This is a genomic window from Streptomyces sp. PT12, from assembly GCF_003311645.1.
Lineage (GTDB): Bacteria > Actinomycetota > Actinomycetes > Streptomycetales > Streptomycetaceae > Streptomyces.
Genome location: NZ_QEST01000256.1, coordinates 1 through 227919, shown reverse-complemented (window position 1 = coordinate 227919; position 227919 = coordinate 1). Strand labels below are relative to the sequence as shown.

Below are 227919 nucleotides of genomic sequence, written 5' to 3'. Positions count from 1 at the left end.
AGCACCTCGGCGGTCGACGCCTCGCTCAGGTCCTCGTAGTACCGCAGGACGACCATGGCGCGCTGGCGGGCGGGCAGCTTGACGACCGCGCGCCACATGGCGTCGCGGATGGCCTGCTGCTCGGCCGGGTCGGGCTGGGGCAGCGGGTCGGGCTCGGGCAGCTCCTCCACGGCGAACTCGTCCACGCGGCGCTTGCGCCACAGCGACGTCCGTGTGTTGATCAGGGCGCGGCGGACATAGCCGTCGACGGCCCTGTGGTCCTGGATGCGCTCCCAGGCCAGATAGGTCTTGGTGAGCGCGGTCTGGAGCAGGTCCTCGGCATCGCTGGGATTGGCGGTGAGCGAACGGGCCGCGCGCAGCAGCACGGTGCCCCTGGCCTGCACGTATGAGGTGAAGGTGGGAGGCTCTCCCGGCTCGGCGGTCCTGGTCGTGGTCATGCCTTACAAATTAGGAGACATCACCCCCCTCCGGGATCGGCCACAGGGTGTGATGAGGTCTCCGCCCCAGGGTGTAGAAGGGGGCTGGCTCCACCTCCCAGAGGTGGAGGCGGCGCGTTCGGCGTACCGGGGATGGCTCAGGGATTCACCTGATGATCGCTGTTGAGGACGGCCACGGGGGCGTGCACGACGTTGCGGTCGATGCGCATGCGGCGGCCGCCATGGGTCTCGGTGACGTCGCCCTCGTACTGGTGGATCCTGCGGTGCGGCTGCCACGCGCCGGGGTCGAGAACGGGCTCGTCGACGAGGGTGGGCGCGGTGCGCCAGCGGGCGTACCACAGGACGTCGGGCAGGTCGGCGGCGCCGGAGAGGCGGGCGGCCTCCAAGTGCGCGATGCCGGAGGTCGCGCTCGAGTAGAAGCCGGGGATCCAGCCGCGGTCGGTGAGGTGGTGGGAGAACGCCTGGACGAACGCGAGCGTGATGTCGGCGCACGCGCCGTCGTGTTGGTCGTAGTCCTCCATGTCGAGGTAGATCGGGCTGCCGGGGGCCAGGCCGAGGGACTCGGCGGCGTCGATGGCGTCCGCGGCCTCGGCGGCGCCCCGCTGGCGTGGGCGGGCGGCGTCGATGGGGACGCGGCTCTTGTCGTCGTCGCGGACGCACGGGGCCTGCGAGCCGACGTAGAGGGGGAGCAGCCGCCAGCCCATGGAGTCGACGTCGGCGACCCAGTCGGGCGTGAGGTTCGGCTGGTCGGGGCAGGCGCGGCCCCGGCCGCCGATGTAGACGCCGACGGCCCGATAGGGGGAGTCGAGCCAGTCGCGCAGGGCGGCGGCCGACGGGGCGTCACACGTGTCGAACGCGTGGCCCTCGTAGATCTCGGCGCCCGCGGCGGTGAGGTCGCCGCTCGTGGTCGCGGGGCGCTCGGGGAGGGCGGGGCGCCCGGGGACGGCGGGGCGTTCGGGGGTGAACGCGGGCACCGGGCCAGGGCCTGGCCTGGGGTCGCGGGGCGGACCGGCGAGCGCCGGGGTCACGGTGGCGGCGAGCGCGCCGAACGCGAACAGTAGGGGCAGCCAGGGGCCGCGGACCAACAGGCCGGTGTGATGGGCATACCGCATGGGTCGATCCAAGGCCGGGGGGGTGGGGGTGGGAACGGTGACACTCTCGGTGGGGCGGCGGGTTCATCCGCACGGGGCAGCCGGGGAGCCGGGCGGGCGGGCACGCCTCTCCGGCGCGGGGGACCGTTGACGCGACCGCGCGGCCGCACCCTGCGGTGCGGCCGCGCGGCCCGACCCTTCCCGCTGTCCGACGGGCCGGTGGCGTGTGACTCCCCGACGCACCCGGACGCACCCGGTGGCGCCAACCGGCCCTCGGATCAGCCCCGGCTCACCAGTCGAAGCCGAACACGATCGTGTACGTCCGGTCGGACTGGTCGAGGGCGGCGAACGGGGAGTCGGCGATGCCCGCGGTGTTGCTCTCGTTGCTCGCACCCGAGCCGATGGCGGACTGCTGGGTGGTCGCGACGTTCCCGTCGTTGGCGCCGACCACCCCGCTGCCCAGCGACCCGAGATTGCCCGAGGCCCACGCGTTCGTCGTGTCCACCTCGGTGTCGGCGAACGCGTGGGCCACGCCGCCCGCCAGACCGAGGCCCAGCGGGACCGAGGCGAGAACGGCGAGGGTGCGGGCGGTGCGGATGCTTGCCATGTGGAATCCTCCGTGGAATGCGTGAATCCTGCGGTGGGCAAGGCAGTTGGCCAGCTGCCTGGATGGACCGCGACGTCGCGGAACCAGAGTTGCCCATGGGATCCCCGGGGAACCACCCGTCCCGGGGGGATTCCCCCGCACGAAGGACATCGGCCGGTTGAAACCCGGTCAGGCCGTCGCCGTCAGCTCCTCGATCCGCTGCACGAAGTCGGCGACGGGAAGGGGAAGCTCGACTTCGTCGACGAAGTGCACGGCGCTCGGAACGTAGTGCACGACGGCGGCCGCGGCATCGGTCAGATATGCGTCGTCCCCGTGCAGGAGGGCGAGCACACGGAGGACCAGGCCGGGGTCGGGGCCGAACTCCTCCTCGTCCTCGTCGTACGGGTCGGGGTACCCGAACGCGTCGGCCCCCCGTTCGCCGTACGCGTCCTCGACGCCCTCGTCGATCCCCGCGTCGTCCGCGTCGGCCTCGGGGTCGGACGCCCCGAGGCCGGGCCCGGCCTGGCGGCGCCAGAACTCCGCCTCCCAGGTCTCGCCGAGCGTCAGATGGTGCAGATGCAGGCAGTAGGCCGCGGCACAGTCGCCCGCCCCCGCGGCGAACTGCCACCAGAAGCGCGCGCTGTCCTCGCGCCCGGCGAGCTGGAGCACGCAGCCGAGCACGCGCGCGCCGTACGGCTGGGGGATGCGGCGGCCGAGGAACGCGGCCATGTCCTGGAGCGCGCCCTCCTGTTCGACCACGGTGCGGCAGAGGGTCGCCAGATAGCGCGTCGCCTCGTCGTCGCTCCCGCCGGTGAACAGCGCGGGACAGCCCGGCGGCGGCTGGTCGAGCCGGTCGGAGATCCGGGCCGCGATGCGCGTCTCGGCCGCGGCGATCTCCTGGTCGGTGTAGGTGTGCGGGCGGTGGGCGAGGATGGCCCGCGCCAGCGCCTGGTCGATCGAGCGCGTCATCCCCTGCCCCCGTCCTCCGAGGCCCTGGCGGCGTCGCCGCCCCGCGTGGGCCCGGGGATCCCGGGTGCCTCAGGGCCGTCAGAGCTCTCGCTGAGGCCGAGCGCCTCCTTCAGCCGGTGCCTGGCGTACCGCGCGGTCGAACGCACGCCCGGCTCGCTGACGCCGAGGATGTCGGCGGTCTCGGCGACGCTGTACCCGATGCAGTAGAGCAGCACGATGACGTCGTGCTGGCGTTCGGGCAGCTCGCGGATGGCCTGGTAGATGCCGAGGCTCTCCTCGAGCTCCCCTATCGGGTCGACCGCCGAGTGCAGCGCCCTCGTCTCGAACGCGGCCGTGTCCATGACGACGGGCCGCCGCCCGCTGGCCGCGACGGCCTCGAGAGTGTGGTGCTTGAGGACGCTCCAGGAGTATCCGGCCGGGCTGTCGAGCCTGAGGACGTCGCCCCACTCCGCGGCCAGCCGCTCGAAGGCGCGGTCGACGGCCTCCTCGGCGGCGGCCCGCTCGCCGAGGTAGAGCTCGGCCCAGCGGACATACGCGGGGCGGTAGAGCTGGTGGAAGGCACGGAAGTCCGCGGGCAGCGGCGACAACGGGGCCACGCCGGTGGGTCGTGCGGGCAGGTAGTCGGTCACCGGGCCTTCGGATCCTCTCTCGATGCCCGTCGCCCGGCGGGACTTGCTCCCCCGGGACGATCGCCACCGATCGGTCATGCATGGCTTGAAGATATAAACCTTACGGAGCGGAGCGCACCAGCTACACAAAAGATCACTGGCGATCGGTCCGGCCCAGGTGAAGAAGAGGGCTTCCGGAATCGCCCCGGGTGCCCCGTCCTCGGTCGGGGCAACGCCGCCACGCGCGGGCCATCGGATGTGAAGCCGCTCACCCACAGCCCGTGCGCACACTTCTACCAGGTCATGAGGCTACCCCTCACCCTGTTGGCCGACCAGCCCGGTCACAGGAAGGCCACGGGTGTCGTTGCTCACCTCCCGGGCGCGCCCGGTGGGGTAGGGCGGGGGGATGCAGCTCAGGAGCGACGAGGCGCGTTCGCGCCTGACCGGGGCGCGCGTGCTGCGGCTCGCAACGGTCGATGCGACCGGCGCGCCGCACGCCGTCCCCGCCACGTTCGCCGTCGAAGGCGACACGGTGGTCATCGCCGTCGACCACAAGCCCAAGCGGCACCGCGACCTCAAGCGCCTCGGAAACATCGAGGCCAACCCCAGGGTGTGCGTCCTGGCCGACGCGTACGACGACGACTGGGACCGCCTGTGGTGGGTCAGGGGCGACGGCACGGCCAGGATCGTGGACGGCGAGGAGGGGCGAGGCGCCATCGACCGGCTCCAGGAGAAGTACCCGCAGTACCGCGAACTGCGCCCCGAGGGCCCGGTGATCGAGATCGCGATCACGCGCTGGACGGGCTGGCGGGCGGCCCCCGGATGACCCGGGGACCCTGCCGCTCAGCCGCGCTGCGGAGACTGTGGGATTTGAACCCACGGTGAGGGGTTACCTCACGACGGTTTTCAAGACCGTTCGGCCGTGGCCGCTTGTGGCCTTCTGAGCTGCACGGACGTCCATCCCGGACGCCGTGAGCGAGCCCTGTGGCCACAGGATGGCCACAGGGCCCCGGGACGGCCTGTCACACGAACTCGTACTGAAGCTCGTAGAGGTGCCCCGCCTTCGCCATGACGGTCGCCTCGATCGGCCGGTCGTTGTCGCTGTAGACCACGCGAAGGGTGCGAAGGATCGGTAGGTCGCTCGGCAAGCGGAGCGCTTCGTACTGCTGCTGTGTCGGCACCCGCGCCGACACTCGGTCGATCGTGAGGCGCGGCGGGTAGCCCATCTCCGCGAGCAGCACCGGGGTGCCTCCCCTGATCTTCCGCTTCTCCTCCATCGCGGTCCCTCGGGCCAGTGCGATCGGGTAGTACGAGGTGGCCAGCTCGACGGGTTGTTCGTCGTGCATGAGGACCTGGTGCCGCATGATCGCCGTGCCGGACTCGCCCAGCTCAAGCACCTCTGCCACGTCCTCGGGCGGCCGGACTTCGGCGACGTCAAGCAGTTGGATGCTGCCGCGCTTCCCCTTCTTCGTGGCTTCGGTGAGCCAGCGGTACGGCTTGCCGGGCTCGGCTGGCTTCCCGAAGTCGGCTGGACGAACGGTCTCTTGGCGGTGTCCTCGAACGGTGACCGCGGCGCCCGCGCGGCCGACCACAAGGCGCTCATCCTTGAGGATCTGGAGCGCCTTTTGCACCGTGGCGTTCGAGGCGTCGAAGCGCTGCTTCAGGCGCGCCGTTGAGGGCAAGCTGGCTCCGGACGCCAGGTCGCCGGACATGATTTCGTCCCGGAGGTCTGCGGCGATGCGTTCGTGGAGGGGACGTCGATCGAAGGCGTCCTCGTCTGCCTTGGGCACTTCAGCCAACCCTCATCTCGTAGCGAAGTCGCTGCGTGGACGCCGGAAAGACCGACACGTCCACCTGGAATGGCTCGCCGTCGGCGCCGATGGTGAGCCGAAGCAGATGTAGCACCGGATCGTGCGGCCCCAGCGTCAGCATGGTGCGTTCGTCATCGTTCGGCATACGGGCGCGCACCTCTTCCTGCACAAGGTGAGGGACGTACCCCATGGTGGCCAGCAGAGTTACAGCTCCTCCCGGGATCTTGGCTGTCGAGGACAGGCGGGTCCCACGCGCGATGTGAACGGGATAGTAGGTGTTGGTCAGCTCCGTGGGCTCACCGTCCAGGTAGATCACCCTGCGCCGCTCGACAACGATCGCCCCGGGCGTGATCGCCAGGGCTTCGGCTACATCCGTCGGCGCCTCCACTTCCTCGGCTCGGACGATGCGCTGTGTGCCAGCTCGTCCCTGAGCTGCGGTTTCCTCGGTCCAGGCATCCCGTTGCCCTTCCTCGCGCGGCCGAACATACGGCGAGGACGTGTGTACCCACTCGCTACCGCTCATCGGTGTCTCCCTGCCTCTCAGCGGCCGCTGAACCTTGCTGCTTTACACAGTAAGCGCATCGATCGACGAAGCCACCTTGCCGCCTTTCGCGAATAGCGGTACGGTCCTGTTGTCGCACCGAGCGCGAGCGAGGTGAGGCCCCGGAAGGGTCTTCTTCAGGCTGCTTCCCCACGCCCGGAGGGCCCCGTGAAACGGGCCCGAAGGCCGCGTCCGTGCCTTGAGAACTGAACAGTTGATGCAAGGACTGAAGCCGGGAGTTCCGCATGGGCCCGGCTGGCCCCCAGGTAGGTCCCTGGCTAGGCCGAACCTCCGCTGACCAGCGGTCTTTAGGTCCTTGTCCACGCCACCGCGCCCCGTGCACCGCACGGGATCAGTCGCCTGGGCGTGGTTCACACGTAACGCACGAACCTTCTTCGCAGCCCTGATCCGCCTGTCGCCACCGTGCACCGTCACCCGCTCATCCGGGGTGGCGTGGTGGCGCGCAGGGAGTCCAGCAGGGCCCCGAACCAGTCGTGACCCGGGGGTGCCACCCCGGGCCACGACCACCGGACCTCGGCCGAGGCCGGAAGCGATCAACACCTACCTGCATAGGAGCGATCCCGTGGACCTTACCCCCATCATCCGACTGACCGAGGCCGAACGCGAGGAGCTTTCGCGCAAGGTCGCCGAGGCCAACAAGCGCAGCAGGGACAACGCCCGACTGCCCCGCTCCTGACGGCTGCTCGTGCTGGCCCGCCCGCTTCGAGCAGGGGGGGCCGGTGCGAGGAGCCGGGCCAGAAGGGGCCCGGCGGATCCTAAAGGAGGGACCGTTCATGGTGGCCAGCATCATCGCCGCCGTCTCCGCGCTCGCGGGCGCCATGGTGGCGGGCCTGATGCAGCACCTCACCAACACCCGGACCGTACGGCAGGCCCGGGACCACCAGCACCGCGCGGAGCTTGCCGACGCGCTGCTCGACGTGATGAACGCGGTCGTGCGCTTCCGGCAGGAGCAGTGGCTCAAGCACGCGGCCGTCGCTGAGGGAAAGCCAGACACCGGCGAGGCCCGGCGACTGCGGTACGAGGCGCGGACCGCGTTGACTCGCGCCTGGGACCGCGTGCACCTGCTCACCGCCGACACCGCCCTCCTGGCCGCCGTGCAGAAGGCTCGGAACACCGCCATCGCGGTCTCCGAGGTTCCCACGGACGACACGCCGGAGGCCGAGGCCGCGCGACGACAGGTTCGGCAGGAGTCTCGCCAGGCCCACACCGACCTACGTGTCCTCGCGGCCCGCCACCTGCGCACCATCCGTCCCTGACCAGCCCTGATACACGCCCGAGGCGACGGCTCCACGCCAATGCAGCCCGTCGCCTCGGGCCCTTGCCCACAACTCCACAGAGAGAACAGGACTTGATCATGCGATCGTTCATCGGCGCCTATGAGGTGCTGGACGACACCGACTTCGTTGAGCTGGCGCTCGGGTTGGGTACGCCCCCCGAGTTGTGGCTCGGTGAGCCCGGCGAGAGCGAGGAGGAGCGGGCGGCCCGCCTGGACGCGGGCGCCGACATCCTCGCCGACGACCCCGACCTGGCCACCCCGGTCAGCGCGCTGGCCGTCCTCATCATCGAGGACTACGCCCGCCACCTGGCCACCGCCCGCCACCTCGCCACCGCCCGCCGCGTCGCTGCGGGAGGTGCGCGGTGAGCTTCGGAAAGCACACTCACGGGCCGAACTTCGGCAAGAAGGTCGACGGCTGCCCGCGGTGCGACGAGCTGAAGGCGGGCGCGGAGCCGGTCCGCCAGGAGTGGCGCGGCCAGGCCGCCCGTGACGAGGAGATGCGGCGGCGCTCCCACGAGGCGCACTTCGCGCCCGGTGGCCCGCACGCCACCGGTCAGTGCGGCCCGGTCTGCACGTTCGGGGACTGGTGACCATGGCGACGACGAGTCCCGGGCCCCGGGCCCGGCAGATCACCCGTGACGTGGATGCGGCGTTGGGTGAGGCGTTCGGTGAGGTTCAGGGGCAGATCGCCCGGACGGACACCAAGGCCAGCATTCTGCTGGCGGTGATCGGGGCGAGCCTGGCCGTGCTGGCCAGCGCCGGGAGCACGGTCACCCTCCCCCTCGTGGGAGGGATCGCCGCGGGGCTGGGCACGGCGCTGCTGGTGGCTGCGGCCGGACTGCTGCTCGCGGTCATCCGCCCCCGGCTGCTGCCCGCCGCCCCCGGCACCCTCACACACTGGGCCACCCTTGACGCGGAGGCGTTCCGCGCCGAAGTCGCCGTGGACCACCGCGCGGCAGCCGTCCCCGGGCTGGCCCGCATGGCCGTGGCGAAGTACCGGGCGCTTCAGCGGGCGATCGACTGCATCCGTGCTGGTGGCGCGCTGCTGGCCGTCGCGGCCCTGACCGCGGTCGGGGGTGCGCTGTGAGTCTGGCGCCTTTGCCCGCGGATGTCCGCGCGCTGCTGGCGGCGATCATCGAGGCGCTTGACGTGCCGCTGTCCGCGAACCCCGCCGACGACCGGGCGGCCGAAAGGCTGCTGCGGGACCGGGCCGCGTGGCTGTCCGGCTACCTGGCCAAGGCCGCCCAGGGCGGGAAGGCCCTGCCGCTGGAGCGGCTGGCCACCGGGCTGCGAGCCGTGATCGACCACTTCCCCGTCACCTACACCCCCTACGAGAGCCCTGAGGGCTCGATGCGCGGCAGGAGCGGGCGGTGTGCGTCGGCGCACCCCGAGGACGCCTCACCCTGCGCCGGTCCCCACGACGCCGTCACCGTGCTGGACCCCAGCGGCACCCGGGTCACCGGCTGCGAACACCACGCCGCCCGCCTGCTCGCCTCACTGGAACGGGCACAGGTCATCTCCGGAAGCGTCCCCGGCGCGGCGATCCGCGTGTTCAAGGCCGCCTCCTCGCTGCCCCCGTTCGCCTGGCACGAGGGGGATACCCCGCCCCTGACCGCCGTTCACGGCGACGACCAGGGTGTTCACGGCGGTGGTTCGGGTGTTCACGGTGGCCCGGACGGTGTTCATGGTGCCCCGGATGGGGGTGGCCGGGATGGATGAGCGGACGTTGCGGCAGGTCGACCGGACGCTGTCGGCGGGGACGTGGCTGATCGTGGCCGGGGCGGTGGTCTTCTCCGTCCTGACCGTCACACCGCTGGTGCGCGGGGTGACCCCGGCAGGGTGGGAATGGACCGCGCCGATCCTGCCGGTCGTGGTGGACGCCGCGGTCGTCATCGTGGTCCGCCTCGATGCCGCCCTGGCCCGCGTCGGCGGCCGAGCGGGCGGCTGGCCTGTACTGCTGCGGTGGATGACCGGCCTGATGACCCTCGGCCTGAACACCGCAGGATCAGCCCTGGCGCGCGACATGGTGGGCGTCGCGGTCCACGCGGTCGCGCCGCTCCTGCTGATCGTCAGCTCCGAGGCCAGCCTGGCCTACCGCCGCGCCCTGGCCGACGCCCTCACCGCACGCGAAGCCCGCGAGCAGGCCGCCCGCGCGGCCCGTGAACAGGCCGCGCGGGAGCGTGAACAGCGTCAGCGCGCCGACCGCGAAGCCATCGCGGACCGCGAGGAGCGCCGCGAACGCGAGCGCCGCGAGCACGAAGCACGACTCGCCCGGGAGGAGCGTGAGCACGCCGCCGCGCTGGCCCGTGAACAGCGGGAAGCCGCCCGTGAACAAGAACGCCTGCGCCTTGAACACGCCGACCGCGAGCGTGAACGCGAGCACCGCGCCCGTGAACAAGCCGAGCAGGCCCGCGCCCAGGCCGCGCGGGAACGCGAGGCCGAACAGGCCCGGGAGCGGGCACGGAAGGAAGCCGCCGCCCGAGCCGCACGGGACCAGGCCGCACGACGGCGCGCGGCACTGCTCACCGCCGAACCCGCCACCGAGAAGCAGCCCGAGAACGTGGCGCGCCAGACCGTGGCCGCCGCGTACGAGGCCGACCTGACCATCCGGCAGGCCGCCGAGCTGTGCGGCTGGTCCGTCGGCTGGGTCACCGCCCGCTACGGCGAGCTGCGCGAGGGCGAGCCCGCGGGGGCGGGGGTGGGGTCGTGAGCGGCCTGCGGATCGGGTCGTTGTGCTCCGGGTACGGCGGGCTGGACATGGCCGTCCGGGCTGTGATGGGCGGTGAGTTGGCGTGGGTGGCGGACAACGACCCCGGCGCCAGCCGGATCCTCGCCCACCACCACCCGACGGTGCCCAACCTCCACGACATCACCGCCGTCGACTGGCACGGCGTGGCCGCGGTCGACGTGCTGACCGGCGGCTACCCGTGCCAGCCGTTCAGCACGGCGGGCAAGCGGAAGGGGATCAAGGATGAACGGCACGTCTGGCCGTACATCGCCTGCGCCCTTGGCGTTCTTCGACCCCGGTTCGGGTTCTTTGAGAACGTCGCAGGGCACCTTTCTCTCGGATTCGCAAGGGCGGCCCCAACCAGCGCGGCAGCAAGGGGGACCTGACACTTCCCTCGGCAGCGCACCGGATTGGGGCGCCTACGCCCCCGCCATCGCACGGTGGGAAACGGTCATCGGCCGCCCCGCACCCGGACCAACTGACCCTCTGGGACGCCTGAACCCGCCCTTCGTGGAATGGCTCATGGCCCTCCCCGCAGGACACGTCACGGCCGTGCCCGGACTGTCGCGCACCGCACAGCTCAAAGCGCTCGGCAACGGCGTGGTCTGGCCACAGGCCGCCGCCGCCCTGCGCATCCTGCTCCACCGGGCCGAACCCGACACGAGGGAGGTGGCCGCGTGACCACCGCATACGCCGAGGTCTACGACCCCACCGGCGCGGTGCACGGCATTCCCACCTACCCGTGGCGGTGGGCGCCCGATGGGCTCGCCACGCGACGGCAGTTACGCGCCCTGGGCCTGCGGCCTGGCGGTCAGGAACCGGTCGCGCAGGTCATGCGCCTGCGCCGCCGAGGCCGGGCCCCGCTGGTCGGCTACCTCTACCGCACCGCCTCCGCGCTCCCCGTCAGGCCCATGACGGCCGCACGCTGGCGCGCGATCGAGGCCGCCCTCAAAGCCCGCCGCACCTGCCCCGACTGCGGACACGAGCAGCCGTACTGCATCCCCCGCTCCCTCGGCTGCTGCCTCACCTGCCACCACCGCCACGAACACGGCGGTGACCGGTGACCTGTGGCCGGGCCCCGGCCTGCCGGGCCTGCGGGTAAGGGCCCCGGCCAACCCCAACAACCCCTACAACCCCAGGCCGTTGGAGACCCCGCAGGGCGCCTACTGGTGCCGCTGCGGGGCCCACCGCGCCACCACAGGCCACCACGCCGTGGCCGAACTCATCGCCGAATGGCAGGCCCACCAGCCCCGATGCCCCGCACGCGCCCCGCGCCCGTGCCAGCACTGCGGGCAGCCCACCACCGAACGGGTACCCGGCGACTGGCCCGCGCACAACGCCTGCCACCACGCGTGGGCCGCGCGCCCGGTCGAGCAGCGCCGCCGCCAGCAAGCCGCCGACCGCATCCAGGCCCGGCAGGCACAACGCCGCAAAGCCGCGAACCTCCGCGCCCAGCTGCGCCGCGACGGCACCCCCGAACACGTCATCAACGCCATCGTCAGCGGCGGCATCACCGCCCCCGAGTAACCCGACCCGATGGAGGGCTTTTCCAGCATGTCCACGAACAGCAGCGCCGGTCGGCCGCAGGTGCGGCGTTCCACGCCGAAGGAGCGTGACCGCAAGCGGCGTGAGCAGGTCAACCGCACGACGTACCGCAACAAGCAGAAGCAGAACAAGCGCGAGTACCACGTGCACATCAACAAGACCGTCAACGCCCCCGGTTCCGGCGCGGGCGGGGACGGCGGCGGGGGTGCGCAGGGGGAGTGGTCGCGGAAGTCCCCGATCGGGGACGCCGACTTCCTGTCCGCGGGGCACATCCGTGACTTCTCCGAGCGCGGCCGCCGCTCGTTGCGGGAGGCGAGCATCGACCTGGCCTACGCGGCCGAGGCGTTGAAGCAGGTGTTGCGCGAGGTCCCGGCCCCGCAGGGCCAGGGCCTCGGGGTCGCCCGGGTGCGGGCGGCGAGGGTGGCGCGGCAGCTCAAGCGCGCCGCGACCGCCGCACAGGCCGCGAGCACGCACTGTGCGCGGACCTGGCCCGCGTTCCTGCGGGAGTTCGCGCCCGAGCTGAACCACTACAACGGCCCCAGGCAGCAGCAGCCCCACCGCCCGCCGATGAACTTCGGGATGTGACCTGATGAGCACCAGGAACAAGGAGCTGCCGCGCCGGTCGCGGCCCTCGGGCGGGGCCGTGGCCCGCGCCGTGGACTACCTCGCGGAGAAGGCGATCCGGCACCTGCCGCCGTTCGCGGTGTGGCTGGCCGAATGGCCGGTCGCCTGGGCCGCGCACCAGCAGTGGGGCGGCTCCACGGTCGCCGCGTCCGCGCTCACCCTGGCCGCCGTGGGGCTGACCGGGGTGACCTACCGCACCGGGATGAACCTTGAGCGGCAGCGGCAGTTGCAGGCCACCGCCACCACGGGCGCGGCCACCGGCTGGTTCGCCGCCGCCGCGATCGCCGGGCCGACCGCGCCCGAGCTGGTGAACACCTGGCTCATGGGCGGCCCCGTCGTCGCGCTGGCGTGGTCAATCCGTGCCGCGCTGCGCAACGACGACGCCAAGACCAGCGGTGACAGCGGTACGAAGTCGCTGTGGGAGAAGATCGGCCTGGCCCGCGCCCGCGCCGGGGAGATCAGGGTCGAGCCCAACAAGGTCACCGTCCCGGTCGAGCTCGACCGCGGCGCGCAGACCCACGACGACGCCGCCAAAGCCGCCAAGAACCTGGCCGGGGCCCTGGGAGTCTCGCCCAACGCGGTCGGCTGGCGCGGCGATCCCGAGGACGCCGCCCGCGGGGAGTACGTCATCATCCCCGAGGACATGCTCAAGGAGCCCACCCCCTGGCCCGGCCCGTCCGCGCCGGGCGGCTCGATCGGCGACGCCCCGATCCCGCTGGGCATCTACGAGGACGGCCCGCCCTGCGCGATCTGGTTCCACGGCGACGAGGCCAGCGGCCGCAACGCCTCGCACTACCAGTTCATGGGCATGACCGGCGCGGGGAAGTCCCAGGGAGGCCGGGTCATCCTGGCCGACCTCATGACCCGCCGCGACGTCGTGGTGTGGGGCGCCGATCCATCCAAGGGCATGCAGACGTTCGGGCCGATCGTCGGCGGGATGGACTGGGCCGCGTTCACCATGGCCGACTGCCGCGCGCAGATCGCCGCCATGCCCGCCGTGATCACCGCCCGCGCCGACGAGCTCGGCAGGCACGGCTACGACCAGTGGACCCCCGAGGCCGGGGCCAGGCTCGGCATGCCCTACCTCGTGTGGTGGATCGAGGAGGCCGCCAAGCTCTTCCGCGAGGGCGAAGACCTGCTGCCCATCGTGCAGGAGGCCCGCTCAGCGGGGATCTCCGTGGTCATCTCATTGCAGCGCTCCTCCCACACCGTGATGGACACCGACGTGCGCGCGAACCTCGGCGGCGCCACCTGCTTCGGCGTCAACGGCCCCGAGGACGCGGGCATGGCACTCTCCGACGACACGATCGACGCCGGAGCCCACCCCGAGACGTGGCGCAACCGCAAGCCCGGCTACTGCTACTGCGAAGGCCCCGGCATCGAACCCGACCGGTTCGCCACCGCCGTGCGGTCCTACTTCCAGGACAAGGAGCACGCCGCGTCCGTCATCGCCCAGTACGCCCCCGTACGGCCCAAGGACGCCGGACGCGTCACCGCACGGGCCGCAGGCCCCGCCTACGCCAACCGCACCCGCCACGACCCCACCACCGAACCCGCCACCCCCGCACAGGAGTCCAGCGGCCCGGCCGCCGACCCCGACATCGACCCCGACACCGCCGCCCTGTTCGCCACCGACCCCGAGTACGCCGACATCCGCGTCGACCCCGACCGCGAACTCCCCCCGGTCCCCCCGGGGTTCGACATGCCACTCCCCGGAGCCGCACCGGTCGGCCAGGTCTCCCGGGAACAGGCGTTGAACGCCCTTGAAGAAGTCCTCCAGGAGTTCACCGACCGTGGTCAAACGGAGTTCGGTCCGAAGGACATCACCCCGTACCTCGACAGGATCGGCAAGACCGGCTCGTGGGTCCGGCGCGAGCTGCGCAGGCTCGCCGAAGAGGGCACCGTCGAGGACACCGAGCAGGCGGGCATCTACCGCATCCGCGTCCTGGAAGCCGCCTGACCTGCTCGAACACCACCGAACAAGCCCGGCACAGCGGCAACGCACCACCCGTGGGCGGCCGAACAGGCCCCGAACAGCACCACACACCCCGCTGACCAGCACGAACAGCGGAACAGCCCGTTCGGCCGCCCCGAACACCCCCGCGCCGAATCCCTATACGCGCGCGCGAGGAACAGCACGCCGAACACCCCCCGCACAGCTCACCGAACAGCGCACCGCACACTCCCCTCCCCCTCAGCCCCGGAAGCGAGGAACCGTGGACACCGACCCCCGCGCCCACCCCACCCACTATCCCGACCTGCCCTCACCCCACGTGACCACCCCCGCCGCCATCGAGCTGGCCACCGACCGCGGCCGCGTCGTGTGGGTCCCCGACGCCTACGGCACCGGCATGGTCCCCATCACCCGCGACCTCGCCCCCGCCATGCCCCAGCCCACCGAGCCCCGCGACCTCACCCCCCGCCCGGCCATCGACCCCCGCGCCCAAGTCCTCGTCGCCGGAGGCGCCGGAGCCGGACTCGCGGGCGCCGGACTCGCCCAGCTCGTCAACGCCCTCGCCGCGTTCGGCACAGCCGGACTCCTCGCCATCGGCCTCATCCTCGCCGCCGCCAAGATGCCCCGCCGCCAGGCCCCCACGAGCAACACCCACATCCACGTCACCAACCACAACCGGTGGCTCGGCAAGTCCACCACCAACCTGTGACGACGCCCGAGGCGAAGGCTCCACGCCAATGCAGCCCCTCGCCCCGGGCCCTTGCCCAACGCTCCGAAGAGAGAAGGACATCCCCAGCATGACACCTGACGCACGGGCGGCGCTGCTGAACGCCGCACTTCAGGCCGCCTCCCGAGGCTGGCCTGTCTTCCCCCTGCGCCCCGGCGACAAGCGGCCCGCTGGACACGCCGACCGCCGCTGCCCGCGCACTGGCCGTTGCTCCAACGGCCACCTCACCCCCGAGCAGCGCGCCACCACCGACCCCGGCCTGATCCGGGCGTGCTGGCAGAGGCCGAACGGCCGCGCCTACAACGTCGGCATCGCCACCGGCCCGGCCGGGCTCGTCGTCATCGACCTCGACAAGCCCAAGAACAAGGGCGAGAACGACTCGCCTGACGGCGAGACGACCTTCAAGGCGCTCTGCGAGCGCACCGGGCACCCCGTCCCCGCCACCCGCCGCATCCGGACCCCCAGCGGCGGCACCCACCTGTACTTCACCGCCCCGCCCGACACCCGCCTGCGCAACACTGCCGGACGCCTCGGGCAGCTGATCGACACCCGGGCCTGGGGCGGCTACGTCGTCGCCCCCGGCAGCACCATCGACGGGGAGGTGTACGAGGTCACCGACCCCGCGCCCGTCGCCCCACTCCCCGCCTGGCTTGCCGACCTCCTCGAAACCCCGCCTCTCCCACCGATCGCCCTGGCCAAGCCGATCCAGAACGACGGCCCCGGCAAGGTACGCAACCTCACCGCCTACGTCCAAGCCGCCCTGGACAACGAGACCGCCGCCGTGGCCACTGCCCCGGAAGGCACCCGGAACTGGACCCTGACCCGCGCCGCCCGCGCCCTCGGACGGCTGATCGCCTCCGGCGACCTCCCCCGCAGGGTCGTCGAGGAGGCTCTTAAGGGGGCGGGGCGGCAGTGCGGGCTCCCCGAGCGCGACTGCACCGCCACCATCACCAACGCCCTGAACTGGTCCATCGCCAACAACCCCACCGGGCGGACCTCATGACCACACCCGCCGCCTCCCCCCTTAAGAGCAACACCACCCCCACCGACCCGAACACCGCCGACGCACCCCAGCCCCCGGCGACCAAGGGCGACCCGAAGGACGCCGCCCGACAGGGCGTCCCCACTGCTGTTCGCCCTGCCCCGCAGGGGGAAGACGGCGCCGCCCTGCTGAACGAAGTCGAGGCGTTCCACCGCCGCTTCAACGCCTTCCCCTCCGAGGCCGCCTACGTCGCCGTCGTCCTGTGGGACGCACACGCCCACCTCCTCGACTGCTTCGACTCCACACCGCGGCTGGCCTTCCTCAGCCCTGAGCCGGGGTCGGGCAAGACGCGAGGGTTGGAGGTCATCTCCACGCTGGTCCCCCATCCGATGCACGCGGTCAACGCCTCCCCCGCCGCCCTGTTCCGCGCCGTGGCCGACCAAGCCGGGCGGCCGGTCGTGCTCTTCGACGAGATCGACACTGTCTTCGGCCCGAAAGCCAAGGACAACGAGGACCTGCGCGGCCTGCTGAACGCCGGACACCGCCGCTCTGGCGTCTCCTACCGGTGCGTCGGTGACGGCGGCAACCAGGCCGTCGTCGCCTTCCCGAGCTACTGCGCCGTCGCCCTGGCCGGTCTGGGCCACCTGCCCGACACCATCAAGGCCCGCAGCGTCATCGTCCGTATGCGCCGCCGCGCCCACACCGAGCCCGTCGAGCCCTACCGCCATCGCATTCACGAGCCCCAGGGCAACGCCTTGCGCGACCGACTGGCCGCCTGGGTCGCCCAGGCCCGCGACCGGATCGACGGTGTGTTCCCCGAGATGCCCGAAGGCATCACCGACCGGCCCGCCGACGTGTGGGAACCCCTCCTCGCCGTGGCCGACGCGGCGGGCGGGGACTGGCCCGAGCGAGCCCGCGCGGCCTGTGTCGAGCTGGTCACCACGGTCAACGACGACGACCGCACCTCCCTCGGAGTCCGGCTCCTCACCGACCTGCGCGACCAGGTGTTCCCTGGTGAGACCGCCGTCTCCACGGTGCAGATTCTCCACATCCTCAACCGGCTCGAAGAGTCGCCCTGGGGCGACCTGGACGGCCAGCCGCTCACCCCGCGTCGACTCTCCCGGATGCTCAAGGAGTACGTCACCGCCAAGGGCACGCCGATCGCGCCCCGCGCCGTGCGGATCGGTGGGCAGCCCACCAAGGGCTACCACCGCGACGACCTCACCGACGCCTGGAACCGCTACTGCCCGCTCCCTCCCGAACCACCGGTTACACCGGTTACACCCCCCACCAATCCCACGCTGACCAGCGGCGATGCCGTAACCGATCCCGAGGGGCGTAACCGGTACGCATCGGATACGCCGACCACCGAGCAACGGTCCCTGTAACCGAACCGAATCGGTTACACACCGCCTATCGGTTACCTCAAGCAGGCCCCTGACCTGCGGTGTAACCGATGTAACCGACGTAACCGATTCCTGAAAGCCGGGAGCTCACCCCATGCGCATCCGCCTCGAAGGAACCCCCGACGAGTGCCAGCGGGCCACCGAAGCCATCGCCCGCGTCCTGGACGTACTGGAGACCAGCCGCCCCTACCCCAACCGTCCGCCCAGCCAACTCATCCGCGTCTACCTCACCGCCAACACCCGCGCTTCCAAAGGGGAGTGACCATGGCCCCCGAACGCACGATGCTCACCCTGCCTGAGGTGCTCGCCGAGATCCGCATCAGCCGAGCCGCCTTCTACCGGATGCGGGCGCGAGGGCAGGCCCCCACCCTGATCAAGTTGCCCAACGGGAAGGTCCGCTGCCGACGCACCGACCTTGACGCCTGGTGGAACAAGCAGGGGAACGCCGCCGCCTGACGACGACCAACAGGAGAACCGCCCCACCGGGGAGCGCGCCGACAGTGGCGCGCTCCCCTTTCCTTTGCCTTGAGGAGCACGTTGCTTACCTACGATGTTCGCATTTGGGGAATCAGGCAGCGAGAGAGCAAGTCCGCCCCCTTTCAGCTTCGATGGCGTGTCGGTTCGGAGAGGCATCAGCAGCCATTCCAGACCAAAACACAGGCGGACGGCCGCCGGTCAGAACTGATGTCCGCCCTTCGGGATGGCCAGCAGTTCGACACGGAGACCGGACTCCCCGCGAATGAGCTTCGGGAGAAGAACTCCCCGACCTGGTATGCACACACCCTTGACTACGTGGTGATGAAATGGCCCGGGGCTGCCGGAAAGCAGCGAGCCAGCATCGCCGAATCGTTGGCGGTCGTCACGGCCGCGCTGACCGATCAGCGGAAGCGCGGAGCGCCGTCGGCCGACGTGCTGCGCCGGGCCCTCCAACAGTGGGCTTACCAGTGCCGACGCGGCGAGAACGGTGAGCTGGTGAACCGGTTGAAGGTGGAGTCTCCCCCGGAAAAGGAGGCGGTTGCCCTCGCGTGGATCGCCAAGCACTCCGTCAAGGTCACCGAGCTGGCTGACGCGGCGAAGACGCGGCAGGCGCTCACGGCTCTTTCCCTCCGACTCGACAGAAAGCCAGCCGCCGAGAACACCTTCCGCCGAAAGCGTGCGGTGTTCAGCAACGCGCTCCGCTTTGCCGTCGAACGAGGAACGCTGCTCGGTAATCCGTTGGCTCGCATCGACTGGGCCCCGCCGCCGACGGATGAGGAGGTGGACTTCCAGTACGTGCCGAGCCAGCGGCAGGCGAAAGACCTCTTGCGCGGCGCGGCCGAGGATGGGCCGCGCGGGGAGCACCTGGAAGCCTTCTTCGGGTGCCTGTATTTCGCGGCCATGAGGCCGTCCGAGGTGGCGGACCTCAAGAAGGACAATTGCCGTTTGCCGGCGACCGGATGGGGCGAACTGCTGCTGCGGGGGAGCCGTCCCGAGGTGGGCTCGGGCTGGACGGACGACGGCGCGTCCTTCGAGGCACGAGCACTCAAGCGGCGGGCTCGCAAGACCATCCGCCCCGTCCCGATCCCGCCAGCCCTCGTTGGCCTGTTGCGGCGCCACCTCGATCGGTACGGGACGGCGCCGGACGGCCGCCTCTTCCGGGCCGTTGGCGGCGGCCGGGTTCGGTCGACGGAGTACACCGAGGTGTGGAAGCGGGCGAGGAAGCGGGCATTGCCGCCCGAGGACGTGTCCTCGCCGCTGGCCGACGTGCCCTACTCGCTACGGCACGCGGGCGTCTCGGGCTGGATCAAGGCCGGGGTCGACCCCACCGAAGTGGCCCGCCGTGCTGGCCATTCTCCGGCCGTCCTTTGGCGCTTCTACGCGAAGATCCTTCGCGGCCAACAGGACCAGGCCAACGCGCTGATCGAGGCCCACCTGAGTGACGAGGAGGACTGACAACCTGGCCACAGCTTGGCCGCACGCACTGGTCAACGGTGGGACAGGGTGAGACAGGCCCGCACGGAGCGTGAACCGAGAAGCGGCCCCCGGGTGACCGGAGGCCGCTCTCACCTGCTGTTTTGTCCTTCTGCGGAGGCTGTGGGATTTGAACCCACGGTGAGGGGTTACCTCACGACGGTTTTCAAGACCGTTCCCTTCGGCCGCTCGGGCAAGCCTCCCGGGTGCGCGGCAACCGTGCACCGCGCACCCGGACAGCCTAGCGGCTCCGCTACTGGTCGCCCACGCGCTCGCCGAGGACGACCGTGGTCGTCTGCTCCTGGTTGTCGCGGACGTAGGTGACCTCGACCGAGTCGCCCGGCTGGTAGGTCCAGATCTGGCTGATCAACGTGGGGCTACTGTCGATCAGGGTGTCGCCGAACTGGGTGATGACGTCCCCGGGCTGGAGCCCGGCCCGGTCCGCGGGGCCGTTGGGGGTCACGGCCTCGGGGCCCTCGGAGACGATCCTGGCGCCCTCGACCTCGCCGGTCGGCGGCTCGACCGAGGCGCCGATGATCGGATACACCGGCTCGCCGGTCTCTATCAGGTCGGTGGCCACGGCCGTCGCCTGGTTGATCGGGATGGCGAAGCCGAGGCCGATGGAGCCGACCTCGCCCGAGCCGCCCGGGGTGCCGCGGATCGCGGAGTTCACGCCGATGACGGCGCCCTCGGCGTTCAGCAGGGGGCCTCCCGAATTCCCGGGGTTGATCGAGGCGTCGGTCTGGAGGGCGTTCATGTAGGAGGCGCTGGCGCCCTGGCCGTCGCTTGAGGCGACCGGGCGGTCCTTGGCGCTGATGATGCCCGTGGTGACCGTGCCCGAGAGGCCGAACGGGGCGCCGATCGCGATCGTGCCGTCCCCGACGGCGACCTGGTCGGAGTCGCCCATGGGCAGCGGGTCGAGCTCGCGGCCCTCGAGCCCCGTCAGCCGGAGCACGGCCACGTCATAGCCCTCGGCGCGGCCGACGACCTCCGCCTCGTAGCTCGCGCCGTCCGAGAAGGTGGCGGTCAGCGTGCCGCCGTCCGCCGCGCTGGCCACCACATGGTTGTTCGTCATGATGTGGCCCTCCTCGTCGTATACGAAGCCGGTGCCCGAGGAGCCCTCCATCTCCGTGCCCGCCTCGATGGTGACCACGCTGGGCAGCGCCGCCTCCGCTATCCCGGCGACCGACTCGGGAGGGCGGGCCGCGGTGTCGCCGTCGGTCTCCCTGCTGACGGTCGACGACCCGCTCCCGTCGTCGTCCGCCACCAGATAGCCGACGCCGCCGCCGATGCCGCCCGCGACGATCGTCGCCGCGACGACGCCCGCGAGCAGCGGGCTGCGCCGCTTCTTCGGCGGGGGCGGTGGCGGGAACGCGGCCCAGGGCTCGGCGGGCGGCGGCGCGCCGGGGTCGTGGCCACCGGGCGCGGGCACGGGCAGCGCCGGCGCGTAGGCGTGCGGCGCCGGGGGAGCGGCCGGGGGAGCGGCGGCCTGTGGCGGCGGCGCGGGTGCCCCTGCCGCGGGTGACCCTGCCGCGGAGGGCTGGGCCGCCGGGGGCTGAGCCGCCGGGGGCTGGGACGGGGGAACGGGCGGGTGCGGTGCGGGAGGAGGCCCGGCCTGCGGGTGCTCGCCCTGGCGAGGGCCGCCCGCGGGCGGGGAGCCGGACGGGCCCGTCCCGGGCTCGGCCGGACCCGGACCGCCGACCGGCTCCTCCGGCTTGCCGACGCCGTGGTTCTCGGTGCTCACAGCTCTCTCCTCAGGTCTCTCCTCAGGTGCACGGCAGGAATAGGAGCAGTCTTTCCCATGGTCTGTCAGGCGGACGTAAACACCGCGCACCTCGCTCCCGCCCGCCCGCGTGGCACGATGACGCGGTGACCGCCGCCCGCCACCCCATCCGGGTCATCGCGCACCGCGGGGCGTCAGAGGACGCTCCCGAGCACAGCCTGGCCGCCTACCGCAAGGCCATCACGGACGGCGCCGACGGTCTCGAGTGCGATGTGCGGCTGACCGCGGACGGGCACCTCGTCTGCGTACACGACCGTCGCGTCAACCGTACGTCAAACGGTCGCGGGGCCGTTTCCGCCCTGGAGCTCGCCCAGTTGGCCGAGCTGGACTTCGGCTCGTGGAAGGCCCCCGCCGACGGGGCCGAGTCGCCCGACTCGGCCGATCCCGAGCGGACGACCGTGCTGACCCTGGAGCGGCTGCTGCGGCTGGTCACCGAGGCGGACCGGCCGGTCGACCTGGCCATCGAGACCAAGCACCCCACCCGCTGGGCGGGTCAGGTGGAGGAACGGCTGCTGCGGCTGCTCGCGCGGCACCCGCTGCCGGGGCGCGTCCAGGTCATGAGCTTCTCCGCGCGCTCCCTGCGCCGCGTGCACCTCGGTGCGCCGGGGCTGCCGACCGTCTATCTGATGCACCTGCTCCTGCCGCGCCACCGCGCGGGCCGCCTGCCACCGGGGAACAGGATCGCCGGTCCGAGCATCCGGATCCTGCGCCGCGACCCCGGCTATGTCGCCCGCGCGCACCGGGCCGGTCACCGGGTGCAGGTGTGGACGGTGGACGAGCCCGCGGACGTGGAGCTGTGCGCGCGGCTCGGCGTGGACGCCGTCATCACCAATCGGCCGCGCACGGTGCGTCACCAACTCGACCGGCTGAACGGGCTCGGCGGCCCCGGCTGACCCACGCGCACCACGCGTCGACATGATCAGCGCGCCTTTTCTCACCCCGTGTGCTCCGGCGCATTCGCTTGGTATCGGATCATTACGAGTGCGTCAACTGATACGGCATGGCCGGTTTCCGCTCTCTGCCCCGAGGGCACCATCCCAAGGCGTGGGGCGAAGGAGGTCTCGGGGGTGGCGTTGGTGGTCACACAGCAGGTACCGACGTCGTCGTCCATGTCGGTGTCCCACGGCCCATCAGGGGTGGGAGCGGCACGGCGGCGATTGCGCGCGGAATTGCGCGAAAGCGGAACGCCGGAATCAGTCATTGATGATGCCGTATTGATCCTTTCCGAACTGCTCAGTAATTCCTGCCGACATGCTCGGCCATTGAGCGAGGCCCAGGGCATCCGCGCCTCGTGGAGCCAGGCCAGCGACGGTTCGGTGACCATTTCGGTCACCGACGGGGGCGGCCCGACGCGGCCGCGGCCCGCGTCACCTTCCGTGACCGCCAGGGGCGGCCGCGGGCTGACGATCATCGGCTCCCTCACCAGCGCGTGGGGCGTGCGCGAGGCGGAGCTGCCGGGCGCCGTCACCGTATGGGCGGTCCTGCGAGCGCCGGGCGGTTAGGCTCGCGGCACAGTCGTACGCCGAACGCACGCAGGAGACCGCTCACCATGGCCAAGAAGCGCCGCCCTCGCACTCCGACCAGCGCCCGGGCCACGGGGACGTCCACCGCGGAGATCCCCGTCGTCGGCGCGCGCGAGCCGTGCCCCTGTGGATCGGGCCGCCGTTACAAGGCATGTCACGGCCGCGCCGCCGCCCAGGCCGCGACCGAGCTGGTCCGCCGCCCCTTCGAGGGGCTGCCGAGCGAGTGTGACTGGGTCGCGCTGCGCGAGCTCGTCCCCTCGGCCACCGTGCCGCTGACGCTCAAGTCGGGGCTGCCCGACGGCGTTCCCTCGCTGACGCTCGGCACCGTGCTGCCGATGGCGTGGCCCGCGCTCCGCAGGGACAACGGCGCCGTGCTGCTCGCCCTCCAGAACGACACCGCCACCGGCGACCTCAGCCGCGATCTCGCCGACGTGCTCGCCCGCGCGCTCAACACCGACCCTGGCAACCCCGTCTCCGCGAGCCGCCCCGCCGCGGGCGGGCCGCGCCTCCAGGAGCTGCTCGACCTCGAGGCGCCGTTCGAGCCGACGGTGCACGAGGGGTTCGCGTTCTGGCTCGAGGACGCCCAGGCGGCCACGCCCGAGGTGGCGGCCTCCCTCGAGCGGGCCAACGCCGCGGCGACGCCCACCGCACGCCTCACCGGGGTGGACGCGGCGTACTGGTGCGAGACCCCGGGGAAGAACCACCTGCGCTGGGTCCTGCCGCACGACGAGGAGCCGCTGCTCGACGCGTTGGCCAGGCTGCACGCCGCGGGGGCCGCGACGCTCGGGGACGACACCAGGCTCGTCGGCTCGTTCCGCGCGCACGGGCTGACCGTTCCCGTGTGGGACCTGCCGTCGGCGATGCGCGCCGAGGACTGCGAGAAGCCCGCCGCCGCGTTCCACGAGCGGCTCGGCGAGGCGCTGGCCACCGACGCGCCGCTCACCCCCGAGGAGCGCCGCGCCCGCAACGGCCTCACCAATCGCCAGGTCACGCTCAACTGACCGGCTCTCCGCCCCCGGCGCGGCCCGCGACGGACGCCGCCACCCGCGTGATTCCGGTCACAACTTCCCCCGTGGGACGGGAGTTCGGGCTGCCGTGGGGCTCCGTGGGATTTGCGAATCCCCGATGAGTTGTTACCTTCTGAGGTGGGCCCGGTCGCTGGTGCATCCCCCGTCGCCAGCGATCGGGTCCGTCCATGTCCGCGCCCCCTCCGCGCGGCGGTCGGCCGCTTCAGTAGGTGAGCCAGCCGCCCGGCTCGGGGGCGCTCAGCCCGGCCTCCACCAGCACATCCAGCAGGTCGGCCGCCCGTGGCAGCGGCACCCGCTCCCCCCTCGGCTCCGGCTCGCGCGCCCAGGCGACGCGCCCCGCACCGGTCCGCGATGGCGGCAGCGGCAGATAGCCACCGACCCCGTGGAAGCGCAGCGCGCTCGGCACCCTTTCGAGCGCCCCGAGCAACTCCCCAAGCTCAGGCAGCTCGTACGGCTCGACCAGCAGCATCCAGCGGGTCGGCGCCGCCACGACCGGCCCGGTGGGCGCCCCGCGGCGGTCGAGCTCGGCCAGGGCCGCGGCCCCGGCGAGCGCCGGAAGGCTCAGGGCGCAGGGCCCCCGGCCTCCCGTGGCCAGCATGATCGGGGAACGCGGGCGGACCCGCCACCACCAGCCGACCATGCGGGAGTCCGTCGTCGCGGCCAGCAGCTCGGGGTCGAGGGGGTGGGCCCCGGGGACCACGCAGTCGGGCCGCGGGCAGTCGCACCCGCCGTCGGGGCGCGCCTCCGCCCCCGGCAGCACCGGCCACCGCCACCGCCCCACGCACCGAAGAGCCGCCTCGCGCAGCTCGGCGCCCTGGCCGCCGCCAGCACCGCGGCCGTTGCCATTACCGTTCTTGCGTCGCTCTCCGAGGATCTCGCGCATCAGCGCGTCCCTTCCGTCGCGGGTTCGGATACACCACGTGGAACACAGATCACCGTATGCAGCGGGTCGCATAGTGAGGGGCGGCGGGCGTACAGGGCTCGGCCGCCATCGGTCAGGACGCCAGAACTCGACGATCCGTTCCGATATGTACCCAGCCCGCCCGGCTCGATCCGCCGCCGGAAGCGCCCAGTCGATCGCTGACCGAACGACCCGACGCCACTTTTCCGCCAATTCCGCCAAACTCGCAGCGGCCCGGCCTGTCGGACCCGGAACGGGCCCGCTACCTGGGCATTATCCATCACGGCAGGACCCTACTCGACCGGGGTCCCGGCCGTGCCTTCCCCTGGAAAGTCCCGCAGCGACGCATATCACATGGGGGTTCGCCTCACCCATGAGTACATTGCCCCCCTCGAAAGTGGCCGGAATCCACCCCGTGCTGCCAACGGTCCCGCAGACTTCGCGGCCCGCTGACGACGCCGCCATCGGCGGGCCAGGAGGGGCGCACGACCGGCTCGCTTCCTGGATCTCCGACCTCACCACGCTCCACGCGCTGACGGAACGCCTCGGGCGCACCCGCACCCTCGCCGACGCCCTCGACGAAACGCTGCGCGCCGGCGCGGAGCTGGTCGGCGCGCGCCGGGGGCTGATGGCGTTGCGCCCCTGTGACGGCCTCGGGCCCGAGCGGCTCGCGGGGCTCGGTCTCGGCCATGCCGACCTCGGCCACCTGGAGACGGTCCCGCCGGGGCTCGGCACCCCCTTCGGCGCCGGCCTCGAGGGCGGCGGCGACCTCACCGAGGTCGTCCACCGCGACATCCCGCGCGAGGACTCCCTCGGCCCGCGCCACCGCGAGGTCGCCGCGCGCCTCGGCTTCGCCGCGAGCTACGCCGTGCCGCTCGCCGCCGAGACCCCGGGCCGCCTCGGCGCCGCCGTGTGGCTCTACGACGAGCCGGGCCAGCCCGACCCGCGCCAGCGCCGCATGCTCTCCCACTACCTGCGCCAGGCCGCCCAGCACATCGCCAACCGCCTCGAACTCACCCGCGCGCAAAGGGCCGTTCGCACCGTGCACGAGGGCCTGCTGCCGCCCAGGCTCCCGCTGCTGCCCGGGGTCTCGCTCGCCGTGCGGCACCGCTTCGGGCCGCGCGGCGGCGGGGACTTCTACGACGCGCTCGCCCTCCCCGACAGCGCGGTGGGCCTGGCCATCGGCGGCGCCACCGGCACGGGCCCCGCCGCGCTCGCCGCGATGGGGCGGCTGCGCGCGGGACTGCGCGCCTACGCCGTGATGGAGGGCGAGGACCCGGTGGCCGTGCTGTCCGACCTGGAGCTGCTGCTGCGGATGACCGAGCCGGGGCGCTGCGCCACCGCGCTGTTCGGCTATGCCGAGCCCGCCACGCGCCGCCTCGTGCTGGCCTCGGCCGGCCACCCCCCGCCGCTCGTCGTCGGCGCGGGCCGGGCCGTCTTCGCCGAGACGACGCTCTCCGCGCCGCTCAACATGCTGGCCTGCTGGGAGGCGCCGAGCGTCCATCTGCGGATTGAGGAGGGAGAAACGGTCCTGCTCTACAGCGACGGGCTGCTGCACCGCACCGGCGAGCCGCTCGACCGGGCGTTCGCCCGCCTCCAGACCGCGGCCGCGCACGCCTCCCCCGCGGCCCGCGCCGACCCGGGCGCGCTCGCCGACCACATCCTGCGCACCCTGCTCCCCGACCTCGACTCCCCCGCGGCGGCCGACAGCCCCGAGGACGTCGTCGTGCTCGCCGCGCACTTCGCGTAGGTCCTGACGCCAGGACAGAGCCCGGGTCCAGGGCGCCGCGAGCTGCGCGGAAGAACGCTGTCGCACCCCGCCGCACCGTGCCTACCATGGGGCGAAGCCAGCCAGCGAGCGAGGAGACGGACGTGGCCGAAGAGCAGCGGACCGAGGGCCGACCGGCCGAAACCGCCGAGCAGCAGGGGGCGGCCGACGAGACCCCCGCGCCCCGCAAGAACGGCGTCACGCCCCAGATCTCCGACGAGCTGGCCGAGAACATGAAGCAGGGCTGGGCCGACACCGAGCGCCTCGACCTCGAGCCCGTCCCGCAGGCCGAGCACACCGCGCGCCGCCGCGCCGCGCTCTCCGAGCGCTTCCCCGGCGAGCGCCTGGTCGTCCCGGCAGGCCGCCTCAAGACGCGTTCCAACGACACCGACTACCCCTTCCGCGCCAGCGTCGAGTACGCCTATCTCACCGGCGACCAGACGGAGAACGGCGTGCTCGTCCTCGAGCCCACCGGCGAGCGCGGCCACGACGCCACCCTCTATCTGCTGCCCCGGTCGAACCGCGAGAACGGTGAGTTCTGGCTCAGCGGCCAGGGCGAGCTGTGGGTGGGCCGCCGCACGAGCCTGACCGAGGCCGAGCGGCTCTACGGCATCCCCGTCGCCGATGTGCGCACCGTTCCCGATGTGCTGGGCAAGGCCAAGGGCCCGGTGCGGGTCGTGCGCGGGCACGACGCCGAGGTCGAGGCGGCGCTGAACGACAAGGTCACCGCCGAGCGCGACGAGGAGCTGCGCGTCTTCCTCTCCGAGGCGCGGCTGGTCAAGGACGCGTTCGAGATCGCCCAGCTGACCCACGCGTGCGAGGCGACGGCACGCGGCTTCGAGGACGTGGTGCGTGTGCTCGACCGCGCCGAGGCCACATCGGAGCGGTATATCGAGGGCACGTTCTTCCTGCGCGCCAGGGTCGAGGGCAACGACGTGGGCTACGGCTCGATCTGCGCCGCTGGCCCGCACGCCACGACGCTGCACTGGGTGCGCAACGACGGCCCGGTCCGCTCCGGCGACCTGCTGCTGCTCGATGCGGGCGTGGAGACCACCGAGCTGTACACCGCGGACGTCACGCGGACGCTGCCGATCAACGGCCGGTTCACCGACCTCCAGCGCAGGATCTACGACGCGGTGTACGAGGCGCAGGAGGCGGGCATCGCCGCGGTGGTGCCGGGCGCGAAGTACCGCGACTTCCACGAGGCGGCGCAGCGGGTGCTGGCGCGGAAGCTGGTCGAGTGGGGCCTGCTCGAAGGCCCGGTGGAACGGGTGCTCGAGCTGGGGCTCCAGCGCCGCTGGACGCTGCACGGCACGGGGCACATGCTCGGCTTGGACGTCCACGACTGCGCGGCCGCGCGCCGCGAGAGCTACGCCGACGGCACGCTGGAGCCGGGGATGTGCCTGACGGTCGAGCCCGGCCTCTACTTCCAGCCCGACGACCTGACCGTGCCGGAGGAGTACCGGGGGATCGGCGTGCGGATCGAGGACGACCTGCTGGTCACCGAGGACGGCAGCCGGAATCTGTCGGCCGCGCTGCCGCGGCGTTCCGACGAGGTCGAGGCGTGGATGGCGCGGCTGCGCGCGTGAGGCGCCCTGGCTCCTCCTGACGCTCCTTCACCACCGCGTGTGAAGGTGTCGGGGAGACAAAAAGGGGTACAGCCTGGGAACACGGACGCGCGCGGTCGCGCTCCGTGTACCGATTCCCGCCGGAAGGAGCCCCGTGGCGCCCCCTTCGTCCGACCCGGACGGGCATAGTCCCGGACCACCTCGCCAACGTCAGACGTGCCGCGGCACACGGCGAGGTGGTGTCCTTTGAGTGCCGCGCTCGGGCTGCTCGCCGTGCTGGTCCTGACGGCGGGCACCGGATACTTCGTCGCCCAGGAGTTCGCGTTCGTCGCCGCCGACCGGCTCGCCCTCGGGCGGGCCGCGGCGGCGGGCGACCGGCGGGCCGCCCGCGCCCTTCGGGTGCAGGAGCGGCTGTCGTTCATGCTCTCGGGGGCGCAGCTCGGGATCACGGTGACGGGCCTGGTGGTCGGCGTCCTGGCCGAGCCCGCGCTCGCCGCGCTGCTCGGCCCCGCGCTCGGCGGCCTTGGGCTGCCCGAGGCCGCGGTGCCGGGGATCGCGCTGGTCCTGGCGTTCGCGCTGGCGACCGGCGTGCAGATGGTGCTGGGCGAGCTGGGCCCCAAGAATCTCGCGCTGGCCGTCCCCGAGCGTCTGGCCATGGCCATGGCGGGCTCGACGCTGGTGTATCTGCGCGTGGCGGGCCCGTTGATCCGCGTCTTCGACGCCTCGGCGAACGGGCTGCTGCGCCGCGTCGGCATCGAGCCGGTCGACGAGCTGCACCATGGCGCGACGATCGAGGACCTTGGCCAGCTGATCGGCGCCTCGCGCGAGCAGGGGCGGCTGCCGCACGCGACGGCGAAGCTGCTCGACGGCGCGCTCGGCTTCTCCGAACGGACGCTGGCCGAGGTGATGGTGCCGCGGGTCGAGGCGACCTCGGTGCGCTCGTCGGCCCCCGCCGCCGAGGTGGTCGGGCTGATCGCCGCGCGCGGGCACTCGCACTACCTGGTGATCGGCGACCGGATCGACGACATCGTGGGCGTGGTGGGGGTGCGCGAGCTGATGCGGGTGGCTCCTGAGCGCATCACCCGGCGCACGGCGGGGGCGCTCGCGCGGCGCGCGCTGCTGCTCCCTGACACGCTGCCGCTGCCGGGCGCGGTGGAGCAGATGCAGGCGGCGGACGAGGAGTTCGGGGTCGTGCTCGACGAGTACGGCGGGCTCGCGGGCATCGTCACGCTCGAGGACATCGCGGAGGAGCTGGTCGGCGAGATCGCCGACGAGAGCGACCTGGTGGTCGAGGTGGCCGTGCCCGACGGCGGCGGCTGGGTCGTGGACGGCAGGGGCAGGGTAGACGAGGTGGCCGCGGCGACGGGCGTTCCGCTGCCCGAGGACGACGCGTTCGGGACGGTCGCGGGGCTCGCGATCGACCGCGCGGGGCGCTTTCCCGCGGTAGGCGACGTGATCGAGGTCGAGCTGGCGCGGGGGCACGGAGGCGCGCGGGGCGGCGGGGGCGTGGCGCGGCTGACCGTGCTGTCGCTCGACCGGCGCGTGCCCGCGCGCCTGCGCCTCGAACGCGCCGAACACGCCGAACGCGTCGAACGCGCCCCGCGCGCCGGGGAACGCGCCCGCGCCCGCCAACGGGCCGGGCGCCCCAGGTCCGCGCCCATGGCCGCCCGGCAGGGGCAGCTGTCATGAGCGCGCAGGCGGCCGTGCTGGTCACGGTGGCGCTGCTGGTGGGCTCGGGGTTCTTCGTGGCGGCCGAGTTCGCGCTGGTGGCGGCGAAGCACCACCGCATGGAGCAGGCGCGCGCGGTGGGCGAGCGCGGGGCGCGCGCGGCGCTCGCGGGGATGCGTGAGCTCTCGCTCATGCTCGCGGGCGCGCAACTGGGCATCACCGCCTGCACGCTGGGGCTCGGCAGCATCTCGGAGCCCGCGCTCGCCCACCGGATCGATCCGCTGCTCGAGGCGGTGGGGCTGCCCGGCGGGCTCTCGTACGGGGTGGCGTTCGTGGTGGCGATGACCGTGGTGGTGTTCCTGCACATGGTGGTCGGCGAGATGGCGCCCAAGTCGTGGGCGATCTCGCGCCCCGAGCGTTCGGCGATGCTGCTCGCGCCGCCGTTCCGGGCGCTGGTGCGGGCGGTCAGGCCGCTGATCCGGGCGCTCAACACGCTGGCCAACGCCCTGGTGCGGCTGTGCGGGGTGACCCCGCGCGATGAGCTTGCCTCGGTGCACGACCGGGAGCAGCTGGCGCAGCTGGTGGCCGAGTCGCAGCGGCTCGGGCTGATCAGCGAGACGGACTCGGGGTTGATCATGCGCTCGTTGACGGTGCCGCAGGCGCCGGTGGGGGCGATCCAGGTGCCCGCGGACCGGATCGCGGAGGTGTCGGCGGGCGCGGGGGCCGAGGTGATCCTGGCCACCGCGGCGGCCAGCGACCACACGCGGCTGCTGGTGCGCGACGGGGCGCGCGTGGTGGGCTCGGTGCACGCGCGGGACGCGATCGTGGCGCGGGCGGCGGGGCGGACGGTGACGGCGGCCGAGCTGGCGCGGCCCGTCCCCGAGCTGACGGCCGACGACACGCTCGCGCACGCGGTGGAGCAGCTGCGGCAGCGGCGGGCCTCGCTCGCCGTGGTGCGCGGCCCCGACGGGAGGGTGACCGGGCTGATCAGCCTCGATGACCTGCTGGTGCGGCTGATGGGGCCAAGGGCGGCGCGGGCGGCGTGAGCGGCATGAGCGGCGTGAGCGGCATGAGCGGCGTGAGCGGCGTGAGCGGCGCAGGCGGCGTGAGCGGCGCAGGCGGCGTGAGCGGCGCAGGCGGCGTGAGCGGCGTGAGCGAACGGGCCGCCGCGCCCGCCCCGTTCGCGCGGGGCGCGCGCGGCGGCCGAGGACCGGCCCAGGGGGATCGACCCAGAATCAGCCCAGGGAGACGGACTCGATGGTGATCGGCTCGACCGGAACGTCGCCAGGGCCTGTCTCGGTGGCCGCGATGGCGTCCACGACCTCGCGGCTCGCGTCGTCGGCGACCTCGCCGAAGATGGTGTGCAGGCCGTTGAGGTGGGGGGTGGGCTCGACGGTGATGAAGAACTGCGAACCGTTCGTCGCTGGCCCTGAGTTGGCCATGGCCAGCAGATACGGCTCCTCGAACGTCAGCCCGGTGTCCACCTCGTCGGCGAACTGGTAGCCGGGGCCGCCCGTGCCGTTCCCCGCGGGGTCGCCGCCCTGGATCATGAAGCCGTCGATCACGCGGTGGAAGATCGTGCCGTCGTACAGCGGCTCGTCGCCCTCCTGGCCCGACCAGGCAAGGGAGCCGTCGGCCAGGCCCGCGAAGTTCGTGACGGTCAGCGGGGCTTCCTCGGGGTAGAGGGTCAGCGCGATGTCGCCCTCGCTCGTGTGGATCGTCGCGCTGGTGACCTCGGGCACCTCGACGGTCTCCGGGGCGCCGGGGCCCGGGAGCTGCTCCTGGCCCTGCGCGGGGTCATCGGGCGCGTCGCCGGGCGCCGACTGCTCGGTCTGCTGCTCCTGGGGCGTGGGCTCACCGCCCTCCCCGTCGTCGGACTCATCGCCGCAGGCCGCGGTGAACAGACCGAGGCAGAGCAGCCCGGTCGCGAGACGCCGAGAGGTGCGATTCATGTCGGATGTGGCCTTCCGTGTGGGGTGACCCGTGGCGGGCGCGGTGCGCGGAGCTCCCAGGGACCTCATCATGCCCCACGCCTTCCGTTCTGCCACCAGGGCCTCGGGCCCTGGCCCCCCCGGGGCGGCCCTGGGGCGCTCAGCCGTCGACGCGCGCGGCGTCGAGACGGTCGAGCACGGCGTCGACGGTCTCGTCCGGGGTCTGGTCCGAGGTGTCGAGCCAGAGCCCGACGCGCGGGGCGCGGCGGCGTAGCCAGTCGTCGAGGGCCTCGACGGTCCATGGCCCGTAGCCGTCCTTGGGGCGGGCGGCCTCGCGCGCGGCGACGACATCGGCGCGCGGCGCCAGCACGACGACATGGAACGGGCGGGTGCGCACGAGGGACACGAAGGCGGGCAGGTCGTCGCCGATGACGATGTCCTGGACGACGGTGGTGAACCCCGCGGCGGCGTAGAGGTCGGCCGCGGCGGCGGCAAGGCGGTGACGCAACAGGAGCTGGGCGTTGGCCTCGGGCGTCGGGTCGGGCGGCGGCTCCTCACGCCCCGAGACGATCATGCGGCGGAACGCGTCACCGCGCACATGGGCGGCGCGGGGCAGGCGGCGGGCCACGCCGCGGCGACGGTGGACTTGCCCGCGGCCATGACGCCGGTGATGAGCACGACGGAGGACTCGGGTGGGCGGCGGCTCACGGGCTGTCCTCTTCGCCGTGTGGTGTGACGGCCGCGCCGTCAGGTCTGGGCGGTCGGCTTGGGCTCCTCGACCGGCCTGGCGCTCGCCACGTCACCGGGGGCGGCCTGGATGGTGCGGGCGGTGCCGGGCGTCGGCTCGGGGTCGTCCTTGGGCGGCGCGGCGGCGGTGTTGTTCTCCGCCTTCATGGCGGCGGTCTCGCTCTTGAGGATCCGCGCCGACTTGCCCAGCGAGCGGGCGATGTCGGGCAGCCGCTTCGCCCCGAAGACGAGCAGCACGATGATGGCCAGGACGACAAGCTCCCGTGCCCCGATCTGACCCATGGGTTCCACCTCCTAGGAGACGCCTCGCGACGTCCCGATCAGCGCCACGGTAACGCGCAAGAAGTAAAGATTGCGCAAATCACAAGACAATACCTCCGTGCGCCCCTTCGGGGATAGACCGTCTCGACCGCATGGGCGAAGGGACGGACCTTGGGGATGATTCCCGCCCTGGCGCGGCGGGGAACCACCGGGGGGAAACGGGGGTGTGCGGCCGAGAAACGCGCTGGTGGGAGCGGTGGCCGCGGGGGGCGCGCGCGGCCCGCCGACGGCGCTTGGACGGCGGCGGGCGCCCGAGCGGCGAGGACTGCGAGGGCGGCGGAGACGGCGGGCCGCGACGCGGGCGGGGCGGGAAGAGGGGATCGGGAGGGCGAGGCTGGGGACGGCTCCCGAAGAATCTAGGAGACCTGGAGCAGGGCGTCCTCGCGCCAGCGCAGGGTCTTGTCGAACGTCACGACCGCGCCGCCCGAATCCGGCTGGTTGTCGAAGGTGACCGCGTCGGAGAGCGCCTCGATCAGGCTCAGCCCGCGCCCGCCCGGCAGGAGGTCGAACGGCTCGGAGCGCGGCACGATCGCGCCGCCTGGGAAGCCGGGGCCGCAGTCGGTGACCTCGATGCGGCACACGTCCCCGTGCACGGACGCTGTCACCCGGTAGACGTCGGACTGGCCGCTGCCGTGGCGGACGGCGTTGGAACACGCCTCGGAGAGGGCGACCGACATCTCGTGCGAGATGTCGGCGTCCACGCCCGCCGCCTCCATGGAGCCGAGCAGGAGCCGCCGCGCGAGCGGGACGCTGGCCGCTTCCCGCCGCAGCTGGAGAGACCACCAGACGCTCATGCTCCGACCTCCTGGCCACGGCTCGACATATCCCTAGGTATTGCCGAGCGGCGCGCGGCGTAAGCGTGTGATTGACCCAACACCCCCCGATCGGCGGATGTAACGGGACGTATCCGCCGATATAGCGGTGAACGGGCGGTGAACGGGCGCTCACCGACGTGACAGAACGAGCCGTTCCGCGCGCTTCGGGCGACCGGGTGGGTCACGTTCCAGGGCCCGGTGAGATGATGGCGCGGCCATGCGTGCCGGAGCCGATCTGCGACTGCTGCGAGCCGCGGTGTTCGCCGCGGCCTGCGCCACGCTGGCCGCGACCGGTCACCTCGGCGCCGCGGGCTCCGGCATACCGCCCGCCACGCTGGCCCTCGGCTGGGGCGCGGCGTTCGCCGTCGCGCTGCCGCTCGCGGGGCGCGAGCGGCGCTCGGTGCCCGCGCTCGCGGGCACCCTGGCCGCCGCCCAGCTCGCCCTGCACGTTCTCTACTGCGTCGGCGGGCACGCGCCCACCGCGGCGCCAGGACCCAGGGAGCTGGCCGCGCGCCTGCTGTGCGACAACGGCGGGATCGCGCTCTCCGACGCCGAGGCGGCCCACCTCGTCGCCGCCTCGGGCATCGGGGATGCGCACGCTACCGGCGCGCGGCACGCCGCGGACGCCGGGGGCGCGATGAGCCCGGGCGAGGCGCTGGCCTCGCTGGCCTCCGCGCCCATGCTGCTCGGCCACCTCGCCGCGGCCCTGATCGCGGGCTGGCTGCTGCGGCGCGGCGAGGCCGCGCTGTGGGCGGCCGTCAGGCTCGCCGCGCTCCCCGAAGCCAACGGCCTGGGCGGCGCGTTTCTCCTCGCCCAACTGCCGCCGCTGTGCCGGGCGTTGAGGCTTCTCCGCTTTCTGTGCGGCGCGCCGCTCCCCGGCCACGCGGCCCGCGGTGGCGCGCTCCGCACGGCGTTCCTCCCCCTTCCCGCACTCCGCGGCGCCGTTCTGGCGAGCGCGGTGCGGCGGCGCGGTCCGCCCGCGCCCGCGCACCGCCAGCTCACACTCGCGGCCTGACGCACCTCTCACGCCCTCCCTCGCGCCCGCGCTGCGGAGGGGGCGAGCGCGCCGCCGCGCGCCCGAACCTTCCCTTTCACCACCCCAGCACCGTGGAGTGCCCCATGAACCGCACGCGCATCGCCGCCTGCTCAGCCGTCACCCTCACCACCGCCGCCGCGGCCCTCGCCCTGGCCGCGCCCGCCGCCCAGGCCCATGTCAGCGTCGACCCCGCCGAGGCCGAACAGGGCGGCTACACGACCGTCGACGTCCGGGTCCCCAACGAGAGCGACACCGCGTCGACCATCAGCCTCGAGCTGCACCTCGACCCGGACTTCCCGCTCGCCTCGGTGCGGCCGCAGGCCGTGCCGGGGTGGGAGGTCGAGGTCGAGACGACCGAGCTCGAGACCCCCATCGAGAACCACGGCAACCAGATCACCGAGGCGCCGAGCGTCGTGCGCTGGACGGGCGGGGAGATCGAGCCGGGGATGTTCCAGCAGTTCCCGCTGTCGCTCGGGCCGCTGCCCGAGGACGCGGAGCACCTGGTGCTGCGGGCGATCCAGACCTATGACGACGGCGAGATCTCCCGCTGGATCGAGCCCCCGGCCGAGGACGGCACCGAGCCCGAGCAGGACCCGGCGCCCGTACTGCACCTGACGCCCGCGGCGGGCGCCGACGACGTGGCGGCGACCGACGACGGCGCGAACGGCGAGGGCGGCGAGAGCGCCGCCGCCTCGGACGACGGCGACGACGACGCGGCCACCGACACCACCGCCCGCGTGCTCGCGGGCGTCGGGATCGCGGTGGGCGTGGCGGGCGTAGCGTTCGGCGTGCTCGCCGGGCGCCGGCGCGCGACGCCGCCCGCCGCCTCCTGACCTCCCCCTTCCACACCACCGGTCGCGGGGCGCACGCCCCGCGGCCCACCATCACCAGGAACGTTCATGCACCTGCGCAAGATCAGCGCCACGCTCGTCGCGGCGACCGCCGCGCTCACCCTGGCCGCCTGCGGCGGCGACGGCGGCTCGGGCGGCGAGGCGGACGACTCGCCCGCCGCCGAGGTCTCGGGCGGCGGCGCGACCGACGAGGGCACCGTCCTCGACCAGCCGTTCGCCAAGCCGGAGCTGGTCCTCACCGACACCGAGGGCCAGCCGTACGACTTCGCGGCCGAGACCGACGGGCACGCCACCCTGCTCTACTTCGGCTACACCAACTGCCCCGACATCTGCCCCCTGACCATGAGCAACATCGCGCTCGCCGCCGACTCCCTCGACGAGGAGCAGCGCGCTGACCTGCGCGTGGTCTTCGTGACCACCGACCCCGAGCGCGACACCCCCGAGTCCCTCGGGCCCTGGATCGACGCGCACAGCCCCGACTTCACCGGCCTGACCGGCGACTTCACGACCATCCAGGAGGCCGCGCGCTCGCTCGGCGTGCACATCGAGCCGTCGTACGAGGACGACGATGGCGGCATCGTCTCGACGCACGGCACCCAGGTCCTGGCGTTCCTGCCGACGGACGACCAGGCCCATGTCATCTACACGGAGGGCGTCACGGCCGAGACGTTCGAGCGGGACCTGCCGGGGCTGATCGAGGGGGAGCTGCCATGAGGGGCCGCGCCGCCGCGGCGGCTCTCACGGCGGCTCTCACGGCGGCCCTCGCGCTGAGCGCGTGCGGCGGCGGGGGCGGCGACGACGAGGCCGCGTCGCCGCCCGAGCTCTCGGCGCGTGGCGCGTTCATCCCCGAGCCCACGACCGCCGACCTCGCGGCCGCCTTTCTCACCGTGGAGAACACGGGCGGCACCGACGACGCCCTGACGTCCGTCACCAGCGACATCGCCGGGACGATCGAGATCCACGAGACCGTGGACAACGCCATGCGCCAGGTCGATTCGCTGCCCGTCCCCGCGGGGGGCGAACTCGACCTGGCGCGCGGCGGCAACCATCTGATGCTCATGGACCTGACCAGCCAGCCCGTCGAGGGCGAGACCGTGGCCCTCGAGCTGCACTTCGAGACGTCGGACCCGATCGCCCTCGACGTGCCGGTCGAATCCGCCACCCACACCGGGGAGTGAGACCGCAGCCATGACACCGCCCACGCCCACCACCGTCCTCCGCGCCCCCGGCTCCCTGCTCCTGGCCGCGGCCCTCGCGCTCGCGGCGCTGCTGTTCGCCGCCCCGCCCGCGTCGGCCCACGCCTCGCTCGCCGACAGCACGCCGGGGGAAGGGGAGGTGGTGGACGTGGCGCCCGACGAGATCACCCTCACGTTCACCGAACAGGTCTCGCTCGCGGACGACGGCGTGCGCGTCCTCGACCCCGAGGGCGAGCCCGCCGAGGTGGGAGCCCCGGCCGACGTCGGCGACCGCACCCACGCCGTCGCGCTCGGCGGCGGCCTGGCCGACGGCACCTACACCGTGGCCTGGCAGGTCGTCTCGGCCGACAGCCACCCGATCTCGGGCGCGTTCACCTTCTCGATCGGCGCGCCATCGGCCACCGGCGTGGCGCCCGGCGCCGTGGCGGCACGCGGGGACGACGGCGCGTCGGGGCTGCTCTACGACGTCGCGCGCTACGCCGCGTACGGGGGGTTCGTCCTGCTGGGCGGCGCCTGCCTGTTCACGCTGCGCTGCTGGCCGGGCGCGGCGTCGCGGCGCGCGGTGCAGCGCGTCGCGCTCACGGGCTGGACCACCCTGACCGCGGCCACCCTCGCGCTGTTGCTCCTGCGCACGCCCTACACGGGCGACGGCGACCTGGGCGACGCGTTCGACGTGGGCGGGCTGCGCGACGTCATCGAGACCAGAACGGGAACGGCCCTGGTCACCCGGCTGCTGCTGCTCGCCGCGGCCGGGGTGTTCATCGCGGTGCTGCACGGCGGGTACGCGCGGCTGCGGGCCGAGCCTGACCCCGACGAGGACGACGCCGCGCGGGCGCGGGACCTGGCGTTCGGGCTCGCCATCAGCGGCACCATCCTGGCCATCGGCATCGCGGCCACCTGGGCGATGTCCGAACACGCCTCGACCGGGCGGCAGACCGGGCTCGCGATCCCCCTCGACATCGTGCACCTGCTCGCGGTCGCCGCGTGGCTCGGCGGCCTGGTGACGCTGCTGGTGCTGCTGCGCACCGAGCCCGCGCTGCCGCGTTCCGCCGTGCGGCGCTTCTCCGGCGTCGCGCTCGCGGCCGTGACCGCGCTCGCTGTCACGGGGCTCTACCAGTCCTGGCGCCAGGTCGGCTGGTCGTGGTCGGCGCTGACCGAGACATCGTACGGGCGGCTGCTGCTGCTCAAGGTGGGCCTGGTGGCCCTGGTGCTCGCCGTGGCCTGGGGGTCGAGGCGGCGCACCGGGCTCCTGGGCGAGAACGCCCCCGAGACCGCCAGGCCCACCGAGACCGCCGGGCCCACCGAGACCGCCGGGCCCACCGAGCCCACCGAGCGCGCCGAACCCGCCGGGCCCACCGAGCCCGTCGCGGTGGGTGGCGGCGATGGCGACGCCGACGCCTCCGACCCGCGGCGCGCCCGGCAGCTGGCCCGCCAGCGCGCCGCCATGGCGACCGCGCGCCGCAACCGCGCGAGGGACGCCGACCCGCACCGCGCCGGGCTGCGCCGCTCGGTGCTGGCCGAGGTGGCCATCGCCGCGGTCCTGCTCGCCGTGACCACCGGGCTGACCGGCACGACACCGGCCCGCACGGCCGCCGCGGAGAGCGCGCGGAACGGGGGGACGGCGGCCGCGGACGACGCGACCACGCGGGATCCTGGCGACCTGTCGTTGCCGTACGACACGGGCGGCGTCGCGGGTCGTGGCACCGCGCGGATCGAGCTGACCCCCGCGCGCACGGGCGAGAACACGATGCACATCCGGCTCGTCGACCCCGAGGGCGCGCCCGCGGGGGCCGAGGAGATCGAGGTCGCCCTCACCCTGCCGTCGGAGGACATCGGGCCGCTCACGTTCGACCCGCTGCACGTGGACGCCGGCCACTGGACCGCGACAGGGGTCCAGCTGCCGAGGCCGGGCGCATGGGAGCTGGCCCTGACGATCCGCACCTCCGACATCGACCAGATCACCGAGACCGTCACCGTCACCATTGGCTGAAGAGATATGAACGAACAACGCGCCATCTCCCGCAGGCGCCTGCTGACCTCGGCGGGCGCCACCGGGGCCGCGGGGCTCGCCCTCGGCACGCCCACCGGTGCCCTCGCCCACGCGGCCGCCACCGACGACGAAGGGCCCGCGCTGACCACGCTCGGCTCGACCGCGGTGCCGTTCCACGGCACCCACCAGCCGGGGATCACCACGCCGATGCAGGCGCACGGGCATCTCGCGGCGTTCGATCTCGCGCCCGGCGCGGGACGGCGCGAGGCCGCCGCCCTCATGCGCCGGTGGTCCACGCTGGCCGCCGAGCTGATGGCGGGCGGCACCCCCGAGACCGACACCGGGGTGGCGGGGGACGCGGGGCCCGCGTCGCTGACCGTCACGTTCGGCTTCGGGCACCACTTCTTCGAGGCCACCGGGCTCACCGAAACGCGCCCCGAGGCGCTCGACCCGCTGCCCCGGTTCTCGGCCGACGAGCTCGACCCCGAGCGCTCCGAGGGCGATCTGTGGATCCAGGTGGGCGCGGACGACGGGCTCGTCGCGTTCCACGCGCTGCGCACGCTCCAACGCGCCGGCGCGGGGACCGCCGTCGTGCGCTGGCACATGAAGGGCTTCAACCGGAGCCCCGGCGCCACCTCGCGCCCCATGACCACCCGCAACCTGATGGGCCAGGTGGACGGCACCAACAACCCGAGCCCTTCGGACGACGACTTCGACCAGCGCGTCTGGGTCCCATCGGACGGCGATCCCGCGTGGATGGCGGGGGGCTCGTACGTGGTGTTCCGCCGCATCAGGATGCTGCTCGACGACTGGGAGGCCGAGTCGCTGGAAACGCAGGAGCGCGTCATAGGGCGGCGCAAGGGGAACGGCGCGCCGCTCACCGGCGGCGACGAGACCACGGCCGTGGACCTGGAGGCGGTGGACGCCGACGGCGGCGCGGTCATCGCGGCCGACGCGCATGTCCGCGTCACCGCCCCCGAGACCAACGGCGGGGCCGCGATGCTGCGCCGCCCGTTCTCCTACCACGACGGCTTCAGGCCCGACGGCGCGCCGGACGCGGGGCTGCTGTTCCTGTGCTGGCAGGCGGACCCGCGCCGGGCGTTCGTGCCGGTGCAGCGCAAGCTCGACCGGGGCGACGCGCTCTCGGAGTACATCCGCCACGAGGCCAGCGCGCTGTTCGCGGTCCCTGGCGGCGCGGCGGAGGGCGCATACGTCGGCCAGGCGCTGCTCGAAGCGTGAGACGGCGGAAGGACGGGGGTGAGCGCGGGGCTACCGTTGCGTCATGACTGCTGCCAGCCGCTACACCTATCTCGGGCCCGAGGGAACGTTCACCGAGGCCGCGCTCCGCACCCTTCCCGAGGCGGCCACGCGCGAGCTGGTGCCGATGATCTCGGTGCCCGCCGCCCTCGACGCGGTGCGCACGGGCGAGGCGGCTGGCGCGCTCGTGCCCATCGAGAACTCGGTGGAGGGCGGAGTCACGGCCACCGTGGACGAGCTGGCCTCGGGCGAGCCGCTGATGATCTACCGCGAGGTGCACCTGCCGATCGCGTTCGCGCTGCTGGTGCGGCCCGGCACCAAGCTGGAGGCCATCAAGACGGTCACGGGGCACCCGGTGGCCCAGCCGCAGGTGCGCGGCTGGCTGGCGCGCTTCCTGCCCGAGGCGCAGTGGGAGTCGGCGGCGTCGAACGCGGACGGGGCGCGGCTGGTGCAGGAGGGGCGCTTCGACGCGGCGTTCGCGGGGGAGTTCGCGGCGCCGACCTATGGCCTCGAGCCGCTGGTCACGGACATCCACGACGCGCAGAACGCCACCACGCGCTTCGTCCTGGTCGGCCGCCCGGCCAGGCCAGCCGCGCCGACGGGCGCGGACAAGACATCGGTGGTGCTGTGGCTGCGCGCCGACCACCCGGGCGCGCTGCTCGAAGTCCTCCAGGAGTACGCGACGTGCGGCGTGAACCTGATGCGGATCGAGTCGCGGCCCACGGGGCAGGGGATCGGGCAGTACTGCTTCTCGATGGACTGCGAGGGGCACATCTCCGATCGGCGGGTGGGGGACGCGTTGATGGGGCTCAAGCGGCTGTGCGCCGACGTGCGGTACCTCGGCTCGTATCCCAGGGCCGACCATGTCGAGCCGACGGTGCGCGCGGGCACGGCGGACGAGGACTTCCTGACGGCGGCGGACTGGCTCACCCGGTGCCTCGACGGGCGGCTCGGTGGGGCGTCAGGCGGGGTGTCCGGCAGGTGAAGGGCGGATGGCCGCGGGGCGGCGGGGCGACGACCTGCGGTCTCTCCACAAAGTTATCCACAGGGCACCCTGTGTGCCTGTGAATAAGTCGACACGGCGAACCGGGCGGAGTCGACACATGAACAGGAAGACGGCATAGCGATCACCCGGGGACGGATCCGCACGCGTCGGCGCATTCGCACGGCATCCCCCGTGAGTGTGAGGCGATTTCCCTCGTACGTGGGTGTAGCCGGGGCGGGATCGGGGAATTCTGCGGCCCACCTCGACGGGGGTCGCCCAGGGCGGCGAGTTGTCCACAGGCCGCCGCGCCAGCCTGTGGATAACCCTGTGGGCAACTCCCTGACCTGTGGATTTCCGGGCACGGAACGTTCCATGCCATCCCGGACAGAACGGTCGAAGACAACTCGGTGCCGCGCGGGAACCCGGGCCGGTAGCCTGGTCGCGTGATTGACCTTCGACTGCTCCGTGAGGACCCCGACCGAGTGCGCGCCTCGCAGCGCGCCCGTGGAGAGGACGTCGGCCTGGTCGACGCGCTCATCTCCGCCGACGAGCGGCGGCGCGCGTCGGGCTCCCGCTTCGACGAGCTCCGCTCGGAGCAGAAGCGGATCGGCAAGCTCATCCCGCGCGCCTCGGGCGACGAGAAGGCCGAGCTGCTGAAGCGGGCGGGCGAGCTCGCGGGCGAGGTCAAGGCCGCCGACGCCGAGCGCGACGAGGCCGCCGACGAGACGCAGCGGCTGCTCCTGGCGCTGGGGAACGTCGTGCACCCCGACGTCCCGGTGGGCGGCGAGGACGACTTCGCCGTCCTGGAGACGCATGGCACCCCGAGGGACTTCGAGGCCGAGGGCTTCGCGCCCAAGGACCACCTGGAGCTGGGCGCGGCGCTCGGCGCGATCGACGTCGAGCGCGGCGCGAAGGTGTCGGGCTCGCGCTTCTACTACCTGACCGGCGTGGGCGCGCTGCTGGAGCTCGCCCTGGTCAACGCCGCGATCGCGCAGGCCACCGAGGCGGGCTTCGTCCCCATGCTGACCCCCGCGCTGGTCAAGCCGCGCGCGATGGAGGGCACCGGCTTCCTCGGCCAGGCGGCCCAGGACGTCTACCAGCTGGAGAAGGACGACCTCTACCTGGTGGGCACGTCGGAGGTGGCGCTCGCCGGGTACCACATGGACGAGATCCTGGACGAGGCGCGGCTGCCGCTGCGTTACGCGGGCTTCTCGCCGTGCTTCCGCCGCGAGGCCGGGTCGCACGGCAAGGACACCAAGGGGATCATCAGGGTCCACCAGTTCGACAAGGTCGAGATGTTCTCGTATGTCGCGCCCGAGGACGCGGAGGCGGAGCTTGACCGGCTGCTGGCGTGGGAGAAGCGGTGGCTGACGGCGCTCGGGCTGGCGTTCCGCGTGATCGACGTGGCCAGCGGCGACCTGGGGGCCTCGGCGCAGCGGAAGTTCGACTGCGAGGCGTGGATCCCCACGCAGGGCAAGTACCGCGAGCTGACGTCCACGTCGAACACCGGGGAGTTCCAGGCGCGCCGCCTGTCGATCCGGATGCGCGGCAAGGAGACGGGCGTGCGCCCGCTGGCCACGCTCAACGGCACGCTGTGCGCCGTGCCCAGGACGATCGTCGCGATCCTTGAGACCCACCAGAACGCCGATGGCTCGGTGACCGTCCCCGAGATCCTGCGCCCCTACCTCGGCGGGCGCGAGACGCTGACGCCGGTGACCGCGTGACCGGTCTCACCCAGACCTTTCCCTACCGGCTGATCGCCACCGACCTCGACGGCACGCTGCTGCGGCGCGACGAGACGATCTCGGCGCGGACGCGGGACGCGCTGATCGCCGCCCAGGCGGCCGGGGCCGAGCACATCGTGGCCACGGGGCGCAGCGTGGCGTGGACGCGGCACATCCTGGACGACCTCGGCTACCGGGGCCTGGCCGTGTGCGGGCAGGGCGCGCAGCTCTACCACGCGGGCGAGCACCGGCTGCTGACGTCGGTCACGCTGGACCGCGCGCTGGCGCGCGGCGTGATCGAACGCCTGGAGGCGGAGCTCGGCCCGCTGGCGCTGGCCGCCAACCGGGACGGGCTCGACGGCAACGTCGCCATGGATGAACGTTTCCGCGCGGCCGTGGGCAGCGGGTTCACGGGGCGCGCCGACGCGCCGTTCCCCGACCACGCGCCGGATCGCGGCGAGTTGTTCGCCGAGCCGATCATCAAGATGTACCTCCAGCGGCCCGGGATGTCCGACGACGATCTCGCGACCGCCGCGGCGGCGGTCGCGGGCACGGCGGTGGGCATCGTGGTCTCGGGCCTCGGCCTGGTGGAGATGCTGCCGCTCGGCCTGACCAAGGCGACAGGGCTGTCGCTGGCGGCGCGGCGCCTCGGGGTGACGGCCGCCGAGACGATCGCGTTCGGGGACATGCCCAACGACATCGCGATGCTGCGCTGGGCGGCCCACGGCGTCGCGATGGCGGGCGCGCACCCGGACGTCAAGGGGGTGGCCGACGAGGTCACGGCGGACAACGACGAGGACGGCATCGCACTCGTCATCGAACGCCTGCTGCGGCCACGTTCTGTGGGGGACGGCGGCGGCTGAGGGGGTTGTTGGCGGGGGCGGCTACGGTCCTGACGTCCTCCCGCCCGCCGCCTGCCGGGGTGGCGCGACTTCGGCCCTAAGGGGGGCCTCTGACCTGCGGCTTTGTGGCTCGCTGAGACCGTTGCGGGATCATGACCTGAGGTGGCTGGGCGGGTCAGGTGCGGTCGCGGGTGGCCTGCGGGGTGGTGGGCGGCGGCCGGTTTGGCGTGAGGGAGCGGGGCCGTACGCTGGCCGCGAACCGGGCAGCCCTTGGCCTGCCCGCAACAGCCCGGTTGGGCCCCGCTCCGGAGGCTCGCGCCAAACCGGCCGCCCCTGCCGCACCGCACGCCGCCCGCCCCAGCCACGTCAACGGCCGTAGGAGGACCCTGTGAGCGACGGGGCGCTGACAGGGTTTTCCCGTGATCAATCCCGGTAGCTCATAATTGGTTCCAGGGTCCTTCCGGCGTACTTAGGGCAAGGCATCTCTCCTCTGCTGAACACGCTCCCGCACGCGAGCCTTCTTCGGGCCGAGCGAGGGGGCGCTTCGTCATGCCCGCAGCACAACGGCCCCTCCGTCACTGGGTGATGGGGGGCCGTTCGCTGTTCCCCGGTGCGTACCCGGGAGTACCGTCTGAGTGTCGAATTCAGAACGGAGCCATACTGCCATGCCCGACACCATTGGCGACAGGCTGCGCAAAGCCAGGAAGCGCGCTGGCCTGTCACAGGGAGACCTCGCCCGCGAATCCGGAGTCTCTTACTCCCTGATCCAGCAGCTCGAACAAGGCGCGCGAACGGATACCCGCCTGGAGACGGCCCGGAAGCTGGCGGCAGCCTTGCGCGTGCCAACCACGAAGCTACTCACGGAGCACGCCGAAGAGGCCGCCGATGACGCCACCGCGGACCAGTGGACGCGGGTCCGTCGTGCTGCCGTCGGGCTCTACGACGGTGATGCTGACGAGATCAATGAGCCCCCGACCATTGAGGGCGTTAAGGCCGCGCTCGACGCGACGGACCGGCTGTTCGCCGTCGGTCACTTCGGCCGCCTCGGCTCCCTCTTGCCCCCCCTGATCCGCGACGCCGAGACCCTGGCGGAGCTCACCCCGGAGGGACGTCAACTTCGTGTGCGTATCACGCAGTTGGTCGGCTGGCTCCTGACCCAGACCCGCCAGTTCGACAGTGCGGAGGACGTGCTGGCCCGCGTGATCGCGGATGCGCCGGACCGCCTCCAGGCCGCGGCGGCAGTCAACACGCAGGGCTGGCTGCTCCTTCGCCGAGGACGATTGGCCGAGGCCGCTGCGCTCGCGGAGCGTTGGGCCGATGAGCTGGAGCCGCCGCGAATGTCCCGGGCCACGATGGGCGAGCTGAGCGCGTGGGGATCGATGCTCCTGCGCGTGTCCGCTGCTGGAGCGCGAGACGCCCGAGATGTCGAGGCTGACGATGCCCTACGCCTGGCCCAGTCGGTGGCGGTCGCCATGGGACGTGAGCACGCGGCGAGGGAGGATCGGCTGCGGACCTTCGGCCCAACGACCGTAGCGCTGAAGCAGGCCGAGAACGCGATGATCATGGACCAGCCTGAAGAAGTGCTGAGGCTCGCCCAGAATGTTCCCACGGGGGGGCTGCGTCCGACGAAGAACAACCTGAACCGCCATCTCCTTGATGTGGCTGACGCGCAGGCGCGGTTGCGTCGCCATCAGGAGGCGGTACAGACCATGCTTGGGATCCTGCGGGACTCGCCGGAGTGGCTGCCCAACCAGCGGTACGCGCGCGACATCGTGGGGCGAGTCGTGGAACGGCGGCGGACACTGACACCGCAGATGCGTGTCCTGGCAGACGTCGTCAGGCTGCCGATGTAACGCTCGTTGTGACTTTTGACTGCACCCCCCTGAAACGCCCATCGACGCCCGGCATTCACCAGGCGTAGCTTCGTCGGCACCGGACGGTCAGTAACGACACGTCACAGGAGTCGATCATGTGCACCCCCGGCACCCCCTTCAGCACCCCGGCGCAGCGACAGCGGCGCCGGATCATTGCCGACGCCAGTGTGGGCCGCGGGCCGGACTGGTATGGCCCGACGCCCCCGCAGCAGCCGACCGGGCAGGCCAGCCGTGCCTAGCCCCGCTGCGGAGCATCTGCCGCCCGCGCCGCCGCCGTTGTCCGATGACGAGCCGATGACGGTGATCGTCGGGCGGGAGTGTCCGCCCGCGGTGCCGCTTGATCTGTGTCTTGGCTGTCGTGACCGGGTTCCGTCGCTCGCTACGCATGTGCGCTTGGGCGGTGGGTTGTGAGCGGGTGGTGCGCGACGTGCGAGACGACGGTGCCGCCGCTGGTCGTGGTGGCGGTGCACCATGCCGGGTCGGGGGGCGGGTGGACGCACCGTGCGTGTCGCGGCTGCCTGGTTCGTGAGCGGTTGATCCCGCTCGCCTTCCACCCGCTGCGCCACGACGGGGCGCGGCTGGCGTACCCGGAGATCGTTCCGGGTGAACTGGTCGCGACGCTCGCGCCGTTGGGCGAGTCGCCCGTGCTCGCCGCGCCGGTCGGGCGGCTGCTGGCCGCTGTGGCCCGTACGAAGGACCGGGCGCTCGACGCCGACCAGCGGCACGCCGCCCACGACGCCGCCCGCGCCACCGTCGCACACCTGCGGAAGGCCGCCCGACAAGTGAGCCGCGCCGTTCGGGAGGCGCGGTGAACGGCGCGATCGATCTCTCCCTCCGCGATCCCGACCGGGGCAACGACCAGCCCGTCAACGGCCGCTGCTGGCTCGGCTGCGACCCCGGGACCGTTCAGCCGGTGGTCTGGATCGGGCCCGTCTCCATCGCGGGGCCGAACGGGATCGCCACCGCGCCCGCCTACGCCTGTCCCCGGTGTGTGCGCCGCCTCTACACCATGGCGCGGGCGGATGAGATCGAACGCGACCGCCCGGCGCATCTGGCCGAGCAGCCGCACCACCGCCCCTGACCCCTGCTGTCACCCGTGGGGCCGCCCCGCCGGCGAACGTGCTGGGCCCGGGTGGCAGCGGGCCCAAGCCCGCCCGGCCCAGGACCGGGCGGACATTCCCGGAGCCGCTTCCTCCTCCGCGCGCCCCGGGGCACCCGCCCGCCCCGTCCTGGTCACGACCGGGGCGTGCGGCCAGTCCTTCACCCACCACCATGTGCTGGAGCCTGTCATCTTCTGGCCATTCCTCTTCTGGCCCCCGTCCCACCGGCACGACGAGCGCCCGCGGCAGCGACACGCGGCGATGCCCGCCACCGACAGCGTGCGCCGTGTCGAGGTGACCCCGGCATCGGTCCTCACCGGGGACGTGCTGACCATCGGCGAGTGCCACTTCAAGGTCTTGACGCGCACCCGGGTCCACGGCGGGGTCAGGCTGGGGCTCACCTCGGGTGCCCTGTTCGTCATGTCCCACCGCACCACCCTCACCGTCTGGCGCGCCGACCCGCCCGGCTTACGGCCCCGCTCCTTCTGGGAGACAGCCCTCCGCCCACCCCCACCCACCCAGGCGGAGATCATCGCCCAGGTCGTCGTCGGCTGCGCCCTCGTCATCATCATCGCCCTGGCGGTGATCGCGCGATGAACCCCACCGGAATGGTCGCGATCGAGATCACCGCCGCCACCGTCAGGGTCGGCGACCAACTGGTCGTCGGAGGACGGCCCTACACCGTGACCGACATGAGCGCACTCGCCAGCGGCGGCAAACTCCTGCGCTTCCACGGAGGCGAGACGTTCCACATGGGCTGCTTCACCGTCCTATGGGCCAGCCGCCACATCTCCCAGCTCCCCGGCTTCCTCCCACCCCGCCCCAGACGCTACGCGGCAACACGCCGCCAGCCCACCGCGCGGTAGCGGAGGCAGACGACGCTGAACCCGCTGAACACCGGGGCGAGCGGCCCCCGAGGCTTGACGCTGGCTTGACGCAGCCACGTTGCGGCGAGCCTCCAACAGCCGGGGCCCCCACCGGGCTCAACCGCGGGCAGGCCAGCAGCCCCTCCACCGCACCTGGCCGACCGCGAGCGGCCATCCTGAACCCCCCTGCCGCCGTGTGCGTGAAGCCGCGTCCCGCTGGGGACGGGTGCGGCCTGGACGGCGGCAGGGGCTCCGCCCCGCCAGGCCAGCGCAGCGCCCCTCACCCACCCACGTTGACCTGCGCCTCGTCGACCCCCGCCTCGGGAAAGTGCCAGCGTTCCAGCAGCTCCTGGTAGGTGCCGTCCTCCAGCAGCGCGCCAAGACCCGTGCGCACCGCCTCGCGCAGCTCGTCCTGGCCCACGGGCACGGCGATGCCCCTGGGGCCCAGCTCAACGCCGTCGACGCGGGCGCCAAGGCCGTGCTGGGGGTTCTCGCCCACGTAGTACGCCCCCTGGGAGTACAGGAGCATCGCGGCGTCCGCCTCCCCCGACGTCAGCAGCTCCGCCATGTCGTCGCGCCCGCCGAAGGTGACGTTCTCGACGGGCTCGGGGCAGTTCTCGGTGTTCGCGCGCAGCCTCTCCCGCGGGAAGTCCGCGTCATATGTGGCGACCGTGAGGTCGCACAGCTCGGCCAGGACGCCCTCGTTCTCGCCGCCGACGCTCACCACGCCCCAGCCGTCCCAGAAGTGGTTGACGAAGTCGACGCCCAGTTCGTGCCGCTCGTTCGTGCTGTCCTCGAACCCCGCCACCGCGATGTGCGAGGCCGACTCCTCGCCCGCCTCGACCGCTGCCGCAGCGGCCTCCTCCGGCTCGGCGCTCGGCCAGAAGGTCACCTCCACGCCAAGCCGTTCGCCGATCTCGCGCATGAGGTCGACCTCGAAGCCGACGAGGTCGCTCCCGTTCTCCTCGTGGAAGAGCACCGGATCGTCCTGGGCCGCGGCGTGCACGGTGAGGATGCCCGCGTCGCGCAGGTCCCGCGGGATGAGGTCGGCAAGGGGCGCCTCCGGGTCGGCGCCCCCGTTGCCACCCACCGCACCCTCGCCCTCGCCCTCGCCCTCGAAGCCGGTGATCGAGCCGCCGGAGCCCTCCGTGGCACCCGCCTCCGAACTGCCGTCCCCGTCATCACCGTTGAACGCGGTCAGCGCGATCACCACCGCGAGCGCCGCGGCCCCGGCCACGGCCGCGGTCAGGAGCGCCACCCTGCGCCTGGGCCGCGGGGGCGGCGACGGAGTGGCGGCGGGCGCGTCGAGGCGCGGGCCCGGCTGCGCGGCGTAGGGCGGATAGGTGGGCGGGACGGTGGGCGCTCCAGGCGCGGGAGGCGCGGGGGGCGAGGACGCGCCGGGCCCGTCGAGCGCGAGCAGGTCGGCCGCGTCCCTGCCGAGCCGGGCCGTAAGGCCCTGCGGCAGCCAGAACTCCGTGCCCGCGCGTGCCTCGGCCAGGGGCGCGATCTCGGCGAGAACGGGCCGCTCCGGCGCGTTCTTCGCCAGGCAGCGGGCCACCAGGTCGCGCAGCTCACCGGTCAACCGGCCGTTCGGCGGGCCAAGTTCGGGCTGCTCATACATCACCCGGTAGAGAACGGTGTGCGGCTCGGCGCCGTCGGCGGCAAACGGGGCGGAGCCGGTCGCCGCGTACGCGAGCACCGCGCCAAGCGCGAACACGTCGGCCGCGCCCGTCAGCGCCTCGCCACGGATCTGCTCGGGCGGCATGTAGCCGGGGGTGCCGATCATCGCGCCCGTGCGCGTCGCCAGGCTGGCGTCGACGGCCCGCGCGATGCCGAAGTCGATGACCTTGGGGCCCTCGAGCGTCACCATCACGTTCGACGGCTTGAGGTCCCTGTGGATCAGGCCGCTGCCGTGGATCTCGGTCAGCGCCCGCGCCAGGCCGAGGCCGAGCGCCCACACCGAGTGCTCGTCCAACGGCCCGTGCAGCGACTCGATCACGTGCCGCAGCGGGGGGCCGACGACATAGCCGGTGGCGATCCACGGCACGTGCGACTCGGTGTCGCTGTCGAGCACCGGCGCCGTCCACGCGCCGCTGACGCGCCGCGCCGCCTCGGCCTCCGCCCTGAAGCGGCGCCTGAACTCAGGCTCGCGCGCGAGCGCGCCGTGCACCACCTTGACCGCGACCATCCGCCCATGCGGGGACCGCCCAAGAAAGACCTGTCCCATTCCGCCCGCACCCAGCCGCCTCAGCAGCACGTACGGGCCGATGGTGGCCGGGTCGCCCGGACTCAGAGCCTCCACGGCCCTCCTCCCCAACGGTACGGCGGCCGACTCCCCTGTCGGCCCCGAACGGCAAGGATCCTAGCGGCCCGACCTGTGGATAACTACGCTTCGAAGCAGTCATGTTGACGGACCGAGAGGTCCGCAGGTCAGGGGCCCTGGGCGCGTTGGCAGGGGCGCGAGTGACTTCTGGGGCGAGCGTGGGCCCCTCGTTGTCCACAGGCGGGCCGGGGCCGGGGCGTGGCGCGGCGGGGATTGTGGCCGCCACAACGCCCTGACCTGCGGATTCGAAGAGCTTCAACGTGCCTGGCGCGGACCAGAGTTATCCACAGGCCGCGCGTATGCCCCCTTTTGCCCCCCTTGTGGGGCGCCCAACGGGGCCGAAGCGCGCCGGATTCGCGGCCATTTGTCCGCCACCGAGCGCCATCTTGTCTGCCGCTAAACCCAACAGAAACGGTCCTTTGAGGAAATGGAGGAGATTTTCCGGGGAGTTGAGACCGGTTATCCACAGGTCGCCCGTGGGCCCCCGGGCATGTGGAAAACCGTGTGGACAGCGCGGGCCCACCGAGCGGTTCGGCGCGGCCGACGCCAGGTCGCGCACGACCGCGCCGACCGCCGTCAGGCGGGGGCGCTTCCCGACATGTACCAGCCGTCGCCCGACATCCACGTCGAGACGACGACGACCGACAGGAAGATGTCCACCGCGCCGAGCACGATGCCCGCCTTGGCCACGGCGCTCGGGGTGCGGCGGTGGGCCAGCACGCCGAGCACCACCGCGAGGACGCCGAGCACGAGCCCGGCGAAGAAGAGTCCGACGATGCCGCACACCAGACTTCCGGTCGCGAGGTTGCCGCTCTCGCGCCTCGTCAGGGTGCCGCCGCGACGGGTGCCTCGGTGCGTCGCCATGGGTTTCCTCCCTCACATGAGACGCACCGAGTGCCCAGCCCTCCCGGCGTTACGCGTCGTTGGCCTACGCGTCGTTGGCCTACTCGTCGTTGGCCATCGTCAGCACCCGCAGCCGCTGCCCCGCGTACCACGTGCCGAGCACCGTCGCCGCGGCGAGGAGGACCACCGCGGTGGGCAGCGCCACCTCGGAGGTGATGTCGGCGCCGTCCGCCGCGATCCGCTCGGCGAGGGCGAGCGACCACTGCTGGACCGAGAGCGTGCGCGCCCCCGGCACCAGGCTGCCGAACAGCGCCTCCCAGATCAGCGCGTAGATGAGGCCGAACACCACGGCGTTGCGCGACACCGTGCCGAGCAGCAGGAAGACGGCGCTGTAGGCGATCGACGCGACGGCGGCGGCGACGGCGAACGCGGTGGCGATCTGCTGGCTGTTGCCGTTGAGGATCAGCCCGGCCACCAGGATGGGCACCGTCGTGAACGCCACGGTCACGCCGATCGCGACCCACAGCTTGGTGAGGATGATCGTGCGCCGGTCGAGCGGCTTGGAGAGCAGGTAGACGATCGAGCCGTCGTCGATCTCGGGCGCTATCGCGCCCGTTCCGGCGATGACGCCGATCAGCGGGACCATCGACGCGAGGGCGAAGCCGCCAAGGATCTCGGTGGCGGCCCGGTCGTCCACGCCCGCGAGCGCGCGCACGGCGACGGCGATGACCAGCAGAAGCGCGGGCAGGGACAGCAGGATCAGCGCGCGGCGGCGGCCGAGGAGGGCCCGGTAGGTGAGGCGGGCGACGGTGGGGTTGTAGATCGCGGACATCTCACGTTCCTTACGCGCTGACCAGGTAGGAGAAGACGCTTTCCAGGGACTCGTCCGACGGCGACACCGTCAGCAGCCTGATCCCCTTCTCCCGTGCCAGCAGCGGGAGACGGGTGGTGAAGCGCCCGAAGTCGACCGCCTGGACGCGCAGGGCGCGCTCCGCCGCGTCGAACTCGATGCCGCTGGTGGACGGGTCGGCGATCAGCGCGGCGGCCAGCGCCCTGTCGTCGCTTGAGCGCACCAGATAGCGGTGCGGCCGGTCGGTCATCAGGCGGCGGATCCTGCGGTAGTCGCCTGAGGCTGCGTGCCGCCCCGCGACGATCACCTCGATGTGCGTGGCCAGCTGCTCGACCTCCTCCAGGATGTGGGAGGAGAACAGCACCGTGCGGCCCTCGTCGCCCATCGTCCGCAGCAGGTCCATCAGGTGCATGCGCTGGCGCGGGTCCATGCCGTTGAACGGCTCGTCGAGCAGCAGCACCGAAGGGTCGTGGACGAGCGCGGACGCCATCTTGACGCGCTGGCGCATGCCCTTGCTGTAGGTCGAGATGCGGCGGTCGGCCGCGCCGGTCATGTCCACGGTGTCCAACGCCCGCCGCGCCGCGGCGCCGGGGTCGGGCAGGCCGTGCAGCTCGGCGTTGGCCAGCACGAACTCGCCGCCCGTGAGGTAGTCGTACATGCCCTCGCGCTCGGGGACCAGGCCGATCTCGCGGTACGCCGCGGCGTTGCGCCAGATCGGCCGGTCGTCCAGGGTGACGGCGCCCGACGAGGGGGCGAGAAAGCCGCTCATCATGTGGATGAGGGTGGACTTGCCCGCGCCGTTGGGGCCGAGCAGCCCGGTGACGCCGGGGGCGATGTCCATGGTCACGTCGTTGACCGCGACGACGTTGCCGAACCAGCGGGATGTCTTGGCGATGTGGATGGTGGTCACAGGCCCGCCTTCCGGTAGCGGCGCGTCAGCAGGACGTAGCACAGGGCGGTGAGCGCGGCGGCGGCGACCAGGTACGCGGCGCCCGCGGCGGCGCTCGGCATGACCTCGCCGGGGAACTCGACCTCGCCGCCGAGGAACCTGGCCTCGATGCCCTCGACGAGCGTGCCGGGCGAGAACAGGGCCAGCCAGCCCACCGCGTCCGTCGAGCCCTGTTCGTCGGCGACGGCCATGATCGCGGTCGCGGCGAAGTAGGGGATGGTCAGCACGGCGATGATCGCGGCGACGCCGAAGCCGCGGCGCGGGGTGAGCGAGGCGACGAGCAGCGCGATCGCGGCGTGCACGACGCAGTAGACGGCCGTCGTGACCAGCCCTCGCAGGAACGCCGTGGTCTGGCCGGTGAAGCCAAGCTCGGCGAGCAAGCCGCCCGCGTACGCGATGACCAGCGGGATCGCGCTGAAGATGAAGAGCGCGCAGGCGAGCGCCGCCGCCTTCGCCGAGACGTAGTCGGAGCGGTCGATGGGGCGCGAGAAGTAGAGCGGGATCGTCTTGAACCGCAGGTCGAGCGAGACCATCTGGGGCGCGGCGAGCGCGATGTAGAGGCCGATGATCGGCTGCATGAACATCGTGTAGGCGGTGTACTCGATCGGCAGCTCGTCGAGGCCCGTGGTCACCGCCACCGCGACCATCACCACCGCGGGCATGCACATGATGGCGAACAGGCCGAACGGCAGCACCTTCGCGCGCGCCGAGCGGCCGAGGCCGAACGCGCCGCGCAGCGAGTGCGCCAGGAGCGAGCGGCGCGCGTACAGCGCGCCCAGGCGCTCGCCGTCGTAACGGCGGTAGCCGATGTCGTGGATCCGCGCGTCGGTAGAGGCCGTGCCGGGGGCAGGGCTCGGGGCAGGGCTCGGGGCAGGGCTCGGGACGGGGCTCGGGACGGGGCTCGGGACGGGGCTCGGGGTGGGGCTCACTTCGCGACCTCCTGCCCGGCCAGGGCGTGCGGGATGTCCTGGGTGCCGTGGGCACCGGAGGCGCCGGGCGCGTCCTGGAAGACCTCGGCGATGCGGTGCCTGCGCTGTTCCATGCGGACCAGGCCGAGGCCCAGGTCGGCGATGACGTCGCGCACCGCGTCGTAGGCCGCCTCGTCGGCGGCCTCCACATGCACCAGGTGCCCGGCGCCCGCGGTGACGGCGAAGCCGCGCTCCGCGAGCGCCGCGGTCAGCGCGCCCGTGCCGTCGGGGTGCGCGTCGCTGTCGGTGACCTCGACGGCGAGCGACGCGGTCGCCTCGGTGAAGCTCGCGGTCGCCTGCGAACGCAGCAGCCTGCCGCCGTCGATCACCACGATGTGGTCGCTCGTGCGCTCCAACTCGCCCAGCAGGTGCGACGTGACGAGCACCGATATGCCGAAGTCGCTGTGGACGCGGCGGATCAGGCCGAGCATCTCGTCGCGCCCTGCCGGGTCGAGGCCGTTGGTCGGCTCGTCGAGCAGCACCAGGCGCGGGTCGTGCACCAGGGCCTGGGCGAGCTTGACCCGCTGCTTCATGCCGGTCGAGTAGCCGCCCATCGGCCGGTACCGCTCCTCGTACAGGCCGACGTGGCGCAGCGTGTCCGCGGTGCGCTCGCGCGCGGCGGTGCGCGGCAGCCCGGACATGCGCGCCATGTGCACCACGAACTCGGTGGCGGAGACATCGGGCGGCAGGCAGTCGTGCTCGGGCATGTACCCGACCTGCTCGCGGATCGCTCCGCCCTCGGTCGCCGAGTCCTTGCCGAGCACCCTCGCCGTGCCCTCCGTCGCGGGTGCCAGGCCAAGCAGGATCTTGATCAGGGTCGACTTGCCGGCCCCGTTGGCACCGACCAGGCCCGTGACGCCAGGGCCGATGTCCACGGTCAGCCGGTCAAGAGCGGTCACCTTGGGGTACCGCTTCGTTAGGCTTTCGGTCTCAATCACGCTCACCCCGGGCACGCTAGTGCGCTTGCGCACATCGCGCGTCCCACTTCGGGAGGGCGGTCGCGGCCGTTCCCCTAGGGGGTGGGTCGGGGGCGGGGGGGACTATAAGGCCCTATGAGGCCCTGAGGAACGCGCTTGTGGTGACCTTGCCGATCTTGGTGAGCCGGGTGTCGGAACGCGCCAGGTGCGCGTCGGTCGCCTCCGTCACCCCTGGCCACACGCGGTCGTCGTAGTCGTCGACGACGATCACCGCGCCGGGGGCGGCCAGCTTCTCGACCCACTCGAGGTCGGCCTCGACGCCCTTGGCCGAGTGGTCGCCGTCCACGATGATCACGCCGAACTTGCCGCCGCTGAGCGTGGCGTGGATGTCGGCGTCCGTCGAGTAGCCGCGCAGCAGCCGCACGCGGTCGGGCAGCACGCCCGCGTAGTGGAGGTTGGCGCGCACGATGTCCTCGTTGATCGGCGTGCCCGACGCGTCGACCGTGATCTCCATGCCCTCCTGGAGCTGCACGGGGGCTATCGGGTCCACGATCGTCAGCTGGTACGGGATGCCCGCGCGCAGTATCTGCCGGGCCAGGCAGCCAGCGAAGAGGCCGTAGAGCGTGCCGATCTCCAGGATGTCGCCGTTGGGTGGCTTGAGGAGCGGGGTGGTGGCGAGCTTGCCGAGGATGTTGGATGTGCCGCCCGCGATCCGGCCCACGCCCCGGTTCTCCACCTCGACCAGCGTGCGGTACGCCTGGACGACGGCGCGGCGGGCGTGCTTCTCGCCGGTGACCTCCCCGACCTGGCGCGCGACGGCGCTGATCGCGCCGGGGGTGGGGTGGCGGTTGAACCGGCGCCCGTCGGGGCCGAGAAGCAGCTCGACGAGGTGCTGCTGTTCCTTCAGGAGCTTCAGCTCGTCCTTGGCGCCGCTGAGCTCCTTGCGGAGCTTTCGGTCGATGCGCTGGTCGATACGCCGGAGCAGCGGACGAGCGGTTCGACGGAGGAGACTCATGTTCCGACGCTAGTTGCCCGTGTTCGGTTCGACCACAGCCAGGGGCGAACGTCCTGCGCCCCTTTCTTGCTCTTCATACACCGTTCATCTGCGGCGGCGGGGCGCGGGGCGGAACGCGGGGCTCAGCGGGTCAGCTGGGCCAGGCCCTCGGTGGCGATCCGTTCGAACACGCCCATGTCGGCGGCGAAGACCGAGTCGGGCACCGGCCAGTGCACCACGAGCTCGGTGAAGCCGAGCTCGGCGACGGTCCCCGCGTAGTCGACGAACGCGTCGACCGACGCGAGCGGCAGGATCCCGGTCGGGGTCGTAACGAAGTCGAGCAGCGTCCGCTCCAGGCTCGACGCCTCGCGCCCCACCTCCTCGCAGATGCCCTCGAGCCGCTCGACCTGCCGCGCGAGCCCGGTGGTGAAGTCACCCGGCGATCCGGTGAACGTGGCGGGGTCGCCCGTCGTGACCCACGCCTGGCCGTGCCGCGCGGCGAGCCGCATCCCACGCGGGCCCGTCGCGGCCACGGCGAACGGCAGCCGGGGGCGTTGCACGCAGCCGGGGATCATCCGCACCTCGTGCGCCGAGTAGAACTCACCGCGGTAGGAGATCCCGCCGCTGCCGCCCTCGCTCAGCAGCCGGTCGAGCAGCCGCACGAACTCGGCGAAGCGCTCGGCCCGCTCGCCGGGCGGCCACGCGTCGCTGCCGAGCGCGGTGGCGTCGAAGCCGGTGCCGCCCGAGCCGATGCCCAGGGTCACCCGGCCCGACGACACGTCGTCGAGGGTGATCAACTCCTTGGCCAGCGGCACGGGATGGCGGAAGTTGGGCGAGGTGACCAGGGTGCCGAGCCGCAGCCGCTCGGTGACGCCCGCGGCCGCGGTCAGCGTGGGCAGCGCCCCGAACCACGTCCGGTCGCGAAAGCTGCGCCACGACAGGTGGTCGTAGGTGTAGGCGGTGTGGAAGCCAAGCTCCTCGGCGCGCGACCAGGTCTGGCGGCCGCCCTCCGACCAGCGGTAGACGGGCAGGATGACGGTGGAGAGGCGCAGCGGGAGCCTGGACGAATCAGCCATGGGAAGCAAGGGTAGGCCCTTTCAGGCCACGCCCGTGCGGCTTCCCCCGCCCTTCTCCGCGGCCCGGCCGGGAGGGCCCGAAAGCGTCCGTTTTCGTACTGATGTGCGCGCTTCTCGGGCATATGCTGAGTGACTGTGCCCACGTTGCCCGCGCCTCCGGTCCCGCCCCGCCTGATCGCCACCGACCTCGACGGCACCCTTCTGCGCGACGACGCCACCGTCTCGCCGCGCACCGTCGCCGCCCTCGCCGCCGCCGAGGCGGCCGGGCTCGAAGTGATCTTCGTGACCGCCCGCCCCGCCCGCTGGATGGAGGTGGTCTCGGCCCATGTCCACGGCCATGGCGTCGCCATCTGCGGCAACGGCGCGGCCGTCGTCGACCTGCGCCGCGGCGGCGAGCTGGTCGAGACCCGCCCGCTGCCCAGGGAGAACGCCCTGCTGATCGCCGGCGCGCTGCGCGACGCGGCCCCTGGCGCGACGTTCGCCGTCGAGCGCGGCCCCGGCTTCCACCACGAGGCCGCCTATCCGCGCCTGATGTGGGACACCCCCGCGCAGGTCGCGCCGATCGAGAAGCTGCTGACCGCCGACGACGACCTGCCCGTCCTGAAGCTGCTCGCCCACCACGGGACGCTCGATCCCGACGCGTTCCTCGCGCTGGGCCGCGAAGCGGCGGGCGAGCACGGCGAGTTCACGCGGTCGAGCCGCATCGCCCTGCTCGAGATCAGCGCGCCGGGCGTCAGCAAGGCCAGCACGCTGGCCCAGCGCTGCCGCCGCCGCGGCATCCGGCCCGACGAGGTGGTGGCGTTCGGCGACATGCCCAACGACCTGCCGATGCTCGCCTGGGCGGGCACGGCCTACGCGATGGCCAACGCCCACCCGGCCGTCCTGGCCGCGACCCGGCACCACACGGCGTCCAACGAGGACGACGGCGTGGCGCGTGTGATCGAAATGTTGCTGTCCTGACGCCTCTGTCCGATCACTCCTGGTGAGGCCCTGAACGTGTGCGGTCACTCCAGGTCCGCGCCGCCGTCCGCGGGGCTCGTGTAGGTCGGGCCCGAGAAGTCGGGCGTGCCGTAACGCGGCCGCGCGGGGGCGTCGCCACCCCGGCTCGAGAACTCAGGGCTGGAGAAGTGCGGGCTCGAGAAGCGCAGCCGGGGCGTGCGGTCCTGCTGCTGGTGCTGCGGCAGCGCGGCCACGTGCTGGCGCAGGAACGGCGCGATCCCGTTGTCGTGCAGGGCGCGCCGCCACTCGTCGCGGGCGCGCGCGACGTGATCCGCCGGCGCGGAGGCGCGGATCGAGGTGGCACCGTTGCGCGCCGCCACGATCACGAGGCCCGCCGCGGCGATGAGCAGCCCGACCGCGGCCACGAGCGCGAACACCCAGCCGACCGTGCGCATCGGCTCGGCCATCGCGGGCTCGGGGTCCGCGACCCCCAGCAGGTAGCCGAGCAGCAGGAACACCACGCCCGCGATCCCCGCGAGCACCGGGACGAGCGCGAAGAACACCGTGACCACCCCGACCCCCGAGGGCGGCCCCGCCCTCTCGGTCAACCCGGCCCCGGCGTCGGGCCGTTCGGCCAGGCGCAGCCGCAGCGCGGTCAGGCGCTCGTACTCGGCCGAGGCGGCGGACGCGATATCGGGCAGCGCGTCCCGCGCCAGCTCGCGCAACTCCTCGATTCCGGCCGCGTCCGCGCCCGAGGTCAGCCGGGCGGTACGCAGTGCCTCGTCGAGGATCTGCTCGAAGTCGGCCTGATCCTCGGGCGGCAGAAAACCATCAGCGCTGTTCATGTGCGTCCCCAGATGCTTCTCTGGCAGAGAGCCGATGAGCAGGGTCCCAGGCCCTGCCCGGGCGATCTGCTGCGGGCCCGCGACGCCGGGCCGATCCTCGAAGATCGCCCGGACAGGACCTAGATGGTAAAGGGGATCCGGGCATTCGTGACAGGCAATTACCCGAATCTTTCCCACTCCGCCACGCGCCCTGCCCCAGGGGACCGCGCCGGGACAGGCGGGGCCCCGCCGCTCAGACGGCCAGCGGCAGGCGGGCCACCAGCAGCCTGCCCGCCATCGTGACGCCGCCGTCCATCGCGATCGCCAGCGAATCGGCGTACACATGGGGCCCTTCGACGCGCGGCGACCCGTCGCCGCCCGCGCCGTCGCCCCCGTCGCCGTCCGTGCCGTTCTCCCCGGTCAGATACGGAATGGGGCTGTGCCCGTGCACGACGCGCTTGCCGCCATAGGTGTCGAGCAGCTCGCGCACCGCCGCGGGCCCCGACTCGTCGTCCTTGAACGCGAAGCGCTTGGTGAACTTGCGGAAGAGATCCCAGGTCTCCTCGACGTCATTCCGCTGAAGGGCCTGCCAGATCGCGTCGTTGACGTCGTCGATCGTGCTGCCGTAATCCAGGTACGCGGTCGTGTCGGAGTGCAGCAGCAGATGCCCGTCGGCCAGCGCCATCGAATCGAGCCGCGACATCCACTGGATGTGGTGGTCGCGCAGCCGCTCCATGTCGGTGCGCTGCCCGCCGTTGAGGATCCAGGCCGCCTGGAACGACGCGGTGCCCGCCGCCGACTCCACGGGGGTGTCGCCGAAGCGGCTGGCGCCGAGCAGCAGCAACTCGTGGTTCCCCAGGAGGGCCTTGCAGTATCCGCCCGCCGCGGCCGCCTCGGCCGAGAGCCGCATCACGAGGTCGATGACGCCGATCCCGTCGGGGCCGCGGTCGGTAAAGTCGCCAAGGAACCACAGCCTGGTGTTCCCCGCGGCCCAGCGGTCGGCCGAGTCCGTCAGCCCCGCGTCGCGCAGCGCGTCGCGCAACTCGTCCAGGTAGCCGTGCACGTCGCCGACCACGAAGAGCCTTCCCGCGCCCTCCACGACCGGCAGGTCGGGCACCGTTGGAGAGTAGACGGCCTCGGCCTCGCCCGCGCCGCTCCACACGTCCGGTCCCTGGCCGGCCCCCTGAGTCATCGACCCCTCCACCACTACGCGCCGCCTCCGCCTCGACGACCTGCCGGAGCGGCCAGGTCACGGTGCCATTCGCCCATCATAGGAATCCGCGCGGGCCGTTGTGACACACCCGGGGTAGCCGGGATCGGCCGCCGGTACCTGTCTACCCGAAACTACTGGTCAACGGCAGGGGGTGTACGAGGTAGGGCGACGGTGGGGCGCGGCGAGCGCGCGGGCGCCGGGACCGTGGCGCGCGGCGAGGCCCGCGGCGAACGCTGCGACGACGCGCGGACGATCAGCTCGGTCGGCATCACCTGGTGCCCCTGCGCCCGCGGAACGTGCCCCGCCGCCTGCCGCTTGCCGCCATCCCCCGCCGCCCCCTCGATCGCGTCGATCAGCAGGTGGATGACGGCCGTGCCGATGCGGCCCGGCTTGAGCGACAGCGTGGTGATGGGCGGCTCGGTGGTGGCGTAGACGCTGGACTCGCTGCAACACACGACCAGCAGGTCGTCGGGGACGCGCAGCCCGTAACGCCGCGCCGCGGCAAGCAGATCGGTGCCATTGGGGTCGAACAGGCCGTAGACCGCGTCGGGTCGGTCGGGCCGCGCCAGCAGCCGGTCGGCGGCGACGGCGCTCGCGCAGGGGTCGTGCGCGGGGTACGCCTCGTAGACCGGGTCCTGGCGGGCGCGTTCGCACCAGTTGAGGTAGGCGGTCGTGGACAGCCGCGTATAGGTGTCGGTGCTCGTCCCGGTCAGCAGCCCGATGCGGCGCGCGCCCCCGGCGGCCAGATGGTCGAGCAGGCCGGTCACGGCGGCCTCGTGGTCGTTGTCCACCCAGGCGGTGACGGGCAGGCTGCCGCCCGGCCTGCCGTCGGAGACCACGGGGATGCCCTGCCTGACCAGCTCGGTGACCACGGGGTCGTGGTCGGAGGGGTCGATGACGACGGTGCCGTCGAGCGCGACGTTGGACCACACGTCGAACTCCCGGTGCTGGGACGCGGCGGGCAGGATGACCAGCGCGTAGCCGCGGGCGAGCGCCGCTGAGGTCGCGGCGCGCGCCATCTCGGCGAAGTAGGCGAACTCGGTGAACGTGAACGGCTCGTCGCCGTAGGTGGTGACCGTGAGGCCGATCAGCCCCGACTTGCCGGTGCGCAGGGTGCGGGCGGCGGCGGACGGGCGGTAGCCGAGGCGGTCCGCCACGGTGCGCACATGGCGGCGGGTCGCGTCGGGGAGGCGGCCCTTGCCGTTGAGCGCGTCGGAGACAGTCGTGATCGAGACACCTGCGGCCGCGGCGACGTCGCGGATGCCAGCCCGGCCGCTCGTGCGGCGCCCGGTACCCCGGGTCACCTGATGCTTCGCTGCTGTCATGGCGACCTGATGGTAGGCCCGGGGCGGCCGGACGGCGGCGGGATCGAGACGGCCGATCGCCGATACGTTTTTGCATGGTCGGAAGAGGAAGGCACCTTGCTTCCCATGATCACATGGCCCGACCGGTGCCACTGAACCGATGTGCGAGCCCAACGCCCGTGCCAGGACCGGGATTTCAACATCCCGGCCCTCACCCTCACGGGTGAGGCGCGCCACCGCGCTCGCCAGGGGCGCACGGGGCGCGCGCCGCGGGGAGCGCCCGGGAGGACGCGACGGGGGCGCCAGCGCGGCGCCGGGAGCGCCGCGCCCGAAGGACGCCGGTGCGGACGCGGGTGCTGACGCCGGTGCGGACGCCGGTGCTGACGCGGGGATACGCGCGCGGGGGCGTTGCTCTTACTGTGGGAAGGTGACCGCATCCTCTCAGGAACCCGTCTCCCAGCGGGCCATCGGCCCCCGCCTGCGCGCCGCGCTCGACGGCATCCCGGCCTATGTCCCGGGCCGCCCCGCCGGGGAGGGCCAGGAGAGCTTCAAGCTCTCCTCCAACGAGAACCCCTACCCCCCGCTGCCCGGCGTGCTCGAGTCCGCCGTCGCCGCCGCGGGCTCGCTCAACCGCTACCCGGACATGGCGGCCACCGCGCTGTTCGCCGAGCTGGCGGCCCGCTTCGACGTCCCGGTGGAGCACCTGGCCGTCGGCACCGGCTCGGTCGGGGTCGCCCAGCAGCTCCTCCAGGCCACCGCGGGGCCAGGGGACGAGGTGATCTACGCGTGGCGGTCGTTCGAGGCGTATCCGATCATCACGCAGATCTCGGGGGCCACCTCGGTGCGCGTCCCGCTGACCTCGGGCGAGGAGCACGACCTGACGGCGATGGCCAAGGCCGTGACCGACAGGACGCGGCTGATCTTCGTCTGCAACCCCAACAACCCCACGGGCGTCGCCATCGGCCGCGCCGATCTCGAGCACTTCCTCGACCGGGTGCCGCAGGACGTGCTCGTGGTGCTCGACGAGGCGTACCTGGAGTTTGTGCGCGACCCGCGCGTGCCCGACGGCATCGCGCTCTACCGCGACCGGCCGAACGTCGCGGTGCTGCGGACGTTCTCCAAGGCGTACGGCCTGGCCGGGCTGCGCGTCGGCTTCGCCGTGGCGCACGCGCCCGTGGCCGCGGCGCTGCGCAAGACGGCGGTGCCGTTCGGCGTCAGCGGCATCGCGCAGGCCGCGGCGATCGCGTCGCTGCGCAGCGTGCCCGCGCTGCTCGCGCGCGTGGACTCGCTGGTCGCCGAGCGCGCGCGGGTCTCGGCCGCGCTGGCCGAGCAGGGCTGGACGGTGCCGGACTCCCAGGCGAACTTCGTGTGGCTGCGGCTCGGCGAGGCCACCGGCGCGTTCGCGGCGGCGTGCGAGGCGGCGGGCGTGACGGTCAGGCCGTTCGCGGGCGAGGGCGTCCGCGTCACCGTGGGCGAGCCCGAGGCCAACGACCTCCTGCTGGCCACGGCGGCGGCGTTCCGCGCGGGACGCCACGAGGTGGCGTGACGCGCGGAGTGGCGTAACGCACACCGCTTCACCGGCTTCCCGGTTCCTTCCCCGGGGAGTCGGTGGTCCATAATGGCTTGTGAATGTGAATACGTTCACAAGCGGACACAGCGGGAGGGGCGCCACCCATGGACCTCGCTCTCGCGCCGGAGACACTGGCGCGCTGGCAATTTGGCATCACGACCGTCTACCACTTCCTCTTCGTCCCGCTGACGATCTCCCTCGCCTCCCTGACCGCGGGCCTCCAGACCGCGTGGGTGCGCACCAGGAACGAGAAGTACCTCAGGGCGACCAAGTTCTGGGGGAAGCTCTTCCTGATCAACATCGCCATGGGCGTGGTCACGGGCATCGTGCAGGAGTTCCAGTTCGGCATGAACTGGTCGGACTACTCCCGCTTCGTCGGCGACGTCTTCGGCGCCCCGCTGGCCATGGAGGCGCTGATCGCCTTCTTCTTCGAGTCCACGTTCATCGGCCTGTGGATCTTCGGCTGGGACAAGCTGCCCCCGAAGCTGCACCTGGCGACCATATGGACGGTCGCGGTCGGCACGGTGATCTCGGCCTACTTCATCCTGGCCGCCAACTCCTGGATGCAGCACCCGGTCGGATACCGGATCAACGAGGAGTCGGGGCGCGCCGAGCTGACCGACATCGTCCATGTGCTGACGCAGAACACCGCGGTCGCGCAGTTCTTCCACACCATCACCGCCGCGTTCCTGACGGGCGGGGCGTTCATGGTCGGCATCGCCGCCTACCATCTGGCGCGCCGCCGCCATGTCGCCGTCATGCGCACATCGCTGCGGCTCGGGCTGATCACGGTGGTGGCCGCCGGGCTGCTGACCGCGTTCACCGGGGACCGACTCGGCAAGATCATGTACGAGCAGCAGCCGATGAAGATGGCCGCGGCCGAGGCGCTGTGGGAGACCGAGGGGCCCGCGCCGTTCTCCCTCTTCGCGGTGGGCGACGTCGACGAGGGGCACAACACCGTCGCCGTCGAGGTGCCCGGCGTGCTGTCGTTCCTCGCGCACGACAACTTCACCGAGCCCGTGCCCGGCATCAACGACCTCAACGAGCAGCTGGCCGAGGAGTACGGCCCCGGCGACTACCGCCCCAACATCCCGCTGGCGTACTGGAGCTTCCGCTGGATGATCGGGTTCGGCATGGCCTCGACCGCCCTGGGCGCCGCGGGCCTCTGGCTGACCCGGCGCAGGCTGTGGCTGGCCCCGGCCCTGCGCACGGGCGAGGACGAGCCACCACGCCTGGCGCTGACCCGCGAGCGGGAGCTGGGCCCCGCCCTCACCCACTGGTATTGGCGCCTCGCGCTGCTCACCATGCTCTTCCCGCTCATCGCCAGCGCATGGGGCTGGATCTTCACCGAGACGGGCCGCCAGCCCTGGGTGGTCTACGGGCTGCTGCGCACCGACGCGGCGGTCTCCCCCGGCGTCTCGCAGGGCGAGGTGATCGCGTCGCTCACCGTCTTCACCCTCGTCTACGCGGCGCTCGCGGTGGTCGAGGCCCGGCTGATGCTCACCTATGCGAAGGCGGGCCCGCCCGAGCTGACCGAGGCCGACCTCAACCCACCGACCCGGATCGGCGGCCACGGCGGCGGCGAGGACGACGACGCCGACCGGCCCATGGCCTTTTCGTACTGATGCACACCGATGCCCGACTGATGCTCACTGACGTGCTGAGAGGAGCTGGGCGATGAGCCTTCCCGAGGTCTGGTTCGCCGTCATCGCCGTCCTGTGGATCGGCTACTTCTTCCTCGAGGGCTTCGACTTCGGCGTCGGCGTGCTCTCCGGGTGGCTGGCCCGCGACCGCCCCGAGCGCCGCGTGCTGATCAACACGATCGGCCCGGTCTGGGACGGGAACGAGGTCTGGCTGATCACCGCGGCAGGCGCCACGTTCGCGGCGTTCCCCGACTGGTACGCCACCCTCTTCTCCGGCTTCTACCTGCCGCTGCTCGCCATCGTGGTCTGCCTGATCCTGCGCGGCGTCGCGTTCGAGTACCGCGCCAAGCGGGCGGACGAGCGCTGGCAGCGCCGGTGGGAGCACACCATCGTCGGGACCTCGCTGCTGCTGCCGTTCCTGTGGGGCGTCGCGTTCGCCAACATCGTGCGGGGCGTGCCGCTCGACGCCGACCACGAGTACACCGGGAGCGTCGTCGACCTGCTCGGGCCGCACGCGCTGCTCGGCGGGGTGGCGGCACTGGCGCTGTTCACGTTCCATGGCGCGGTGTTCGTCGCGCTCAAGACCGTGGGCGACATCCGGATCCGCGCCCGGCGGGCCGCCCGGTGGCTCGGCCTCGTCTCGGGGGCGCTGGGCGGCGCGTTCCTGCTCTGGACGCAGGCCGACCGCGGCGACGCGGGCAGCGCCGCCGCCCTGGCCGTCGCCGCGCTCGCGCTGGCGGCCGCGCTCGCGGCCAACGCCAGGGGCCGCGAGGGCTGGGCCTTCATCTGGTCCGGAACGGTCGTGGTCGCCGCCGTCGCGATGCTGTTCCTCACGCTGTTTCCCGACGTCATGCCGTCCTCGCTGGTCGAGCAGGGCACGCTCACGGTCGAGAACGCGTCGTCGACGCCCTACACGCTGCGGATCCTGACGTGGTGCGCGGCCGTGGCCACGCCCGTGGTGGTGCTGTACCAGGCGTGGACCTACTGGGTGTTCCGCAAGCGCATAGGGACCCAGCACATCGCGGAGTCCGCGCACTGACCCGGGGAGCGCCGACCGATGGAGCGCCGACCGATGGAGCGAGAAGGGAGAGGGGCGGTGAGGGATCGTGCGGCCCGTTGATCCACGTCTGCTGCGCCACGCCAGGGCGACGCGCGGCTTTCTGGCCGCCTCGGTGGCCCTGGGCCTCGCGGGCGCGGGGCTGGTCGTCGCCCAGGCGCTGCTGATCGCCCGGATCGTCACCGACGCGTTCGTCGAAGGCCGGGGCGCGGGCGAGCTCGCGGTGCCCCTGGCCCAGCTCGCCGCCGTCGCGGTGGGCCGGGCGCTGGTGACCTATCTGACCGAGCTGGCCGCCCACCGGGCGGGGGCCTCGGTGAAGTCGGAGCTGCGGCTGAAGCTGCTCGCCCATGCCACCCGGCTGGGGCCCGGCTGGCTCTCGGGGCGCTCGACCGGCGAGCTGACAACGCTGGCCACCCGCGGCATCGACGCCCTCGACGGGTACTTCGCGCGCTATCTGCCGCAGCTCGGCCTCGCCGTGGTGGTCCCGGTCGCGGTGCTGGCGCGGATCGTCACGGACGACTGGGTCGCGGCCGCCACCATCGCGGTGACGCTGCCGCTGATCCCGGTGTTCATGGCGCTGATCGGCTGGGCCACCCAGGCGCACATGGACCGGCAGTGGCGCGGGCTGGCCCGGCTCTCCGGGCACTTCCTCGACGTGGTGGGCGGCCTGGCCACGTTGAAGGTGTTCGGCCGGGCCAAGGCCCAGGCCGAGAACATCAGGGCCATCACCGCCGACTACCGCCGCGGCACGATGCGCACGCTGCGGATCGCGTTCCTCTCGTCGTTCGCGCTCGAGCTGCTGGCCACGATCTCCGTGGCGCTTGTCGCGGTCGGCATCGGCATGCGGCTCGTGCATGGCGACCTCGACCTCTACACGGGCCTTGTGGTACTGCTGCTCGCGCCCGAGGCCTATCTGCCGCTGCGGCAGGTCGGCACGCAGTACCACGCGGCGCAGGAGGGCCTTTCGGCCGCGGGCGAGGTGTTCGCGGTGCTGGAGAACGAGCCCCAGGCGGGCGGCACGGCGCCCGTCCCGCCCGTCGAGCGCGCCACGATCACCCTTGACCGCGTGGTGGTGCGCTACCCGGGCCGCTCGGGCGACGCCCTCGCCGAGACCAGCCTGACGCTCGCCCCCGGCGACACGCTCGCGCTCACCGGCCCCTCGGGAAGCGGTAAGTCCACGCTGCTCGCGGCGTTGCTCGGCCTGGTCCGCCCCGCCTCGGGCCGGATCCTGGTCGGCGGCCTCGACCTGGCCGAGCTGGACCGGGACGCCTGGCACCGACGGATCGCCTGGGTCCCGCAGCACCCGCACCTGTTCGCCGGAACGATCGCCGACAACGTCCGCCTGGCCCGCCCCGACGCGGACGACGCGGCGGTGGCCCGGGCGCTGCGCGACGCCGCGGCGCCCGACCTCGACCCGGCGCGGCTCCTGGGCGAGGGTGGCACGGGCCTGTCCGCGGGGCAGCGCCAACGCGTCGCCCTGGCACGGGCGTTCCTGGCCGACCGCCCGATCGTGCTGCTGGACGAGCCCTCGGCCGCCCTGGACGGGGTGACCGAGGCGGCGGTCGGCAAGGCCCTCACCCGACTGGCGGCGGGCCGCACGCTGATCGTGGTCACCCACCGCCCGACGCCGTTCCCGATGTTTCACGTGGAACATCGCCAGGTTGCCGCGCCCCTCGCCACCGCACTCCTCACCCCGCCGACCGCCCCGCCGACCGCCCCGCCGACCGCCCCGCCGATGTCGGCGGCGAGCGCCCCGAAGGGCCCCGACCCTGCCCAGGAGGCGGAGGCCGAACGCGCCGCACCGGCGCAGGGGGGTGACCGCGACCCGCTGCGCTGGGTCCGCGCGGCCGCGCGCGGCCGGTGGGGGCGGCTCGCGCTGGCGACCGCGCTGGGGGCGCTGGCGCTCGGCAGCGCCGTGGGGCTCATGGCCACCTCGGGCTGGCTGATCTCGCGCGCCTCAGAACAGCCGCCCGTGCTCTACCTGTTGGTGGCGGTGACGGCGACGCGGGCGTTCGGTATCGGGCGGGCCGTCTTCCGCTACGCCGAGCGGCTGCTGTCGCACGACGCCGTCCTGCGCGTTCTGGCCGGGCTGCGCGTCACCGTCTACCGCCGCCTCGAACGCCTGGCCCCCGCCGGGCTCGGCCGCACGCGGCGGGGCGACCTGCTCTCCCGGGTCGTCGCCGATGTCGACGCGCTCCAGGACTACTACCTGCGCTGGCTGCTCCCGGCCGCCGCCGCGGCCCTCACCGGCGTCGCCGCCGTCGCGTTCACGGGCTGGCTGCTGCCCGCGGCGGGCGCCGCGCTCGCCGCGGGGCTGCTGGCAGCGGGGGTCGGCGTCCCCGCGCTGACCGGCGCGGTCGCCCGGCGCACCGAGCGGCGCCTCGCCCCGGCCCGGGGCGACCTCGCCACCCGGACGGTCGATCTGCTCACCGGAACCGCCGAGCTCACCGTCGCGGGCGCGCTGCCGCGCCGCCACGCCGCCGTCCGCGCCGCGGACGCCGAGCTGACGGCGCTTGCCGCCCGTTCCGCCTCGGCGACCGCCCTGGGCGGCGGCCTGATCTCCCTGATCACCGGGCTGACCGTGACCGCCGCCGCGTGGGCCGGGGTCTCCGCCGTCGCCGACGGCGCGCTCGACGGGGTGTGGCTGGCGACGGTGGTGCTCGTGCCGCTGGCCGCGTTCGAGGCGGTCATGGGCCTGCCCCTTGCCGTGCAGCACCGGCAGCGCGCGCGGCGCGCGGCCGAGCGCGTGCGGGAGGTCATCGACGCCCCGGTCCCGGTGGTCGAGCCCGAGCGGCCCGAACGGGCCCCGGCCGACCCGTTCCCGCTGACCCTGCGCGGGCTGACCGCCCGCCACCCGGGCGCGCGGCGCCCGGCCCTCGCGGGCATCGACCTTGACCTGACCCCCGGCCGACGCGTCGCCGTGGTCGGCGCTTCGGGGGCGGGGAAGACGACGCTGGCGCACTGCCTGCTGCGGTTCCTCGACCCGGAGTCGGGGCGTTACGCGCTCGGCCCCGTCGACGCGACGGCGCTCGACGGCGACACGGTCCGCCGCACGGTCGGCCTGTGCGCCCAGGACGCGCACCTCTTCGACAGCACCCTGCGGGAGAACCTTCGCCTGGCCTCCCCCGGCGCCGACGACGCCGCGCTGCGCGACGCGCTGGCCGCGGCGCGGCTGCTCGACTGGGTGGACACGCTGCCCGACGGCCTCGACACCCGGGTCGGCGAGCACGGCGCGCGGCTCTCCGGCGGCCAGCGGCAGCGCCTCGCGCTGGCCCGCGCGCTGCTCGCCGACTTCCCCGTGCTGGTGCTCGACGAGCCCGCCGAGCACCTGGACCTGCCGACCGCCGACGCCCTGACGGCCGACCTGCTGGCCGCCACCGAGGGCCGGACCACCGTCCTGATCACGCACCGCCTGACCGGCCTCGACGCGGTGGACGAGGTGCTGGTCCTGGACGGCGGGCGTGCGGTGCAGCGCGGGCCCTACGCCGAACTGGCGGCCGCCCCTGGACCGTTCCGCCGCCTCCTGGAGCGCGAACGCGCCGCCGATGGCCACCCCTGGCCCGCCCTCGCGACCGCCCCCGCGGCCGAGCGCCAGGACCCTATCCCGACTTTCGCGACAAAAGGGGACTGACTACCCTCGCTGTCATGCGGCAGATGCCCCGGCTGCTCAAGGCCATGGAGTCCCTGGGCGCCGACCAGGAGACCGATCCCGACCCCGAGCACGTCCTGACCCGCATCGTGCGCACCGCCGCCGAGCTGACCGAGGCGCCCTATGCCGCCCTCGCCGTGCTGAATGAGACCGGCGACGGCCTCGCCCATCTGATCACCCACGCCGCGGGCCCAGGACGGCCGCCCGAGGTTGCCCGCCTCGCCCGCGCGCTGTGCGACGGCGGCCGCCCCGCCCCCGGGCCGCCCGGCACGCTGTGCGTCCCCGTCCTGGCGCACGGCGCGACGTTCGGCGCCCTCCAGGTCGCCACCGGCTCCCCCGGCGCCGCGTTCACGTCGGACGACCGCGCCCTGCTGCGCTTCCTCGCCAACGAGGCGGGCATCGCCATCGGCACCGCCCGCCTCCTTGAGGCCGTGCGCCAGCAGGCCCGCTGGATGGACGGCAGCCTTGAGCTGTCCACGTCCCTGCTGGCCGCCGACGAGGACAACGCGCTGGCCGTCGTCGCCGAGCAGGCCAGGCGCCTCGCGGGCGCGGCCGAGGCGGCGGTGCTCGAACCCGACAGGAACGGCGGCCTTGAGGTCGTCGCCGCCTCGGGCACCGCCGCGCCCCGCCTGCTTCGCACGACCCTGCCGCCCGACGACCCCGCCGCCCTGCGGGTCCTGGGCGGCGAGCCCGTCTTCGTGGACGCCCCGGCCCGCATGCTGCTCCCGCTGGCGAGCAACGGCGCCGCGCTCGGCGCACTCTCCCTGACCCGCGCCCCCGGCTCCCCGCCGTACTCCGTGCCCGAGCGCGCGCTGGCCACGCAGTTCGCCCAGCAGGCCGCGCTCGCCCTCGTGCTGGCGACGGCCCGCCGCGACCGCGAACAGCTCGCCGTCTTCGAGGACCGCGACCGCATCGCGCGCGACCTGCACGACCTGGTGATCCAGCGGCTGTTCGCGATCGGCCTGACGCTTCAGAGCGCGGGGCGCCGCGTGCCGCCCGAGTCGGCCGACGTGCGCGACCGCATCGACGAGGCCGCCGGCGAACTCGACGCCACCGTTGAGGAGATCCGCACCGCCATCTTCGGCCTGCACCAGCACCCCGAGCACCCCGACGACCGGCCGCCGACCGGGCTGCGGGCCCGCGTGCTGCGCGAGACGAGCACCGCGGCGGCCGCCCTCGGCTTCCGGCCATCGGCCGCCTTCACCGGGCCCGTGGACTCGGCGGTCGGCGAGGAGACCGCCCGCCACCTGGTCGCCGCCCTGCGCGAGGGCCTGTCCAACGTCGCCCGGCACGCGGGCGCCTCCCGCGTCGAGGTGGTCGTCGACGTCACCGCCCGGCTCGCCGACGGCGCGCGCGCCGTGCGGCTCACGGTCGCGGACGACGGGGTCGGCGTCCCCGAGGGCGACTCCCGGTGCAGCGGCCTGCGCAACGTCAGGGAGCGCGCCGAAGCCCTCGGCGGCTTCGCCGTCCTCGGCCAGGGGCTCGGCGGGCGAGGCACCGAGCTGACCTGGCAGGCGCCCCTGTGAGGCGCTAGGTTCCTGGCATGGCAGGACGCGTTGTGGTCATCGGCGGGGGCGGCACCGGCATGGGGCTCGCCACCGCGCGGTGTTTCGCGAGGGACGGCGACACCCCGGTGCTCATCGGGCGCAGGGCCGAGGTCGTCGAGCGGGCGGCGGAGGGGATCGATGGCGCGGTGGCGCTGCCAGGTGACCTCGCCGAGCCCGCCGACGTGGCGCGGCTCGCGGCCGGGATCGGCGAACGTTTCGGCACGGTGGACGTCCTGGTCAACTCGGCGGGCGGCAACGGCACCCTGGAGCCGGGCCCGCCCGACCCCGACGACCCGGTCGCCGCCGTCGCGCACGACTGGACGGTGAGCTTCAGGAGCAACGTCCTCACCGCCGTCCTGCTGACCGAGGCCCTGCGCGACCGGCTGGCGTCGCCTGGCGGGCGCGTGCTGTTCATCAGCTCGATCGCCGCCTACCGCGGCTCGGGCAACGGCTCCTACGGGGCGGCCAAGGCGGCTCTGCACCCCTACGCCCACGACCTCGCGCGCGCCCTCGGGCCGCGCGGCGTCACGGTCAACGTCATCGCGCCGGGGCTGATCGAGGACACCGAGTTCTTCGGCGGCGCGATGACCGAGGCCCGCCGCGAGCGCCTGATCTCCGAGACGCTGAACGGCCGCGCGGGCACCCCTGGCGATGTGGCGCAGACCGCCCACTGGCTCGCGTCACACGCCGCGAGCCATGTCACCTCGCAGATCATCCAGGTCAACGGCGGCGCCCAGCGCGGCGCCTGACCCCGGCTCGGAACGGGCGGTTTCGCCGCGGCGCACCAGCGAGGCGGCCCCGCCCGCCACCGCGCCCGCGCACACGCCGAGGGCAATCGAGAGCGGCGGCACCGGGGCGATCGGGGTGGCCGGGGGAGCGGCGGGCAGCACCTGGGTGAGGCGCGTGCCGGGACCGGCCAGGTCGACCAGCGCCCCGGCGACCGCGTTGGCCGCGCGCGCCGCCGCCGCGCCGTTCGGGCCCGTTCCCGTGATCTCGATCATCGGCGCGTCCGGCGATGTCGCCGCCCTGACCCGGTCGGCCAGCCGCCCCGCGGCCACCCCCGCGCTCTCGGCCGCGGCCGAGAGCACCGCGCCGCCCGTGGCCATCCGGCCGTATGCCTGGGCGACCCCGATCGCGTCCCCTTCCGCCGCCGTGACCTGCACATAGCCCTCGGCCGCGAACTCCCGCTCGGCCAGCGCGGCGTGCCATGTCCCGCACACCAGGCCGAGCGTGGCGCCGAGCAGCAGCGGCGCCCACGCGGGCATCCGGCGCCAGGCCGCACCCGCCGCGCGCCGCACGCCCGCGGCATCAGGGCGCCTCATCGCGCGCACACCCCTCGGTAGACGTCCATCAGCCGCCGCGCCACCCGTTCCATCCCGTAGCGCCCGAGCGCCTCCGGCACGGGCAACCGCCGTGCGCCCCACGCCCGTTCGTCCCGCAGCGCCGCCGCGATGGCGTCGGGGTCCGACGCCACGCGCCGGGCGCCAGGCGCCGCCCCCTCCGGCAGCTCGTCGACCGCGGGGCAGGCCGCGTAGAGCACGGGAAGCCCGGCCGCCAGGCCCTCGAGCACCGCGAGCCCGAACGTCTCCTCGCGGGACGGCGACACCAGCACGTCCAACGCCCCGAGCAGCCCCCGCACATCGGGGCACGCCCCGGCGAGCACCACGCGCCGCCCGGCGCCGAGCCGGGCGGCGAGGCCGCGCAGCGCGGCGCGTTCGGGACCCTCGCCCGCCAGCACGAGCCACACGTCGTCCGGCAGCGCGGCCACCGCGCGCACGAGCGCGCCGAACCGTTTCCCCGCCACAAGGCGCCCCACCCCGCCCACCACAAGCGCGTTGTCGGGCAGCCCGAGCCGGGCGCGTGCGACGGCGCGCGCCCCCGGGTCGAAGCGGAAGTGGGCGGGCTCGATCCCGTTGGGCACCAGATGGATCCGCCGCGGCGGCACGCCCCAGTCCGCCAGGCGACGGGCGACCGTGTGCGACACGGCCACGGTCGCGGAGCCGACGCGCTCCGTCGCCAGATAGAGCGCCCGCGTGGACGGGGTCAGCGGGCGCCCCTCGATGCGCCGCGCGCCCAGCGAGTGCTCCGTCGCCACCACCGCGCGCACCCCGGCCATGCGCGCCGCGACGCGGCCGTAGACGCAGGCCCGGTACAGGTGCGTGTGGACGACGTCGTAACGCCCCCCGCGGATGAGCCGCGCGAGGCGGGGGAGCGCGGTCATGTCGCGGTTGCCGCGCATCCCCAGGTGGGCGACGCGCACGCCGTCGGCGACGAGCTCGGTGGCGACCTGCCCTGGCTCCGTCAGCGTCACCACGTCGCAGGGCAGCGGCAACCTCCGTAGCAGGGCGCGCAGTTGGCGCTCCGCACCGCCGACGCCAAGGCCCGTGATGATGTGCAGCGCCCGTCTCACAGCGCCGCCGTGGCCGGGGGAGCGGCGGGGGCGGACAGGGCGGGCAGGGAGCGGCGGCGCACGGGGAGCAGCAGCTGCTTGAGCCGCAGGCGCCGCGCCGAGTCTCGCTCGCCCACATGGATCCGGGGGAGCGCGAACTGCCCCGTCAGGCGCCCCGGATCCACGGCGCACGCGTACGCGTACCCCGCGGCGCGCACCGCCTCGATCGCGCGCCGGTCCACGCTCCCGTAGGGATAGCAGAAGCCGGGCACGGGCGCGCCGAGCAGGTCCTCCAACGCCGCGCGACTGTCCGCGACTTCGCGCTCGAGCACCTGGGGCGCGGCGCCGCGCAGCGTCTCGTGCGTCATGCCGTGCGAGCCGACCTCCATGCCCGCGGCGGCGGCCTCGCGGATGCCGTCGGCGTCGAGCAGCCGCTTGCGCGGCCCCTCGGCGTCCCACGCGTTGCTGCCGTGCAGCCGCCCCGGGAGCACGAACACGGTGGCGGTGGCGCCGTGGCCGCGCAGCAGCGGCACCGCGGTGTCGAGGAAGTCGCGGTAGCCGTCGTCGAACGTCAGCCCCACGAGGTGCGCGGCCCGCCCCGCGGCGCGCGCCCTCAGCAGCTCGCCCACCGAGACGCCGCGCAGCCCGCGGCGGCGCAGCCAGCCGAGCTGCTGGTGCAGCCGGTCGGGGGTGACGGTGATGCGGTAGGGGTCGGGCGATGTGTAGGCGACGGAGTGGTACATCAGCAGCCACAGCGGGCCGCGGGCGGCATCGGCGGGCATGGATCATCCTTCGCTTGGGGTGCGGGTACGGGGTGGGGGGTCCGGCATCGGCGAAGTCGTGGCGTTCACCTGGGAGTTGCCGCCTGTGAGGCGGCGCAGGGCGGCGGAGGCGACGAGCCAGGCCCCTGGCGCGCGCAGCGCGAGCGCGGCCGCGACGAAGGCGGCGGGGACCAGCGGGCAGCCGAGCGCGAGCGCGGCCAGCGGGCCGCCCCCGGTGAGCGCGCCCGCGCCCCAGCCCGCCGCGGCGGCGGCCAGCGCGGCGGCGCCGAGCCGCGCCAGGCGTCCGAGCAGCAGCGGCGCGTCGACGGGGATGGTGCGGCGGGCCAGGCCGCGCAGCAGGAGCAGCGCGGTCACGCTGATCCCGGTGGCGTTGGCCGCGGCGATGCCGGGGGCACCGAACGGGCCGACGAGCGCGAGCCCGCCCACCGCCGTCACGAGCAGCCCGGGGGCCATCGCGGCCACCGGGAACCACGTCGGCCGCCCCGCCGAGAAGAACGGCCTGATCAGCGCCCCGGTCAGGGTGTGCCCCAGCAGCCCGAGCGCGTACACGCGCATGACCGAGGCCGTGGCGGCGGTGGCCTCCGCGTCGAACGCCCCCCGCTCGAACAGCAACGCGACGATCTGGGGGGCGTACGCGACCACATACGCGCCGCCCAGCAGCGCCACAACCCCGGCGAGCACCACGTCACGCTCCACGCGCTCCCGGGCGCGCGCGAGGTCGCCCTCGGCCACCGCGCGCGCCACGAGCGGCAGCGTGACGGTGCAGATCATCATGGCGAGCACCATGGGCAACTGGGCGACCTTCTGGGCGTAGTTGAGGTGCGAGATCGCGCCGGGCGGCAGCCCGGACGCGAGGGCGCGCTCGACAAAGACCTGCGCCTGCCTGGCCAGCGCGAAGAGCGCGACCGGGGCGATGACCGCGAAGCCCGTGAGCCCGGCCACGCGCGCGGCGCCAGGGCCTGGAGCGGCCCGCGGCCCGGGAGCGGCGCCTTCGCCGGGTCCGCGCAGCCTGCGCACGAAGAACGGCAGTTGCACCAGCACCATCAGCAGCCCGCCGAGCGCCACCCCGGCCGCCGCCGCCCGCATCCCCCACTGCCGGTGCAGCAGGAGCGCGGTGGCGACGATCCCGGCGTTGTAGGCGAGGTAGATCGCGGCGGGCGGCAGGAAGCTGCGGTGCGCCCGCAGCGCGGCGCTGAGATACCCGGCCACGCCGAATGTGAGAAGCGTCACGGCCGTCAGGCGTGTGCAGTCCACCGCGAGCGCCGGGTCGGCGAGCCCGGGCGCGAGGGCGCGCACCAGGAGCGGGGCGCCCGCCACGAGCGCCGCGCAGGCCACCGCGAGGCCGCACAGCAGCCGCGGGAACGTCGCCGTGACCAGCGCCCGCACCGCGCCGCGCCCGCCCGTGGCCAGCGCGCACGCGAACGCGGGCACGAGCACGAGCGCCATCGCCTCCTCGATGAGCAGCGTGGCCGCCACCTCGGGCACGGTCCAGGAGACGAGGAACGCGTCCGTCGCCCCGTCCGCGCCGAACAGCGTCGCGATGATCTGGTCGCGCAGCAGCCCGCCGAGCGCCCCTGCGGCCGTGAGCGCGGCCGTCGCTGTGGCGGCCCTGGCCACGAAGCGCTCGGCGCGCGCGCCCCGCGCACCCCGCCCCTCGCGCGCCGGAGCGGGCGCGGGCGCCTCCGCCGTCACCGCGCGCCCCGCCCTTCGGCGCGCGCCCCCGGCGCAAACGCCCACCACGCCGCGAGCCCGAACGCCAACGCCGTCAGCACGGTCGTCGGCCCGCCGATGTCCGCGTAGAGGAAGTTGGCCAGGGTCCACACCAGCAGCCCCGTCGCGACCAGCCCCACATCGGGGGCGCGCGCCGCCCGCAGCGCGCCGATGCACCCGACGAGCAGCACCGCCGAGCCGCCCCCGAGCGCGGCCACACCAAGCAGCCCGTGCTCCCCCGCGACCAGCAGGTACATGTTGTGCGGCGACTCGAGCTCCTGCCGCACGAAGCCGTGCCCCGCGCCCCCGGTGTCGCTGCCGGACGAGAGCGCCAACGACGCGTGCGCGTCCCGGTGTTCGGCGAACCCCCGGGGCCCGGTCCCGGTCCAGGGCTCCTGCCGCCACATCGAGAGCGCCGCGTCCCACATGGCGTACCGGTCGATCACCGACTGGTCGGGGCTGCCCGTCACCTCGCCGATGCTGCCAAGGCGCTCGCCCACCATCCCCGAGCCGAACGCCACCCCGCCCGCGAGCACCGCGCCGCCGAGCAGCGCGAGCAGCAGCGCGCGCCGGGCGATCCGCAGCCCGGCGGCCACCACGACGCTCACCACCACGCTCACCACCGCGGCGCCCGTGGCCAGCCACGCGCCCCTGCTGAAGGAGAACGCGAGCGGCGCCGCGAGTCCCGCCGCGCACCCGAGCGCGGCCCACCGCCACGCGCGCCCGAGGTGGCGGGGCGGCGCGAGCGCCAGGCAGACCGCCGCGACGAGGCCGAACGAGACGACGGTGGCCATGCTCATGACGTTGAGCGGCCCGAACGTGCCCACCGCGCGGACGTCCTGGCCGAGATACGACGCCCCGGTCCTCGTGAGGTGCTGCGCCACGCCCACCGCGCCCTGGACCAGCGCGAGCGCGACGAGCGCCCAGGCGAGCACCCTGGCGTCGCGCCGGTCGCGCAGCAGGATCAGCACGGCGAGCGGCACCAGGACGAAGACCTGGAGGAGCCGCGCGAACCCGGGCAGCCCGGCGAGCGGGTCCCCCGACGCGGCGGTGGCGACGGCGAACGCCACGGCGGGCGCGGCCAGCACGGCGGCGGCCCGGCCGCTCACCCGTGGCCTCTCACCGCGCGCGAGCAGCACGCCGCAGCACACGAGCAGCCCGAGCGAGGCCACGTCCGCGGGCGCGACCTGGCCTCCGGCGACCGTCCACCGGTCCCCTGGGAGCGCGAGCAGCAGCACGGTCAGCACGGCGGGCGCCGGTCTGAGCAGGGCGCGCGCCCGCGTGCGCGCCCCGGGGCGCGGCCCCTGGGCGGGCGGCGGCGCGGCAAGCGCGGGAACGGCTGCGAGCGCGCCCATCAGCTGCCCCCGAGCCGCAGGCACACGGCCGTCGTGCGCAGCATGATCCGCACGTCCTGCCAGAGCGACCACGTCTCGATGTAGAGGTTGTCGAACCGCGTCCTGTCCTCGATCGACGTGTCCCCGCGCAGCCCGCTGACCTGCGCGAGCCCGGTGAGCCCCACGGGCATCCTGTGCCGGTCCGCATAGCCCGGGTACAGGGCCGTGAACCGCTCGACGAAGTGCGGGCGCTCGGGCCGGGGGCCCACCAGGCTCATGTCGCCGCGCAGGACGTTCCACAGCTGCGGCAGCTCGTCGAGGCCGCTGCGCCGCAGCAGCCGCCCCACGCGCGACATCGCGCGGTCGCCCGCGACGCTCCACCGCGTCGCCGCCTCGCGCTCGTCCGCGGGCCGCAGCGTGCGGAACTTGTACATGGTGAAGGGCCGCCCGTCCTCGCCCACGCGCTCCTGACGGAAGATCACCCCTGGCCCGTCCGCGACCCTGACGGCCAGCGCGCACAGCGCGAGCACCGGCGCGGCCGCGGCGAGCGCGCCACACGCGAGCACCACGTCGAGCGCGCGCTTGCCCCGCCGCGCCCCGCGCCGCCCCCGCCGCTTCGGCGGGTCGAGGCGGCGGCAGCCGAACCCCCACAGGTGCCCCGTCGCCCCCGCCGCGTCCGCGGGGTCGGCCGCCACGAGCCAGACCGCGCACCCGCGCGACCAGAACAGCCGGACCAGCGCCTCGTCGGGCGCCCCCGCGAACACCGCGTCCCGCACGGCGTATCTGACGATCGCCCGCGTGACGTCCCGGTGCGAGGTGACCACGGGCAGCGGCGCGATCTCCGGCAGCCGCCGCGGCACAGGCCCTACGAGGCCCACGGGCCGCATGCCGTACTCCGGGTGCTGGGCCAGCACGGCCGCCACCCGCTCCCCCGCGGGGCCCGTTCCCACCACGAGGGCGGGCCTCGGCCGCCGCAGCGCCGCCCGCCGCCCGGCCCGGTGCACCAGCCCGCGCGCCGCCCCCGCGAGGACCGTCTGGGCCGCCACCAGGCCCACGAGCGCGGCCACGCCGGGGCGCGCCCCTGGCGCGAGCGCCGCGGCCACGCACCAGGCGACGGCGGTGTGCCCGAGCAGCCGCGGCAGCTCGTCGAGCGCCCCGGTCAACGGCACGGCGCCCCGCTGGTAGAGGCCCCCTGCCGTGTGCAGGGCGAGCAGCGCCGCGAGGACGATCAGCCCCGCCGCCCCGTGCGGCCCCGCAACCGCGGCGGCGGCCGCCACATCCGCGCACACCGGCGCGAGCGCCCCCGCCCCACGCCCGCGCGCACGCCACGCCCGCCATGTCCCGGGCCGCGCGCCGCCCCGCGCCGGAGAGCGCGGCGCGACCACCCCGATCCCCGCGGGCGGGGCCAGCACCATCCCACGTTCGGCCGTCATGGCGCGCTGAACTCCCTCGCCTCGGGGGCCGCCTCGGGGCCCGGGTCCTCGCCGTTCAGCAGTTCCAGGTACAGCCGCCCGCAGGCGTCGGCCGCCCGGCGCACGTCGTGGGCGCCCCGCGCGTGCGCCGCCGCCTGCTCGCCAAGCACCCGGCACCGCTCGGCGTCCCCGAGCAGCGCGGCGAGCGCGGCGCCGAGCGCGGCCGGGTCGTCGGGCGGCACCAGGCAGTGCGGCGCGTGGCCAGGCGGCAGCGTCTCGCGCGCCCCGCCGACGTCCGTCAGCACGACGGGCCGCCCCGCGGCCATCGCCTCGAGCGGCGCGAGCGCCATGCCCTCCCAGCGGGACGGCAGCACGACGACGTCCGCCGCCGCGTACCAGGGCTTGATGTCGTCGGAGTGCCCCGCGAACAGCGCGCTCGGCGGGGCCGCGGACCGCAGCGCGTTGCCCTCGGGCCCCTCGCCCACCAGCGCGAGGCGCGCCTCCGGCAGCCGCGCGGTCACCCAGGGCCAGGCCCGCAGCAGGGTGTCCTGGCCCTTCTGGTGGCACAGCCGCCCCACGCACACCACGAGCGGCGCCCGCTGCGGCAGGGCGTGCACGGCCGCGAGCGCGGCGCGCGCCTGCCGCCTCGCCACGCCCCCGGCCGGTGAAAAACGTTCCAGATCAACGCCGTTGGGGATCACCGCCCAGCGCGCCGCGACCCCGGCCCGCTCGCCGCGCGCCCGCTCCGCCTCGCTGACGCACAGCACGCGGTGCGCCCACCGCGCCCCGAACCGCTCCCACCCCGCCGCCAGCCGGTCGCCAGGCTGCCCCACCGCCTCGAACGACCAGGCGTGCGGCTGGAAGACGGTGGGCAGCCGCCCGCGCAGCGCAAGGCGCCCGGCGAGACCGGCCTTGGCGCTGTGCAGGTGCACCACGTCGGGGCGCGCGCGGCGGATGACGCGGGCGGCGCAGGCCGCCTCCCAGGGGAGGTTGAGCCCTGGCCCGCGCTCGGCGAGCCACAGCCGCACCTCGGCACCGGCCGCGGCCGCGGCACGTTCGAGCCAGCCGCCCGAGGGGCACGCGACGACAGCGCGCATTCCGTTCGTGGTCTGCGCGCGCACAAGATCGGTCACCACCCTGGCCACGCCCCCATCGACCGGCTGGACCAGGTGCATTACGGTTTTCGGCACGCGTCGCCGCAGGTCAGAGCGCATGACTCACCCTTCAGGCCGCTTCTGGCAGGCGGAGAAAACCATGACAGAAAACAAATCGGAAATCACGCAAACGCGCACGCACCGGGCACAAAAAGCCATTCTGCGATTTACGGATCAATGCGATGAACGTCACAAGGGTGCCCCAACACGCTAAAGCGGGCCCCGCCGGAGGCCATTACCTACCGGGGAGACCCGCTCATCGCCGTCTCTCGGTGCGCGAGGGGGGAGTTGAACCCCCACGCCCTTTCGGGCACTGGAACCTGAATCCAGCGCGTCTGCCTATTCCGCCACCCGCGCCTGTGCACCGCCGAGCGCCTGTCCCTGGCCCGTGGGGCCGGGGCGGCTGCCGACATCCAGAAGGCTAACACGCGCGCGGTGGTGCCCTCACCCGCCTTTGCGGGCCCCCTGTCCGCTCCCCCCAGCCCCTCCGCATTCCCTCCCCAGATGCGCGACACTGTTTCATGCTCCCCCCTTACGATCCGGGGGGAGACCGGTGCCTGGACGGGAACCACCTGATCGTCTCGCGCGTGGATACGATCAGTAAGCCTTACCACTTCAGCCGCGCGCCGGACCACCGGAGAAGGAGGTGCACATGGGAGTACTGAAGCGCTTCGAGCAGCGGCTGGAGGGCCTCGTCAACGGCACCTTCGCCAAAGTCTTCAAGTCCGAGGTGCAGCCGGTCGAGATCGCCGGCGCGCTCCAGCGGGAGTGCGACAACAACGCCACCATCTGGAACCGCGAACGGACCGTCGTCCCCAACGACTTCATCGTCGAGCTGAGCGCCGGCGACTACCAGCGCCTCGCGCCCTACGCCGGGCAGCTCGGCGACGAGCTGGCAGGGATGGTCAGGGAGTACGCCAAGCAGCAGCGCTACACGTTCATGGGCGACATCAAGGTCCACCTGGAGAAGTCCGAGTCCCTCGACACCGGCCTCTACCGCGTGCGCAGCCGCACCCTCGCCGCCTCGACCTCGGCGGGCCAGCAGGGATACGGCGCGGGCCAGCCCTACGGCGCCCCCTCGCCCCCCGGCGGCTTCCCGCCGAGCGCGCCATCGCCCGCGCGGCCCGCGGGCGCCCCTCCCCTCCCGCCGAACGCCCCGCCCCGCCCCCCCGGCGGCGCCGCGCCCTTCGGCGGCCACGGCCAGCCCGCGTTCGGACACGTCCGCCGCTGGGTCGAGATCAACGGCACGCGCCACCAGATGTCGCGTCCGAGCCTGGTCATCGGGCGTTCCACCGAGGCCGACGTGCGCATCGACGACCCCGGCGTCTCGCGGCGGCACTGCGAGATCCAGGCCACGGACCCCGCGACCGTGCGCGACCTCGGCTCCACGAACGGCATCGTGGTGGACGGGCAGCACACCAAACGCGCTACGCTCCGCGACGGCTCACGGATCGTCGTGGGCAGCACCACAGTCATCTACCGGCAAGCCGAAGGGTAAGCGGGGGGCAATGTCAGAGCTGACCCTGACGGTCATGAGGCTGGGGTTCCTGGCCGTCCTGTGGCTGTTCGTCATCGTGGCCGTCCAGGTGATCCGCAGCGACCTGTTCGGCACCCGCGTCACCCAGCGCGCCGCGGCCAGGCGGCCCGACCAGGCGCCGCAGCAGCGCCGCCCGCAGCAGCCCGCGCCCCGCGGCCGCCAGCGCCGCGGCGCACCCACCAAGCTCGTGATCACCGAAGGTTCCCTCGCCGGTACCACTGTCGCCCTCCAGGGCCAGACCATTACGCTCGGCCGGGCACACGACTCGACCATCGTGCTGGACGACGACTACGCCTCGGGCCGTCACGCGCGGATCTACCCCGACCGCGACGGCCAGTGGATCGTCGAGGACCTCGGTTCGACCAACGGCACCTACGTGGACCGCGGGCGGCTGACCACCCCGGTCCCCATCGCGCCCGGCACGCCGATCCGCATCGGCAAGACGGTCATCGAGCTGCGGAAGTAGGGCCGACCACTATGACGACCGGAGGGTGGGCGAGGCGCGCATGAGCCTGACACTGAGATTCGCCGCGGGATCCCACACCGGCATGATCCGCGACCACAACGAGGACTCGGGCTACGCCGGTCCACGGCTGCTCGCCATCGCGGACGGCATGGGTGGCCAGGCCGCGGGCGAGGTGGCCAGCTCCGAGGTCATCTCCACCCTCGTCCAGCTCGACGACGACATCCCGGGCTCCGACGTCCTCACCTCCCTCGACAGCTCCGTCCAGCAGGCCAACGAGAAGCTCCGCACGATGGTCGCGGACGACCCGCGCCTCGACGGCATGGGAACGACGCTGACCGCCCTGCTCTGGACCGGCCAGCGCCTCGGCCTCGTGCACGTCGGCGACTCCCGCGCGTATCTGCTGCGCGGCGGCGAGCTGAGCCAGATCACCCAGGACCACACGTGGGTGCAGCGCCTGGTCGACGAGGGCAGGATCACCGAGGAGGAGGCCACCACCCACCCGCAGCGCTCGCTGCTGATGCGGGCGCTCGGCAGCGCCGACCACATCGACGCCGACCTCTCCATCCGCGAGGTCCGCGCGGGCGACCGCTACCTCCTGTGCTCCGACGGCCTGTCCGGCGTGGTCAGCCAGGACACCCTGCGCGACACGCTCGGCGCGTTCGCCGCCCCCGACGACACCGTTCGCGAGCTGATCGAGCTGGCCCTGCGCGGCGGCGGCCCCGACAACATCACGTGCATCGTCGCCGACGTCCTCGACGTGGACACGCAGGAGGGCGACACCCTCGCCCGCCAGCTCTACGACGCGCCCCAGGTCGTCGGCGCGGTCGCCGAGCCGCAGAACCAGCGCTTCGGCAACACCCCCGAGACGCCCGCGTCCCGCGCCGCCGAGCTGGGCCGCCCCCCGGCCCCCGGCGGCCCCGCGCCCGGCGTCGCGGGCCCGCCCACCGGCGTCTTCGGCTCGTTCGCCGACGGCGAGTACGTCCAGCGCCCTGCCCCGCGCCACCGCGGCCTGAAGCGGACCGCCCTCGTCGTGCTGGCCCTCGCCGTCGTGGGCGGCGGCCTCTACGCCGGGTACCGCTGGACGCAGACGCAGTACTACGTCGCGGCCAACGGCGACCATGTCGCGCTCTACCAGGGCGTCAGCCAGGACCTCGGCCCGCTGAGCCTGAGCAGCGTCGAGCGCGACCACCCCGAGATCCCCCTCGAGTACCTGCCCGCCTACCAGCGCTCCCAGGTCGAGGGCACGATCTCCGCGGGCAGCCGGGACGAGGCCGAGACCCGCATCAGGGACCTGGCCGAGCAGGCCGAGGCGTGCGAGCTGCTCGCCAGCCAGCGCGAGGCCCCCGAGCAGCCGGAGCCCGATCCCACCGAGAACATGCCCGACGCCCCTCCGCTCGAGGAGGGGCAGGAGCAGGGCCAGGAGAACGAGCCGCCCGCCGAAGGGGACGGCGGCAACGCCGACGTCCCGCCCATGACGGACCGGCAGAAGGAGTTGGCCCAGCAGTGCGCGACGTGACGCGCCGCGCCCGCCCCTGACCAGCCCAGCAGCGAGCAGAGACCCGGATATGAGCAGCACCAGCACCACCACCGTCTCCACCGGAGGGCTCCCGAGCCGCCGGAACACCGAGCTGGCGATGCTCGTGTTCGCCGTGGTTATCCCGATCCTCGCCTATGCCAACGTCGGGCTCGCCAAGGACGAGGAGATCCCCGCGGGCATGCTCGGCTACGGGCTCGGGCTCGGCCTGATGGCGGGCGCCGCGCACCTCGTGGTCCGCCGCTGGGCGCCGTACGCCGACCCGTTGATGCTGCCGATCGCGACCCTGCTCAACGGCCTCGGCCTCGTGCTGATCTGGCGCCTCGACCAGGAGCCGGAGATCACCACCCCCGCACTCGGCGGCCCGATGGCCGCGGACCAGCTGATCTGGTCCACCGTGGGCGTCGCGCTCTTCCTCGCCGTGCTGATCTTCCTCAAGGACCACCGGATCCTCCAGCGTTACACCTATATCTCGATGGTCGTCGCACTGATCCTGCTCGCCTCCCCCATCTTCATCGGCGAATCGGTCAACGGCGCCAGGATCTGGGTGCAGATCCCCGGCGTCGGCTCCCTCCAGCCCGGCGAGTTCGCCAAGATCGTCATCGCGGTGTTCTTCGCCGGGTACCTGATGGTCAAGCGCGACGCCCTCGCCCTGGCCAGCCGCCGCGTGATGGGCGTCTACCTGCCCCGGGGGCGCGACCTCGGGCCCATCCTGGTCATCTGGGCGATCAGTCTGATGATCCTCATCTTCGAGACCGACCTGGGCACCTCGCTGCTGTTCTTCGGCATCTTCGTCGTGATGCTCTACGTCGCCACCGAGCGCACCAGCTGGATCATCTTCGGCCTGCTGCTCTCCGCGAGCGGCGCGGTGTTCGTCGCCAGCACCAACGCCCACGTCGGACAGCGCGTGGACAACTGGCTCAACCCCCTCGCCCTGGAGAACGGCGGCGTCACCGAGACCGCGCAGTCCATGTACGCGTTCGGCTCGGGCGGCCTGTTCGGCTCGGGACTCGGCCAGGGGTACTCCCGGCTCATCGGCGGCATCGCGGCCAAGAGCGACTACATCCTGGCCACCGTCGGCGAGGAGCTGGGCCTGGCCGGGCTGATGGCCGTCATCCTCCTGTACGCCCTGCTGATCGAGCGCGGCATGCGCACCGCGCTCGCCGCGCGCGACCCGTTCGGCAAGCTGCTCGCGGTCGGCCTGTCCGGCATCTTCGCCATCCAGGTCTTCGTGGTCGCCGGCGGCGTCACGGGCCTCATCCCGCTGACCGGCATGACGATGCCGTTCCTCGCGCAGGGTGGTTCGTCCGTCATCGCGAACTGGGCCCTTATCGCGCTCCTACTGCGCATCAGCGACACTGCTCGCAGGCCCGCGCCCGCGCCCGCACCGTCCCCCGACGCAGAACAGACTCAGGTGGTCCGCGTATGAACAAGCCGATGCGCCGGGTGGCGGTCTTCTGCGGCCTGCTCGTCCTGGCCCTGCTCCTCCGGGTGAACTGGGTGCAGTTCGTCCAGGCCGACGACCTCCAGAACGACGAGCACAACCGCCGGGTGAACATCGAGCGGTACGCCAACCCCCGCGGCGACATCATCGTGGACGGCGAGCCCATCACCGGCTCCGAGGAGACGGAGGACTCCGACTTCCGGTACCAGCGCACCTGGGTCGACGGGCCGATGTGGGCCCCGGTCACCGGGTACTCCTCGCAGGCGTTCGGCACGACCCAGCTCGAGCACCTGAACGACTCGATCCTCACCGGCGACGACGACCGCCTCTTCTTCAACAACACGGTCGACATGTTCACCGGCGAGGACCAGCGCGGCGGGAACGTCGTGACGACGCTCAACGCCGACGCCCAGCGCGCCGCGTTCGAGGGCCTTGGCGACTCCAAGGGCGCGGTGGCCGCGATCGACCCGCGCACGGGCGAGATCCTGGCGATGGCCTCCACCCCGTCCTACGACCCCTCGTCCTTCGCCGGGAACGGCGGGGAGGACGAGGATGCCTGGGTCGCGCTCAACGAGGACGAGGACAAGCCCCTGGTGAACAGGGCGCTGCGCGAGACCTACCCCCCGGGCTCCACGTTCAAGGTCGTGACCGCCGCCGCCGCCCTTGAGGCTGGCCTGGTGGACGACGTGGACACCGAGACCGACAGCCCCGAGCCGTACTACCTGCCCGAGACGGAGAACGTCGAGCTGGGGAACCAGGTGAACGACGGCCGGTGCGAGGACGCGACCATCCGCACCGCGATCCAGCTCTCCTGCAACAGCGTGTTCGCCAACCTCAGCGACCGCCTGGGGAACGAGGAGATGCGCGAGATGGCCGAGGCGTTCGGCTACAACGAAGAGCAGTTCATCCCGGTCCGCGCCGACGCCAGCGCCTACCCCGAGGACAACCGCCCGCAGAACGCCCAGGCGGGCATCGGCCAGGCGTCGAACCGAGCGACGCCCCTCCAGATGGCGATGGTCGCCGCGGCCGTGGCCAACGACGGCACGCTCATGCAGCCCTACATGGTGGACCGGCTCGTCGCCCCCAACCTGAACGTCATCGAGCAGCACGAGCCCGAGGAGATGAGCGAGCCGATGTCGTCGGACACGGCCCAGCAGCTCCAGGCCGCCATGGAGACCATGGTCGACGAGAGCGTCATCGACACCGGCGACCTCGGCGGCGTCCGCGTCGGCGGCAAGACCGGCACCGCCCAGCACGGCGAGAACAACGAGGAGACCCCCTACGCCTGGTTCATCTCCTACGCGATGACCGACGACGGCTCGCCCGTGGCCGTGGCCGTGGTGGTCGAGGACGCGGGCGTGGCCCGTGACGACGTCTCCGGCAGCGGCCTGGCCGCCCCGATCGCGATCGACGTGATGGAGGCCGTTCTCGCAGGCGAGAACGAGGGGTAAACGGCCGGGGAGCGATCAGCCCTCGGTGGTCACACGTCATACACAGGACCGGCCGGGCGATGACCGGTCGCGGTACGCAGGGATACCGGTTGGATATCGGCCGGACACCGCCGTCCGGTGGCCCCTGGACTGCCAGGTACCGTAAGCCAGGGCTTGGACCCTTAGCCCACGGGCCGACCAGGGGGTGCGGCCCGGGACCGAAGGAGAGGGCTGGATAGATGGATGAGCCGCGTCGCCTCGGCGGGCGGTACGAGCTGGGCCAGGTGCTTGGCCGCGGGGGAATGGCGGAGGTCTACCTCGCGCATGACACACGCCTCGGCCGCACCGTCGCCGTCAAGACGCTCCGTGCCGACCTGGCCCGCGACCCCACGTTCCAGGCCCGCTTCCGCCGCGAGGCGCAGTCCGCCGCCTCGCTGAACCACCCCGCGATCGTCGCCGTGTACGACACCGGCGAGGACTACGTCGACGGCATCTCCATCCCCTACATCGTGATGGAGTACGTGGACGGCTCGACCCTCCGCGAGCTGCTGCACTCGGGCCGCAAGCTCCTCCCCGAGCGCGCCCTCGAGATGTGCATCGGCATCCTCCAGGCCCTGGAGTACTCCCACAGGAACGGGATCGTCCACCGCGACATCAAGCCCGCCAACGTCATGCTGACGCGCACCGGCCAGGTCAAGGTGATGGACTTCGGCATCGCCCGCGCCATGGGCGACTCCGGCATGACGATGACGCAGACCGCGGCCGTGATCGGCACCGCGCAGTACCTCTCGCCCGAGCAGGCCAAGGGCGAGACGGTGGACGCGCGTTCCGACCTCTACTCCACGGGCTGCCTGCTGTACGAGCTGCTGACCGTGCGGCCCCCGTTCATCGGGGACTCGCCGGTCGCCGTGGCGTATCAGCACGTCCGCGAGGAGCCGCAGCCGCCGAGCGTCTTCGACCCCGAGATCACGCCCGACACCGACGCCATCGTGCTCAAGGCGCTGATGAAGGACCCCGACTACCGGTACCAGTCGGCGGACGAGATGCGCGCCGACATCGAGGCGACGCTCGACGGCCGCCCGGTGGGCGCGATGGCCGCGATGGGCGCGGCCGCGTACGGGTACGACGACCGGCCGACGACCGCGCTGCGCGCCGCCGACCCCGCGACAACGATGCTCCCCCCCGCGTCCGACCCCGACGGATACGACGACTACCCCTCGCGCGCCGACCGCCGCCAGCGCAACCGGAACACCTCGACGATCCTGCTGGTGCTCGCCGGGGTGCTCGTGCTCGTGGGCGCGATCTTCATCGGCCGCGCGCTGTTCGCGAGCGACCCGCCCGCGGGTAACCTCACCGTCCCCGACGTGGCGGGCGAGACGCTTGAGGAGGCGCGGGACAGCCTGGTCAACGCGGGCTTCCAGCCGGTGGAGAGCGGCGAGAGCGCGCCGTGCGAGCAGGAGGCGGACACGGTCTGCCGCACGGACCCCCCGGCGGGCGAGGAGCACCCGAGGGACACCGAGGTCTCGATCATCCTGTCCGAGGGCCCCGAGCCCGTCGAGGTGCCCGACGTCGTGGGCGACCCGTTCGACGAGGCGGAGGCCGAGCTGGAGGAGGCGGGCTTCGAGGTCGAGCGCGAGGAGGAGGTCACCGCCGACGAGGAGCCGGAGACCGTCCTCGACCAGAGCCCGGGCGCGGGCGATGAGGCCGACCCCGAGTCCGTGGTCACGCTGACCGTGGCCGTGGAGCCCGACGGCGTGCAGGTCCCCGACGTCGTCGGCGACCACATCGACCAGGCGCGGGCCGAGCTCGAGGCGGCGGAGTTCATCGTCGTCACGCAGAACCAGACGGACGACTCCCGCAACGAGGGCGAGGTCATCAGCCAGGACCCGACGGCCGGAAGCACCCAGGCCCCTGGGACGACGGTCACGCTGACCGTGGCGATCCGCTCGGAGGAGCAGCCGCCACCGGTCACGCTGCCGAACGACATGCTCAACAGGCCACTGGCCGAGATCAGGCCGCAGCTCCAGGGCATGGGCCTGAACGTCGTGGTGAGCGGCCCCGACACCGTGACGGCCATCGTCACGGCGACCGACCCGCCGCCCGGCTCGCAGGTCCAGCCGCAGTCCACCGTGACCCTCACCACGCAGGAGCTGGGCGGCGGTCCAGGAAACCCGGGCGGCGGGGACCAGGGCGGGGAAGACGGCGGCCCGTTCGGCTTCCGCGAGGACGGTTAGGGCCTCCGGGCGGCGCTCAGCCCTTCGAGCCCTCCTCCGCCTCCGGGTTCACCTCGGTGGCGGGGGAGGGCTCCATCGTCCAGTCCTGGTCGTTCTGCCCGCTCCACCACTTCCAGGCCGCATACGCGCCACCCGCGGCGAGCCCGAGCATCCCCAGGCGCCTGATCATCAGGGCCGTGCGCTGGCGCCTGGCCTTGCGGCGCAGGGCGCCCCTGATCTCCCGGGCCGAGATGTCGCCGCGCAGCGCGGCCATCGCGGCCTGCGAACGCGCCGCGGCCTGCTCCTTGGCGGGACCCGCGGCGGCCACCGCGCGCCCCATGCGGGGCGCGACCCGGGTCGCGTACCCGGTGCGGGCCTTGACCGCGGCCCTGCGGGCCCTTGGCCCGAGGTAGGCTCCGGCCTGCTGCGCGTACTGCACGGCGTTGTCCTTGGCGTTCATCGCGTACGGCGTCACCATGTCCGCGGCGTGCCGCACGCCCGACTTCCCGTTGTGGCTCACTGGTTACCCTCCTTGTGGTTCGGTGGCGGCGTTGCTCCGCTGAAATCTCGGTTGTCCATTCGCGGGTGAATCATGCGCAAATCATGCCGGTCGCGGAGGGCTACGGCGCGGTAAAGGGCCATCCGGGGGCACGTCGTGCGGGGCACCCGTGGCAGGATCGTGAACCGTCACTGACGTAGACGGAAGGTACATCGTGGCCGAGCAGCTCTATGCCACCCTGAAGACCAACCGAGGCGACATCGAGGTCCGGCTCTTCCCGAACCACGCGCCGAAGACGGTCAAGAACTTTGTCGAGCTCGCGGAGGGCTCCCGCGAGTGGACGCACCCGTCGACGGGCCAGAGGTCCTCCGAGCGGCTGTACGACGGCACCGTGTTCCACCGGGTGATCAGCGGCTTCATGATCCAGGGCGGTGACCCCCTGGGCAACGGCACCGGCGGGCCCGGGTACAAGTTCGAGGACGAGATCCACCCCGATCTCGCCTTCACCCGCCCCTACCTGCTGGCGATGGCGAACGCGGGCCCCGGCACCAACGGCTCGCAGTTCTTCATCACGGTCGCACCGACCACGTGGCTCACCGGGAAGCACACCATCTTCGGCGAGGTCAGCACGCCCACGGGGCAGAAGACGGTGGACGACATCGCGAACACCGCCACCGACGGGCGCACCGACCGCCCGGTGCAGGACGTGGTGATCGAATCGGTCACCATCGAGACCCGCGACGCCTGAAGACCCTCCCCTTTCGGGAACCATTCCGGCACCCTGTCCGTAGGACCAGGGGGCCGGAATGGCCCGGGAGAGCGTGGCCGGCGCCGGACGCCGGGGAAGGGACGCCATGACGGAGCAGCAGGGACCGCCGCAGCCGCAGTCGGGCCTGGCGCACTGCTATCGCCACCCCGACCGGGAGACCGGCATCCGCTGCTCGCGCTGCGACCGGCCCATCTGCCCCTCGTGCATGATCTCGGCGCCCGTGGGCTACCAGTGCCCCGAGTGCGTTCAGGGCGGCGCCGCCGCGGCGCGGGCCGCGGCGCCGAGGACGGTGGCGGGTGGCGTGGTCGCCGCGGGGAATCCCCGGCTTGTCACGCTCGTCCTGCTCTCGCTCAATGTCGCGGTGTTCCTCGGCGTCCTGCTGGCGATCGACGTCTTCGGGATCGTCGACGACCGGCTCGAGGTCCGCACCGACTTCGCGATGCTCGGGTACGCGTTCGACGTCCAGTCGTTCACATGGGTCGGGGTCGCGGACGGCGAGTGGTACCGGATGCTCACGGCGGCGTTCCTCCACGAGGAGCTGTGGCACCTGGCGTTCAACATGCTGGGGCTCTGGTTCCTCGGCCCCGCCCTCGAGGCGGCGCTCGGCCGGGCCCGTTTCCTGGCGCTCTACCTGATCTCCGCGCTGGCGGGCAGCACCCTGTCGTATCTGCTGGCCGCGCAGAACCAGCCGTCGCTCGGCGCCTCGGGGGCGATCTTCGGCCTCTTCGGCGCGACGGCCGTGCTCGCGCGGCGCGTGCGGGCCGACCTGCGGTCGATCGGCGTGCTCCTCGGGATCAACCTCCTGATCACCTTCGTCTGGGCCGACCAGATCGCCTGGCAGGCGCACCTCGGCGGCCTGGCCGCCGGCGCGGTCGTGGCGTACGCGATGGTCAACGCTCCTCGCGAGCGCAGGACCACGATCCAGGTGGCGACGTGCGTCGGGCTGCTCGTGGTGATGGGCGTCGCGTGCGCGGTGCGGACCGCGCAGCTCCTCGGCTGACGCGGCCCGGCCGACCCGGCTGGCGCGTCTGACCGGCTGACCGCGAAGGCCGCCGCAGGCCGGGTTATCCACAGCCGGTGCTGGATCTTGTGCGGGTTGTGGATGACCCGTCCCTGACCAGCGTCAACCGGCGTTTCCGCAGGCGAGCAGGGGTTCGACGGCCCGCGCCGCTCGGACGGGCGTTCCCTTGTTCGCTCAGTTATCCACAGATCTTGTGATGTTCGGGCGAGCTGTGGATAACGTGCGCGACGGCCCGGGAGCGGGGCCCTACTTCCACTGGGTCGAGACCACGAACCCCACCGCGATGAAGCCGAAGCCGACCACGATGTTCCAGTCCTCGAGGGACTCGATCGGCAGATCGGCCTGGGTGACGTAGTACACCACGATCCACGCGAGGCCGATGGCGAACATCGACAGCATCAGCGGCGCCACCCAGCGGCGCCCGGAGCCCATGTCGATCTTCGTCGTCGCCCGCTTCTCCGGCGGGGCGTACGAGTCGTCCTTCTTCTTCCGGATCCTGGACTTCGGCACGAGGAGGTCTCCTGTCGATCGCGCTGCCTGTATCGCGCTGGACAGCGCGTAGCTGTGGGATCGTCCGTTAGCGTAGTGCCTCCCGCGCCAGGAAAGGAGACCAGGGGTACGGTGAACGGCTCCGGATCGCGCCCCGCGCGGCTGTGCACCCTCGCCGTCTTCGCCCTCGCGGGCCTCATCTTCTGGCTGAGCTCGGACGTCTCGGGCGGCAACAACATACGCACCGACGACTCCCTGCTTCAGATGTCCGACCTGATCCGCGAGCGGGCGCGGGACAACGCCGCCCTCGAGGCCGCCGCCGCCGAGCTGAGGGCCGAGGTCGCCGCCCTGGCCCGGGAGGACGCCCAGGGCGGCGACGACGGCGACCGCCGCCTCGACGCCCTGGAGGCCCAGGCGGGCCTGACCGACCTCACGGGCCCGGGGCTCACGGTCACCCTCACCGACGCGCCGCCCGGCGCGACGGCCCTGGTCCCCGGCGTTCCCGACCCCTCGCCCAACGACCTCGTCATCCACCAGCAGGACCTCCAGGCCGTGGTGAACGCCCTGTGGGCGGGCGGCGCCGACGGCGTGCGCGTCATGGACCAGCGGCTGATCTCCACGAGCGCGGTCCGCTGCGTGGGCAACACCCTGATCCTCCAGGGACGCCTCTACTCCCCGCCCTACACCGTCACCGCCGTCGGCGACCGCGCCGCGCTGCGCGCCGCGCTCGACGCCTCGCCAGGGCTGGCGAGCTACCGCCAGTATGTGAGGGCGTACGGCCTCGGCTGGGACGTGGAGGAGCACCGCTCGGTGACCCTGCCCGGCTGGTCGGGCTCCACGGCCCTCGGCCACGCCGAGCCGGTCGAGCCCGCGGGATGACGGGGCCGGCCCCGGAACGACCCCACGAGATCCCGCCAATGACTCCGACCCCCTCCGGCCCCCTGCCCCCGCGTCGTACGCTTGGGGCACGCGGCGTCGCATGAAGGGGAGAAAGCAGAAGCCATGTACGGGTGGATCTGGCGTCACCTGCCGGGCAACGTGCTGGTGCGCTCGCTGATCTCGCTGGTGCTGGTGCTGGGCGTGGTGTACCTGCTCTTCCAGTACATCTTCCCGTGGGCCGAGCCGATCCTGCCGTTCAACGACGTCACGGTGGACGAAGGGGGAGAGGAGACCGGCGGATGAGCCGCACCCGGGTGCTGGTCGTCGACAACTACGACAGCTTTGTCTACAACCTGGTCCAGTACCTCTACCAACTCGGCGCCGAGTGCGAGGTCCTGCGCAACGACGCGGTGCGCCCCGAGCGCGTCCAGCAGGGCGGCTTCGCGGGCGTGCTGCTCTCCCCTGGCCCCGGCACCCCCGAACGGGCGGGCGTCAGCGTGGAGATGGTCACCCACTGCGCCGCGACCCGCACGCCCGTCTTCGGCGTGTGCCTCGGGATGCAGGCCATGGCCGTCGCCTACGGCGGCGTCGTCGGCCGCGCGCCCGAGCTGCTGCACGGCAAGACCTCGGACATCCGCCACACCGGCGAGGGCGTCTTCGAGGGCCTGCCGACGCCGTTGACCGTGACGCGCTACCACTCGCTGGCGGCCGAAGAGCCCACGCTGCCTGATGAGTTGAGGGTCACAGCCTGGGCGGGCGAGGTGCCGATGGCGCTGCGCCACCGCGAGCTGCCGGTCGAGGGCGTGCAGTTCCACCCGGAGTCGGTCCTCACCCGAGGGGGCCACCGGATGCTCGCCAACTGGCTCGCGGTCTGCGGCGACCCCGACGCCGTGGCCCGCTCGCACGGGCTCGCCCCCGTCGTGGAGTCGGCGGCGTGACCGCGGGGCCCCGCGAGGGCGACGCGTACTACGAGCCAGGGGCCTACCAGGCGGCCGTCGAGGCGTTGCACGACCCGCTCAACGACCCGCTGCCCGGGCAGGCTTCGGGCCCCGGCGGCCAGGGCGACGGCCACGACGAGGCGTACGACGAGGCGTATTACGCCCATCTCGCGCCCGAGGCGGGCGCCCAGCGACCCGACCCCGAGACGGTGGGCCTGCGCCGCCCCCGCGACCTCGGCGCGCCACCCCCCGCCACGGGCGGCAGGGCGGCCAGGCGCAGGGCCGCGCAGGCGCGGGCCGCTGCCCAGGCGGCGGCGCAAGGGTACGACGAGACCCGGGAGTTGACGGGCGAGGCCGTGCCCGCCGCCGTCCCGCCCCCGACGGGCGGGCGCGCCGCGCGGCGCAGGGCGGCCCAGGGCAAGCCCTCGCAGGAGCGGGCCTCGGGGGCGCACGCCGCCGAGGCCGCGCCCCCCGAGGGCGGCCGCGCGGCCCGCCGCAGGGCGGCGCAGGGCAAGGGCGGCGGCCGCAGGCCCGCGGCGCCGACGCCCGCAGCGGCGCCCCCGACGGCGGCCGACGAGCTGTCGGGCGGCAGGGCGGCCCGCCGCAAGGCGGCGAAGACGGCCGCGCGGGCCGCACGCCAGACCGGGACGGCCATCAGCAACGTCATCGGCGAGCTGTTCATCACGACCGGCGCGCTGCTGCTCCTCTTCGTCGTCTACCAGCTGTGGTGGACCAACGTGGAGGCCAGGGCGCACGCCAACGGCGAGGCCGACCGCCTCACCGAGCAGTGGGACGATTCGGGCGGCGACGACGGCGGGAGCCGCGACCCCGGCGCCTTCTCCGCGGGCCAGGGCTTCGCCATCCTCTACATCCCCACCCTCGACGTCCGCGTCCCCGTGGCCGAGACGGTCGACCCCGCCACCGTGCTCGACAACGGCATGGTCGGCCACTACTCGGAGGCCGACCGGCTGCCGACCGCGATGCCATGGGAGGAGGAGGGGAACTTCGGGATCGCGGGGCACCGCAACACCCATGGCGAGCCGTTCCGTTACATCAACCAGCTCGACCCGGGCGACCCGATCGTGATCGAGACGGCCGACGCGTTCTACACATACGAGATGACCAGCCGCCTGGATGAGACCTCACCCTCCAACACCGAGGTGCTCGACCCCGTTCCCGAGCAGGGCGGCTTCACCGAGCCGGGGCGTTACATCACCCTGACCACGTGCACCCCCGAGTTCACCTCGACCTACCGTCTGATTGTCTGGGGCCAGATGATTGAGGAGCGTCCCCGGAGCGAAGGGAAGCCGGATGCCCTCGTCGACTGATCGGAGACTTCCGCCGGTGCCAAGGAAGAGCAGCAACGCGTCCCCCGCCCCCGACGCCGAAACGACCGACGAAACGACCGACGAAACGACCGACGAAACGACCGACGAGGCGACCGACGAGGCGACCGACGAGGCGCGCGGGAACGAACGCGAGGACGAGCGCGACGACGACGCCCAGGAGCCGGTGGACGCCCAGGAGCGGACGGACGCCCAGGAGCGGACGGACGCCGAGGACGAGGACGAGGCCCCAAGGCCCGCCCCCTCGCGTGCCCGCCACCGGCTGGCCGCCACCGTCAGCGTCTTCGGCGAGCTGCTCATCACCGCGGGCCTCGTCCTCGGCCTCTTCGTGGTCTACTCCCTGTGGTGGACCAACGTCGTCGCCAACCAGGAGGCCAAACGCGACAGCGACGCCGTCCGCGAGCAGTGGGCCGCCTCGGACGACGACGACGCGGCGGGCGGCGACGACGCCGCGCTCCCGCCCGAGTACGACCCCGAGGACGGCATCGGCTTCCTCCACGTCCCCACGATGTCGGGCGACGAGATCCTGGTGAAGAAGGGCATCGACCTCGACATACTGAACGGCGGCGTCGCCGGGTACTACGACGAGCCCGTCGAGTCGGCCCTCCCCTGGGACGACGAGGGGAACTTCTCGCTCGCCGCCCACCGGGACGGCCACGGCGCGAAGTTCCACGACATCCAGCGCATCGAGGAAGGCGACCCGATCGTCTTCGAGACCGAGAACACCTGGTACATCTACCGCGCCTACGCGATCCTCCCCGAGACCTCGAAGTTCAACACCGAGGTCCTCGACCCCATCCCCGAGGAGTCGGGCGCGACCGAGGCGGGGCGTTACATCACGCTCACCACGTGCACCCCGCTCTACACCTCGCGCCACCGCTACATCGTGTGGGGCGAGCTCGAACGCACCGAGCACGTCAACGCCGAGCGCACGCCGCCCGAGGAACTACGGGCGAATTGACCGCGTTTTCCCTTACATTGCGAGTACCCTGCCACTTATCTCCAGTGGGGGTGTTCCCATGCATGCACCGACCGGCCCAGCCACCCGCTCCACCCCGTGGTCCCCTGATCACCCGGTGCTCGCGGCGCTGCGCAACCGCCGGGCCAAGGGGCACCGCCCCGACGCCCCGGCGGACGACCTGAAGATCGGGCTCGCCGTCGAGGGCGGCGGCATCAGGGGCGTCGTCTCAGCGGCGATGCTCACGGCGATCGAGGACCTCGACCTCATCCGCGCGTTCGACGCCGTCTACTCCGCCTCGTCCGGCGCGATCAACAGCGCGTACTTCCTCAACGGCGACACGTGGTACCCCCTTTCGATCTACTACGACGACCTCGCCACCCGCCGCTTCGTCGACTTCCGCAGGGCCCTGCGCGGCCAGATCCTCGACCTCGACTACGCGTTCGACGTCGTGGACCGCGTCAAGCCGCTCAACTACCAGCGCGTCCTCGACTCCCCCACGCGGCTGCACGTCGCCGTGACCCTGGTGGACGCGATGCGCACCACGTCCGTCTCCGACTTCGCCACGCCCGCCGACCTGCGCGCCGCGCTCGTCGCCAGCGCCTGGCTGCCCGTCGCGCTGCGCGGCACGACGGACTTCCGCGGCGAACGGGCCGTCGACGGCGGCGTGCTGACCCCGCACCCCTACCGGCTCGCGCTCCAGGACGGCTGCACGCATGTGCTGTCGCTCAGCACCCGGCCCATCGGCCCGCCGAGCGCCAGGCTGACGCTCTCGCAGCGCTATGCCATCCGCCACCTCAACCGCATCCGTGAGGGTCTTGGCACCGCGTACGCCGCGGCCATCGCCCGCTACCGGACCGAACGTCGCACGCTCCAGCGAAGAATGGCCGAGCCGGGGCGCGCGCCGTTCGTGCTCGACCTGGCGCCGCTGCCGTGGATGCCGCAGGTGAAGCGGCACGAGGTGGACCCGGGGCGCATCCTGGCGGGCGCGCGCGGGGCGTACGAGGTGTTGTACTGCGCCATCGAAGGGCGCGACCCGGAGCTGATCCGCGCCGGGCGGCTCCGCGCCGTTCCCCAGCTGACCATCGTCGCCCGCGACTGACCGGCACCCGCACCCGACCGGCGCCCGCACCCGACCGGCGGCTCGCCTACTCCCCGAACGGCCCGTCGAGCACGGCCAGATCGGTCGGCACGATCGTCGTGGACATCAGCAGCTCGCGGATGAGGTTGTCGTTGAGCGCGTTGCCCACCGGCTGCTGGACCTCCGCCGCGGTCAGGCCGCGCACGCCGTCGGCCGACAGCCGCCGCCGCACGTCCTCGACCAGGTGCTGAAGGATCGGCACCGTCCAACCGGCGTCCGGCTGAAGGGCGTTGAGCTCGTGGAACGCCTGGAGCCAGGTGAGCGGCTGGGGGTTGGCCTCGTGCAGCAGATAGCGCCGCGCCAGGATGATCAACGCCAGCCGCTCGTCGGCCGCCAGGTGCCACGTCCTCGGCGGCTGCGTCGGGTCGTCGGGCTCGGGCCCGGGGCGCGCGGCGTCCTCGCCCGTCACATACAGCTCGAGCAGGTGCTCACGGCCGCTCGAGCCGCGCAGGAAGACGGGCGTGTAGCCGGTGCGCAGCGGAACGGGGGCCTCGCGCGTGAACAGCAGCATCGAGTCGGGAAGCCGGATCGGCAGCCTGCCGAGGTTGGTGAGCCACCAGCGGCGTTCGCTGCGGGTCAGCGTGCCCTGGCGGCGGCTGACGCGGCGGTCGTCGCCGCCGATGCACACCTGCACGTCGCCGCTGTTCCGGCCGAAGGTGATCCGCCGCCCCTCGCGCGGACGGAAGGCGATGTCGCTGCCGATGGTGCGCGCGTGGATCGTGCCGGAGGGCGAGGGGGGCACGCCCCGGGCCAGGCTGCGGTGGTTCGTCGTGATCGCCATGCCGACTCCCGTCTCCTCGACCGTCTCCTCGACCGTCTCCTCGACCATGAGCTCGACCGTGTACCCGACCAGGTACCCGACCGTGTGCTCGCCGTCTCCCTGCCATGGTGGCCCCGCGGCCCGTGACCGGTCCCGAGAGCGGCGCCCCGTGCCCGACCGTCACGGGGGCGGCGGCAGGGCCGAGGACGCGGACGTCATCAGCTCGCCCGCCGCGGCGCACGCGGCGTCCTCGCCGTCGGGGCTGCCCACGACGAGGAACAGCTTCTCCACGGCGGGGTCGCCCTCCTCGCCCGTGTAGTGCCGGTACTCCAGGATCACCCGGCACGTGCCGGGGCCCTCGGCCCCTCGGCCCACGGCGGCGTCGTAGCCGTTGAACTGCGTGGCGTGCCCGTGCTCGGCCGTCAGCGGCTCGGCGCGGTCGAAGCGGAGCATCACCGCGGCGTCGTCCGCCATCCCGTACCACTCGCACTGCCACTCGGCGAACCCGGTGTTGGGGCTCCCGGTGTCGAGCCCTGGCACGGCCGCGGTCAGCGTCGCGGCGTCGAGCAGCGCGCAGGCGCTGTACCCGGCCAGGGACCCAGGGGGGAACGCGGCGGGGCGGCGCGGCAGCGTGCCGTGCTCGTTGACGACGTCGGCCGCGTGCCGGGCGCTCGCATCGGCGATCGCGCACCGGTCGGGGGCGCCGCCGTCCCCGTACTTGGCGGCGACGGTGAGCCAGTTGCCGTCGGGCAGCAGCACCAGGCGCGTGCAGTCGTCCCCCGTGGGCGGGTAGGACACCACGCGCACGTCGCCGACCGGCTCGGAGGGGGAGGAGATCTCGGGCGCGGGCGCGTTGTTGAGGTCCACCATCACGTCGATCTCGCCGCCATCGGGCGGCAGGACGCGGACGTCGCAGCGGTCGAAGTTCCCGTAGTCGCGGTCGAGTCGCGTGTCGCCGAACGCCGCGAGCCCCACCGGGTCCACCAGCGCGCACGGGTCGGCGCTCGGGGCGTGGCCGATGACCTGGCCCACCGGGCGATCGGGCGGCCGCAGGGCCTCGGGGACGGGCGCGGGATCGGCGGGCTGGGCGTTGCCGTTCCCTTCGCCCCCGGAAATCCGGAGGCCGACCACCACCGCGGCGGCCAGCGCGACAAGACCCACCCCGGCCAGGACGGCCCACGCCGGGGGGCGCGAACGCGGCGGCGCGGGGGGCGCGTTCAACGCGTCGACCGGCGCGTCGACCGGTACAGGGCCCGAACGCGGCGGCGCGGAGCGGACGTCGGCCGCGGGCAGCAGCCCGCGCAGCAGCGCGACCGCCTCGGCCGCGTCGGGCCGGTCCTCGGGGCGCGGCGCGAGCAGCCGGTCGAGCACCGGGCCGAGAGGCCCGGCGCGCACCGCCGCGACGAACGCCCCCGCCCGCGCCCGCATCTCCATCTCGGCCTCGGTGGCGCTCGGGCCGTACAGGGAGTGGCCCTCGACGACGCGGAAGAGCGTGGCGCCGAGCGAGAACACGTCGGACGCGCGGCTCGGCACCCCGCCCCTGTGCACCTCGGGCGCGGCATACGCGGGGGTGCGGGGGATCGGGCCCTCGCCCTGGGTCTCCTCGGGGTCGCCCGCGCCGCAGTTCCCGAAGTCGCCGAGCTTCACAAACCAGTTGTCGGCGACCAGGACGTTCCCCGGCTTGACGTCGCGGTGCACCACGCCCTTGGCGTGCACGGCCCGCAGCGCCTCGGCGAGCTGCACGCCGATCTCCGCCGCCCGCCGCCACGCCTGAACCCCGTCATCGTCGGCGAGCCTGCGCCGGGGAAGGGCGTTGACGAGCCCCGCGAGGCTGCGCGATGTGACGTACTCCATGACCAGCCAGTGGTCGCCGCCGCCCGCGTCCCCGGGGATCACATCGTGCAGCGTCACCACGTGCGGGTGCTGCATCTCGGCCAGAATCGCGGCCTCTTGGAGCACCGCGCGCTGCCCGCGTCCGCCGTCGACGTGCGTGCGCTTGAGCACCACGGTGCGCGGCACCAACGCGTCGGTGGCCCGCCAGACCTGGCCCATGGCGCCCTCGGTGAAGCGCTCCCGCAGCCGGTAACGCCCTCCGACCAGGTCGCCCACGTCCATGGGCCCGCCTCCCTCACCGCGCCGCTACGCCATCGCACCCTTGACTATCAGCGACGCGACGCGGGAGTGAGCGCTCCTCACAAAGGCTTCACGTGTGGAGCCTAGGAGAGTCGAACTCCTGACATCTGCCATGCAAAGACAGCGCTCTACCAACTGAGCTAAGGCCCCGAACGGCTCTCTGGGGAGCCAAGGTCAAGGTTACCCAATCTTCTCCCCGGATACCGACCGGGTATCGCCCCGGGCACCGGTCGCTCCGTAGGATGACGCGCAACTTCGCTCACGTGAAGCGATCAGGGGAGAACAGGGGAGAGACGATGGACGCAGCACAGCAGGAGTCCACCGAAAAAGCGAGAGAACAACAGACGACCTGGTACGGGGAACCGCTCGGGACGCTCTTTCGCCGCCTCATCGCGGACCTCGGGCTGAACCAGGCCCGCCTGGCGGTCGTCCTCGGCCTTTCGGCACCGATGCTGTCCCAGCTCATGAGCGGGCAACGCGCGAAGATCGGCAACCCCGCGGTCGTCCAACGGGTCAGGTCTCTCCAGGAGTTGGCCGCCGAGGTGCGCGGGGGCCGCATTAGCGCCGCCGAGGCCACATCGGCGATGGAGGAGATCCGCCGCACGTCCGGGGGGAACGTGCTCGGCACCCACTCGACCGCCGCCAGGTCAAGCTCCATCGGGGTCCCCGCGAACCCCACCAAGCGCGTCGTGCGCGAGATCCAGGCGCTGCTCCGCTCGGTCTCCGACGCCACCGAGATCCAGAGCGCGTCGCGGCTGCTCGCGGACACGCACCCCGAACTGGCCGAATTCCTCAGGGTGTACGGCATCGCGCGCACCCGCGAGGCGGTCGAGCACTACGAGAGCCACCAGGGCTGAGCGCCGCCGCAAGCGTTCGCATCCGCACATCGGAGCAGCACACGGGCCCCCGGCCGCACAGCGCAGCCGGGGGCCCGGAACACAGTCTGTCGCGCCGTCCGGCGTCGGGTCAGGCGCCCGAGGAACCGCTCGGAACGGCGTCCGTGGCCTCCGTCCACAGGTCCTGCTCGGCCTTGTCCGCCTGGATCTGGCGGTACACGAGGAGGCCACCGATGGCGGCCAGGGCGACCAGGAGGAGCTTCTTCACCGCGCTACCTCGTCCTTCTTGCAGATACGTGATCGGACCATCTGGCGCCCGATGATACCCATGATGTCAGCCGCGTATGTCAAACGCCCCCGGCCATCTGGGACCGGGGGCGACGCGGCCGGTGGGGCTAACAGGACTTGAACCTGTGGCCTCATCCTTATCAGGGATGCGCTCTAACCATCTGAGCTATAGCCCCGCTGTGCACGGAAAGGCTAGCGCATGGGCGCCCCCGCGCCCAAATCGCTATTGCCCTTCCGCCTATTCGTCCTCCGCCAGGGTCACCTCGACGCCCCCGACAAACCCCGCCGACAGGTTGTACATGAACGCCCCGAGCGTCGCCAGGGCGGTGGCGAGCACCACGTCGATCACGGCGATCACCGATGTGAAGATCAGCACCCGCGGCAGCGACAGGAACGCCTCGAGATCGAAGCCGCTCTCGGAGTCCGTCTCGGTCGCCTCGGTGATGGTCTCGCCGATGGTCGAGAAGACGCCCATCGCGTCCATCACCATCCACAGCACCGACACCGCGATGATCGTGCAGATACCCAGGGCGATGGAGAGCAGAAAGCTGACCTTCATCACCGACCACGGGTCCGCCTTCGCCACCCGCAGCCGCGCCTTGCGGGTGCGCGGAACGGTACGCGCGCCGGTGCGCGCGACCCGCACGCCGCTTCCCTGCGTCCCCTGCATCCCCGAGGCCCGGGTGACCGACGGCGGGGGTGACTGGGGCGGCGGCGGTCCCTGCTGCGGCTGCGGGTACGCCTGCGGGGGGTGGTAGTGCTGCGCGTCCTGCCCGTACGGGTCGACGGGTCGTGCACTGGTCATCGTGGTCCCCCCACGCGTCGGGTCATTCGGGGTGTCACCCCGGGGGCCGGTGCCCCCGGGGCCTTGGCCAGGGGCGGCCGCGCCCTGCGGCGGGCCCGAGGGTGAACGGCCTGGCGGCTGTCCATCGTTCCCCGGGACATCCCCGGGAGCTCCCCTGGAACCGCTCACGCCCTACTCCTCATCGCCCGGGGCCGCCGCCTCTTCCGCGGACTCGGCCTCGACTTCCTCGGCCTCGCGGCCCGCCTCGGCGTTGCGGGCGATGCCGACCACGGCGTCCCGCTTACCGAGGTTGATCAACTGGACGCCCATGGTGTCACGGCCCGTCTCCCTGACCTCGTTGACCCGCGTGCGGATCACCCCGCCGCCGAGCGTGATGGCCAGGATCTCATCAGTGTCCTCGACGACCAGCGCGCCCACCAGGGAGCCCCGGTCCTCCACGATCTTCGCGGCCTTGATCCCGAGGCCACCGCGCCCCTGGACGCGGTATTCGTCCACGGGCGTCCGCTTGGCGTACCCGCCGTCCGTGGCGGTAAACACATACGTGCCCGCGCGCACGACGTTCATCGACAGCAGCTCGTCGCCCTCGCGGAAGCTCATCCCCTTCACCCCCGACGTCGCCCGGCCCATGGGCCGCAGCGCGTCGTCGGTCGCGGTGAAACGGATCGACTGCGCCTTCTTGCTGATCAGCAGCAGGTCGTCGGCCGCGGAGACCAGCTCGGCGCCGATCAGCTCGTCGTCCAGGCCCTGCTCGGTCTGGCGGAGGTTGATCGCGATCACGCCGCCCGAGCGCGGGGAGTCGTAGTCCTTGAGCGCGGTCTTCTTCACCAGGCCCGACTTGGTGGCCAGCACGAGGTAGGGCGCCGCCTCGTAGTCCCTGATGGCCAGGATCTCCGCGATCCGCTCGTCGGGCTGGAACGCCAGGAGGTTCGCCACGTGCTGGCCGCGCGCCTCGCGGCCCGCGTCCGGCAGCTCGTACGCCTTGGCGCGGTAGACGCGGCCCTTGTTGGTGAAGAACAGCAGCCAGTGGTGGGTGGTGGAGACGAAGAAGTGGTCGACGATGTCGTCCTCCTTCAGCTTGGTGCCCCGCACCCCCTTCCCGCCGCGCTTCTGGGCGCGGTAGTCGTCCGTCCTGGTGCGCTTGACATAGCCGCCGCGGCTGATCGTGACGACGATGTCCTCCTCGGCGATCAGGTCCTCGATGGACATGTCGCCCTCGAACGGGATCAGCGCCGTCCGCCGGTCGTCGGCGAACTTGTCGACGATCGCCGTCAGCTCCTCGCCGATGATCGCGCGCTGGCGCTCGGGCGAGGCGAGGATGGCGTTGTACTCCTCGATCTTCGCCTGGAGATCGTCGTGCTCCGACGTGATCTTCTGGCGCTCGAGGGCGGCGAGCCGCCGCAGCTGCATCTCCAGGATGGCGTTGGCCTGGATCTCGTCGATCGAGAGCAGCGAGATCAGGCCCTCGCGCGCGACGTCGACCGTGGCGCTGCGCCGGATCAGCGCGATGACCTCGTCGATCGCGTCCAGCGCGGCGAGCAGGCCGCGCAGGATGTGGGCGCGCTCCTCGGCCTTCCTCAGCCGGTAGCGGGTGCGGCGGACGACGACGTCGATCTGGTGCGCGACCCAGTTGCGGATGAACGCGTCGAGCGACAGCGTGCGCGGCACCCCGTCGACCAGGGCCAGCATGTTGGCGCCGAAGTTCGTCTGGAGGTCGGTGTGCTTGTAGAGGTTGTTGAGGACGACCTTGGCGACCGCGTCCCGCTTGAGGACGATCACCAGGCGCTGCCCGGTGCGCGACGAGGTCTCGTCCCGCACGTCGGCGATGCCGCTGACCCGGCCGTCCTTGACCAGCTCGGCGATCTTCTGCGCGAGGTTGTCGGGGTTGACCTGGTAGGGCAGCTCGGTGACCACGAGGCACTGGCGGCCCTGGATCTCCTCGACCTCGACGACCGCGCGCATCGTGATCGAGCCGCGGCCCGTGCGGTACGCCTCCTCGATGCCGGTGCGGCCCACGATGAGCGCGCCCGTCGGGAAGTCGGGGCCCTTGATGCGCTCGATCAACGCGTCGAGCAGCTCGTCGGGGGTGGCCTCGGGGTGCTCCAGGTACCAGCGGGCTCCGGCGGCCACCTCGCGGAGGTTGTGCGGCGGGATGTTGGTGGCCATGCCGACCGCGATGCCCGCTGAGCCGTTGATCAGGAGGTTCGGGAAGCGCGCCGGCAGGACCGTCGGCTCCTGGTTGCGGCCGTCGTAGTTGTCCTGGAAGTCGACGGTCTCCTCGTCGATGTCCCGCAGCATCTCCATCGCCAGCGGCGCCATCCGGCACTCGGTGTACCGCATGGCGGCGGCCGGGTCGTTGCCCGGCGAGCCGAAGTTGCCGTTGGAGTCCACGAGCGGCATGCGCATCGCCCAGGGCTGGGCCAGGCGCACCAGGGCGTCGTAGATCGAGGTGTCGCCGTGGGGGTGGTAGGTCCCCATGACGTCGCCGACGACGCGGGCGCACTTGTAGTAGCCGCGCTCGGGCCGGTACCCGCCGTCGTACATCGCGTAGAGCACGCGGCGGTGCACGGGCTTGAGCCCGTCGCGCACGTCGGGCAGGGCGCGCGAGACGATGACGCTCATCGCGTAGTCCAGGTAGGACCGCTGCATCTCCGTCTCGAGCGTCACCGGCTCGATGCGCAGGGCACCCGACGAGTTCAGCGGGGAGTCCTCACCGCCGGGGAGACCGCCGGGGAGATTGGGGTTGTCGTCGGCCATGACGTTCGTCCGATTCCTTTCGAGCCGCTGTGGGGGTGACCGGGGGGCCGGTCGGCCTTCAGATGTCCAGGAACCTGACGTCCTTGGCGTTGCGCTGGATGAACGACCGCCTGGCCTCGACGTCTTCGCCCATCAGGATGGAGAACAGGTCGTCGGCCGCGGCCGCGTCGTCCAACGTCACCAGGCGCAGCACGCGGTGCGCCCGGTCCATCGTGGTCACCCGCAGCTCCTCGGCGTTCATCTCGCCCAGGCCCTTGAAGCGCTGGATCGAGTCCTCCCTGATCCGCTTGCCGCGCTCGCGGCCGAGGCGGATCAGGCTGTCGCGCTCGCGGTCGGAGTAGGCGTACTCGAACTCGTCGCGGCCCCACTTGATCTTGTAGAGCGGGGGCTGGGAGAGATAGACGTGACCGGCCTCGACCAGCGGGCGCATGAAGCGGAAGAGCAGGGTCAGCAGCAGGGTGTTGATGTGCTGGCCGTCGACGTCGGCGTCGGCCATGAGGATGATCTTGTGGTAGCGCAGCCGCGAGATGTCGAAGTCCTCGTGGATGCCCGTGCCGAACGCCGAGATCAGCGCCTGGACCTCGGTGTTCTGGAGGACCTTGTCGATGCGGGCCTTCTCGACGTTCAGGATCTTGCCGCGGATGGGCAGGATGGCCTGGTACTGCGGGTCGCGGCCCGACTTGGCGCTGCCGCCCGCCGAGTCGCCCTCGACGATGAAGATCTCGCACTGCGCCGCGTCGTTGGACTGGCAGTCGCTGAGCTTGCCCGGCAGCGACGCCGTCTCAAGCAGGCCCTTGCGGCGCGTGAGGTCACGGGCCTTGCGGGCGGCGACGCGCGCGGTGGCGGCCTGGATGCCCTTGCGGATGATGTCGGCGGCCTCCGCGGGGTTGCGGTCGAGCCAGTCCGACAGGTGCTCGTAGACGATCCGCTGCACGAACGTCTTGGCCTCGGTGTTCCCGAGCTTGGTCTTGGTCTGGCCCTCGAACTGCGGCTCGCCCAGCTTGACGGAGATGATCGCCGTCAGGCCCTCGCGGATGTCCTCGCCCGTGAGGTTGTCGTCCTTCTCGCGCAGCAGCTTCTTCTCGCGCGCGTACTTGTTGACCAGCTGGGTCATCGCCGCGCGGAAGCCCTCCTCGTGGGTGCCGCCCTCGTGCGTGTGGATCGTGTTGGCGAAGCTGTAGACGCCCTCGCTGTACTGGCTGTTCCACTGCATCGCGATCTCGACCGAGATACGGCGCTCGGTGTCCTCGGCCGCGATCTCGATCACGGAGGGGTGCACCAGCTCGCCCTTGCGGGAGTTCAGGTGGCGCACGAAGTCCGCGATGCCGCCCTCGTAGTGGTACGTCACCGAACGCGGCTGGTGATCGCCGTCGCCCGCGGCCGTGTCGGCGCCGGACGTCTGCTTGGCCGCCTCCCGCTCGTCGGTGAGGGCGATCGTCAGGCCGCGGTTGAGGAACGCCATCTCCTGGAAGCGGCGCGAGAGCGTCTCGAACGAGTAGTCCGTCGTCTCGAAGATGTCGCCGTCCGCCCAGAACGTCACGGACGTGCCGGTCTCCTCCGCGGGCTCGTTGCGCTTCAGGGGCGCGTCGGGAACGCCGAGGGTGTAGGACTGCGTCCAGCAGTACCCGTCGCGGCGCACCTCGATGGCGACTCTGCGGGAGAGGGCGTTGACGACGGAGACGCCCACGCCGTGCAGGCCACCGGACACGGAGTACCCGCCGCCGCCGAACTTGCCGCCCGCGTGCAGGACCGTGAGCACCACCTCGACGGCGGGCTTGCCCTCCGACTCGACCATGTCCACCGGGATACCGCGGCCGTTGTCGATCACCCTGACCCCGCCGTCGGCCAGCAGGGTCACATCGATCCTGTCCGCGACCCCGGCGAGCGCCTCGTCGACGGAGTTGTCGACGACCTCGGTGACGAGGTGATGCAGGCCACGTTCGCCCGTGGACCCGATGTACATGCCCGGGCGCTTGCGGACCGCGTCGAGACCCTCGAGCACCGTGATCGCGCTGGCGTCGTAGGAGGGCAGCCCGTCCGTGGGCGCGGAGGGGGTGGGAATGTTGTTGTTGGCATCGCCGGAATCGGCCACGAAGCGCCCTTTCTGGCACAGCACGAGCCTGCTCCCGCTGGCTGGGAGCGGCTGTGTCGTTCGACATGGTCCGCAACGGGGCGGTTGCCTCTCAGTCTACCGGTAGCGCCGACTGTAATGACGGTTTGCTGGGCTCTCAGTCCGCATGTGCCGCCCTGAACTGCCATCCGGTGACTCCCTATATGCGGGCCGGGTCCCTGATCCGCTCACGACGGCGCTCAGCGCTTCCGTCTGTCAACCTCTGCAAAAGTGACCGGCATCACTCCCGCACCCCCCGTCCCACCCGCTCACCCGTAGGTGTCGCCCGGCCCTCTGCTGCCGGGAGCGCGCAGCCGACCGGCGCCGCGGCCAGGGCCCGCGGGCCCGAACACCTTGAGCGAACGCACCGTGCCCTGGCCGAGATCGGCGTTCAGCCTGCGCAGCAGCTGGGGCGCGAGCAGCCGCAACTGCGTCGCCCACGCCGTCGAGTCGCACCGCACGGTCAGCACGCGCGACTCCTCGTCGTAGCTCTCGGGCACCGCGTGCTGCGCCACCTCGGGGCCCACCAACTCGGGCCAGCGGCCCAGCACCCCGCCCACCGCGAGCGGCATCTCCCAGCCCCGCTCGACCGAGAGCCGCTCCACCGCGGCGCCGAGCGGCAGCGGATCGCGACCGCCGGGGCGCGCGCCGGAGCGCAGACCGCCGCGCCGCGCCTGCTTGCGCTGCTGCGCCACCGTGCCGCGCGCCCGCGCCTGCTCCTTGGCCGCCCGCAGCGCGACGCGCGCCAGGTCGACGCCCGAGGACTGGGCCCCTGAGGGCTGAGCCCCTGAGGACGGGGCGCCATCAGGGGCGTTCACGCCGGAGGCGTCCTGGCCCTCAGCCATCGGCGGTCACCCGCCCCTCGGCCACCGCGAACCGCGCACCGGCCAGCACCTCGGGCACATCCTGCTCCACCGCCGCGGTCACCAGCACCTGCTCGCCACCGGCGACCAGCTCGGCGAGCCGCTCCCTTCGCCGCGCGTCGAGCTCGGCGAACACGTCGTCCAGGACCAGCACAGGCTCGGGCCCCTCCTCCTTGAGCAGGTCGTACGACGCGAGCCGCAGCGCGAGCGCGAGCGACCACGCCTCGCCGTGGCTCGCGTAGCCCTTGGCGGGCAACTCGCCAAGACGCAGGCCCAGATCGTCCCGGTGCGGGCCGACAAGCGTCACGCCGCGTTCGACCTCCTGGGCCCGCACCGCGGCCAACGCGCCGAGCAGCGCCTCGTACCACTCCTCGCGCGACGCCCCGGGCGCCACCTCGGCGGGGCCGCGGTACTCGAGGCCGACGGGGCCGCCGCCCGGGGCCAGGCACTCGTACGCCTTGTCGGTCAACGGGCCGAGCGCCGCGACCAGATCGAGCCGCCGCGCCAGCAACTCCGCGCCCGAGCGCGCCAGATGCTGGTCCCACACGTCGAGCGTGGACAGGTCGACGCCGCGCCCGCCGTGCCGCCTGGCCATCGCCGCGGACTTCAGCAGGGTGTTGCGCTGCTTGAGCACCCGCTCGTAGTCCGCCCTGACCCCGGCGAGCCTGGGGGCGCGCGCCGTCACCAGGTCGTCGAGGAACCTGCGCCGCTCGCCCGGGTCGCCCTTGACCAGGTGCAGGTCCTCGGGCGCGAACAGCACCGTCCGCACCACGCCGAGCACGTCGCGCGGGCGGACGTGGGTGGAGCGGTTGAGGCGGGCGCGGTTGGCCCGGCCTGGGTTGAGCTCGAGCTCGACCAGCTGCTCACGGCCGCCCTCGGTCACCGCCGCCCTGATCACCGCGCGCTCGGCGCCCATCCGCACCAGCGGCGCGTCGGATGAGACGCGGTGGCTGCCCAGCGTCGCCAGATAGCCGACGGCCTCCACGAGGTTGGTCTTGCCCTGCCCGTTGGGGCCGACGAACGTCGTCACCCCGGGGGCCAGCGCAATGTCGGCCGTGGCATAGGACCGGAAGTCGGCCAGCGACAGGCGTGTGACGTGCAACGAAGCCGACCCTCCCCGACCGTGTGACGCGGCCTGCCCCGGCCTACTTGGAGCCCTCGACCGCGTGGCCGCCGAACTGGTTCCGCAGGGCGGCGACCATCTTCATCTGCGGGGAGTCTTCCTGGCGCGACGAGAACCGCGCGAACAGCGACGCCGTGATCGCGGGCAGCGGCACGGCGTTGTCGATCGCGGCCTCGACCGTCCAGCGGCCCTCGCCCGAGTCGGCGGCGTATCCGCGCAGCTGGTCCAGGTGCTCGTCGTCGTCGAGCGCCCTGACCGCCAGGTCGAGCAGCCAGGACCTGATGACCGTGCCCTCCTGCCAGGAGCGGAACACCTCGCGCACATCGGTGACCTCGTCGGCCGCCTCAAGCAGCTCCCAGCCCTCGGCGAACGCCTGCATCATCGCGTACTCGATGCCGTTGTGGACCATCTTCGCGAAGTGCCCGGCGCCGACCTTGCCCGCGTGGACCGAGCCGAACTCGCCCTCGGGCTTGAGGGCTTCGAAGATCGGCTTCACCTTGGCCACGTGCTCGTCTGCGCCGCCGTACATGAGCGCGTAGCCGTTCTCCAGGCCCCAGACGCCGCCGGAGACCCCGCAGTCAACGAAGCCGATGTCCAGCTTGGCCAGCTGCTCGGCGTGCTTGGCGTCGTCGGTCCAGCGGGAGTTCCCGCCGTCGACGATCACATCGCCGGGCGAGAGCAGCCTGGACAGCTCGTCCACGACCGACTGCGTGACGGCACCGGCAGGGACCATCAGCCAGACCACGCGCGGGGCGGCGAGCGCGTCCACGAGATCCCGCAGGCTGTGGACATCGGCGCCCGGGGTGTCCGGGGCGTAACCCACGACCGTGTGCCCCGCGCGGCGGATGCGTTCACGCATGTTCCCGCCCATCCTGCCGAGACCGACGAGACCGAGCTCCATGGGGACTCCTTATGTGACGAAACGACCTGGAGCCGAGCCTAGCGACCGCCCTCAGCGCCCCTTCAGCCGCTCAGCACTTCAGCCGCTCAGCCTCACGGGCGTCCTGCGACCGTGCGAGGGACGACCCTCGCGCTCCCGCGGCACGCGCCGGGTCCGGGCGGGCGACTCCTCGCGCGCGCCCTCAGCCGCTCAGCCTCACGGGCATGATCAGGTACTTGTACGCCTCGTCGGGCTCCGCGTCGACCGCGGGGCGTCCGCTCAGCAGCGCGGGCTTGGTCGACGTGGTGAACGACAGCTGCGCGGCGGGGGAGTCGATCGCGCTCAGGCCCTCGAGCAGGAAGCCGGGGTTGAACGCGATCGAGATGTCGTCGCCCTCGAGCTGCGCGTCCACGCGCTCCACAGCCTGTGCGTCGTCGCTCGACCCGGCCTCCAGGATCAGCACGCCCTGCTCGAAGCTCAGCCTGACCGGGGTGTTCCGCTCGGCGACCAGGGCCACGCGCTTGACGGCCTCGACGAACGGCACGGTCTCGATCACGGCCACGGAGTTGAACTCGGTCGGGAACAGCGTCCGGTACTTCGGGAGGTCGCCCTCGAGCAGCCGCGTGGTGGTCCGCCGCCCCGCGCCCTCGAAGCCGATCAGGCCCTCGCCCGCGCCCGCCCCCGAGAGCGCGAGCGACACCGTGTCGCCGCCGCTCAGCGACTTCGCCGTGTCGAGCAGCGTCTTGGCGGGGACGAGCGCCACCGCGGACAGGTCGGCCGTCTCGGGCTTCCACAGGAACTCCCGCACCGCGAACCGGTACCGGTCGGTCGAGGCGAGCGTCACCAGGTCGCCCTCGATCTCGATGCGCACGCCCGTCAGCACGGGGAGCGTGTCGTCGCGCCCCGCGGCGATGGCCACCTGGGAGACGGCGGCCGCGAACACCTCGGCCGAGACCGTCCCCGTCGCGGTCGGCATCTGCGGCAGCGCGGGGTATTCCTCGACGGGCAGCGTGTGGAGCGTGAAGCGGGACGAGCCGCAGAGCACGGTGACCCGCACGCCGTCGGACGAGATCTCCACCGGGCGGTTCGGCAGGGCGCGGCAGATGTCGGCGAGCAGGCGCCCCGAGACGAGGACCGTGCCGCCCTCCTCCACGTCCACTTCGACCGACACCCGGGCCGAGACCTCGTAGTCGAAGCCGGAAAGGCTCAGCGTCCCCTCCTCGGCCTTCAGCAGCAGCCCCGCGAGGACCGGCACAGGCGGCCGGGCCGGCAGGCTGCGGGCAGCCCAGGCCACCGCCTCGGCGAGCACGTCGCGTTCCACCCGGATCTTCACTTCAGCCGCCTCCCGCTGTCGCTGGCTGCCCTGCCTGATGTCCTCTTACCGGCCACCAGTCTGACGCACGGCACTGACACTAGGCGCTTCCGCGAGTCAAATCGACGCGGAGCGGGTAGGTCGCCGAGAGGCCCGGTTGTGCACAGCCCCCGCTTTTGAACGGATCGGCCCTCTTCTCTAGGTAGTGGTAGTAGTAGGGCCTGTGGAAACGGTGGAAAAGCTCGTTTGCGCAGGTCAGCCGCCGTTTTTTATGCACAGGCCCTGTGGGTGGAGCGGTGGATGAACAGGGGGGTCCTGTGGACAGCCGAAAGTTGTGCACAGCTCATCCCCAGGTGAGGGCCACTTCTCCCCAGGTCTGTCCCCAGTTTTCGCGAGGTTCTCAACAGGCTCAGTGGCGTGCCTCTGTGACCTGATTCACTCGTCCCGGTGACAGGGTGCGTTGCGTTGCCGAACAGTGGACAACCCTGTGGATTACCTGTGTACAACGGCCCTTTGCCTGTGGGCGGACGGTGGACAACCGCTCGGCGGCCCCCGGGCGCCCCTTCGCCATCCACAGTCTGTGGATGGCGTTCCTCCACATATCCACACCCACCTGACCTGCGACAACACCCCTTCCCCCGGGGCCCTGTGGATCAAGATCTGGACAACTTCCGCTTCCCACAGGGTGTGGACGGGAAAAAGTCGGCGGATCTGTGGAGAACGCCCGGTGGCGCGGGGGTAATCGAACGGCGCCCCCGAGGTGTCTCGGGGGCGCCGGGCGCTCGAAGAGCGCGGAGAGGGGCCGCGGGGGCCGCGAGGGCCGGGCCTCAGCCCGCCTTGATGCGGTTGGTCAGCTCGGTGACCTGGTTGTAGATGGAGCGCCGCTCGGCCATCAGCGCGCGGATCTTGCGGTCCGCGTGCATGACGGTCGTGTGGTCGCGCCCCCCGAAGTGCTGGCCGATCTTGGGCAGCGAGAGATCGGTGAGCTCCCGGCACAGATACATGGCGATCTGGCGGGCCGTGACGAGGATGCGGCTGCGCGACGTGCCCGCGAGGTCGTCCACGGTCAGGCCGAAGTAGTCCGCGACGGCCGAGGTGATGGCGTCGGCGGTGATGTCGGGGGTCGCGTGTTCGCCGCCGGGAATCAGGTCCTTGAGGACGATCTCGGTGAGACCGAGGTCCACCGGCTGCCGGTTGAGGCTGGCGAACGCGGTGACCCGGATCAACGCGCCCTCGAGCTCCCTGATGTTGCGCGAGATCCGCGAGGCGATGAACTCGAGCACCTCGGGAGGCGCGTTGAGCTGCTCCTGCACGGCCTTCTTGCGCAGGATAGCGATGCGCGTCTCGAGTTCGGGCGGCTGGACGTCCGTGATCAGGCCCCACTCGAAGCGGTTCCGCAGCCGGTCCTCCAGCGTGATCAGCTGCTTCGGCGGCCGGTCGGAGGAGAGCACGATCTGCTTGTTCGCGTTGTGCAGGGTGTTGAACGTGTGGAAGAACTCCTCCTGCGTCGACTCCTTGCTCGCCAGGAACTGGACGTCGTCGACCAGCAGGATGTCCATGTCCCGGTAGCGCTTGCGGAACGCGTCCGCCTTGCCGTCGCGGATGGAGTTGATGAACTCGTTCGTGAACTCCTCCGAGCTCACGTACCGCACGCGGGTCCCCGGGTAGAGGCTGCGGGCGTAGTGCCCGATGGCGTGCAGGAGATGCGTCTTGCCCAGGCCCGACTCCCCATAGATGAACAGGGGGTTGTACGCCTTGGCCGGGGCCTCGGCGACCGCGACCGCCGCCGCGTGGGCGAAGCGGTTGGAGGCGCCGATGACGAACGTGTCGAAGAGGTACTTGGGGTTGAGCCGCGCCGTCGGCTCGGCGGGGCCCTGTCCCTGGCCCTGGCCCGGCACGGTCGGCAGCGGCCCGCCGCCGCGCTGGTCGTAGGACTCGGGCAGGCGCCCCGGGACCCCATAGGTCGGGTAATCACCGTGTGGCTGCTGCCAGTTCACCGGCGGGGGCACCTGCTGCCGCCCGGCCTCGGCGTGTTCGGGGTAGGCGGCGCGGGCGGTCGGCAGCATCCCGTCGCCCGAGCGGTGACCCTCGTCCCCTGAGTAGAACGGCGCCGAGCCGTCGCCGTTCACCTGCCCGTGCCGCGGGTGGTGTCCGTGCTGGTCGTGGCGCTCGTGCGGGGGCGCGGGCGGCGGGCCGGGCTGGCGCTGACGTGGCGGCCCCTGCTGCGCCGGGGCGGGGAGGGGCGGCGGCTCGGCGACCGGCGCCGTGACCGTGATCGCCAGCCGGATGGGCTGCCCGCACTCCCTGCTGAGCACGTCGCTGATGAGCGGGGCGAGCCTGCCCTCGAGGACGCTCTTGGCGTACTCGTTCGAGACGCCGAGCAGCGCCGTTCCCGAGACGAGGGCCAGCGGCTGGCAGTCCTGGAGCCATCGGTGGTCCTTGGCCTCGATGCGTTGGCCGTCCGACAGCATGGAGGTCAGCGCGCGTGGCCAGACCGCGGAAAGGTCTGCTGGAAGGTCAGCCACGAGGCACGCTTCTCTCACTCGCAGGGGTTGGTGCTGGCTTCGGTGACCCCCGGTGGTGTGACGGCGAAGGGGTCGGGAAAGGATTCCGAGTTCAGCAACGGTAGTCAGCGCGGCGTCTGCGCATCAAGTCATTGTCCACAGGGTGTGTACAACGCTGCGCCGTCCGGGTTTGACCCGGGGTGCGCCTCGCGCGTACCGTTGCGAGGTCGAGTCGTCGACGGCTGCTGCCGCCTGCCTCCGATGGTCCACCTCGAAAGGCGGCTGACTCGGGCGCCGCGGGCTCCTCGTGGGTGCACGGTGACAGCTGTCGGCGGTCCACGCCCCCTGTCCCGACCACCCCGTGGCGGAACACCGAAGACCCCTGGAGCCTCCGAGTGAGCAAGCGCACTTTCCAGCCGAACAACCGGCGCCGGGCCAAGACCCACGGCTTCCGTCTGCGGATGCGGACGCGTGCCGGCCGCGCCGTCATCGCGAACCGCCGCAGCAAGGGCCGCTCCCGCCTTTCGGCCTGACCGACCCCGACCAGGTCCATGCGGTGCTGCCCTCCGAGAACCGGCTGAGGCGGCGCGAGGACTTCGCGACGGCGATGCGCCGGGGGCGCAGGGCCGGACGCCCGCACCTCGTCGTCCATCTGAGCAGCGGAAAGGACCCGCACCCGGCGGGAGAGCCTGGCTCTCCGCCGCGTGCGGGTTTCGTCGTGAGCAAGGCCGTGGGCAACGCCGTCGCCCGCAATCGCGTGCAGCGCCGACTGCGCCACCTGATACGGGACCGGCTGTCCCGGCTGCCCGCCGGTAGCCTGGTTGTCGTACGGGCTCTGCCCGGCGCGGACGGCGCCGCCTATGAGCAGCTGGCCCGGGATCTCGACGCCGCCCTGGAGCGGCTGCTGGGAGGGGTACGGACATGAAGTACCCACTGCTGCTGCTGATCAAGCTGTACCAGTGGACCATCAGTCCGCTGCTGGGGCCGGTCTGTCGTTACTATCCGTCGTGTTCCCACTACGGATACGGGGCGATCGACCGGCACGGCGCCCTCAAGGGGACGGCCTTGACCGCGTGGCGCATCCTGCGCTGCAACCCCTGGTCGCGCGGTGGTGTTGATCATGTGCCGCCCCGGAAACACCCGGTCTGGCACCAGCGTCTGCGCGCCCGTCTGCGGCCACGGACCCTCTCCCCCGCCTCGCCCGGTGGTGCCCACAACAAAGCCCAAGGAGCCTGATCCGTGGACACGATCAACTCGATCCTCAGTCCCCTGTACTGGGTGGTCACGCAAATCATCATCCTGTTCCACAGGGCGTACAGCCTCGTCTTCCACGAGGACAGCGGCTGGGCGTGGGGCCTGTCGATCGTCTCCCTGGTGGTCGTGATCCGGATCGCCCTGATCCCCCTCTTCGTGCGCCAGATCAAGGCCACGAGGAACATGCAGGCGCTCCAGCCACGGATGAAGAAGATCCAGGAGCGCTACAAGAACGACCGGCAGCGTCAGTCCGAAGAGATGATGAAGCTGTACCGGGAGACGGGCACCAACCCGCTGGCGAGCTGTCTGCCGATCCTGGCGCAGTCGCCGTTCTTCATTGCGCTCTTCCAGGTGCTGAACCACATCGCCAACCGCGACACCGTCGGCATCCTCACCCAGGACCAGGTCGACAGCGCCCGCGAGGCCACGATCTTCGGCGCCCCGATCGCGGCGCGCTTCCTCGACAGCGCCAGCCGCCTCGCGGACCTCGGCGCCTCGGTGGGCACCGTCAGGACCGTCACGATCATCATGATCATCCTGATGTCGGCGTCGCAGTTCTACACCCAGCGCCAGCTGATGACAAAGAACGTCGACCTCACGGTCAAGACGCCGTTCATGAATCAGCAGAAGATGCTGATGTATATCTTCCCGATCATGTTCGCCGTCTTCGGCATCAACTTCCCGGTCGGCGTCCTCATCTACTGGCTGACCACCAACGTCTGGTCCATGGGCCAGCAGCTCTATGTGATCAACCGCAATCCCACCCCCGGCAGCCTCGCCTACAAGCAGCGCCAGGAGAAGCTGCGGAAGAAGGGCAAGCTCACGGAGGAGCCGGTCGAGACCGAGACCAAGAAGGCCGTCGAGACCGCCCGCGCCAACCGGACGCAGCCCAAGCGGCAGAGCAAGTCCCAGCGGCAGAGCCCCCGCCAGGGCCAGCAGCGCCAGGGGCAGCAGGCGAAGAAGCAGACGCCTTCCCGGGAAGGGGCGGGGAAGTCAGCGGCCTCGGAGGACTCGTCCGACGCCGCGGACGGCAGCCGGAACGGCACCCGGCCCGCCTCGGGCCAGGGAGGCCGCGGCCAGGGCGGCGGGAAGGCAGGAGGGGCGAAGAAGTCCCAGCCCCGCAGGCCCAAGCCCTCCGCCAAGAGCAAGAAGTAGGAACTCAGAAGGAGCCCGACCCGTGACGGACACCACCTCAACCGCCACCAAGGACGCCGATGTCCTCTCTCGTCTTGAGCAGGAAGGCGAGATCGCGGCCGACTACCTTGAAGGGCTCCTCGACATCGCGGACCTCGATGGCGACATCGACATGGACGTGGAGGGCGACCGGGCGGCGGTCTCGATCGTCTCGGACGGCCCCGCGCGCGATCTCCAGAAGCTGGTCGGTCGCGACGGCGAGGTCCTGGAGGCGCTCCAGGAGCTGACCCGCCTCGCGGTGCACCGGGAGACGGGCGAACGCAGCAGGCTGATGCTGGACATCGCCGGTCACCGGGCCCGCAAGCGGGAAAAGCTCACCGCCCTCGCCACCGAGGCCGTGGAGCAGGTCAAGGACTCGGGTGAGCCGGTCAAGCTCAAGCCGATGACCCCGTTCGAGCGCAAGGTCGTGCATGACGCCGTCGCGGCCGCCGGTCTGCGCAGCGAGTCCGAGGGCGAGGAGCCGCAGCGCCGCGTGGTCGTCCTGCCGTGACCCGAGGTGTGACGCCCGAGGGGCCGTCGGCGGAGCTTCCCGAGCCTCCGCCGGCGGCCCACGAGATCTTTGGCGACCGGCTGCCCGACGCCGTGCGCTATGCCGAGCTGCTCGCCGAGATCGGCGTTGGCCGCGGCCTCATCGGCCCGCGTGAGGTGCCCAGGCTCTGGGAACGTCACCTGCTGAACTGCGCGGTGCTCGCCGAGATCGTCCCCGAGCAGGTGACCGTGTGCGATGTGGGCTCGGGGGCCGGACTGCCCGGCATCCCTCTGGCGTTGGTGCGCCCCGATCTGCGGATCACGCTGCTGGAGCCGCTGCTCCGCCGCACCAACTTCCTCAACGAGGTCGTTGAGCTGCTGGGACTCGACCAGGTGACCGTGGTGCGGGGCAGGGCCGAGGAAGTGATGAGCGAGGTGACTCCCGTCCATGTGGTGACGGCCAGGGCCGTCGCCCCGCTGGACCGGCTCGCCGGATGGGGCGTTCCCCTGCTGCGCCCCTATGGGGAGATGCTTGCGCTCAAGGGCGACACCGCGGAGCAGGAGCTCAAGGGCGCACGAGCCGCCCTGGCGAAGCTCGGCGTGGTGAGCAGCTCGGTGCTCCAGGTCGGCAAGGAGCTGCTGGACCCGCCGTCCACGGTGGTCCGGGTGGAGGTCGGCGAGAGCCCGGGCGGTGTGCGGTTCGCGGCCAAGCGCGCCAAGGCCGCCCGTCGCGGCGGGCGGAGCAGCTGGCGCTCGCCCTGAGCGCCGGGCTCGCCTGACCCCGGTTCGCCGGTCTGATACGTCGTTACTGGCCAAAAGAGCCGAATATATCCCCGATGCGGAGTGTCGGTCCGTTCGCCGGCCGCGCGGATGGGCATCGTGTTTCACGTGAAACGCCGCTCGCTGCTCCAGGGAATCATCAGTCGGGGACGCGCGGCCGCCGAGCCGCGCGACCGTCGTTCTCGAGCTACCCCCGAAAGTGTGTCGCCGGTATCCACAGAGGGCCCTCTCTCCACAAGTAGGGGGTCTTCGCTGGTTCGTGACCCCCAGGACATGGCAGGCTTTGAGGCGACGAAGGCTGCACATGTCGAGGAGAGTGAACCATTGCGGTCCGACGCCAATATCGCTGGGCCGACGGCTGATCCGGTGCCCGGCCCTCGGTCCGAATCCACCGATGCCCCCGGCGGTGCCGTGGACATCGCCCCCACGGCCCCCGCGCCCTCGGGCGATTCGCCAAGTCGCGCCGCACAGCAGGCGGTTGAGGCGATGTACCGCGCCGGGGGGAGCCTCCCCAGGCCGGAGGACACCCGGATCATGATCGTCGCCAACCAGAAGGGCGGCGTCGGAAAGACCACCACCACGGTCAACCTCGCCGCGTCGCTGGCGCTGCATGGCGCCCGCGTGCTGGTGATCGACCTCGACCCCCAGGGCAACGCCTCCACGGCACTTGGCATCGACCACCATGCCGAGGTGCCCTCCATCTATGACGTCCTCATCGAGAGCAAGCCGCTCTCCGAGGTGGTGCAGCCGGTCCGCGACATCGAGGGCCTCTTCTGTGCCCCCGCGACGATCGACCTGGCGGGCGCCGAGATCGAGCTGGTCTCGGTGGTGGCGAGGGAGAGCAGGTTGCAGCGGGCCATCGGCGCCTATGAGCAGCCGCTCGACTATGTCTTCATCGACTGTCCGCCCTCCCTGGGGCTGCTCACTGTCAACGCCCTGGTGGCCGGGGCCGAGGTCGTCATTCCGATTCAGTGTGAGTACTACGCCCTGGAGGGCCTGGGCCAGCTTCTGCGGAATGTCGAGCTGGTCCGGGGCCATCTCAATCCCCGGCTCCATGTCTCCACGATCCTGCTGACGATGTATGACGGACGGACCAGGCTCGCCTCGCAGGTGGCCGACGAGGTGCGCAGCCACTTCGGCAAGGAGGTGCTGCGGACCAATATCCCGCGTTCGGTCCGCATCTCCGAGGCACCGAGCTATGGGCAGACGGTCCTCACCTATGACCCGGGCTCCAGCGGATCGCTGTCGTATCTGGAGGCGGCCCGAGAGATCGCGCTGCGCGGGGCCGCTCCCCAGCAGGGGCTCCCGCAGCAGGAACAGCACAGCCCGGTGAAGGGGGCATAGTGAGTGAACGACGGAGAGGGCTCGGCCGAGGGCTTGGCGCGCTGATCCCGGCCGCGCCGACAAGCTCCGACGAGTCCAGTGCGGCGACGGATCGCGGGGCATCGGTGTCGCCCGCCGCGGTTCCGGTGCTGGCACCGGACCGGGGGGTCGTGGTCCCCACGGGACCGGGTTCTCCGGAGGACGGCGGCTCCCACGGCGTTTCACGTGAAACGCCTCCGGTCGAGGAGCCGCCCGCCGCGGTGCAGGGGGGCGAGGTGGCGGGGGCCCACTTCGCGGAGCTTCCGCTGGACTCCATCACCCCCAACCCTCGGCAGCCGCGTGAGGTCTTCGACGATGACGCGCTGGCGGAGCTGGTCACCTCCATTAAGGAGGTGGGGCTGCTCCAGCCCATCGTGGTACGGAAGTTGGGGCCGGAGCGCTATGAGCTCATCATGGGGGAGCGCCGCTGGCGTGCCTGCCGTGAGGCGGGTCTTGAGCTCATTCCCGCGATCGTCCGGGCCACCGAGGACGACAAGATGCTCCTGGACGCGCTCCTGGAGAATCTGCACCGTGCTCAGCTGAACCCCCTGGAAGAGGCGGCGGCCTACGATCAGCTGCTTCGCGACTTCAAGTGCACGCACGATGAGCTGGCGGACCGGATCGGCCGCTCCCGGCCTCAGGTCTCCAATACGCTGCGGCTGCTGAAGCTCTCCCCCGCGGTGCAGCGCCGGGTGGCGGCGGGCGTGCTGTCCGCCGGGCATGCCAGGGCGCTGCTGTCGGTGGAGGACCCCGAGGAGCAGAACCGGCTGGCCCATCGGATCGTGGCCGAGGTGCTCTCGGTCCGCGCGGTGGAGGAGATCGTCGCGCTTCAGAGCGCTCCGGCGAAGAAGAGCACCGCGCGGGGCAAGGGCCCCCGGGCCGGGCGGCGGATCGCCCCCGCGCTGGATCATCTGGCGGGTCGGCTCTCGGACCGCTTCGAGACCCGGGTGAAGGTGGACCTCGGTCAGAAGAAGGGGAAGATCGTCGTCGAGTTCGCCTCGATAGAGGATCTGGAGCGGATCCTGGGCCAGTTGGCGCCGGGCGAGGGTCCGGTGCTCGACCAGCAGGGGCAGCAGTCCGAGGACGAGGACGCCTCCGAGGGCTGAGCAAGGAGAAGGGCCCGGCTCGTTTCACGTGAAACGAGCCGGGCCCCTCGCTTTCTTGGGCCTGCTGTCGTTCTTCGGGCTGTTGTCGTTCTCCCGGCAGGGAGTCAGCCCTTGTAGGAGTCGGCGATGAAGTCCGCGAGGTCGCGCTCGATGGCGGCCTTCGGCTTGGCGCCGACGATCGTCTTCACGACGTCGCCGCCCTGGTAGACGTTCATCGTCGGGATCGAGAGGATGCCGTACTTCGCGGCGGTCGCGGGGTTCTCGTCGATGTTGAGCTTGACGACGGTCAGCCTGTCCGCGTGCTCGGCGGCGATGGCCTCGAGCGCCGGAGCGACCTGGCGGCAGGGGCCGCACCACTCGGCCCAGAAGTCGACCAGGACCGGCTTCTCGCTCTGGAGGACCTTCTCCTCGAAGTCAGCGTCGGTGGCGGTCACGGTGGCACCGGCCATGGTGTTCTCCTTCACTTGCGATGGGGGTTGAGACGGTGGGACGGGATGGTCAGGCGGAGACGTCGGAGGCGATGGACTCCGCGTCCGAGAGGGCGGCGAGATAGCGCTCGGCGTCCAGGGCGGCCGCACAGCCGGTACCCGCGGCGGTGATGGCCTGGCGGTAGGTGTGGTCGACCACGTCCCCCGCGGCGAAGACGCCGGGCACATTGGTCCGGGTGGTCGGGGAGGCCACCTGGAGGTAGCCCTCGTCGTCCAGGTCGAGCTGGCCCTTGAACAGCTCGACGCGGGGGTCGTGGCCGATGGCGACAAAGAGCCCCGTGACCGGCAACGCCGAGGTTTCCCCGGTCTTCCTGTTGCTGAGGGTCAGCCCCGAGAGCTTGCCATCGGCACCATGGATCTCCGCGACCTCGCTGTCCCAGACGAACGTGATCTTCGGGTCCGCGAAGGCGCGCTCCTGCATCGCCTTGGAGGCGCGCAGGGTGTCGCGGCGGTGGATGATGGTCACGGTCCTGGCGAACCGGCTGAGGAAGGTGGCCTCCTCCATGGCGGTGTCGCCACCGCCGATCACGGCGATGTCCTGCTCGCGGAAGAAGAAGCCGTCACATGTCGCGCAGTAGGAGACGCCGCGTCCGGAGAGCTCGTCCTCCTGGGGGAGGCCGAGCCTGCGGTGCTGGGAGCCGGTGGCCACGATGACGGCCTTGGCCTGGTGCACCGCGCCGGCGGTGTCGGTGACCGTCTTGATCTCCCCGCTGAGATCGACCGAGGCGATGTCGTCCGCGATGAGCTCGGCACCGAAGCGTTCGGCCTGGGCCCTCATGTTGTCCATGAGGTCCGGGCCCATGATGCCTTCCTTGAAACCAGGAAAGTTCTCGACCTCGGTGGTGTTCATCAAGGCGCCGCCCGCGGTGACGGCACCCTCGAAGACCAGTGGGTTGAGCGAGGCACGTGCGGTGTAGAGCGCGGCGGTGTAGCCCGCGGGTCCTGAGCCGATGATGATCACGTTGCGGACGTCGCTCACGGGAATCTTCCTTGTCTCGGGGTGTCTCCCCCCGGGTGGGGGCCCATAGTCCAGTAACGGATCCTAGGGTCCCAGACATTCCCGGTCCGGTAGCGCCGCCTCAGCCGCGTGGATAGCTCTCCTGGAGGAGGACCTCTCCCGTGGCCGAGGGCGAGGCGGTCGCGCAGCTCGCGGCGACCATGTAGGCGTCCACCTGATCCGGGTCGACCTCGTGCTGGAAGACGACCAGATACGCATCGATGCCCTCGTAGTCCTCTTCACCGGCGGCCAACGGGTCCTCGCCCCGGCCGATGGCCGCCTCGACACATGCGGGCACCTCGTCGACCGGCTCCACATCGGGCTCGACGTCGCTGCCCCCGGCCTCGGGCTCCGCGCCCTCCGGGGTGTCGGTGCTCTCCGGCGCCGCGGCGTCCTCATCCGTTCCTTCGGACTCGACCGACTCGCCGGACCCGCTGCCGCTGCTGTCCTCCGTGATGAGCGGGTCCACGCTCTCTACCTCGTCAAGCAGCTCCTGGACCTGGGTCGCCACGGGCTCCTCGGTCGCGGCCTCGGCGCTGCCGTTGTCCCGGGCCTCCTCGGAGCCCGCGCTCTCGGCCAGATCCTGGTCACCTTCCCCGCCGAGCGAGGAGAGCGTCACTGCGCCGAGGCCGAGCACCACCATGGCTCCGACGGCGGCCAGACCCAGCCGAAGTGACCGCACCCAACGCGGCCCGGGCGCCGGGCGGCGAACGGCCCCCTCGTCGGAGGAGGCCGCGGTGGAGGAGGGGGTGGCCCGTGAGGAGTTGTCCTCGGGGAGGCCCGTCGCTGTTTCACGTGAAACAGTGCTCGCCGCCGCCTCGACGGCGAGCGCCGCATCGATGCGGGCGGCGATGTCATCGGGGAGGGGGCCCGGATCGGGGACGCGGGCCAGCTCGTCGGAGAGCGCGGCCAGATCGGCCTGGATCGCGGCGCAGGAGACGCAACCGGCGAGATGTTCGCGCAGGGCGGCCGCCTCGGCAGGCGGCAGCAGGTCCACATCGAGCGCCGCGATCTCGGCGGCCTTCGGGTGGTTCTCTCTCATGAGTGCGCACCTCCTCCCCGCACGGCCCCGGCATCTCCCGAATCTCTTGGTGGTGGGACGGGAGTACCGGGTGCCCGGTTCCTTACGGGGGCGTCTTCGGGGGGCATGGGACGCAAATGCCGGAGGAGGGGCAGGAGGCGTGCGCGTGCGCGGGCGCAGCGGCTTTTCACGGTGCCCACCGGGGTTTCGAGGATGGAGGCGGCCTCGGCCACGGGATAGCCCTGCATGTCCACGAGCACGAGGGCCGCGCGCTGTTCGGCGGGGAGCTTGTCGAGCGCCTCGCGCAACTCGCGGCGCAGATCGGTGCGTTCGGCGGGGGCCTCGGCGGACTCGTGGGGATCGAGCAGAGTCTCAAGACGCTCCTGCTCGGGCATGGGGTAGGTGCGGCGGCTCTTGGCCTTGCGGGCCCGGTCGAGGCAGGCGTTCACGGTGATGCGGTGCAGCCAGGTGGTGACGGCGGCCTGGCCGCGAAAGGTGTGGGCGGCGCGGAAGGCCGATATCAGCGCGTCCTGAAGGGCGTCGGCGGCTTCCTCACGATCGCCCAGCGTCCGCAGCGCGACGGCCCACAGCCGGTCGCGATGCCGGTGGACCAGCTCGGTGAAGGCGTTGGCATCGCCGTCCACATGTCGCTGGAGGAGCTCCTTGTCGGTGTAGACGACAGGCTCGCGTGGCACACCACTGCCCACGACGGGACCTCTCCTCCTCTGCGCCTCTACTGGACGACGCCGATGTCGGCGATGGCGCCACGGTAGTTGCCGTCGTCGCCCTGTGGCAGCTCAGTAAGCCATACAAGCACGAACTGTGTCTCGATCGACTCCTCGGCCTCGAGCGTGAGGGCGGTGCCGGTGTCGGAGGCGAGCGTGGTGAACGCGTCCAGGTCGTTGGGCATGGCGCCGGCGTCGGCGGGGGCCGCGCGGAACTCGACGGTGGTGTCGCCGAACGCCTGCACGGAGAGGGACGAGATCTCCCTGACCTCGCCCAGGTCGAGGATGAGGCCGACGCCGCTCTTGAGGTTCCCGAACGAGGGGCCGAAGTAGTTCTTCGTCTGCCAGGCGGACTCCAGGTCGCCGTCGATGGCCCGCGGCGCCATCTCGGGGTTCTGGCCGCCTCCCGTGCCCTCGGGGTCGAACTCGGTGATGTCGACGATCTCGACGGGTGCGGGCGGCGCCTCCTCCTCTTCCCCCGCGGCGGGCGGGTCGCTGGGCGAGGGTTGGTCGGAGGGCGCGTCGCCCTTGAGAAGGGCGTCGGCCAGCTGCCAGCTGCCCAGGCCGAGCGCGGCGATGAGCAGCGCGGAGACGCCCCACTTGAGCGCGGTGCCGGTGCGCCCCGGCAGGGCGGGCGGCGCGGGGGAGCCGGGGGCGGGGCGCGCGGGCGGCGCGGATGGGGGCTGGCGCCCGGTGGCCAGGGTGCCGCGCTGGAAGGTGGTGTGCTGGAACCCGACCATGGCGCTCGGCGTCGGGTCGGGCGGGGGGATGCGCGGCAGGGCGGCGAGCGCCTTGCCCAGCTCCTCGGGCGTGGTGAACGGCGGGTCCTGACTCGCGGCCGTCGCGCCGTTGTTGTCCAGCGCGCGCATGGTGAGCTCGGACAGCCCGCGGTGGATGCCCGCCCGCACCTGCTCGGGGGTGGCCAGGGAGTCCCTGTAGCCCTTGCTGAGGCCCGCTACGCCATTCAGGCCATACGCGCCATCACCGTAGGGCCAACGCTGCGTCAGAGCGGCGTACAGCAGCGCTCCGATGGCCTCGGTGTCGGCCCGCCTCGGGTCGTCCGCCGTGATGCCCCGCAGCGCCGCGTCGACGGCGAGTCCGCGGATGCGGAACTGGCACGGCCCGGTACGGAGCACGGTGGCGGGGGTGAGCCTGAGATGGGCCAGGTCCTTGCGGTGCGCGGCCGCCATCGCCTGGGACACCTGGCTCGCCAGGGCATACGCCTCGTGCGGGTCCAACGGCCCGGTGTGCAGTACGGTGCTCAGCGGCACGGCGTCGGGCAGCCACTCGTGGATGACATGGACGAGCCCGTTCTCCTCGGCGGCGTCGAGGACCTGGACGAAGCGCAGGTCGCCGAGCAGCGCGGTGGCGCGGGCCGCGGAGAGGACGGCCCTGGCCCGCTCGTGGTCGGCGGGCAGCGCATGGATGCCCACGGCCCGGCGCAGCTTCTCGTCGACGGCGCGCCAGCTGCTGAAGCCGTCCAGTCGGGTGATGCACTCCTCGAGGCGGTACCGCTTGGTGAGTCTGTGACCGCTGTGCAGTTCGTGGTGGGCGGGGGGCTGCTTGGCGCCCCCGGCGGCCGGGGTCACCGGCTTGTCCGCCCGGGACACCGGCTCGGAGTCCGTGGCCTCCTGGGCGCTCGTCGGATGCTGCGAAGAGCTCGTCGCCGTGCTCCGTTCGGCCACCGTCGTTCCCGCCTCCCCGTTTCTCGGCTGTCGGGTGCTTGACACTGCCAGACTCATTGTGCCGGTAGTCCGTCACCCCGCACGACATGTGAGTACGGCCTCAGGTTGTACGGCGTGTGGCGCGGCGGTGTCGGGTGCGCGCGCGTCATGGGTCGATTCCCGGTCAGGGAGCGGATCTCAGCGTCCGAGGCGGGCCCTGACCATGCCGACGAGCGCGGTCAGCTCCTCGATCCGCATCCTGCGGGCGGCCACATAGAACACCGCGAGCAGCAGCAGGCCGCCGACCGCCAGCGCGGCCGCCGAGCCGATCGCGCCCTCCCCCAGGGACCGCAGGACGAGGAACCCGGCGCCGCCGCCGATCGCCGCGGCGGGGACGCTCGCCCCGGCCAGCCTGATGTAGGTCCGCACGACACGGGCGCCGTCCAGGTCGACCCGCATCCGGCTCTTCAGCCGCCGCCAGGCGACGCGGACGCCCACGGCGTAGGCGACGCCGTAGCCGAACGCGATGCCCGCGACGACCCAGCGCGCGGGCAGCAGCACGAAGCTGAGCGCGGAGAGCAGGATCCAGGTGGCCGAGACGATCACCGTGTTGTAGAAGGGCGTGCGAGTGTCCTCGTAGGCGTAGAACGCGCGCAGCACGACGTACTGCGCGGAGTACGGGATCAGGCCGACGCCGAACGCCATGAGGACGTAGCCGAACGAACGGGCGCCGCTCTCGCCCGCCGTGCCGAACAGCAGGGTGCACATCGGCACGCCCAGGGCCACGAAGGCGAAGGCGATGGGCACGATCGCGACGGCGGACGTGCGCAGCCCGTGCGAGAGATCGTCGCGCACGGCGGCGGTGTCGCCGTCGGCGGCGGAGCGGGAGAGCCGGGGGAGCAGCGCCGCCATGAGCGAGACGGTGATGATGGCCTGCGGCATCTGCCAGATCAGCAGGGCGCTGCTGTAGGCGATGAAGCCGGCGCCGCTGTGGCCGTCCTCCAGGGCGCTGGCGCCCGCCCAGGTGGCGATCTGGGTGACGACGATCAGGCCGACCTGGTTGGCCAGGACGAAGAGCACGGTCCACTTGGCCATGGTGGCGGCCTTGCCGAGGCCCTTGCCGCGCCAGTCGAAGCGGAGCCTGGCGCGGAATCCCGCGGCGCGCAGATAGGGGAGCAGGGCGACGGCCTGGACCACCAGGCCGAGGAGGGTGCCGACGCCGAGCAGGCGCAGGCCCTCGTCGCTGATGGTGGTGACGCCCATGCCCGAGGTGGCCTGGGTGCCGTAGACCCACAGGAACATGCCGAAGGTGAAGATGACGACAATGTTGTTGAGGACCGGGGTCCACATCATCGGGCCGAAGCTGCCGCGGGCGTTGAGGATCTGCCCGAGCACCACATGGACGCCCATGAAGAAGATGGTCGGCAGGAAGTAGCGCGTGAAGGTCACGGTGACCTCGTTGGCCGCCGGGTCGTCCGCGAACGTCGGGGACATCAGGCGGACCAGCAGGGGCGCGGCGAGCACGGCGGCGACGACGAGCGCGCCGAGCAGGACCATGACCAGGGTCAGCAGGCGGTTGGCGTATGCCTCGCCGCCGTCGCTGTCGTTCTTCATGGCCCGGACGAGCTGGGGCACGAAGACGGAGTTCAGGCCGCCGCCGATGATCAGGATGTAGATCATGTTGGGCAGGTTCCAGGCGACGGTGTAGCTGTCGCCGAGGACGGCGGCGCCGAGCGCGGCCACCAGGACCAGCTGGCGGACGAAGCCGGTGACACGGGAGACCAGGGTGCCGGCGGCCATGATGGCGCTGGACTTCAGCAGCCCCGCGGCCTTGCTGGTCTTGCCCGACGGGGCGGCGGCCTGCGGCTCGGGGCGTGCGGCGGGCGCGGGCTCGGGCGCCTGCCGCGGCGGCTGGCCGCCGCCCCCCGCCTGGGGCTGCCCCGGGCCCGCCTGTTGGTCGCGGAAGAGATGGGCGAAGGCGTCGTCAGGGCCGGGTCTCTGGCCCTGGGGGCCCGAACCCGCCGTCTCGCCCGCCCGGTTCATCAGCCCTTCGATGCCGGTGAACTCGGTGGTCGCGGCGTGGTCCCCGTGCGGCAGATGGCGCGAGAGGGCGTCGGGCTCGGGTGCGGGTGTGGGCGCCCAGCGCCCCCCGTCGGGGGCGTGCGGGCCTGGCGGCGGCTGCTGGTAGAGGCCATGGGGGTCGGGAACGCTGCCGCTCGGCGGTGGCGGGTGCGCGGCGCGGTCGTAGAGGGCGTCGCCGACCGGGTCCTGCGCGAGTGGGTCGCGCCCGGCGTACGGGTCGTGGTGGTAGCTGTCGGCGAGGTACGGGTCGTCGGGGCCCTGGTAGCCCGCCGAGTCGTAGGCGCCGGGGTCATAGGCCGGTGGGTGGTACTCCGGGGGTCCGGCGTAGCCCTGGCCTCCCTGGGGTGGGCCGGGGTGGCCAGGGCCGTAGCTGGGCGGGGGGTAGGGCTGGCCCGCGTAGCCGCCGGGGGCCTGGCCGTGCGGTGGGCCGTAGGGATCGGGCGCGCCGGGAGCGTGGCCGCCCGGCGCGTACGGGTATGGCTGCTGACCGGCGTACGGGTCGTAGCCGGGCGGGTAAGGGTCCTGCCGCGGCTCGGGGTGCCCGTGCTGGTCCCCCTGCCAACCGGACTGGTCGCCACCACCCGGCGCCCGGCCGCGTTCACGGTCGTACGGCGCTTCCATCGCTACAACCCCACCTTATGTATGGGCCGGCGGTGCCCCTCCGGCTGGCGGCTCACTCGTCGGGGTCCAGCCTCTCACTCCCCGAGGGGGCGCCGCGGGTGTCGCCGCCGGTGTCGGAAGCGCTCTCACCCACCAAGGCGTCCGCCTTCTCGGCGGGCTCGGCGCCCTGCCTGGCGGCCCTCTTGCGCTGGGTGTACATGCGGATCCCGGCCAGGACGACCAGCAGCAGACCCCCGGCGATCACCATCATGACGGCCGAGGTGATCGAGGTGACGTCCGCCCTGAAGTGCATGGGCTCGCCGAAGGGCTTGCCGTCGGCGGTGTAGAGCTGGGCCTCGAGGAACGTGATGCCGTTGGCGCGGGCGTCGGCCGAGAACTTCACCGACTGGCTGTGTCCCCCGCTGACGACGATCTCCTGGGGATCGCTGACCTCGAGGCCGAGCGTCCGGCTGGACTTGAGGTGCAGCGTGAGGCCCTCGACGTCCTGCACCAGGTTGTTCTGCACGGTGACGGGGATGGTGGCGCTGCGTCCGGAGAGGGTGATCTCCGACTTCTGGATCAGGTGCACTCGTTCGGTGAGAGCGACCAGGCCGTCCTGGACGGCCGTGCGGTACTCGGCGGCGTCGGCGGAGTGGCCGCGCCACGACGTGGACATCTCGCGGCGGATCGCGTTCCCGAAGGGGGTCACCACGCGGTCGTCCTGGGTCAGGATCACCTGGAAGTCCTCCAGGGTCCGCTGGGTCTCGCGCATCGACTGGAACGCGCTGGTGGGCAGCTCCTGCTCGCGCAGGTCCTGGGGGTAGGCGTCGGCGTCGGGGACGCGCTGGTTGGCCGCGGGGTCGGGCTGGGCGGCGGCGGTCTCGGAGAGCTGGGCGAAGTCGATCCAGCCGCCCTCGTCTCTGAGCGCGGTCACGGCCTGGGCCATCGCCCGCGCCTGGTCGGCGGTGGGCATCCGCTGGGGGGCCAGCAGGAGGTCGCGCTCGGCGGGGGCGGACTGCCGGGCGATCGCATAGGTCTGTGCGAGCAGCTGCTGCTGGGCCAGCGAGGCGTCCTTGGTGCGGCTCATGTCGCCCTCGAAGAGGGTGGACAGCCGGGCGTCGGCGACGAGCGCCGTCGTGCCGCCGCCGATGGGGCGGACGGCCCCCGGGGTGTAGGACAGGGAGTCGCCCGGGCGGAGGCTGTCGCTGCGGGCGATGACGTGGTGGGCGCCGGCCGAGGTGGCCACCGACACGATGGACGGGTCGATCGCCCCCTCGACGGGCCACGCGAAGTCGGTGGTGGCAGGCTCGTTGAGGACCGTCTCCACGGTCATGCCCGCGGTCTCGGTGGCCGTCGCCAGCTGGCCGAGCGCGCCGGGGACGTCCTTGCCGTGGTGGGCGAGCGACGCCAGGTCGGGGTCGCCGAAGGGGAGGGCGACCACTTCGTTCCCGCGCACCGCCTCCTGGAGCTTGGCGAGCCACGCCCTGGCGACGTCCTGGTCCTGCCCGTTGACCAGCTCGTCGCCCTCGTAGACCTGGTACTCCTCGGCCATGGCGTCCACCGACGCCAGCAGGTCGGGGTCGACGACCCAGGTGACCGGGAGGTCGGCGCCCAGCGTCACCAGCTGGTCGAGGCGGCCGCCGGGGGAGATCTCGGTGAGCAGGGTGTCGTCCTGGAACGCGGGCGTCTGCTCCTCGTCCGCGCCCGTCTGCGCGGTCAGATGCGTCGTGGAGATCAGGGGCCACAGCACCGTCAGGCGCGTCGCGGGGCCGTCCACGCCGCCTCCCGCGGGCTGCCACGGCAGAACGGTCCGGCCCATGCCGAGCACCTGGTCCCAGCGGGCGTCCTCGCGCTGGCCGGTGAGGCCGACGGCCAGCTGGTAGACGCCGTCGGCGCCGAGCGCGAGCTCGGAGACCGGCACCTCGAGCGAGAAGGTGCGGGACATGCCGGGGGCGATGCTGCCGATGTCCTGGCCGTGGCCGCGCACTATCTCGCCGTCGGCGGCCTGGTCCCAGCCGGTGCGGGCCAGGGACTCGTCGATGGAGGTGCGGCCCGGCAGCGGAACGCCGCGGCGGGCGTCCACCGAGCCGTCGACGATCGGGGAGCTGCCGTTGTTGGTGACGGTGCCGCGCAGCACGACGGTGTCGCCCTCGCCGGGCACGGTGGGGTCGATCTCGGTGATGGAGACGGCCGCCGAGCGGCTGCCGGTGCCCGCGTCCTCGCCGGGAGCGGCCGCCGCCCCGCCCTGGGGCGCCGCGGTCGCCTGCGTCGGCACCAGCCCGGTGAGCAGGGGGAAGCCCATGATGACGGCCAGCAGAGGGCCCACCCGCCGCCCGTGGCGGCGGGACGCCACCCGGCCCCGGATCCCGGACACTGCCACGCCTCGCCCCGTTCCCTCGTCCTTAATCCGCCCTCATGGTAACGATGATCGCTCCGCGCCAGTGCCGGGGACCGGGCGCCCCCGGGGGAACCCCCGGCCCCCCTGCGACACGTACGCTGTGCTGTTGTGCCGAACGACAGGAAAGACACTCAGCCTCGCCAGCCCGCCACCGATGTGAGCCGGGTCCAACGGCAGGCCGTGGGGGAGTTGCTGCGGGTCTCCCCCATCGCCGACGACCTCGCCCGGCGCTTCGAGCACGCCGGGTTCTCCCTGGCCCTGGTTGGCGGCTCCGTGCGGGACGCCCTCCTGGGGCGCCTGGGCAACGACCTGGACTTCACCACGGACGCCAGGCCCGAGGACATCCTCCGGATCGTCCGCCCCTGGGCGGACGCCGTGTGGGACGTCGGCATCGCGTTCGGCACCATCGGCTGTCTGAAGGCCGCACCCGCGGAGGCGGGCGGCGGGACGGGCGCCAAGGACTACCAGCTGGAGATCACCACCTATCGCTCCGAGGCGTACGACCGCAGCTCACGCAAGCCCGAGGTGCGCTATGGCGACTCGCTCGACGACGACCTGCGCCGCCGTGACTTCACCGTGAACGCGATGGCCGTCGCGCTCCCCAGGCGCGAGTTCATCGACCCCCACCAGGGGCTCGATGACCTCCGGCGGCGGGTCCTGCGGACGCCGGGGACGCCCGAGGAGTCCTTCTCCGACGACCCGCTGCGCATGATGCGCGCGGCGCGCTTCGCCGCCCAGCTCGACTTCTCGGTGGCCGAGCCGGTCAGGAAGGCCATGGTGGACATGGCGGACCGGATCGAGATCGTCTCGGCCGAGCGCGTTCGGGATGAGCTCAACAAGCTGCTCCTCGGCGACCACCCCCGCAAGGGAATCGCGCTGCTCGTCGATACGGGTCTGGCGGAGCGCATGCTGCCCGAGGTACCGGCGCTGCGGTTGGAGCGGGACGAGCACCACCGGCACAAGGACGTGTACGAGCACAGCCTGACGGTGCTTGAGCAGGCGATCGACCTCGAGGAGGGCGGCGAGCGGGACCTGATCCTGCGGCTGGCCGCCCTGTTGCACGACATCGGCAAGCCGAGGACGCGGCGGTTCGAGGACGACGGCCGGGTCTCCTTCCACCACCACGAGGTGGTGGGCGCCAAGATGACCAAGCAGCGGCTGAGCAAGCTGAAGTATCCCAACGAGATCATCAAGGACGTGTCGCGGCTGGTCGAGCTGCACCTTCGCTTCCACGGCTATGGCACTGGCGAGTGGACCGACTCCGCCGTGCGCCGCTATGTCCGCGACGCGGGCCCCCTGCTGGGGCGGCTGCACAAGCTCACCCGCTCCGACTGCACCACGCGGAACAAGCGGAAGGCGCAGGCGCTGTCCCGGGCGTACGACAGCCTGGAGGAGCGGATCGAGCGGCTGAAGGAGCAGGAGGAGCTGGAGGCCATCCGCCCCGATCTCAACGGCAACGAGATCATGGAGATCCTGGGCATCGGCCCCGGCCCCGAGATCGGCAAGGCATACCGCTACCTTCTCGAACTTCGCCTGGAGCAGGGCCCCCAGGACCGCGACACCGCGGCCGCCGCCCTCAAGGAGTGGTGGAGCCGTCAGGGGTGACGGCCCCCGCGGCCGCGTGAAACGCGGCTCCCGGTTTCACGTGAAACATTGCGAGCGCCGTGAGGGCATAGAGGGCGGTGATGGTGAGGAGGAGGGGGGCCGACCTGCCGTCGGGGGGCAGTATCAGCGCCGCGAGTCCGGCCGCGCTGACAAAGGCCACGTTGAACAGCATGTCGTAGAGCGAGAAGACGCGCCCCCGGAAGGCGTCGTCCACCGACGACTGCACCACGGTGTCGGTCACGATCTTCGAGCCCTGGGTGACCAGGCCGAGCAGGAACGCCGCCACCATCACCGGCACCGGCTCGAACGACAGGCCAAGCGCGGGCACAAGCGGGGCCGCCAGCGCGGCGCAGGCGGTGAACCAGCCCAGCGGGGTGAGCCGGGCCACCGTCCAGGGGCTGATGACCGCCGCGACGAAGAAGCCCGCTCCCGAGACGCCGACGGCGACGCCCAACCAGGCGAGCCCGTCCTCGTTGTCCGCGCCGCCGCCCCAGGCGTGGCGGCAGAGCATCAGCACCATCACCAGCAGGGCGCCATAGCAGAAGCGCATCATCGCGAGCCCGCCGAGCGTCCAGGCCGCCGTTCGGCGCTCGCCGAGGTGGTGGAAACCCGCCACCAGCCCCCGGGCCGTGCTGGCGATCGCCTCGCCGAGCCGGGGGACCACCGCGTTCTCGTCGGGGCCGAGCAGGTCGCGGCTCATCAGAAGGGCGGAGAGCCCGGCCAGCAGATAGAGCACGGCGGCAAGGCCGAGCGCCAGCGCGTTCTCCGCGCCCTGTGAGGTCGCGAGGAGCTGGACGACAAACGCCGCTCCCCCGCCCAGGGTGGCCGCGAGGGTGCCCGCGGTGGGGGAGAGCGCGTTGGCCACGACGAGCCGTTCCCGGTCCACGACGCGGGGCAGCCCTGCGGAGAGCCCGGCGAGGATAAAGCGATTGACGGCGGTCACCGAGAGCGCGGAGAGATAGAAGAGCCAGTCGGGCACGCCCGCCACGACAAGGAGGCATGTCCCCGCGGCGAGGACGCTTCGCAGGATGTTGCCATGGAGCAGGACCTGGCGGCGGCGCCAACGGTCGAGGAGGACTCCGGCGAACGGGCCGAGCAGGGAGTAGGGGAGAAGAAGCACGGCCATGGCCGCGGCGATGTCGGCGGCCGAGGTCTGCTGCTCAGGGGAGAAGACCACATAGGTGGCCAGCCCTACCTGGAAGACGCCATCCGTGAACTGGGAGACCAGGCGGACGGTGAGCAGCTTGCGGAAGCCGGGGAAGCGGAGCAGGGTCCGTAGATCGCCGCCGACCGAACCGCGCGGGGGCCTGGCGTCGGATGGGATGGCCTCAGGGGTGGGCGCCTCACGTTTCACGTGAAACATGATCCGGTGGCGTCGGCAGCGTGCCGTCGCCGGGGAGTCCCCAGTCGACGAACGCGGTGGGTGCCGGCTGGGGGGTCTGCTTGCGGCGGCGCAGGGCGAAGACATCGGGGGCGCCATCCAGCACGCCGCCCCCGGGGTCGTCGGAGCCGTCGCGCCGGACGGGGTCGTACTCGGGGCGCAGCACATCGCGGATGACCACGCAGCAGAGATAGAGCGTCCCCAACAGATGGAGGATGATGGCCAGTTGGTATCCGCCCGTGGGGAGGCCCTGCTGGTTCTCGCTGTTGAGGAATGCCAGATACATCCAGATGCCCAGGAAGTAGAGCACTTCGCAGCACTGCCAGACGAGGAAGTCGCGCCAGCGGGGGCGGGCGAGGACGGCCAGCGGGATCAGCCAGAGCACATACTGCGGGGAGTAGACCTTGTTGGTGAGGATGAACAGGGCGACCACGAGAAAGGCGAGCTGGGCAAGCCGGGGGCGGCGCGGGGCGGCGAAGCCCAGCAGGGCGATCCCGGCGCAGCCGAGGACCACCAGGCCCGTGGCGTAGGTGTTGACCGATTCGAGCTGGGCGTCGGTGCGCTGGGCGATGATCAGCCAGAGGGAGCCGAAGTCGACGGGGCGTTCCTCGCTGAAGGTGTAGAACTTCGCCCATCCCTCCCGCGCCGCGATCAGCACGGGGAGGTTGACCGCGAGCCACGCGACGATGGTGCCCGCCGTGGCGGTGAGGAACGCGCGCCACCGTCCGGCCCGCCAGCACAGCACGAGCAGGGGGCCAAGAAGCAGGACCGGGTAGAGCTTGGCGGCGGTGGCCAGGCCCAGCAGGATGCCCGCGCCGAACGAGCGGCCGCGGGACCAGAACAGCAGCGCGGCGCAGGTGAGGGCGCCGGCGAGCAGGTCCCAGTTGATCGTGGCCGTCAGGGCCAGGGCCGGGGCGAGGGCGACCAGGAGGCCGTCCCAGGGGCGGTGGCGGTGGATGCGGGTGACGCAGACGGCGATGATCACCGCGCAGATCATGAGGAGCGCGGCGTTGACCAGCCAGTAGGTCTGGGCCGGGCTGGGGTCGGTGGTGCCGCCCGGTGTGAGCCAGGCGGCGACCTCCATGAAGAGACCGGTGAGCACCGGGTATTCGAGGTACTCCATCCCACCGGACACCTCGGCGGGGATGCGGTCGAAGTAGGGGACGAGTCCGTCGGCGAAGCCGCGGCCCTCGTAGAGGTGGGGGATGTCCGAGTAGCACGCGTGGGTGTACTGGGCGGCCGGGCCCTGGAACCAGCCGCTCTCGTAGCAGGGGGCCTTCTGGGCCATGCCCAGGGCGAACATCCCGATCGTCACCAGGGCGATGACCCGCGCCGGCGACCACCAGGGGTGGCCCGAGGCGGCCCGCCGCCCGGTGGGACCGCCGATCAGCTCGCTGCCGGCGGCGGCCACTTCGTCCTGGGCGGTGGGCCTCACGGCCGCTCGCGGAGAGGGATGCGCCATGGGAACATCCTGCCGCACGGGCCCACCGCCGGGGCCTCAGGGCGCGGTCAGGCCCTGTCTAGAACGCCCAGCCGGTGTCCCCCTCGGGGTCGCCCTGCTCGCCGTCCGAGCCCTCGGGATCGCCGGGCTCGCCCGTCGTTCCCTGGGGATTGCCCGGATCGGTGTCGCCGCCCTGCGGGTCGCCGTTCTGTCCGCCCGGGTCCTCGCAGAGCGGGTCGAGCGGCAAGCAGGGATCGGTCGGGTCGTCGGTCGGGTCCTCGGAGGGCGGCGGCGAGCTCTCGGTCGGCTCCTCCGTCGGCTCCTCGGTCTCCGGGGCCTCGGGCTCCTCGGTCTCCACCGGCGGCGGGGGCGGGCTCTCGGCGCCGCCGCCCCAGATGGTCTCGCCGAGCGAGGAGGGCGGGTCGGGGAACTCCTCGACCGGCTCGCCTTCCAGGGCCGCCTGCATAAAGGCGATCCATGCCTCCAGGGGCAGGGAGCTACCGTTGATCCGCTCCGAGCCCGCGGTGTTGAACATGGAGAGGAAGCCCATCTCCTCGTCGCCGACCAGCTCCTCCTCGGAGTCGGCCGAGCGCCACATGCCGATGGCGGTGGACAGCTGGGGTGTGTAGCCGACGAACCACGCGCTCTTGTTGTCGTCGGTGGTGCCGGTCTTGCCTGCCACGGGGCGCTCCAGGACCTGGGCGTCCCTGCCGCTGCCCTCGTCGCCCTCGACCACCCCGGTCAGTACGTCCGTGACGGTGTCGGCCACCGAGGATTCGAACGCCTGTGTGGTCGTGTTCTCGTGCTCCCAGGGAAGGTTCTCCTTGGGGCCCTCGACGCGGGTGACCGAGTAGGGCTCGGCCTGCTCGCCGCCGGCGGCGAAGGTGGCGTAGGCGGAGGCCATCCGGATCGGGCCCGGGGTGGAGACGCCGAGCGCGAACGCGGGCACGGTGTCGTTGGCCGGGCCGAGGCTGTCCTCGTGCAGCCCGGCGTCCATGGCCGCCTGGGCGACCGTCGCAGGGCCGACGTCCATGCCGAGCTGCACAAAGGGCACGTTGGCTGAGACCTCCATGGCCTCCCGCAGCGTGATGTCGCCGTGGTCCCTCTGGAGGAAGTTCTCCTGGTGCCACTCCCCCTCCTCGCCCGATCCCTCCTCCTCGATGACGACGGGCTCGCCGTTGTAGTTGTTGATGCGCTGGCCGTTCTCGGAGTGGTACACGCTCTCGGGGGAGAGCTGCGTCCGCTCCTCGCGGTCCTGCTCCGCGTCGCCCTCGGGGTCGCGGATCCCGTCCCGCAGGGCGGCCGCGAGCACGAACGGCTTGAACGTGGAGCCCACCTGGGCGCGGGGGTTGTCGGCGTTGTTCAGGAAGTGCTCGGTGAAGTCCGTGCCGCCGTAGATGGCCCGGATCGCGCCGTCTCCCGGCACCACCGCGGCCCCGCCGAACTGGACGTGCCGGTCCTCGGCGCGCTCCTCGGGGTCGATGTTCGCCTCGATGACGTCCGCGACGGCGGTCTCCATCTGGTTGACCATGGTCTCGTCGAACGTCGTGTGGATCTGGTAGCCGCCTTTGGCCAGCTCCTCCTCGGTGAGGATTCCCTGGTTGATGACGTATGCCTCGGCGAGGTTGGTGAGGTAGCCGATCTGGCCCGCCATCTCCATGGCCGGGGTTGGGGGGTTGGGGGTGGGGAAGCCCTCGGCGATGATCGCCTCGTGGGCGTCGGGGGCGAGGGTCCCGGTTTCGACGCGGCGGTTGAGGACGTACTCCCAGCGCTCCGTGGCGCGTTGGACGTTCTCCTCGGTGACGACGTCGACCTCGCCGCTGCCGCCCTGGAACGGGTCGTGCAGCGCGGGCCCGTTGAGCAGCGTGGTCAGGAAGGCGCACTCGCTGTCGGTCAGCTCGCCCGCGTCCTTGCCGTAGTACGCCTGGGCGGCGGCCTGGATGCCGATGGCGCCGCGGCCGAAGTCGGAGGTGTTGAGGTAGCCCTCGAGGATCTCCTCCTTGTCGACCTGGGCGCCGACCTTGACCGAGAGCAGCAGCTCGCGCGCCTTGCGCTCCAGCGTCTGCTCCTGGGTCAGATACATGTTCTTGACGTACTGCTGGGTGATGGTCGAGCCCGACTGGGTCTCACCCCCCCTCGCCATGTTGAGCACGGCGCGGCCGATGCCCATCAGGTCGATGCCCGGGTCGTTGTAGAACGTCTCGTTCTCGGCGGCGATCACGGAGTTCTGCATTTCCATGGGGATGTCCGCCAGCTCGAGCGGCTGCCGGTTCACCCGGGACTCGCCCGAGACGACCATCCGCTCGCCGTTCGCCCAGTAGAAGACGTTCGACTGCTGGTTGGCGATGTCGGCCTGGTCGGGGATCTCCGTCATGGCGTAGGCCAGGCCGACGAGGCCGAGCATCAGGGCGAAGAACGTGAGCACCGAGCCCAGCATCTGCCGCCAGGAGGGCAGCCAGCGGCGCATCCCTCGGTACCCCGACCGGGGGTAGTCGATGAAACGCCTCTTGCCCGCCGTCGTGTCCCGTCGGCGCCGCGCCGCCCTGCCACCCCCGTCGGCCGCCGCCGAAGCGCTCGCCGCCCGTCGGCGGCCTCCGCGCTGTGCGGCCCGCCGAGCCTCGGCGCGGCTGCCGTAGGGCCGCTCCTGTGTCGCTCCCGGTGGGTCCTCCGTGCCGGCGGGCGGCACCGGCGGCGGCGCGGCGCGACGGCCGGAGGGCCCCGCGGCTCGGCGGCCCCGGGACTGCGGCTGCTTGCGACGGTGCTCGCTCATGGGACAGCTACTCCTCGGACAGACACAATCGCCTGATGACGGAAGGGACTTCCTGGTGACTCCGGCCCCCCGATGTGCGATCCGTCCACGTGTCCGGGCGCACCTCACCAAGAACGAGGACGCACCTGGGCGTCCTGAGGTTCCCGGTCGCGGTCGTCTGCACGGGCCAAGACTACGCAGCCCTCAATAGCCATCCTTCGCCCCATGATTCACAATTGGTGCATTGCGGCTCCGGCGAAGTGAAGATGTGACCCCCTTCACCGAACCCCCGCTTGCCCGGTCCGGCCGCCCGTTCTATCGTGGCGATGTATCGGACTGATACATCGGTTCAATGCATCGCGGCGGTACGGCATCGCGGCGCAACGGCATGGCAACGGCCATGGCTGCGGCAGAGGGACGGAGGTGGCTTCGGGATGAGCAGGCGCTCGGGTGTCCTGGAGTTCGCCGTCCTCGGCCTGCTGCGCGAGGCGCCCATGCACGGGTATGAGCTGCGCAAGCGGCTCAACAGCTCCCTGGGCGTCTTCAGGGCGTTCAGCTACGGCTCTCTCTACCCCTGCCTCAAGACCCTGGTCGCCCAGGGCTGGCTGGCCGAGGAGCAGGGCGGCGGCGGTGCCGACGATCCGCGCACCCCGCTGACCAACCGCCGGGCGAAGATCGTCTATCGGCTCACCGCCGAGGGCAAGGAGCGCTTCGAGGAGCTGCTGGGCCAGACCGGCCCCGACGCGTGGGAGGACGAGCACTTCGGCGTCCGCTTCGCGTTCTTCGGGCAGACCTCGCGCGATGTGCGGATGCGGGTGCTCGAGGGGCGCCGCAGCCGCCTTGAGGAGCGGCTCGCCAAGATGCGCGCCTCCATGGCCCGCACGCGCGAGAAGCTGGACGCCTACACCCTCGAACTCCAGCGCCACGGAATGGAGTCCGTGGAGCGCGAGGTCCGCTGGCTCAACGAGCTGATCGAGAGCGAGCGGGAGGGCAGGGATCGCGGCGAGCGCCCCGATCCCGAGGGCGTGCGGGAGCGCCACAGGGCCGATCCGTCGGATGGCATCACCACCTGATCACCCGCATCGATCACCTCAATTCGCCCCGCGATGGTGCGGGGTCACGTCGAGAACACACACAGGGAGCAACCGGAATGGGTTCGGTTCGTGTAGCCATCGCCGGCGTGGGCAACTGCGCCGCATCGCTGGTACAGGGCGTCGAGTACTACAAGGACGCCGCCCCGGACAGCCGGGTTCCGGGTCTCATGCACGTCCAGTTCGGCGACTACCACGTCTCCGACATCGAGTTCGTGGCCGCGTTCGACGTCGACGCCAAGAAGGTCGGCATCGACCTGGCCGACGCGATCGGCGCCAGCGAGAACAACACCATCAAGATCTGCGACGTGCCCCCCTCCGGCGTGACCGTCCAGCGCGGCGAGACCCACGACGGCCTCGGCAAGTACTACCGGGAGACCATCGTCGAGTCCGACGAGGACCCCGTGGACGTCGTCCAGGTCCTCAAGGACACCCGCGCCGACGTCCTCGTCTGCTACATGCCGGTCGGCTCGGAGTCGGCGGCGAAGTTCTACGCGCAGTGCGCCATCGACGCCAAGGTCGGCTTCGTCAACGCCCTCCCCGTCTTCATCGCGGGCACCAAGGAGTGGGCCGACAAGTTCACCGAGGCGGGCGTCCCGATCGTCGGCGACGACATCAAGTCCCAGGTGGGCGCGACGATCACGCACCGCGTGATGGCCAAGCTGTTCGAGGACCGCGGCGTCATCCTCGACCGCACCATGCAGCTGAACGTCGGCGGCAACATGGACTTCAAGAACATGCTGGAGCGCGACCGCCTGGAGTCCAAGAAGATCTCCAAGACCCAGGCCGTCACCTCCCAGATCCCCGACCGCGAGCTGGGCGAGAAGAACGTCCACATCGGCCCGTCCGACTACGTGGCCTGGCTGGACGACCGCAAGTGGGCCTATGTCCGGCTCGAGGGCCGCGCGTTCGGCGACGTGCCGCTCAACCTCGAGTACAAGCTGGAGGTCTGGGACTCGCCCAACTCCGCCGGCGTGATCATCGACGCCCTGCGCGCCGCCAAGATCGCCAAGGACCGGGGCATCGGCGGCCCGATCCTCTCCGCGTCGTCGTACTTCATGAAGTCCCCGCCCGTGCAGTACTTCGACGACGTCGCCCGCGACAACGTCGAGAGGTTCATCCGCGGCGAGGTCGAGCGCTGAGAGCGCCTTCGGGCACGGCTCACGCGCCGCACGCGCGACGCGGCACACCTCCACACAGCACAGCGGCGGCAGCCCCGGTCCGGTCCCGGGGCTGCCGCCGTTCCATGATCTCCCGGCGGAGCCCTAGCGATCCACCAGCCGGTCCACCTGCGTCGTGGTGTGCCGCAGGATCGCCTTGAACTCGTCGCCCACCTTGGGCCCCTTGGACTCCGCGGGCACGAACAGGATCGACACCTGCATGTGCGGCGGCTCGGCGAACCAGCGCTGCTTGCCGTCCCAGACGAACGGCGAGAGGTTGCGGTTGACCGTAGCCAGGCTCGCCCGCGCCATCCCCTTGGCCCGCGACGTCATCCCGTGCAGCGCCTTGGGCGCCTCAAGGCCCACGCCGTGCGAGGTGCCCCCTGCCACCACCGCCAACCAGCCGTCGCCCGGCGCCTTCTGCTGCCGGTACCCGAAGCGGTCGCCCTTGCCCACCGGCGTCACGTCGAGCACCGCGCCCCGGTACTCCGTCGCCCCGTGGTCCCCGAGCCACAGCCGCGTCCCGATCCGCGCCCTGAACGTCGTCTGCGGGAACTGCTGCCGCAGCCGCAGCAGTTGCTCCGACGTCAGATGGCTGACGAACATCGTGTCCAGCGGCAGCCGCGCCGCGCGCAGCCGGTCCATCCACTCGATGACCTCCTCCACCGCGTCCGTTCCGTCCGTGCGGTCGAGCGGCAGATGGATCGCGAACCCCTCCAGGCGCACGTCGTCGAGCGCGGCGTGCAGCTTCCCCAGGTCCTGAGGGGCGACGCCATGGCGGCGCATCGTGCTCATCACCTCGACCACGACGCGCGAGCCCACGAGCCCGTAGACGCCGTCCACGGACGAGGCGGAGCGCACGACGCGGTCGGGCAGCGGAACGGGCTCCTCCGTGCGCCGGTACGGCGTCAGCACCAGGATGTCCCCGCTGAAGCGGTCCTTCATGGCCTGGGCCTCGTAGGTCGTGCCCACCGCCAGCATCTCCATGCCGAGCAGCGACACCTCCTCCGCCAGCCGGTCATGGCCGAAGCCGTAGCCGTTGCCCTTGCAGACGGGGACCAGACCGGGGAAGTCGGCGACGATCGACCGCTGGTGCGCCCGCCAGCGGTCGGTGTCGACGTAAAGGGTGAGCGCCATGGCCGAGGAAGCCTTTCTGTTGTGAACCCTGGTGAATCCGAAGGGAGGGTCAGCGTCGTGACATGTAAATGTCGAGCGCCTTGTGCAGCAGCTTGTTGAGCGGGAAGTCCCACTCACCGAGATACTCGGCCGCCTCGCCGCCCGTTCCCACCTTGAACTGGATCAGGCCGAAGAGATGGTCGGTCTCCTCGAGCGAGTCACCGATACCCCGCAGGTCGTACACGTCCGCCTTGAGCGCGTGGGCGTCCTGGAGCATGCGCCACTGCATCGCGTTGGACGGGCGGACCTCGCGCTTGTGGTTGGCGGAGGCACCGTACGAATACCACACATGGCCGCCCACGATCAGCATCGTCGCCGCGGCCACCGCCTCGCCCTCGTGTGTGGCGAAGTACAGGCGCATGCGGTCGGGGTCCTCCGCGTTCAGAACGCGCCACATCCGCTCGAAATACATGAGCGGACGCGGACGGAACTTGTCACGTTCCGCTGTGATCTCATACAGGCGCTGCCACTCCGGCAGATCGTCGAACCCTCCTCTCACGACCTCGACGCCCGCCTTCTCGGCCTTCTTGATGTTGCGCCGCCACAGCTGGTTGAAGCTCTTGTGGATCTCGTCGAGCGACCGCCCGCGCAGCGGGATCTGGAAGACGTAACGCGGCTGCACGTCGCCGAATCCGGCGCCCTCGTCCTCGCCCTGCTGCCAGCCCATCCGGCGCAGCCGGTCCGCGACCTCGAAGGCGCGCGGCTCGATGAACGTCGCCTCCACGTCGCGCAGCCGCTTGGCGTCCGGGCTCTGGATCCCGGCCTTGACCGCGGCGGCGTCCCACCGCCTGATCACCACGGGCGGGCCCATCTTCACGGAGAACGCGCCCTGCCGCTTGAGGTGGTCGAGCATCGGCTTGAGCCACTCGTCGAGGTTGGGCGCGTACCAGTTGATGACCGGGCCCTCGGGGAGATACGCCAAGTAGCGCTTGAGCCGCGGCAGCTGGCGGTAGAGCACCAGGCCCACGCCGACGAGCTGGTCCGTGCGGTCGAACCAGCCGAGCGACTCGGAGCGCCACTCGGCCTTGACGTCGCCCCAGGCAGGCACCTGCATATGGCTGGCCGAGGGCAGCGAGCCGATGTACGCCACATGCTGCTCGCGACTGATGGTCCTCAGGGTCAGGCTCATTCGGGGGGCTCCTCCGGCGTCCGTCGCGGGGTATGGCCGGAAGCCTAACGGCGCGGCCCCTCCCCCGGGACGCCGCGGTGCCGCCGCGGGCCGCGCGCCGCCAGGGCCGCGGGGTGCCCCCGCGGTGGCGGGAGTCAGCCGAGCCAGCCGCCGAAGAGGCCGCCGTGGGCCATCCCGAGATAGAAGCCCGAGCCCGCCGCGCCCAGGCCGAGCACGGTGACGATGCGCTGACCCGTGGTGGCCGAGATCATCTGCGACCAGCCGCCGATCAGCAGGGCGACCAGGCCGACCCAGCTGCTTGTCAGGTAGAGACCGGGCGAAATCGAGGTGGCCGCGGAGACCAGGCCGAGCACGAAGGTGACGACGGCCGCCGTGTTCTGCACCGGGTGCGGCCGCCCGTTGGTGTTCAGCAGACTGATGGGGTTCGTCGTGAGTGCCATGGGTACACCTCCGGCCCGCCGAGTACCCGAGGTGTCCGGGTTGCTACCTCATCGGCCCGGATCCACCCGGATTTCAACGCGGCGGGCCGGTGCGGGTACGGTGTACTCTCCGCGCCCCGCGCGGGCGTCCGACGCCCGCACGGCACCCGCGGAAAGCGCATCACGACCCTCCTGCCACGGATCGCCCGTGGCCGCCGAGTCCGAAGGAGGTGGGTTCTCGCATGCGTCACTACGAGGTGATGGTGATCCTCGACCCCGACCTGGAGGAGCGCGCCGTCGCTCCGCTGATCGAGAGCTTCATGTCCGTCGTCCGCGAGGGCGACGGCAAGGTCGAGAAGATCGACACCTGGGGTCGCCGCCGTCTGGCCTACGAGATCAACAAGAAGCCCGAGGGCATCTACTCCGTGATCGACCTCCAGGCGGCGCCCGACGTCGTCAAGGAGCTCGACCGGCAGATGAACCTGAACGAGTCGGTCATGCGGACGAAGGTCCTCCGCCCGGCCACCCACTGAGCCCGGGGGGCCGGTCAGGTCCCGGGACACCGAGTAGCACTGTCAGTGCCATGCGTCATCATCGCAGCAACAGCAGTTAACCCGCGCCGAGGAGTTCCCCAATGGCAGGCGAGACCGTCATCACGGTCGTCGGCAACCTTGTCGACGATCCCGAGCTGCGCTTCACCCCGTCCGGTGCGGCCGTCGCGAAGTTCCGTGTCGCGTCCACCCCGAGGATCTTCGACCGCCAGACGAACGAGTGGCGGGACGGCGAGAGCCTGTTCCTGACCTGCTCGATCTGGCGCCAGGCGGCGGAGAACGTCGCCGAGTCGCTGACCAAGGGCACCCGCGTCGTCGTGCAAGGGCGCCTCAAGCAGCGCTCGTACGAGGACAGGGACGGCGTCAAGCGCACGGTCTTCGAGCTCGATGTCGAGGAGGTCGGCCCGAGCCTGCGCAACGCGACCGCCAAGGTCACCCGCGCCGCGGGTCGCGGCGGCCAGGGCGGCGGTGGCGGCTGGGGTGGTGGCGGCGGCCAGGGCGGTGGCGGTCCGCAGGGCGGCGCCCCGGCGGGCGACCCCTGGGCGACCGGCGCTCCCGCGGGTGGCGGTGGCGGTGGCGGCGGGGCGCAGGGCAGCGGCGGTGGCGGCTGGGGCGGAGGCTCCGGTGGCGGCTACTCGGACGAGCCGCCCTTCTGACGGGCGCGCTCGGCACAGCACGCACTTCTTTGTGAATCATCGAGAGAGACAGACACCATGGCGAAGCCGCCTGCGCGCAAGCCGAAGAAGAAGGTTTGCGTCTTCTGCAAGGAGAAGATCTCCTACGTCGACTACAAGGACACGAACCTGCTGCGGAAGTTCATTTCCGACCGCGGCAAGATCCGTGCCCGCCGGGTCACCGGCAACTGCACCCAGCACCAGCGTGATGTCGCGACGGCCGTGAAGAACAGCCGTGAGATGGCGCTGCTGCCCTACACCTCGACCGCTCGCTAGGAGAGGGTGACCACAGCGTCATGAAGATCATCCTGACTGGTGAGGTCGCCGGGCTCGGCACGGCCGGTGACGTCGTCGAGGTGAAGGACGGGTACGCCCGCAACTATCTGCTGCCCCGCGGTGCCGCGATCCGCTGGACCAAGGGCGGCCAGAAGGACGTCGAGCAGATCCGCCGAGGCCGCAAGATCCGCGAGATCGCCACGATCGAGCAGGCCAACGACGTCAAGTCGCAGATCGAGGGCGTGACCGTGCGCCTGAAGGTCCGCGCCGGGTCCGGCGGCCGCCTCTTCGGCTCCGTCACCCCGGCCGACATCGTCTCGGCGGTGAAGACCGCGGGCGGGCCCGACGTGGACAAGCGCCGCATCGAGCTGACGACCCCGATCAAGAGCCTGGGCACGCACCGGATCTCCGTCCGGCTGCACCCCGAGGTGGTGGCCAACGTCGGCGTCCACGTCGAGTCGGCCAAGTAACGGCGGGTAGCGCTCGGCGGCGGCCCGTGATGGGCCCGCACGCCGAGCGCGTTCCGCACCGGGGCCATTCCACGTCGGCGCGGTCCTCCCGGTCCCGTGTCAGGCGCGGACGGCCCCGGTGACGACCCAGCGGCCCGTTCGGGCCCGCAGCCCGAGGGTCACCAGGCGGGCGGTCATCATCAGCCCGGCGATCGCCCACCACAGTGCGGTGACGCCGCCCCCGAGCGTCGGCACGAGCAGCGCGGCGGGCACGAAAAGAGCGAGCGTCAGCAGCATCGCCCGGGCCAGGTAGGGGCCGTCGCCCGCGCCCATCAGCACCCCGTCGAGCACGAACACCACGCCAGCGATCGGCTGCGTCACGGCGATCACCCAGAGCACGGGCAGGAGTTGGTCGCGCACCTCGGGGTCCCCGGTGAACAGCCGCAGGATCAGCGGCCCGGCCGCGACCACGAGCACGGCGAGCACCGCGCCCGAGGCCACGCCCCACCACACCATGCGGCGGCAGGCGGCCCGCGCGCCCTCGGCGTCGTTCGCGCCGAGGCAGCGGCCGATGATGGCCTGGCCCGCTATGGCGATGGCGTCGAGGCCGAAGGCCAGCAGCGTCCACAGGGTGAGCGCGATCTGGTGGGCCGCGATGTCGGTGTCCCCGAGGCGGGCGGCGACGGCGGTGGCGATCAGCAGGATCCCGCGCAGCGACAGGGTGCGCACGAGCAGGGGCACCCCGGCCCGCGCGCCTGCGACGATCCCGGCCCTGCTGGGGCGGAGCACCGCGCCATGGGTCCTGGCGCCGCGGACGACGACCACGAGATAGACGGCGGCCATGCCCCACTGGGCCAGCACCGTGCCCCAGGCCGAGCCGGCGATCCCGGCGTCGAGGCCGTAGATGAAGAGGGCGTTCAGGGCGACGTTGGCGGTGAAGCCGCCGATGGCGACGACGAGCGGGGTGCGGGTGTCCTGGAGGCCCCGCAGCACGCCGGTCGCCGCGAGGACGACGAGCATCGCGGGGATGCCCAGGGTGCTGATCCGCAGATAGGTGACGGCGTGCGGGGCCGCGGTGGCCGAGGCGCCGAATGCCTCCACCAGCGCGGGCGCGGTGGGGACGACCGTGACGAGAAGGGCGGCGCCGAGCAGGATCGCGAGCCATATGCCGTCCATGCCCTGCCGGATGGCGGCGGCGTGGTCGCGGGCTCCGACGCTGCGGGCGACCGCGGCGGTGGTGGCGTAGGCGAGGAAGACGAAGACGTTGACGAACGTGGTCAGCAGCGCGGCGGCCACCCCGAGCCCCGCGAGCTGCGGGGTGCCGAGGTGGCCGATCATGGCGCTGTCGGCCATGAGGAAAAGCGGCTCGGCGACGAGCGAGCCGAGGGCGGGGAGGGCGAGGGCGAGGATCTCGCGGTCCTGCGCGCGCCGGGCCCGCCTGCGCGCGCCCCGGTCGTCGGCGGGCTCGGCGGGACCTTCGCGGCCTGTCGGGGCGGTGGCCGGTGACGCTGGGGACATGGCTCGATCCAAACATCCACAGGTAATGGATGCAAGGCTTACTGAGTCCTTACTCGACCGGGGGTGCGGTGTGATGTTCTGCGGGCGTTGTCGTGATCTCGGCGATGCGCAACGGCGGCTGTCGCTCCGTCATATGCGCGGGGAAAACGGCAGGTCAACACGGGTGTGAGCGGACGGGGACCGAGGGACCACGGGGCGTGTCCCGACGTTCGTCCACAGATGCGCCCTCGTCATCCACAGGGTGTGATCTGAAATCCACATAGCCTGTGGATAACTTGGGTTGGCCCTCCCCCCGCGGCCCCGTACCGTAGGCCCCGCCCGGTGCGGAATGTCAGAGCTGTGGCGTAGGAAAGAGACGGAGCGCGGCGGTTGGAGCCGGGAGGAGGCGGGGTCGGTGTCCGATCTCGACGAGCACGCTGGACCCTGGGACGGACCGGGCGAGGGCGACCGGCTGCCGGTATCGAGGCCCCGCAGGGAGATGGGGCCGAGCGACCCCGAGCGGGCGGCGTTCGAGCGGCTGCCCCCGCAGGACCTGGCCGCCGAGCAGTCCGTGCTCGGGGGCATGCTGCTCTCCAAGGACGCCATCGCGGACGTCGTGGAGGTGCTGCGCGGGGCCGACTTCTACAAGCCCGCGCACGAGACGATCTACGGCGCGATCCTCGACCTCTACGCCAAGGGTGAGCCCGCCGACCCGATCACCATCTCGGCCGAGCTGACCAAGCGGGGCGAGCTGGCCAAGGTGGGCGGCGCGGGGTATGTGCACTCGCTCGTCCACATGGTCCCGACCGCGGCCAACGCCGAGTACTACGCGGAGATCGTGCACGACCGCGCGGTGCTGCGCCGCCTGGTCCAGGCGGGCACCCGGATCACGCAGATGGGATACGCCTCGGACGGCGACGTCGACGACATCGTCAACGCCGCGCAGGCCGAGGTCTACGCCGTCACCGAGCAGCGCACGACCGAGGACTACCTACCGCTCGGCGAGATCATGGAGGGCACGCTCGACGAGATCGAGGCCATCAGCAACCGCAGCGGCGAAATGACCGGGGTGCCCACGGGGTTCACCGACCTCGACTCGCTGACCAACGGTCTGCACCCGGGCCAGATGATCGTCATCGCGGCCCGCCCGGCCATGGGCAAGGCGCTGGCGCTCGACACCCCGCTGCCCACCCCGACCGGGTGGACCACCATGAGGGAGGTGCGTCCAGGCGACCACCTGCTCGACGCGTCGGGTAAGCCGACGCGGGTCGTGGCCGCCACCGACGTGATGACGGGGCGACCGTGCTTCGAGGTCGTGTTCGACGACGGCACGGCGGTCATCGCGGACGCGGATCACCAGTGGCTCACCGACACGCGCGCTTCGCGCGGGGCGGCCCAGGCGGCCGTCGTCGATCGCGAGGAGCAACGGCGCCGGGGCGTCCTCGCGTCGGTGAAGACCACCAAGGAGATCGCCGAGACGCTGCACTGCCACACGGTCGGCGCGCGCCCGAACCACTCCGTGCGGACCGCGGCTCCGCTCGACCTTCCGCACCAGGATCTCCCCATCCCGCCGTTCGTCCTGGGCAGGTGGCTCGGCGGCGGCCACGGCGACGCCGCCAGGATCACCCCGGCCGTTCCCGAGATCGCCCGGCGCATCGCCGACGACGGCTTCGAGAAGCACATTCCCCAGATCTACCTGCGCGGCTCCATCGCCCAGCGGAGGGAGCTGCTCGCCGGGCTGCTGGACACCGATGGCACGGTCACGGACACCGGCTCTGTGCGGTTCGCGGTCACCGACAAGGCTCTTGCCGAGGGGTTCCGCGAGCTGGTCACCAGCCTCGGCTATCGCTCCGTCGTGCGGACGAAGCCGGTCACAGGGCGTTCCGAGCGGTCGTCCACCGTGTACCTCGTCACGTTCACGCCAACTGACGAGGTGTTCGGGGCCGAGCGCAAGCGGCGCGCGCTCGCGGAGGGCGGGCGCCCCGCCACTCCCGGGCCGCGGCAGCGGTTCATCACCGACGTGCGCGAGGTCGCGAGCGTCCCGGTCCGCTGTGTCCAGGTGGACAACCCTGACCACCTGTACCTGGCCACCCGATCGATGATCCCCACGCACAACTCCACCCTCGCCCTGGACTTCGCGCGCGCCTGCTCGATCAAGCACAAGCTGCCGAGCGTCATCTTCTCGCTCGAGATGGGCCGGAACGAAATCGCGATGCGACTGCTCTCGGCCGAGGCGCGCGTGGCGCTGCACCACATGCGGTCGGGCAGCATGACGGACGAGGACTGGAACCGACTGGCCCGCCAGATGGCCGAGGTGAACGAGGCACCGCTCTACATCGACGACTCGCCCAACCTGTCGATGATGGAGATCCGCGCCAAGTGCCGTCGGCTGCGCCAGCGGAACGCTTTGCAGCTCGTCATCATCGACTATCTCCAGCTGATGCAGACCGGCGGCAGCAGGCGCCCCGAGTCCAGGCAGCAGGAGGTCTCGGAGATGTCGCGGAACCTGAAGCTGCTGGCCAAGGAGCTCGAGGTGCCGGTGGTGGCGCTCTCCCAGCTGAACCGAGGCCCTGAGCAGCGGACCGATAAGAAGCCGATGATCTCCGATCTCCGTGAGTCGGGTTCGATCGAGCAGGATGCCGACATGGTCATCCTGTTGCACCGGGAGGACGCGTACGAGAAGGAGTCGCCCCGGGCGGGGGAGGCGGACCTGATCGTGGCGAAGCACCGCAACGGCCCGACGGCCACGATCACCGTGGCGTTCCAGGGCCACTACTCACGCTTCGTCAACATGGAGGGCGGTTTCTGAGCCCGATGAGCCCGATGAGCCCGATGAGCCCGATGAGCTCGATGGCCTGCTGACCTGGTCATCTCGCCCTGGCGCGGGGGTTGTTAGGGTCGGGGCATGGGTTCGGCGGATGATCGTATTCCGGTTCGCCTGCTGGAGGCGCCGAGCTGGCTCCTGGCGCAGGTCGCGACGCACGCGGGGCGGGTGGTGGGTGAGGCGTTCGCCGGGGTGGGCGGTCGCAGGTATCACTACGCGCTGCTGGCGGCGCTGGTGGAGTTCGGCCCGGCGAGCCAGGCCGCGCTGGCGCGCCGGTGCGGCATCGACCGGAGCGACGTAGTGGCCGCGCTGAACGAGATGTCCGCCGCGGGCCTGGTGATCCGCGCCCCCGACAGCGGTGACCGCAGGCGCAACGTCATCACCCCGACCGACGAGGGCAGGGCGTCCCTGGCCCAGGCCGACGCGGCCCTCGCCACGGCCCACGGCGCGCTGCTCGACCCCCTGACGGAGGAGGAACGGGCGACACTCGTCCGGCTGTTGGGCCGCCTGGTGGCGTCGTGAGGGGTGAGGCGTCGGCCGCGGCGGGCGGCCGGTGTCCGCGGGGAGGCGCCGGTCATCCCGCTCGCGGCGGCCGCCGCGGTGATGAGGGGTGAACGGCTTGGCCGGGGGCGGGTGTCGGGGCATGCTGGGGGTGTGTATCGGGAGCGGGGATCGCGGCTCGGCGGTGGGGCCGTCGTGTGGGGTGTCCGCTCCGAGGCGGCCGGGACGGGCCTTGTGCTGCCCGACGGGTGCATGGATCTGCTGTGGTTCGACGGGACGTTGCAGGTGGCGGGCCCCGACACGCGCGCGTATGACGTCGAGCGGGTGCCGGGGACGCTGACGGTGGGGGTGAGGTTCGCGCCGGGGACCGGGCCCCGCGTGTTCGGGGTGCCCGCGTGTGAGCTGACGGATCGGCGGGTGCCGCTGGCCGATCTGTGGCCCGCGTCGGCGCGGGTGGCCGAGCTGGACGAACGCGTCGCGGCGGCCGCGGACCCGGGCGCGGCGCTCGAGGCGGTGGCGGCGGCGCGGCTGGCGGGCGGTGAGCCGGACGCGGTGTGGCGCCGGGGCGCGGTGGCGGCGTTGGCGCGTGGGACGGGCGTGCGGGAGACGGCCGAGCGGCTGGGGCTGAGCGAGCGGCAGCTGCGACGGCGGAGCCTGGCGGCGTTCGGCTATGGGCCGAAGACGCTGGCCAGGGTGTTGCGGATGCAGCGGGCGCTGGCCCTGGCCAGGGGCGGGACGCCGCTGGCCGAGGTGGCGGCGGTCGCGGGATACGCGGACCAGGCCCATCTGGCGCGTGAGGTGAAGGGCCTGGCCGGGGTGCCGATCTCGGCGCTGTGAGGCGGGCGCGGCGCGGTGGGCCGCCGAGGCCGGCCGGACGGTCAGCCGAGGGGCGCGAAGAGGTCGACGGAGTTGCCGTCGGGGTCCTGGACGACGGCGTAACGCTGGCCCCAGTACGCGTCCCACGGCTCCTTCTCGCCCGCGTATCCGGCCTGGACGAGGTCGGCGTACTGGTGGTCCACGTCGGCCGCGTCCTCGCAGCGGAACGCCAGGCTCAGTCGGCTGCCCTCGGGCTTGGGGGACCACTCGGGGTCGATGGCGGAGGCGGTCTCCGCGGTGTCCCAGGCCAGCCTGATGCCACCGGGCAACACGGCCTCGACGTGCGGGGCGCCCTCCACGCCGATGGGGATGTCGAGGCCGAGGCGCCGGTAGAAGGCGAGGGATGCGGCCATGTCGTCGGTGATGATGCCGATCAGGTCGAGTCGAGGTGTCATGTCCCGCAGCCTAGGCAGCGGTGTCGCCCGCGGGCTTGAACGAATCGGACGCGTCCGAACGGCGGGTGGCGGCCACATCGGTGGGGGTGCTGTGAGGGGTGTGGGCGACATGTGCGTCACCCCGTCCCCCGGGGGTCCGGCCGTCGATGACGTGGGGGGTCATGAGCGGTCATGGGCGATCGTCATCCGTCACCGACGGCCGGAGGTGATCAGGGCGGGGTCAGGCGCGGAGTGCCTTCAGGACCCGCCAGAGGCGGACCTGTTCGTCCTCGACGACGGTGACCCTCCGCAGCAGCTCCCCTGTGGTCTCGTGGGAGGCGTTGAGGAGGGGGAGCACGGCGCGGCCGATGACCTCCCGCACGGCGTCGCGCGCCAGTGCGATCGTATGGGCGTCGGAGAACCGCGCCGTGCGCCGGTCGACCTCGGAGACGATCCGGTCGGTGACCCACTCGGCGAAGCCCCGGACAAAGTTATCCACAGGGGCGTTCAGGGGGTCCCGGGAGTTATCCACAGGCTGATCCACTGCCTCGGCGCGGGTGGCCTCCTCGGTGTCGAGGAGGTAGGTACGCACCTGACGTGCGACAACGCTGTCGCGGAGCAGCATTCCGACGTTCAGCACGGCCCGCCGTGTGAACAGCGCGAGCGAGCCTGTGCGTGACGAGATCCCACTGAGATCCTTAAAGGAGTTCAGTGGGGCGCCGGTCAGGACGAGATATCCACAGGCCTCCATTTCCTGTCGGTGATCCACCACCAGTGAGGTGATGGCCTTGATTCCGACCTCGTAGTACTCGGCCACCATCGCCGTCGTCACGTGCAGGTCGTCGGGCAGCAGGCGCAGCGCCTTGACCTTGTCGAGCACATCGACCCGGTCCCCGTAGTGGTCGCGCAGGACGCGCGACTCCAGGAGATCGGCTTCGTGGTTCGGTGTCATCCTTCGTTCCTTCGATCGTTCGCGGACTCGGGTTCGAGCTCCGCTGATCGGGTTAACGATGGATATTCCGTGAAGATACGGATGGATATCTGATGTCCGGACGTGTCATCCCAGGGCGACCGAGTACGGGGCGAAGCGGCGGGTGATGTCGCCGGGGAGATCGGGGGAGCCGGTCACCATCAGGGCGCAGCGGCTTCGGTCGGCGAGGCCGCGCTTCCGCAGCCATGCGGCCAGGTCGGGGTGGCGGTCGTCCGCGTCGAAGCGGATCGGCAGGGGCGCGGCGGCGCCGAGGCGGGCGAGCAGGGCGCGGGCCGTGGCCTCGTCATCGGCGAGCAGGGGGCCGATGACCGTTGTGGTCACGTTCGGCCAGGAAGCGCCATACCCGATCAGGCGGCCCGCCCGTTCGGCGACCAGGAAGCGGTCGGCGAACGAGGGGAGGCGGGCAAGGAGCTCGGTGCGGTCGGCCCCGAAGACGGGTCGGTCGTAGGAGAGGAGCGCGGGCAGGTCGCCCGCGGTCGCGGGGCGGACGGTCACGGTGGGCCCGGCGTCCTCGGGGCCACCGGTGAACCTGCCGGTCAGCGTCGTGAACGCGCCCACCGCCTTGAAGCCGAGCTGCTCGTAGAGGGGGCGACCGTTGTCCGTGGCGCTGAGGAAGACCGCCGCGGTTCCGCACTCGGCCAGCGCGTGCCGCATCAGCGCGCGCCCGATGCCCTGGCGCTGCCAGCGCTCGGCGACGAGCATCATGCCGATGCCGCGGTGCGTGTCCGCGTACGCCGTCACCACCACCGAGGCGATCAGCCCGCCGCCCTCCCCTGGCGGGGCGTCGACGCCATAGCCCTGGCCCGCGGTCAGGAGCAGGCGCCACTTGTGCGCCTCGCGTGACCAGCCGCGGTCACCTGCCAGGTCGAGGCAGGCGGGCAGGTCATGGACGGTGAGGCGGCGGATGGGCGGCATCGGCGGCGTTGAGGTCACCGGCTCAGAGTGGCCGACGCGCCGGACGCGCGGCGACCCCTTTTCCACCGCGCCCGGCGCCGCGTTCGCCGCCTCCGCGCCGCGAAGCCCTCGCCTCCCGCGCCCGGCGCCCCCAGCGGGTCGTGCCCCAGGGCTTGAGCACCGAGATCGCGGTCATGAAGAGGTAGCAGGCGAGCGCCACTCCGGGCGGAACGATCAGCCCGGCGCCATCGGTCACGCGCCGCCCCGCGGCGACCTCGGCCGCGGCGGCGTCGATCCCGCCGCGCAGCGCGAGCAGCGACGCGGCCGTCGTGATCAGGGTCAGCACGAACTTGACCAGCACCCAGCGGTGCCGGACCAGCCCCCAGTGGGTGCCGAGCGAGAGCACGACGCCCGTGCCCAGGGTGAGCAGGGCGAGCGGCGCGAGCAGCCAGTCGCCGAAGATCTTCATCGCGCGGTAGGCGGCCTCCGCGGTCGCCTCCGAGCCGCTGACCGCTCCGGCGATGCCCAGGACCAGCAGGCACAGCGTGAGCCCGAGCCAGCCGACCGATACGACGACGTGCGCGACGAGAAGGCCCCGGCGAACGGGACGGGCGAGTGGTTTCATGCCCTCACGGTCCCGCCGCAGGGCCCGTCGCGGCGTCCGGCGTGGGGAGTATCCCGGGCTACTCGCGCCCGAGTAGCCCGGGGGCGCGCGTGGTATGAGTGGGCGCCATGACGGATCCTGAACGGCGGCCTTCCGCCGAGGCGTTCCCCGCCGACGAAGGGCTTCTCACCGACGAGGTGCTTCCCACCGACGAGGTGCTTCCCGCGACCGCGCGCGCCCTGGGCCACCGCCTGGCCGTGACCCAGTCCGAGGGCCGCGCGCCCTCGGTGGTGGCCGGGCTGGTGCGCGACGGGCGGCGCGTGTGGGCCGGGGGCCGGGGCGAGGTGGGCGCGGGGGGCGCGCGTGCCACCCAGTACCGCATCGGCTCGATCACCAAGACCGTGACCGCCGTGCAGGTCATGCGGCTGCGTGACGAGGGGCTCGTCGACCTGGGCGACCCGCTGGGCGCGCACCTGTCGACGCCGCACGGGGGCGGCGCCACGATCGCGCAGCTGCTCGCGCACACCGGGGGGCTCGCGGCGGAGGCGCGCGGGCCGTGGTGGGAGCGCACGCCCGGCTCGTTGCGCCCCGAACTGGCCGATGTGTTCGGCGAGTCACCGCGCAAGCACCCCGAGGGGCGCCGCTTCCACTACTCCAACCCCGGCTATGCGCTGCTCGGCGCGCTCGTCGAGAAGCTGCGGGGCGCGCCGTGGTTCGACGTACTCCACGCGGAGGTGCTGGCCCCGCTGGAGATGACGCGGACGACCGCGGCGCCGGTGGAGCCGTATGCGCGCGGCTGGGCGGTGCACCCGTTCGCGGATGTGCGGCAGCCCGAGCCGACGGTGGACACCGGGCGGATGGCGCCGGCGGGGCAGCTGTGGTCCACGGTGGACGACCTGTGCGCGTTCGCGGCGTTCCTGCTCGCGGGCGACGACCGGGTCCTGGGCGCGGGCAGCCTCGCCGAGATGCGGCGGGCCGCCTCCGGCCCCGACGCGGCGTCGTGGGAGACGGCGTTCGGCCTGGGAACGCAGCTGGTGCGGTACGAGGGGCGGCTGCTCGCCGGGCACGGCGGCTCGATGCCCGGCTTTGTCGCCGGGCTGTGGACGAGCCCCGACGAGGGGACGGCCGCCGTCGCGCTGGCCAACGCCACCTCGGGCCCCGGGACCGGGCCGCTCGCGTGGGACCTGCTCGCCCTGCTCGCCGAGCACGAGCCGCCCGAGCCGCGCGCGTGGCGCCCGCTGGCCGACGCGGACCCGGACCTGGTCGCGCTGACCGGGCACTGGTACTGGGGGACGTCGGACCATGTGCTGCGGCTGCACGAGGACGGGTATCTGTCGCTGCGGCCCGTGGGGAACGCGGGGCGCGGCTCGCGCTTCAGGCCCGAGGCGGAGGGGACATGGGCCGGGCTCGACGGGTACTACGCGGGGGAGACGCTGCGGGTGGGCCGCCGCGACGACGGCACGGTGACCCATCTCGACCTGGGCACCTTCGTCTTCACGCGGCAGCCGTACGACCCTGACGCGCCCGTGCCCGGCGGAGTCGACCCGGAGGGCTGGCGCTGAGCGCGATGCGCGAGGCCCCGCCGCCCCCGCGACCCGATTTGGTCCGCGGGATGTCTGCCGATGTCGCGGTGCGCATGATGCTCTTCACGGAAGACACCCGAGAAAGCGGGAAGAACCTCACGAACGTCACGTTTCCGGAAGGGGCTTGTGTCTCAGCCGCGTAACGGTAGGGTCAGTCGAGCATCCGGGCGGTGTGAAACCATGGTGCCAGTGGGATGCGGGGGGCTCGATGGCCGGGTCCCGGTGTGATCGCCGGGAGTTGATCGAGGCGAGGCAGAGTCATGACCGCGATATCCGCCGACGACGGCGCCACCACCACGGGGGGCGTACCCGCCCCCCGGGAGAAGACTGAGGTGCCATCCCCCGACGCGGTCGTGATCAGACGGACACTCGCCGAGATCGAGCCGGTCGCCGACGAGGTCACCTCCTACTTCTACGCGCTGCTGTTCGTCCAGAACCCCTGGCTGCGCGACATGTTCCCGCCCGCGATGGACGCCCAGCGCGACCGCCTCTTCGGCGCGCTGCTCACCGCCGCCGAGCACATCGACGACACGGTGACGCTCACGGACTACCTGGCCCATCTGGGCCGGGGCCACCGCAAGTACGGCACACGGTCTGAGCACTACCCGGCCGTGGGCGAGGCGTTGATGTACGCGCTTGAACGTTACGCCCCGCGCACCTGGGGGCCCGAGGCCGAGGCGGCCTGGGTCAGGGCGTACACCGCGATCTCGCAGACCATGATCGACGCGGCCGCCGCGGACGAGCTGAGCACCCCCGCGTGGTGGGACGCGGAGATCGTCGGGCACGAACGCCGCACGAGCGACGTCGCCGTGGTGACCGTCAGGCCCGAGCACCCCTACCCCTACCGGGCCGGGCAGTACGCCAGCCTGGAGACGCCCTGGTGGCCGCGGGTGTGGCGGCACTACTCGTTCGCGTCGAGCCCGCGCAGCGACGGACTGCTGTCGTTCCATGTCAAGGCCGTGCCAGCGGGCTGGGTTTCGCGCGCGCTCGTGCACAGGGCGCGGCGCGGGGACGTCATCAGGCTGGGGCCGCCGGGCGGTTCGATGACCGTGGACCACGCCTCCGACCGCGGCCTGATCTGCGTGGGCGGCAGCACCGGGATCGCGCCCATCAAGGCGCTGGTCGAGGACGTGGCGCGGCACGGCAGGCGCCGCCCCGTCGAGGTGTTCTTCGGCGCCAACCGCGACGCCGACCTCTATGACCTGGACTCCTTCCTCGACCTGGAGCGCCGCCACCCGTGGCTCGCGGTGCGGCCCGTCGTCGAGCACTTCGCGACGCGCGGTCTCGAGGGCCGACTGCCCGAGGCGGTACGGCAGTTCGGGCCATGGCAGGAGTTCGACGGCTATCTGTCGGGGCCGCCGCAGATGATCCGTAAGAGCGTGGACGCGCTGGTGTCGTGCGGCATCCCGGCCGACCGGATCCGGCACGACTTCACGGGAACGCTCGTGCCCCCGGGATAGCCCACACCCCGCCGTACCTCCGAGCACATCCGACGACGACGATCTGACGCACGACACCGAGAAGTGAAGCGACGCATGACAGGGATCCCAGGCACAGGAAGTGAAGGGAACGGCCCGCTGCCGGTCAGGCCCGTCCACCAGGACAGGCCGCCGCTGCCGGTGCGGACCGAGCGGACGGACAGGGGCGTGGTAGCCCCGCTGACTCCCGCGCGCCCGCCGGTCACACCGAGCGCCCCCGCCATACCACCAGCGCCCCCGCTCACGCCCCCGCTCGTGCCGGGGGACGAGTGGCACGCCGCGCCCGACCGGTCGGGCCGCCCTGGCAGCGACGGCGAGCACGCGTGGCAGCGGAGGCTCGGCACCGAGCGGCGCGCCGACCGGTTCTACGACGAGCAGGTGCTTGACCATCTCAACGAGCGCATGCGGGAGTTCGTGGCCAGGCAGGAGATGTTCTTCCTGTCGACGGCCGACCGCAACGGCGAGTGCGACAGCTCCTTCCGCGCCGGTCCTCCCGGCTTCCTGCACGTGCTCGACCCGCGCTCGCTCGCGTATCCCGAGTACCGGGGCAACGGCGTGCACGCCTCGCTCGGCAACATCTCGGAGAACCCCCACGCTGGCCTGCTGCTCATGGACTTCGACCGGGCGAGGATCGGCCTGCACATCAACGGCCGCGCCCGGGTCGTCCCCGACGCCGAGCTGCGCGCGGTCTACCCCGAGCTGTCGCACGAGACCGTGCCGGGGCGGCGGGCCGAGCTGTGGGTGCGCGTCGACGTGGTCGAGGCGTATATCCACTGCGCCAAGCACATCCCGCAGCTGGTCAAGGCGGCCAGGCGCACCGCGCGCGACTGGGGGACCGACGACTACAAGCGCAAGGGCGGCGACTTCTTCGGCGCGGCCAGGGAGGCGCAGGTGCGGCGCACGCGGGAGCTCAACGGGCGTTCCGCGCCGGCGCACGCGCTCCCCCAGGGCGGGGCGCCCGCGCCCGCGGTCGAGCCCCCGCCCCCGCCTGACGCGGAGGCGTGGCGCGAGGAGGCGCGCCGCGCCCTGGAGCGCGCCCAGCGCACGGCGCCGGGCGGCGGGGGGCGCGCGGGCGGCTGGTTCGGCTGAACGCCGGGCGGCGCCGACCGCGTTCGAACGCGCCGCGCGGACCGGGCCGTTCAGACCAGGCCGTTCGAACGCGCCGTTCGGACGAGGCCGTTCGGACGAGGCCGTTCAGACCAGGCCGTTCAGACCAGGTCGCGCGCCAGCAGCGTGTGGATGCCGGGGATGTTCCGCGTGAGGTAGGCGCGCAGCGAGAGCGGCACCAGGTCGACGGAGCCCAGGCCCTCGGGCGTGAAGGGCAGCCGCACGATCTCGTAGGTGCCGCGCGGCGCTTCCACCTCGGGCCCGTGCCGCAGCGACGGGTCCATCGACAGCAGGCGGCACACGAAGAAGTGCTGCACCTTCAGGCCCGGGGGAGCGCCGTCGCCCGGCTCGGGGACGTGCGGCACGGTGTCCACGAACGCGGGCACCACGTCGGTGATCTCCGCGCCCAGCTCCTCGGACACCTCGCGGTGCAGGGCGTCGAGCACGGTGGCGTCCTCCGGCTCGACGCCGCCGCCGGGCGTGATCCAGTACGGCGGGCGGCCCGGCTTGGTGCGCTTGATGACGATCAGGTCGTACCCGTCGAGCAGGATGGCGCGGGCCGTGCGCTTGACCACCGGTTGTGCGTGGGCCATGGAGAGACATGTGGCCCGGGCGCCGCCCGGTGAAACCTCACGGGCGCGCTTCACTCGCCGTGTCGAGGGCGGCACACAGGTCGGCGATCAGGTCATCGGCGTCCTCCACGCCGACCGAGAGCCTGATGAACCCCTCCGCCACCGCGTCACCGCCCCATCGCGCGCGCCGCTCCGCCGTGGAGCGTACGCCGCCGAAGCTCGTGGCGTCGTCCACGAGGGAGAGCGCGGCCAGGAAGCGCTCGGCGTGCTCCCGGTCGGGCAGTGTGAACGACACCACACAGCCGTAACGCCGCATCTGCGCCGCAGCGGTGGCGTGCGCGGGGTCGTCCGGCAGCCCCGGGTAGCGCAGCCCGGTCACCTCGGGCCGCTCGCGCAGGGCGGCGGCGACGGCCAGCGCGTTGGCCTGCTGCCGGTCGGTGCGCAGGTGCAGCGTCGCCAGGCCGCGGTGCGCGAGCCACGCCTCCATGGGGCCGAGGATGGCGCCCGTGGTGGTGCGCCACGCGCGGATCTCGTCGGCCAGGCGGTCGTCGCGCGTGGCGACATAGCCGAGGAGGACGTCGCCATGGCCGTTGAACGCCTTGGTGCCGCTGGCCACGGACAGGTCGGCGCCCAGGTCGAGGGGGCGCTGGCCGAGGGGGGTTGCGAGGGTGTTGTCCACGGCGACGAGCGCGCCCCCGGCGTGCGCCGCGGCGCAGAGGCGGCGGATGTCGCACACGTCGAGCCCGGGGTTGGACGGGGTCTCGAGCCACAGGAGCCGCACCCCGCCCTCGAGCGCGGCGAGTTGGGCGTCGCCGCCGGTGGGCGCGGTGCGCACGGTCACGCCGAACGCCTCGAGGCGCGCGCGGACCTTCGGCAGCAACTGGTAGCCGTCGGACGGGAGCACGGCGGTGTCGCCGGGGCGGAGCAGCGCGAACAGCACGGCCGCGGTCGCCGCGATCCCCGAGGGGAAGACGATCGCGTGGGCGGGCGCGGTGGGCGACTCGAGCTCCGCGACGGCCCGTTCGAGGAGGGTCCAGGTGGGATTGGCCTCGCGGCCGTAGCCATAGGGCGCGGCGGCCGGGTCGCCCGGCAGGTGGTAGTGCGCGGCGAGCACGGGGCCGGGCATCGGCGGCCTGTAGGGCTCGGCCTCGGGCAGCCCGGCCCGCACGGCCCGCGTTCCCTCGCCGATGCCGTCGCCGGCCTCTCCCGCCGCGCCGTTATCCGCCCTGTTTCCCGCCCCGTTGTGCCCGATCATGCGCGTGCGCCCCTTTCCACGCTCCCAGGGTAGGGCGCGGCTCAGGCGCTCCCCGCGGCGGCCAGCGCCGCGCGGGCGGCCGCCGCGCTCTGCGGGCCGTAGGAGCCGCCGAACAGCGCGGCGTGGATGAGGATGTGGTGCAGGCTGTGCAGCGGCGCGCGGGCCGCGCGGCCCGGCAGGGGGCGGACCTCCTCGTAGGCGGCGAGCAGCCGGTCGGCGTGGGGGCAGCGGGACAGCTCGAGGAACGCCAGGTCCTGCTCGGGGTGCCCGCCCTGCGCGGCCGGGTCGATCAGGTGCGAACGTGCCTCGCCCCACAGGACGTTCCCGGCCCACAGGTCGCCATGGATCACCGCGGGCGGCTGGGGCTCCCCCGCCACCTCGTCGATCGCCGCGCACAGGCGCTCCACGACCGCCGCGTCGCCCGGCGAGATCCCGCCGCTGTCCCGGGCGAGGCGCAGCAGCGGCAGCAGCCGGTACTCCGCGTGGAACGCGGCCCAGCCGCCGGGGTCGGCGACCGCGGGGACCGGGGTCCGAAGCGGCACGGGGCCCAGGTAGAGCGGCCCGCGCGTTCCATAGCGCGGCGCTGGCGTGGCGTGCAGCGCGGCGAGCTCGCGCCCCAGGCGCTCCGCGCGCGCCGGGGTCGGCTCCTCGGCCTCCACCCACTCGAGCACCAGCAGGTCGGGAACGGCCGCGAGCACGCCGGGGATCGCCACCGCGCCCGTGGTGCGCAGCAGGTCGAGCCCCGCGGCCTCGGCGGCGAAGAAGTCGGGCGCGGCGTCGGCCAGCGTCTTGGCGAACACCGTTCTGCCGTCGTCCAGTTCAACGCGGTAGGCGGCGCAGATCTCGCCGCCGCCCACGGCGTGTGCGGCCCCCGAGCCCGCGCCGGTCAGGGCGGCGACGCGGCGCGCGAGGCCGGTGGCGCTCACGTCGGGCCCACCCGCCCCGCCAGCGCCCGGTCGATCGTCTCCAGCACGTCCGGCATGCCGCCCTCGATGATCGAGAGGCAGGCCGCGAAGCCCGCGTCGTCGCCGTAGTACGGGTCGGGCACGTCGGGGTCGTCCGCGTGCTCGGGCCCGGCGAGTAGCAGCCTGACCTTCGCCGCGTCGGCCGCGGTCGGGGCGAGTCGCCGCAGCGCGCGCTCATGGCCGCGGTCGAGCGCCACGATCAGGTCGTAGCGGCCGAACCAGCCGGGGTCGAACCAGCGCGCCGCATGGTCGTGGGGGCCCACGGCGTAACCGGCCTCGTCGAGCGCCGCCCACGCGCGCGGGTCCGCGGGGTCGCCCGCGTGCCAGTCGCCCGTGCCCGCGCTGTCCACGGCGACCCGCCCGCCCAGGCCGCGCTCGTCGAGTCGTGCCCGCAGGACGACCTCGGCCATGGGCGAGCGGCAGATGTTCCCGCTGCACACGAAGCACACGCGGTAGGTGTCGGGCGAGGGCTCGGTCGTCATCGGTCGTCGGCCGTCATCGGTCGTCATCGGTCGTTATCGGTCGTTACTCAGTCGTCGTCGCGGTCGAGGACCATGTTGACCGCCCATGAGACGATCGAGATGATCAGACCGCCAAGCACGGCGGCGCCGAAGCCGTCGACCTCGAAGGAGTCTCCCACGATCCAGTCGGTGAGCAGGAGCATCAGGGCGTTGATCACCAGCGTGAACAGGCCCAGGGTCAGGATCAGAAGGGGCAGGGAGAAGAACTTCACGATGGGCTTGACGATGAGGTTCACCAGCCCGAAGATCAGCGCGACGAAGATCAGCGTGCCGGTCTTGCTTGCCGTGCTGGCGTCTTCCTCGCCGAGGGAGATGTCGCCCAGCAGCCAGACGGCGACGCCCAGGGCCACCGCGTTGGCGACGAACCGGATCAGGATGCTTGTCATACAGGAGATCGTTTCAGATGGCACCGGTGGCGCAAGAGGGATGAGCCGATGAAGGAGTTCCGGCTGGATCGTCTGGAGGCGGAAAGACTCGCCCACAACGGCGCTTATCTCCGCTTTCTTCGCGAACGCAACATGTCCGTCGGCCTCTACGCGCTCGACGCCGGGCAGCAGGACACCCAGCGCCCGCAGCGCCAGGACGTGCTCAACTTCGTGGTCAGCGGCCGTGCGTCGATGACGGTGGGCGAGGAGACGACCTTGGTGGCGCGCGGCAGCGTGATCTATGTCCCGGCCGGGGCCCCGGCGCGCTTCCACCACATCACCGAGGACCTGCGGGTGATGGTGGTCTTCTCGCCGCCCGAGGGCTGACCCGGGGGCTGACCCCGGGGCCGACCGGGGGTCGCCCCGAGGGGCGAAGGGGCCCCGCGTCTCAGGGTCGCGTCAGGGAACGGTCAGGGGCCGACGGGGGCCGGTGGGACTCCCGGCGGGGGCCCCGCGCGCTTAAGCTCAAGGTGTCGGGTACGTGTGGAACAGGAGCCGTGGCAATGAAGGAAGCCTTTATGACACTGCCGTGGTGGGTGCGGTGGATCGCCATCCCCGCCATCGCGCTCGTGGTCTTCGGCACCCTGCTGATCGGCGTGATCACCTGGCTCATCGGGATGCTGTTCCGGGTCCTGCTGTTCGCGGCCCTGGTCGCGATCCTGATCTTCGTGGTGCGGAAGTTCACCTCTTCCTCCTCCTCCGGTGGCGGTTGGTAGCGGCCCGCCCCGCCCGAGCCGTCGCCCCGGCCGTCGCCCCGGCCGTCACTTCCCGCCCCACCCGTTCCCGCGCTCCCCGGTCGGCGCTCACGACGAGCGCCGCCAGCACCGTCGTCACCGGCACCGAGGCCACCAGGCCGATCGAGCCCACCAGCGTCCTGACGATCTCCTCGGCCACCAGCTCGCTGAACGCCACGGTGTCCACCCCACTCTGTGCGATGGTGAACAACAGCAGCAGCGGCAGCGCCGCCCCGGCGTACGCGAGCACCAGCGTGTTCACCACCGACGCGATGTGGTCCCTGCCGATCCGCATCCCCGCCCGGTAGAGCTTGAGCCAACTCGCCCCGGGCTCCGCCAGCTTCAGCTCCCACACCGCGGACGTCTGCGTCACGGTCACGTCGTCGAGCACGCCGAGCGAGCCGATCAGGATCCCGGCGAGCAGCAGCCCCTTGATCTCGATCCCCGGATAGAGGCTGTGCACCAGGCCCGTCTGCTCGTCGGTGTTCCCGGTCAGGTGCGCCCAGCCCATGAACGCCGAGCCGAGCAGCCCGATCAGCAGCAGCGACACCAGCGTGCCGATCACGGCGACCGAGGTGCGGGCGTTGATCCCATGGCACAGGTAGAGCGTCACCAGCATGATCACGCTGCCCCCGATCACCGCGACGATCAGGGGATTCGAGCCGCGCAGGATCGCGGGCAGGATGAACAGCGTCAGCACCGCGAAGCTCACCCCGAGGCCCGCGAGCGCCAGCAGCCCCCGCAGCCGCCCCACCGCGACCACGGCCAGCGCGAACACCGCGGCCAGCACGAGCATCGGCACGGCGCGTTCCACATCGGTGACGCGGTACTGCAACTCCGTGGGCGCGTCGGGCGCGTGGGCGACGACCACGTCCTGGCCCGTCTCGTAGCGCCGCGTCGCGTCGGGCGGCACCAGCTCGGTGAACGTCCGCCCCGCGTCGGGCCCCGACGTCACCTCGACCGTCGCCTGCTCGCACGCCCCGCCGATCCCCTCGGGCACCACGACGCCGACCTCGTCGCACGCGACCTCGGTGACGCCCGTCACCCTGGCCTCCTCCAACTGCTGGTCGAAGCCCACCCCGGTGTGCTCGTGCCCCTCGGGCGCCCCGTCAGGCCACAGCAGCGCGACGCCCGCCACCATGGCGATGGCGAACGGGATCAGCACCGCGGCGATCAGCCGCCGCAGGTGTCCCGAGACGGGGGCGACGGGGCCGTGCGCGTGCGCGTGCGTGTGCGCGTGGACGCGCTCGTGCGCCGGGGCCCGCGGCGGGGGAGGACCGTCCTGCGGGGCGTGGTGTTCGGGTGCCGTCACGCTCCGATCATCGCGTAAGAATCACGGCCCTCTGTTCAGCCAGCCCGGTGTGCCGTTAGCGTGGAAGGGCGAGTTTGCACATCGCGGGAGCTCCGAGCACGGGGCTGAGAGGGCGCTGGGGCTGCGCCGACCGCCGAACCTGTTACCGGGTAATGCCGGCGTAGGGAGTAGGTCACATGACCACGCACGACAGCACACGCATGCCGGTCATCGGCTCACACAAGGCATATGTCACCGGATCCCGCCCCGATCTGCGCGTCCCCGTGCGGCGGGTCCACCTCACCGACGGGAACGCGGTGACGCTCTACGACACCTCGGGCCCCTACACCGACCCCGAGGTCACCACCGACGTCACGCGCGGCCTGCCGCCGCTGCGGAGCGCGTGGATCGCGGAGCGCCGCCGCGACGGGACGCCCGCGGTCACACAACTGGCGTACGCCAGGCGCGGGGTGGTCACCCCCGAGATGGAGTTCGCCGCGCTCCGCGAGAACGTCGACCCCGCCTTCGTGCGCGACGAGATCGCCGCGGGCCGCGCCGTCCTTCCGGCCAACGTCCGCCACCCCGAGTCCGAGCCGATGGTCATCGGCAAGAACTTCCTGGTCAAGGTGAACGCCAACATCGGCAACTCCGCCGTCACCTCGTCCATCGACGAGGAGGTGGAGAAGATGACCTGGGCCACGCGCTGGGGCGCCGACACGGTCATGGACCTCTCCACCGGGCGCGACATCCACACGACGCGCGAGTGGGTGCTGCGCAACTCCCCGGTCCCCGTGGGCACCGTGCCGATCTACCAGGCGCTGGAGAAGACCGGAGGGCGGGCCGAGGAGCTGACCTGGGAGACATACCGCGACACGGTGATCGAACAGGCCGAGCAGGGCGTGGACTACATGACCGTGCACGCCGGCGTGCTCCTGCGCTACATCCCGCTGACCGCGCGCCGCAAGACCGGCATCGTCTCGCGCGGCGGCTCGATCATGGCCGCCTGGTGCCTGGCGCACCACAGGGAGAGCTTCCTGTATACGCACTTCGACGAGCTCTGCGAGATCTTCCGCGCGTACGACATCACGTTCTCGCTGGGCGACGGGCTGCGCCCCGGCTCGATCGCTGACGCCAACGACGCCGCGCAGTTCGCGGAGTTGCGCACGCTGGCCGAGCTGACCCGCACGGCCAAGGCGCACGACGTGCAGACGATGATCGAGGGCCCCGGCCATGTCCCGATGCACAAGATCAAGGAGAACGTCGACCTCCAGCAGGAGCTGTGCGACGAGGCGCCGTTCTACACGCTCGGCCCGCTGACCACCGATGTCGCGCCCGGGTACGACCACATCACGTCGGGCATCGGCGCGGCGATGATCGCGTGGTGGGGCACGGCGATGCTGTGCTATGTCACGCCCAAGGAGCACCTGGGCCTGCCCGACCGCGACGACGTCAAGACGGGCGTGATCACCTACAAGATCGCCGCCCACGCGGCCGACCTCGCCAAGGGCCACCCGGGCGCGCAGGTGTGGGACGACGCGCTGTCGGACGCGCGCTTCGCTTTCCGGTGGGAGGACCAGTTCAACCTGGCCCTCGACCCGGACACGGCCCGCGCGTTCCACGACGAGACGCTCCCGGCCGAGCCCGCGAAGACGGCCCACTTCTGCTCGATGTGCGGGCCGAAGTTCTGCTCGATGAAGATCAGCAGAGCCGTCATGGACACATACGGGCCTGGCGGAGACGAGGAGTTGAGCGAGCAGGAGATCCAGGAGGGCATGCTGGCGAAGTCCCGCGAGTTCGCGGAGGCAGGGAACCGCATCTATCTGCCGCTCGCCGACTGACCCGGTGCGGCGCGGACCCCGCCGTTCGCCCGGCGCGGCGGGGCCCAGCCTGGGCGGCGGCCGCTGAGGGACACCGCGCGGCAGCGCACCGGTCTCAGGGCAGGGCGTTTCCTGGCAGCGCGCTCCCGGCCAGGGCGGCGCGGAAGACGGCGGATGCGCCGGGGTTCGCGCCGCAGTGCCACACGCCGTGCGGGCAGTAGTCGCTGATCGTGTGGTAGAGCGGCCGGTGCTCCTCGATCCACTCCAGCATCCGGCGCATATAGGCGGGGTTGTCGCCGTTGCGGAAGAGCCCCCACTCGGGGAACGACATCGGCTTGCCGTGCGCCGCCGCGAACTCCGCGTGGAAGCCGAGGCCGTAAGGCTGGGTGACGTGGTCGTCGAAGTCGTGGCCCGGCGGCTGGTCGTAGGAGTCCATGCCGACGATGTCCACCACGTCGTCGCCCGGGTAGCAGCGGTCCCAGCCGATCGCGTCCCTGCCGCGGCTGGGCGCGAAGTCGAACCTGAGGCGCTGCCCCTCCACCTCGCGCATCGTCTCCACGATCCGCCGCCAGTACGCCTTCCACGCGCCGGGGTCGGGGGCACAGCGGTGGCTGTAGGTGGTGCCGTTCATCTCCCAGCCGAGGACCAGGATCGTGTCGGCGAGCCCGTGCCCCACCAGGTTCTCGGCCAGCGCGCGGAAGTGGTGGTCGAACTGCCCTTCCGCGCCCCTGGCCAGCTGGCGGGCGACCTCGCGGTCGGTCAGCCGGTCCTCGTTGCGCTCCAGCATGGGGACGTTGAGGACGAACAGCCGGTCGGCGTCGGCCGCGCGCCACTCGGCCCACGGGCCGAGGAAGCCGGGCCGCCCCCGGATGTTGGACCACAGGTCGCCGGGGAGGTAGGTGTGGCCGACGGTCGGCTCGGCGCCGCCGAGCCAGTCCGTGAGCCCGGCGGCGCGCCGCACGCCCTCGGGGCCCGAGCCGAGGAACGCGCCGAACGCCGGGACGACGCTCGGGGCCTCGGGCGGCGCCGGGTCGGGGGCGGGCGTGGCGGCCGTGGAGACCGAGGTCGCGAGCAGCAGGCCAGCCGCGGCCGTGCCCAGTCCGAACGGCATCGGGCTCTCCTCTCGTTCGGGCCCCCAGCGCACCGTGATCCGAGGTTAAGCACACGATCATCTGAATGAGCTGGGCGAACGCTTTCCGCTGAGCCGATCGAGGACCGCGCTCGCCGTTCCGGGGGACGGCGCGCCTCGCCGTTGAAGATCGTTCCATGTCACCGCTGGACACCCGGGTGCCCGCGCTGTTGCTGCGGCTCGATAGGAACCCGTTCCACCATGGCTCGCTGGGCGCCGTACGGTCGCTCGGGCGGGCGGGCGTCGAAGTGCACGCCTTTGTGGAGACGGCGCGCACGCCCCTCGCGCGCTCCCGCTATCTGCGCCGCGCGCATCTCTTCGACGGGGACCCCTGGTCCCCCGCCGAGGTGGAGCGCGCCCTCGTCACCGCGGCCGAGCGCATCGGGCGCCGGGCCGTGCTGATCCCCATGGATGACGTCGGCGCCATCACGGCCGCCTCGCTCGCCGACCGGCTCGCCGACCGCTTCCTCCTGCCCGACCTGCCGGAAGGGCTGGCCGAGCGCGCCGCCGACAAGGCCGAACTCGCCGCGCTCTGCGCGACGTTGGGGGTGCCCCACCCGCAGACCGCCGTTCCGGGGAGCGAGGACGAGGCGGCCGACGCGGTGCGCGCGCTCGGCCTGCCCCTGGTGGCCAAGTGGAGCCGCCCCTGGCTGCTGCCCAGGGGCGGCGCGGGCCTGCGCAGCACCACCGTGGTGACGAGCCCGGCGCAGGCGCGGCGGCTGTTCGCGGCCGCGCCGCGGGCGGGCAGCAGGCTGCTGCTCCAGCGCATGGTGCCGGGACGCCCGGGGGCCGACTGGTTCTTCCACGGCTGCTTCGGCGCCGACGGCGCCTGCCTGCTGGGCGGCACCGGGCGCAAGGAGCTGTCATGGCCGGTGCCCGCGGGGCTCACGGCGGTGGGCAGCTGGCTCCCCAACCCGGCGCTCGCCCGCCTCGCGCGCCGGGTGGCGGGAGCGCTCGGCTACCGCGGCGTGCTCGACATGGACTTCCGGTTCGACGCCGCGACCGGCGCGTACCACCTGCTCGACTTCAACCCCAGGCCGGGCGCGCAGTTCCGGCTGTTCACCGACCGCTCGGGCCTCGACGTGGTCAGGGCGCTGCACCTCGATCTGACGGGGCGCGCCGTGCCGGGGCCGCGCTCGGCGCGCCCCGGACGGGTGTTCGTGGCCGAGAACTACGGGGTGCTCGCCGCCCTCGCCGCGCGGCGGCGCTGGCGCGCGGGCGGCGGGGGCGTCGAGTGGGCGTGGTTCTCGGCGGACGATCCGGCGCCGTTCCGGGCGATGGCTGGGGGAGCGCTGCGGCGCGGGCTGCGGACAGCACAGCGGGGGCGAGAGAAGAGAGCGGTGGCGTGATGCGCGACTCGGTACATGACTCGGTACACGACCTGGCGGTGGTGGGCGCCGGTCCCTATGGCCTCTCGATCGCGGCGCACGCCGCGGCGGCCGGGCTCGACACCCGGGTCTTCGGGCGGCCCATGGCGTCCTGGCGCGACCACATGCCCGAGGGCATGTTCCTCAAGTCCGAGCCCGGCGCGTCCAACCTGTCCGACCCGGCGCGCCGCGACACCCTGGCCGCCTTCTGTGCCGGGCGCGGCCTGGTCGCCGAGCACGGTGGCGCGCTGCCGCTCGACACGTTCACCGACTACGGCCTGTGGTTCGCCGGGCGGCTGCCGCTGCCCGTCGAGGAGCGCACGGTCACCGGCGTCGCGCCCGCGGGCCCCGGGTTCGTGGTGACGCTCGACGGCGGGGAGACGCTGTGCTGCCGGGCCGTCGCGCTGGCGGTGGGGGTGCTCCCGTTCGCCCGCCGCCCCGCGCCGCTGCGCGGCCTTCCGCCCGAGCTGGCCAGCCACAGCAGCGACCACCGCGACCTGAGCCGCTTCCTCGGCACCGAGGTGGCGGTCGTGGGCGCGGGCCAGGCCGCGCTGGAGACCGCCGCGCTGCTCGCGGAGGCCGGGGCCCGCCCGACGGTGGTCGCCCGCGCGGGCGCGTTGCGTTGGAACGCGCCCCCGAGCCCGCTCCGGCGTGCGCCCTGGGCGTCCCTGACGGCCCCGCACAGCGCGCTGGGCACCGGGTGGCCGAGCTGGGTCTGGTCCGAACTGCCGTGGGCCGTGCGCCACCTGCCGGAGTCGGCCCGGGTGCGCATCGTCGGGCGCGCGCTCGGCCCCGCGGGCTCGTGGTGGCTCAGGGACCGCTTCGAGTCCGCCGTCCCCGTGAGGCTGGGCCGACGCCTGCTGCGCGCGGCGCCCGCGCCGGGCGGCGGGCTGCGGATGGAGCTGGCGGCCGCCACGGGCGCGGGCGGCGTCGAGGTGGTAGAGGCGGGCCATGTGATCGCCGCCACCGGGTTCGAACCCGATCTGCGGCGGCTGACTCTGCTCGACCCCGCGCTGCGCGAGCGGATCGCGACCGTGCGCGGCACCTGGGCCCCGGTGCTCGGCGCGGGCTTCGGGTCGAGCGTGCCGGGGCTGTTCTTCGCGGGGCTGCCGACGGCGCCGTCGTTCGGCCCCGCGATGCGCTTCGTCGCCGGTGCGCCGTTCACCGCGGAGCGGCTGGTGCGCGGCGTGCGCCGGTGGCTCGAACAGGGCGCGCGCCCGGCGCGCGGCACCGTGCCGCGTCCCGGGCGCGTGCGCTCGGCGCGGGCCGCGGTCCGGCGCTGACGCGGGCGCGTTCGCCGACGCGGGGTCAGGCGCTCAGCTGGGTGGCCAGCGTCTTCGCCCGGTTCCTGGCGGCCTCGTGGGCCTGGTCGCGCGAGGAGTCCGAGAGCCCGATCAGGTCCTTCATCGCGGGGACGGTCCTGGCAAGCGTCAGCTCGGGAACGATGCAGTGCAGGTCGGTCTTGAGCTGGTCGCCCAGCACCCAGGCCAGGTAGGGCTCGATGTAGTCGTGCCCCTCGTTGGGCGTGCCCGGCTTGTACGAGCCGCCGCGGCTGGCGATCACGGTCACCGGCTTGCCCTCGACGGTGCCCCCGCCCGCGGTGCGGCCGACGAGGATCACATGGTCGAGCCACGCCTTGAGCGTCGAGGGGATCGCCCAGTTGTACATGGGGGCGCCGAGCAGCACGGCGTCGGCCGTCTCGAACTCCTCGATCAGCTTCTCGCGCCGCGCCCACGCCTCCTGCTGCTCAGGGGTGCGGTCGCCCTCCGCGAGGGAGCCCGCGCCGAAGGTGAGGGAGTCGAGGTGCGGGATGGGGTCGGTGGCCAGGTCGCGGTAGACGACCGTGCCGTCGGGGTGCTGCTGCTCCCACGCCGCGCGGAAGGTGGCGCCGACGGCCCGGGAGACCGAGTTGTCGCCGTTCAGCGAGGAGTCGATGTGCAGAAGCGTTGCCATGAGGGTGTCCTTCGGATTGAATAAGCGACTAGAACTTCGTCTGTAGCTATTGATACCACACCCACTTACTTTTCTGCACCAGCTTCCTCGGGCGGATGTTCCAGTAGGGTGGACACATGCTGGAAGCACAGGGAAACCAGGACAAGTCGCTCCTGGGTGCCGCCGGGCAGCACGGTGACGGCGGCCTGTGCACCGAGCCCGACGCCGCGGTGACCCGGGTCTTCGAGCTGCTCGGCAAGCGCTGGACGGGCCTGCTGATCGCGGCCCTGATGAGCGGTCCCGGGCACTTCGCCGAGCTGAAGCGGGCCGTTCCCGGCATCAGCGAGCGCATGCTGTCCGACCGGCTGAGCGAGCTGGTCGCCGAGGGCCTGGTCAGCCGCCATGTCCAGGAGGGCCCGCCGCTGCGGGTCTCCTACCGCCTCACGCACGCGGGCCAGGAGCTGCGGCCCGCGCTGACCGCGCTGTCGAGCTGGGCCGAGGCCAATCTGGACGGCGCGGCGGGCCGGTGCCCCGAGGAGTTCCACGAGCCCCCCACGCGGAAGCCTCCGGCAGAGCCCGGCGCCTGACGAGGGCCTGTCCGGCGGACCGGGCGCGGAGCGAGGAGCCGATGGACGGGCCGCGGTCCGTTTCGCCGTTTCGCCGCTTCGCCGCTTCGCCGTTTCGCCGCTTCGCTCCTTGGCTCCTTGGCTCCTTGGCCGCTGAGCCCTCCCGCGCAGGGCCTAAGCTGGGCGGGTGGCCGACGACCAGGATGTGACGGAGCGGCTCGAACGGGCGGTGCGCGCCGCCGAGGCCGCCTTGATCGAGTTCGAGATCGCCGTGGAGACCTTCCGCATCGAGGTCGAGAACTTCTCACGGCTCCACGAGCAGCGCCTCGGCCCCCTCTACGCCCGCCTCGAAGAGCTTGACGCCCAGATCGCCGAGGCGGTCGCCGCACGCACCGGCGACCCCGACGACCGGCGCAGGGCCGCCGAGGCGCGGGCGGCGATCGCGCCGATGCCGCAGGTCTCCGACCTGTTCCAGGGGTGGCTGGACTCCGAGGGCTTCAGCCCCGAGGGATACGCGATGCTCACCGGGCAGACCGTCCAGGAGCCGCCCCGGGTGCGCCCTAGCGAGGAGGCGCGCAAGGTCTACCGCGAGCTGGTCCGCCTGTGCCACCCCGATCTCACCGTGGACGCCTCCGAGCGCGACCGGCGCGACGCGTTCCTCTCCCGCGTGAACCAGGCGTACGCCCGCGGCGACGCCGACGTCCTGCGCGCCCTGGCCGACGAGTGGGAGCGTGGAGGCCCGGGGCCCGAGGCCGCCATGGGGCGCGGTGAGGAGCTGTATGCCCGCCTCGAGTGGCTGGCCAGCCGCAAGGAACTGCTCGCTGACGCGGCCAAGGCGCTGGAGGACAGCGCGATCGGCTCGATGCTGCGGATGGCGGGCGACGACCCGGACGGCATGCTCGCCGAGATCGCCGAGGGGCTGCGCCGCCGCGTGGCCGAGCGCGAGGCCGAGCTTGCCGGGCTGCTCGCGGGGTAGCTGCTCGCGGGTCAGCCACTCGTGGGCCGGGGCGCGCAGCGGCCGGTTAGGGTCGGGGGCATGAGCTTCTCACTTCCGAGCGTGACCCCCGACGGGGTGCCCGCCGCCGCTCCGCTCCTCGACGTCAGGGAGCCAGACGAGTGGGCCGCTGGCCATGTGGAGGGCGCGCTGCACATCCCGATCGGCCAGGTCGTGGAGCGCATCGGCGAGATCAGCGAGCACGCGGGCGGCCAGCCGCTCTATGTCCTGTGCAAGGTCGGCGGCCGCTCCGCGCAGGTCACCGCGTATCTGACCCAGCAGGGCATGAACGCCGTGAACGTGGACGGCGGCGTGCTGGCGTGGCAGTCCTCGGGCCGCCCCCTGACCAGCGACAACGGCGAGCCGTTCGTCCTCTGACGGCGTCCGCGCCTCAGGTGGCGAGCGCGGACAGGCGCGCGACCGCGTCGGTGAGCGAGTCCTCGCGCTTGCAGAAGGAGAAGCGGACCAGCCAGGGCGTGGTGTCCACGCCCTGCTGGAAAGCGGAGGTCGGGATGGCGACCACGCCCGCGCGGCCCGGCAGCTCGCGGCAGAAGCGCAGCCCTTCGGTGAAGCCCCAGGGGCGGATGTCCGCCTGGAGGAAATATCCGGCGTCGGCGCGGTAGGGGCGCAGGCCCGCCGCGCGCAGCCCCGTGGCCAGCATGTCCCTGTGGGTGGTCAGGGTGGCCCGCAGCTCGGCCGCCCAGTCCTCCACCGCGTCGAGCGCGTGGGCCAGCGCCTCCTGGTAGGGCGCGCCCGAGGTGTAGGTCAGCCACTGCTTGACGGAGTTCGCCGCGGCGATGAGGTGCGCCGGGCCGCAGGCCCAACCGACCTTCCAGCCGGTCACGTTGAACGTCTTGCCCGCGGACGAGATCATCAGCGTCCGCTCGCGCATCCCGGGGAGCGTCGCGATCGGCACATGCCGCGCGCCGTCGTACACCAGGTGCTCGTAGACCTCGTCGGTCACCACCGTGACGTCGCGCTCGACGCACAGCTCGGCGATCCGCTCGAGCTCGTCGGGGGTGAAGACCTTTCCGGTCGGATTGTGGGGCGAGTTCAGCAGAAGAAGGCGCGTACGATCGGTCATCGCCGAGCGCAACGCGTCGGAATCCAGCACGAATCCATCGCCGTCGATCGCCAGCGGAACGGGCACCAGCGTCGCGCCCGACAGGCGCGCGCCCGCGGGATAGGCGTCGTAGCACGGGTCGAACGCCACGATCTCGTCGCCGGGACCGGTCAGGCCGAGACAGGCCGAGGCCAGCGCCTCGGTGGCCCCCGTGGTCACCAGCACCTCGCCGTCGGGGGCGTACTCCAGGCCGTAACGCGCCCGCGCATGCGCCGCGACCGCCGCGCGCAGCGCGGGGACGCCGACGGCGGGTGGGTACTGGTTCCGCCCGGCGAGCACCGCGTCGGCGACCTCGGCGAGGAGCGCGGGCGGGGAGTCCAGCTCGGGAACGCCCTGGCCGAGGTTGACCGCACCGGTGCGGTGGGCCAGCTCGGTCATCTCGGTGAAGATGGAGACTTCGGTCGCACGGCTCATGGCCCAAGAGTAGGGGCCCCTTTCGGGGGCCCGCGGGGCGATCACGCCATCGGGCCCGGGGTGGCACCGCGCCCGGCAGGCGCCTGATCCCGGGGCCTTCGGCCGGGGCCCCGCAGGGGTCAGGCGTCGAAGTCCAGGTCCACCCGGTCGGTCAACGCCCTTGCCTGGCAGGCCAGGACATATCCGGCGGCGAGCTCGGGTTCGTCGAGGGCGTAGGTGCGGTCCATCCGCACCCTGCCGTCGGTCAGGCGCGCGCGGCACGTGCCGCAGACCCCGCCGCGGCAGGCCCAGGGCGCGTCGGGGCGGTTGCGCAGCACGGCGCTCAGCAGCGTCTCGCCGGGGACCACGGGCCATGAGGCGCGGCGCCCGTCGAGCGTCGCGGTGAGCGTGGCGCCGGTGGCCCCGGCGTTCTCGGTGTCCCCGGAGTTCTCGGTGTCCCCGGCGTTCTCGGCCTTGCCGGTCGCCGCGGGGGGCGCGTCGCCCACGTGGAACAGCTCGGTGTGCACCCGCTCCCGGCGCACGCCGAGGGCGCGCAACGCCGCGCGCCCCGCGCCGGTCAGCCCGAGGGGCCCGCACAGGTACCAGCCGTCGACATCGGCGACGTTCAGCAGGGCGGGCAGCAGCTCCTTCAGCCGCGCCTCGTCGAGCCGCCCGGTCGGCGGCCCGGCGTGCCGCTCCTCGCGCGTGAGCGCGTGCAGCGCCTGGAGCCTGCCGGGGTGCCGGTCCTTCAGGTCGGCCACCTCGTCGAGGAACATCGCGCTCGCCGCGCTGCGGTCGCTGCGCAGCAGCGTGAAACGCGCCTCCGGCTCGGTGGCGAGCAGCGTGGCCACCATGGAGAGCACGGGGGTGATGCCGCTGCCCCCGGTGATCGCGGCGAAGTGCCCAGGGCGGGGGCGCAGCGTGAACCGCCCGGTGGGCGGCAGCACATCGAGGGCGTGCCCCGCGGCCAGCGCGCGGGTCGCATGCGTGGAGAACGCGCCCCCCGGGATGCGCCGCACCCCCACCGTGAGCGCCTTCGCGCCCGCCTGGCTGCAGATCGAGTACGTGCGGCGGACGTCGCCGTGCCGCACGGTCACATGCTGCCCCGGCACATGCGCGAACGCGGCCCGCAGCGCGTCGGGCAGCGCGAGCGTCACCGCCACCGCGTCGTCGGCGGCGGGCGCGACCCTGGCCACGGCCAGCCGGTGGAAGCGGGCCATCAGCGCTCCTTGACGTGGTGGAACGGCTCGCGGCACGCCTCGCAGCGGCGCAACGCCATGCAGGCGGCGCCCGCGAACCGGCTGAGCAGCGCGGTCCGTTCCGAGCCGCAGCGCGGACAGGGCACGGGCGCGGGCGCCGCGCGGCCCAGCTCGACAAACACCGGCCCGCGCGCCCCGGCGCGCGGGGGCGCGATGCCCGCGTCGGCGAGCTTGCGGCGGCCTTCGGCGCTGATGTCGTCGGTGGACCAGGGCGGGGACAGCACGGTGGTGACCACCGCGTCGGGCACGCCGCGCCCGGCGAGCGCCGCGCGGATGTCCTCGCGCATGACCTCGACGGCCGGGCACCCGACATAGGTGGGCGTGAGCTCCACCTCGACCCGGCCGTCCCCGCCCCGCCGCACCGCGCGCAGCACGCCCAGGTCGGCGAGGGTGACCACGGGCAGCTCGGGGTCGGGCACGGCCCCGGCCACGGCGGCCAGCTCGTCCAGGGACGGCGCGGGCGACGCCCCGTTCCCGCCCGTCGCGCCCGTCCCGCCCGTCACCTCCGTCGCGCCCGTCACCTCCGTCACCCCGCTCACCAGCTCGCCGCCGGGTGCGCGCGGTGCAAGGACTGCATCTCGTCGAGCAGCGCGGCGAGATGGGGCGTGTGGCCACCCGCGCGCCCCGACCCCGGCAGCCGCGCGCCCCCCGGCACGGGCACGGTCGCCCTCGTGAGGACGCCGGAGACGCGGGCGCGCCACGCGCGTTCCAGCGCGCCGAGGTCACGCTCGTCGAGGCCGAGCCCTTCGACGGGGTCGAACAGCTCGCCCGTGTAGGGCCACAGCGCCTCGGCCGCCGCCCGCGTGCGCGCGTGGCTCTCGGCGGTGCCGTCGCCAAGGCGCAGCGTCCAGGTCACCGCGTGGTCGCGGTGGTAGGCCGTCTCTGGCAGCGCGGCGGCGGCGATCGGGGCGAGCGGCGAGGCGAGGGCGGCCAGCCGCTCGTAGAGCAGCTCCTGCCAGGTGGCGACGAGCAGCTGGCGGACGACCGTGTGCGCGAAGTCGCCGCGCGGCAGCTCGACCAGCCGGACATGGGTGAACGCCTCGGGCCCGCGCGTGAACGCCAGCGCGTCCTCGTCGCCGACGAGCGAGAGCAGGGCGCGGGCCTGGCCGAGCAGGTCGAGGGCGAGGTTGGCCAGGGCCACCTCCTCCTCGAGCACCGGGGCGTTCCCCGCCCACTCCGCGAGGCGGTGGGACAGGATCAGCGCGTCGTCGCCCAGCGCGAGCGCGGCCTTGGCCCAGGGGGCGCCGCTCGGCGCGCGCTCCGGCGCGTTCACAGGTGTCGCACCCCCTCGGGGACCTCGTAGAACGTGGGGTGCCGGTAGGGCTTGTCGGCGGCGGGGCGGAAGAACGGATCGCGCTCGTCGGGCGACGACGCGGACACCGCGGCGGCGGGGACGACCCAGATCGAGACGCCCTCGCCGCGCCGGGTGAACAGGTCCCTGGCGTTGCGCAGCGCCAGCTCGGCGTCGGGGGCGTGCAGGCTCCCCGCGTGGGTGTGGGCGAGCCCGCGCCGGGGGCGCACAAAGACCTCCCACAGGGGCCAACCGCCCTCGGGCGCGCTCATGCCGCGGCCCCCACGCCGTCCCCCGCGTGCTTGTCCGCGTAGGCCGCCGCGGCCTCGCGCACCCACGCGCCCTCGTCATGCGCCCTGCGCCGGCGCGTGATCCGCTCCTCGTTGCACGGGCCATCGCCCCGCAGCACCGCGTGGAACTCGTCCCAGTCGATCGCGCCGAAGTCCCAGTGGCCGCGCTCCTCGTTCCACCGCAGGTCGGGGTCGGGGAGCGTGAGGCCGAGTGCGGCGGCCTGGTCGACGCAGATGTCGACGAAGCGCTGACGCAGCTCGTCGTTGGAGTGCCGCTTGATCTTCCAGGCCATCGACCGGGCGCTGCGCGGCGACGCGTCGTCCGGCGGTCCGAACATCATGAGCGAGGGCCACCACCAGCGGTCCACCGCGTCCTGCGCCATCGCGTGCTGCTCGGGCGTGCCCCTGCTCAGGGTCAGCAGCAGCTCGTATCCCTGCCGCTGGTGGAACGACTCCTCTTTGCAGATGCGTACCATCGCGCGGGCGTAGGGGCCGTAGGAGCAGCGGCACAGCGGGACCTGGTTGGTGATGGCGGCGCCATCGACCAACCAGCCGATCGCGCCCACGTCGGCCCACGTGGGCGTCGGGTAGTTGAAGATGGACGAGTACTTGTGGCGCCCGCTGTGCAGCTTGTCGAGCAGCTCGTCCCTGCCGACGCCCAACGTCTCGGCGGCGCCGTAGAGATAGAGGCCGTGGCCCGCCTCGTCCTGCACCTTGGCGATGAGGATCGCCTTGCGCCGCAGGGAGGGCGCCCTGGTGATCCAGCTCCCCTCGGGCTGCATGCCGATGATCTCCGAGTGCGCGTGCTGCGCGATCTGCCGCACCAGCGTGGCGCGGTACGCGTCCGGCATCCAGTCGCGCGGCTCGATCCGCTCGTCAGCGGCGATGGTCCGCTCGAAACGCTCGCGTCCAGGCTCCACCGTCCCGCCCTCCGCTCCCGACCGATCGTTCGGTCCAGTCGCTTCGATGGTGGTCCCGCGGCACCGGCGTGTCAAGGCGGCGGGGGGACAGGTACGGTGCTCGGGTCATTAGCGAAGCAGTCCAGGGGGAACGGGCCGAGCATGCTGCCACTCGACACGGCACCGGAAGACGGGGAGCGCGACGACGGTCAACGCGCCGAAGGGGGGCGCGCGTACGAGAAGGCCGCCGCGGCAACGCCGCCCGCCGTGGACGCGGGGACGGTGACCGAGACGGTCGCGCTGAGCGCGCTGTCGCTGCGCGCCCGCGCGATCATCGCCGTGGCGGTCGGGGCGTTGGCGGCGTTCTTCACGTGGCACATGGCCGCGGTCTTCCTGTTTGTCTCCCCGTCCAACGTGGTCCGCGAGGACAACTTCGATCGCATCCGGGGCTATATCTATCCGGAGTTCGAGCAGAACTGGAAGCTCTTCGCGCCCAATCCGCTCCAGCGCGACGAGGCCGTGCACGTCCGCGCCGAGGTCAGGGACCCCGACGGCTCCCTGCGCACGACCGACTGGATCGACCTCACCGCCACCGACATCGACAACATCAGGCACCAGCTCCTGCCAAGCCACGCCGCGCAGAACCTGCTGCGCCGCGGCTGGGACTTCTACGACGGCGCGCACGACGACGAGGGCCGCCCGATCGGCGAGCGCGGGCGGCTCTCCGAGCTGTATGTGCACCGCATCGCGCTCCAACGCCTCCAGAACGAGCACGACATGGACCTCGACACGGTGCGCCGCGTCCAGCTGCGCTCCGCGGTCACCCGCGTCCCCGCGCCCGACTGGCGCGAGGAGGAGATCGACACGTCGACGTACTACGACGAGATCGACTGGTGGGTGGTCACGTCGGACGACCTGGAAGGACTGGGGCGATGAGCATTCCCTCCCAGCGCACGGGCCAGGCACCCGCGCCCGGCGCGAGCCCGAGCGCCCCCGCGCCCGCCCCCAACTCCCCCTTCCGCGGCCTCGGCCGCTCCTTCGACGCGGCGCTCGCGCGCGGCCTCGGCCACATCACCCGCCGCGCGCTCGGCCCTTACCAGACGGCGATCGTCCGCATCGGCTTCGCGGTCACCGTGCTGGGCTTCCTGCTGCACGAGTGGCCCAACCGCCGCCTGATGTACGGCCCCGACAGCGCGTGGAGCTTCGACATGGCCTCGCGGTTCGTCGAGAACAGCGGGGCGTTCACGCTGCTCCTCTGGTCGGACTCGGGGCTGTGGTTCGAGCTCGTCTACCACCTCACCATCGCCGCCGCGGTGGCGATGCTGCTCGGCTGGCGGACGCGCGCCGCCTCGATGCTGTTCATGATCGGCATCCTGTCCGTGCAGAACCGGAGCATCTTCATGGGCGACGGCGGCGACAACGTCATCCACCTGATGGCGATGTACCTGGTCCTCACGCGCTGCGGGCAGGTGTGGTCGCTCGACGCGCGCCGGCGCGCGCGCCGCCCCGACCTGGGGCCGTCCGATGACCGGGTCGGGATCGTGCTGTGGGCGGTGCTGGGCGTCGCGCTGCTGGCCGCGCTCGTCAGCGGGAGCGTCGACAGCTGGATCTGGAGCCTCTTCCTGAGCGGGATGTGGCTCGTGCACGGCTACTGGTGGCTGATCCGCCGCTATGCGCCGGGCGAGCCGCGCGTCGTCTCGGACATCGTCGCCAATCTCGTGCACAACGCCGCGCTCCTGATGATCATGGCCGAGGTGTGCGTCATCTACGCCACCGCGGGCTGGTACAAGATCCAGGGCAGCCGCTGGCAGGACGGCACCGCCGTCTACTACCCGATGAACCTGGACTACTTCAACGTCTGGCCCGAGGTCAGCGAGCTGCTGTCGAGCAGCGGGCCGATGATCATGGTCCTCAGCTACGGAACGGTCATCGTGCAGGTGGCGTTCCCGTTCGCGCTGCTTAATCGCCGCGCCAAGAACGTCCTGCTGGTGCTGATGATGGGCGAGCACATCGGCATCGCGCTGCTGATGGGCCTGCCGTTCTTCTCGCTCGCCATGATCGCGATGGACGCCGTCTTCCTGCCCACCGCGTTCCTGCTCTGGATGGGCGCCAGGGCGTCGGGGCTGCGCGCCCGGCTCACGCGCCGCAAGCCCGCGCCCCCCGAGGCGCCGCCCCCGCCCGCGCCCGCCGAGCAACGGCCCCCCGCGTGGGCGGCCAAGGGGTGAGCGGGGCGTGAGCGGGGCGTGAACGGGGACCCGGGCGCCGCCGAAGCCGCCGCCGAAGCCGCCGCCGAAGCCGCCGCCGAAGTCACCACGCGCTGGCGGGCGTTGGCCGCGGGGGACACCGTGCTCGTCGACGGCTTCCACGCCATCAAGCACGCCCTGCGCTTCGGCGCCGACATCCCGCTCGCCCTCGCCGCGGACCCGGACGCCGCGCTCGGCCTGGCCGCGCGCCTCGCGCCCGACCTCGCCGACCGGCTCGCCGCGACGCTCACCCCGGTCCCCGCGGCGACGCTCGCCGCGCTCGTCGCGCGCCCCCATCCCACCGGCGTCGCCGCCCTCGCCGTCCCCGCGCGCCGCGCGCCCGCGCATGGACCGGCGCCCGCCGTGCTGCTGGACAACCCCCGGCACCTGGGCAACATCGGCGCGGTCATCAGGGTCGCCGCGGGCGCCGGGGCGCGCGGCGTGCTCACCACGGGCACGGTCGACCCCTGGCATCCCTCCGTCGTGCGCTCCGCGGCCGGGCTGCACTGGGCGACCGCAGTGCACCGCGTCGGCCCGGGCGAACTCCCGCCCGAGGGCCCGCTGTTGGCCCTCGACCCCGAGGGCGCCGACCTGCGCGACGTGAGCGTCGACGACGGCGCCGTGCTGGCGTTCGGCTCCGAACGCGCCGGGCTCTCCGCCGAGACGAGGCAACGCGCCGACGCGCTGGTGGCGTTGCCCATGCGCCCCGGCGTCTCCAGCTACAACCTCGCCACCAGCGTGGCCATGACCCTCTACCACTGGCTGGCGAGAAGCCGTTGACCTATGGCAATCCCGCCACTTCTGCCGGGCCCTCGCCCCGCATAGCGTCACCGGAGTGACAAAGCTCCTGCTCAGCCTGCATGTCCTGGCCGCCATCGTGGCGATAGGCCCGGTGACCGTGGCCGCCAGTATGTTCCCTCGCCAGGTCGCGCCCGATGGCGGAAACGCGGGCCTCGCCGCCGCGTTGCACCGGGTCTGCTCCGTCTACGCGGTGGTCGGCGTCTCCGTGCCGGTCTTCGGCCTCGCCACCGCCCACGAGATGGGCGTGCTCACCGACGCGTGGCTGATCGCCTCGATGATCCTCACCGCGCTGGCCGCCGTCGTGCTCGGCGCGGGGATCCTGCCCGCCCAACGCGCCGCCCTGGCCGCCCCCGACGCCGTGCGCACGCCCCGACTCCACATGGCAGCGGGCGTCTTCAACCTGCTGTGGGCCGTGGTCGTCGTCCTGATGATCGTCCGCCCCGGCTCGACGACCGGCGCCTGACCGGGAGTTCACACGCGGAACGCCCGCCGGTACCCCAGCGGGCTCGTCCCGACCAGCCGCTTGAACGCGTCGCGGAACGCCGTCGCCGACCCGAATCCCACCTGGGTCGCGATGCGCTCGATCGAGTGACCCGTGGTCTCGAGCAGGTGCTGCGCCCTGCGCACCCTCGCCCGGTGCAGCCACCGCAGCGGCGTGGTGCCCGTTTGCTCCCGAAAACGGCGATTCAGGGTGCGCGTGGAGAGGCGGGCGTGCGAGGCGATGTCGGTGAGGCGCAGGTCGCGGTGGGCGTTCTCGCCGAGCCAGCGCAGCAGCGGCTCGAGCGAGGCGCCGTCGGGGACCGGCTCGGGGCGCACGATGAACTGCGCCTGCCCGCCGTCCCGTTCGAGCGGCATCACGGCGAGCCGCGCGGCGTCGGCCGCCGCGGCGGCGCCGAGGTCGCGGCGGACCATGTGCAGGCACAGGTCGAGCCCCGCGGCGGCCCCCGCCGAGGTGAGCACCGAGCCGTTGTCCACGAAGAGCACATCGGGGTCCACCGTGACCTCCGGATAACGCCGCGCCAGCTCGTCGGCGGCCAGCCAGTGCGTCGTCGCCCGCAGCCCGTCGAGCAGGCCCGTGGCGGCGAGGGTGAACGTTCCGACGCAGATCGACGCCAGGCGCGCGCCCCTGGCGTGCGCCTCGCGCAGCGCGCGGATCACGTCATCGGGGAGCGGCGCCAGCGGATCCTCGAGCCCGGGGACCACCACGGTGTCCGCCTCGTCGAGCGCCTCAAGGCCGTGGGGGACGCGCATCGCGAACGGCCCCGCGTCCACCTCGGCGACCGGGCCGCACACCCGCACCCGGTAGGCGTGCCCGGCCGAGCGGCCGAAGACCTCGACGGGCGTCACCAGGTCGAAGGGGATGACCCCTTCGAGTGCCAGCACGGCGACGGTGTGCATCAGCGCTCCCCCCGGTGGAGATGTGCGGATCGCCCGAACGGATCCGGCCGTGTCCCTCGATGTGGCCTCCCAGTCTCGCACCCGCGCCTGCCCACCCTGAGGGTGACTTTCGTTGCGCAATGCGGTGCACATGTGTATCGAGCTGAGACGTCCGTCCCTCACAGTGGAACCCGAGGATGGCGAGAGCACTGCGAGGGAGCCGTGATGTCCTGGGCAGACGGCGCGTGTGTGGTCGACAAGCGCACCGGCAGGATCGGTCGCGTCACCGGTCGGGTCGGCACTCGCCTGCGCCTGCGCCCGCTGCACGGCGGCCGCGCGTGGGAGTGCCCGCACGAGTCCGTCCGCGCGGCCACGGAGTGGGAGCAGCGCAACGCCGACGTCCTGGACGCCTCCTGGCGCTTCTGGCGGCCCGCGGCCCCCGGCGCGTCCGGGTCCGTGCGGTTCGACCACTGACCCCGAGGGCGCCAACAGGACCCGCGCCAAGGGCCGCGGTGAGGCGGCCCGGGGTCACGCGGGGCGCCTGATCTCCACCGTGCGGAAGCGCGGGGCGATGAACGCCCCGTCCACCAGCGCGGAGTTGGCCGAGGGGTTGCCCCCGGTGCCGTGGAAGTCGGAGAACGCCGCGGTCTGGTTGACGAAGACGCCGCCCGTCAGATTGAGCGAGAGCGCCGCGCACGTGTCGAGGCACGCCTCGGCCAGCGCGGCCTCCACCGCGGGCGACGTGGTGTGCCCGAGCACGGTCATCGCGCCGCGCTCGCTCACCGTCCGCCGCAGCAGCGCGATCGCGTCGTCGGTCGAGTCCACCGCGACGGCGAAGCTCACCGGGCCGAAGCACTCGGTCAGGCACGCGTCGACGGCCTTCGGGTCCCCGCCGTCGACGCGGACGATCACCGGGGTGCGGACCGTCGCGTCGGGGAAGTCGGGGTGGACAAGCGCGCGCGAGGCCAGCGCGACGTCGCCCAACTCCCCCGCGTTCGCCGCCTCGACGCGCTCGCGCACCCCCGGGTTGACCAGCGCGCCCAGCAGGCCCGCGGCCCGCTTGTCGTCGGCCAGCAGCCCGTTCACCGCGGCGGCCAGGTCGGCCACCACGTCGTCGAACGCCTTGGGCCCGCCGTCCGTCGCGATCCCGCCGCGGGGGATCAGGATGTTCTGCGGGGTGGTGCACATCTGGCCGCTGTAGAGGACCAGGGAGAACGCGAGGTTGCCCAGCATGCCCCGGTAGTCGGCCGTCGAGTCGACCACGACGGTGTTGACCCCGGCCTTCTCGGTGAAGACCTGCGCGTGCCTGGCGTTGGCCTCGAGCCACTCGCCGAACGCGCTTGAGCCGGTGTAGTCGATGATCCTCACCTCGTCGCGCAGCGCGAGCGTCCGCGCGACGCCCTCGCCCTCGCGCTCCACGGCGAGCGCCACCAGGTTGGGGTCGAAGCCCGCGTCGGCCAGGGTCTCGCGCGCGGCGCGGACCGCGAGCGCGAGCGGCAGGACCGCGCGCGGATGCGGCTTGACCAGCACGGGGTTCCCGGTAGCCAGGGACGCGAAGAGGCCGGGGAAGCCGTTCCACGTGGGGAAGGTGTTGCACCCGATGACCAGCGCGATCCCGCGCGGCACCGGCACGAACTCCTTGGCCAGCTCGAGCGCGGGGCGCCTGCCCTGGGGCTTGCTCCAGCCCGCGCGCGCCGGCGTGCGCGTCTGCTCCTCGTAGGCGTACGCGACCGCTTCGAGCCCTCGGTCCTGCGCGTGCGGGCCGCCCGCCTGGAACGCCATCCCGTACGCCTGGCCCGTGGTGTGCATCACCGCCTGCGCGAACTCCTGGCTGCGGGCGTTGATCCGCGCCAGGATGTCCACGCACAGCACCGCGCGCGCCTCGGGCCCCGCGTCCCGCCACGCGGGCAACGCGTCCCGCATCGCGGGCAGCAGCACGTCGGGGTCGGTGTGCGGATAGGTGATCCCCAGCGGGAAGCCGTAGGGCGACACCTCGCCGCCCACCCAGCCGTCCGTGCCGGGGAGGCCAAGCTCGAACGGCGCGTCGCGCAGGGCCGCGAACGCCTCGGCGCCGTCGCCCTCGTACGCCTTGGGGTGCTCGGGGTGAGGCGTCCAGAACGCCCGGCTGCGCAGGGTCTCTACGGCGGTGTCGAGCGTGGCACGGTGGGCCGTGACGGGGGAGGAAGAGGCCATGGCACGATAGTGCTACCGAACGATCGGTCGGTGCAAGGGCGCGGCGGGCACCCCGTGACGCCCGATCCCCGCACGACCTCGCGCCAAGGCCACCTCACGCCAAGGCCAGGGAAGTACAGGAAGACCAGGAAGACCAGGAAGAACGATGCCCGCTCGCCGCGACGCCACCGCGCCCCACACCCCTTACACCCCCGAGACGCTGCTCGATGTGGCGGTCGGGGTGTTCATCGAACGCGGCTACGACGGCACGTCGATGGAGCACCTCGCCAGGGCGGCCGGGATCTCCAAGTCCTCGATCTACCATCATGTCCCGGGCAAGGAGGAGCTGTTGCGCCGCGCGGTCAGCCAGGCGCTCGACGGCCTCGACGCGGTGCTCGACGAGCCGGGCGCGCGCGCCGGGCGCTCGGTCGAGCGCCTTGAGCACGTCGTGCGCCGCACGACCGAGGTGCTGATGGAGCGCCTCCCCTATGTGACGCTCCTGCTGCGCGTGCGCGGGAACACCGCGACCGAGCGCTGGGCCCTGGAGCGCCGCAGGAGGTTCGACCACCGGGTGGCCGAGCTGGTGCGCGGGGCCGAGGCGGAGGGCGATCTGCGGCCAGGCGTTGACCCGCGCCTGGAGACGCGGCTGCTGTTCGGCATGATCAACTCGATCGTGGAGTGGTATCGACCACAGCGCGGCGGCCCCCAGGTGTCCCCGAGGGTGGTCGAAGCCGTCATATCGACCGCATTCAACGGCCTTCGCGCGCCCGGACGTTGATCCCCCCGCGCCGATCCCGTCACGCGCGGTCGCCGGATCCGCCACATCAACTACCCTGACCCGGGCGGGGGGTGACGCAGCAGTCACACCAGACGCACGCGAACCCGGGAAGCCCATGAACTCCGATCGTCCCCGCGGCCCCTTCGCACCCGCCATGCGCCCCGCGCCCGCGACGCGCCCCGCGCCCGCGACGCGGCTGGTGTCCGACTGGAAGGTGCCGGACTGGACCGAGGCCGAGGACTTCCTGCGCCTCTTCCACTCCGAGCACCCCGACCAGCCGATCCCCCTCGCCATGCGGCTGCGGCAGATCCGCGAGCACCTGGAGCAGACAGGCACCTACCGCCACACGCGCGCCGAGCTGGAGTTCGGCGCCCGCGTGGCCTGGCGCAACTCGAGCCGCTGCATCGGCCGCCTGTACTGGAAGAGCCTGCGCGTCCTCGACCGCCGCGAGGCCACGACCCCCGACGAGATCCACGCCCACCTGCTCGACCATCTGCGCCAGGCGACCAACCAGGGCCGCGTCCGCCCCGTGATCTCCGTGTTCGCCCCGCCGACGCCCTACCGCGAGGCGCCCCGCGTGTGGAACAGCCAGCTGGTCAAGTACGCCGGGTACCGAGCGGCCGACGGCGGCTTCGTGGGCGACCAGGGGCAGGTGGCGTTCACCGACGCCGTGCGCCGCCTCGGCTGGCGGGCGCCTGGCGGCTGGTTCGACGTGCTGCCGCTGGTCATCCAGGTGCACGGGGACAAGCCGCAGCTCTACGACGTGCCGCGCGACCTCGTCCTCGAGGTGCCGCTCAGGCACCCGGACCACCCGCGCTTCGGCGGGCTCGGCCTGCGCTGGTACGCCGTCCCCGCCATCTCCCACATGCGGCTGTCCATCGGCGGCATCGACTACCCGCTCGCGCCGTTCAACGGCTGGTACATGGGCACCGAGATAGGCGCCCGCAACCTCGTCGACCCCGACCGCTACAACCTGCTGCCGCTGGTCGCCGAGGTGCTCGGCCTGAACACGGACGACGACACGCTGCTGTGGCGCGACCGGGCGCTGGTCGAGCTCAACGTCGCGGTGCTGCACAGCTTCCGCGCGGCCGGGGTCAAGATCACCGACCACCACACCGAGTCCGGGCGCTTTCTGACCCATCTCGCGCGCGAGGAGGGCGAGGGCCGGATGGTGCCCACCGACTGGAGCTGGATCGTGCCCCCCGTCTCGGGCGGCCTGACCCCGGTCTTCCACCGCTACTACGACGACGCGGACCTGCGCCCCAACTTCTACCTGGACGACGACGCCCGCGCCCGCGCCACGGGCGGCTGCCCGTTCCCCCACTGAACCCCCCGGGGGAGTCCCCGGGGGGTTCAGTGGGGGAACGGGCTCCCCCGCCGCCTCAGTCCGGCGCGGGGAACGCCCCGTACCGCGGGGCGCCCAGCGGCTCGTACGTGTGCAGCACGACGCCCGAGCCCGTCGTCGCCGTGCCCGTGAGCTTCAGCGCCGCGGGGGCCACCCCGCCGTCGCGGGTGTCGAACAGCCTGGCGCCCTCGCCCAGCACGACCGGGTGGATCAGCAGCCGCAGCTCGTCCACCAGGCCCAGGCCGAGCAGCGAGCGCGCCAGGGTGGCGCTGCCCCAGATCTGGAGCTCGCGCCCAGGGCGCCGCCGCAGCGCGCCGACCTCCTGCGCGAGGTCGCCCGTCAGCGCGGTGGTGCCCTCCCACTCGGCGATGAGCGGCGTGCCGGTGACCACATACTTCGGCAGCCCGTTCAGCGCGGACGCCACCGGGTCGTCCGGGTCGGTCATCCGCGGCCAGTGCCCCGCGAAGATGTCATAGGTCCACCGCCCCAGCAGGAACGCGTCCGCCTGCCCGAACCACCCCGCCACAAGCCGCCCGAAGTCCTCGTCGGCATAGGGGAACTGCCAGCCGCCGTGCCGGAAGCCGCCCCGCGTGTCCTCGTCCGGCATGCCGGGGCCCTGCACGACGCCGTCAAGCGTCAGGAACTCCGTCAACGTGACCCTCATGCCCGTCTCTCCTTGTGCCGCCGCTCACCGGCCGCTCCCGGCGGCCGCTCACGAGGGGTGGACCGGGGTCCCGCCGCGAACTCATCGCTCGGGCAGCAGGTCGCTCTCCTCGAACACCAGAAGCGTGCGCGTCGACAGCACCTCGGGGATGCCCTGGAGCCGGGTGAGCACCAGCTCGCGCAGCGCTCTGTTGTCCTCGGTGTGCACCAGGAGCAGCACGTCGAAGTCCCCGCTGACCAGCGCGATGTGCGCCGCGCCAGGCAGCTCCTCCAGCTTGGCCCGCACGGTGCGCCAGCTGTCCTGGACGATCTTCAACGTGATGTACGCCGACGCGCCACGCCCCGCCCGCTCGTGGTTCACCCGGGCCGAGAACCCCCTGATGACCCCCTCGTCGATCAGGCGGTTGATCCTGGCGTAGGCGTTCGCCCGCGATATGTGCACCTGGTCGGCGACCGCCCGCACCGAGGCCCGCCCGTCCGTCCGCAGCAGCCGCAGGATCGCGTCGTCGATCGGATCGAGCGGGCGCACCGGGTGCGAGGGCGTCGTAGTCAACTGGTCCTCCCGCATGCCGAGAAGCCTCCCCTTTCTGGACATCCGGCCTCCATCCCACGCCACATCGGGCCAGTTGTCCACAGCGCATGAGGGGCCGTAGCCAAGCTGCGTCATCGACCGAACAATCGGTAGGGAGGTGAAGCTCGCCGCGAGGAGGTGCCCGCCGTGACCGTGTCGGAGCTGCCCGCCCATCCCCAGACCCGCACCGCCGTCCCGCCGCCGCCCGACCCCGAGCCCTACCGCGTGCTCGGCGCCGGGGACCCCGACCCCGAGCTGTGGCCGCTGCTGTACCGGGAGCTGGTGCGCGGGCGGCGTTACAACACCCAGGCCACCGCGCTCACCCGGCAGGGCAGGCTCGCCGTCTACCCGTCGTCGACAGGGCAGGAGGCGTGCCAGGTCGCCGCGGGCCTCGCGCTCGGGCCACGCGACTGGCTCTTCCCCAGCTACCGCGACACCCTCGCCGCCGTCGTCCGCGGCGTCGACCCGGCCGCCGCGCTCACGCTGCTGCGCGGCGACTGGCACACGGGCCACGACCCGCGCGCCCACCGCGTCGCCCCGCTGTGCACGCCGCTCGCCACCCAGCTCCCGCACGCCGTCGGCCTCGCCCACGCGGCCAGGCTGCGCCGCGACGACGTCGCCGTGCTCGCGCTCGTCGGCGACGGTGGCACGTCCGAGGGCGACTTCCACGAGGCGCTCAACTTCGCCGCGGTGTGGCGCGCCCCCGTCGTCTTCCTGGTGCAGAACAACGGCTACGCCATCTCCGTCCCGCTCGCCAAGCAGACCGCCGCCCCCTCCATCGCGCACAAGGCCGTCGGCTACGGCATGCCGGGGCGGCTCGTGGACGGCAACGACGCGCCCGCCGTGCACGACGCGCTCGCCGGCGCGCTCGCCCGCGCCCGCGCCGGTGAGGGCCCCACGCTCATCGAGGCCCTGACCTACCGCCTCGACGCGCACACCAACGCGGACGACGCGACCCGCTACCGCACCGAGGCCGAGGTGGCCGCGTGGCGGGCGCGCGACCCGTTGACCCTGATGGAACGCGAGCTGCGCGCGCACGGCCTGCTCGACGACGCGGGCGCGGCCGAGGCGCACGAGGCTGCGGAGCGGACCGCGGCGGCGCTGCGCGAGGCGCTGTCGGGCGACCCCGAGCTGACCCCTGGCGACCTGTTCACCCACGTCTACGCGACGCCCACGCCCCAGCTGCGCGAACAGGCCGAGCGGCTGCGGGAGTTCTCATGACCACCGCGACCCGGGGCCGGAGCGGCACCGCCGAGGTGTCCCTCGCCAAGGCGCTCAACAGGGCGCTGCGCGACGCGATGGCCGATGACCCCACCGTTCACCTGCTGGGCGAGGACATAGGGGCGCTCGGCGGCGTCTTCCGCGTCACCGACGGGCTGGCGGCCGAGTTCGGCGAGGACCGCTGCACCGACACGCCGCTCGCCGAGGCGGGCATCCTGGGCACCGCGACCGGCATGGCGATGTACGGGCTGCGGCCCGTGGTGGAGATGCAGTTCGACGCGTTCGCCTACCCGGCGTTCGAGCAGCTCGTCTCGCACGTCTCCCGCATGCGCAACCGCACGCGCGGCGCCATGCCCCTGCCGCTGACCGTCCGCATCCCCTACGGCGGCGGCATCGGCGGCGTCGAGCACCACAGCGACTCGTCCGAGACGTACTACATGGCGACGCCAGGGCTGCACGTCGTCACCCCCGCGACCGTCGCCGACGCCTACGGGCTGCTGCGGCGGGCCATCGCGTCCGACGACCCCGTGGTCTTCCTTGAGCCCAAGCGCCTGTACTGGGCCAAGGAGCCGCTGCCCGAACGGCCCGCCGACGTCCCGCCGTTCGGCCGCGCCGTCATCAGGCGCCGCGGCGACTCGGCCACCCTCATCACCTATGGCCCCTCGCTCCCCGTGTGCCTCGCGGCGGCCGAGGCGGCGCGCGCGGAAGGCTGGGACCTGGGCGTGATCGACCTGAGGACGCTCGTGCCCTTCGACGACGAGACGGTGTGCGCCGAGGTGCGGCGCACGGGGCGCGCGGTGGTGGTGCACGAGGCGGCGGGGTTCGCGGGGCCAGGCGCGGAGATCGCCGCCCGCGTCACCGAGCGCTGCTTCCACCACCTCGCGGCGCCCGTGCTGCGCGTGACCGGCTTCGACATCCCGTATCCGCCGCCGCTGCTCGAACGCCACCACCTCCCCGACGCCGACCGCGTGCTCGACGCCGTCGCCCGCCTCCAGTGGGACCTCGGATGAGCGGGGAGGCGCGGGAGTTCCTGCTGCCCGACCTGGGCGAGGGCCTGACCGGGGCCGAGATCGTCCGCTGGCTGGTCGAGGTCGGCGACGAGATCGCCGTGGACCAGCCGGTGGTGGAGGTCGAGACGGCCAAGGCCCAGGTCGAGGTCCCCTGCCCCTACGCGGGCACGGTCACCGCCCGCTTCGGCGAGCCGGGCACGGAGATCCCGGTGGGCGACCCGCTGATCCGCGTCGGCGCCACGGCGCCCGCCACCTCGTCGGGGGCGGGGCCCGTGCTGGTCGGATACGGCCCCGAGCACCGGTCCCCGGCGCCTGCCCCCACCCGCGACCGTCGCGGAGGCCCGGGGACCGGACCCCCCGCCGCGCCGAACGGCGTCGCGTCGCCCCTCGTGCGGCGGCTCGCCAGGGAGCGCGGCATCGACCTGCGGAACGTCGAGGGATCGGGCCCGGGCGGCCTGATCGTCCGCTCGGACATCGAGCGTGTGGGCCTTGAGCGTGTGGGCCTTAAGCGTGTGGGCCTTAAGCGTGTGGGCACTGAGCGTGTGGGCCTTGAGCGTGTGGGCACTGAACGCGTTCCCCTGCGGGGCGCGGCGGCCGACAAGCTGACCCGCTCGCACACGGAGATCCCGGCCGTCACCTGCTGGGTCGACGCCGACGCCACCGAACTCCTGGCCGCGCGCCGCGCCATGGACGTGCCGCTGCTCGCGCTGCTCGCCAGGATCAGCGTGGCGGTGCTCGCCGAACACCCCTCGCTCAACGCCTCCTTCGACGCCGCGACCCGCGAGATCGTCACGCACGAGGCGGTGCACCTGGGCTTCGCGGCCCAGACGGAACGCGGCACGCTCGTCCCCGTCGTGCGCGACGCCCAGGCGCTGACGACGCGGCGCCTCGGCGGCGAGCTGAGGCGGCTGACCGACGAGGCGCGAGCGGGCACGCTTCCGCCCGCGGCGCTGCGGGGGTCGACGTTCACCCTGAACAACTACGGCGTCTTCGGCGTCGACGGCTCGACCCCCCTCCTGAACCACCCCGAGGCCGCGATGCTCGGCATCGGCCGCATCACGGAGAAGCCCTGGGCACACGAGGGGCGTCTGGCGCTGCGCCACGTCGTGCAGCTGACCCTGACGTTCGACCACAGGGTGTGCGACGGCGCGACAGCGGGCGGCGCGCTGCGCCGCGCGGCGGACCTCCTGGAGAGTCCCGTCCGCCTGTTGGCGGACGTGTAGAACGCGGCACCCTCTGCGAGGAGCGGCACCCTCTGCGAGGAGCGGCACCCTCTGCGAGGAGCCTGGCCGCCCCCGCGCCTGCGGCGCGGTGGGTTGCGCCCGCGGCGGGCGCTTCGCGCTGCCGCGCGGGGTGCGGTTGTGGTCGACGGTGTTCGCCGGGTGGGGCGTTGCCTGCGGGCGGCGTTTCGCGCTGGCGCGCGGGGGATCGTGCTTCGCGCGGGGTGTGCGCGCTGGCGCGCGGGTGGCGTTTCGCGCGGGGTGTTGCCCTCACGGCGGGCGCTTCGCGCTGCCGCGCGGCAATCGCGCCTGCGGCGCGGGGGGTTGGCGCCTGCGGCGGGCTTTGTGCGCTGGCGCGGGGGGATCGCGCCTGCGGCATGCGCTTCGCGCCGGGGCCGCGTGGCCACGGGGTGTGTAGCTGCGCGCCGTTGAGACGCCCAGTGTCGCCCCGGCCTGCGGCCCTCGGGCGTTGTGTGCCGTGGCGTGTGCGGGGGTGTCTCGACACCCGGAGCGGTGGGCTTCGTCGAACGGTGCCTGCCCGCGGCAGGCGTTTCGCCGGGGCCGCGGCGTGCCAGCGCGCACCGCCCAGCCGCCAAGGGCGGCGTCCCCCGGGCCCCAATGCCTCGGCGCGGAGCGCCAGCCGCGCGTCAGCGCGCACCGCTCGCCGCAGGCAACGCCCCGACGACCACCGTCGGCCACAACCGCCCCCAGCAGGCGCAACTCAGCGCGCACCCCGCGCGCCAGCGCGGAAAGCCCGCCGCAGACAACGTCCCACCCGACGGTCACCGTTGCCCCAGCCCTCAACCCCCGCGCGGCGCGCACACCGCGCGCCAGCGCGGAAAGCCCGCCGTAGGCGACAACCCCCCGCGCCGCAGGCGCGATTGCCGCGCGGCAGCGCGAGACGCCTGCCGCGGGCAACGTCCCGCCCGGCGACCGCCGTCGACCACAACTGTCCCCGCGCGGCAGCGCACCCCGCGCGGCAGCGCGCCCAACGCCCGCGCCGTAGGCGCGATCCGCCGCGCGCGCAGCGCCCGGCTTTGTGCCGGGGGGCCGCAGCCGTCGTTCCTCCCCGGAGGGGAGCGTCGCTCGCTCCCCGGAGGGGGAACGGTAGCGTAGTGGGCATGGCACTCTACGACGCCGTCGTGCTGGCCGGGGGTGGGGCGCGACGGTTGGGGGGCGCCGACAAGCCCGCCGTGCGCGTCGGGGCCCGCACGTTGCTCGATCGCGTTCTCGCCGCCTGCCGCGACGCGGACCGCACCGTGGTCGTCGGGCCCGAGCGCCCCACCGCTCGGGCCGTTCTGTGGGCGAGCGAGGACCCGCCGGGCGGCGGCCCGCTCACCGCGCTGCACGCCGGGCTCGCCCACACCACTAGGCCGCTCGTCGCCGTGCTCGCCGCCGACCTGCCGTTTCTCGCGCCCGCCACCGTCCACCGGCTGCTCGCCGTGCCCCCCAGGGCCGAGGGCCAGCTGCTGCGCGACGGCGAGGACCGCGACCAGCCACTCACCGCCGTCTACCGCGCCGCGCCGCTGCGGCGCGAACTCGCCGCGCTGGACGCCGAGTTCGGCACCCTCGCAGGAATGCCGCTGAAGCTGCTGCTCCAGGGCCTGACCCTGCACCGGCTTGAGGTGCCCGGCGGCCTCGACTGCGACACCTGGGCGGACATCGCAGCGGCCCGTGCCCGGATCAGGGACCATGGGACGGTGCTGGACGAATGGATTGCCGCCGTCAAGACCGAGCTCGGCATCGACCCCGACGTGGACACCGCCGCGCTGCTCGACACCGCCCGTGACGCCGCCCACGGCGTGGCCCGCCCCGCCGCCCCGCTGACGACGTTCCTCATCGGATACGCCGCGGCGCTGCACGGCATCTCGCCCGCCGAGGCCGCCCGCAAGGTCTCCGCGCTCGCCGAGGTGTGGGAGCAGGAGCAGCGCCACCAGGAGCAGGCGCAGGCAGAGCAGCGCACATGATCGATGAGTTCGACGACGCGCTCGCCCTCGCCAACGACCCGCGGCTCGCCCCGCCGCGCCCCGCCCCCCGCGCCGAGGCCGACCCCGCGTGGGAGGCCGCCCGCGCCACCGCGCACCGGGCCGTCGCGCCCCTGCCGCCCCGCAGGCTGCCGCTCGATCTCGCCCTCGGCCACACCCTCGCCGCGCCGCTGACCGCGCTCACCGACCTGCCCGCGTTCGACACCTCGGCCATGGACGGCTGGGCCGTCGCGGGCCCCGGGCCCTGGGCGCTGACGTGCGGCACCGGCGCGCTCGCCGGGGCTCCAGCCGCGGGGGCGCTCACGGACGGCGAGGCCGTGCCCATTGCCACAGGGGCCCGCATCCCCGAGGGCGCCACCGCTGTGCTGCGCGCCGAGCACGGCACCGTGCGGGCCGGGCGCCTCACCGGGGCGACGCCCCAGCCCGGCGCCGACGTCAGGGCCAGGGGCCAGGAGTGCCGCACGGGGGCCGAGCTGCTGCCCGCGCGCACCCCGTTGACCCCGGCCGCCCTCGGCCTCGCCGCCGCGGCCGGGTACGACCAGCTCGCCGTCCGCCCCCGCCCGCGCGCCGAGGTGCTGGTGCTCGGCGACGAGCTGCTGTTCCGCGGGCTCCCGCACGACGGGCGTATCCGCGACGCCCTCGGCCCGATGACCGGGCCCTGGCTGACCGCGCTCGGCGCGCAGGTGCTGGTCACGCGCCGCCTCGGCGACGACGCCGACGCGCTGCGCGAGGCGCTGGCCACCAGCCGCGCCGACCTGATCGTCACCACGGGGTCCACTGCCAAGGGGCCCATGGACCACCTGCGCGGGGTGCTCGCGGCGCTTGGCGCCGAGCTGCTGATCAGCGGCGTCGCCGTGCGCCCTGGCCACCCGATGCTGCTGGCCGAGCTGCCTGGCGGCGTTCCGCTCGTCGGCCTCCCTGGCAACCCCCTGGCCGCCGTCTCCGGGCTGCTCACCCTGGCCGAGCCCCTGCTGCGCGCCCTGGCCGACCGGCCCCCCGCGCCCGGGCGGGCCGCCACGCTCACCGCGCCCGTCACGGGCCACCCCAAGGACACCAGGCTGGTGCCCGTCGAGGCTCCGGACCCCGGCAGTGCCAGGCCGTTGAGCTACGCTGGCCCCGCTATGCTGCGTGGCATCGCCGCCGCTTCGGCGCTGGCGGTCATCCCGCCCGGAGGCGCGGAGGCCCGTCAGCGGGTCCGCCTCCTCGACCTTCCGCACCCATGAGATTTCCCGCCTCCCACCCCGCACGCGCCCAGGCCGACGACCTGTCGCACGGCGCAAGCCTGCCGCGTTACGCCCCAGGGCCGCTGGCCCAGGTGATCCGGCGCCTCCTCATGGCGCTGGCGGTGCTCGCCACCGCCGTCGTGCTCGTCTACTTCGACCGCGCCGGGTACCACGACAACCAGGGTGGCGAGGTCGGGTTCATCGACTCCCTCTACTACGTCACCGTCTCGCTCTCCACCACCGGCTACGGCGATGTCGTCCCGGCCACGGACACCGCGCGCCTGATCACGACGTTTCTGATCACGCCGCTCCGCGTGCTGTTCCTGATCATCCTGGTCGGCACCACGCTCGAAGTGCTGACCGAGCGCACCCGCGATCAGTGGCGGCTGTCCCACTGGAGGAAGAACTTGCGTGATCACACCGTCATCGTCGGCTTCGGCACCAAGGGCAGGTCGGCGGCCGAGACGCTGATGAGTGCGGGGCTCGCCCGCGACCAGATCGTCGTGGTGGACCCGAGCACCAAGGTCGTCGAGATGGCCAACGTCGACGGCTACGCCGGGGTCGTCGGCGACGCCACCCGCAGCGACGTCCTGATCAGGGCGCGCGCCGACCGCGCCAGGCAGGTCGTGATCTCCACCCAGCGCGACGACACGGCCGTGCTCGTGGCGCTCACCGTGCGGCAGCTGAGCACCACCGTGCGGATCGTGGCCTCGGTCCGCGAGGAGGAGAACGTTCCGCTGCTGCGCCAGTCGGGCGCGGACGCCGTCATCACGAGCGCGAGCGCGGTGGGGCGCATGCTCGGCCTGTCCATGATCAGCCCGAGCTCGGGCGCGGTCATGGAGGACCTGATCCAGCACAGCAAGGGCCTGAGCCTGCGCGAGCGGCCCGTCACCAAGGCGGAGGCGGGCCGTTCGCCGCGCGAGACGGACGACCTGGTCGTGTCCGTGATACGCGGCCACCAGCTGCTGCCGTTCGACGACCCGGACGCGGCCACGCTCGAGCTGACCGACCGCCTCGTGGTCATCCAGCGGGTCAGGCCCGAGGACGCCAAGATCCTCGCCGACAAGGAGAAGCGCGAGCGCGGCCCCGGCTCGTGGCGCATCCCGCGCCGCTGAAGGCCATGCGCCACGACGGCATGCGCCACGACGGCATGCGCCACGACCGGCCCGGACTCGATCAGCAACGGCTCGACCGGCTCGGGCTCGGCCAGCTCGCCGCCGGGCTCGCGCGTTCGGCCACCGCGGCCGAGCCCGTCGTGCTGGCCGACCGGCCCACAGGCACGGTGATCCGCCTCGGCGACGCGGTCGCCAAGGCCCACCCCGAGACGGCCGACGCCGATGCGCTCGCCGCGCGCGTCGCCACCGCGGCCCACCCCGCGCTCGCCGGGATCCTGCTGCCTCCCCTGCCGCCCGCCACCGTCGCGCGCCTCGCCGACGGGCGCGCGGCGACCCTGTGGCCCTACGGCACCCCCGTCGACCCCGGCGACCCCGGCGACGTGCCGTGGGAGGCGGCCGGGACGCTGCTGGCCAGGCTGCACGCCACCGACCTCCGCCCGCTCGGGCCGCTGCCGCGGTCGGGCTGGCCCGCGCGGGCGGGCGAGGCGCTCGCGCTGTTGCGCGCCACCGAGACCGACCCGGTGCACGCGCGGGCGCGTGCAGCGGTGGAACGCATCCTGTCCGCGCCCCTGCCCCCCTGTCCCGCCCAGGGCGCCGCCGTGCTGTGCCATGGCGACTTCCACCTGGGGCAGCTCGTCAGCCACCCGGCCGACGGCGGGAGTTGGCATCTCATCGACGTGGACGAGCTGGGGCTCGGCGACCCGGCCTGGGACCTGGCCAGGCCAGCGGCCTGGTTCGCCGCGGGGCTGCTCCCGCCCGCCGACTGGCACCGGCTGCTCGGCGCGTACCGCGCGGCGGCGCCGGGGTGGGGCGGCTCCGACCCCTGGGCGGTGCTCGACGGCCCGGCCCGGGTGATGACCGCTCAGGCCGCGGCCCGCGCGCTGGCACGCGCGGCGGAGTCGGGACGTTCCCCCTCGGACGAAGATGAGGCTCTTCTCATCTCCTGTCTCCGGATCGTGGCGCTGCCGTAGGGTGAGGAGGCCACGCGATTCGACCATGGAGCCGATATGCAGTGTCCCAAGTGCCGTGCGCCGATGCACACGTTCACCCGTAGCGGGGTCCAGATAGAGCAGTGCAGCGGCTGCCGGGGGATCTTCCTCGACTACGGGGAGCTTGAGCACATCACGCAGCTGGAGTCCCAGTGGGCGCCGCAGCAGCACGCCGCCCCGCCGCCGCCCCCCGCCGGGCAGCCCTACCCCGCGGGCGGGCCCGCCTGGGGCGCGCCGCACGGCGGCCACCACGGCGGTCACCACGGCCACCACGGCCACCGCAGGGGCGGCCTCTCGGGGCTGTTCTTCTCCTCCTGAGCCGGTTTCTTTCAGAGCCGGTTTCTTTCAGAGCCGGTTTCTTTCCAGGGCCGTTCGCTTCCGAGCCGCCGATCCACGGGCTCGCGCCGACGTCCGCGTGCCGCCCCGCCGTTGCCAGCGCGGCGGGGCCGTGCCGTTCCTGGGGGCACGCCGTTCCGAGGAGGGATCACCGCCGTGGAGGCCCGCGTGCAGCGGCACATCCGCGCCCTCGCCGCCCGCTCGCCCCACCGGGTGCGGGTGGGGCCCTTCACCCTGCGCCATCGGCCCGACTGGCCGAGCCCCTACGCCAACTACGCCATCCCTGACGACGGCGCCGAGCCGTCGGCGGCCGATGTGCGGGCGCTGATCGAGGCGTTCGAGGCGCGCGACCGGCTTCCGCGCTGTGAGTTCCTGCCGGAGTGCGCCCCCTCCGTCGAACGCGCCCTGCGCGCCGCCGGATTCGCGCCCGAGAGCCGCGCCCCCGTCATGGTGTGCGCCCCCGGCACGTTGCGCGCGCCTCCGCCCGTGCCGGGGCTGACGATCGGCACCCCCGAGGGCGAGGCCGGGCTGCGCTGGGTGGCCGAGATCCAGCACGAGGCATACGGGCGGAGCGGGGCGGTCGGCGAGGGGGCGATCGCCGCGCCGCGCCTGACCCTGGCCGAGGGGGGCGTGGTGGCGCTCGCCGTCTTCGGCACCCCGGGCGTGCCCGCGGGATCCGGCGCCTGCACGCCACCGGCCGAGGGTCTTTCCGAGCTGATCGGGCTCGGCGTCGTGCCCGCGCTCCGCCGCCGTGGCATCGGCGCCGCCGTCACCGCGCACCTCGCGGCGGGCGCGCTGCGGGCCGGTGCCGACGCGGTGTGGCTCGAGCCCGCCGACGACGGCGCCGCCCGGCTCTATGCCGCGCTCGGCTTCGTGGCGGCGGGGGAGAAGGTCGCCTACGCCAGGTCAACGGGGCGCGCGCCCGCGCTTCCCTGACCTCACGTCCGAAACGGCCGCCGCTCGGCGCGTTCGCGCGCCCATTCCCCGATGTCCCCACCGCCCGAGGGCGTGTCCACCGGGCCCGCGCGTGGTCACATGGCGGTGGGCGCGCGGCGGCGGGCGGCGGCGCCCTGATCCCCGTGTCGAGCGAAGGGCTGACGTGAGTGTCGAGGTGCACATGACCCTGGAAGGCATCGTCTTCTCCGGCATCAGCGGCTGGCCGGTGCCGAGGAGCGCGCCAGGGGGCAACCCCTGGGCGGCGGGCCGCTGCTGGCTCTGGTGCCGCAGGGAGAACGTCAGCGTGCTGTGGATCGGCCCGGTGCGGACGCCGTCCGTGGCGGGCGAGCTGTACGCGTGCGGGCAGTGCATCGCCGAGCTGGTGCACCTGGTGCGCGAGGAGCAGCGCCGCCGCAGCCTGCCGCCCGAACGAATCTGTGAGCACCGGGAGTTGGAGCGGCGCGCCGGGGGAACGTTCTGCGCGGGGTGCGAGCGACCCATCCACCTCTGAGGCGCCTTCCCACCTCCGGTGCGGCTTCGAGGGGCACGGGCGTACCGTGCTCGGCATGCGTGCGATCACGATTTCCGAGCCCGGCGGACCCGAGACACTGACCTGGGCGGAGGTGCCCGACCCGGTCGCGGGCCCTGGCGACGTGCTGGTCGAGGTGGCGGCGGCCGGGGTGAACCGCGCCGATGTCCTCCAGCGGCAGGGCAACTACAGCCCCCCGCCCGGCGCTTCGCCCTATCCGGGGCTCGAGTGCGGCGGTCGGATCGCGGCGCTCGGCGAGGGCGTGACCGGCTGGGCCGTGGGCGACGAGGTGTGCGCCCTGCTGAGCGGCGGCGGCTACGCGGAGCGGGTCGCGGTGCCCGCGGGCCAGCTGCTGCCGATCCCCGCGGGCTGCGACCCGGTGACGGCGGCGGCGCTGCCCGAGGTGGTGTGCACCGTGTGGTCCACGGTGTTCATGGGCGCGGGGCTGCGCGCGGGCGAGACGCTGCTCGTCCACGGCGGCGCGAGCGGCATCGGCACGGTGGCGATCCAGCTGGCCAAGGCGTTCGGGGCGCGGGTCGCGGTCACCGCGGGCAGCGCGGAGAAGCTGGAGCGCTGCGCCGAGCTGGGCGCGGACGTGCTCATCAACTACCGCGAGCGGGACTTCGCCGACGAGCTCGCGGACCGCGCCGATGTCGTGCTCGACATCATGGGCGCGAAGTATCTCGCCAGGAACATCAGGGCGTTGGCCCCCGACGGGCGCCTGGTGATCATCGGCTTCCAGGGCGGGGTCAAGGCCGAGCTCGACCTGCGCTCCCTGCTGGTGAAGCGCGCCACGATCACGTCGGCGTCCCTGCGGGCGCGCTCGTCCGAGGGCAAGGCGGAGATCGTCGCCGCGGTGCGCGAGCACGTGTGGCCGCTGCTCGCCGACGGCCGCCTGAGCCCGGTCATCGACCGCACCCTCCCCCTCGCCGAGGCCGCCGAGGCCCATCGCGCGCTGGAGTCGAGCGCGCACACGGGCAAGATCCTGCTGACCCGTGGCTGACCCGTCGAGGCCGCCGAGGTCGTCGAGGCCGCCGAACGCGTAGCGCGTCCCCGCCCGAGATGCCCCCTTTGTCGATGTGTGTGACGCTGGTTATGTCGTCGGAGCAGCGTGTGTGCGAAGGGTCGGGACCGTGAGGGTGTGGGTGGGAATCGCGTTGGCCGTGGCGGCTGTCATAGCGCTGTTCGTCCCGGCCGCCATGGCGAACGGAGAGCCGGATGACGGGCGCGCGGACGCCGTGGTCGAGGAGCGGCGGGAGCGCGGGGATGTCGAGTCCCAGGCGGCCCGCCCTGGAGGTGAGGTGCTGCCCGTGCTGCCGCTCGGCGCCGGGCTCGCCTGCCTCGGACTCGGCATAGGAGCGTTGGGGCTGAGGCTCCGCAACAGCTGAACGCCGCCGCGCGGCAGGCGGTTGCCCGAAGCGGACATACTCGGTATGTCCATCCGCTTCGGGCTTCTCGCCCTCCTCGAGAGCGGGCCGCGCTACGGCTCGCAGCTCCGCGCCGACTTCGAGGCACGCACCGGCGCCACCTGGCCGTTGAACATCGTCCAGGTCTATACGACGCTCGGCCGCCTCGAACGCGACGGCCTGATCGTCCCCGAGGGCGGCGGCGACGCCAAGCAGCAGCTCTACGCGATCACTTCAGAGGGCCGTGCCCAGCTCGCCGAGTGGTACGCGCGCCCCGTCGACCGCACCCAGCCCTCGCGCGAGGAGCTGTCCATCAAGCTGGCGATGGCCATCGGCAGCCCAGGCGTCGACATCCCCGCGATCATCCAGGCCCAGCGCCCCCACACGTTGGGGGCCATGCAGGACTACACGCGCCGGGGGCCCGCGCGCTCGCCGCCGAGCCGGTCTCGCGCGACGACATCGCCTGGCTGCTCGTCCTTGAACAGCTCATCTTCTCCGCCGAGGCCGAGGCCCGCTGGCTCGACCACTGCGAGGCGCGCCTAGTGCGCCTGGCCGCCGAGCGGCCCGACCTGCGGCAGCCGCCCGCGGACCGGCCGCCCGCGGACCCGGCGCGCGTTCACGAGGCGCCCGCCCACGAGGGCCGGGCCAACGGCGCGGGGACCCGAGGGGGCACCGCCTCATGACCGGCCCCACCGTCCCCACCCCCACCGTCCCCACCCCCGCCGCCCCCACCCCCGCCGCCCCCGCGCCACCCGCGCACGCGACCCCCGTGCCCGTGCTGGCGCCGCGCGGCGTGACCCGCGAGTACGGCAGCGGCGCGGCCACCGTGCGCGCGCTCCGCGGCGTCGATCTGACCGTGGGCGCGGGGGAGTTCGTCGCGGTCATGGGCCCCTCGGGCTCGGGCAAGTCCACGCTGCTGACCCTGGCGGGCGGCCTCGACCGGGCACCCGAGGCCGGGTCCTGGTCGAGGGGCGCGAGCTCGGCGGCCTCACGCGGGCCGCGCTGGCCCGCGTGCGGCGCACCGGCGTCGGCTATGTCTTCCAGGACTACAACCTGATACCGGCCCTCACCGCCGCCGAGAACGTCGCGCTCCCCCGCGAGCTCGACGGCGTCTCCACGCGCGCCGCCCGCCGCGAGGCGCTGGCCGCGCTGGCCGAGACCGGGCTGCGCGAGGTCGCCGACCGCTTCCCCGACGAGATGTCGGGCGGCCAGCGGCAGCGCGTGGCCATCGCCCGCGCGCTGGTCGGCGACCGCAGGCTCGTCCTGGCCGACGAGCCCACGGGCGCCCTGGGCTCCGAGACGGGCGAGACGGTGCTCGCCCTGCTGCGCACGCGCTGCGACGAGAGGGCGGCGGTCGTGCTGGTGACCCATGAGCCGCGGTACGCGGCGTGGGCGGACCGCGTGGTGTTCCTGCGGGACGGCACGGTCGTCGACCAGTCCGTGTCCGGCACCGCCGAGTCCCTGCTTGCCGGTGGGGGCGCCAGGTGAGCGCGCTCTCCACACGGCGGCTCGCGCTGCGCGTCGCCCTCGGCCTGCTGATCCTGGCGCTCGGCGCGATGGTCATCACGCTGGGCGCCGCGGGGATCGCCACCGGGCTCGCGCGGGCCGACTCCGAGGCCGACCTGGCGACGCTGGCCGCCGTGGGCGCGACGCCGCGCGTGCGGCGGACCCTCTCAGGGCTTCAGTGCGGGCTGATCGCCGCGATGGGTGTGCTGCTCGGCGCGCTCTCCGGGCTGATCCCGGCGATCGGGCTGCGGCTCGCCCTGCACCGCCAGGATGTCGAGGAGTGGCGGTCGGGCTGGGAGCGTGGCGCCAACGCCGACCCGCGCCCCGACCTCTTCCTTGAGCTGCCGTGGGCGACGTTCGGGCAGCTCATCGTCGTGGTGCCGCTCATCGGGCGCGTCATGGCCGCGCTGCTGACCCGCTCCCGCGTCCCCCTCGCGCGGCGGGCGGGGTGAGGGGCGTTGCATGATGGGGGTATGACTCAGCCGAGGAATGAACCACCGCAAGAGAACTCGCAGATCCTCGTCGTGGGCCCCGACGGGATGGCGCTCAGCGGCCCGGGTGGGCGCGGCAAGGGCGAGGGCGACGAGGAGCAGTCCGAGACTCCCGTGACCGAGATGGTGGAGCAACCGGCGAAGGTCATGCGGATCGGCAGCATGATCAAGCAGCTGCTCGAAGAGGTGAAGGCCGCGCCGCTCGACGAGGCGTCCAGGGCGCGGCTGCGCGAGATCCACGCCAGCTCGGTCAAGGAGCTGGAGGAGGGCTTGGCCCCCGAGCTGGTCGCCGAGCTGGGGCGGCTCTCGCTGCCGTTCACCGAGGACACCGTGCCGACGGACGCGGAGCTGCGGATCGCCCAGGCGCAGCTCGTGGGGTGGCTGGAGGGGCTGTTCCACGGCATCCAGACCGCGCTGTTCGCGCAGCAGATGGCGGCGCGGGCGCAGCTGGAGCAGATGCGCAGGGCGCTGCCGCCCGGCGCGCTCGCCGACGAGGGGCCCGACCAGGACGACTCCCGCGGCGGGGCGCGCTCGGGGCCCTATCTGTGACGCCCCGCACGTGACGCCCCCGCGACGGCGCTCCGCCTCACCTCCGACGGCGGGGACGGGCCAGGTGCCCGTCCCCGCCGTCGCGCGGTATCACCCGTTCAGCCCCAGGTGAGCAGCCTCTTCGGGCGCTCGAGAACGGCCGCCACATCCGCGAGCACGCGCGAGCCGAGCTCGCCGTCCACCAGCCGGTGGTCGAACGACAGGGCGAGCGTCGTCACATGGCGGATCGCGATCTTGCCCTTGTGCACCCAGGGCTGCTCCCTGATGGCGCCGAGGGCGAGGATCGCGGACTCGCCTGGGGTCAGGATCGGCGTTCCCGTGTCGATGCCGAAGACCCCGATGTTGGTGATGGTGACCGTGCCGTCCCGCATGTCGGCCAGGGACGTCCTGCCCTCGCGCGCCGTGGTCACCAGGTCACCCAGCGCGCGGGACAGCTCGGCGAGCGTCTTGGCGCCCGCGTCCTTGATGTTGGGCACGATCAGGCCGCGCGGGGTGGCCGCGGCGATGCCGAGGTTCACATAGTCCTTGATGACGATCTCCTGGCGCTCCTCGTCCCACGAGGCGTTCACCTCGGGGTGGCGCCGGATCGCGATCAGCAGCGCCCTGGCGACCAGCAGCAGGGTGTTGATCCGCAGGCCCGCCAGGTCGGGGTCCCGCCGCATCCGCTCGACCATGCGCACCGTGCGCGTCACATCCACCGTGACGAACTCGGTCGCGTGCGGGGCCGTGAACGCGCTGGCCACCATCGCCTGCGCGGTCGCCTTCCGCACCCCCTTGATCGGCACGCGCCGCTCGCGCGACGCGTCGGGCGCGGTCGCGGGCGCGGCGGCGGGCTCGTCCGCGGCCACCGGCGCGGGCGCGGTCGCGGGAGCCGCGGCGGCGTGCACGTCCTCGCGGGTGACCACGCCGCCCGCCCCCGAGGGGATCACGGTGGCCAGGTCCACGCCCAGGTCCTTGGCCAGCTTCCGCACGGGGGGCTTGGCCAGCGGCCGCGCCTCCACGGGCGCGGGCGCGGGTGCTTGCACAGGCGCTGGCGCTGGCGCCGGGGCCGCGGCCTGCGGGGGAACGGCGGGCGCGGGAGCGGCGTTCTTCCTCGGCCGCCGCCGCGTCGCGCCCGTCGCGACGCCGTACCCCACGAGCACGGGCTCCCTGCGCGCGGCCGCATCGGCGCTCCCGCCGTTCGCGGAGGCGGCGGCCCGGTCGGCCTCGGCGGTGCCGCCCTCGCCGCCGATGTCCCCGCCCTCGCCGCCGTCGCCGCGCGAGGGATCCGTGTCGATCCTGATGATCGTCGTGCCGACGTCCACCGTCGTGCCCTCGTCGAACAGGATCTCGCGTACCCGGCCGTCGTAGGGGATGGGCAGCTCGACCGCGGCCTTGGCGGTCTCGACCTCGACCACCACCTGCCCGTCGCTGACCGTGTCGCCCGCCTTGACCAGCCACTTCAGGATCTCGGCCTCCGTGAGCCCCTCGCCCACGTCAGGCATTCTGAACTCGCGGTAGCGCTGTGCCTCAGCAGTCATCGTCACGACTCTCCTCAGCCTCTGCCATCACTCAGTACGCCAAGGCGCGGTCGACACTGTCCAGCACCCTGTCGAGCCCGGGAAGGTACTCCTCCTCCAGGCGCGCCGGTGGATACGGCGCGTGGAAGCCGCCGACCCGCAGGACCGGGGCTTCCAGATGGTAGAAGCAGCGTTCCGTGATACGGGCGGCCACCTCCGCCCCCGAGCCGAAGAAGACCGGCGCCTCGTGCACCACCACGAGGCGGCGGGTCTTCTCCACCGACCGCTGGATCGCGTCGAAGTCGATCGGCGAGACCGACCGCAGGTCGAGCACTTCGAGCGACGTCCCGTCCTCCTCGTCGGCCGCGGCGGCGGCCGCCAGGCATGTCTTCACGCTCGGCCCGTACGCCGCGAGCGTCAGGTCGCGGCCCTCGCGCACCACGCGCGCCGCGTGCAGCGGCCCCGGGATGCCCGAGGTGTCCACCTCGCCCTTCTCCCAGTAACGGGCCTTGGGCTCCAGGAAGATCACCGGGTCGTCGCACTCGATCGCCTGGCGCAGCATCCAGAACGCGTCGGACGCGTCCGAAGGCGTCACGATCTTCAGGCCCGCGACATGCGCGAACAGCGACTCGGGCGACTCGCTGTGGTGCTCGACGGCGCCGATGCCGCCGCCGTAGGGGATGCGGATGACGACCGGTAGCTTGACCGTGCCGAGCGCGCGCGCGTGCATCTTCGCCAGCTGCGTGACGATCTGGTCGTACGCGGGAAAGACGAAGCCGTCGAACTGGATCTCCGCGACCGGCCGGTACCCGCGCAGGGCCAGGCCGATCGCCGTGCCGATGATGCCGGACTCGGCCAGCGGCGTGTCGATCACGCGCTCCTCGCCGAAGTCCTTCTGGAGCCCGTCCGTGACCCGGAAGACCCCCCCGAGCTTGCCCACGTCCTCGCCCATCACCAGGACCTTGGGGTCGCCCTCAAGCGCCGTGCGCAGCGAGGACGTCAGTGCCTTGGCGAGCGCCATCTTCTCCGCGGCCATGTCAGTTCCCCTCGTGATCGGCGAAGGACGCCAGATAGGCCGCGTACTGGGCGCGCTCCTCGTCCACCAGCGTGTGGCCGTCGGCGTAGGTGTGCTCGAACATGGCCATGCCGTCGGGGTCGGGCATGGTCCGGATGGACTCCCGCACGCGCTTGGCGAGCGCGTCGCTCTCCGCGTCGAGGTCGGCGAAGAACGCCTCGTCCGCCGCGTCCTCCCGCTGAAGCAGCCGGCGCAGACGCAATATCGGGTCCTTGCCCTCCCACGCCGCCAGCTCCTCCTTGTCGCGGTAGCGCGTGGGGTCGTCCGACGTGGTGTGCGCGCCCATCCGGTAGGTGAACGCCTCCACCAGCATCGGCCCCTGCCCCGTGCGGGCGTGCTCGGCGGCGGCGCGCGTCACGGCGAGGACGGCGAGCACGTCGTTCCCGTCCACGCGGATGCCGGGGAAGCCATAGCCCGCGGCGCGCTGGTAGAGCGGCACACGGGTCTGGCGTTCGATGGGCTCGGAGATGGCCCACTGATTGTTCTGGCAGAAGAACACCACGGGCGCGTTGTACACGGCGGCGAACGTGAACGCCTCCGCCACGTCGCCCTGGCTGGACGCGCCGTCGCCGAAGTACGCGACCACGGCCGAGTCGGCGCCGTCCTTGGCCACGCCCATCGCGTAGCCGGTGGCGTGCAGGGTCTGGGCGCCGATGACGATGGTGTAGAGGTGGAAGTTGTTGCTGTTGGGGTCCCAGCCGCCGTGGTTCACGCCGCGGAACATCCCGAGCAGCAGCGTCGGGTCCACCCCGCGGCACCAGGCGACGCCGTGCTCGCGGTAGGTGGGGAAGACATAGTCGGAGTCGCGCAGCGCGCGCCCCGAGCCGATCTGCGCGGCCTCCTGGCCCAGCAGCGAGGGCCACAGGCCCAGCTCGCCCTGGCGCTGCAACGCCGTGGCCTCGGCGTCGAAACGACGGGTGAGGACCATGTCCCGGTACAGGTCGCGCAGTTGTCCGGGGGTCGTCTCCAGGGCGTAGTCCGGGTGCTCGACCCGCTCGCCCTCGGGCGTCAGCAGCTGCACCATCTCGGGCTCTCGCGCGGCCGCCCCCGCCTGTGCCGTCCCGGGGGCCGTGGCCGCCGTGGCCTCGGCCGTCTTCGTGCCCGTCTTCGTGCCCGTCTTCTTCGCGGCCGCCCTTTGTGCCGCGGCGCGGCGTGGCTTTCCGCGCGCGGCGGTGCTTTCCACGGTCACTCGTGCTCCTCCGTCGGTCCGGCCCCCGGGGTCCACCGGGTGACCAGTGCGGCCGGTCCGGTCACGTGCGGCGCACGGGGGTGTGTGCGCCGCGGCGGTAACCGGTCGGTCATGTGTCCCGCTCTCGTCCCTGTCGACGGCCCCATAAGAGCACGGTACCCAGTGGGTCCACAAGCCGTGAAAGCGCCCCTGACCTGCAGATTTACCTGGAAATCCAAGTACTTGGGGACGGCGTGCCTCGTGGTGCTCTTCCCAGCCTCGCAGGGCCCGAGAACACCTGCACGTTAACCCGGCCAACCAGGGCACGGGAAGAGTGCGGCAGCGCGCGGAAGACGCTCCTGTGTGAGACTGACCCCGTGTCCGAAGAGGGAAAAATCACCGTATTCCTCCTCGATGACCACGAGGTCGTCCGCCGCGGGGTGCGCGAACTCCTCGTCGGGGAGCCGGACATCGAGGTCGTCGGCGAGGCCGGGACCGCCGCGGACGGCGTCGCCCGCATTCCCCCGGCCCGCCCCGATGTCGCCGTGCTCGACGTCAGGCTGCCCGACGGCAGCGGCGTCGAGGTGTGCCGCGACATCCGCGCGCGGGACGCGTCGATCAAATGTCTGATGCTGACGTCGTACGCCGATGACGAGGCGCTGTTCGACGCGATCGTCGCGGGCGCGTCCGGCTATGTCCTCAAGGCGATCCGAGGCACCGAACTCCTCTCCGCGGTGCGGGACGTGGCCGCGGGCAGGTCGCTGCTCGACCCCGACGCCACGCGCCGCGTGCTGGCCAGGCTGCGCGGCGGCCAGGGCGAGGGCGACGAACGGCTGTCGCAGCTCACGGTTCAGGAGCGCCGCATCCTCGACCTCATCGGGGACGGCCTGACCAACCGCGCGATCGGCGAGCGGCTGCACCTCGCGGAGAAGACCGTCAAGAACTATGTGTCCAGCGTGCTGGCCAAGCTGGGCATGGAACGCCGCTCCCAGGCCGCCGCGTATGTGGCCCGCCACCAGGCCGAACGCCGCCGCTTCTCCGCGTAGCGCCCGCCAGGACCGCTCCGCGAAGTCCGCCCGGACGAGGGCCTATGCGCAGAACGCGTCCGTGACCGCGCGGGCGTTGCGCGTCCACCACACCACCAGGGCCGCGGCGGCGGGGAACTGCGGGTCGGGGCGCGGGTCGCCGCGTTCGTAGTGCCAGCGCAGCATCCAGAAGTCGTTCAGCCGCTCCCACCACACCCGGCGCACGGCCGCCGCCAGTTCGGCGGGGGACGCGCCCGTCGCCTCCCGGTAGGCGCGGGCGTACGCCCGGATCTTCGCCAGCTCGAGGCTGCCGTCGGGGAGCAGATAGAAGATCACGGCGGCGCGCACCGTCTCCTCCGCGCGGGGGCGCACGCCAAGCCGGTCCCAGTCCACGATGGCCACCGGCTCCACGGGCCCCTCGGCGCGGTAGAGCAGATTGAGCGGGTGGAAGTCGCCGTGCACCCAGCCGCGCGCGGGCACCTCCTCGGTGCCAGGCCGCAGATGGGCGAGGTCCCGCAGCAGCGCGCGGCGCTCGAGCAGCCGGTGCTCGGCCAGCTCGTCGAAGCAGCTGCGCCTGGCCAGGGCGCGAACGCGGGAGAGCAGCACGTCGATCACGGCGTCGGTGTGCGCGGGCGTCGCCGCGTCATACGCGGGCGCGCGCCGCATGGGCGAGTGCGCTATCACGATCTCAAGCGCCCGGTGCACGCGCCCGAGGAGCGCGCCCAGGCGGCGGCTCTGGACCCGGTCGAGCTGGCGGCCGTTCCTGTGGCGGCCCTCGACCCAGGGGTGCAGGGCGTAGCGGCGGCCGCCGTGGACGGCGACGGTGCGGCCCTCGCGGTCGGCGAGCGGCGGCGCGACGGGCAGGCCGAGCGCGGCCAGCTCGGCGGTGGCGCGGTGCTGGACGGCCAGGGGTATCACGGTCTCGGGGTCGCCGCCGATGTGGTGCTTGAGGAAGAAGTGGCCCCGCGTGGTCGCCAGCCGGTAGCCGTGGTTGAGCAGCCCTTCGGCGACGCGCGCGCAGGCGACGGGATCGCCCACGCCGTAGGGGCGCAGCAGGTGGTGCAACGTGCGTGGGGAGAGCCCGGTCGCCGGGTCAGCCACCCAGACCCGTCGTGGTGTCGATGCCGCCCTCGGGGCCCTCGATGTCGCCGGGCTCGCCGACGTTGCCCTCGGGATCGCCGGGATCCGTGCCCCCTGGGTCGCCCACGCCGCCCTCGGGTTCCCCGCCCGTGCCGCCGGGGTCGCCCGGCTCCGTCGGGTCGGTCGGCTCGGTGGGCTCCACGGGCTCGGTGGGCTCCTCCGGCGAGCTTGGCTCCTCCGACTCGCTCTCCGACGGCGTTCCCGAGTCCGTCTCGGTCGGGTCGTGGTCGCCATCGTGCGGCGGGGACCAGTCGTCGTCATCGTCGGTGGGCGCCTCGCTGCCCTCGGTCTCGCTCGGCTCGGGCGACGGCTCGTCGTCGCTCGGCTCCGCGGTCTCGCTCGTCTCCGAGCCGCCAGGCGACTGGTCGTCCGAGTCCCCGCCGCCGAGGTTCGCGGCGACGAGCACGCCCGTGCCGATGGCGACAAGCGCGAGCAGGGCCACGAGCAGCATCCGGCCGCGCCGCCCCCTGCCCTCGGGCCTGTAGTCGTCGTCGGGGTCGCCGCCGGGGCCGCCAAGCGTCATGGCCGCGGGGTACTGGCCCGTCACGCCCACCCGGGTCGCCGCGGTGGCGCCCGCCCCCGCCGTGCCCGCCGTGCCCATGGGCGGCGTGGCGCCACCGGTGACCGAGCCGGTGTTCCACAGGCCCGCGGTGTGGCCGCCGTGCTCCTCCAGCATCCGCAGCGCGTACTGGACGAGCCCGCGCATCTCCTCGGCCGACTGGAAGCGGTCGTCCGGGTCCTTGGCCAGCGAACGCATCACCAGCCCGTCGAGCTCGGGCGGCGCGGTGAGCGACAGCTCGGACGGCAGCCGCGGCATGTCCTGGACATGCTGGTACACCACGGCGAGCGGGCTCTCGCCGATGAACGGCGGGCGCAGCGTCAGCAGCTCGAACAGCAGGCAGCCCACGGCGTACAGGTCGGACCTGGTGTCGATCGGCTTGCCGAGCGCCTGCTCGGGGGAGAGGTACTGCGGCGTGCCCATCACCATGCCGGTCTGGGTCATGGTCTGCGCGGCGCCGTGCAGCGCGCGGGCGATGCCGAAGTCCATCACCTTGACCGTGCCGGTGTCGGTGATGATGACGTTCGCGGGCTTGATGTCCCGGTGCACGATGCCGTGGTGGTGGCTGTAGGCCAGCGCCTCAAGGACGCCGGAGACGATGATCAACGCCTGGGCCGCGGGCGGGCCTTCGGCGTCGATCAGCAGGTCCCTGATCGTCTTGCCGTTGACCAGCTCCATCACGATGTAGGGGACGAGGTTCGCGCCGACGGGCTCCTCGCCCGAGTCGTAGACCGCGACGACCGCGTGGTGGTTGAGCCCGGCGACCGACTGGGCCTCGCGCGTGAAGCGGGCCTTGGAGACGGGGTCCTGCGCCAGGTCGGAGCGGAGCAGCTTGACCGCGACGGTCCGCCCGAGGCGGACGTCCTCGGCGGCGAAGACCTCGGCCATGCCGCCGCGGCCCAGGCGGTGCGTCAGCCGGTAACGGCCGTCGCCCACCAGGCCGTTGTTCCCCCAGCGCTCCGGGGAGTCGGGCCCTTCGCCGCCGGCTCCGGACTCCTCGTCGCCGGGGCCACTGGCGCCCTGGTCCTGTGCCATCGATCCTCGCCGGTAGTCGCCTGCTCCCTGGCCATCAAACCCGCTCGGGGGGCACACTGACAAGTTGGGCCGTCCGGGGCCGGTCACGGAAAGGACAACGTGCTTGACGTGCCTGGACGCTGCGGCAGACTTGAGGCGGACAACCGGGTCCGTATTATGCGCGGCGTGGACCTGTGCTCGGGACCGGCGCACAGGCAGGACGTCGCCTAGGGGGAACAGTCGGATGAGTGACCACGCGCGGCCGCCTGGTGACCACAGCGGGCGCTCCGTGGGGGGCGGCCGCTATGTCTTGCAGGACCTGCTCGGCACGGGCGGCATGGCGTCGGTCCACCTGGCCTACGACACCGTTCTCGAACGGCACGTCGCGATCAAGACGATGCACTCGGAGCTGGGGCGCGAGGACGCGTTCAGGGACCGCTTCAAGCGCGAGGCGCAGTCGGTCGCGAAGCTCACCCACACCAACATCGTCTCCGTCTACGACACCGGCGAGGACCGGATAGGCGACGGGCCCGTGCCCTACATCGTCATGGAGTATGTCGAGGGCCGCCCGTTGCGCGACGAGCTGGAGCGCGACATCGCCCAGTTTGGCGCGATGCCCGCCGACAAGGCGCTGACGATCACCGCCGATGTGCTGGCCGCGCTCGACATCAGCCACGAAATGGGCCTGGTCCACCGGGACATCAAGCCCGGCAACGTCATGCTGAACCGCAGGAACGTCGTCAAGGTCATGGACTTCGGCATCGCCCGCGCGATGCAGTCGGGCGTCACGGCGATGACCCAGACCGGCATGGTGGTCGGCACCCCGCAGTACCTCTCCCCCGAACAGGCCCTGGGCCGCGGCGTGGACGCCCGTTCCGACCTGTACTCGGTGGGCGTCATGCTCTTCGAGCTGCTGACCGGGCGGCTCCCCTTCGACGCGGACTCCCCGCTGGCCATCGCCTACGCGCATGTGCAGGAGGAGCCGCCCGCGCCCTCGTCGATCAACGCCGCCGTGCCGCCCGCCGTGGACGCGCTGGTGGCCACGGCGCTCAAGAAGAACCCCAACGAGCGCTTCCCGTCCGCCGAAACGTTCCGCGCCGAGTGCCTGCGCGTCGCCGGGTCGCTCACGGGCGCCGCGCCGCAGATCGTGCCGGGCGCGCAGGCGCCGACCAACAGCGGGTCGGCCGTTTCCCACGCCGTCTTCCCCGAGTTCGGCGGCCCGACCCCGCCGGGCACCGCGCCGGGCACCGCGCCGGGGTCGCCGATCGCGTCGCCTTACGCGCCCACCCCGCCCGCGGGCGGCTACGGCTATCCGCGGAGCGGGGCGCCGAGCACCCCGCCGCCGTTCGGCCCCGGGCACGCGACGGTGACCTCGAACGGCGGCGGGCAGGGCGGCGGCGAGGGCCGCAGCGCGTGGATGGTGGTGACCGCGGCGGTGGTGGCGATCGCGCTGGTCGCCGCGGTGGCGATCGTCGTGGTGCTCAGCCAGGGCGGCGACGACGGGGGCGCGGAGGCCGGGGACACCACGGGCGGAAGCGTCGGCCCCGAGGACCCCGAGGACCCCGAGGGCGGCACGGGCGGCGACGAGCCGACCGACGAGCCCACGCGCCGCCATGTCGACGGCGACCCCGAGCAGGTCATCGACCCCGACATGTGCGTCAACGCCCCGCAGCACTGGAACCAGGAGGAGTACCCGGGCGCCATCGCGATGCCCGACTTCTACGACGTCCACATCGACTCGGTCAAAGCCTGCATCCAGGCGGCCGGTTGGTTCTACGACGAGCAGGTCCAGTACAAGGACGAGGTCATCAAGGGCGAGGGCATGGTCGTCGAGCAGAGCCCGCCGAGCAACGAGCCCTACAACCCCGACGACGAGGAGCAGGAGGACATCGTCCTCACCGTCTCCACCGGCGACGAGCCGCTGGGCGACTGACGATCGGCCGCGCCTGCGACCGGCCTTGGCCTGACCGGCCGGGGGTGCGGGCCCCGCGTGTCCGGTCGGCGCGCGTGGGCGCGCTCAGTGCGCGGGGGTGAAGCTGGCCAGGATCCGCTCGGCCAGCGCCCAGTCGCCCTCGATCTTGACCTTGTCGCCGATCCGCCGGGCCTTCGCGCGCCCCGCGGCCAGCCGTGCGAACGTCTCCCAGTCCATGGTGAACGTGACGATCGGGCCGAGCGAAGGGCTGCTGTCCACCGTGCCGTTGCCGTTCTCGTCGACGCGGACGGTCCTCAGGAACTCGATCGGGCCGCCGACGTCGAAGACCACGGCCGACTTCTTGGGCGCGCCCGCCTCCTCGGCGATCACCTTGGGCAGCCGCCCCAGCAGCACGTCGCGCGCCACATGGGCGGCGGGGCTGTCGAGGCCGCCCGGCCTGCGCAGCGCGCGGCGGATGTCCTGCTCATGGGTCCAGATGTCGAAGACGCGGGTGTCGAGGAACGCCTGCAACGGCAGCTGCCCGTAGAGCGGATGGGAGATGGTGTCCTCGGGCTTGCGCCGCTCGTTCCGCAGATGGCGGGCGCGGCGGATGATCGTGTACTCCAGCTCGCTCGTCATCTCGGGCCCGGTGTGGTGGCGCCTGACGTCCACCTGGACCTCGAGGTAGCGGGTGGTCTCGTCGGTGACGTGGTAGAGGTCGCGGGGCAGGGTGTGGATCGGGCGCGGGTCGCCGAGCGCCTCGCACTCGCCGCCGATCACATGGGAGACCACGTCCCTGACCGACCAACCAGGGCACTCGGTCGGGCGGTTCCACTCGCCGTCCACCAGCGAGGAGACGAGCTCGGATATCGCCTCGATGGTATGGGTCCAGGCATCGATGGACGGCTGAAGGCTCGGGTGCACGGTCACGGGACCCCTCGTGGCGGTTCGTCGCTGGGTGGGAGTTCACACGTTACGCCGCGCGGGCGTGGCCGGTGAATCCTTCTGGAGACGAATCCTAGGGGGCCGGTGCGGTCCCCAGCCACCAGCGGTGCGGTTGACGGGGCCGGTCGGCACCGCCGTGCAGTGCGGTGCCGACCGCCCCCGTGAACTCCACGATGGCGCACGGGTTTCACGGGAGCGTGACAGGCCGTCGTCGGATCGGCGACAGAGCGGGGGCCGACGCCGCGTCGGGGCAGCGGGAATTCGGGGCAGCGGGAATTCGGGGCAGCAGGAACTCAGGGCAGCAGGAACGCCGTCATCGCGTTGGCGAGCAGATACGGGTCCGCCGCCGCGCACAGCTCGCGCGCCGAGTGCATCGAGAGGATCGCCGCGCCGACGTCGACGGTGGCGATGCCGTGCCGCGCCGCGGTGATGGGGCCGATGGTGGTGCCGCACGGCATGGCGTTGTTCGACACGAACGACTGCCAGGGCACGCCCGCCCGTTCACACGCGGCGGCGAACTCGGCGCGGCCCCTTCCGTCGGTGGCGTAGCGCTGGTTGACGTTGACCTTGAGGATCGGGCCGCCGCCCGCCCTGGGGTGGTGGTCGGGGTCGTGCCGCTCGGGGTAGTTGGGGTGGACGGCGTGGCCGGTGTCGGACGACAGGCAGAATGACCCGGCCAGGGCGCGGGCCCGCTCCTCGAAGCCGCCGCCGCGCGCGTGCACGGAGCGGTGCAGCACGGTGCCGAGCAGGGGCCCTTCGGCGCCGGTGTCGGACGTGCTGCCGTTCTCCTCGTGGTCGAACGCGGCGAGCACGGGGATGTGGCGCGGCTCGCCCGCCGCCGCGGTGGTGAGCGCGGCGGTGGCGGCGTGGACGGACAGGAGGTTGTCCATGCGCGGGCCCGCGAGCAGCTCGCGCTCGCGGCCCAGATAGGCGGGCGGCTCGACGCTGTGCGCCATGAGGTCCCAGCCCAGGACGTCGCGCGCCTCGAGCCCGGCCTCGGCGGCAAGGAACTCGATCAACTCCCCCTCGCGCGGCGCTCCCAGGCCCCAGACGGGCGTCATGTGGCGCTGGCGGTCCAGGGTGAGCCCGTCGTTGACCCCGCGGTCGAGGTGGATGGCGAGCTGCGGGACGCGCAGCAGGGGGCGGTCGATGTGGATGAGGACGTCGGAGCCGTCGCGCAGGGAGAGCCGCCCGGAGAGGCCGAGGTCGCGGTCGAGCCATGTGTTCAGCAGGGTGCCGCCGTAGATCTCGACGGCCAGCTGCTTCCAGCCGAGGCGCCCGGTGTCGGGCACGGGCTTGATCCTGAGGTTGGGGGAGTCGGTGTGGGCGCCCAGGACGCGGAACGGGGTGGCGGGCCCCGCGCCCTCGGGGACGAACCAGGCGATCAGCGCCCCGCCGCGCAGCACGAACCTGCCGCCCGCCGCACCGTCCCACGGGGCCGTCTCGTCGACCTGCCGGAACCCCGCCTTCTCCAGCCGCCTCGCGGCGTTGGCCACCGCGTGGTACGGCGACGGCGAGCCGGAGAGGAAACCCATGAGGTCATCCGTGTGGCCACGGTCGAACGGTGCAGTCATGTCCCTCAGCATACGAACGCCCCCCAAGCCCACCCGTGCCCCGGGCACCACCGCGGCCCCGCCCGGGGGAGTGATGCAGCATCGGGAGTGAGGGCGGGGCCGCGGCACCGGGGGGTGGGGGAACGCGTCAGAAGGCCGCTTCGTCGAGGTCCATCAGGGACAGGTCGGTCGTCTGCGCGACCGTCCTGGCCACCGCGACCGCGGGCAGCACCGTCGCGGCGAAGTGCCGGGCCGCGGCGATCTTCCCCTGGTAGAACGCCGTGTCCTTCGGGCTCGCGCCCGGCAGCTTGGCGGCGGCCACGGCGGCGCCGCGCAGCAGCAGATAGCCGACGACGACATCGCCCGAGGCCATGAGGAACGACGTGGTGTTGAGCCCCACCTTGTACAGGGCGCGGACGTCCTTCTCGGTGGCGGCCAGGTCGGTCAGCAGCACGCCGACGGTGGCCTCCAGCTCGCCCACGGCCTTGCTGAGCTGGTCGCGCGCGGCCGCGAGCTCCTCGCCGCCCGGCGCCTCGGCCAGGAACTTCTTGATCTCCTCGGCCAGCGCGGTGAGGGCGGCGCCTTCGTTCCGCACGATCTTGCGGAAGAAGAGGTCCTGGCCCTGGATCGCGGTGGTGCCCTCGTAGAGGGTGTCGATCTTGGCGTCCCTGATGTACTGCTCGACGGGGTACTCCTGGAGATACCCCGAGCCGCCGAACGTCTGGAGGGAGTGCGCCAGCTGCTCGTAGGAGCGCTCGGAGCCATAGCCCTTGACGATGGGGAGCAGCAGATCGTTCAGCGCCTCGGCGGCGGCGGCGTCCTCGCCCGCGGCGCGCTTGAGCAGGATCTCGTCCTGGACGCTCGCGGTGTAGAGCGCGAGGGTGCGCATGCCCTCGGCGTACGCCTTCTGCGTCATGAGCGAGCGGCGCACGTCGGGGTGGTGTGTGATCGTGACGCGCGGGGCGGTCTTGTCGGCGAACTGCGTGAGGTCGGGGCCCTGGACGCGCTCCTTGGCATAGGCCAGGGCGTTCAGGTAGCCGGTGGAGAGGGTGGCGATCGCCTTGGTGCCGACCATCATCCGGGCGAACTCGATGATCTTGAACATCTGGCGGATGCCGTCGTGCTTCTCGCCGAGCAGCCAGCCCTTGGCCGGGCGGCCATGGGCGCCGAAGGTCATCTCGCAGGTGTTGGAGACCTTGAGGCCCATCTTGTGCTCGACGTTCGTGGCGTACACGCCGTTCCGCTCGCCGAGGGCGCCGGTGTCCCAGTCGAAGTCGTACTTCGGGATGATGAAGAGCGAGAGCCCCTTGGTGCCGGGGCCGTGGCCCTCGGGGCGGGCCAGCACGTAGTGCACGATGTTCTCGGAGAGGTCGTGCTCGCCCGATGTGATGAAGCGCTTGACGCCCTCGATGTGCCAGGTGCCGTCCTCCTGGCGGATCGCCTTGGCCCGGCCCGCGCCCACGTCGGAGCCCGCGTCGGGCTCGGTGAGCACCATCGTGGAGCCCCACTGGCGGTCCACCATGAGCCGCGCGATCTTCCGCTGCTCCTCGGTGCCCTCGTCGTACAGCACGCGGCCGAACGTCGGGCCAGAGGCATACATCCAGATGGCCGGATTCGCCCCCAGGACCTGCTCGCCCGCGGCCCAGATCAGCGAGCGCGGCGCGGTGAGGCCGCCCAGCTCCTCGCCGATGGACATGCGCCACCACTCGGCGTCCATGTACGCGCGGAAGCTCTTCTTGAACGCCTCGGGCACGGGCGCGGTGTGGGTCTCGGGGTCGAAGACGGGCGGCGTGCGGTCGGACTCGGCGTACGAGGCCGCCAGCTCGCCCTCCGCGAGGCGCGCGATCTCCGTCAGCATGCTCCTTGCGGTGTCGGTGTCGAGGTCACTGAAGGGACCCGTCCCATACACCGCGTCGCGGCCGAGGACCTCGAACAGGTTGAACTCGATGTCGCGGAGATTCGACTTGTAGTGCCCCATGGCGACGACTCCGTACGTGTCGGGTACCGGCTGGTAACACCATGATGCTACCCATCGGTAATAAGAAGCAAGCTGAATCAGGCCACCTGTGGGTCAGTACTCTTTCTCACATGTACGGCTACGACCAGTCCGGGTACCCCGGACAGCAGCCCTACGGGGGCCAGCAGCAGCCCGCGGCGGCGGGATACGGCGGCCAGCAGCTCTATCCGGAGCAGTCGGCGCCCTCGGCCCCGCCCGCGCCCCCCTCGCTCGCGGACGCGCTGAGGGCGTACACCTCGGGCGCGATGGCGAGCGACGAGTTCCACGACATCTTCCTCGGCGCCAAGATCTACTGCCCGCGCGGCGAGAACCCCGGATTCCTCGCGCTGCACAACACCCAGCAGCCGGTGATCCCGCTGTTCACGTCGCTCAAGGAGCTGCGCCGCTACGCGGGCAAGGAGTCGCGCTACTTCACGGTGACCGGCGGCGAGGTGCTCGACCTGCTGCCGACGGGGTACGGCTTCGCGCTCGACATGGAGGGCGAGCACCGGATCGTGCTCGACGCCAAGTCCGTGGAGGAGATGGTCGACTACACGATGCGGCGGCTGTACGGGTAGCCCGCGGCGAGGCCCTGGGACGGGGGCGGGGCGGGGAATGCGGGCCCCTCGACCACTGTTCACCGTTCAACTATCCTGTTGGCATCCGCCGAGGAGGACGCCATGCCCGCGATCACCGTCGAGAACCCCCTGACCCTGCCGCGCGTCGCCACGGCCCCGCCCACGACGACGGCCAGGCCGGTGCGCGCCTTGGCGAGCTGGGTCGCCCCGAGTGATCAGAACGCGAAGCAACGGCTCTGACCTGCGGAAACATCCCTCACTCACTCGGAGATCCCCATGCCCGCGATCACTCCCGCCGACACTCTGGCCCTGCCTCGGGTCAGCACCTCAACGGATGCCACGCCCCGCCCCGTGCTGGCCGTGAGCACTGCTCCCAGCGGCTTCGAAGGGGAGGGCTTCCCCGTCCGCCGCGCCTTCGCCGGTATCGACTACCGGTACCTTGACCCGTTCATCATGATGGATCAGATGGGGGAGGTGGATTACCAGGCCGGTGAACCGCGCGGTACTCCGTGGCATCCCCACCGTGGATTTGAAACGGTCACGTACCTGATCGACGGAACATTCATCCACCGGGATTCCCACGGTGGAGGCGGTGTCATCAATGATGGTGACACGCAGTGGATGACGGCCGGGTCCGGATTGCTTCACATCGAGACTCCGCCGGAAGAGCTGGTCATGTCAGGCGGGCTGTTCCACGGCATTCAGCTGTGGGTCAACCTGCCCGCCAGGGACAAGATGGTGACCCCGCGGTACCAGGACATCGGCGGGGGCAGCGTCACCTACCTGACCAGCGCCGATGGCGGTTCGGTCATTCGCCTGATCGCCGGGGGCCTTGACGGAAACGAGGGGCCGGGCATCACGCATACGCCGATCACGCTCGTCCATGCCACGGTGCGCGCCGGGGCCGAACTGGCCGTTCCCTGGCGGCCCGACTTCAATGCCCTCGGTTATGTACTCGCCGGAAACGGGCACATGGGGACGGAGCGGCGGCCCATTCGGATGGGGCAGACCGCTGTGTTCGGGGCCGGGGATGCCATCACGGTTGGCGCGGACACGAAACAGGATTCTCGATCGGATTCCTTGGAGATCCTGCTGCTCGGCGGGCAGCCGATCCGTGAACCGATGGCACACTACGGGCCGTTCGTGATGAACACCCGCGCAGAATTGCAGCAGGCATTCGATGACTTCCAGGCGGGGCGTCTGGGTGTCATCCCGTCTCCGGAGCGCCTGCCGCACACGTAGGCCCGATGTGCCTCTCCGAGGGGAATCCGCCCGCTGAGCGATGGCGATCGCCGTCATTCAGCGGGCTGGAGCCTCACATCCGAGTCACGGTGTCCGGTGGGACCAGCCACTCGCAGCTCCCGCCACCTTGAGGCCGTCAAGGTCGATCCCTCCGGCCCATGTGATCGTTACGCGGGACGTGACCGGCACTCCTTGCCCAGCCCATCGCCGCGCCTTGCGGACGCTGACTCGGTCGAGGAACGAGCGCGGGAACGCGCGCTTCGTCTCAAGGTCCGCACTGCCCCACCATGAGTCAGGACCGATCGGGTCCGAGCCGACCGGAATCCATTTCTCGTAGGGCGTCAGCAAGTAAGCGGCGGTAGCCGGGGCGGTCAGTGTCCTTGAAGGCGGAAAGGCCAAGATCTTCGTAGCGCTCGATGTGCTGGGGTTCGAGCCCTCAGCAGAGGAGTCCCGACACGCAGTCATCCCACTGCGTTTCGGTGCTTGCTTCGCTCTTGCTCGCGCGTCGCTCGGACTGGCGCGTGTAGACGCCCACGTGGTCGGCCATGCCGCGAATCACTGCCGGTCTCCCCATGATCCAAGAGTACTGCGTCATTCGGGTGCAAAGAGGGCACTCCCTGCCGCCCGTACCGCGGTGCTGAGTCTCTGCGAGTAGCCCGCGCGCGGCGCTGCGCGCCGGGTCGTGTCCCGACCCACCCGCCCTTCCCGGACGCTCCGCTCCGGGACACCGGGTCGCGGGGCTGCGCCCCGCTCCCCGGGGGTGGGCGCCGCCGCCCGGCGCGGCGAAGCTCGCGCCCCGGGCGCCGAGGCGCGGAGCGCCGATGGGCGCCCACCCCGGCGCGCAGCGCCGCGGCTTGCCCAGCGGAGCGTCACCGCGCGGAGCGTCACCGTGCGGAGCGTCACCGTGCGGAGCGTTACCGCGGCTCAACCGCCGGAGGCCGTCTCGTGGAGTTCGAACCACGTCGTCTTGCCCGCGCCCCTCGGCGCATAGCCCCACGCGTCGGACAGTGAGTCCAGCAGCAGCAGCCCCCGCCCCGACGAGGCCAGCTCGCCGGGGTCGCGGCGGTGCGGGGGCTCGTCGCTCGGGTCGCTGACCTCGACCCGCAGCAGGCGGTCGCCCGTCGAGCCGCTCAGCTCGACGACGAGGAGCGCGTCGCCGTCCGTGTGCGTCAGCACGTTCGTCACGACCTCGGACAGCATCAGCACCGCGTCGGAGAGCCGTTCCTTATGCGTCCAGTCGTGCAGCAGCGCCGCGAGCTGGTCGCGCGCCTCGGCGATCCGCGCGGGCTCCGACTGCGCGATCGTCAGCACCACGCGCCGCACCGGCGCGCCGCTCGGCGGCCCCGCCCGCGCCGCCGACGGACGGCGCAACAGCAGCAGCGCGATGTCGTCCAGGTCCCGCTCCGCCGTCGGCGCCGCGTCGCCAGGGCGTGGCGCCCGCCCGCCCTGCACCGTTTCGACGAGCGTGTCGGCCAGGTCGTCGAGCTTGAGCCCGCGCGCGCCCTCGACCGCCTTGCGCAGCCGCGCCCAGCCGGTCTCCAGGTCGTGCCTGCCCGTCTCGATCAGCCCGTCCGTGCACAGCAGCAGCGTCTCGCCGGGCTGGAGGACCAGCCGGGTCGTGGGGTAGTCCTCCTGCCCCGTGACGCCCAGCGGCAGCCCGCCCGCCGTCGGCCGCGTCACCATCGTGCCGTCCTCGAGCACCATCGCCGGGTCCAGGTGCCCGGCGCGCGCGATCTCCAGCGTTCCCGTCGGCGGATCGACCTCCGCGTACAGGCATGTCGCGAACCGCGACTCCCCGAACGCCGGGTCAGGCTCCGCCGTCAGCCCCGCGAGGAACCGCGACGCGCGCGAGAGCACCGCGTCGGGGTGGTGGCCCTCGGACGCGTACGCGCGCAGCACGATCCTCAGCTGCGCCATCACCGCCGCGGCCCGCACGTCGTGCCCCTGCACATCGCCGATGATCAGCGCCACCCGCCCCGAGGGCAGCGGGATCACGTCGTACCAGTCGCCGCCCACCCGCAGCCCGCCGCCGGTCGGGACATAGCGCGTCGCGATCGCCATCCCCGGCAGGCGGGGCGCGGGCCCTGGCCGCATCGTGTGCTGGAGGTCGGCGGCGAGCTCGCGCTCGGTGTCCTGGAGGAACGCGCGCGACAGGGCCTGCGCCAGCAGCCTGGCGATCGTCGAGAGCAGCGACCTGTCCTCGATCGTGAACCCCACGGGCGTCGAGAACGCCACCAGCCACACCCCGATCACCCGGCCCGCCACCACGAGCGGCAGATACGCCCACGAAGAGCGCTCGGAGCCTTTCACCCACTGGAATGTCTCGGGGTAGTCCCGCTCGTACTCCTCGGGCGTCGCCAGGTACACCGCGCGCCCCGTGCGCAGCACGTCGGCCGCCGGGTAGGGCCGGTCGACGGGCATGGGGTAGCGCTCCTCCATGCCCGAGAGGTAGGCGCCGTGGTAGTCGGCGAGCTGGATCTCGTCGCCCTCCTGCACAAAGATGGCGACCCCGTCGGGCGTGAAGCCCGGCATCGCGAGCGTGCCCGCGACCCGCATCACGTCCTGGCTCGTGTGCGCCTCGGACAGGGCCTGCCCCGCGTCGAGGACGAACGCCTCACGCGCGCGCCGCGAGTCCCACTCCATCGACGCGGGGCGCCCTGGCGCGGCGGGGACCTCCGCCATCGTGCCCGCCATGCCGTTGGTGATGCCGTGCACCGCGGGCCGCCCGTCGCGGATCGGCCGCAGCCGCGACCTGATGGTCCGCAGGACCGTGCCGTCGTCGCCGATGACCCGCTGCCTGACCTCGGTCACCCGCCCTTCGGACTCGGCCACCGCGAGGACGCGCTCGGTCTCGATGATGTCCTCGGTGGCCAGCCGGGCGCGCACCGCCGACTCCGGGAGCGTGACCGCATCGGCTGGCAGCCCGAGGAGCCCGGCCGCGACCGCGTCGAGGTCGATCACCCCGCGGGTGCCGTCCCATGTCCAGACGCCGGTCTCGGAGGTCGCCAGCACATCCTCGGTGCGCATATTCAGCGACTTTAGGGCGATATGTCGCCACGCGGCCAGCGGGGTTGGGCCGGGGCGGTGGAGGCGGGCGGCGACGGTACCCTGAAAGGCCCGTTGACACGACTCGACCGACGACTTGGATGAACGATGCACCGGTACCGGTCCCATACCTGCGGCGAGCTGCGCTCCGCGGACATCGGCGAGGAGGTGCGGCTCTCCGGCTGGCTGCACAACCGCCGGAATCTGGGCGGCATCCTCTTCGTCGATCTGCGTGACCACCATGGCATCACCCAGCTCGTCGTGCGCCCCGAGACGCCGGGCGGCGCGGCCGTGGACGAGCGGCTCGGCTCGCTGGCGAAGGAGACGGTGATCCGGGTCGACGGCCGCGTGGTCGGCCGTGGCGCTGAGAACGTCAACGCCGAGCTGCCCACCGGCGAGATCGAGGTGGAGGTCGCCGACGTCGAGGTGCTCGGCGGCGCCGAGCAGGTGCCGTTCACCATCAACACCGAGGACGGGGTGAACGAGGAGCGCCGCCTCGAGTACCGCTTCCTCGACCTGCGCCGGGAGCGCATGCACCGCAACATCATGCTGCGCTCCGCCGTCATCGCCGCCATCCGGCACAAGATGACGGCCCTGGGGTTCAACGAGATGGCCACCCCGATCCTGTCGGCGACCTCGCCCGAGGGCGCGCGTGACTTCCTTGTGCCCTCGCGGCTGCACCCGGGCCAGTTCTACGCGCTGCCGCAGGCGCCGCAGCAGTTCAAGCAGCTGCTGATGATCGCGGGCTTCGACCGGTACTTCCAGATCGCGCCGTGCTTCCGCGACGAGGACGCGCGCGCGGACCGCTCGCCCGGCGAGTTCTACCAGCTCGACGTCGAGATGAGCTTTGTCGAGCAGGAGGATGTCTTCGGGGTCATCGAGAAGGTGATGACGGAGCTGTTCGAGGAGTTCGGCGGGGGGCGGCACGTCACGTCGCCGTTCCCGAGGATCCCGTTCCGCGAGGCGATGGAGAAGTACGGCTCGGACAAGCCGGATCTGCGGGCCACGCTCGAACTCACCGATGTCTCCGACGTGTTCGCGGGCTCGGGCTTCAAGGCGTTCGCTGGCAAGCATGTGCGCGCGCTCGCCGTGCCCGGCACGGCGGGGCAGCCGCGGCGTTTCTTCGACCAGCTGGGCGAGTTCGCGGTGTCGCTCGGCGCGGCCGGGCTCGCGTGGGTGCGGGTCGGCGACGACAGGACGCTGACGGGCCCGATCGCCAAGTTCCTGACGGATGACGATGTGGCCGCGCTGCTGGCGCGCCTGGACGCGGGCCCGGGCACGGCGGTGTTCTTCGGCGCTGGCGCGTACGACGAGGTGTCGCGCGTCATGGGCGCGGTCAGGGTCGAGGCGGCCAGGCGTGCGGGGCACTTCGAGGAGAACGTCTTCCGCTTCTGCTGGATCGTCGACTTCCCGATGTTCGAGCGGAACGAGGAGACGGGCGCGATCGAGTTCTCCCACAACCCCTTCTCGATGCCGCAGGGCGGCATCGAGGCGCTCGAGGGCAAGGACCCGCTCGACGTGCTGGCGTGGCAGTACGACATCGTGTGCAACGGCACGGAGCTGTCGTCGGGCGCGATCAGGAACCACGACCCTGACATCATGTACAAGGCGTTCGGCATCGCCGGGTACAGCAGGGAGCAGGTGGAGCGCGAGTTCGGCGGGATGCTGCGGGCGTTCCGCTACGGCGCCCCGCCGCACGGCGGGATCGCGCCCGGCATCGACCGGATCGTGATGCTGCTCGCGGACGAGCCGAACATCCGCGAGACGATCGCGTTCCCGCTCAACGGCAACGCCCAGGACCTGCTGATGGGCGCCCCGAGCGAGGTGGACGAGGCGCGGCTGCGCGAGCTGCACATCAGCGTGCGTCGCACGTAGACCCTCCGGGCGGGTACCGGAGCGCCCTCCGGGCGCGTGGGTTGCCCTCCGCGCGCGGCGTACTGCCCTCCGGGCAGGCTGTCGGGCGGGTGGTGCCCTTCGGGTGGATTGCCCTCCGGGCTGGGTGCCCTTCGGGCATGTAGCCATTCGGCGGGGTGCCTTCCGGGCGTACTGCCCTCCGGGCGTGGTGGGTTGTGCTCCGGGCAGGTTGTCCTTCGGACGCCCTCCGGGCAAGTAGCTCTTCGGATGGGCTGCGCCCCGGAGGTGGCTGGCTGCGCTCCCGGCCGGTTGCCCTTCGGACGGGTGGCGTTGCCCTTCGGGCCGGTTGCGCTCTGGGCGTGGTGCCCTCCGGGCGGGGTGCCTTCTGGGCGGACCACCCTTCGGGCAAGGAGCTGTTCGGGTCCGGCCTCGGACATGACTGAGGCCGGGGTGAAGTGCTCCTCGCAGAGGGTCTTCACCCCGGCCTCGTGGCCGTGACCTTCGTCTGTCGGCGGGCGCGACGCGCGCCTTTGCGACCGGCCTTCTCCGGCCGTCAGGCCGGGCCGTGCCGGGCACGGCGTGCGCGCCGCTTGGCCTCCGGGCGTCAGGCTGGACCGCGTCGGACCGCGTCGGACCGCCGGAGGCCGGAGGCGCCCGCTACAGGTTGAACTCCGTCGGGGAGATGCCGAGTGTCGCGCACACCTCGCGGATCACCTGCTGCTCGCTCTGCGAGAAGTACCCGTCGGCGCCCGCGATCACGATGCCGGTCTGGATGACGGCGCGCGCCTCCATCGGCTTCTTCTGCACCTTGGCGATCTCCTGCATCACGCTGCCCTTGCCGACGGGGAAGTTCGACACGAGCTGGTCCACGTGCTTGTTGAACCGCTGGCGCAGCGAGTCGGCGGGGAAGTTCTGGAGGACTTCGTTGCTCACGATCAGCGATTCGACGCGCTGCCGCTCCGCCGCGTCTACCGTTCCGTCGGCGGCGGCGACCAGCGCGCACATCGCCATGCTCGCGTCCCTGAAGCCGCCGCTCTTCAACTCGGTCTTCATGGACGCCAGCTGGTTCTTGAAGGCGCTCACAAGCTGTGAGCCCCCGCCTCCGCCCCCGCCGCCGCTCCCGCCTGCGCCGGGGCGTGAGCCGGTCCGACTCTTCGCGGAGTCCTTGATCCTGTCCCACATGGACATCGGTGTCACCTCGGCTTGTCGTCATTCAGTGCACACGGTCAACCAGTGCACACGGTCAACGTATCCGGTTCGCGCGGAGGTTCCGCGTGGCACGCCTCGGCTCAACGCCCCGTGTCGGCCCTGAAGGTGCGCAGCCGCAAACTGTTGGCGAGGACCGACACCGACGAGAACGCCATCGCCGCCCCGGCCAGCATGGGGTTCAGCAGCCCGGCCGCGGCGAGTGGCAGGGCCGCGACGTTGTAGCCGAAGGCCCATACGAGGTTCCCCTGGATGGTGTGCAGCGTGCGGCGCGAGAGCCGGATCGCGTCGGCCGCCGCGCGCAGGTCGCCGCGGACCAGGGTGAGGTCGGCGGCCTCGATGGCCGCGTCGGTGCCGGTGCCCATGGCGAGGCCGAGGTCGGCGGTGGCGAGCGCGGCCGCGTCGTTGACGCCGTCGCCCACCATGGCGACCGTGCGGCCCTCGGCCTTCAGGCGCCTGACGACCTCGACCTTCTCCTCGGGCAGCACCTCGGCGATGACCTCGTCGATGCCCACCTCGTCGGCGACCGCCCGCGCGGCGGCGGCGTTGTCCCCGGTCAGCAGGATGGGCGTCAGGCCGAGCGCGCGCAGCCTGCGCACGGCCTCGGGGCTGGTCGCCTTGACCGCGTCGGCCACCTCGAGCACGGCCCTGGCCTCGCCGTCCCAGGCCACCGCGACGGCGGTGCGCCCGCGCGACTCGGCCGCCGCCCTCGCCTCGGCGAGCGGGGCGGGCAGGGCCAGCGCCCAGTCGTTCAGCAGCCGTTCGCGGCCCGCGATGACCGCGTGGCCCTCGACGACGCCGGTGACGCCGAGCCCGGGGACGTTCGTGAAGTCCTCGGTGCCGGGCAGCGGGCCGCCGGGCCGCTCGGCGGCGGCCTCGGCCACCGCGCGCGCCACGGGGTGCTCCGACGCGTGCTCGAGCGCGCCCGCGAGGCGCAGCACCTCGGCCTCGGTGGTGCCGGGCGCCGTGGTGACGCGCGCGAGGGTCATGCGGCCCTCGGTGACCGTGCCGGTCTTGTCGAGGACGACGGTGTCGGCGCGCCGGGTGTTCTCCAGGGCCTCGGGGCCCTTGATCAGGATGCCCAGCTGCGCCCCGCGCCCGGTGCCGACGAGCAGCGCGGTGGGCGTGGCCAGGCCGAGCGCGCACGGGCACGCGATGATCAGCACGGCGACGGCGGCGGTGAACGCGGCGGTGAGCTCGGCGCCGTTCCCCAGCCAGAAGCCGAGGGTGGCCACGGCGAGGGCGAGCACCACCGGCACGAAGACGGCGGAGACGCGGTCGGCCAGGCGCTGGGCCGCGGCCTTGCCGCTCTGCGCGTCCTCGACGAGCTTGGCCATGCGGGCCAGCTGCGTGTCGGCGCCGACGCGGGTGGCCTCGACGACCAGGCGGCCCCCGGCGTTCAGCGTGGCGCCCGTGACCGCGTCGCCCACGGCGACCTCGGCGGGCACCGACTCGCCGGTCAGCAGCGCCGCGTCCACGGCGGACGTGCCCTCGACGACCACGCCGTCGGTGGCGATCTTCTCGCCGGGGCGCACGACGAAGCGGTCGCCCACCGCGAGGTCGGCGATCGCCACCCTGGTCTCGGCGCTGCCGCGCAGCACGGTGGCCTCCTTGGCGCCCAGGTCGAGCAGGGCGCGCAGCGCGGCGCCCGCCCGCCGCTTGGCGCGGGCCTCGAAGTACCGCCCGGCGAGCAGGAACGCCGTGACGCCCGCCGCGGCCTCCAGATAGATGGCGTCGTCGCCGCCGCCGCGCTCGATCGAGAGCGAGAACGGGTGCGTCATGCCCGGCATGCCCGCCTCGCCGAAGAACAGCGCCCAGCCCGACCACAGCAGCGCGGCCAGCGTGCCAAGCGAGATGAGCGTGTCCATGGTGGCGGCGCCGTGGCGGGCGTTGGTCCAGGCGGCGCGGTGGAACTGCCAGCCGCCCCACACCACGGCGGGCGCGGCCAGGGTCAGCGAGAGCCACTGCCAGTGGTCGAACTGCCACGCGGGGACCATCGCCAGGGCGATCACCGGGACGGCGAGCGCCGCGGTGACGAGCAGCCGGTGGAGCAACGGGTCAGGCCCTTGCTTCTTGGGCGTCCGACCGGCGGCCGGTGCCTCGGCCGGTGCCTCGGGCGGGGGCGGTGGCTTCGCGGTGTACCCGGTGGCCTCGACGGTGGCGACGAGGTCGTCCACGGTGACGCCGTCGGCGTGGGCGACGCGGGCCTTCTCGGTCGCGTAGTTCACCGTGGCCCTCACGCCGTCCATGCGGTTGAGCTTCTTCTCGACGCGGGCGGCGCACGAGGCGCAGGTCATCCCGCCGATGACCAGCTCGGTCTCGGTGATCCCCGCGGTGTCCCCGGCAGTGGTCGCTGTCATGGCGGTGCTCTCTCCTCCTGGCCAACCATACCCTAGGGAGGTATATCCGACCTCCTGTATACCTCGGCCGACGGGCGTCGGTCAAATACCCCCTAGGGGTATGCGAAACGCGCGACCCGCGCGCCTCCTCCGGGGCGCGGGCGTTCTGCACCAAGCTGCCCCTATGCAGAGCAACCACCGCAAACTGAACGTCAACCGCGCGAGCGTCGTGCACAAGGCCCGTTACGCGGCCAGGAATCCGCGCCGCGTCGCGCCGTTCCTGCGCCGCACCGCACGCGACACCTGGCTGCGGCTGAGGCACCCGGGGGACCACGTCGCCTACTACCGCGCCGTGATGGCATCCGACGCGGGCCGCGACCCGGACTTCGCGGTCGGCAGCGCCACGCGCAAGCGGTGGCTGGCCCTCGGCCGCATGCAGTTCGACTACCTCAGGGGGCACGGCCTGCGGCCCGCGCACCGGATGCTGGAGATCGGCTGCGGCAACCTCCGCGCGGGCTGGCGCTTCATCGACTACCTCGACACCGGGCACTACTACGGCATCGACATCTCGCCCGACATCCTGATCAGCGCGAAGAAGACGCTGGTCACCTACGAGTTGCAGGACAAGCTGCCGTATCTCACGCCGACGCGCGACCTGACGTTCGACTTCCTCCCCGAGGCGCACTTCGACGTGGTGCACGCGCACAGCGTGTTCTCGCACTCCCCGCCGCACGTCATCGACCAGTGCCTGGCCCACGTCGGCCGGATCCTGGCCCCCGGAGGATTCTTCGACTTCACCTTCGACCGCACGGAGGGCCGCGAACACCACGTGCTGCGCGAGGACTTCTACTACCGCACGGAAACGCTGGTCTCCCTGGCACAACGCCACGGCCTGCGCGCGGAGTTCATGGACGACTGGGAACAACTCCCCCACGGCCAGTCGAAACTCCGCGTCACGGCGCGGGAGGACGTGTGAACGCCGAGCCCTCGGAGGCGATCGGCCCGTCGCGGAAGGCTCCGGCGCGCGCCGTCGCCCCGTGCGCCGTCGCCCCGTGCGCGCCCTCGCCCCGCGCGCGCCCTCGCCGCGACGTCCGCGCTCCGATGCGCTGCCGCCCGCCGGTTGGCATGGGTACTGGCCCGGATAGCCAAGGCTGGCCGGAAGTGGGAAGGGGGTGATCAGATGATCTCGGCATGTGCCGTACTTCGCGCTCGGCGCGAGCCTCTTCATCAGCCTGACAGGGCTGCGGGCCGTGGACTTCCCGGCCGACGCCGGGCGCGATGAGCAGCGGCGGGTGATCGCCCTGGGGCGGCACCGGGAGGTGGGGATCCCCGGTGCCCTTGGCGCGCTCGTCGAGGCCATGCTGAGCCCCGCGCCCGCCGATCGGCCGACCCTCGCCGAGGTGTGCGGGGCGCTGGCCTGACAACGCGGCCGGGCGGCCGGGGCGTTCAGGCGGTGGCGCCCGACAGGGCCACGGACCTGTCCCACAGGGCCGCGGCCAGGTCGCGGTCACCGCGCGCCTGTGACGCAACGGCCACGGAAAGTGTCCGTTTCTCGTCCTTACGGGCCGTGTCGCGCCGCTTCTAGATTGGACGCCGGGACCCAGGGAGCGGGACCCAGGGAGCGGGACCAAGGGAGGGAGCAGGTCTGCGATGGGGAACGTGGAGACCGGCGGTGTCTGGCACGCCAGGGAGTTCGGGTCGATGTTCTACGGCCTCGGCACGGAGCACATCAGGTGGGGCGACGTCCCCGACAGCAAGAGGAGCGGCTACCACTTCAGGGGCAACCCCAGGGCCGAAGCGGTGCTCGACGGCTCGGAGTTCGTGCTCGGCACGCTGACGCACTACAACTTCAGGATCCCCATGCCGCAGCACGAGCAGTTCACCGTGTACCTCGACGTCACGGTGACCTTCAAGGACAGCGGGACGACGATCCCGCTGCCCTCGCTGCGCTTCCACCACCACGAGACGCCCAACATCGGCGGCGACCGGGACGACGTGGTCCACCTGCCCAAGGTCGACGCGCACCCGACCGTGCAGATCGGCTCCGACCTCTACGCCGTGAACATCACCGGCTTCTCGACCGACACCGAGCGCCACGCGGAGTGGTTCCACAGCCACGAGAACGGCCGCAGCCAGGCGCGGCTCAAGGCCCAGCTCGCCCGCATCGGCCAGCCCAACAGCTATATCTCGCACGTCGAGGCGAGCGGCGACGCGTATGTCGAGATCCTGAACGGCGGCCCCGAGCGGGCCGATGTCTCCGGCTGGACGCTGCGGGCCGACGACGCCGGTCACGCGTTCACGTTCCCCTCGGGCTCGGTGATCGGGCCGGGCCGACGGATCCGCGTCCACACCAGCGGGGCCGACGGCGACTACGGCGGCTACTCGTATGGCGTCGATCACCAGGTCTGGAGCGAGGAGGGCGACACGGCGCTCCTGGAGGACGCCGAAGGGGCCATGGTGTCCGCGTTCCCTTACGGCGGCTGAGGGCGGACCCCCTCCCGGCCGCCGACTCCGAGGCGTTGCCCGGGGACCGGCCCGCGGCCGCGTATCGGTTTGCCGCGGGCCGGTCGGGCCGAGTAGGAAGCTCGCATGCTGAGAGGCGGCGAGGTCGGGCTGCGGGCCCGGTACGACGACGACATCCCGGTCCTGCGGGCCGAGCTCTACGACGACATGGTCAACTCCGCGCGGGCCGAGGGCGGGCCGTGGCGGCCGATCACGCCGGGCTCGAACGACCCGCGGCTCGTGGTGGACGACCGGGAGCAGGGGCGCGTCCAGTTCTCCGTCGTCGAGCTCGAAGGCGGCACGCTGATCGGCACCGCGACGCTGTGGGGCATCGACTACCACAACCGGTGCGCGCACATCGGCCTCGGCCTGCTGCCGTCCTCCAGGGGCCAGGGCGATGGCACCGACGTGGTCGCGGTGCTGTGCCACTACGGCTTCGCCGTGCGCGGCCTGCGAAGGCTCCAGATCGAGACGCTGGCGGACAACGCCGCGATGCTGCGCTCCGCCGAGCGCAACGGCTTCGTCCGCGAGGGCGTGCTGCGCTCCTCGGCGTGGGTGCTTGGCGAGTTCATGGACGAGGTGCTGCTCGGGCTCCTCGCCGACGAGTGGAAGCCGGACCATCCCCCCGCGGCGGCCACCGGCTGAAGGTGTTGCGCGCCAGCGGGTGTTGCGCGCCAGCGGGTCCCGCGACAGCGTTCGGGCGGTGGTTGCACCCCCTCCCGCGTGCCTGGCCTGGGCGATCGACACCTGGCGGCCCGACGCCACGGTGACCGGCGTGCGCGACCTCCACGCCCTACTGGGACGTGAACGGTCCCCTCGCGCGGGGCGCCTTGGGGCACCGTTGGGCGCCCAGCGTTGGGTAGCACCGCTGGGCACGCCTCCTCGGGGGTCCGCTCCCGGCCCGTTCCGCGTGGCGTGAGCGGCGTGCGTGGCGTGCGTGGCCTGCGGGAGCCCGGGGGCCTGGGGGGCCTGGGGGGCCTGGGGGGAATGCGCCGAGACCGGGGCAATTCGGTGTCGCCGCCCGGCCGATCGGTGGCACCATGGGAGGGCGCCACCGCCCACGAGGCGTGCCACGGGGAGGGACCATGGCGGTCGCGGTCGCCGACGCACAGCACCAGCCAGCCGACCAGCTCGCACAACTCGCACACCTCAGACGGCTCGACGAGCTTCTGCACCGCCTCAGGCGGCAGGCGTCCCGGTCCGCGGACGTCCAGGAGGTGCTCGACTGGCTGCACCGCCAGATCGGCGTGGACGCCGCGCTGGTCGTCGGCGCCGGGACCGTGGAGGCGGCCACCGGGGGCTTCCCCCGCGACATCCTGGCCCTCGACGGGCTCGCCCCGCTCCTCGCGCGCCTGGCCCGCGGCTCCACGGACGCCGCCGCCACCCAGGTCGGCGAGGTGCGCTTACGCCTCGCGGCCCTCGGCCCCCGCGCGCCGCACCCGGTGCTCGCCGTGGCAGCCGAGCGCCCCGTGGCGCCCGAAGCGGCCGCGTTGATCGCGCACACCGGCAGCGTCGTCGACGTCCTGCGCCGCGTCAGGGAGGCCGATACCACCGCGCTCGGCTACCACCGCAAGGCGCTCCAGCTGCGTTTCGCCGTGTTCCAGGCCCTGATGGCGGGCGACCCCGTCCTGGCGCGCGGCATGACCGCCGGGGCCGTCCCGCCGCTGCTCGACGCCGACCGCGTGCGCGTCCACCTCCTGTACTGCGGGACCGACAGCCGCGAGCGGATCGCGCGGACCTACCAGGACGCCCGCGGCTACCACGGTCCAGGGCTGATGGTGCCCTGCCCCGTCTTCAACGGGCACCTGATCTGCCCCATCGCCGACGACCCGAACGCGCCCGGCGCCGCCCGCCAGGCGGAGCTGCTGCGCCGCCTGGTGCGCGACAACGCCCACTACGCGCTCGGCATCAGCGACCCGCACGAGCTGCACGCGACCGCCGACGCCTACGCGGAGGCCGTCCACGCCCTGGCCGTCGCCCGCCACACCCCGGGGCGCGTGCTCACCTACCGCGGCCGGACGCCGTTGGCCCGCCTCCTGCCCCGCCCCCAGGCCCTCGCCTGGGCGGGCGCCTTCCTGCGGCCCCTGGCCGCCGCGCCGAAGACCACGGTCGACATCACCCGCCTCGCCGTGTCGTTCCACCACACCGGCGTGGCCCGCGTGCGGGGCATCAGCCGCAACACCGTCGCCGCCCACGTCCGGCGCGTCGAAACGCTGCTCGGCCTCGACCTGCGCGACGTCCGCTCCCGTGCCGCCCTGAACCTGGCCCTCTCCCTGGCCGACCCCGACCCCGACGACGAAGGGGCGGCGGATCAACGGCCCCACCCCACGCTGGACGCGCTGCTGCGCACCCCGGCGGCCACGGCCTGGGCCCGGGCGTTCCTCGGGCCGCTGTGGGACGTGCCCCGCGCGCACCTCACGGCGCGAACGTGGATCGAGGCCAACACCGACGCCCAGCGGACCGCCCAGCGCCTCAGCGTCAACCGCAACACCGTCCGCTCCCGCCTGCGCACCGCCGAACGCCTCATCAACCGCGACCTCCTCACCACCCGCGCGGGCCTCCATGACCTCGTCCACGCCCTCCACGCCACCGACGCCCTACCCGCCGCGCCCGTGCGGCAGGAGTGAACGGGGCCGCGCTCAGGGCGCGTTGGGCCGCCTACCAGATCAGGCGCTGTCCCTCGGGGCCGACGTGCAGCCGCAGGCGCTCGGCGGGCGGCATGTCGGCGGCGCGCCATCGGGTGATCTGGTCCGTGATCGCGTCCCAGAGACGGGTGGGACCCCCCTGCCTGACCTTCCACTGGCCGCCGTCGCGGAACGCGGCTGCCCACGCTCCGGCTTCCACGTCGATCACCACGTACTCGTCTCGCCCCATAGACTCCGCCTCCTGGCGCCCCGAGGAGAGAGCGCTCACGGGGGCGGGTAGGCAACAGTTAACCCACAATGGGAGGTTGAACGTGTTCGCTCACTCAGACAGGCTCCCCACGGGCAGTCCGCTGCCCAACGGGGTAGCGACTCCACGTCCTTGGGGCGTGCGACGGATGGCGCCCTACCCGGCGAACGGGTCAGCGGCTTACGCGCGGGCCGAGCTGGACCCCGAGACTCAGACGACCGTCTACCGGGACGCCAGCGGAGCCGTCATGCAGGCCCCGGGGCACGGGACGAGCACGGGGACCAACCCACCGACCGGGACCGGGAATCCCAGTGACGGTGCCGGTCCGGGTGGTGGCGGCGGCGGGGACCAGGACACGGGGAACGACAACGACCAGTGAGGGATCGAGACCGGCCGGTCGTGGTCGTCACCAACCTGGATGACCCGACCACGGACCTGGTGATTGCCGAGCTGCACGGCCGGGGCGTCCCGGTCGTGCGGTTCGACTCCGGTGACTTCCCCGCCTATCTGTCGTTCAGTGCGCGCATTCACCAGGGCGGTTGGGAAGGTGAGTTACTGAGGTTGAACTCGTGGTGACGCCTTTGGCTAAGGTTTGATGGTCAGGCCGG

General features: G+C 72.7%; 216 protein-coding genes, 5 tRNA genes, 3 pseudogenes and 1 riboswitch (1 of these 225 only partly in view). Of the genes and pseudogenes, 127 read left to right on the top strand and 97 right to left on the bottom strand.

The genetic code is table 11. The features are described 5' to 3' along the window. The 5 genes from DEH69_RS28225 to DEH69_RS28205 form a co-directional block, all read right to left on the bottom strand. A protein-coding gene (locus tag DEH69_RS28225) for a SigE family RNA polymerase sigma factor (protein ID WP_113689807.1) crosses the window boundary here: on the bottom strand, positions 1-437 show its 5' portion. 118 nt of this gene lie to the left of the window's left edge; 437 of the gene's 555 nt are visible here — the first part of the coding sequence; its start codon is at positions 435-437; its stop codon lies beyond the left edge, outside the window. A 137-nt stretch (positions 438-574) separates the two neighbouring features. Further along, positions 575-1549, bottom strand: coding sequence for a glycoside hydrolase domain-containing protein (locus DEH69_RS28220; RefSeq protein WP_113689806.1), 975 nt, complete (start codon positions 1547-1549; stop codon positions 575-577). A gap of 268 nt (positions 1550-1817) precedes the next feature. Next, positions 1818-2135, bottom strand: a complete 318-nt coding sequence (locus DEH69_RS28215; RefSeq protein WP_113689805.1) for a hypothetical protein — start codon at positions 2133-2135, stop codon at positions 1818-1820. 168 nt (positions 2136-2303) lie between these two features. Next, positions 2304-3083 (bottom strand): hypothetical protein, encoded by a 780-nt coding sequence (locus DEH69_RS28210; RefSeq protein ID WP_113689804.1) that lies wholly within the window; start codon positions 3081-3083, stop codon positions 2304-2306. Next, a complete protein-coding gene (locus DEH69_RS28205; RefSeq protein WP_258535013.1) occupies positions 3080-3712 on the bottom strand; it encodes a sigma-70 family RNA polymerase sigma factor in 633 nt (210 codons plus the stop codon). The genes DEH69_RS28210 and DEH69_RS28205 overlap by 4 nt, the downstream gene beginning before the upstream one ends. Positions 3713-4097: 385 nt before the next feature. On the opposite strand from DEH69_RS28205, the gene DEH69_RS28200 reads away from it, so the two are divergent. Next, positions 4098-4517, top strand: coding sequence for a TIGR03668 family PPOX class F420-dependent oxidoreductase (locus tag DEH69_RS28200; protein WP_113689803.1), 420 nt, complete (start codon positions 4098-4100; stop codon positions 4515-4517). Between the two features lie 32 nt (positions 4518-4549). Here DEH69_RS28200 and DEH69_RS31855 read toward each other — a convergent pair. From DEH69_RS31855 to DEH69_RS28190, 3 genes are all read right to left on the bottom strand, one after another. Continuing rightward, positions 4550-4630: transfer RNA gene (locus DEH69_RS31855), tRNA-Ser, on the bottom strand. Between the two features lie 83 nt (positions 4631-4713). Continuing rightward, positions 4714-5481 (bottom strand): GntR family transcriptional regulator, encoded by a 768-nt coding sequence (locus tag DEH69_RS28195; RefSeq protein WP_113689802.1) that lies wholly within the window; start codon positions 5479-5481, stop codon positions 4714-4716. 1 nt (position 5482) lies between these two features. Next, on the bottom strand, positions 5483-6025 hold the full coding sequence (locus DEH69_RS28190; protein WP_113689801.1) for a GntR family transcriptional regulator: 543 nt from the start codon (positions 6023-6025) through the stop codon (positions 5483-5485). 812 nt (positions 6026-6837) lie between these two features. On the opposite strand from DEH69_RS28190, the gene DEH69_RS28185 reads away from it, so the two are divergent. The 18 genes from DEH69_RS28185 (at position 6838) to DEH69_RS28110 (ending at position 19238) form a co-directional block, all read left to right on the top strand. Next, positions 6838-7320 (top strand): hypothetical protein, encoded by a 483-nt coding sequence (locus DEH69_RS28185; protein ID WP_113689800.1) that lies wholly within the window; start codon positions 6838-6840, stop codon positions 7318-7320. A gap of 98 nt (positions 7321-7418) precedes the next feature. Further along, complete coding sequence (locus DEH69_RS28180) at positions 7419-7706, top strand: hypothetical protein (protein WP_113689799.1); 288 nt, start codon at positions 7419-7421, stop codon at positions 7704-7706. Beyond that, positions 7703-7930: a hypothetical protein gene (locus tag DEH69_RS28175; RefSeq protein WP_113689798.1), complete on the top strand. Its 228-nt coding sequence runs from the start codon at positions 7703-7705 to the stop codon at positions 7928-7930. The genes DEH69_RS28180 and DEH69_RS28175 overlap by 4 nt, the downstream gene beginning before the upstream one ends. 2 nt (positions 7931-7932) lie before the next feature. Beyond that, complete coding sequence (locus DEH69_RS28170; protein ID WP_220131353.1) at positions 7933-8427, top strand: Pycsar system effector family protein; 495 nt, start codon at positions 7933-7935, stop codon at positions 8425-8427. A gap of 11 nt (positions 8428-8438) precedes the next feature. Then, entirely contained in the window at positions 8439-9059 is a 621-nt protein-coding gene (locus DEH69_RS31850) for a hypothetical protein (protein WP_220131352.1), read from the top strand. Beyond that, positions 9052-10050, top strand: coding sequence for a DUF2637 domain-containing protein (locus DEH69_RS28160; RefSeq protein WP_113689833.1), 999 nt, complete (start codon positions 9052-9054; stop codon positions 10048-10050). The genes DEH69_RS31850 and DEH69_RS28160 overlap by 8 nt, the downstream gene beginning before the upstream one ends. After that, positions 10047-10454: a DNA cytosine methyltransferase gene (locus DEH69_RS33205; RefSeq protein ID WP_258535012.1), complete on the top strand. Its 408-nt coding sequence runs from the start codon at positions 10047-10049 to the stop codon at positions 10452-10454. Before DEH69_RS28160 ends, DEH69_RS33205 begins: the two co-directional genes overlap by 4 nt. A 136-nt stretch (positions 10455-10590) precedes the next feature. Next, the gene (locus tag DEH69_RS33200; protein ID WP_181727638.1) at positions 10591-10749 is read left to right on the top strand and encodes a hypothetical protein; all 159 of its coding nucleotides are present in this window, start codon (positions 10591-10593) and stop codon (positions 10747-10749) included. Beyond that, the gene (locus DEH69_RS28150; protein WP_113689797.1) at positions 10746-11132 is read left to right on the top strand and encodes an RRQRL motif-containing zinc-binding protein; all 387 of its coding nucleotides are present in this window, start codon (positions 10746-10748) and stop codon (positions 11130-11132) included. The genes DEH69_RS33200 and DEH69_RS28150 overlap by 4 nt, the downstream gene beginning before the upstream one ends. Further along, positions 11122-11595 carry a hypothetical protein gene (locus DEH69_RS28145; protein ID WP_113689796.1) on the top strand — a complete coding sequence of 158 codons (474 nt, stop codon included), beginning with the start codon at positions 11122-11124 and terminating at the stop codon, positions 11593-11595. Before DEH69_RS28150 ends, DEH69_RS28145 begins: the two co-directional genes overlap by 11 nt. A gap of 27 nt (positions 11596-11622) precedes the next feature. Next, entirely contained in the window at positions 11623-12198 is a 576-nt protein-coding gene (traA, locus tag DEH69_RS28140; RefSeq protein ID WP_113689795.1) for a plasmid transfer protein TraA, read from the top strand. Between the two features lie 4 nt (positions 12199-12202). Then, on the top strand, positions 12203-14197 hold the full coding sequence (locus tag DEH69_RS28135) for a conjugal transfer protein TraB (RefSeq protein ID WP_113689794.1): 1995 nt from the start codon (positions 12203-12205) through the stop codon (positions 14195-14197). A 256-nt stretch (positions 14198-14453) separates the two neighbouring features. Next, the gene (locus DEH69_RS28130; protein WP_113689793.1) at positions 14454-14900 is read left to right on the top strand and encodes a hypothetical protein; all 447 of its coding nucleotides are present in this window, start codon (positions 14454-14456) and stop codon (positions 14898-14900) included. Positions 14901-14988: 88 nt separating this feature from the next. Continuing rightward, positions 14989-15921, top strand: coding sequence for a bifunctional DNA primase/polymerase (locus DEH69_RS28125; RefSeq protein ID WP_113689792.1), 933 nt, complete (start codon positions 14989-14991; stop codon positions 15919-15921). Beyond that, positions 15918-17288 carry a DUF3631 domain-containing protein gene (locus tag DEH69_RS28120; protein ID WP_181727637.1) on the top strand — a complete coding sequence of 457 codons (1371 nt, stop codon included), beginning with the start codon at positions 15918-15920 and terminating at the stop codon, positions 17286-17288. Before DEH69_RS28125 ends, DEH69_RS28120 begins: the two co-directional genes overlap by 4 nt. Positions 17289-17400: 112 nt before the next feature. Further along, positions 17401-17568: a hypothetical protein gene (locus DEH69_RS31835; protein WP_181727636.1), complete on the top strand. Its 168-nt coding sequence runs from the start codon at positions 17401-17403 to the stop codon at positions 17566-17568. A 2-nt stretch (positions 17569-17570) separates the two neighbouring features. Next, entirely contained in the window at positions 17571-17762 is a 192-nt protein-coding gene (locus DEH69_RS28115) for an AlpA family transcriptional regulator (protein ID WP_113689791.1), read from the top strand. An 81-nt stretch (positions 17763-17843) separates the two neighbouring features. Further along, positions 17844-19238, top strand: coding sequence for a tyrosine-type recombinase/integrase (locus DEH69_RS28110; RefSeq protein WP_113689790.1), 1395 nt, complete (start codon positions 17844-17846; stop codon positions 19236-19238). Between the two features lie 133 nt (positions 19239-19371). Here DEH69_RS28110 and DEH69_RS28105 read toward each other — a convergent pair. Continuing rightward, positions 19372-19459: transfer RNA gene (locus DEH69_RS28105), tRNA-Ser, on the bottom strand. A gap of 50 nt (positions 19460-19509) precedes the next feature. Beyond that, a complete protein-coding gene (locus DEH69_RS28100) occupies positions 19510-21000 on the bottom strand; it encodes a S1C family serine protease (protein ID WP_113689789.1) in 1491 nt (496 codons plus the stop codon). 125 nt (positions 21001-21125) lie between these two features. Here DEH69_RS28100 and DEH69_RS28095 point away from each other — a divergent pair, with 125 nt between their 5' ends. The 3 genes from DEH69_RS28095 (at position 21126) to DEH69_RS28085 (ending at position 23563) form a co-directional block, all read left to right on the top strand. Further along, positions 21126-21932 (top strand): glycerophosphodiester phosphodiesterase, encoded by an 807-nt coding sequence (locus DEH69_RS28095; protein ID WP_113689788.1) that lies wholly within the window; start codon positions 21126-21128, stop codon positions 21930-21932. 216 nt (positions 21933-22148) lie between these two features. Continuing rightward, positions 22149-22541: an ATP-binding protein gene (locus DEH69_RS28090; protein WP_309302909.1), complete on the top strand. Its 393-nt coding sequence runs from the start codon at positions 22149-22151 to the stop codon at positions 22539-22541. A gap of 47 nt (positions 22542-22588) precedes the next feature. Then, the gene (locus DEH69_RS28085; RefSeq protein WP_113689787.1) at positions 22589-23563 is read left to right on the top strand and encodes a DUF5926 family protein; all 975 of its coding nucleotides are present in this window, start codon (positions 22589-22591) and stop codon (positions 23561-23563) included. Between the two features lie 229 nt (positions 23564-23792). Here DEH69_RS28085 and DEH69_RS28080 read toward each other — a convergent pair whose 3' ends face one another. Continuing rightward, on the bottom strand, positions 23793-24473 hold the full coding sequence (locus DEH69_RS28080) for a bifunctional DNA primase/polymerase (RefSeq protein ID WP_113689786.1): 681 nt from the start codon (positions 24471-24473) through the stop codon (positions 23793-23795). Positions 24474-24864: 391 nt separating this feature from the next. On the opposite strand from DEH69_RS28080, the gene DEH69_RS28075 reads away from it, so the two are divergent. From DEH69_RS28075 to DEH69_RS28060, 4 genes are all read left to right on the top strand, one after another. Further along, positions 24865-26241, top strand: a complete 1377-nt coding sequence (locus DEH69_RS28075; protein ID WP_113689785.1) for a PP2C family protein-serine/threonine phosphatase — start codon at positions 24865-24867, stop codon at positions 26239-26241. An 86-nt stretch (positions 26242-26327) separates the two neighbouring features. After that, positions 26328-27848: an aminopeptidase P family protein gene (locus DEH69_RS28070; protein ID WP_113689784.1), complete on the top strand. Its 1521-nt coding sequence runs from the start codon at positions 26328-26330 to the stop codon at positions 27846-27848. Between the two features lie 225 nt (positions 27849-28073). Continuing rightward, positions 28074-29516 (top strand): hemolysin family protein, encoded by a 1443-nt coding sequence (locus DEH69_RS28065; RefSeq protein WP_113689783.1) that lies wholly within the window; start codon positions 28074-28076, stop codon positions 29514-29516. After that, positions 29513-30541 carry a hemolysin family protein gene (locus tag DEH69_RS28060; RefSeq protein ID WP_113689782.1) on the top strand — a complete coding sequence of 343 codons (1029 nt, stop codon included), beginning with the start codon at positions 29513-29515 and terminating at the stop codon, positions 30539-30541. The genes DEH69_RS28065 and DEH69_RS28060 overlap by 4 nt, the downstream gene beginning before the upstream one ends. Before the next feature lie 189 nt (positions 30542-30730). On the opposite strand, the gene DEH69_RS28050 is transcribed toward DEH69_RS28060, so the two are convergent. The 4 genes and pseudogenes from DEH69_RS28050 to DEH69_RS28035 all read right to left on the bottom strand — a co-directional run bounded on the left by DEH69_RS28050 (position 30731) and on the right by DEH69_RS28035 (position 33288). Further along, positions 30731-31237 (bottom strand): peptidylprolyl isomerase, encoded by a 507-nt coding sequence (locus tag DEH69_RS28050; RefSeq protein ID WP_258535026.1) that lies wholly within the window; start codon positions 31235-31237, stop codon positions 30731-30733. Positions 31238-31586: 349 nt separating this feature from the next. Further along, a pseudogene (locus DEH69_RS28045) lies at positions 31587-32086 on the bottom strand (AAA family ATPase). A gap of 87 nt (positions 32087-32173) precedes the next feature. Beyond that, positions 32174-32455, bottom strand: coding sequence for a Sec-independent protein translocase subunit TatA (gene tatA, locus DEH69_RS28040; RefSeq protein ID WP_113689780.1), 282 nt, complete (start codon positions 32453-32455; stop codon positions 32174-32176). Between the two features lie 395 nt (positions 32456-32850). After that, positions 32851-33288 carry an ATP-binding protein gene (locus DEH69_RS28035; RefSeq protein ID WP_113689779.1) on the bottom strand — a complete coding sequence of 146 codons (438 nt, stop codon included), beginning with the start codon at positions 33286-33288 and terminating at the stop codon, positions 32851-32853. 238 nt (positions 33289-33526) lie between these two features. Between DEH69_RS28035 and DEH69_RS28030 the strand changes: the two genes are divergently transcribed. From DEH69_RS28030 to DEH69_RS27965, 14 genes are all read left to right on the top strand, one after another. After that, positions 33527-34324, top strand: a complete 798-nt coding sequence (locus tag DEH69_RS28030) for a hypothetical protein (protein ID WP_113689778.1) — start codon at positions 33527-33529, stop codon at positions 34322-34324. A gap of 104 nt (positions 34325-34428) precedes the next feature. Further along, complete coding sequence (locus DEH69_RS28025; protein ID WP_113689777.1) at positions 34429-35178, top strand: YcnI family protein; 750 nt, start codon at positions 34429-34431, stop codon at positions 35176-35178. Between the two features lie 66 nt (positions 35179-35244). Continuing rightward, positions 35245-35910 carry an SCO family protein gene (locus DEH69_RS28020; protein WP_113689776.1) on the top strand — a complete coding sequence of 222 codons (666 nt, stop codon included), beginning with the start codon at positions 35245-35247 and terminating at the stop codon, positions 35908-35910. After that, entirely contained in the window at positions 35907-36374 is a 468-nt protein-coding gene (locus tag DEH69_RS28015) for a copper chaperone PCu(A)C (RefSeq protein ID WP_113689775.1), read from the top strand. Before DEH69_RS28020 ends, DEH69_RS28015 begins: the two co-directional genes overlap by 4 nt. A gap of 10 nt (positions 36375-36384) precedes the next feature. After that, positions 36385-38382 (top strand): copper resistance protein CopC, encoded by a 1998-nt coding sequence (locus DEH69_RS28010; RefSeq protein WP_113689774.1) that lies wholly within the window; start codon positions 36385-36387, stop codon positions 38380-38382. A 6-nt stretch (positions 38383-38388) separates the two neighbouring features. After that, a complete protein-coding gene (efeB, locus tag DEH69_RS28005; RefSeq protein ID WP_113689773.1) occupies positions 38389-39621 on the top strand; it encodes an iron uptake transporter deferrochelatase/peroxidase subunit in 1233 nt (410 codons plus the stop codon). Positions 39622-39664: 43 nt separating this feature from the next. Beyond that, positions 39665-40624, top strand: a complete 960-nt coding sequence (gene pheA, locus DEH69_RS28000) for a prephenate dehydratase (RefSeq protein WP_113689772.1) — start codon at positions 39665-39667, stop codon at positions 40622-40624. A gap of 443 nt (positions 40625-41067) precedes the next feature. After that, positions 41068-42348 (top strand): serine--tRNA ligase, encoded by a 1281-nt coding sequence (serS, locus tag DEH69_RS27995; RefSeq protein WP_113689771.1) that lies wholly within the window; start codon positions 41068-41070, stop codon positions 42346-42348. Beyond that, positions 42345-43211, top strand: a complete 867-nt coding sequence (locus tag DEH69_RS27990; RefSeq protein ID WP_113689770.1) for an HAD family hydrolase — start codon at positions 42345-42347, stop codon at positions 43209-43211. The genes serS and DEH69_RS27990 overlap by 4 nt, the downstream gene beginning before the upstream one ends. 644 nt (positions 43212-43855) lie before the next feature. Beyond that, entirely contained in the window at positions 43856-45043 is a 1188-nt protein-coding gene (locus tag DEH69_RS27985) for a helix-turn-helix transcriptional regulator (RefSeq protein ID WP_113689769.1), read from the top strand. A 554-nt stretch (positions 45044-45597) separates the two neighbouring features. Further along, positions 45598-45876: a hypothetical protein gene (locus DEH69_RS27980; protein WP_113689768.1), complete on the top strand. Its 279-nt coding sequence runs from the start codon at positions 45598-45600 to the stop codon at positions 45874-45876. Beyond that, a complete protein-coding gene (locus DEH69_RS27975; protein WP_113689767.1) occupies positions 45873-46145 on the top strand; it encodes a hypothetical protein in 273 nt (90 codons plus the stop codon). The genes DEH69_RS27980 and DEH69_RS27975 overlap by 4 nt, the downstream gene beginning before the upstream one ends. 193 nt (positions 46146-46338) lie before the next feature. Next, positions 46339-46761, top strand: a complete 423-nt coding sequence (locus tag DEH69_RS27970; RefSeq protein ID WP_113689766.1) for a hypothetical protein — start codon at positions 46339-46341, stop codon at positions 46759-46761. After that, complete coding sequence (locus tag DEH69_RS27965; protein WP_147255889.1) at positions 46758-47030, top strand: hypothetical protein; 273 nt, start codon at positions 46758-46760, stop codon at positions 47028-47030. Before DEH69_RS27970 ends, DEH69_RS27965 begins: the two co-directional genes overlap by 4 nt. 280 nt (positions 47031-47310) lie before the next feature. Here the strand turns inward: DEH69_RS27965 and DEH69_RS31830 are convergent, their stop codons facing one another. The 8 genes from DEH69_RS31830 to DEH69_RS27925 all read right to left on the bottom strand — a co-directional run bounded on the left by DEH69_RS31830 (position 47311) and on the right by DEH69_RS27925 (position 55950). Then, positions 47311-49332, bottom strand: a complete 2022-nt coding sequence (locus tag DEH69_RS31830; protein WP_181727635.1) for a serine/threonine-protein kinase — start codon at positions 49330-49332, stop codon at positions 47311-47313. 597 nt (positions 49333-49929) lie between these two features. Beyond that, positions 49930-50217, bottom strand: coding sequence for a DUF4190 domain-containing protein (locus tag DEH69_RS27955; RefSeq protein WP_113689764.1), 288 nt, complete (start codon positions 50215-50217; stop codon positions 49930-49932). Between the two features lie 79 nt (positions 50218-50296). Next, positions 50297-51019, bottom strand: coding sequence for an ABC transporter permease subunit (locus DEH69_RS27950; RefSeq protein WP_113689831.1), 723 nt, complete (start codon positions 51017-51019; stop codon positions 50297-50299). Positions 51020-51038: 19 nt separating this feature from the next. After that, positions 51039-51956, bottom strand: coding sequence for an ABC transporter ATP-binding protein (locus tag DEH69_RS27945; protein ID WP_113689763.1), 918 nt, complete (start codon positions 51954-51956; stop codon positions 51039-51041). Beyond that, positions 51953-52813, bottom strand: a complete 861-nt coding sequence (locus DEH69_RS27940) for an ABC transporter permease subunit (RefSeq protein WP_258535025.1) — start codon at positions 52811-52813, stop codon at positions 51953-51955. The genes DEH69_RS27945 and DEH69_RS27940 overlap by 4 nt, the downstream gene beginning before the upstream one ends. A gap of 107 nt (positions 52814-52920) precedes the next feature. Continuing rightward, entirely contained in the window at positions 52921-53934 is a 1014-nt protein-coding gene (locus DEH69_RS27935) for an ABC transporter ATP-binding protein (protein ID WP_369008281.1), read from the bottom strand. Positions 53935-54013: 79 nt separating this feature from the next. Further along, entirely contained in the window at positions 54014-54895 is an 882-nt protein-coding gene (locus DEH69_RS27930) for a class I SAM-dependent methyltransferase (protein WP_113689760.1), read from the bottom strand. Positions 54896-55017: 122 nt separating this feature from the next. Beyond that, a complete protein-coding gene (locus tag DEH69_RS27925; protein WP_113689759.1) occupies positions 55018-55950 on the bottom strand; it encodes an LLM class flavin-dependent oxidoreductase in 933 nt (310 codons plus the stop codon). A gap of 135 nt (positions 55951-56085) precedes the next feature. Here DEH69_RS27925 and DEH69_RS27920 point away from each other — a divergent pair, with 135 nt between their 5' ends. After that, on the top strand, positions 56086-56910 hold the full coding sequence (locus DEH69_RS27920; protein WP_258535011.1) for a Cof-type HAD-IIB family hydrolase: 825 nt from the start codon (positions 56086-56088) through the stop codon (positions 56908-56910). A gap of 44 nt (positions 56911-56954) precedes the next feature. Here DEH69_RS27920 and DEH69_RS27915 read toward each other — a convergent pair whose 3' ends face one another. The 3 genes from DEH69_RS27915 to DEH69_RS27905 form a co-directional block, all read right to left on the bottom strand. Then, entirely contained in the window at positions 56955-57734 is a 780-nt protein-coding gene (locus DEH69_RS27915; protein ID WP_113689757.1) for a hypothetical protein, read from the bottom strand. A 232-nt stretch (positions 57735-57966) separates the two neighbouring features. Continuing rightward, positions 57967-58905 carry a metallophosphoesterase gene (locus tag DEH69_RS27910; protein ID WP_113689756.1) on the bottom strand — a complete coding sequence of 313 codons (939 nt, stop codon included), beginning with the start codon at positions 58903-58905 and terminating at the stop codon, positions 57967-57969. 152 nt (positions 58906-59057) lie between these two features. After that, positions 59058-60251, bottom strand: a complete 1194-nt coding sequence (locus tag DEH69_RS27905) for a LacI family DNA-binding transcriptional regulator (RefSeq protein ID WP_113689755.1) — start codon at positions 60249-60251, stop codon at positions 59058-59060. 445 nt (positions 60252-60696) lie between these two features. Between DEH69_RS27905 and hisC the strand changes: the two genes are divergently transcribed. The 6 genes from hisC (at position 60697) to DEH69_RS27875 (ending at position 70445) form a co-directional block, all read left to right on the top strand. Continuing rightward, the gene (gene hisC / locus DEH69_RS27900) at positions 60697-61776 is read left to right on the top strand and encodes a histidinol-phosphate transaminase (RefSeq protein WP_113689830.1); all 1080 of its coding nucleotides are present in this window, start codon (positions 60697-60699) and stop codon (positions 61774-61776) included. 128 nt (positions 61777-61904) lie between these two features. Continuing rightward, positions 61905-63425, top strand: coding sequence for a cytochrome ubiquinol oxidase subunit I (locus DEH69_RS27895; RefSeq protein ID WP_113689754.1), 1521 nt, complete (start codon positions 61905-61907; stop codon positions 63423-63425). A gap of 52 nt (positions 63426-63477) precedes the next feature. Further along, entirely contained in the window at positions 63478-64482 is a 1005-nt protein-coding gene (gene cydB, locus DEH69_RS27890) for a cytochrome d ubiquinol oxidase subunit II (RefSeq protein WP_113689753.1), read from the top strand. Positions 64483-64549: 67 nt separating this feature from the next. Continuing rightward, positions 64550-68131 carry a thiol reductant ABC exporter subunit CydD gene (cydD, locus tag DEH69_RS27885; protein ID WP_113689752.1) on the top strand — a complete coding sequence of 1194 codons (3582 nt, stop codon included), beginning with the start codon at positions 64550-64552 and terminating at the stop codon, positions 68129-68131. A 14-nt stretch (positions 68132-68145) separates the two neighbouring features. After that, entirely contained in the window at positions 68146-69675 is a 1530-nt protein-coding gene (locus DEH69_RS27880) for a GAF domain-containing sensor histidine kinase (protein ID WP_113689751.1), read from the top strand. Positions 69676-69692: 17 nt separating this feature from the next. Beyond that, on the top strand, positions 69693-70445 hold the full coding sequence (locus DEH69_RS27875) for an SDR family NAD(P)-dependent oxidoreductase (RefSeq protein ID WP_113689750.1): 753 nt from the start codon (positions 69693-69695) through the stop codon (positions 70443-70445). Here DEH69_RS27875 and DEH69_RS27870 read toward each other — a convergent pair. The 8 genes from DEH69_RS27870 to DEH69_RS27835 all read right to left on the bottom strand — a co-directional run bounded on the left by DEH69_RS27870 (position 70377) and on the right by DEH69_RS27835 (position 78834). Next, entirely contained in the window at positions 70377-71018 is a 642-nt protein-coding gene (locus tag DEH69_RS27870) for a lipopolysaccharide biosynthesis protein (RefSeq protein WP_147255887.1), read from the bottom strand. The two genes, DEH69_RS27875 and DEH69_RS27870, sit on opposite strands and share 69 nt — an antisense overlap. Beyond that, positions 71015-72106, bottom strand: coding sequence for a glycosyltransferase (locus DEH69_RS27865; RefSeq protein WP_113689748.1), 1092 nt, complete (start codon positions 72104-72106; stop codon positions 71015-71017). The genes DEH69_RS27870 and DEH69_RS27865 overlap by 4 nt, the downstream gene beginning before the upstream one ends. Then, positions 72103-72867 (bottom strand): polysaccharide deacetylase family protein, encoded by a 765-nt coding sequence (locus DEH69_RS27860; protein ID WP_258535009.1) that lies wholly within the window; start codon positions 72865-72867, stop codon positions 72103-72105. The genes DEH69_RS27865 and DEH69_RS27860 overlap by 4 nt, the downstream gene beginning before the upstream one ends. A 3-nt stretch (positions 72868-72870) precedes the next feature. Next, positions 72871-74559: a lipid II flippase MurJ gene (locus DEH69_RS27855; RefSeq protein WP_258535008.1), complete on the bottom strand. Its 1689-nt coding sequence runs from the start codon at positions 74557-74559 to the stop codon at positions 72871-72873. Continuing rightward, entirely contained in the window at positions 74556-75932 is a 1377-nt protein-coding gene (locus DEH69_RS27850) for an O-antigen ligase (protein WP_113689746.1), read from the bottom strand. Before DEH69_RS27850 ends, DEH69_RS27855 begins: the two co-directional genes overlap by 4 nt. After that, positions 75932-77344, bottom strand: coding sequence for an exopolysaccharide biosynthesis polyprenyl glycosylphosphotransferase (locus DEH69_RS27845; RefSeq protein WP_113689745.1), 1413 nt, complete (start codon positions 77342-77344; stop codon positions 75932-75934). The genes DEH69_RS27850 and DEH69_RS27845 overlap by 1 nt, the downstream gene beginning before the upstream one ends. After that, complete coding sequence (locus DEH69_RS27840) at positions 77341-78498, bottom strand: glycosyltransferase (protein ID WP_258535024.1); 1158 nt, start codon at positions 78496-78498, stop codon at positions 77341-77343. Before DEH69_RS27840 ends, DEH69_RS27845 begins: the two co-directional genes overlap by 4 nt. A gap of 252 nt (positions 78499-78750) precedes the next feature. Next, positions 78751-78834, bottom strand: a tRNA-Leu gene (locus DEH69_RS27835). Positions 78835-79129: 295 nt separating this feature from the next. Here DEH69_RS27835 and DEH69_RS27830 point away from each other — a divergent pair. The 6 genes from DEH69_RS27830 to pknB all read left to right on the top strand — a co-directional run bounded on the left by DEH69_RS27830 (position 79130) and on the right by pknB (position 87122). After that, a complete protein-coding gene (locus DEH69_RS27830) occupies positions 79130-79975 on the top strand; it encodes a DUF3662 and FHA domain-containing protein (protein WP_113689743.1) in 846 nt (281 codons plus the stop codon). Positions 79976-79985: 10 nt separating this feature from the next. Next, positions 79986-80480, top strand: coding sequence for an FHA domain-containing protein (locus tag DEH69_RS27825; RefSeq protein WP_113689742.1), 495 nt, complete (start codon positions 79986-79988; stop codon positions 80478-80480). Between the two features lie 40 nt (positions 80481-80520). After that, positions 80521-81996, top strand: coding sequence for a PP2C family serine/threonine-protein phosphatase (locus tag DEH69_RS27820; protein ID WP_113689828.1), 1476 nt, complete (start codon positions 80521-80523; stop codon positions 81994-81996). 49 nt (positions 81997-82045) lie between these two features. Next, positions 82046-83443 (top strand): FtsW/RodA/SpoVE family cell cycle protein, encoded by a 1398-nt coding sequence (locus DEH69_RS27815; RefSeq protein ID WP_113689741.1) that lies wholly within the window; start codon positions 82046-82048, stop codon positions 83441-83443. Then, entirely contained in the window at positions 83440-84909 is a 1470-nt protein-coding gene (locus DEH69_RS27810) for a penicillin-binding transpeptidase domain-containing protein (protein WP_113689740.1), read from the top strand. The genes DEH69_RS27815 and DEH69_RS27810 overlap by 4 nt, the downstream gene beginning before the upstream one ends. A gap of 218 nt (positions 84910-85127) precedes the next feature. Further along, positions 85128-87122 carry a Stk1 family PASTA domain-containing Ser/Thr kinase gene (gene pknB, locus DEH69_RS27805; protein WP_113689739.1) on the top strand — a complete coding sequence of 665 codons (1995 nt, stop codon included), beginning with the start codon at positions 85128-85130 and terminating at the stop codon, positions 87120-87122. A 16-nt stretch (positions 87123-87138) separates the two neighbouring features. Here pknB and DEH69_RS27800 read toward each other — a convergent pair whose 3' ends face one another. After that, positions 87139-87621: a DUF5324 family protein gene (locus tag DEH69_RS27800; protein WP_113689738.1), complete on the bottom strand. Its 483-nt coding sequence runs from the start codon at positions 87619-87621 to the stop codon at positions 87139-87141. A gap of 193 nt (positions 87622-87814) precedes the next feature. Between DEH69_RS27800 and DEH69_RS27795 the strand changes: the two genes are divergently transcribed. Together DEH69_RS27795 and DEH69_RS27790 are read left to right on the top strand one after the other, a co-directional pair. Beyond that, positions 87815-88348 carry a peptidylprolyl isomerase gene (locus tag DEH69_RS27795; protein ID WP_113689737.1) on the top strand — a complete coding sequence of 178 codons (534 nt, stop codon included), beginning with the start codon at positions 87815-87817 and terminating at the stop codon, positions 88346-88348. A gap of 106 nt (positions 88349-88454) precedes the next feature. After that, positions 88455-89369: a rhomboid family intramembrane serine protease gene (locus DEH69_RS27790; protein ID WP_113689736.1), complete on the top strand. Its 915-nt coding sequence runs from the start codon at positions 88455-88457 to the stop codon at positions 89367-89369. Between the two features lie 267 nt (positions 89370-89636). On the opposite strand, the gene crgA is transcribed toward DEH69_RS27790, so the two are convergent. Continuing rightward, positions 89637-89900, bottom strand: a complete 264-nt coding sequence (crgA, locus tag DEH69_RS27785; protein ID WP_113689735.1) for a cell division protein CrgA — start codon at positions 89898-89900, stop codon at positions 89637-89639. 111 nt (positions 89901-90011) lie between these two features. On the opposite strand from crgA, the gene DEH69_RS27780 reads away from it, so the two are divergent. The 6 genes from DEH69_RS27780 to DEH69_RS27755 all read left to right on the top strand — a co-directional run bounded on the left by DEH69_RS27780 (position 90012) and on the right by DEH69_RS27755 (position 95102). After that, entirely contained in the window at positions 90012-90758 is a 747-nt protein-coding gene (locus tag DEH69_RS27780; RefSeq protein ID WP_113689734.1) for a DUF881 domain-containing protein, read from the top strand. 123 nt (positions 90759-90881) lie between these two features. Continuing rightward, complete coding sequence (locus tag DEH69_RS27775) at positions 90882-91061, top strand: hypothetical protein (RefSeq protein ID WP_113689733.1); 180 nt, start codon at positions 90882-90884, stop codon at positions 91059-91061. Then, a complete protein-coding gene (locus DEH69_RS27770; protein ID WP_113689732.1) occupies positions 91058-91696 on the top strand; it encodes an aminodeoxychorismate/anthranilate synthase component II in 639 nt (212 codons plus the stop codon). Before DEH69_RS27775 ends, DEH69_RS27770 begins: the two co-directional genes overlap by 4 nt. Then, the gene (locus DEH69_RS27765) at positions 91693-93024 is read left to right on the top strand and encodes a class E sortase (RefSeq protein WP_258535007.1); all 1332 of its coding nucleotides are present in this window, start codon (positions 91693-91695) and stop codon (positions 93022-93024) included. The genes DEH69_RS27770 and DEH69_RS27765 overlap by 4 nt, the downstream gene beginning before the upstream one ends. A 184-nt stretch (positions 93025-93208) precedes the next feature. Further along, positions 93209-94003, top strand: a complete 795-nt coding sequence (locus DEH69_RS27760; protein WP_258535023.1) for a class E sortase — start codon at positions 93209-93211, stop codon at positions 94001-94003. 58 nt (positions 94004-94061) lie between these two features. Continuing rightward, positions 94062-95102, top strand: a complete 1041-nt coding sequence (locus DEH69_RS27755) for a patatin-like phospholipase family protein (protein ID WP_113689729.1) — start codon at positions 94062-94064, stop codon at positions 95100-95102. Between the two features lie 46 nt (positions 95103-95148). Here DEH69_RS27755 and DEH69_RS27750 read toward each other — a convergent pair whose 3' ends face one another. The 3 genes from DEH69_RS27750 to DEH69_RS27740 all read right to left on the bottom strand — a co-directional run bounded on the left by DEH69_RS27750 (position 95149) and on the right by DEH69_RS27740 (position 98184). Next, complete coding sequence (locus DEH69_RS27750; RefSeq protein WP_258535006.1) at positions 95149-95970, bottom strand: FHA domain-containing protein; 822 nt, start codon at positions 95968-95970, stop codon at positions 95149-95151. A 111-nt stretch (positions 95971-96081) separates the two neighbouring features. Next, on the bottom strand, positions 96082-98016 hold the full coding sequence (locus DEH69_RS27745; protein ID WP_113689728.1) for a serine/threonine-protein kinase: 1935 nt from the start codon (positions 98014-98016) through the stop codon (positions 96082-96084). Between the two features lie 95 nt (positions 98017-98111). Continuing rightward, a tRNA-Ala gene (locus DEH69_RS27740) sits at positions 98112-98184 on the bottom strand. A 146-nt stretch (positions 98185-98330) separates the two neighbouring features. Between DEH69_RS27740 and DEH69_RS27735 the strand changes: the two genes are divergently transcribed. Continuing rightward, positions 98331-98891 (top strand): DNA-binding protein, encoded by a 561-nt coding sequence (locus DEH69_RS27735; RefSeq protein ID WP_113689727.1) that lies wholly within the window; start codon positions 98331-98333, stop codon positions 98889-98891. A gap of 109 nt (positions 98892-99000) precedes the next feature. Here the strand turns inward: DEH69_RS27735 and DEH69_RS31825 are convergent, their stop codons facing one another. From DEH69_RS31825 to dnaA, 10 genes are all read right to left on the bottom strand, one after another. Further along, positions 99001-99138, bottom strand: coding sequence for a DLW-39 family protein (locus DEH69_RS31825; protein WP_181727634.1), 138 nt, complete (start codon positions 99136-99138; stop codon positions 99001-99003). 122 nt (positions 99139-99260) lie between these two features. Further along, a tRNA-Ile gene (locus tag DEH69_RS27730) sits at positions 99261-99334 on the bottom strand. 62 nt (positions 99335-99396) lie between these two features. After that, positions 99397-99963 (bottom strand): DUF3566 domain-containing protein, encoded by a 567-nt coding sequence (locus tag DEH69_RS27725; protein WP_113689726.1) that lies wholly within the window; start codon positions 99961-99963, stop codon positions 99397-99399. Between the two features lie 171 nt (positions 99964-100134). Beyond that, the gene (gene gyrA / locus DEH69_RS27720) at positions 100135-102717 is read right to left on the bottom strand and encodes a DNA gyrase subunit A (protein ID WP_309302908.1); all 2583 of its coding nucleotides are present in this window, start codon (positions 102715-102717) and stop codon (positions 100135-100137) included. 58 nt (positions 102718-102775) lie between these two features. Then, complete coding sequence (gene gyrB / locus DEH69_RS27715) at positions 102776-104833, bottom strand: DNA topoisomerase (ATP-hydrolyzing) subunit B (RefSeq protein ID WP_113689725.1); 2058 nt, start codon at positions 104831-104833, stop codon at positions 102776-102778. A 263-nt stretch (positions 104834-105096) separates the two neighbouring features. Continuing rightward, on the bottom strand, positions 105097-105672 hold the full coding sequence (locus DEH69_RS27710) for a DUF721 domain-containing protein (RefSeq protein WP_113689724.1): 576 nt from the start codon (positions 105670-105672) through the stop codon (positions 105097-105099). Continuing rightward, entirely contained in the window at positions 105665-106792 is a 1128-nt protein-coding gene (gene recF, locus DEH69_RS27705; RefSeq protein WP_113689723.1) for a DNA replication/repair protein RecF, read from the bottom strand. Before recF ends, DEH69_RS27710 begins: the two co-directional genes overlap by 8 nt. Before the next feature lie 43 nt (positions 106793-106835). Next, entirely contained in the window at positions 106836-107714 is an 879-nt protein-coding gene (gnd, locus tag DEH69_RS27700; protein ID WP_113689722.1) for a phosphogluconate dehydrogenase (NAD(+)-dependent, decarboxylating), read from the bottom strand. 181 nt (positions 107715-107895) lie between these two features. Next, the gene (gene dnaN / locus DEH69_RS27695; protein WP_113689721.1) at positions 107896-109026 is read right to left on the bottom strand and encodes a DNA polymerase III subunit beta; all 1131 of its coding nucleotides are present in this window, start codon (positions 109024-109026) and stop codon (positions 107896-107898) included. Positions 109027-109832: 806 nt separating this feature from the next. Next, positions 109833-111530, bottom strand: a complete 1698-nt coding sequence (dnaA, locus tag DEH69_RS27690) for a chromosomal replication initiator protein DnaA (protein WP_113689720.1) — start codon at positions 111528-111530, stop codon at positions 109833-109835. A 374-nt stretch (positions 111531-111904) separates the two neighbouring features. Here dnaA and rpmH point away from each other — a divergent pair, with 374 nt between their 5' ends. From rpmH to DEH69_RS27650, 8 genes are all read left to right on the top strand, one after another. Then, positions 111905-112042 carry a 50S ribosomal protein L34 gene (rpmH, locus tag DEH69_RS27685; protein WP_113689719.1) on the top strand — a complete coding sequence of 46 codons (138 nt, stop codon included), beginning with the start codon at positions 111905-111907 and terminating at the stop codon, positions 112040-112042. A gap of 23 nt (positions 112043-112065) precedes the next feature. Then, positions 112066-112434: a ribonuclease P protein component gene (rnpA, locus tag DEH69_RS27680; RefSeq protein WP_113689718.1), complete on the top strand. Its 369-nt coding sequence runs from the start codon at positions 112066-112068 to the stop codon at positions 112432-112434. Next, positions 112431-112745, top strand: coding sequence for a membrane protein insertion efficiency factor YidD (yidD, locus tag DEH69_RS27675; protein ID WP_113689717.1), 315 nt, complete (start codon positions 112431-112433; stop codon positions 112743-112745). Before rnpA ends, yidD begins: the two co-directional genes overlap by 4 nt. Before the next feature lie 12 nt (positions 112746-112757). After that, positions 112758-113918, top strand: coding sequence for a membrane protein insertase YidC (gene yidC / locus DEH69_RS27670; RefSeq protein WP_113689825.1), 1161 nt, complete (start codon positions 112758-112760; stop codon positions 113916-113918). A gap of 22 nt (positions 113919-113940) precedes the next feature. After that, positions 113941-114447 carry a R3H domain-containing nucleic acid-binding protein gene (locus DEH69_RS27665; protein ID WP_113689716.1) on the top strand — a complete coding sequence of 169 codons (507 nt, stop codon included), beginning with the start codon at positions 113941-113943 and terminating at the stop codon, positions 114445-114447. Then, entirely contained in the window at positions 114444-115187 is a 744-nt protein-coding gene (gene rsmG / locus DEH69_RS27660) for a 16S rRNA (guanine(527)-N(7))-methyltransferase RsmG (protein ID WP_113689715.1), read from the top strand. The genes DEH69_RS27665 and rsmG overlap by 4 nt, the downstream gene beginning before the upstream one ends. A 291-nt stretch (positions 115188-115478) precedes the next feature. After that, positions 115479-116549 carry a ParA family protein gene (locus tag DEH69_RS27655; protein WP_113689714.1) on the top strand — a complete coding sequence of 357 codons (1071 nt, stop codon included), beginning with the start codon at positions 115479-115481 and terminating at the stop codon, positions 116547-116549. Beyond that, entirely contained in the window at positions 116549-117673 is a 1125-nt protein-coding gene (locus DEH69_RS27650; protein ID WP_113689713.1) for a ParB/RepB/Spo0J family partition protein, read from the top strand. Before DEH69_RS27655 ends, DEH69_RS27650 begins: the two co-directional genes overlap by 1 nt. Positions 117674-117777: 104 nt before the next feature. Here DEH69_RS27650 and trxA read toward each other — a convergent pair whose 3' ends face one another. From trxA to DEH69_RS27615, 7 genes are all read right to left on the bottom strand, one after another. Then, a complete protein-coding gene (gene trxA / locus DEH69_RS27645) occupies positions 117778-118122 on the bottom strand; it encodes a thioredoxin (RefSeq protein ID WP_113689712.1) in 345 nt (114 codons plus the stop codon). Positions 118123-118171: 49 nt separating this feature from the next. Continuing rightward, the gene (gene trxB / locus DEH69_RS27640; protein WP_113689711.1) at positions 118172-119140 is read right to left on the bottom strand and encodes a thioredoxin-disulfide reductase; all 969 of its coding nucleotides are present in this window, start codon (positions 119138-119140) and stop codon (positions 118172-118174) included. Between the two features lie 100 nt (positions 119141-119240). Beyond that, entirely contained in the window at positions 119241-120200 is a 960-nt protein-coding gene (locus tag DEH69_RS27635; RefSeq protein ID WP_113689710.1) for an anti-sigma factor, read from the bottom strand. Continuing rightward, entirely contained in the window at positions 120197-120886 is a 690-nt protein-coding gene (gene sigM / locus DEH69_RS27630) for an RNA polymerase sigma factor SigM (RefSeq protein ID WP_258535005.1), read from the bottom strand. The genes DEH69_RS27635 and sigM overlap by 4 nt, the downstream gene beginning before the upstream one ends. Before the next feature lie 26 nt (positions 120887-120912). Beyond that, on the bottom strand, positions 120913-122646 hold the full coding sequence (locus tag DEH69_RS27625) for a protein kinase family protein (RefSeq protein WP_113689708.1): 1734 nt from the start codon (positions 122644-122646) through the stop codon (positions 120913-120915). A 120-nt stretch (positions 122647-122766) separates the two neighbouring features. Continuing rightward, positions 122767-125271 (bottom strand): murein biosynthesis integral membrane protein MurJ, encoded by a 2505-nt coding sequence (murJ, locus tag DEH69_RS27620; RefSeq protein WP_113689707.1) that lies wholly within the window; start codon positions 125269-125271, stop codon positions 122767-122769. Positions 125272-125323: 52 nt separating this feature from the next. Then, complete coding sequence (locus tag DEH69_RS27615) at positions 125324-127630, bottom strand: DUF6049 family protein (protein ID WP_258535004.1); 2307 nt, start codon at positions 127628-127630, stop codon at positions 125324-125326. Positions 127631-127804: 174 nt separating this feature from the next. Here DEH69_RS27615 and DEH69_RS27610 point away from each other — a divergent pair, with 174 nt between their 5' ends. Then, complete coding sequence (locus DEH69_RS27610) at positions 127805-129253, top strand: CCA tRNA nucleotidyltransferase (RefSeq protein ID WP_113689706.1); 1449 nt, start codon at positions 127805-127807, stop codon at positions 129251-129253. On the opposite strand, the gene DEH69_RS27605 is transcribed toward DEH69_RS27610, so the two are convergent. The 3 genes from DEH69_RS27605 to DEH69_RS27595 are packed head-to-tail and all read right to left on the bottom strand — an operon-like array spanning position 129225 to position 134845. Continuing rightward, on the bottom strand, positions 129225-130577 hold the full coding sequence (locus DEH69_RS27605) for an MFS transporter (RefSeq protein ID WP_258535020.1): 1353 nt from the start codon (positions 130575-130577) through the stop codon (positions 129225-129227). The genes DEH69_RS27610 and DEH69_RS27605 overlap by 29 nt on opposite strands. Before the next feature lie 19 nt (positions 130578-130596). Next, complete coding sequence (locus DEH69_RS27600; RefSeq protein ID WP_113689705.1) at positions 130597-132096, bottom strand: glycosyltransferase family 87 protein; 1500 nt, start codon at positions 132094-132096, stop codon at positions 130597-130599. Positions 132097-132154: 58 nt separating this feature from the next. Beyond that, positions 132155-134845, bottom strand: coding sequence for a transglycosylase domain-containing protein (locus tag DEH69_RS27595; RefSeq protein WP_113689704.1), 2691 nt, complete (start codon positions 134843-134845; stop codon positions 132155-132157). Between the two features lie 413 nt (positions 134846-135258). Between DEH69_RS27595 and DEH69_RS27590 the strand changes: the two genes are divergently transcribed. Together DEH69_RS27590 and DEH69_RS27585 are read left to right on the top strand one after the other, a co-directional pair. Further along, the gene (locus DEH69_RS27590) at positions 135259-135897 is read left to right on the top strand and encodes a PadR family transcriptional regulator (protein ID WP_113689703.1); all 639 of its coding nucleotides are present in this window, start codon (positions 135259-135261) and stop codon (positions 135895-135897) included. A 77-nt stretch (positions 135898-135974) separates the two neighbouring features. After that, entirely contained in the window at positions 135975-137057 is a 1083-nt protein-coding gene (locus tag DEH69_RS27585; protein WP_113689702.1) for an inositol-3-phosphate synthase, read from the top strand. Between the two features lie 123 nt (positions 137058-137180). Here the strand turns inward: DEH69_RS27585 and DEH69_RS27580 are convergent, their stop codons facing one another. From DEH69_RS27580 to DEH69_RS27570, 3 genes are all read right to left on the bottom strand, one after another. Further along, positions 137181-138212, bottom strand: coding sequence for an alanine racemase (locus tag DEH69_RS27580; RefSeq protein WP_113689701.1), 1032 nt, complete (start codon positions 138210-138212; stop codon positions 137181-137183). Between the two features lie 49 nt (positions 138213-138261). Further along, positions 138262-139380, bottom strand: a complete 1119-nt coding sequence (locus DEH69_RS27575) for a peptidoglycan bridge formation glycyltransferase FemA/FemB family protein (RefSeq protein ID WP_113689700.1) — start codon at positions 139378-139380, stop codon at positions 138262-138264. Between the two features lie 134 nt (positions 139381-139514). Further along, entirely contained in the window at positions 139515-139820 is a 306-nt protein-coding gene (locus tag DEH69_RS27570; RefSeq protein WP_113689699.1) for a hypothetical protein, read from the bottom strand. A gap of 221 nt (positions 139821-140041) precedes the next feature. On the opposite strand from DEH69_RS27570, the gene rpsF reads away from it, so the two are divergent. From rpsF to rplI, 4 genes are all read left to right on the top strand, one after another. Next, complete coding sequence (gene rpsF, locus DEH69_RS27565; protein ID WP_113689698.1) at positions 140042-140332, top strand: 30S ribosomal protein S6; 291 nt, start codon at positions 140042-140044, stop codon at positions 140330-140332. A gap of 101 nt (positions 140333-140433) precedes the next feature. After that, complete coding sequence (locus DEH69_RS27560) at positions 140434-141006, top strand: single-stranded DNA-binding protein (RefSeq protein ID WP_113689697.1); 573 nt, start codon at positions 140434-140436, stop codon at positions 141004-141006. A gap of 57 nt (positions 141007-141063) precedes the next feature. Next, a complete protein-coding gene (rpsR, locus tag DEH69_RS27555; RefSeq protein WP_003978893.1) occupies positions 141064-141300 on the top strand; it encodes a 30S ribosomal protein S18 in 237 nt (78 codons plus the stop codon). Positions 141301-141320: 20 nt separating this feature from the next. Beyond that, positions 141321-141770, top strand: coding sequence for a 50S ribosomal protein L9 (gene rplI / locus DEH69_RS27550; protein ID WP_113689696.1), 450 nt, complete (start codon positions 141321-141323; stop codon positions 141768-141770). 99 nt (positions 141771-141869) lie between these two features. On the opposite strand, the gene DEH69_RS27545 is transcribed toward rplI, so the two are convergent. Next, positions 141870-143267, bottom strand: a complete 1398-nt coding sequence (locus tag DEH69_RS27545) for an MATE family efflux transporter (RefSeq protein WP_113689695.1) — start codon at positions 143265-143267, stop codon at positions 141870-141872. A gap of 451 nt (positions 143268-143718) precedes the next feature. On the opposite strand from DEH69_RS27545, the gene dnaB reads away from it, so the two are divergent. From dnaB to DEH69_RS27530, 3 genes are all read left to right on the top strand, one after another. Beyond that, entirely contained in the window at positions 143719-146055 is a 2337-nt protein-coding gene (dnaB, locus tag DEH69_RS27540; protein WP_258535019.1) for a replicative DNA helicase, read from the top strand. Positions 146056-146151: 96 nt separating this feature from the next. Further along, complete coding sequence (locus DEH69_RS27535) at positions 146152-146592, top strand: MarR family winged helix-turn-helix transcriptional regulator (RefSeq protein WP_113689694.1); 441 nt, start codon at positions 146152-146154, stop codon at positions 146590-146592. A 132-nt stretch (positions 146593-146724) separates the two neighbouring features. Continuing rightward, positions 146725-147408 carry a helix-turn-helix transcriptional regulator gene (locus tag DEH69_RS27530; protein WP_258535003.1) on the top strand — a complete coding sequence of 228 codons (684 nt, stop codon included), beginning with the start codon at positions 146725-146727 and terminating at the stop codon, positions 147406-147408. A gap of 41 nt (positions 147409-147449) precedes the next feature. Here DEH69_RS27530 and DEH69_RS27525 read toward each other — a convergent pair whose 3' ends face one another. The 4 genes from DEH69_RS27525 to DEH69_RS27510 all read right to left on the bottom strand — a co-directional run bounded on the left by DEH69_RS27525 (position 147450) and on the right by DEH69_RS27510 (position 150331). Then, positions 147450-147842, bottom strand: a complete 393-nt coding sequence (locus DEH69_RS27525) for a VOC family protein (RefSeq protein ID WP_113689693.1) — start codon at positions 147840-147842, stop codon at positions 147450-147452. Positions 147843-148062: 220 nt separating this feature from the next. After that, a complete protein-coding gene (locus DEH69_RS27520) occupies positions 148063-148773 on the bottom strand; it encodes a restriction endonuclease (protein WP_113689692.1) in 711 nt (236 codons plus the stop codon). Positions 148774-148878: 105 nt separating this feature from the next. Beyond that, complete coding sequence (locus DEH69_RS27515) at positions 148879-149727, bottom strand: GNAT family N-acetyltransferase (RefSeq protein ID WP_113689691.1); 849 nt, start codon at positions 149725-149727, stop codon at positions 148879-148881. 22 nt (positions 149728-149749) lie between these two features. Beyond that, positions 149750-150331, bottom strand: coding sequence for a DUF2269 domain-containing protein (locus DEH69_RS27510; RefSeq protein ID WP_113689690.1), 582 nt, complete (start codon positions 150329-150331; stop codon positions 149750-149752). Positions 150332-150525: 194 nt separating this feature from the next. Here DEH69_RS27510 and DEH69_RS27505 point away from each other — a divergent pair, with 194 nt between their 5' ends. The 3 genes from DEH69_RS27505 to DEH69_RS27495 all read left to right on the top strand — a co-directional run bounded on the left by DEH69_RS27505 (position 150526) and on the right by DEH69_RS27495 (position 154460). Further along, positions 150526-151872, top strand: coding sequence for a serine hydrolase (locus DEH69_RS27505; protein WP_113689820.1), 1347 nt, complete (start codon positions 150526-150528; stop codon positions 151870-151872). 281 nt (positions 151873-152153) lie between these two features. After that, positions 152154-153353, top strand: coding sequence for a globin domain-containing protein (locus DEH69_RS27500; RefSeq protein ID WP_113689689.1), 1200 nt, complete (start codon positions 152154-152156; stop codon positions 153351-153353). A 273-nt stretch (positions 153354-153626) separates the two neighbouring features. Beyond that, a complete protein-coding gene (locus DEH69_RS27495; RefSeq protein ID WP_258535017.1) occupies positions 153627-154460 on the top strand; it encodes a pyridoxamine 5'-phosphate oxidase family protein in 834 nt (277 codons plus the stop codon). A gap of 119 nt (positions 154461-154579) precedes the next feature. On the opposite strand, the gene DEH69_RS27490 is transcribed toward DEH69_RS27495, so the two are convergent. From DEH69_RS27490 to DEH69_RS27470, 5 genes are read right to left on the bottom strand one after another with little or no spacing between them, the layout of a single operon-like run. Continuing rightward, positions 154580-155071, bottom strand: coding sequence for an NUDIX domain-containing protein (locus tag DEH69_RS27490; RefSeq protein ID WP_113689687.1), 492 nt, complete (start codon positions 155069-155071; stop codon positions 154580-154582). Positions 155072-155108: 37 nt separating this feature from the next. Then, positions 155109-156305: a cystathionine gamma-lyase gene (locus DEH69_RS27485; protein ID WP_113689686.1), complete on the bottom strand. Its 1197-nt coding sequence runs from the start codon at positions 156303-156305 to the stop codon at positions 155109-155111. Between the two features lie 41 nt (positions 156306-156346). Then, positions 156347-157231, bottom strand: a complete 885-nt coding sequence (locus DEH69_RS27480; protein WP_113689685.1) for a fructosamine kinase family protein — start codon at positions 157229-157231, stop codon at positions 156347-156349. Beyond that, positions 157228-157752 carry a low molecular weight protein-tyrosine-phosphatase gene (locus tag DEH69_RS27475; RefSeq protein WP_113689684.1) on the bottom strand — a complete coding sequence of 175 codons (525 nt, stop codon included), beginning with the start codon at positions 157750-157752 and terminating at the stop codon, positions 157228-157230. The genes DEH69_RS27480 and DEH69_RS27475 overlap by 4 nt, the downstream gene beginning before the upstream one ends. Before the next feature lie 47 nt (positions 157753-157799). Further along, complete coding sequence (locus tag DEH69_RS27470; protein WP_113689683.1) at positions 157800-158177, bottom strand: phage holin family protein; 378 nt, start codon at positions 158175-158177, stop codon at positions 157800-157802. 48 nt (positions 158178-158225) lie between these two features. Here DEH69_RS27470 and DEH69_RS27465 point away from each other — a divergent pair, with 48 nt between their 5' ends. Both DEH69_RS27465 and DEH69_RS27460 read left to right on the top strand, forming a co-directional pair. Further along, on the top strand, positions 158226-158543 hold the full coding sequence (locus DEH69_RS27465) for a cupin domain-containing protein (RefSeq protein WP_113689682.1): 318 nt from the start codon (positions 158226-158228) through the stop codon (positions 158541-158543). Positions 158544-158719: 176 nt separating this feature from the next. Further along, the gene (locus DEH69_RS27460; RefSeq protein WP_113689681.1) at positions 158720-158932 is read left to right on the top strand and encodes a DUF5326 family protein; all 213 of its coding nucleotides are present in this window, start codon (positions 158720-158722) and stop codon (positions 158930-158932) included. Here DEH69_RS27460 and DEH69_RS27455 read toward each other — a convergent pair. Then, on the bottom strand, positions 158898-160262 hold the full coding sequence (locus DEH69_RS27455; protein WP_113689680.1) for a YibE/F family protein: 1365 nt from the start codon (positions 160260-160262) through the stop codon (positions 158898-158900). The two genes, DEH69_RS27460 and DEH69_RS27455, sit on opposite strands and share 35 nt — an antisense overlap. Positions 160263-160335: 73 nt before the next feature. Beyond that, positions 160336-160447, top strand: a riboswitch (TPP riboswitch). Between DEH69_RS27455 and thiC the strand changes: the two genes are divergently transcribed. Beyond that, a complete protein-coding gene (thiC, locus tag DEH69_RS27450) occupies positions 160439-162079 on the top strand; it encodes a phosphomethylpyrimidine synthase ThiC (protein ID WP_113689679.1) in 1641 nt (546 codons plus the stop codon). It overlaps the preceding riboswitch by 9 nt. A 94-nt stretch (positions 162080-162173) precedes the next feature. Here the strand turns inward: thiC and DEH69_RS27445 are convergent, their stop codons facing one another. After that, complete coding sequence (locus DEH69_RS27445; RefSeq protein ID WP_113689678.1) at positions 162174-163169, bottom strand: glycoside hydrolase family 26 protein; 996 nt, start codon at positions 163167-163169, stop codon at positions 162174-162176. A gap of 155 nt (positions 163170-163324) precedes the next feature. Between DEH69_RS27445 and DEH69_RS27440 the strand changes: the two genes are divergently transcribed. Both DEH69_RS27440 and DEH69_RS27435 read left to right on the top strand, forming a co-directional pair. Beyond that, a complete protein-coding gene (locus DEH69_RS27440) occupies positions 163325-164536 on the top strand; it encodes an ATP-grasp domain-containing protein (RefSeq protein ID WP_113689677.1) in 1212 nt (403 codons plus the stop codon). Continuing rightward, the gene (locus DEH69_RS27435) at positions 164536-165837 is read left to right on the top strand and encodes an NAD(P)-binding domain-containing protein (RefSeq protein ID WP_113689676.1); all 1302 of its coding nucleotides are present in this window, start codon (positions 164536-164538) and stop codon (positions 165835-165837) included. The genes DEH69_RS27440 and DEH69_RS27435 overlap by 1 nt, the downstream gene beginning before the upstream one ends. A 25-nt stretch (positions 165838-165862) precedes the next feature. Here the strand turns inward: DEH69_RS27435 and DEH69_RS27430 are convergent, their stop codons facing one another. After that, a complete protein-coding gene (locus DEH69_RS27430) occupies positions 165863-166507 on the bottom strand; it encodes an FMN-dependent NADH-azoreductase (protein ID WP_113689675.1) in 645 nt (214 codons plus the stop codon). A 116-nt stretch (positions 166508-166623) separates the two neighbouring features. On the opposite strand from DEH69_RS27430, the gene DEH69_RS27425 reads away from it, so the two are divergent. From DEH69_RS27425 to DEH69_RS27415, 3 genes are all read left to right on the top strand, one after another. Then, a complete protein-coding gene (locus DEH69_RS27425; protein WP_113689674.1) occupies positions 166624-167073 on the top strand; it encodes a helix-turn-helix domain-containing protein in 450 nt (149 codons plus the stop codon). Positions 167074-167239: 166 nt separating this feature from the next. Continuing rightward, entirely contained in the window at positions 167240-168028 is a 789-nt protein-coding gene (locus DEH69_RS27420) for a hypothetical protein (RefSeq protein ID WP_113689673.1), read from the top strand. A gap of 60 nt (positions 168029-168088) precedes the next feature. Continuing rightward, complete coding sequence (locus DEH69_RS27415) at positions 168089-168424, top strand: rhodanese-like domain-containing protein (protein WP_113689672.1); 336 nt, start codon at positions 168089-168091, stop codon at positions 168422-168424. Positions 168425-168437: 13 nt separating this feature from the next. On the opposite strand, the gene DEH69_RS27410 is transcribed toward DEH69_RS27415, so the two are convergent. The 6 genes from DEH69_RS27410 to paaA form a co-directional block, all read right to left on the bottom strand. After that, positions 168438-169583: an aminotransferase class I/II-fold pyridoxal phosphate-dependent enzyme gene (locus DEH69_RS27410; RefSeq protein WP_181727630.1), complete on the bottom strand. Its 1146-nt coding sequence runs from the start codon at positions 169581-169583 to the stop codon at positions 168438-168440. A 119-nt stretch (positions 169584-169702) separates the two neighbouring features. Next, entirely contained in the window at positions 169703-170782 is a 1080-nt protein-coding gene (locus tag DEH69_RS27405; protein WP_113689671.1) for a 2Fe-2S iron-sulfur cluster-binding protein, read from the bottom strand. Continuing rightward, positions 170782-171270: a 1,2-phenylacetyl-CoA epoxidase subunit PaaD gene (gene paaD, locus DEH69_RS27400; RefSeq protein WP_258535016.1), complete on the bottom strand. Its 489-nt coding sequence runs from the start codon at positions 171268-171270 to the stop codon at positions 170782-170784. Before paaD ends, DEH69_RS27405 begins: the two co-directional genes overlap by 1 nt. A gap of 86 nt (positions 171271-171356) precedes the next feature. Then, the gene (paaC, locus tag DEH69_RS27395) at positions 171357-172094 is read right to left on the bottom strand and encodes a 1,2-phenylacetyl-CoA epoxidase subunit PaaC (RefSeq protein ID WP_113689670.1); all 738 of its coding nucleotides are present in this window, start codon (positions 172092-172094) and stop codon (positions 171357-171359) included. Continuing rightward, positions 172091-172384, bottom strand: coding sequence for a 1,2-phenylacetyl-CoA epoxidase subunit PaaB (gene paaB, locus DEH69_RS27390; protein WP_113689669.1), 294 nt, complete (start codon positions 172382-172384; stop codon positions 172091-172093). The genes paaC and paaB overlap by 4 nt, the downstream gene beginning before the upstream one ends. Next, entirely contained in the window at positions 172381-173322 is a 942-nt protein-coding gene (paaA, locus tag DEH69_RS27385) for a 1,2-phenylacetyl-CoA epoxidase subunit PaaA (protein WP_113689668.1), read from the bottom strand. Before paaA ends, paaB begins: the two co-directional genes overlap by 4 nt. Positions 173323-173463: 141 nt before the next feature. Here paaA and DEH69_RS27380 point away from each other — a divergent pair, with 141 nt between their 5' ends. The 4 genes from DEH69_RS27380 (at position 173464) to DEH69_RS27365 (ending at position 176808) form a co-directional block, all read left to right on the top strand. Continuing rightward, positions 173464-174237 carry a DUF5819 family protein gene (locus tag DEH69_RS27380; RefSeq protein ID WP_220131350.1) on the top strand — a complete coding sequence of 258 codons (774 nt, stop codon included), beginning with the start codon at positions 173464-173466 and terminating at the stop codon, positions 174235-174237. Further along, positions 174234-175526, top strand: coding sequence for an HTTM domain-containing protein (locus tag DEH69_RS27375; RefSeq protein ID WP_181727629.1), 1293 nt, complete (start codon positions 174234-174236; stop codon positions 175524-175526). Before DEH69_RS27380 ends, DEH69_RS27375 begins: the two co-directional genes overlap by 4 nt. A gap of 102 nt (positions 175527-175628) precedes the next feature. After that, the gene (locus DEH69_RS27370; protein WP_258535015.1) at positions 175629-176324 is read left to right on the top strand and encodes an RNA methyltransferase; all 696 of its coding nucleotides are present in this window, start codon (positions 175629-175631) and stop codon (positions 176322-176324) included. A 55-nt stretch (positions 176325-176379) separates the two neighbouring features. Then, on the top strand, positions 176380-176808 hold the full coding sequence (locus DEH69_RS27365) for a hypothetical protein (protein WP_113689666.1): 429 nt from the start codon (positions 176380-176382) through the stop codon (positions 176806-176808). Between the two features lie 8 nt (positions 176809-176816). Here DEH69_RS27365 and DEH69_RS27360 read toward each other — a convergent pair whose 3' ends face one another. Further along, on the bottom strand, positions 176817-177743 hold the full coding sequence (locus DEH69_RS27360; protein ID WP_113689665.1) for a GlxA family transcriptional regulator: 927 nt from the start codon (positions 177741-177743) through the stop codon (positions 176817-176819). A 204-nt stretch (positions 177744-177947) separates the two neighbouring features. Here DEH69_RS27360 and DEH69_RS27355 point away from each other — a divergent pair, with 204 nt between their 5' ends. Further along, entirely contained in the window at positions 177948-178196 is a 249-nt protein-coding gene (locus tag DEH69_RS27355) for a hypothetical protein (protein WP_113689664.1), read from the top strand. Between the two features lie 54 nt (positions 178197-178250). Here the strand turns inward: DEH69_RS27355 and paaN are convergent, their stop codons facing one another. Further along, a complete protein-coding gene (paaN, locus tag DEH69_RS27350; RefSeq protein ID WP_113689663.1) occupies positions 178251-179915 on the bottom strand; it encodes a phenylacetic acid degradation protein PaaN in 1665 nt (554 codons plus the stop codon). 145 nt (positions 179916-180060) lie between these two features. Here paaN and DEH69_RS27345 point away from each other — a divergent pair, with 145 nt between their 5' ends. After that, on the top strand, positions 180061-180672 hold the full coding sequence (locus DEH69_RS27345) for a TetR/AcrR family transcriptional regulator (RefSeq protein ID WP_113689662.1): 612 nt from the start codon (positions 180061-180063) through the stop codon (positions 180670-180672). 154 nt (positions 180673-180826) lie between these two features. Continuing rightward, complete coding sequence (locus DEH69_RS27340; protein WP_258535002.1) at positions 180827-181999, top strand: nitric oxide synthase oxygenase; 1173 nt, start codon at positions 180827-180829, stop codon at positions 181997-181999. Positions 182000-182054: 55 nt separating this feature from the next. Here the strand turns inward: DEH69_RS27340 and DEH69_RS27335 are convergent, their stop codons facing one another. Together DEH69_RS27335 and DEH69_RS27330 are read right to left on the bottom strand one after the other, a co-directional pair. Further along, positions 182055-182681, bottom strand: a complete 627-nt coding sequence (locus tag DEH69_RS27335; RefSeq protein WP_113689660.1) for a dihydrofolate reductase family protein — start codon at positions 182679-182681, stop codon at positions 182055-182057. Positions 182682-182762: 81 nt separating this feature from the next. Further along, positions 182763-183248: an Lrp/AsnC family transcriptional regulator gene (locus DEH69_RS27330; RefSeq protein ID WP_113689659.1), complete on the bottom strand. Its 486-nt coding sequence runs from the start codon at positions 183246-183248 to the stop codon at positions 182763-182765. 150 nt (positions 183249-183398) lie between these two features. On the opposite strand from DEH69_RS27330, the gene pdhA (DEH69_RS27325) reads away from it, so the two are divergent. The 16 genes and pseudogenes from pdhA (DEH69_RS27325) (at position 183399) to DEH69_RS27250 (ending at position 197767) form a co-directional block, all read left to right on the top strand. Next, a complete protein-coding gene (gene pdhA, locus DEH69_RS27325) occupies positions 183399-184472 on the top strand; it encodes a pyruvate dehydrogenase (acetyl-transferring) E1 component subunit alpha (protein ID WP_258535001.1) in 1074 nt (357 codons plus the stop codon). Continuing rightward, on the top strand, positions 184469-185482 hold the full coding sequence (locus DEH69_RS27320; RefSeq protein ID WP_113689657.1) for an alpha-ketoacid dehydrogenase subunit beta: 1014 nt from the start codon (positions 184469-184471) through the stop codon (positions 185480-185482). Before pdhA (DEH69_RS27325) ends, DEH69_RS27320 begins: the two co-directional genes overlap by 4 nt. Further along, complete coding sequence (locus DEH69_RS27315; RefSeq protein ID WP_113689656.1) at positions 185479-186705, top strand: dihydrolipoamide acetyltransferase family protein; 1227 nt, start codon at positions 185479-185481, stop codon at positions 186703-186705. Before DEH69_RS27320 ends, DEH69_RS27315 begins: the two co-directional genes overlap by 4 nt. Positions 186706-187823: 1118 nt before the next feature. After that, entirely contained in the window at positions 187824-188669 is an 846-nt protein-coding gene (locus DEH69_RS27310) for an NTP transferase domain-containing protein (RefSeq protein WP_113689816.1), read from the top strand. Continuing rightward, entirely contained in the window at positions 188666-189910 is a 1245-nt protein-coding gene (locus DEH69_RS27305) for a molybdopterin molybdotransferase MoeA (RefSeq protein WP_113689655.1), read from the top strand. Before DEH69_RS27310 ends, DEH69_RS27305 begins: the two co-directional genes overlap by 4 nt. Next, positions 189907-191025: a TrkA family potassium uptake protein gene (locus DEH69_RS27300; protein WP_113689654.1), complete on the top strand. Its 1119-nt coding sequence runs from the start codon at positions 189907-189909 to the stop codon at positions 191023-191025. Before DEH69_RS27305 ends, DEH69_RS27300 begins: the two co-directional genes overlap by 4 nt. Beyond that, the gene (locus DEH69_RS27295; RefSeq protein WP_258535000.1) at positions 191004-191996 is read left to right on the top strand and encodes a phosphotransferase family protein; all 993 of its coding nucleotides are present in this window, start codon (positions 191004-191006) and stop codon (positions 191994-191996) included. Before DEH69_RS27300 ends, DEH69_RS27295 begins: the two co-directional genes overlap by 22 nt. 36 nt (positions 191997-192032) lie before the next feature. After that, on the top strand, positions 192033-192332 hold the full coding sequence (locus DEH69_RS27290) for a zf-TFIIB domain-containing protein (protein ID WP_113689653.1): 300 nt from the start codon (positions 192033-192035) through the stop codon (positions 192330-192332). Between the two features lie 174 nt (positions 192333-192506). Further along, entirely contained in the window at positions 192507-193286 is a 780-nt protein-coding gene (locus DEH69_RS27285; protein ID WP_309302907.1) for a GNAT family N-acetyltransferase, read from the top strand. Between the two features lie 163 nt (positions 193287-193449). Beyond that, positions 193450-193797: a hypothetical protein gene (locus DEH69_RS27280; RefSeq protein ID WP_258534999.1), complete on the top strand. Its 348-nt coding sequence runs from the start codon at positions 193450-193452 to the stop codon at positions 193795-193797. 55 nt (positions 193798-193852) lie between these two features. After that, positions 193853-194818: an NAD(P)H-quinone oxidoreductase gene (locus DEH69_RS27275; protein WP_113689812.1), complete on the top strand. Its 966-nt coding sequence runs from the start codon at positions 193853-193855 to the stop codon at positions 194816-194818. Between the two features lie 160 nt (positions 194819-194978). Next, positions 194979-195203 carry a hypothetical protein gene (locus DEH69_RS27270; protein ID WP_147255885.1) on the top strand — a complete coding sequence of 75 codons (225 nt, stop codon included), beginning with the start codon at positions 194979-194981 and terminating at the stop codon, positions 195201-195203. A gap of 45 nt (positions 195204-195248) precedes the next feature. Further along, a pseudogene (locus DEH69_RS27265) lies at positions 195249-195904 on the top strand (PadR family transcriptional regulator). Next, positions 195901-196709: pseudogene (locus DEH69_RS27260) on the top strand (ABC transporter ATP-binding protein). Before DEH69_RS27265 ends, DEH69_RS27260 begins: the two co-directional pseudogenes overlap by 4 nt. After that, positions 196706-197179: a hypothetical protein gene (locus DEH69_RS27255; protein ID WP_113689651.1), complete on the top strand. Its 474-nt coding sequence runs from the start codon at positions 196706-196708 to the stop codon at positions 197177-197179. Before DEH69_RS27260 ends, DEH69_RS27255 begins: the two are co-directional and overlap by 4 nt. Positions 197180-197200: 21 nt before the next feature. After that, positions 197201-197767, top strand: a complete 567-nt coding sequence (locus tag DEH69_RS27250) for a bacterial proteasome activator family protein (RefSeq protein WP_113689650.1) — start codon at positions 197201-197203, stop codon at positions 197765-197767. A 98-nt stretch (positions 197768-197865) separates the two neighbouring features. Here the strand turns inward: DEH69_RS27250 and DEH69_RS27245 are convergent, their stop codons facing one another. The 3 genes from DEH69_RS27245 to pdhA (DEH69_RS27235) are packed head-to-tail and all read right to left on the bottom strand — an operon-like array spanning position 197866 to position 201530. Continuing rightward, a complete protein-coding gene (locus DEH69_RS27245; protein WP_113689811.1) occupies positions 197866-199287 on the bottom strand; it encodes a dihydrolipoamide acetyltransferase family protein in 1422 nt (473 codons plus the stop codon). Between the two features lie 31 nt (positions 199288-199318). Beyond that, complete coding sequence (locus DEH69_RS27240; protein WP_113689649.1) at positions 199319-200302, bottom strand: alpha-ketoacid dehydrogenase subunit beta; 984 nt, start codon at positions 200300-200302, stop codon at positions 199319-199321. Position 200303: 1 nt separating this feature from the next. After that, the gene (gene pdhA / locus DEH69_RS27235; protein ID WP_113689648.1) at positions 200304-201530 is read right to left on the bottom strand and encodes a pyruvate dehydrogenase (acetyl-transferring) E1 component subunit alpha; all 1227 of its coding nucleotides are present in this window, start codon (positions 201528-201530) and stop codon (positions 200304-200306) included. A 356-nt stretch (positions 201531-201886) separates the two neighbouring features. Here pdhA (DEH69_RS27235) and DEH69_RS27230 point away from each other — a divergent pair, with 356 nt between their 5' ends. Next, entirely contained in the window at positions 201887-202555 is a 669-nt protein-coding gene (locus tag DEH69_RS27230; protein ID WP_113689647.1) for a response regulator transcription factor, read from the top strand. Positions 202556-202597: 42 nt separating this feature from the next. Here the strand turns inward: DEH69_RS27230 and DEH69_RS27225 are convergent, their stop codons facing one another. Both DEH69_RS27225 and DEH69_RS27220 read right to left on the bottom strand, forming a co-directional pair. Next, on the bottom strand, positions 202598-203635 hold the full coding sequence (locus DEH69_RS27225; RefSeq protein WP_113689646.1) for a phosphotransferase: 1038 nt from the start codon (positions 203633-203635) through the stop codon (positions 202598-202600). Then, a complete protein-coding gene (locus tag DEH69_RS27220; RefSeq protein ID WP_113689645.1) occupies positions 203628-205268 on the bottom strand; it encodes a protein kinase in 1641 nt (546 codons plus the stop codon). Before DEH69_RS27220 ends, DEH69_RS27225 begins: the two co-directional genes overlap by 8 nt. A gap of 223 nt (positions 205269-205491) precedes the next feature. Here DEH69_RS27220 and DEH69_RS27215 point away from each other — a divergent pair, with 223 nt between their 5' ends. After that, the gene (locus tag DEH69_RS27215; protein WP_113689644.1) at positions 205492-207180 is read left to right on the top strand and encodes a Stk1 family PASTA domain-containing Ser/Thr kinase; all 1689 of its coding nucleotides are present in this window, start codon (positions 205492-205494) and stop codon (positions 207178-207180) included. Between the two features lie 84 nt (positions 207181-207264). On the opposite strand, the gene DEH69_RS27210 is transcribed toward DEH69_RS27215, so the two are convergent. The 3 genes from DEH69_RS27210 to DEH69_RS27200 form a co-directional block, all read right to left on the bottom strand. Further along, positions 207265-208089: a maleylpyruvate isomerase family mycothiol-dependent enzyme gene (locus DEH69_RS27210; RefSeq protein ID WP_113689643.1), complete on the bottom strand. Its 825-nt coding sequence runs from the start codon at positions 208087-208089 to the stop codon at positions 207265-207267. 308 nt (positions 208090-208397) lie between these two features. Then, entirely contained in the window at positions 208398-209678 is a 1281-nt protein-coding gene (locus tag DEH69_RS27205) for a M18 family aminopeptidase (RefSeq protein WP_113689642.1), read from the bottom strand. A gap of 127 nt (positions 209679-209805) precedes the next feature. Further along, a complete protein-coding gene (locus tag DEH69_RS27200) occupies positions 209806-211635 on the bottom strand; it encodes an acyl-CoA dehydrogenase (RefSeq protein ID WP_113689641.1) in 1830 nt (609 codons plus the stop codon). A 110-nt stretch (positions 211636-211745) separates the two neighbouring features. Here DEH69_RS27200 and DEH69_RS27195 point away from each other — a divergent pair, with 110 nt between their 5' ends. The 3 genes from DEH69_RS27195 (at position 211746) to DEH69_RS27185 (ending at position 213473) form a co-directional block, all read left to right on the top strand. After that, entirely contained in the window at positions 211746-212231 is a 486-nt protein-coding gene (locus DEH69_RS27195) for an SseB family protein (RefSeq protein ID WP_113689640.1), read from the top strand. A gap of 102 nt (positions 212232-212333) precedes the next feature. Beyond that, the gene (locus DEH69_RS27190) at positions 212334-212471 is read left to right on the top strand and encodes a hypothetical protein (protein WP_309302910.1); all 138 of its coding nucleotides are present in this window, start codon (positions 212334-212336) and stop codon (positions 212469-212471) included. A gap of 36 nt (positions 212472-212507) precedes the next feature. Then, on the top strand, positions 212508-213473 hold the full coding sequence (locus tag DEH69_RS27185; protein WP_113689639.1) for a pirin family protein: 966 nt from the start codon (positions 212508-212510) through the stop codon (positions 213471-213473). A 924-nt stretch (positions 213474-214397) separates the two neighbouring features. On the opposite strand, the gene DEH69_RS27180 is transcribed toward DEH69_RS27185, so the two are convergent. Next, positions 214398-216500: a SpoIIE family protein phosphatase gene (locus DEH69_RS27180; protein WP_113689638.1), complete on the bottom strand. Its 2103-nt coding sequence runs from the start codon at positions 216498-216500 to the stop codon at positions 214398-214400. Positions 216501-216626: 126 nt separating this feature from the next. On the opposite strand from DEH69_RS27180, the gene aspS reads away from it, so the two are divergent. Then, the gene (gene aspS / locus DEH69_RS27175) at positions 216627-218393 is read left to right on the top strand and encodes an aspartate--tRNA ligase (RefSeq protein WP_113689637.1); all 1767 of its coding nucleotides are present in this window, start codon (positions 216627-216629) and stop codon (positions 218391-218393) included. 636 nt (positions 218394-219029) lie between these two features. Here aspS and DEH69_RS27170 read toward each other — a convergent pair. Both DEH69_RS27170 and DEH69_RS27165 read right to left on the bottom strand, forming a co-directional pair. Beyond that, complete coding sequence (locus DEH69_RS27170) at positions 219030-219560, bottom strand: tellurite resistance TerB family protein (protein WP_113689636.1); 531 nt, start codon at positions 219558-219560, stop codon at positions 219030-219032. A gap of 101 nt (positions 219561-219661) precedes the next feature. Beyond that, positions 219662-221938: a cation-translocating P-type ATPase gene (locus tag DEH69_RS27165; protein ID WP_113689635.1), complete on the bottom strand. Its 2277-nt coding sequence runs from the start codon at positions 221936-221938 to the stop codon at positions 219662-219664. 163 nt (positions 221939-222101) lie between these two features. On the opposite strand from DEH69_RS27165, the gene DEH69_RS27160 reads away from it, so the two are divergent. The 5 genes from DEH69_RS27160 (at position 222102) to DEH69_RS27140 (ending at position 227046) form a co-directional block, all read left to right on the top strand. Beyond that, positions 222102-222893 (top strand): class I SAM-dependent methyltransferase, encoded by a 792-nt coding sequence (locus DEH69_RS27160; protein WP_113689634.1) that lies wholly within the window; start codon positions 222102-222104, stop codon positions 222891-222893. A 217-nt stretch (positions 222894-223110) separates the two neighbouring features. Continuing rightward, positions 223111-223338 (top strand): hypothetical protein, encoded by a 228-nt coding sequence (locus DEH69_RS27155; protein WP_113689633.1) that lies wholly within the window; start codon positions 223111-223113, stop codon positions 223336-223338. A gap of 229 nt (positions 223339-223567) precedes the next feature. Continuing rightward, on the top strand, positions 223568-224401 hold the full coding sequence (locus DEH69_RS27150) for a lamin tail domain-containing protein (protein ID WP_181727628.1): 834 nt from the start codon (positions 223568-223570) through the stop codon (positions 224399-224401). 105 nt (positions 224402-224506) lie between these two features. After that, on the top strand, positions 224507-225064 hold the full coding sequence (locus DEH69_RS27145) for a GNAT family N-acetyltransferase (protein ID WP_113689632.1): 558 nt from the start codon (positions 224507-224509) through the stop codon (positions 225062-225064). 440 nt (positions 225065-225504) lie between these two features. Beyond that, entirely contained in the window at positions 225505-227046 is a 1542-nt protein-coding gene (locus DEH69_RS27140) for a helix-turn-helix domain-containing protein (protein WP_113689631.1), read from the top strand. Between the two features lie 31 nt (positions 227047-227077). Here the strand turns inward: DEH69_RS27140 and DEH69_RS27135 are convergent, their stop codons facing one another. Then, a complete protein-coding gene (locus tag DEH69_RS27135) occupies positions 227078-227293 on the bottom strand; it encodes a hypothetical protein (RefSeq protein WP_113689630.1) in 216 nt (71 codons plus the stop codon). An 82-nt stretch (positions 227294-227375) separates the two neighbouring features. Here DEH69_RS27135 and tgmA point away from each other — a divergent pair, with 82 nt between their 5' ends. Together tgmA and DEH69_RS27125 are read left to right on the top strand one after the other, a co-directional pair. Beyond that, a complete protein-coding gene (tgmA, locus tag DEH69_RS27130) occupies positions 227376-227690 on the top strand; it encodes a putative ATP-grasp-modified RiPP (RefSeq protein ID WP_113689629.1) in 315 nt (104 codons plus the stop codon). Beyond that, positions 227687-227887: an MvdC/MvdD family ATP grasp protein gene (locus tag DEH69_RS27125; protein WP_369008279.1), complete on the top strand. Its 201-nt coding sequence runs from the start codon at positions 227687-227689 to the stop codon at positions 227885-227887. Before tgmA ends, DEH69_RS27125 begins: the two co-directional genes overlap by 4 nt. Positions 227888-227919 lie beyond the last annotated feature (32 nt).

Excerpts from the sequence above, each read along its gene's own strand:
- DEH69_RS27190 (WP_309302910.1), top strand. The coding sequence starts at position 212,334 with ATGCCCGCGATCACCGTCGAGAACCCCCTGACCCTGCCGCGCGTCGCC.
- DEH69_RS27430 (WP_113689675.1), bottom strand. The coding sequence starts at position 166,507 with ATGGCAACGCTTCTGCACATCGACTCCTCGCTGAACGGCGACAACTCG.
- DEH69_RS27425 (WP_113689674.1), top strand. The coding sequence starts at position 166,624 with ATGCTGGAAGCACAGGGAAACCAGGACAAGTCGCTCCTGGGTGCCGCC.
- DEH69_RS28025 (WP_113689777.1), top strand. The coding sequence starts at position 34,429 with ATGAACCGCACGCGCATCGCCGCCTGCTCAGCCGTCACCCTCACCACC.
- DEH69_RS27515 (WP_113689691.1), bottom strand. The coding sequence starts at position 149,727 with ATGCCGCCCATCCGCCGCCTCACCGTCCATGACCTGCCCGCCTGCCTC.
- paaB (WP_113689669.1), bottom strand. The coding sequence starts at position 172,384 with ATGAGCGCGCCCGAGGGCGGTTGGCCCCTGTGGGAGGTCTTTGTGCGC.
- DEH69_RS28070 (WP_113689784.1), top strand. The coding sequence starts at position 26,328 with ATGGGGCGAAGCCAGCCAGCGAGCGAGGAGACGGACGTGGCCGAAGAG.
- rpsF (WP_113689698.1), top strand. The coding sequence starts at position 140,042 with ATGCGTCACTACGAGGTGATGGTGATCCTCGACCCCGACCTGGAGGAG.
- DEH69_RS31835 (WP_181727636.1), top strand. The coding sequence starts at position 17,401 with ATGCGCATCCGCCTCGAAGGAACCCCCGACGAGTGCCAGCGGGCCACC.
- DEH69_RS27770 (WP_113689732.1), top strand. The coding sequence starts at position 91,058 with ATGAGCCGCACCCGGGTGCTGGTCGTCGACAACTACGACAGCTTTGTC.
- DEH69_RS27300 (WP_113689654.1), top strand. The coding sequence starts at position 189,907 with ATGAGATTTCCCGCCTCCCACCCCGCACGCGCCCAGGCCGACGACCTG.
- DEH69_RS28120 (WP_181727637.1), top strand. The coding sequence starts at position 15,918 with ATGACCACACCCGCCGCCTCCCCCCTTAAGAGCAACACCACCCCCACC.
- DEH69_RS27910 (WP_113689756.1), bottom strand. The coding sequence starts at position 58,905 with ATGACTCAGGGGGCCGGCCAGGGACCGGACGTGTGGAGCGGCGCGGGC.
- aspS (WP_113689637.1), top strand. The coding sequence starts at position 216,627 with ATGCACCGGTACCGGTCCCATACCTGCGGCGAGCTGCGCTCCGCGGAC.
- DEH69_RS27460 (WP_113689681.1), top strand. The coding sequence starts at position 158,720 with ATGAAGGAAGCCTTTATGACACTGCCGTGGTGGGTGCGGTGGATCGCC.
- DEH69_RS27820 (WP_113689828.1), top strand. The coding sequence starts at position 80,521 with ATGAGCCTGACACTGAGATTCGCCGCGGGATCCCACACCGGCATGATC.
- DEH69_RS27275 (WP_113689812.1), top strand. The coding sequence starts at position 193,853 with ATGCGTGCGATCACGATTTCCGAGCCCGGCGGACCCGAGACACTGACC.
- cydB (WP_113689753.1), top strand. The coding sequence starts at position 63,478 with ATGAGCCTTCCCGAGGTCTGGTTCGCCGTCATCGCCGTCCTGTGGATC.
- DEH69_RS27735 (WP_113689727.1), top strand. The coding sequence starts at position 98,331 with ATGGACGCAGCACAGCAGGAGTCCACCGAAAAAGCGAGAGAACAACAG.
- DEH69_RS27415 (WP_113689672.1), top strand. The coding sequence starts at position 168,089 with ATGAGCTTCTCACTTCCGAGCGTGACCCCCGACGGGGTGCCCGCCGCC.
- DEH69_RS27215 (WP_113689644.1), top strand. The coding sequence starts at position 205,492 with ATGAGTGACCACGCGCGGCCGCCTGGTGACCACAGCGGGCGCTCCGTG.
- DEH69_RS27905 (WP_113689755.1), bottom strand. The coding sequence starts at position 60,251 with ATGACAGCAGCGAAGCATCAGGTGACCCGGGGTACCGGGCGCCGCACG.
- DEH69_RS28060 (WP_113689782.1), top strand. The coding sequence starts at position 29,513 with ATGAGCGCGCAGGCGGCCGTGCTGGTCACGGTGGCGCTGCTGGTGGGC.
- DEH69_RS27510 (WP_113689690.1), bottom strand. The coding sequence starts at position 150,331 with ATGAAACCACTCGCCCGTCCCGTTCGCCGGGGCCTTCTCGTCGCGCAC.
- DEH69_RS27330 (WP_113689659.1), bottom strand. The coding sequence starts at position 183,248 with ATGCGGGAGGACCAGTTGACTACGACGCCCTCGCACCCGGTGCGCCCG.
- DEH69_RS27440 (WP_113689677.1), top strand. The coding sequence starts at position 163,325 with ATGTCACCGCTGGACACCCGGGTGCCCGCGCTGTTGCTGCGGCTCGAT.
- DEH69_RS28125 (WP_113689792.1), top strand. The coding sequence starts at position 14,989 with ATGACACCTGACGCACGGGCGGCGCTGCTGAACGCCGCACTTCAGGCC.
- DEH69_RS28115 (WP_113689791.1), top strand. The coding sequence starts at position 17,571 with ATGGCCCCCGAACGCACGATGCTCACCCTGCCTGAGGTGCTCGCCGAG.
- DEH69_RS27205 (WP_113689642.1), bottom strand. The coding sequence starts at position 209,678 with ATGACTGCACCGTTCGACCGTGGCCACACGGATGACCTCATGGGTTTC.
- DEH69_RS27465 (WP_113689682.1), top strand. The coding sequence starts at position 158,226 with ATGAAGGAGTTCCGGCTGGATCGTCTGGAGGCGGAAAGACTCGCCCAC.
- DEH69_RS27305 (WP_113689655.1), top strand. The coding sequence starts at position 188,666 with ATGATCGATGAGTTCGACGACGCGCTCGCCCTCGCCAACGACCCGCGG.
- DEH69_RS27525 (WP_113689693.1), bottom strand. The coding sequence starts at position 147,842 with ATGACACCTCGACTCGACCTGATCGGCATCATCACCGACGACATGGCC.
- gnd (WP_113689722.1), bottom strand. The coding sequence starts at position 107,714 with ATGGAGCTCGGTCTCGTCGGTCTCGGCAGGATGGGCGGGAACATGCGT.
- DEH69_RS27965 (WP_147255889.1), top strand. The coding sequence starts at position 46,758 with ATGAACCCCACCGGAATGGTCGCGATCGAGATCACCGCCGCCACCGTC.
- DEH69_RS27150 (WP_181727628.1), top strand. The coding sequence starts at position 223,568 with ATGGGGAACGTGGAGACCGGCGGTGTCTGGCACGCCAGGGAGTTCGGG.
- DEH69_RS27490 (WP_113689687.1), bottom strand. The coding sequence starts at position 155,071 with ATGGCCCACGCACAACCGGTGGTCAAGCGCACGGCCCGCGCCATCCTG.
- DEH69_RS28020 (WP_113689776.1), top strand. The coding sequence starts at position 35,245 with ATGCACCTGCGCAAGATCAGCGCCACGCTCGTCGCGGCGACCGCCGCG.
- DEH69_RS27655 (WP_113689714.1), top strand. The coding sequence starts at position 115,479 with ATGGCAGGCTTTGAGGCGACGAAGGCTGCACATGTCGAGGAGAGTGAA.
- DEH69_RS28185 (WP_113689800.1), top strand. The coding sequence starts at position 6,838 with ATGGTGGCCAGCATCATCGCCGCCGTCTCCGCGCTCGCGGGCGCCATG.
- DEH69_RS27470 (WP_113689683.1), bottom strand. The coding sequence starts at position 158,177 with ATGACAAGCATCCTGATCCGGTTCGTCGCCAACGCGGTGGCCCTGGGC.
- DEH69_RS27810 (WP_113689740.1), top strand. The coding sequence starts at position 83,440 with ATGAACAAGCCGATGCGCCGGGTGGCGGTCTTCTGCGGCCTGCTCGTC.
- DEH69_RS27875 (WP_113689750.1), top strand. The coding sequence starts at position 69,693 with ATGGCAGGACGCGTTGTGGTCATCGGCGGGGGCGGCACCGGCATGGGG.
- DEH69_RS28200 (WP_113689803.1), top strand. The coding sequence starts at position 4,098 with ATGCAGCTCAGGAGCGACGAGGCGCGTTCGCGCCTGACCGGGGCGCGC.
- DEH69_RS27775 (WP_113689733.1), top strand. The coding sequence starts at position 90,882 with ATGTACGGGTGGATCTGGCGTCACCTGCCGGGCAACGTGCTGGTGCGC.
- DEH69_RS27635 (WP_113689710.1), bottom strand. The coding sequence starts at position 120,200 with ATGAGAGAGAACCACCCGAAGGCCGCCGAGATCGCGGCGCTCGATGTG.
- DEH69_RS27750 (WP_258535006.1), bottom strand. The coding sequence starts at position 95,970 with ATGGTCGAGGAGACGGTCGAGGAGACGGTCGAGGAGACGGGAGTCGGC.
- DEH69_RS27930 (WP_113689760.1), bottom strand. The coding sequence starts at position 54,895 with ATGAGTCTCCTCCGTCGAACCGCTCGTCCGCTGCTCCGGCGTATCGAC.
- DEH69_RS27725 (WP_113689726.1), bottom strand. The coding sequence starts at position 99,963 with ATGACCAGTGCACGACCCGTCGACCCGTACGGGCAGGACGCGCAGCAC.
- DEH69_RS27135 (WP_113689630.1), bottom strand. The coding sequence starts at position 227,293 with ATGGGGCGAGACGAGTACGTGGTGATCGACGTGGAAGCCGGAGCGTGG.
- DEH69_RS27915 (WP_113689757.1), bottom strand. The coding sequence starts at position 57,734 with ATGAACAGCGCTGATGGTTTTCTGCCGCCCGAGGATCAGGCCGACTTC.
- DEH69_RS27570 (WP_113689699.1), bottom strand. The coding sequence starts at position 139,820 with ATGGCACTCACGACGAACCCCATCAGTCTGCTGAACACCAACGGGCGG.
- DEH69_RS27520 (WP_113689692.1), bottom strand. The coding sequence starts at position 148,773 with ATGACACCGAACCACGAAGCCGATCTCCTGGAGTCGCGCGTCCTGCGC.
- DEH69_RS27195 (WP_113689640.1), top strand. The coding sequence starts at position 211,746 with ATGTACGGCTACGACCAGTCCGGGTACCCCGGACAGCAGCCCTACGGG.
- DEH69_RS27345 (WP_113689662.1), top strand. The coding sequence starts at position 180,061 with ATGCCCGCTCGCCGCGACGCCACCGCGCCCCACACCCCTTACACCCCC.
- DEH69_RS28170 (WP_220131353.1), top strand. The coding sequence starts at position 7,933 with ATGGCGACGACGAGTCCCGGGCCCCGGGCCCGGCAGATCACCCGTGAC.
- DEH69_RS27595 (WP_113689704.1), bottom strand. The coding sequence starts at position 134,845 with ATGAGCGAGCACCGTCGCAAGCAGCCGCAGTCCCGGGGCCGCCGAGCC.
- DEH69_RS27850 (WP_113689746.1), bottom strand. The coding sequence starts at position 75,932 with ATGGGCGCGCTCGCAGCCGTTCCCGCGCTTGCCGCGCCGCCGCCCGCC.
- DEH69_RS27870 (WP_147255887.1), bottom strand. The coding sequence starts at position 71,018 with ATGAGGCGCCCTGATGCCGCGGGCGTGCGGCGCGCGGCGGGTGCGGCC.
- DEH69_RS27815 (WP_113689741.1), top strand. The coding sequence starts at position 82,046 with ATGAGCAGCACCAGCACCACCACCGTCTCCACCGGAGGGCTCCCGAGC.
- DEH69_RS27825 (WP_113689742.1), top strand. The coding sequence starts at position 79,986 with ATGTCAGAGCTGACCCTGACGGTCATGAGGCTGGGGTTCCTGGCCGTC.
- DEH69_RS28030 (WP_113689778.1), top strand. The coding sequence starts at position 33,527 with ATGCGTGCCGGAGCCGATCTGCGACTGCTGCGAGCCGCGGTGTTCGCC.
- DEH69_RS27405 (WP_113689671.1), bottom strand. The coding sequence starts at position 170,782 with ATGGCCCGCTTCCACCGGCTGGCCGTGGCCAGGGTCGCGCCCGCCGCC.
- rplI (WP_113689696.1), top strand. The coding sequence starts at position 141,321 with ATGAAGATCATCCTGACTGGTGAGGTCGCCGGGCTCGGCACGGCCGGT.
- efeB (WP_113689773.1), top strand. The coding sequence starts at position 38,389 with ATGAACGAACAACGCGCCATCTCCCGCAGGCGCCTGCTGACCTCGGCG.
- DEH69_RS27380 (WP_220131350.1), top strand. The coding sequence starts at position 173,464 with ATGCTGCCACTCGACACGGCACCGGAAGACGGGGAGCGCGACGACGGT.
- DEH69_RS28080 (WP_113689786.1), bottom strand. The coding sequence starts at position 24,473 with ATGCGCGAGATCCTCGGAGAGCGACGCAAGAACGGTAATGGCAACGGC.
- DEH69_RS27840 (WP_258535024.1), bottom strand. The coding sequence starts at position 78,498 with ATGCACCTGGTCCAGCCGGTCGATGGGGGCGTGGCCAGGGTGGTGACC.
- DEH69_RS27375 (WP_181727629.1), top strand. The coding sequence starts at position 174,234 with ATGAGCATTCCCTCCCAGCGCACGGGCCAGGCACCCGCGCCCGGCGCG.
- DEH69_RS27315 (WP_113689656.1), top strand. The coding sequence starts at position 185,479 with ATGAGCGGGGAGGCGCGGGAGTTCCTGCTGCCCGACCTGGGCGAGGGC.
- DEH69_RS27485 (WP_113689686.1), bottom strand. The coding sequence starts at position 156,305 with ATGATCGGGCACAACGGGGCGGGAAACAGGGCGGATAACGGCGCGGCG.
- DEH69_RS27435 (WP_113689676.1), top strand. The coding sequence starts at position 164,536 with ATGCGCGACTCGGTACATGACTCGGTACACGACCTGGCGGTGGTGGGC.
- DEH69_RS27755 (WP_113689729.1), top strand. The coding sequence starts at position 94,062 with ATGCATGCACCGACCGGCCCAGCCACCCGCTCCACCCCGTGGTCCCCT.
- DEH69_RS27360 (WP_113689665.1), bottom strand. The coding sequence starts at position 177,743 with ATGCACACCGTCGCCGTGCTGGCACTCGAAGGGGTCATCCCCTTCGAC.
- DEH69_RS28180 (WP_113689799.1), top strand. The coding sequence starts at position 7,419 with ATGCGATCGTTCATCGGCGCCTATGAGGTGCTGGACGACACCGACTTC.
- DEH69_RS27955 (WP_113689764.1), bottom strand. The coding sequence starts at position 50,217 with ATGGCGACGCACCGAGGCACCCGTCGCGGCGGCACCCTGACGAGGCGC.
- DEH69_RS27580 (WP_113689701.1), bottom strand. The coding sequence starts at position 138,212 with ATGGCGCTCACCCTTTACGTCGACACCGACCGCTGGCGGGCGCACCAG.
- yidD (WP_113689717.1), top strand. The coding sequence starts at position 112,431 with ATGAAGTACCCACTGCTGCTGCTGATCAAGCTGTACCAGTGGACCATC.
- DEH69_RS27845 (WP_113689745.1), bottom strand. The coding sequence starts at position 77,344 with ATGACGGCCGAACGTGGGATGGTGCTGGCCCCGCCCGCGGGGATCGGG.
- DEH69_RS27500 (WP_113689689.1), top strand. The coding sequence starts at position 152,154 with ATGACCGCGATATCCGCCGACGACGGCGCCACCACCACGGGGGGCGTA.
- DEH69_RS27335 (WP_113689660.1), bottom strand. The coding sequence starts at position 182,681 with ATGAGGGTCACGTTGACGGAGTTCCTGACGCTTGACGGCGTCGTGCAG.
- DEH69_RS27895 (WP_113689754.1), top strand. The coding sequence starts at position 61,905 with ATGGACCTCGCTCTCGCGCCGGAGACACTGGCGCGCTGGCAATTTGGC.
- DEH69_RS27200 (WP_113689641.1), bottom strand. The coding sequence starts at position 211,635 with ATGGGGCACTACAAGTCGAATCTCCGCGACATCGAGTTCAACCTGTTC.
- DEH69_RS27355 (WP_113689664.1), top strand. The coding sequence starts at position 177,948 with ATGTCCTGGGCAGACGGCGCGTGTGTGGTCGACAAGCGCACCGGCAGG.
- DEH69_RS28215 (WP_113689805.1), bottom strand. The coding sequence starts at position 2,135 with ATGGCAAGCATCCGCACCGCCCGCACCCTCGCCGTTCTCGCCTCGGTC.
- DEH69_RS28190 (WP_113689801.1), bottom strand. The coding sequence starts at position 6,025 with ATGAGCGGTAGCGAGTGGGTACACACGTCCTCGCCGTATGTTCGGCCG.
- DEH69_RS28160 (WP_113689833.1), top strand. The coding sequence starts at position 9,052 with ATGGATGAGCGGACGTTGCGGCAGGTCGACCGGACGCTGTCGGCGGGG.
- DEH69_RS28085 (WP_113689787.1), top strand. The coding sequence starts at position 22,589 with ATGGCCAAGAAGCGCCGCCCTCGCACTCCGACCAGCGCCCGGGCCACG.
- DEH69_RS27220 (WP_113689645.1), bottom strand. The coding sequence starts at position 205,268 with ATGGCACAGGACCAGGGCGCCAGTGGCCCCGGCGACGAGGAGTCCGGA.
- thiC (WP_113689679.1), top strand. The coding sequence starts at position 160,439 with ATGACCACGCACGACAGCACACGCATGCCGGTCATCGGCTCACACAAG.
- DEH69_RS27310 (WP_113689816.1), top strand. The coding sequence starts at position 187,824 with ATGGCACTCTACGACGCCGTCGTGCTGGCCGGGGGTGGGGCGCGACGG.
- DEH69_RS27250 (WP_113689650.1), top strand. The coding sequence starts at position 197,201 with ATGACTCAGCCGAGGAATGAACCACCGCAAGAGAACTCGCAGATCCTC.
- DEH69_RS27545 (WP_113689695.1), bottom strand. The coding sequence starts at position 143,267 with ATGTCCCCAGCGTCACCGGCCACCGCCCCGACAGGCCGCGAAGGTCCC.
- pheA (WP_113689772.1), top strand. The coding sequence starts at position 39,665 with ATGACTGCTGCCAGCCGCTACACCTATCTCGGGCCCGAGGGAACGTTC.
- DEH69_RS28220 (WP_113689806.1), bottom strand. The coding sequence starts at position 1,549 with ATGCGGTATGCCCATCACACCGGCCTGTTGGTCCGCGGCCCCTGGCTG.
- DEH69_RS28135 (WP_113689794.1), top strand. The coding sequence starts at position 12,203 with ATGAGCACCAGGAACAAGGAGCTGCCGCGCCGGTCGCGGCCCTCGGGC.
- DEH69_RS27575 (WP_113689700.1), bottom strand. The coding sequence starts at position 139,380 with ATGAGCCTGACCCTGAGGACCATCAGTCGCGAGCAGCATGTGGCGTAC.
- DEH69_RS28010 (WP_113689774.1), top strand. The coding sequence starts at position 36,385 with ATGACACCGCCCACGCCCACCACCGTCCTCCGCGCCCCCGGCTCCCTG.
- DEH69_RS27140 (WP_113689631.1), top strand. The coding sequence starts at position 225,505 with ATGGCGGTCGCGGTCGCCGACGCACAGCACCAGCCAGCCGACCAGCTC.
- DEH69_RS27320 (WP_113689657.1), top strand. The coding sequence starts at position 184,469 with ATGACCACCGCGACCCGGGGCCGGAGCGGCACCGCCGAGGTGTCCCTC.
- DEH69_RS27410 (WP_181727630.1), bottom strand. The coding sequence starts at position 169,583 with ATGAGCCGTGCGACCGAAGTCTCCATCTTCACCGAGATGACCGAGCTG.
- murJ (WP_113689707.1), bottom strand. The coding sequence starts at position 125,271 with ATGGAAGCGCCGTACGACCGTGAACGCGGCCGGGCGCCGGGTGGTGGC.
- DEH69_RS27560 (WP_113689697.1), top strand. The coding sequence starts at position 140,434 with ATGGCAGGCGAGACCGTCATCACGGTCGTCGGCAACCTTGTCGACGAT.
- DEH69_RS27830 (WP_113689743.1), top strand. The coding sequence starts at position 79,130 with ATGGGAGTACTGAAGCGCTTCGAGCAGCGGCTGGAGGGCCTCGTCAAC.
- DEH69_RS27925 (WP_113689759.1), bottom strand. The coding sequence starts at position 55,950 with ATGGCTGATTCGTCCAGGCTCCCGCTGCGCCTCTCCACCGTCATCCTG.
- DEH69_RS27245 (WP_113689811.1), bottom strand. The coding sequence starts at position 199,287 with ATGACTGCTGAGGCACAGCGCTACCGCGAGTTCAGAATGCCTGACGTG.
- DEH69_RS27445 (WP_113689678.1), bottom strand. The coding sequence starts at position 163,169 with ATGCCGTTCGGACTGGGCACGGCCGCGGCTGGCCTGCTGCTCGCGACC.
- DEH69_RS27145 (WP_113689632.1), top strand. The coding sequence starts at position 224,507 with ATGCTGAGAGGCGGCGAGGTCGGGCTGCGGGCCCGGTACGACGACGAC.
- DEH69_RS27985 (WP_113689769.1), top strand. The coding sequence starts at position 43,856 with ATGCCCGACACCATTGGCGACAGGCTGCGCAAAGCCAGGAAGCGCGCT.
- DEH69_RS33200 (WP_181727638.1), top strand. The coding sequence starts at position 10,591 with ATGGCCCTCCCCGCAGGACACGTCACGGCCGTGCCCGGACTGTCGCGC.
- DEH69_RS27290 (WP_113689653.1), top strand. The coding sequence starts at position 192,033 with ATGCAGTGTCCCAAGTGCCGTGCGCCGATGCACACGTTCACCCGTAGC.
- DEH69_RS27535 (WP_113689694.1), top strand. The coding sequence starts at position 146,152 with ATGGGTTCGGCGGATGATCGTATTCCGGTTCGCCTGCTGGAGGCGCCG.
- DEH69_RS27240 (WP_113689649.1), bottom strand. The coding sequence starts at position 200,302 with ATGGCCGCGGAGAAGATGGCGCTCGCCAAGGCACTGACGTCCTCGCTG.
- DEH69_RS27710 (WP_113689724.1), bottom strand. The coding sequence starts at position 105,672 with ATGGCTGAGGGCCAGGACGCCTCCGGCGTGAACGCCCCTGATGGCGCC.
- DEH69_RS27790 (WP_113689736.1), top strand. The coding sequence starts at position 88,455 with ATGACGGAGCAGCAGGGACCGCCGCAGCCGCAGTCGGGCCTGGCGCAC.
- DEH69_RS27180 (WP_113689638.1), bottom strand. The coding sequence starts at position 216,500 with ATGCGCACCGAGGATGTGCTGGCGACCTCCGAGACCGGCGTCTGGACA.
- DEH69_RS27585 (WP_113689702.1), top strand. The coding sequence starts at position 135,975 with ATGGGTTCGGTTCGTGTAGCCATCGCCGGCGTGGGCAACTGCGCCGCA.
- DEH69_RS28090 (WP_309302909.1), top strand. The coding sequence starts at position 22,149 with ATGTCGGTGTCCCACGGCCCATCAGGGGTGGGAGCGGCACGGCGGCGA.
- rpsR (WP_003978893.1), top strand. The coding sequence starts at position 141,064 with ATGGCGAAGCCGCCTGCGCGCAAGCCGAAGAAGAAGGTTTGCGTCTTC.
- DEH69_RS27165 (WP_113689635.1), bottom strand. The coding sequence starts at position 221,938 with ATGACAGCGACCACTGCCGGGGACACCGCGGGGATCACCGAGACCGAG.
- DEH69_RS27185 (WP_113689639.1), top strand. The coding sequence starts at position 212,508 with ATGCCCGCGATCACTCCCGCCGACACTCTGGCCCTGCCTCGGGTCAGC.
- DEH69_RS27340 (WP_258535002.1), top strand. The coding sequence starts at position 180,827 with ATGCGCCCCGCGCCCGCGACGCGCCCCGCGCCCGCGACGCGGCTGGTG.
- DEH69_RS27160 (WP_113689634.1), top strand. The coding sequence starts at position 222,102 with ATGCAGAGCAACCACCGCAAACTGAACGTCAACCGCGCGAGCGTCGTG.
- paaN (WP_113689663.1), bottom strand. The coding sequence starts at position 179,915 with ATGGCCTCTTCCTCCCCCGTCACGGCCCACCGTGCCACGCTCGACACC.
- DEH69_RS27745 (WP_113689728.1), bottom strand. The coding sequence starts at position 98,016 with ATGGACGTGGGCGACCTGGTCGGAGGGCGTTACCGGCTGCGGGAGCGC.
- DEH69_RS27860 (WP_258535009.1), bottom strand. The coding sequence starts at position 72,867 with ATGCCCGCCGATGCCGCCCGCGGCCCGCTGTGGCTGCTGATGTACCAC.
- DEH69_RS27475 (WP_113689684.1), bottom strand. The coding sequence starts at position 157,752 with ATGACGACCGAGCCCTCGCCCGACACCTACCGCGTGTGCTTCGTGTGC.
- pknB (WP_113689739.1), top strand. The coding sequence starts at position 85,128 with ATGGATGAGCCGCGTCGCCTCGGCGGGCGGTACGAGCTGGGCCAGGTG.
- DEH69_RS28075 (WP_113689785.1), top strand. The coding sequence starts at position 24,865 with ATGAGTACATTGCCCCCCTCGAAAGTGGCCGGAATCCACCCCGTGCTG.
- DEH69_RS27600 (WP_113689705.1), bottom strand. The coding sequence starts at position 132,096 with ATGGCGCATCCCTCTCCGCGAGCGGCCGTGAGGCCCACCGCCCAGGAC.
- DEH69_RS28035 (WP_113689779.1), bottom strand. The coding sequence starts at position 33,288 with ATGAGCGTCTGGTGGTCTCTCCAGCTGCGGCGGGAAGCGGCCAGCGTC.
- DEH69_RS28015 (WP_113689775.1), top strand. The coding sequence starts at position 35,907 with ATGAGGGGCCGCGCCGCCGCGGCGGCTCTCACGGCGGCTCTCACGGCG.
- DEH69_RS27625 (WP_113689708.1), bottom strand. The coding sequence starts at position 122,646 with ATGAGTCTGGCAGTGTCAAGCACCCGACAGCCGAGAAACGGGGAGGCG.
- gyrA (WP_309302908.1), bottom strand. The coding sequence starts at position 102,717 with ATGGCCGACGACAACCCCAATCTCCCCGGCGGTCTCCCCGGCGGTGAG.
- traA (WP_113689795.1), top strand. The coding sequence starts at position 11,623 with ATGTCCACGAACAGCAGCGCCGGTCGGCCGCAGGTGCGGCGTTCCACG.
- tatA (WP_113689780.1), bottom strand. The coding sequence starts at position 32,455 with ATGGGTCAGATCGGGGCACGGGAGCTTGTCGTCCTGGCCATCATCGTG.
- DEH69_RS27590 (WP_113689703.1), top strand. The coding sequence starts at position 135,259 with ATGAGCAGGCGCTCGGGTGTCCTGGAGTTCGCCGTCCTCGGCCTGCTG.
- DEH69_RS27880 (WP_113689751.1), top strand. The coding sequence starts at position 68,146 with ATGCGGCAGATGCCCCGGCTGCTCAAGGCCATGGAGTCCCTGGGCGCC.
- trxA (WP_113689712.1), bottom strand. The coding sequence starts at position 118,122 with ATGGCCGGTGCCACCGTGACCGCCACCGACGCTGACTTCGAGGAGAAG.
- DEH69_RS28210 (WP_113689804.1), bottom strand. The coding sequence starts at position 3,083 with ATGACGCGCTCGATCGACCAGGCGCTGGCGCGGGCCATCCTCGCCCAC.
- DEH69_RS27170 (WP_113689636.1), bottom strand. The coding sequence starts at position 219,560 with ATGTCCATGTGGGACAGGATCAAGGACTCCGCGAAGAGTCGGACCGGC.